Source organism: Mesorhizobium sp. SEMIA396, assembly GCF_024518615.1.
GTDB lineage: Bacteria > Pseudomonadota > Alphaproteobacteria > Rhizobiales > Rhizobiaceae > Mesorhizobium.
The window spans coordinates 111759-341515 of the sequence record NZ_JANIFC010000001.1 but is presented as its reverse complement, the minus strand read 5'-3'; the positions used below and the strand labels follow the sequence as shown (position 1 = coordinate 341515).

The 229757-nt window shown below is 62.3% G+C and carries 218 protein-coding genes and 4 pseudogenes (2 of these 222 cut by a window edge); 126 read left to right on the top strand and 96 right to left on the bottom strand.

The window, feature by feature from the left end:
- Together NP503_RS01685 and NP503_RS01680 are read left to right on the top strand one after the other, a co-directional pair.
- A protein-coding gene (locus NP503_RS01685) for an extracellular solute-binding protein (protein ID WP_127271527.1) crosses the window boundary here: on the top strand, positions 1 to 203 show its 3' end. 829 nt of this gene lie to the left of the window's left edge; the window shows 203 of its 1032 coding nt (coding positions 830-1032); the start codon falls outside the window, past its left edge; the stop codon is at positions 201 to 203.
- Positions 204 to 259: 56 nt separating this feature from the next.
- Complete coding sequence (locus tag NP503_RS01680; RefSeq protein WP_127267082.1) at positions 260 to 1870, top strand: GMC family oxidoreductase; 1611 nt, start codon at positions 260 to 262, stop codon at positions 1868 to 1870.
- Between the two features lie 165 nt (positions 1871 to 2035).
- Here the strand turns inward: NP503_RS01680 and NP503_RS01675 are convergent, their stop codons facing one another.
- Positions 2036 to 2293 carry a hypothetical protein gene (locus NP503_RS01675; protein ID WP_245481055.1) on the bottom strand — a complete coding sequence of 86 codons (258 nt, stop codon included), beginning with the start codon at positions 2291 to 2293 and terminating at the stop codon, positions 2036 to 2038.
- 16 nt (positions 2294 to 2309) lie between these two features.
- Positions 2310 to 2492, bottom strand: a pseudogene (locus tag NP503_RS01670) (GntR family transcriptional regulator); the annotation flags it as partial.
- Positions 2493 to 2792: 300 nt separating this feature from the next.
- On the opposite strand from NP503_RS01670, the gene NP503_RS01665 reads away from it, so the two are divergent.
- Together NP503_RS01665 and NP503_RS01660 are read left to right on the top strand one after the other, a co-directional pair.
- Positions 2793 to 2939, top strand: coding sequence for a hypothetical protein (locus NP503_RS01665; protein ID WP_164748837.1), 147 nt, complete (start codon positions 2793 to 2795; stop codon positions 2937 to 2939).
- Between the two features lie 86 nt (positions 2940 to 3025).
- A complete protein-coding gene (locus NP503_RS01660; RefSeq protein ID WP_236382710.1) occupies positions 3026 to 4153 on the top strand; it encodes an NAD(P)/FAD-dependent oxidoreductase in 1128 nt (375 codons plus the stop codon).
- Here the strand turns inward: NP503_RS01660 and NP503_RS01655 are convergent.
- The 6 genes from NP503_RS01655 to NP503_RS01630 all read right to left on the bottom strand — a co-directional run bounded on the left by NP503_RS01655 (position 4150) and on the right by NP503_RS01630 (position 10582).
- On the bottom strand, positions 4150 to 4971 hold the full coding sequence (locus NP503_RS01655; RefSeq protein WP_127267079.1) for a carbohydrate ABC transporter permease: 822 nt from the start codon (positions 4969 to 4971) through the stop codon (positions 4150 to 4152). The genes NP503_RS01660 and NP503_RS01655 overlap by 4 nt on opposite strands.
- Positions 4972 to 4973: 2 nt before the next feature.
- Positions 4974 to 5840 carry a carbohydrate ABC transporter permease gene (locus NP503_RS01650; RefSeq protein ID WP_127267078.1) on the bottom strand — a complete coding sequence of 289 codons (867 nt, stop codon included), beginning with the start codon at positions 5838 to 5840 and terminating at the stop codon, positions 4974 to 4976.
- A gap of 56 nt (positions 5841 to 5896) precedes the next feature.
- Positions 5897 to 7192, bottom strand: a complete 1296-nt coding sequence (locus NP503_RS01645; protein ID WP_236382706.1) for a sugar ABC transporter substrate-binding protein — start codon at positions 7190 to 7192, stop codon at positions 5897 to 5899.
- 79 nt (positions 7193 to 7271) lie between these two features.
- Entirely contained in the window at positions 7272 to 8786 is a 1515-nt protein-coding gene (locus NP503_RS01640; protein WP_236382763.1) for a putative N-acetylmannosamine-6-phosphate 2-epimerase, read from the bottom strand.
- Positions 8787 to 8917: 131 nt separating this feature from the next.
- Positions 8918 to 9667 (bottom strand): GntR family transcriptional regulator, encoded by a 750-nt coding sequence (locus tag NP503_RS01635; protein WP_127267075.1) that lies wholly within the window; start codon positions 9665 to 9667, stop codon positions 8918 to 8920.
- Between the two features lie 129 nt (positions 9668 to 9796).
- Positions 9797 to 10582: an IclR family transcriptional regulator gene (locus tag NP503_RS01630; protein ID WP_127267085.1), complete on the bottom strand. Its 786-nt coding sequence runs from the start codon at positions 10580 to 10582 to the stop codon at positions 9797 to 9799.
- A 94-nt stretch (positions 10583 to 10676) separates the two neighbouring features.
- Between NP503_RS01630 and NP503_RS01625 the strand changes: the two genes are divergently transcribed.
- The 8 genes from NP503_RS01625 to NP503_RS01590 all read left to right on the top strand — a co-directional run bounded on the left by NP503_RS01625 (position 10677) and on the right by NP503_RS01590 (position 20893).
- Positions 10677 to 11780 carry a succinylglutamate desuccinylase/aspartoacylase family protein gene (locus NP503_RS01625; protein WP_236382703.1) on the top strand — a complete coding sequence of 368 codons (1104 nt, stop codon included), beginning with the start codon at positions 10677 to 10679 and terminating at the stop codon, positions 11778 to 11780.
- Positions 11770 to 12708, top strand: a complete 939-nt coding sequence (locus NP503_RS01620; protein ID WP_127267074.1) for a threonine/serine dehydratase — start codon at positions 11770 to 11772, stop codon at positions 12706 to 12708. The genes NP503_RS01625 and NP503_RS01620 overlap by 11 nt, the downstream gene beginning before the upstream one ends.
- 158 nt (positions 12709 to 12866) lie before the next feature.
- Positions 12867 to 13886, top strand: coding sequence for a sugar ABC transporter substrate-binding protein (locus NP503_RS01615; protein ID WP_013530435.1), 1020 nt, complete (start codon positions 12867 to 12869; stop codon positions 13884 to 13886).
- Positions 13887 to 14002: 116 nt separating this feature from the next.
- Complete coding sequence (locus tag NP503_RS01610) at positions 14003 to 16546, top strand: ATP-binding cassette domain-containing protein (protein WP_127271525.1); 2544 nt, start codon at positions 14003 to 14005, stop codon at positions 16544 to 16546.
- A 10-nt stretch (positions 16547 to 16556) separates the two neighbouring features.
- Positions 16557 to 17579 carry a Gfo/Idh/MocA family protein gene (locus tag NP503_RS01605; RefSeq protein ID WP_127271524.1) on the top strand — a complete coding sequence of 341 codons (1023 nt, stop codon included), beginning with the start codon at positions 16557 to 16559 and terminating at the stop codon, positions 17577 to 17579.
- Between the two features lie 10 nt (positions 17580 to 17589).
- Positions 17590 to 18564 carry an ABC transporter permease gene (locus tag NP503_RS01600; protein ID WP_024503985.1) on the top strand — a complete coding sequence of 325 codons (975 nt, stop codon included), beginning with the start codon at positions 17590 to 17592 and terminating at the stop codon, positions 18562 to 18564.
- Positions 18561 to 19367, top strand: coding sequence for a creatininase family protein (locus tag NP503_RS01595; protein ID WP_127271522.1), 807 nt, complete (start codon positions 18561 to 18563; stop codon positions 19365 to 19367). Before NP503_RS01600 ends, NP503_RS01595 begins: the two co-directional genes overlap by 4 nt.
- On the top strand, positions 19367 to 20893 hold the full coding sequence (locus tag NP503_RS01590) for an aldehyde dehydrogenase (protein ID WP_127276290.1): 1527 nt from the start codon (positions 19367 to 19369) through the stop codon (positions 20891 to 20893). Before NP503_RS01595 ends, NP503_RS01590 begins: the two co-directional genes overlap by 1 nt.
- Before the next feature lie 42 nt (positions 20894 to 20935).
- Here NP503_RS01590 and NP503_RS01585 read toward each other — a convergent pair whose 3' ends face one another.
- Positions 20936 to 22498 carry a GMC family oxidoreductase gene (locus NP503_RS01585; RefSeq protein WP_127272251.1) on the bottom strand — a complete coding sequence of 521 codons (1563 nt, stop codon included), beginning with the start codon at positions 22496 to 22498 and terminating at the stop codon, positions 20936 to 20938.
- Positions 22499 to 22815: 317 nt separating this feature from the next.
- Here NP503_RS01585 and NP503_RS01580 point away from each other — a divergent pair, with 317 nt between their 5' ends.
- The gene (locus tag NP503_RS01580) at positions 22816 to 23334 is read left to right on the top strand and encodes a ferritin-like domain-containing protein (protein WP_127268257.1); all 519 of its coding nucleotides are present in this window, start codon (positions 22816 to 22818) and stop codon (positions 23332 to 23334) included.
- Positions 23335 to 23469: 135 nt separating this feature from the next.
- Here the strand turns inward: NP503_RS01580 and NP503_RS01575 are convergent, their stop codons facing one another.
- On the bottom strand, positions 23470 to 23667 hold the full coding sequence (locus NP503_RS01575; RefSeq protein WP_127268256.1) for a hypothetical protein: 198 nt from the start codon (positions 23665 to 23667) through the stop codon (positions 23470 to 23472).
- A 133-nt stretch (positions 23668 to 23800) separates the two neighbouring features.
- On the opposite strand from NP503_RS01575, the gene NP503_RS01570 reads away from it, so the two are divergent.
- The 3 genes from NP503_RS01570 (at position 23801) to NP503_RS01560 (ending at position 25135) form a co-directional block, all read left to right on the top strand.
- Positions 23801 to 24334 carry a GNAT family N-acetyltransferase gene (locus tag NP503_RS01570; RefSeq protein ID WP_236382701.1) on the top strand — a complete coding sequence of 178 codons (534 nt, stop codon included), beginning with the start codon at positions 23801 to 23803 and terminating at the stop codon, positions 24332 to 24334.
- A gap of 150 nt (positions 24335 to 24484) precedes the next feature.
- Positions 24485 to 24739: a DUF982 domain-containing protein gene (locus tag NP503_RS01565; RefSeq protein ID WP_127268255.1), complete on the top strand. Its 255-nt coding sequence runs from the start codon at positions 24485 to 24487 to the stop codon at positions 24737 to 24739.
- A 69-nt stretch (positions 24740 to 24808) separates the two neighbouring features.
- On the top strand, positions 24809 to 25135 hold the full coding sequence (locus NP503_RS01560) for a hypothetical protein (protein ID WP_127268254.1): 327 nt from the start codon (positions 24809 to 24811) through the stop codon (positions 25133 to 25135).
- Positions 25136 to 25164: 29 nt separating this feature from the next.
- Here NP503_RS01560 and NP503_RS01555 read toward each other — a convergent pair whose 3' ends face one another.
- From NP503_RS01555 to NP503_RS01520, 8 genes are all read right to left on the bottom strand, one after another.
- Positions 25165 to 25497 carry a hypothetical protein gene (locus NP503_RS01555; protein WP_127268253.1) on the bottom strand — a complete coding sequence of 111 codons (333 nt, stop codon included), beginning with the start codon at positions 25495 to 25497 and terminating at the stop codon, positions 25165 to 25167.
- A 2-nt stretch (positions 25498 to 25499) separates the two neighbouring features.
- On the bottom strand, positions 25500 to 25847 hold the full coding sequence (locus NP503_RS01550) for a hypothetical protein (protein WP_127268252.1): 348 nt from the start codon (positions 25845 to 25847) through the stop codon (positions 25500 to 25502).
- Complete coding sequence (locus tag NP503_RS01545) at positions 25847 to 27067, bottom strand: NRAMP family divalent metal transporter (RefSeq protein ID WP_127268251.1); 1221 nt, start codon at positions 27065 to 27067, stop codon at positions 25847 to 25849. Before NP503_RS01545 ends, NP503_RS01550 begins: the two co-directional genes overlap by 1 nt.
- Positions 27064 to 27519, bottom strand: coding sequence for a hypothetical protein (locus NP503_RS01540; protein ID WP_127268250.1), 456 nt, complete (start codon positions 27517 to 27519; stop codon positions 27064 to 27066). The genes NP503_RS01545 and NP503_RS01540 overlap by 4 nt, the downstream gene beginning before the upstream one ends.
- A gap of 157 nt (positions 27520 to 27676) precedes the next feature.
- A complete protein-coding gene (locus NP503_RS01535) occupies positions 27677 to 27904 on the bottom strand; it encodes a hypothetical protein (RefSeq protein ID WP_023809461.1) in 228 nt (75 codons plus the stop codon).
- An 86-nt stretch (positions 27905 to 27990) separates the two neighbouring features.
- Complete coding sequence (locus NP503_RS01530) at positions 27991 to 28209, bottom strand: hypothetical protein (protein ID WP_013533184.1); 219 nt, start codon at positions 28207 to 28209, stop codon at positions 27991 to 27993.
- 4 nt (positions 28210 to 28213) lie between these two features.
- Positions 28214 to 28432, bottom strand: coding sequence for a hypothetical protein (locus tag NP503_RS01525; protein WP_127255009.1), 219 nt, complete (start codon positions 28430 to 28432; stop codon positions 28214 to 28216).
- Complete coding sequence (locus NP503_RS01520; RefSeq protein ID WP_027036323.1) at positions 28429 to 28695, bottom strand: hypothetical protein; 267 nt, start codon at positions 28693 to 28695, stop codon at positions 28429 to 28431. Before NP503_RS01520 ends, NP503_RS01525 begins: the two co-directional genes overlap by 4 nt.
- A gap of 362 nt (positions 28696 to 29057) precedes the next feature.
- Here NP503_RS01520 and NP503_RS01515 point away from each other — a divergent pair, with 362 nt between their 5' ends.
- From NP503_RS01515 to NP503_RS01505, 3 genes are all read left to right on the top strand, one after another.
- Positions 29058 to 29843, top strand: coding sequence for an SDR family oxidoreductase (locus tag NP503_RS01515; RefSeq protein ID WP_127268249.1), 786 nt, complete (start codon positions 29058 to 29060; stop codon positions 29841 to 29843).
- A gap of 48 nt (positions 29844 to 29891) precedes the next feature.
- On the top strand, positions 29892 to 31070 hold the full coding sequence (locus NP503_RS01510) for a zinc-dependent alcohol dehydrogenase (RefSeq protein WP_127272252.1): 1179 nt from the start codon (positions 29892 to 29894) through the stop codon (positions 31068 to 31070).
- 162 nt (positions 31071 to 31232) lie between these two features.
- Positions 31233 to 31472 carry a hypothetical protein gene (locus tag NP503_RS01505; protein ID WP_127272253.1) on the top strand — a complete coding sequence of 80 codons (240 nt, stop codon included), beginning with the start codon at positions 31233 to 31235 and terminating at the stop codon, positions 31470 to 31472.
- Positions 31473 to 31492: 20 nt separating this feature from the next.
- On the opposite strand, the gene NP503_RS01500 is transcribed toward NP503_RS01505, so the two are convergent.
- Together NP503_RS01500 and NP503_RS01495 are read right to left on the bottom strand one after the other, a co-directional pair.
- Complete coding sequence (locus tag NP503_RS01500; protein ID WP_127272254.1) at positions 31493 to 31873, bottom strand: response regulator; 381 nt, start codon at positions 31871 to 31873, stop codon at positions 31493 to 31495.
- Complete coding sequence (locus NP503_RS01495; RefSeq protein ID WP_127269401.1) at positions 31870 to 34980, bottom strand: CheR family methyltransferase; 3111 nt, start codon at positions 34978 to 34980, stop codon at positions 31870 to 31872. Before NP503_RS01495 ends, NP503_RS01500 begins: the two co-directional genes overlap by 4 nt.
- A gap of 271 nt (positions 34981 to 35251) precedes the next feature.
- On the opposite strand from NP503_RS01495, the gene NP503_RS01490 reads away from it, so the two are divergent.
- Complete coding sequence (locus NP503_RS01490; RefSeq protein ID WP_127269400.1) at positions 35252 to 35908, top strand: response regulator; 657 nt, start codon at positions 35252 to 35254, stop codon at positions 35906 to 35908.
- 106 nt (positions 35909 to 36014) lie between these two features.
- Here NP503_RS01490 and NP503_RS01485 read toward each other — a convergent pair whose 3' ends face one another.
- On the bottom strand, positions 36015 to 36287 hold the full coding sequence (locus tag NP503_RS01485; RefSeq protein WP_023809470.1) for a hypothetical protein: 273 nt from the start codon (positions 36285 to 36287) through the stop codon (positions 36015 to 36017).
- A gap of 199 nt (positions 36288 to 36486) precedes the next feature.
- On the opposite strand from NP503_RS01485, the gene NP503_RS01480 reads away from it, so the two are divergent.
- The 9 genes from NP503_RS01480 to NP503_RS01440 all read left to right on the top strand — a co-directional run bounded on the left by NP503_RS01480 (position 36487) and on the right by NP503_RS01440 (position 45711).
- On the top strand, positions 36487 to 37593 hold the full coding sequence (locus tag NP503_RS01480) for an NAD(P)-dependent oxidoreductase (protein ID WP_127270562.1): 1107 nt from the start codon (positions 36487 to 36489) through the stop codon (positions 37591 to 37593).
- Positions 37590 to 38663, top strand: a complete 1074-nt coding sequence (locus NP503_RS01475) for an NAD-dependent epimerase/dehydratase family protein (protein WP_127270571.1) — start codon at positions 37590 to 37592, stop codon at positions 38661 to 38663. The genes NP503_RS01480 and NP503_RS01475 overlap by 4 nt, the downstream gene beginning before the upstream one ends.
- Complete coding sequence (locus NP503_RS01470; RefSeq protein ID WP_127270573.1) at positions 38660 to 39952, top strand: TIGR04295 family B12-binding domain-containing radical SAM protein; 1293 nt, start codon at positions 38660 to 38662, stop codon at positions 39950 to 39952. The genes NP503_RS01475 and NP503_RS01470 overlap by 4 nt, the downstream gene beginning before the upstream one ends.
- A complete protein-coding gene (locus tag NP503_RS01465; protein WP_127270575.1) occupies positions 39937 to 41037 on the top strand; it encodes a glycosyltransferase family 4 protein in 1101 nt (366 codons plus the stop codon). Before NP503_RS01470 ends, NP503_RS01465 begins: the two co-directional genes overlap by 16 nt.
- A gap of 2 nt (positions 41038 to 41039) precedes the next feature.
- Positions 41040 to 42170: a glycosyltransferase gene (locus tag NP503_RS01460; protein ID WP_127268453.1), complete on the top strand. Its 1131-nt coding sequence runs from the start codon at positions 41040 to 41042 to the stop codon at positions 42168 to 42170.
- Positions 42167 to 43261, top strand: a complete 1095-nt coding sequence (locus NP503_RS01455; protein WP_127268454.1) for a glycosyltransferase — start codon at positions 42167 to 42169, stop codon at positions 43259 to 43261. Before NP503_RS01460 ends, NP503_RS01455 begins: the two co-directional genes overlap by 4 nt.
- Positions 43258 to 44361, top strand: coding sequence for a glycosyltransferase (locus NP503_RS01450; protein ID WP_127268455.1), 1104 nt, complete (start codon positions 43258 to 43260; stop codon positions 44359 to 44361). The genes NP503_RS01455 and NP503_RS01450 overlap by 4 nt, the downstream gene beginning before the upstream one ends.
- Before the next feature lie 23 nt (positions 44362 to 44384).
- Positions 44385 to 45431, top strand: coding sequence for a UDP-glucuronic acid decarboxylase family protein (locus tag NP503_RS01445; protein WP_027036338.1), 1047 nt, complete (start codon positions 44385 to 44387; stop codon positions 45429 to 45431).
- Between the two features lie 94 nt (positions 45432 to 45525).
- Positions 45526 to 45711: a hypothetical protein gene (locus NP503_RS01440; protein ID WP_127268456.1), complete on the top strand. Its 186-nt coding sequence runs from the start codon at positions 45526 to 45528 to the stop codon at positions 45709 to 45711.
- A gap of 9 nt (positions 45712 to 45720) precedes the next feature.
- On the opposite strand, the gene NP503_RS01435 is transcribed toward NP503_RS01440, so the two are convergent.
- Entirely contained in the window at positions 45721 to 47463 is a 1743-nt protein-coding gene (locus tag NP503_RS01435) for a hypothetical protein (protein ID WP_127268457.1), read from the bottom strand.
- A 155-nt stretch (positions 47464 to 47618) separates the two neighbouring features.
- On the opposite strand from NP503_RS01435, the gene NP503_RS01430 reads away from it, so the two are divergent.
- From NP503_RS01430 to NP503_RS01380, 10 genes are all read left to right on the top strand, one after another.
- Complete coding sequence (locus tag NP503_RS01430) at positions 47619 to 48722, top strand: inositol-3-phosphate synthase (RefSeq protein WP_127270577.1); 1104 nt, start codon at positions 47619 to 47621, stop codon at positions 48720 to 48722.
- Positions 48719 to 49315, top strand: a complete 597-nt coding sequence (locus NP503_RS01425) for a histidine phosphatase family protein (protein ID WP_127270579.1) — start codon at positions 48719 to 48721, stop codon at positions 49313 to 49315. The genes NP503_RS01430 and NP503_RS01425 overlap by 4 nt, the downstream gene beginning before the upstream one ends.
- 14 nt (positions 49316 to 49329) lie before the next feature.
- Positions 49330 to 50430, top strand: coding sequence for a glycosyltransferase (locus NP503_RS01420; RefSeq protein WP_127270580.1), 1101 nt, complete (start codon positions 49330 to 49332; stop codon positions 50428 to 50430).
- Complete coding sequence (locus NP503_RS01415) at positions 50430 to 51233, top strand: sugar phosphate nucleotidyltransferase (RefSeq protein WP_127270582.1); 804 nt, start codon at positions 50430 to 50432, stop codon at positions 51231 to 51233. The genes NP503_RS01420 and NP503_RS01415 overlap by 1 nt, the downstream gene beginning before the upstream one ends.
- A gap of 2 nt (positions 51234 to 51235) precedes the next feature.
- Positions 51236 to 51997 carry a TIGR04290 family methyltransferase gene (locus tag NP503_RS01410; protein ID WP_127270584.1) on the top strand — a complete coding sequence of 254 codons (762 nt, stop codon included), beginning with the start codon at positions 51236 to 51238 and terminating at the stop codon, positions 51995 to 51997.
- A complete protein-coding gene (locus NP503_RS01405) occupies positions 51990 to 52922 on the top strand; it encodes a beta-xylosidase (protein ID WP_127269611.1) in 933 nt (310 codons plus the stop codon). The genes NP503_RS01410 and NP503_RS01405 overlap by 8 nt, the downstream gene beginning before the upstream one ends.
- A gap of 24 nt (positions 52923 to 52946) precedes the next feature.
- A complete protein-coding gene (locus tag NP503_RS01400) occupies positions 52947 to 54077 on the top strand; it encodes a glycosyltransferase (RefSeq protein WP_236382688.1) in 1131 nt (376 codons plus the stop codon).
- Between the two features lie 8 nt (positions 54078 to 54085).
- Complete coding sequence (locus tag NP503_RS01395) at positions 54086 to 55060, top strand: GNAT family N-acetyltransferase (RefSeq protein WP_128306976.1); 975 nt, start codon at positions 54086 to 54088, stop codon at positions 55058 to 55060.
- A gap of 3 nt (positions 55061 to 55063) precedes the next feature.
- Positions 55064 to 55978, top strand: coding sequence for a class I SAM-dependent methyltransferase (locus NP503_RS01390; protein WP_127270587.1), 915 nt, complete (start codon positions 55064 to 55066; stop codon positions 55976 to 55978).
- A gap of 494 nt (positions 55979 to 56472) precedes the next feature.
- The gene (locus NP503_RS01380; RefSeq protein WP_127270589.1) at positions 56473 to 56649 is read left to right on the top strand and encodes a hypothetical protein; all 177 of its coding nucleotides are present in this window, start codon (positions 56473 to 56475) and stop codon (positions 56647 to 56649) included.
- Here NP503_RS01380 and NP503_RS01375 read toward each other — a convergent pair whose 3' ends face one another.
- Positions 56650 to 57213, bottom strand: a complete 564-nt coding sequence (locus NP503_RS01375; RefSeq protein ID WP_127270591.1) for a sigma-70 family RNA polymerase sigma factor — start codon at positions 57211 to 57213, stop codon at positions 56650 to 56652. It lies immediately after the preceding gene.
- A gap of 291 nt (positions 57214 to 57504) precedes the next feature.
- On the opposite strand from NP503_RS01375, the gene NP503_RS01370 reads away from it, so the two are divergent.
- Positions 57505 to 59616, top strand: a complete 2112-nt coding sequence (locus NP503_RS01370) for a catalase (RefSeq protein ID WP_127270593.1) — start codon at positions 57505 to 57507, stop codon at positions 59614 to 59616.
- Between the two features lie 75 nt (positions 59617 to 59691).
- Here NP503_RS01370 and NP503_RS01365 read toward each other — a convergent pair whose 3' ends face one another.
- From NP503_RS01365 to NP503_RS01355, 3 genes are all read right to left on the bottom strand, one after another.
- On the bottom strand, positions 59692 to 60183 hold the full coding sequence (locus tag NP503_RS01365; protein WP_127270596.1) for a hypothetical protein: 492 nt from the start codon (positions 60181 to 60183) through the stop codon (positions 59692 to 59694).
- 87 nt (positions 60184 to 60270) lie between these two features.
- The gene (locus NP503_RS01360) at positions 60271 to 61650 is read right to left on the bottom strand and encodes an Nramp family divalent metal transporter (RefSeq protein ID WP_306244786.1); all 1380 of its coding nucleotides are present in this window, start codon (positions 61648 to 61650) and stop codon (positions 60271 to 60273) included.
- A gap of 239 nt (positions 61651 to 61889) precedes the next feature.
- A complete protein-coding gene (locus tag NP503_RS01355; protein ID WP_127270534.1) occupies positions 61890 to 62480 on the bottom strand; it encodes a LysE family translocator in 591 nt (196 codons plus the stop codon).
- A gap of 226 nt (positions 62481 to 62706) precedes the next feature.
- On the opposite strand from NP503_RS01355, the gene NP503_RS01350 reads away from it, so the two are divergent.
- The 8 genes from NP503_RS01350 (at position 62707) to NP503_RS01315 (ending at position 72144) form a co-directional block, all read left to right on the top strand.
- On the top strand, positions 62707 to 63717 hold the full coding sequence (locus tag NP503_RS01350; RefSeq protein WP_127270532.1) for an ATP-dependent DNA ligase: 1011 nt from the start codon (positions 62707 to 62709) through the stop codon (positions 63715 to 63717).
- Positions 63718 to 63823: 106 nt separating this feature from the next.
- Complete coding sequence (locus tag NP503_RS01345) at positions 63824 to 65578, top strand: thiamine pyrophosphate-dependent enzyme (RefSeq protein WP_127270599.1); 1755 nt, start codon at positions 63824 to 63826, stop codon at positions 65576 to 65578.
- A 96-nt stretch (positions 65579 to 65674) separates the two neighbouring features.
- Entirely contained in the window at positions 65675 to 66556 is an 882-nt protein-coding gene (locus NP503_RS01340) for a cytochrome c oxidase assembly protein (RefSeq protein ID WP_127266686.1), read from the top strand.
- A gap of 247 nt (positions 66557 to 66803) precedes the next feature.
- On the top strand, positions 66804 to 67784 hold the full coding sequence (coxB, locus tag NP503_RS01335; protein WP_164748824.1) for a cytochrome c oxidase subunit II: 981 nt from the start codon (positions 66804 to 66806) through the stop codon (positions 67782 to 67784).
- Entirely contained in the window at positions 67781 to 69721 is a 1941-nt protein-coding gene (gene ctaD / locus NP503_RS01330) for a cytochrome c oxidase subunit I (RefSeq protein ID WP_127266687.1), read from the top strand. The genes coxB and ctaD overlap by 4 nt, the downstream gene beginning before the upstream one ends.
- On the top strand, positions 69718 to 70320 hold the full coding sequence (locus NP503_RS01325) for a cytochrome c oxidase subunit 3 (RefSeq protein ID WP_127266702.1): 603 nt from the start codon (positions 69718 to 69720) through the stop codon (positions 70318 to 70320). The genes ctaD and NP503_RS01325 overlap by 4 nt, the downstream gene beginning before the upstream one ends.
- Position 70321: 1 nt before the next feature.
- Complete coding sequence (locus NP503_RS01320) at positions 70322 to 70663, top strand: hypothetical protein (protein WP_127266688.1); 342 nt, start codon at positions 70322 to 70324, stop codon at positions 70661 to 70663.
- Between the two features lie 20 nt (positions 70664 to 70683).
- On the top strand, positions 70684 to 72144 hold the full coding sequence (locus NP503_RS01315) for a cytochrome c (RefSeq protein WP_164748822.1): 1461 nt from the start codon (positions 70684 to 70686) through the stop codon (positions 72142 to 72144).
- A 53-nt stretch (positions 72145 to 72197) separates the two neighbouring features.
- Here NP503_RS01315 and NP503_RS01310 read toward each other — a convergent pair whose 3' ends face one another.
- Both NP503_RS01310 and NP503_RS01305 read right to left on the bottom strand, forming a co-directional pair.
- Positions 72198 to 72542, bottom strand: a complete 345-nt coding sequence (locus NP503_RS01310) for a hypothetical protein (protein WP_164748821.1) — start codon at positions 72540 to 72542, stop codon at positions 72198 to 72200.
- A 360-nt stretch (positions 72543 to 72902) separates the two neighbouring features.
- Positions 72903 to 73106 carry a CsbD family protein gene (locus NP503_RS01305; protein ID WP_023809505.1) on the bottom strand — a complete coding sequence of 68 codons (204 nt, stop codon included), beginning with the start codon at positions 73104 to 73106 and terminating at the stop codon, positions 72903 to 72905.
- A 63-nt stretch (positions 73107 to 73169) separates the two neighbouring features.
- Here NP503_RS01305 and NP503_RS01300 point away from each other — a divergent pair, with 63 nt between their 5' ends.
- Positions 73170 to 73370, top strand: coding sequence for a hypothetical protein (locus NP503_RS01300; RefSeq protein ID WP_127270601.1), 201 nt, complete (start codon positions 73170 to 73172; stop codon positions 73368 to 73370).
- 132 nt (positions 73371 to 73502) lie between these two features.
- Here NP503_RS01300 and NP503_RS01295 read toward each other — a convergent pair whose 3' ends face one another.
- From NP503_RS01295 to NP503_RS01270, 6 genes are all read right to left on the bottom strand, one after another.
- The gene (locus NP503_RS01295; RefSeq protein WP_127266690.1) at positions 73503 to 74231 is read right to left on the bottom strand and encodes an ABC transporter ATP-binding protein; all 729 of its coding nucleotides are present in this window, start codon (positions 74229 to 74231) and stop codon (positions 73503 to 73505) included.
- The gene (locus NP503_RS01290) at positions 74231 to 74995 is read right to left on the bottom strand and encodes an ABC transporter ATP-binding protein (RefSeq protein WP_127266691.1); all 765 of its coding nucleotides are present in this window, start codon (positions 74993 to 74995) and stop codon (positions 74231 to 74233) included. The genes NP503_RS01295 and NP503_RS01290 overlap by 1 nt, the downstream gene beginning before the upstream one ends.
- A 2-nt stretch (positions 74996 to 74997) precedes the next feature.
- Positions 74998 to 75957 (bottom strand): branched-chain amino acid ABC transporter permease, encoded by a 960-nt coding sequence (locus tag NP503_RS01285; RefSeq protein ID WP_236382683.1) that lies wholly within the window; start codon positions 75955 to 75957, stop codon positions 74998 to 75000.
- Positions 75957 to 76868, bottom strand: coding sequence for a branched-chain amino acid ABC transporter permease (locus tag NP503_RS01280; RefSeq protein WP_023809510.1), 912 nt, complete (start codon positions 76866 to 76868; stop codon positions 75957 to 75959). The genes NP503_RS01285 and NP503_RS01280 overlap by 1 nt, the downstream gene beginning before the upstream one ends.
- A gap of 118 nt (positions 76869 to 76986) precedes the next feature.
- Entirely contained in the window at positions 76987 to 78096 is a 1110-nt protein-coding gene (locus NP503_RS01275; protein ID WP_127266693.1) for a branched-chain amino acid ABC transporter substrate-binding protein, read from the bottom strand.
- A gap of 147 nt (positions 78097 to 78243) precedes the next feature.
- Positions 78244 to 78879, bottom strand: coding sequence for an RraA family protein (locus tag NP503_RS01270; protein WP_127266694.1), 636 nt, complete (start codon positions 78877 to 78879; stop codon positions 78244 to 78246).
- A 238-nt stretch (positions 78880 to 79117) separates the two neighbouring features.
- On the opposite strand from NP503_RS01270, the gene NP503_RS01265 reads away from it, so the two are divergent.
- The 6 genes from NP503_RS01265 to NP503_RS01240 are packed head-to-tail and all read left to right on the top strand — an operon-like array spanning position 79118 to position 84838.
- Positions 79118 to 79894, top strand: coding sequence for an SDR family NAD(P)-dependent oxidoreductase (locus tag NP503_RS01265; RefSeq protein ID WP_164748820.1), 777 nt, complete (start codon positions 79118 to 79120; stop codon positions 79892 to 79894).
- Positions 79895 to 79900: 6 nt separating this feature from the next.
- The gene (gene pxpB, locus NP503_RS01260) at positions 79901 to 80563 is read left to right on the top strand and encodes a 5-oxoprolinase subunit PxpB (RefSeq protein ID WP_127266695.1); all 663 of its coding nucleotides are present in this window, start codon (positions 79901 to 79903) and stop codon (positions 80561 to 80563) included.
- The gene (locus NP503_RS01255) at positions 80560 to 81540 is read left to right on the top strand and encodes a biotin-dependent carboxyltransferase family protein (protein ID WP_127266696.1); all 981 of its coding nucleotides are present in this window, start codon (positions 80560 to 80562) and stop codon (positions 81538 to 81540) included. The genes pxpB and NP503_RS01255 overlap by 4 nt, the downstream gene beginning before the upstream one ends.
- On the top strand, positions 81537 to 82700 hold the full coding sequence (locus NP503_RS01250) for an epoxide hydrolase family protein (protein WP_127266697.1): 1164 nt from the start codon (positions 81537 to 81539) through the stop codon (positions 82698 to 82700). The genes NP503_RS01255 and NP503_RS01250 overlap by 4 nt, the downstream gene beginning before the upstream one ends.
- 38 nt (positions 82701 to 82738) lie before the next feature.
- On the top strand, positions 82739 to 83770 hold the full coding sequence (locus tag NP503_RS01245) for an Ldh family oxidoreductase (protein ID WP_127266704.1): 1032 nt from the start codon (positions 82739 to 82741) through the stop codon (positions 83768 to 83770).
- Between the two features lie 42 nt (positions 83771 to 83812).
- Positions 83813 to 84838: a proline racemase family protein gene (locus NP503_RS01240; RefSeq protein WP_127266698.1), complete on the top strand. Its 1026-nt coding sequence runs from the start codon at positions 83813 to 83815 to the stop codon at positions 84836 to 84838.
- Positions 84839 to 84855: 17 nt separating this feature from the next.
- Here NP503_RS01240 and NP503_RS01235 read toward each other — a convergent pair whose 3' ends face one another.
- The 5 genes from NP503_RS01235 to NP503_RS01215 are packed head-to-tail and all read right to left on the bottom strand — an operon-like array spanning position 84856 to position 89089.
- Complete coding sequence (locus NP503_RS01235) at positions 84856 to 85629, bottom strand: LamB/YcsF family protein (protein WP_127266699.1); 774 nt, start codon at positions 85627 to 85629, stop codon at positions 84856 to 84858.
- Positions 85630 to 85665: 36 nt separating this feature from the next.
- The gene (locus NP503_RS01230; RefSeq protein ID WP_127272578.1) at positions 85666 to 86055 is read right to left on the bottom strand and encodes a biotin/lipoyl-containing protein; all 390 of its coding nucleotides are present in this window, start codon (positions 86053 to 86055) and stop codon (positions 85666 to 85668) included.
- Positions 86045 to 87418: an acetyl-CoA carboxylase biotin carboxylase subunit gene (accC, locus tag NP503_RS01225; protein ID WP_127269420.1), complete on the bottom strand. Its 1374-nt coding sequence runs from the start codon at positions 87416 to 87418 to the stop codon at positions 86045 to 86047. The genes NP503_RS01230 and accC overlap by 11 nt, the downstream gene beginning before the upstream one ends.
- 4 nt (positions 87419 to 87422) lie before the next feature.
- Positions 87423 to 87878: an acetyl-CoA carboxylase biotin carboxyl carrier protein subunit gene (locus NP503_RS01220; protein WP_127269419.1), complete on the bottom strand. Its 456-nt coding sequence runs from the start codon at positions 87876 to 87878 to the stop codon at positions 87423 to 87425.
- An 8-nt stretch (positions 87879 to 87886) separates the two neighbouring features.
- Positions 87887 to 89089 carry a pyridoxal phosphate-dependent aminotransferase gene (locus NP503_RS01215; protein WP_127269418.1) on the bottom strand — a complete coding sequence of 401 codons (1203 nt, stop codon included), beginning with the start codon at positions 89087 to 89089 and terminating at the stop codon, positions 87887 to 87889.
- A 204-nt stretch (positions 89090 to 89293) separates the two neighbouring features.
- Between NP503_RS01215 and NP503_RS01210 the strand changes: the two genes are divergently transcribed.
- The gene (locus tag NP503_RS01210) at positions 89294 to 90472 is read left to right on the top strand and encodes an FAD-binding oxidoreductase (RefSeq protein ID WP_127269417.1); all 1179 of its coding nucleotides are present in this window, start codon (positions 89294 to 89296) and stop codon (positions 90470 to 90472) included.
- A gap of 106 nt (positions 90473 to 90578) precedes the next feature.
- Positions 90579 to 91232: a GntR family transcriptional regulator gene (locus NP503_RS01205; RefSeq protein WP_023809526.1), complete on the top strand. Its 654-nt coding sequence runs from the start codon at positions 90579 to 90581 to the stop codon at positions 91230 to 91232.
- Positions 91233 to 91278: 46 nt separating this feature from the next.
- Here the strand turns inward: NP503_RS01205 and NP503_RS01200 are convergent, their stop codons facing one another.
- The 5 genes from NP503_RS01200 to NP503_RS01180 form a co-directional block, all read right to left on the bottom strand.
- Positions 91279 to 91743, bottom strand: coding sequence for a VOC family protein (locus NP503_RS01200; RefSeq protein ID WP_245465939.1), 465 nt, complete (start codon positions 91741 to 91743; stop codon positions 91279 to 91281).
- Positions 91744 to 91748: 5 nt separating this feature from the next.
- A complete protein-coding gene (locus NP503_RS01195) occupies positions 91749 to 92528 on the bottom strand; it encodes an SDR family NAD(P)-dependent oxidoreductase (RefSeq protein ID WP_127267888.1) in 780 nt (259 codons plus the stop codon).
- A 94-nt stretch (positions 92529 to 92622) separates the two neighbouring features.
- Positions 92623 to 94101 carry an aldehyde dehydrogenase gene (locus NP503_RS01190; RefSeq protein ID WP_127267889.1) on the bottom strand — a complete coding sequence of 493 codons (1479 nt, stop codon included), beginning with the start codon at positions 94099 to 94101 and terminating at the stop codon, positions 92623 to 92625.
- Between the two features lie 8 nt (positions 94102 to 94109).
- Entirely contained in the window at positions 94110 to 94697 is a 588-nt protein-coding gene (locus tag NP503_RS01185) for a thiamine pyrophosphate-dependent enzyme (protein WP_127269711.1), read from the bottom strand.
- A 5-nt stretch (positions 94698 to 94702) separates the two neighbouring features.
- Positions 94703 to 95215 (bottom strand): thiamine pyrophosphate-binding protein, encoded by a 513-nt coding sequence (locus NP503_RS01180; protein WP_164748823.1) that lies wholly within the window; start codon positions 95213 to 95215, stop codon positions 94703 to 94705.
- Positions 95216 to 95376: 161 nt separating this feature from the next.
- Here NP503_RS01180 and NP503_RS01175 point away from each other — a divergent pair, with 161 nt between their 5' ends.
- The 8 genes and pseudogenes from NP503_RS01175 to NP503_RS01140 all read left to right on the top strand — a co-directional run bounded on the left by NP503_RS01175 (position 95377) and on the right by NP503_RS01140 (position 102501).
- On the top strand, positions 95377 to 96312 hold the full coding sequence (locus NP503_RS01175; RefSeq protein ID WP_127267891.1) for a LysR substrate-binding domain-containing protein: 936 nt from the start codon (positions 95377 to 95379) through the stop codon (positions 96310 to 96312).
- A gap of 105 nt (positions 96313 to 96417) precedes the next feature.
- On the top strand, positions 96418 to 97566 hold the full coding sequence (locus tag NP503_RS01170) for an acyl-CoA dehydrogenase family protein (RefSeq protein WP_127267892.1): 1149 nt from the start codon (positions 96418 to 96420) through the stop codon (positions 97564 to 97566).
- A gap of 9 nt (positions 97567 to 97575) precedes the next feature.
- Positions 97576 to 98316 (top strand): NAD(P)H-dependent oxidoreductase, encoded by a 741-nt coding sequence (locus NP503_RS01165; RefSeq protein ID WP_127267893.1) that lies wholly within the window; start codon positions 97576 to 97578, stop codon positions 98314 to 98316.
- A complete protein-coding gene (locus tag NP503_RS01160; protein ID WP_127267894.1) occupies positions 98309 to 99439 on the top strand; it encodes a CaiB/BaiF CoA-transferase family protein in 1131 nt (376 codons plus the stop codon). Before NP503_RS01165 ends, NP503_RS01160 begins: the two co-directional genes overlap by 8 nt.
- Before the next feature lie 10 nt (positions 99440 to 99449).
- Complete coding sequence (locus NP503_RS01155) at positions 99450 to 100292, top strand: MaoC family dehydratase N-terminal domain-containing protein (protein ID WP_127267895.1); 843 nt, start codon at positions 99450 to 99452, stop codon at positions 100290 to 100292.
- Positions 100286 to 101098, top strand: coding sequence for a CoA ester lyase (locus tag NP503_RS01150; protein ID WP_127269707.1), 813 nt, complete (start codon positions 100286 to 100288; stop codon positions 101096 to 101098). Before NP503_RS01155 ends, NP503_RS01150 begins: the two co-directional genes overlap by 7 nt.
- A 25-nt stretch (positions 101099 to 101123) precedes the next feature.
- Positions 101124 to 102038 (top strand): annotated as a pseudogene (locus NP503_RS01145) (MmgE/PrpD family protein); the annotation flags it as partial.
- Position 102039: 1 nt separating this feature from the next.
- Positions 102040 to 102501: a hypothetical protein gene (locus tag NP503_RS01140; RefSeq protein WP_306244649.1), complete on the top strand. Its 462-nt coding sequence runs from the start codon at positions 102040 to 102042 to the stop codon at positions 102499 to 102501.
- Between the two features lie 866 nt (positions 102502 to 103367).
- Here the strand turns inward: NP503_RS01140 and NP503_RS01135 are convergent.
- Complete coding sequence (locus tag NP503_RS01135; protein WP_127269705.1) at positions 103368 to 104267, bottom strand: LysR family transcriptional regulator; 900 nt, start codon at positions 104265 to 104267, stop codon at positions 103368 to 103370.
- Positions 104268 to 104455: 188 nt separating this feature from the next.
- Here NP503_RS01135 and NP503_RS01130 point away from each other — a divergent pair, with 188 nt between their 5' ends.
- Both NP503_RS01130 and NP503_RS01125 read left to right on the top strand, forming a co-directional pair.
- Positions 104456 to 105739, top strand: a complete 1284-nt coding sequence (locus tag NP503_RS01130; RefSeq protein WP_127269703.1) for a serine hydrolase — start codon at positions 104456 to 104458, stop codon at positions 105737 to 105739.
- Between the two features lie 32 nt (positions 105740 to 105771).
- Positions 105772 to 106653 carry an NmrA family NAD(P)-binding protein gene (locus NP503_RS01125; RefSeq protein ID WP_127269701.1) on the top strand — a complete coding sequence of 294 codons (882 nt, stop codon included), beginning with the start codon at positions 105772 to 105774 and terminating at the stop codon, positions 106651 to 106653.
- 318 nt (positions 106654 to 106971) lie between these two features.
- Here the strand turns inward: NP503_RS01125 and NP503_RS01120 are convergent, their stop codons facing one another.
- Positions 106972 to 107520 (bottom strand): TetR/AcrR family transcriptional regulator, encoded by a 549-nt coding sequence (locus tag NP503_RS01120; RefSeq protein WP_164748759.1) that lies wholly within the window; start codon positions 107518 to 107520, stop codon positions 106972 to 106974.
- Between the two features lie 111 nt (positions 107521 to 107631).
- Between NP503_RS01120 and NP503_RS01115 the strand changes: the two genes are divergently transcribed.
- From NP503_RS01115 to NP503_RS01105, 3 genes are read left to right on the top strand one after another with little or no spacing between them, the layout of a single operon-like run.
- A complete protein-coding gene (locus NP503_RS01115; protein WP_127273204.1) occupies positions 107632 to 109083 on the top strand; it encodes an amidase family protein in 1452 nt (483 codons plus the stop codon).
- Between the two features lie 49 nt (positions 109084 to 109132).
- On the top strand, positions 109133 to 109666 hold the full coding sequence (locus NP503_RS01110; RefSeq protein ID WP_127269695.1) for a DUF302 domain-containing protein: 534 nt from the start codon (positions 109133 to 109135) through the stop codon (positions 109664 to 109666).
- Complete coding sequence (locus tag NP503_RS01105) at positions 109666 to 109986, top strand: antibiotic biosynthesis monooxygenase (protein WP_127269693.1); 321 nt, start codon at positions 109666 to 109668, stop codon at positions 109984 to 109986. Before NP503_RS01110 ends, NP503_RS01105 begins: the two co-directional genes overlap by 1 nt.
- An 868-nt stretch (positions 109987 to 110854) precedes the next feature.
- Here the strand turns inward: NP503_RS01105 and NP503_RS01100 are convergent.
- From NP503_RS01100 to NP503_RS01030, 15 genes are all read right to left on the bottom strand, one after another.
- Positions 110855 to 111547, bottom strand: a complete 693-nt coding sequence (locus tag NP503_RS01100) for an ABC transporter ATP-binding protein (protein ID WP_127267179.1) — start codon at positions 111545 to 111547, stop codon at positions 110855 to 110857.
- A 2-nt stretch (positions 111548 to 111549) separates the two neighbouring features.
- Positions 111550 to 112296 (bottom strand): ABC transporter ATP-binding protein, encoded by a 747-nt coding sequence (locus NP503_RS01095; protein WP_024504922.1) that lies wholly within the window; start codon positions 112294 to 112296, stop codon positions 111550 to 111552.
- Between the two features lie 40 nt (positions 112297 to 112336).
- Positions 112337 to 114253, bottom strand: coding sequence for an ABC transporter permease (locus NP503_RS01090; protein ID WP_127267174.1), 1917 nt, complete (start codon positions 114251 to 114253; stop codon positions 112337 to 112339).
- 77 nt (positions 114254 to 114330) lie between these two features.
- Positions 114331 to 115548, bottom strand: coding sequence for an ABC transporter substrate-binding protein (locus NP503_RS01085; RefSeq protein ID WP_127267175.1), 1218 nt, complete (start codon positions 115546 to 115548; stop codon positions 114331 to 114333).
- A 689-nt stretch (positions 115549 to 116237) separates the two neighbouring features.
- Positions 116238 to 117260: a rhamnose ABC transporter substrate-binding protein gene (gene rhaS / locus NP503_RS01080; RefSeq protein ID WP_024504919.1), complete on the bottom strand. Its 1023-nt coding sequence runs from the start codon at positions 117258 to 117260 to the stop codon at positions 116238 to 116240.
- A gap of 64 nt (positions 117261 to 117324) precedes the next feature.
- Entirely contained in the window at positions 117325 to 118206 is an 882-nt protein-coding gene (locus NP503_RS01075) for an MBL fold metallo-hydrolase (protein ID WP_024504918.1), read from the bottom strand.
- Between the two features lie 242 nt (positions 118207 to 118448).
- Positions 118449 to 119621 carry a serine hydrolase gene (locus NP503_RS01070; protein WP_127267176.1) on the bottom strand — a complete coding sequence of 391 codons (1173 nt, stop codon included), beginning with the start codon at positions 119619 to 119621 and terminating at the stop codon, positions 118449 to 118451.
- Between the two features lie 14 nt (positions 119622 to 119635).
- Positions 119636 to 120463: an ATP-binding cassette domain-containing protein gene (locus NP503_RS01065; RefSeq protein ID WP_024504916.1), complete on the bottom strand. Its 828-nt coding sequence runs from the start codon at positions 120461 to 120463 to the stop codon at positions 119636 to 119638.
- Positions 120464 to 120483: 20 nt separating this feature from the next.
- Positions 120484 to 121521, bottom strand: a complete 1038-nt coding sequence (locus NP503_RS01060; RefSeq protein ID WP_236382680.1) for an ABC transporter permease — start codon at positions 121519 to 121521, stop codon at positions 120484 to 120486.
- A gap of 99 nt (positions 121522 to 121620) precedes the next feature.
- Positions 121621 to 122625, bottom strand: coding sequence for a substrate-binding domain-containing protein (locus tag NP503_RS01055; protein ID WP_127267178.1), 1005 nt, complete (start codon positions 122623 to 122625; stop codon positions 121621 to 121623).
- Positions 122626 to 122774: 149 nt separating this feature from the next.
- Positions 122775 to 123740, bottom strand: coding sequence for an ABC transporter permease (locus NP503_RS01050; RefSeq protein WP_127269691.1), 966 nt, complete (start codon positions 123738 to 123740; stop codon positions 122775 to 122777).
- Positions 123737 to 125305 (bottom strand): sugar ABC transporter ATP-binding protein, encoded by a 1569-nt coding sequence (locus NP503_RS01045; RefSeq protein WP_127269689.1) that lies wholly within the window; start codon positions 125303 to 125305, stop codon positions 123737 to 123739. Before NP503_RS01045 ends, NP503_RS01050 begins: the two co-directional genes overlap by 4 nt.
- Positions 125302 to 126228: an ABC transporter permease gene (locus NP503_RS01040; protein WP_164748758.1), complete on the bottom strand. Its 927-nt coding sequence runs from the start codon at positions 126226 to 126228 to the stop codon at positions 125302 to 125304. The genes NP503_RS01045 and NP503_RS01040 overlap by 4 nt, the downstream gene beginning before the upstream one ends.
- 161 nt (positions 126229 to 126389) lie before the next feature.
- The gene (locus tag NP503_RS01035; RefSeq protein WP_024504910.1) at positions 126390 to 127628 is read right to left on the bottom strand and encodes a substrate-binding domain-containing protein; all 1239 of its coding nucleotides are present in this window, start codon (positions 127626 to 127628) and stop codon (positions 126390 to 126392) included.
- A gap of 250 nt (positions 127629 to 127878) precedes the next feature.
- The gene (locus NP503_RS01030; protein WP_050580511.1) at positions 127879 to 128610 is read right to left on the bottom strand and encodes a GntR family transcriptional regulator; all 732 of its coding nucleotides are present in this window, start codon (positions 128608 to 128610) and stop codon (positions 127879 to 127881) included.
- 233 nt (positions 128611 to 128843) lie between these two features.
- On the opposite strand from NP503_RS01030, the gene NP503_RS01025 reads away from it, so the two are divergent.
- Together NP503_RS01025 and NP503_RS01020 are read left to right on the top strand one after the other, a co-directional pair.
- On the top strand, positions 128844 to 129248 hold the full coding sequence (locus NP503_RS01025) for a hypothetical protein (protein ID WP_024504908.1): 405 nt from the start codon (positions 128844 to 128846) through the stop codon (positions 129246 to 129248).
- Positions 129249 to 129258: 10 nt separating this feature from the next.
- On the top strand, positions 129259 to 130128 hold the full coding sequence (locus NP503_RS01020; RefSeq protein ID WP_206517133.1) for an alpha/beta fold hydrolase: 870 nt from the start codon (positions 129259 to 129261) through the stop codon (positions 130126 to 130128).
- A 72-nt stretch (positions 130129 to 130200) separates the two neighbouring features.
- Here NP503_RS01020 and NP503_RS01015 read toward each other — a convergent pair whose 3' ends face one another.
- The 7 genes and pseudogenes from NP503_RS01015 to NP503_RS33275 all read right to left on the bottom strand — a co-directional run bounded on the left by NP503_RS01015 (position 130201) and on the right by NP503_RS33275 (position 136676).
- On the bottom strand, positions 130201 to 130968 hold the full coding sequence (locus NP503_RS01015; protein WP_236382678.1) for a carbohydrate ABC transporter permease: 768 nt from the start codon (positions 130966 to 130968) through the stop codon (positions 130201 to 130203).
- Positions 130969 to 131030: 62 nt separating this feature from the next.
- Positions 131031 to 131951, bottom strand: coding sequence for a carbohydrate ABC transporter permease (locus tag NP503_RS01010; protein ID WP_024504905.1), 921 nt, complete (start codon positions 131949 to 131951; stop codon positions 131031 to 131033).
- Complete coding sequence (locus NP503_RS01005) at positions 131944 to 133281, bottom strand: sugar ABC transporter substrate-binding protein (RefSeq protein ID WP_236382677.1); 1338 nt, start codon at positions 133279 to 133281, stop codon at positions 131944 to 131946. The genes NP503_RS01010 and NP503_RS01005 overlap by 8 nt, the downstream gene beginning before the upstream one ends.
- Before the next feature lie 89 nt (positions 133282 to 133370).
- The gene (locus tag NP503_RS01000) at positions 133371 to 134192 is read right to left on the bottom strand and encodes a helix-turn-helix domain-containing protein (protein WP_127267386.1); all 822 of its coding nucleotides are present in this window, start codon (positions 134190 to 134192) and stop codon (positions 133371 to 133373) included.
- On the bottom strand, positions 134186 to 134671 hold the full coding sequence (locus NP503_RS00995) for a Zn-ribbon domain-containing OB-fold protein (protein ID WP_206517131.1): 486 nt from the start codon (positions 134669 to 134671) through the stop codon (positions 134186 to 134188). The genes NP503_RS01000 and NP503_RS00995 overlap by 7 nt, the downstream gene beginning before the upstream one ends.
- The gene (locus NP503_RS00990) at positions 134638 to 135768 is read right to left on the bottom strand and encodes a thiolase family protein (RefSeq protein ID WP_127267387.1); all 1131 of its coding nucleotides are present in this window, start codon (positions 135766 to 135768) and stop codon (positions 134638 to 134640) included. The genes NP503_RS00995 and NP503_RS00990 overlap by 34 nt, the downstream gene beginning before the upstream one ends.
- Positions 135769 to 135828: 60 nt before the next feature.
- Positions 135829 to 136676, bottom strand: a pseudogene (locus NP503_RS33275) (SMP-30/gluconolactonase/LRE family protein).
- 164 nt (positions 136677 to 136840) lie between these two features.
- Between NP503_RS33275 and NP503_RS00975 the strand changes: the two are divergent.
- Positions 136841 to 139489: a CaiB/BaiF CoA-transferase family protein gene (locus NP503_RS00975; RefSeq protein WP_206517129.1), complete on the top strand. Its 2649-nt coding sequence runs from the start codon at positions 136841 to 136843 to the stop codon at positions 139487 to 139489.
- 55 nt (positions 139490 to 139544) lie between these two features.
- Positions 139545 to 140402, top strand: coding sequence for a nitroreductase family protein (locus NP503_RS00970; RefSeq protein ID WP_024504898.1), 858 nt, complete (start codon positions 139545 to 139547; stop codon positions 140400 to 140402).
- Positions 140403 to 140477: 75 nt separating this feature from the next.
- Here the strand turns inward: NP503_RS00970 and NP503_RS00965 are convergent, their stop codons facing one another.
- The 7 genes from NP503_RS00965 to NP503_RS00935 form a co-directional block, all read right to left on the bottom strand.
- Entirely contained in the window at positions 140478 to 141089 is a 612-nt protein-coding gene (locus NP503_RS00965; RefSeq protein WP_024504897.1) for a flavin reductase family protein, read from the bottom strand.
- Between the two features lie 130 nt (positions 141090 to 141219).
- The gene (larB, locus tag NP503_RS00960; protein ID WP_127269186.1) at positions 141220 to 141867 is read right to left on the bottom strand and encodes a nickel pincer cofactor biosynthesis protein LarB; all 648 of its coding nucleotides are present in this window, start codon (positions 141865 to 141867) and stop codon (positions 141220 to 141222) included.
- Positions 141864 to 142652: a potassium ABC transporter ATPase gene (locus NP503_RS00955; RefSeq protein ID WP_024504896.1), complete on the bottom strand. Its 789-nt coding sequence runs from the start codon at positions 142650 to 142652 to the stop codon at positions 141864 to 141866. The genes larB and NP503_RS00955 overlap by 4 nt, the downstream gene beginning before the upstream one ends.
- Positions 142645 to 143886, bottom strand: coding sequence for a LarC family nickel insertion protein (locus NP503_RS00950; protein WP_256754936.1), 1242 nt, complete (start codon positions 143884 to 143886; stop codon positions 142645 to 142647). Before NP503_RS00950 ends, NP503_RS00955 begins: the two co-directional genes overlap by 8 nt.
- Positions 143883 to 145187 carry a nickel-dependent lactate racemase gene (larA, locus tag NP503_RS00945; RefSeq protein ID WP_127269157.1) on the bottom strand — a complete coding sequence of 435 codons (1305 nt, stop codon included), beginning with the start codon at positions 145185 to 145187 and terminating at the stop codon, positions 143883 to 143885. Before larA ends, NP503_RS00950 begins: the two co-directional genes overlap by 4 nt.
- A gap of 235 nt (positions 145188 to 145422) precedes the next feature.
- Positions 145423 to 146523, bottom strand: coding sequence for a 3-isopropylmalate dehydrogenase (leuB, locus tag NP503_RS00940; protein WP_024504892.1), 1101 nt, complete (start codon positions 146521 to 146523; stop codon positions 145423 to 145425).
- Positions 146524 to 146680: 157 nt separating this feature from the next.
- Entirely contained in the window at positions 146681 to 147565 is an 885-nt protein-coding gene (locus tag NP503_RS00935; protein WP_032899521.1) for a LysR family transcriptional regulator, read from the bottom strand.
- A 262-nt stretch (positions 147566 to 147827) separates the two neighbouring features.
- Here NP503_RS00935 and NP503_RS00930 point away from each other — a divergent pair, with 262 nt between their 5' ends.
- Both NP503_RS00930 and NP503_RS00925 read left to right on the top strand, forming a co-directional pair.
- Positions 147828 to 148580, top strand: coding sequence for an SDR family NAD(P)-dependent oxidoreductase (locus tag NP503_RS00930; RefSeq protein WP_024504891.1), 753 nt, complete (start codon positions 147828 to 147830; stop codon positions 148578 to 148580).
- A gap of 64 nt (positions 148581 to 148644) precedes the next feature.
- Complete coding sequence (locus NP503_RS00925; protein ID WP_024504890.1) at positions 148645 to 149883, top strand: amidohydrolase family protein; 1239 nt, start codon at positions 148645 to 148647, stop codon at positions 149881 to 149883.
- A 579-nt stretch (positions 149884 to 150462) separates the two neighbouring features.
- Here NP503_RS00925 and NP503_RS00920 read toward each other — a convergent pair.
- From NP503_RS00920 to NP503_RS00895, 6 genes are all read right to left on the bottom strand, one after another.
- The gene (locus NP503_RS00920) at positions 150463 to 151299 is read right to left on the bottom strand and encodes an SDR family NAD(P)-dependent oxidoreductase (protein WP_127267273.1); all 837 of its coding nucleotides are present in this window, start codon (positions 151297 to 151299) and stop codon (positions 150463 to 150465) included.
- A 326-nt stretch (positions 151300 to 151625) separates the two neighbouring features.
- A complete protein-coding gene (locus NP503_RS00915; RefSeq protein ID WP_127267272.1) occupies positions 151626 to 153125 on the bottom strand; it encodes a tripartite tricarboxylate transporter permease in 1500 nt (499 codons plus the stop codon).
- A gap of 26 nt (positions 153126 to 153151) precedes the next feature.
- The gene (locus NP503_RS00910) at positions 153152 to 153652 is read right to left on the bottom strand and encodes a tripartite tricarboxylate transporter TctB family protein (protein ID WP_032899542.1); all 501 of its coding nucleotides are present in this window, start codon (positions 153650 to 153652) and stop codon (positions 153152 to 153154) included.
- Positions 153653 to 153851: 199 nt separating this feature from the next.
- The gene (locus NP503_RS00905; protein WP_164748757.1) at positions 153852 to 154820 is read right to left on the bottom strand and encodes a tripartite tricarboxylate transporter substrate binding protein; all 969 of its coding nucleotides are present in this window, start codon (positions 154818 to 154820) and stop codon (positions 153852 to 153854) included.
- Positions 154821 to 155223: 403 nt separating this feature from the next.
- On the bottom strand, positions 155224 to 156162 hold the full coding sequence (trxB, locus tag NP503_RS00900; RefSeq protein ID WP_032899518.1) for a thioredoxin-disulfide reductase: 939 nt from the start codon (positions 156160 to 156162) through the stop codon (positions 155224 to 155226).
- Between the two features lie 157 nt (positions 156163 to 156319).
- On the bottom strand, positions 156320 to 157087 hold the full coding sequence (locus tag NP503_RS00895; RefSeq protein ID WP_024504884.1) for a glutaredoxin domain-containing protein: 768 nt from the start codon (positions 157085 to 157087) through the stop codon (positions 156320 to 156322).
- 484 nt (positions 157088 to 157571) lie between these two features.
- On the opposite strand from NP503_RS00895, the gene NP503_RS00890 reads away from it, so the two are divergent.
- The 21 genes and pseudogenes from NP503_RS00890 to NP503_RS00795 all read left to right on the top strand — a co-directional run bounded on the left by NP503_RS00890 (position 157572) and on the right by NP503_RS00795 (position 177513).
- Entirely contained in the window at positions 157572 to 158318 is a 747-nt protein-coding gene (locus tag NP503_RS00890) for an SDR family oxidoreductase (protein ID WP_024504883.1), read from the top strand.
- A 471-nt stretch (positions 158319 to 158789) separates the two neighbouring features.
- A complete protein-coding gene (gene leuC / locus NP503_RS00885) occupies positions 158790 to 160187 on the top strand; it encodes a 3-isopropylmalate dehydratase large subunit (RefSeq protein ID WP_245456763.1) in 1398 nt (465 codons plus the stop codon).
- 2 nt (positions 160188 to 160189) lie between these two features.
- A complete protein-coding gene (gene leuD / locus NP503_RS00880) occupies positions 160190 to 160804 on the top strand; it encodes a 3-isopropylmalate dehydratase small subunit (RefSeq protein WP_127267270.1) in 615 nt (204 codons plus the stop codon).
- Positions 160805 to 160954: 150 nt separating this feature from the next.
- On the top strand, positions 160955 to 161797 hold the full coding sequence (locus tag NP503_RS00875) for a fumarylacetoacetate hydrolase family protein (RefSeq protein ID WP_127267269.1): 843 nt from the start codon (positions 160955 to 160957) through the stop codon (positions 161795 to 161797).
- Between the two features lie 81 nt (positions 161798 to 161878).
- Positions 161879 to 161980, top strand: a pseudogene (locus tag NP503_RS00870) (protein-L-isoaspartate(D-aspartate) O-methyltransferase); the annotation flags it as partial.
- A 240-nt stretch (positions 161981 to 162220) separates the two neighbouring features.
- Positions 162221 to 163114 carry a LysR family transcriptional regulator gene (locus NP503_RS00865; RefSeq protein WP_024504879.1) on the top strand — a complete coding sequence of 298 codons (894 nt, stop codon included), beginning with the start codon at positions 162221 to 162223 and terminating at the stop codon, positions 163112 to 163114.
- A gap of 213 nt (positions 163115 to 163327) precedes the next feature.
- On the top strand, positions 163328 to 164431 hold the full coding sequence (locus NP503_RS00860) for an isocitrate/isopropylmalate dehydrogenase family protein (protein WP_127269679.1): 1104 nt from the start codon (positions 163328 to 163330) through the stop codon (positions 164429 to 164431).
- Positions 164432 to 164453: 22 nt separating this feature from the next.
- Positions 164454 to 165203 (top strand): SDR family NAD(P)-dependent oxidoreductase, encoded by a 750-nt coding sequence (locus NP503_RS00855; protein WP_127387153.1) that lies wholly within the window; start codon positions 164454 to 164456, stop codon positions 165201 to 165203.
- A gap of 18 nt (positions 165204 to 165221) precedes the next feature.
- A complete protein-coding gene (locus NP503_RS00850) occupies positions 165222 to 165989 on the top strand; it encodes a 2-keto-4-pentenoate hydratase (RefSeq protein ID WP_127268074.1) in 768 nt (255 codons plus the stop codon).
- A 46-nt stretch (positions 165990 to 166035) separates the two neighbouring features.
- The gene (locus NP503_RS00845; protein WP_127268073.1) at positions 166036 to 167091 is read left to right on the top strand and encodes an amidohydrolase; all 1056 of its coding nucleotides are present in this window, start codon (positions 166036 to 166038) and stop codon (positions 167089 to 167091) included.
- A 175-nt stretch (positions 167092 to 167266) separates the two neighbouring features.
- Entirely contained in the window at positions 167267 to 167938 is a 672-nt protein-coding gene (locus NP503_RS00840) for an amino acid ABC transporter permease (protein ID WP_024504874.1), read from the top strand.
- A 10-nt stretch (positions 167939 to 167948) separates the two neighbouring features.
- The gene (locus tag NP503_RS00835) at positions 167949 to 168605 is read left to right on the top strand and encodes an amino acid ABC transporter permease (protein ID WP_127268072.1); all 657 of its coding nucleotides are present in this window, start codon (positions 167949 to 167951) and stop codon (positions 168603 to 168605) included.
- Between the two features lie 63 nt (positions 168606 to 168668).
- Positions 168669 to 169472 (top strand): transporter substrate-binding domain-containing protein, encoded by an 804-nt coding sequence (locus NP503_RS00830; protein WP_127268071.1) that lies wholly within the window; start codon positions 168669 to 168671, stop codon positions 169470 to 169472.
- Between the two features lie 79 nt (positions 169473 to 169551).
- Positions 169552 to 170268, top strand: a complete 717-nt coding sequence (locus NP503_RS00825) for an amino acid ABC transporter ATP-binding protein (protein ID WP_127268075.1) — start codon at positions 169552 to 169554, stop codon at positions 170266 to 170268.
- Positions 170269 to 170506: 238 nt separating this feature from the next.
- On the top strand, positions 170507 to 170926 hold the full coding sequence (locus NP503_RS33270) for an alcohol dehydrogenase catalytic domain-containing protein (protein WP_127301625.1): 420 nt from the start codon (positions 170507 to 170509) through the stop codon (positions 170924 to 170926).
- Positions 170927 to 171022: 96 nt separating this feature from the next.
- The gene (locus NP503_RS33265) at positions 171023 to 171268 is read left to right on the top strand and encodes a hypothetical protein (RefSeq protein WP_306244472.1); all 246 of its coding nucleotides are present in this window, start codon (positions 171023 to 171025) and stop codon (positions 171266 to 171268) included.
- 210 nt (positions 171269 to 171478) lie between these two features.
- Complete coding sequence (locus NP503_RS00815) at positions 171479 to 172192, top strand: HAD-IA family hydrolase (RefSeq protein ID WP_127268070.1); 714 nt, start codon at positions 171479 to 171481, stop codon at positions 172190 to 172192.
- A 426-nt stretch (positions 172193 to 172618) separates the two neighbouring features.
- Entirely contained in the window at positions 172619 to 173860 is a 1242-nt protein-coding gene (locus tag NP503_RS00810) for a sugar ABC transporter substrate-binding protein (RefSeq protein ID WP_024504867.1), read from the top strand.
- An 84-nt stretch (positions 173861 to 173944) separates the two neighbouring features.
- A complete protein-coding gene (locus NP503_RS00805) occupies positions 173945 to 175498 on the top strand; it encodes a sugar ABC transporter ATP-binding protein (RefSeq protein ID WP_127269675.1) in 1554 nt (517 codons plus the stop codon).
- Positions 175495 to 176478 carry an ABC transporter permease gene (locus tag NP503_RS00800; protein ID WP_127269673.1) on the top strand — a complete coding sequence of 328 codons (984 nt, stop codon included), beginning with the start codon at positions 175495 to 175497 and terminating at the stop codon, positions 176476 to 176478. The genes NP503_RS00805 and NP503_RS00800 overlap by 4 nt, the downstream gene beginning before the upstream one ends.
- 24 nt (positions 176479 to 176502) lie before the next feature.
- Entirely contained in the window at positions 176503 to 177513 is a 1011-nt protein-coding gene (locus NP503_RS00795) for an ABC transporter permease (RefSeq protein ID WP_164748729.1), read from the top strand.
- A gap of 148 nt (positions 177514 to 177661) precedes the next feature.
- Here NP503_RS00795 and NP503_RS00790 read toward each other — a convergent pair whose 3' ends face one another.
- From NP503_RS00790 to NP503_RS00780, 3 genes are all read right to left on the bottom strand, one after another.
- Positions 177662 to 178429 (bottom strand): SDR family NAD(P)-dependent oxidoreductase, encoded by a 768-nt coding sequence (locus tag NP503_RS00790; RefSeq protein ID WP_127269669.1) that lies wholly within the window; start codon positions 178427 to 178429, stop codon positions 177662 to 177664.
- Between the two features lie 77 nt (positions 178430 to 178506).
- Positions 178507 to 179508: a LacI family DNA-binding transcriptional regulator gene (locus NP503_RS00785; RefSeq protein WP_024505477.1), complete on the bottom strand. Its 1002-nt coding sequence runs from the start codon at positions 179506 to 179508 to the stop codon at positions 178507 to 178509.
- A 37-nt stretch (positions 179509 to 179545) separates the two neighbouring features.
- On the bottom strand, positions 179546 to 180544 hold the full coding sequence (locus NP503_RS00780; protein ID WP_127269667.1) for a 4-hydroxythreonine-4-phosphate dehydrogenase PdxA: 999 nt from the start codon (positions 180542 to 180544) through the stop codon (positions 179546 to 179548).
- 86 nt (positions 180545 to 180630) lie between these two features.
- Here NP503_RS00780 and NP503_RS00775 point away from each other — a divergent pair, with 86 nt between their 5' ends.
- From NP503_RS00775 to NP503_RS00710, 14 genes are all read left to right on the top strand, one after another.
- Positions 180631 to 182142: an aldehyde dehydrogenase family protein gene (locus tag NP503_RS00775; RefSeq protein WP_127269665.1), complete on the top strand. Its 1512-nt coding sequence runs from the start codon at positions 180631 to 180633 to the stop codon at positions 182140 to 182142.
- Positions 182066 to 183088: a 3-hydroxyisobutyrate dehydrogenase gene (gene mmsB / locus NP503_RS00770; protein ID WP_306663759.1), complete on the top strand. Its 1023-nt coding sequence runs from the start codon at positions 182066 to 182068 to the stop codon at positions 183086 to 183088. The genes NP503_RS00775 and mmsB overlap by 77 nt, the downstream gene beginning before the upstream one ends.
- Positions 183085 to 184392 carry a histidinol dehydrogenase gene (gene hisD / locus NP503_RS00765; protein WP_024505473.1) on the top strand — a complete coding sequence of 436 codons (1308 nt, stop codon included), beginning with the start codon at positions 183085 to 183087 and terminating at the stop codon, positions 184390 to 184392. The genes mmsB and hisD overlap by 4 nt, the downstream gene beginning before the upstream one ends.
- Positions 184393 to 184494: 102 nt before the next feature.
- Positions 184495 to 185379 carry an amidohydrolase gene (locus NP503_RS00760; protein WP_127273113.1) on the top strand — a complete coding sequence of 295 codons (885 nt, stop codon included), beginning with the start codon at positions 184495 to 184497 and terminating at the stop codon, positions 185377 to 185379.
- Positions 185351 to 186289: an NAD(P)-dependent oxidoreductase gene (locus NP503_RS00755; protein WP_127269010.1), complete on the top strand. Its 939-nt coding sequence runs from the start codon at positions 185351 to 185353 to the stop codon at positions 186287 to 186289. The genes NP503_RS00760 and NP503_RS00755 overlap by 29 nt, the downstream gene beginning before the upstream one ends.
- Positions 186279 to 187193, top strand: a complete 915-nt coding sequence (locus tag NP503_RS33370) for an NAD(P)-dependent oxidoreductase (protein ID WP_127269011.1) — start codon at positions 186279 to 186281, stop codon at positions 187191 to 187193. The genes NP503_RS00755 and NP503_RS33370 overlap by 11 nt, the downstream gene beginning before the upstream one ends.
- Positions 187190 to 187966: an SDR family NAD(P)-dependent oxidoreductase gene (locus NP503_RS00745; protein ID WP_268930483.1), complete on the top strand. Its 777-nt coding sequence runs from the start codon at positions 187190 to 187192 to the stop codon at positions 187964 to 187966. The genes NP503_RS33370 and NP503_RS00745 overlap by 4 nt, the downstream gene beginning before the upstream one ends.
- Positions 187967 to 188189: 223 nt before the next feature.
- A complete protein-coding gene (locus tag NP503_RS00740) occupies positions 188190 to 188645 on the top strand; it encodes a hypothetical protein (protein WP_127269012.1) in 456 nt (151 codons plus the stop codon).
- A gap of 25 nt (positions 188646 to 188670) precedes the next feature.
- Positions 188671 to 189558, top strand: a complete 888-nt coding sequence (locus NP503_RS00735) for an N-acyl homoserine lactonase family protein (RefSeq protein WP_127269013.1) — start codon at positions 188671 to 188673, stop codon at positions 189556 to 189558.
- A gap of 42 nt (positions 189559 to 189600) precedes the next feature.
- Positions 189601 to 190647 (top strand): ABC transporter permease, encoded by a 1047-nt coding sequence (locus tag NP503_RS00730; RefSeq protein ID WP_127386678.1) that lies wholly within the window; start codon positions 189601 to 189603, stop codon positions 190645 to 190647.
- Between the two features lie 88 nt (positions 190648 to 190735).
- Positions 190736 to 191929: a substrate-binding domain-containing protein gene (locus NP503_RS00725; RefSeq protein WP_164748731.1), complete on the top strand. Its 1194-nt coding sequence runs from the start codon at positions 190736 to 190738 to the stop codon at positions 191927 to 191929.
- An 83-nt stretch (positions 191930 to 192012) separates the two neighbouring features.
- Positions 192013 to 194559 carry an ATP-binding cassette domain-containing protein gene (locus NP503_RS00720; RefSeq protein ID WP_206517115.1) on the top strand — a complete coding sequence of 849 codons (2547 nt, stop codon included), beginning with the start codon at positions 192013 to 192015 and terminating at the stop codon, positions 194557 to 194559.
- Between the two features lie 369 nt (positions 194560 to 194928).
- Complete coding sequence (locus NP503_RS00715) at positions 194929 to 195996, top strand: histidinol-phosphate transaminase (protein WP_236382674.1); 1068 nt, start codon at positions 194929 to 194931, stop codon at positions 195994 to 195996.
- Between the two features lie 48 nt (positions 195997 to 196044).
- Positions 196045 to 196950, top strand: coding sequence for an allantoinase PuuE (locus tag NP503_RS00710; protein ID WP_127267675.1), 906 nt, complete (start codon positions 196045 to 196047; stop codon positions 196948 to 196950).
- 144 nt (positions 196951 to 197094) lie between these two features.
- Here the strand turns inward: NP503_RS00710 and NP503_RS00705 are convergent, their stop codons facing one another.
- From NP503_RS00705 to NP503_RS00690, 4 genes are all read right to left on the bottom strand, one after another.
- Positions 197095 to 197865: an SMP-30/gluconolactonase/LRE family protein gene (locus NP503_RS00705; RefSeq protein ID WP_127267676.1), complete on the bottom strand. Its 771-nt coding sequence runs from the start codon at positions 197863 to 197865 to the stop codon at positions 197095 to 197097.
- A gap of 116 nt (positions 197866 to 197981) precedes the next feature.
- Positions 197982 to 200402: an FAD-dependent oxidoreductase gene (locus NP503_RS00700; RefSeq protein ID WP_127267677.1), complete on the bottom strand. Its 2421-nt coding sequence runs from the start codon at positions 200400 to 200402 to the stop codon at positions 197982 to 197984.
- Between the two features lie 151 nt (positions 200403 to 200553).
- Positions 200554 to 202209: an ABC transporter substrate-binding protein gene (locus NP503_RS00695; protein WP_127269656.1), complete on the bottom strand. Its 1656-nt coding sequence runs from the start codon at positions 202207 to 202209 to the stop codon at positions 200554 to 200556.
- 196 nt (positions 202210 to 202405) lie between these two features.
- Positions 202406 to 203293 carry a LysR substrate-binding domain-containing protein gene (locus NP503_RS00690; protein WP_127267563.1) on the bottom strand — a complete coding sequence of 296 codons (888 nt, stop codon included), beginning with the start codon at positions 203291 to 203293 and terminating at the stop codon, positions 202406 to 202408.
- A gap of 168 nt (positions 203294 to 203461) precedes the next feature.
- On the opposite strand from NP503_RS00690, the gene NP503_RS00685 reads away from it, so the two are divergent.
- From NP503_RS00685 to NP503_RS00645, 9 genes are read left to right on the top strand one after another with little or no spacing between them, the layout of a single operon-like run.
- Positions 203462 to 204880: an MmgE/PrpD family protein gene (locus tag NP503_RS00685; protein WP_236382672.1), complete on the top strand. Its 1419-nt coding sequence runs from the start codon at positions 203462 to 203464 to the stop codon at positions 204878 to 204880.
- 6 nt (positions 204881 to 204886) lie between these two features.
- Positions 204887 to 206128: an FAD-dependent oxidoreductase gene (locus tag NP503_RS00680; protein ID WP_127267565.1), complete on the top strand. Its 1242-nt coding sequence runs from the start codon at positions 204887 to 204889 to the stop codon at positions 206126 to 206128.
- A gap of 19 nt (positions 206129 to 206147) precedes the next feature.
- A complete protein-coding gene (locus NP503_RS00675) occupies positions 206148 to 206414 on the top strand; it encodes a sarcosine oxidase subunit delta (protein ID WP_127267566.1) in 267 nt (88 codons plus the stop codon).
- Positions 206411 to 209269: a 2Fe-2S iron-sulfur cluster-binding protein gene (locus tag NP503_RS00670; protein WP_127267567.1), complete on the top strand. Its 2859-nt coding sequence runs from the start codon at positions 206411 to 206413 to the stop codon at positions 209267 to 209269. The genes NP503_RS00675 and NP503_RS00670 overlap by 4 nt, the downstream gene beginning before the upstream one ends.
- Positions 209270 to 209860 (top strand): hypothetical protein, encoded by a 591-nt coding sequence (locus tag NP503_RS00665; RefSeq protein ID WP_127267568.1) that lies wholly within the window; start codon positions 209270 to 209272, stop codon positions 209858 to 209860.
- Positions 209857 to 210765, top strand: a complete 909-nt coding sequence (locus NP503_RS00660; RefSeq protein ID WP_127267569.1) for a dihydrodipicolinate synthase family protein — start codon at positions 209857 to 209859, stop codon at positions 210763 to 210765. Before NP503_RS00665 ends, NP503_RS00660 begins: the two co-directional genes overlap by 4 nt.
- An 8-nt stretch (positions 210766 to 210773) precedes the next feature.
- On the top strand, positions 210774 to 211742 hold the full coding sequence (locus tag NP503_RS00655) for a D-2-hydroxyacid dehydrogenase (RefSeq protein WP_127267570.1): 969 nt from the start codon (positions 210774 to 210776) through the stop codon (positions 211740 to 211742).
- 20 nt (positions 211743 to 211762) lie between these two features.
- On the top strand, positions 211763 to 213304 hold the full coding sequence (locus NP503_RS00650; RefSeq protein WP_127269654.1) for a trimethylamine methyltransferase family protein: 1542 nt from the start codon (positions 211763 to 211765) through the stop codon (positions 213302 to 213304).
- A 13-nt stretch (positions 213305 to 213317) separates the two neighbouring features.
- Positions 213318 to 214805, top strand: a complete 1488-nt coding sequence (locus tag NP503_RS00645; protein ID WP_127269652.1) for an amidohydrolase family protein — start codon at positions 213318 to 213320, stop codon at positions 214803 to 214805.
- Here the strand turns inward: NP503_RS00645 and NP503_RS00640 are convergent.
- Genes NP503_RS00640 through NP503_RS00610 form a run of 7 tightly spaced genes read right to left on the bottom strand, consistent with a single transcriptional unit; the run spans position 214790 to position 221934 of the window.
- Entirely contained in the window at positions 214790 to 215455 is a 666-nt protein-coding gene (locus tag NP503_RS00640; RefSeq protein ID WP_127269650.1) for a cysteine hydrolase family protein, read from the bottom strand. The two genes, NP503_RS00645 and NP503_RS00640, sit on opposite strands and share 16 nt — an antisense overlap.
- Positions 215452 to 216735, bottom strand: coding sequence for a Zn-dependent hydrolase (locus NP503_RS00635; protein WP_127269648.1), 1284 nt, complete (start codon positions 216733 to 216735; stop codon positions 215452 to 215454). The genes NP503_RS00640 and NP503_RS00635 overlap by 4 nt, the downstream gene beginning before the upstream one ends.
- The gene (locus tag NP503_RS00630; RefSeq protein WP_127269646.1) at positions 216735 to 217898 is read right to left on the bottom strand and encodes an FAD-binding oxidoreductase; all 1164 of its coding nucleotides are present in this window, start codon (positions 217896 to 217898) and stop codon (positions 216735 to 216737) included. The genes NP503_RS00635 and NP503_RS00630 overlap by 1 nt, the downstream gene beginning before the upstream one ends.
- Entirely contained in the window at positions 217895 to 219217 is a 1323-nt protein-coding gene (locus NP503_RS00625) for a Coenzyme F420 hydrogenase/dehydrogenase, beta subunit C-terminal domain (protein WP_127269644.1), read from the bottom strand. Before NP503_RS00625 ends, NP503_RS00630 begins: the two co-directional genes overlap by 4 nt.
- A gap of 12 nt (positions 219218 to 219229) precedes the next feature.
- Positions 219230 to 220144: a nitrilase-related carbon-nitrogen hydrolase gene (locus tag NP503_RS00620; protein WP_127269642.1), complete on the bottom strand. Its 915-nt coding sequence runs from the start codon at positions 220142 to 220144 to the stop codon at positions 219230 to 219232.
- Positions 220129 to 221559 carry a dihydropyrimidinase gene (hydA, locus tag NP503_RS00615; RefSeq protein WP_127267695.1) on the bottom strand — a complete coding sequence of 477 codons (1431 nt, stop codon included), beginning with the start codon at positions 221557 to 221559 and terminating at the stop codon, positions 220129 to 220131. Before hydA ends, NP503_RS00620 begins: the two co-directional genes overlap by 16 nt.
- Positions 221560 to 221583: 24 nt before the next feature.
- Positions 221584 to 221934 (bottom strand): RidA family protein, encoded by a 351-nt coding sequence (locus tag NP503_RS00610; protein WP_127267694.1) that lies wholly within the window; start codon positions 221932 to 221934, stop codon positions 221584 to 221586.
- 304 nt (positions 221935 to 222238) lie between these two features.
- On the opposite strand from NP503_RS00610, the gene NP503_RS00605 reads away from it, so the two are divergent.
- The 6 genes from NP503_RS00605 to NP503_RS00580 are packed head-to-tail and all read left to right on the top strand — an operon-like array spanning position 222239 to position 228385.
- The gene (locus NP503_RS00605; protein WP_127267693.1) at positions 222239 to 223492 is read left to right on the top strand and encodes an MFS transporter; all 1254 of its coding nucleotides are present in this window, start codon (positions 222239 to 222241) and stop codon (positions 223490 to 223492) included.
- A 10-nt stretch (positions 223493 to 223502) separates the two neighbouring features.
- Positions 223503 to 224252, top strand: coding sequence for an SDR family NAD(P)-dependent oxidoreductase (locus tag NP503_RS00600; RefSeq protein ID WP_127267692.1), 750 nt, complete (start codon positions 223503 to 223505; stop codon positions 224250 to 224252).
- Between the two features lie 30 nt (positions 224253 to 224282).
- Positions 224283 to 225308 (top strand): NAD(P)-dependent oxidoreductase, encoded by a 1026-nt coding sequence (locus NP503_RS00595; RefSeq protein WP_127267691.1) that lies wholly within the window; start codon positions 224283 to 224285, stop codon positions 225306 to 225308.
- A gap of 12 nt (positions 225309 to 225320) precedes the next feature.
- Positions 225321 to 226256, top strand: a complete 936-nt coding sequence (locus tag NP503_RS00590) for a polysaccharide deacetylase family protein (RefSeq protein ID WP_127267690.1) — start codon at positions 225321 to 225323, stop codon at positions 226254 to 226256.
- Positions 226257 to 226271: 15 nt separating this feature from the next.
- Positions 226272 to 227606 (top strand): dihydroorotase family protein, encoded by a 1335-nt coding sequence (locus NP503_RS00585; RefSeq protein WP_127272625.1) that lies wholly within the window; start codon positions 226272 to 226274, stop codon positions 227604 to 227606.
- A 5-nt stretch (positions 227607 to 227611) separates the two neighbouring features.
- Positions 227612 to 228385, top strand: coding sequence for an SDR family NAD(P)-dependent oxidoreductase (locus tag NP503_RS00580; RefSeq protein WP_127267689.1), 774 nt, complete (start codon positions 227612 to 227614; stop codon positions 228383 to 228385).
- Between the two features lie 206 nt (positions 228386 to 228591).
- Here the strand turns inward: NP503_RS00580 and NP503_RS00575 are convergent, their stop codons facing one another.
- Positions 228592 to 229757, bottom strand: partial view of an ROK family transcriptional regulator gene (locus NP503_RS00575; protein WP_127272223.1) — the 3' portion only. The gene runs 25 nt beyond the window's last position; only the last 1166 of its 1191 coding nucleotides appear in the window; the start codon falls outside the window, past its right edge; its stop codon occupies positions 228592 to 228594.

Here is a 229757-nt window from a genome sequence, read left to right as displayed (position 1 = left end):
TCATGACCCAGATCGACAACGCGACGGCGCAGTACAATTATTACGGCCACTCTTCGCCGGTGAAGATCGACGAGAGCAAGGCGCTCTACAACAAGGAGAACGCTCCGGAGCTGTTCCCGACCGTTCCCGTCAAGATGGGCCAGGCCTGCTCGCCGGCGGCGCAGGAACTCGTCACCAAGGTCTGGACGCAGCTTCTGCAATGAGCCGCTCAGCCGGGGCGCGCGCCGCCCCGGCATCTCCATTCTCAAAGGGGCTGGCCATGCAGACCGAAAATCTTGACTACGACTACATCGTCATCGGCGCAGGCTCGGCCGGTTGTGTCCTTGCCAATCGCCTGAGCGCCAACCCGTCCCACAAAGTGTGCCTGATCGAAGCCGGCGGCAGCGACAGCGGCCTGCGGGTCAAGGTGCCTGCCGGCATCCTCTCGCTCTACGGCAATCCGAACTATGACTACTGCTATGTCGGCGTGCCTCAGCCCAACCTCAACGGCCGCAGGATTCCGGTCAATCGCGGCAAGGCGCTGGGCGGCTCCAGTTCCATCAACTCGATGGTCTACATCAGGGGCGCCGCGCAGGACTATGACGAGTGGTCGCGACTCGGCTGCGCAGGCTGGGCATTCAGCGACGTGCTTCCCGTCTTCAAGAAGCTCGAGCGCAACCTGCTTGGCCAGGACCCGCACTACCACGGTACAGGCGGGGAACTGCTGGTCGACAAGCCGCGCGATCCGAATGTGCTGTCGTCGATGTTCGTCAAGGCCGGCAACAATGCCGGTCTTCCGGCCAACAGCGACTTCAATGCCGAAAGCCAGTTCGGCCTCGGCATCTACAATGTCACCCAGGATCGCGGCCAGCGCTTCAGCAGTTTCACCGCCTTCATGCGCCCGGTGCTCGATCGCAAGAATCTCACAATCCTCAGCGAATGCGAAGTGATCGACCTCGATATAGCCGAGGAACGCGCGACAGGGGTACGGGTGCGGTACAAGGGCGAGCAGAAGACGCTGTCGGCCCGCCGCGAAATCGTGCTTTCGGCCGGGGCGATCAATTCACCGAAGATCTTGCTGGCGTCCGGCATCGGCGCAGCCGCCGAGCTGCAGGCGATCGGTATAAAGCCGGTTGTCGATCTGCCGGGCGTGGGCAAGAACCTTCAGGACCATATCGACGGCATGATCACGGTCCGCTCCTCGAGCACGAAGACGCTCGGCCTGTCGCTGCCCAACCTGCCCCGCGTGCTGGCTGCGCCCTTCCGGTATTTTGCCGGCCGCAAGGGCATGCTCACCACCAACTACGTCGAAGCCGGCGGCTTTGCCCGGACGAAGTATGCGAACGGCATTCCCGACATCCAGTTCCATTTCGTGCCCGGCTATCGCAGCCATCGCGGCAGGCTGGTGGAGTACGGCCATGGCTACGCAATGCACACCTGCGTGCTCAGGCCCAAAAGCGTCGGCGAACTCAAACTGTCAGGCCAGGCATCGAACCGGGATGTGCTGATCGATCATCGCTTCTTCTCGAACGACGAGGATGCCAGGGTGTTGGTCGAAGGCATCAAGATCGCGCGTCAAATCTTTGCCGCATCCGAGTTCGACCCGATCAGGGGGACGGAGATGCTGCCGGGCAAGGATGTTCGCAGCGATGACGAGATCCTCGCCTATCTGCGTGCCGAAGCGCTCACCGTCTATCATCCGGTGGGGACGTGCAAGATGGGGACCGATGCGATGGCCGTCGTCGACCCGGCAACGCTCAAGGTGCGCGGCATCAGTGGCTTGCGGGTCGCGGATGCGTCCGTGATGCCGAAGCTGATCGGCGGCAACACCAATGCCCCCAGCATGATGATCGGGCACCGGGCAGCGGAGATGATCCTGGGCCGGGGATAATTTCTGTAGCGCAACTCCAGGAAAGGCGTGCAGCGGCCTTCCTTCAGTAGCCGCGCAAAAACAGTGAGTTGGAGCGGTTCAGTCAATCAAACATTGAACCGGCGCCTTTGCAGCTGGGCTGCGGCGGGCACGCGCCGTCGAATTCAAGCGGCTTGATCGTCCCGCTCATCCGCCTCGCCGTTGATCTCGCGCAGCAGCCTTTCGATGTCGGCCTTCGGGAGACGGTTCGGCGAGTTGGTCGCGCATCAGCCGGCGCAACGTCGAGGTCAGCGCGCCCGGCGTCGCATTGTAGCGCGCCAGCAGTGCCCGCTCGCTGATGATCCCATCCAGGACACCGAGTGCCATGTCGCGCATCACTTTCTCGTCGAGAGAAAGCGACCCCACCTGATCTCGGCGAGCGCCCGGCTGGATCGCTTCGAGCAATCGAGCCGCGGTTGGGCTCGTAAGTTACGACCCCTTCACCCTGCAATTGCACCAGAGCGTGACGCACAGGTGTACGCGAGACGCCAAGGGTCGCCGCGATCTCCGCCTCGTTGATCCGCTCACCGACTTGAATTCGCTCGAAGAACTGAGCCCGAAGCTGATTGCGAATGCGTTCCTGGAGCGGCGAGGCTGCGGTCATACTGACCCTGCATGCGCGCCGCCGGGCCGAGCCGGATCGAAGCCGAACCGCATGCGTATTCCGAAGACATGGACACGACAAACATGGCGCGCCACTACATCGCAACTTGGCTATCGTGGCCTTGGGAGACGCGGTTTACCACCGAAATGAAATCCGCGACCAGCTTGTTCGGCGTACCTCGATAATCGAAGGCGATGACGCATTCCTGCATGGTCAGGTTTATTTGGCAGCCTGATCGTAGCCTTCGTGCTGTCGCTCAATGGCCGGAAATATCTCGTTCTACCCGGCGCCACGCCTACCATGCCATCGGTCGCCTGGGGCGCACTGCGCTATGGTGTCAAGCCGGAGCTCTATGCGCTTTCGTCGATCATCAACATTATGGTATTTGCCGCAATCGCGGTGCTTTATTTCGTTGCACGCTCGGACAGAAAACGGCCGATGGAGTGACATCTCATGCTTGTGGTGCTTTCGGCGGGCCGGAATTCTGGTGAGGCCTGCTTGCACGTCCTGCATTGTGCCCCAGGGGCTGGCGAATGACGATGGGGGTCCCCGACGAGAAAGTCGATTGCATCGTCATCGGCGCCGGCGTCGTCGGTCTGGCGATTGCGCGGCGGCTGGCGCTCGAGGGACGCGAAGTTCTTGTCGTGGAGGCCGAGGACAGCCCCGGGCTGGGCACGTCGAGCCGCAACAGCGAGGTCATCCATGCCGGCATCTACTACCCTAAGGGCAGCCTGAAAGCGCAGCTATGCGTCGAAGGAAAGAACGCGCTTTACCGCTATTGCGAAGCGCGCGGGATTCCGCACCAACGCATCGGCAAGCTGATCGTCGCTACCAGCGACGCGGAATTGCCGATCCTGGAGGGGATCCGGACCAAGGCTGCGGACAATGGTGTTGCGGACCTGGAGATGCTCAGCCGCGCGGATGTGGAACGGCTTGAACCTGAACTGGAGGTTGCCGGCGCGCTTTTGTCCCCAAGCACGGGGATCGTCGACAGCCGCGCGCTGATGCTGGGGCTACAGGGCGATGCCGAGAATGCCGGTGCCACCTTTGCGTTTCGCGCGCCGGTTCTCGGCGGCAACGTCGCCGAAACGGGCTGCGAGCTCCAGTTTGGCGGCGATATGGAAGGCTATCGGATCGCCGCAAATCTGGTCATCAATGCGGCCGGATTGTCAGCCCATCTCGTTGCCCGGAGCCTTGCGGGCGGGCATGGCGGCAAAATCCCAGATGTCACCTACGTCAAAGGCAATTATTTTGCGCTTGGACGCCGCCCGTCCTTCAACCATCTTGTTTATCCGGTTCCGGAACCAGGCGGCCTCGGAGTTCACCTGACGCTGGATATGGCCGGATCGGTTCGTTTCGGGCCGGACGTCGAGCCCGTCGATGAGGTCGGCTACGCGGTCGACCCAACTCGGGCCACACCATTTTACGCGGCCATCCGACGCTACTGGCCGGGGCTGAGGGACGGGGAACTGGAGCCGAGCTATTGCGGGCTGCGGCCTAAAACGAACGGGTTGCAGTTCGGCGATTTCGACATTCTGGCAGATCAGTCCGGACGGCTGATCAGTCTTTTCGGAATCGAGTCACCTGGCCTGACAAGTGCGCTCGCCCTGTCGGATAGGGTTGTCCAACTAGTCAGAACGACGAACTTCGTCTTGCTTTAGCCTTTGACCGCTCCAGCGGTCATGGATCCTGATATCTGCCGATACATCACAAGACCCAGCAAGGCCGGCGGCAAGGCGCCCAGCATCATGACCGCGGAAGCGGTTCCCCATTTTACGCCGCCGCCGCTTGCGGCGAAGAAGAAGGACGCGCCGACCGTCATCGGCACGGCACGGCTGGTTGTCAGCATGAGACCGAAGAGGAACTCGTTCCAGGCAGTGATGAAGCCGAAAATGAAGGTTGTGACGAGCGCCGGTCGGATGACGGGCCGGACGATCATCATCATCACCTGCAAGGAACTTGCGCCATCGACTTTCGCCGCCTCGTCGAGTTCGACCGGTACATCTGAAATCGCGTTCACCAGGATGACGAGCGCAAGAGGCGCGTTGACGATGGTCAGGATGAGCCCGAGCCCGATCTGCGTATCGAGCAGGCCCAGCCACTGATACATCATGTAAAGCGGGATCGCGAAGATGATCAGCGGTACGGCGCGAAGGTTGATGACGATCGGCAGGACCAAGCGCTTTCCCGCCTCGCTACGCGCGATCGCATAGGCAGCCGGGAACGCGAGCACGATCGCAAGGCCGGTTCCGATCAGCGCCGCCACGGTGCTGTTCAGCAGGTAGGCATAGATGTTGAAGCGGCTGGTCTGCGTCAGAACCTCCAGATAGTTGTCGAGCGTCGGTTGGCTGATCCACAAACCGGGGTTCGTCGAAAGCTCGCGCTGGCTTTTGAGCGATGTGATCAGCGTCACGATAATGGGGAAATTCATCGCCAGCACGGCGATGGCAAAAACGATCCAGCGCAGTGCCCTGACCATCGTCAACGCTTCCTGCGGCCGGCAAGCCGGTTAAGGCCGTGGAGAACGATGAACGACGCCAGGAACAGGATAACCGAAGCGGCGACCGCCTTGCCGATAGCCCCTTCCTTGAAGAAGGCCTGATAGATGTAGATCGACAAGGACGTCGTTGAACCGCCAGCGCCACTGCCGGTCAGCGCATAGACATTGTCGAACACCCGGAAACCGTCGATGAAACGGATGAAAAACGCGATGACCAGCGTCGGCTTCATCAACGGCAGGTCGATCCACCGAACGATCTCAAACGGTGATGCGCCATCGAGCGAGGAGGCTTCGCGCACGTCGAGCGGTATGGCCGAATAGGCCATGTAGAAGAGCAGGAAGGCGAAAGGCGTCCATTGCAGCGTCTCCACGACGACAAGGGTGCGGAAGGCATTGTTGATGTCGAGGAAGGCCGGGCTGTCGCCAAACCATTCGAAGAGATAGTAGGGGACGGGGCCCGCGAATTCATGCAGCACCAGCCGGTACATGAGACCGACCATGGCCGGCGCGACCATAAGCGGCAGCATCAACGGCGCCATCAGGACTGGTCGCTTGCTCAGAAGCGGCGCCAGGAAGATGGCAAGGAAAAGGCCGATCAGACATTCCGCTGATGCGGTAAGAATACCGAAGCGCAGAGAGAACCAGGCCGAGCTCCAGAATTCGCGGTCGTTCAACACCGCGACATAGTTGGCGAAACCGCTCAACACCGGACTGCGCAGCGTCTCGAATGTGACGGTCGAAACGGAATAGATCAGATTGACGATCGCCGGAAAGCCGAGGAATAGCAGCAGGAAGCCGACCAGCGGCGTCAGATACATCCTGCCTTCGGCACGTGTCACAAGGGCCATGTCGATCCGCCAAACGCGCCGGACACCGAGCCTCGACCCGGCGTCCGGCAAATGGTTCATTTCTTGAGAAGGACCTGCATGCCCGCCTTGGTGTGGGCGAGCGCATCCTCGAGGCTCTGCTGGCCGGACCAGTAGCCGGTGAACTCCTTTGCCTGCAGCTCATAGACCGGGAGCGCACTCGCGGACGTCGCTCCGGTCATGACATAGCCGTACTTGCTGGCGAATTCGCCGAGCTTGACGAGGTCGGGACGTTCCTTCGCAACCTTGGCCACGACATCGGGAGACAATGCCGGCGAACCGCCGCTGCGCGCATAGAGCAAGGCCGCATCCTCGGTGGCGAGCCACTTCAGGAACTTGACGGCGCCTTCTTTGTTCTTGGCGTTCTTGTTAAGGCCCAAACCAAGGCCGTGGATATGATCGGCGCGTCCGTCGGGACCTGCCGGTGGTGCGACGATCCCGGTCACCTCGGCGACGGCCGGGGATTTTTCGGTGCTGGTCAGATCCGCCGCCGCGGCATTCCACTGCAGCGCCGTCGCGGCCTGGCCGGATGCGAAGGCCGCGTTGGTTTCCGCATATTCGTAGCTCAGCGAATCCTTGGGCGAAGACCCAGCATCATAGAGTTTCTTGTAGAGCTCGAGGGCGGTCTTGTAGGCATCGGAATCCACCGTGACATTGCCGTTCTTGTCCATCCAGTCGCCGCCGTAGGAGCGCGGCAGGGACTGGAAGACCATCATGTTGAACAGCAGGTTCTTCATCTGCAGGACCGTGCCATAACGCACCGGGCTGTCGGGGTTCACCTGCTTGGTGAAATAGAGGGCGGTGGCCGCCCAGTCGTCCCAGGTCCAGCTGTCCGGGTCTTTCGGCTGCAGCGGCTTGCCGAGATATTTCTGGGCGATTTCACCATAGGTCTTCTTGGCGGCGTCATCCCCGATCAAGGCGTCGATGAGATCCTTGCGGTAGTACATGAAGTGCAACGAAAGGTCTGTCGGCACGCCGTATTGCTTGCCGTCGAACTGCATCGTCTTGAGAACGGATTCGCCGAAAACCTTGGCCGCGTCCGCGCCAAGATCGACCGGCTCCATATAGGGCGCGTAGCGACCGAGCGAGTAGGTGGCGACGAGGTTCACGTCGAAGGCACTGGATCCGGCCGCCATGTCAGCCTGCAGCTTGTCGTAAAAGCCTTCCCGGTTGAAGAACAGCAGCTCCACCTTGTCGGCATCGCTGGCCTGCTTGTTGTAGGTTTCCACGGTTGCCCGCAGTGCGGTTTCCTCGGAGCCGCCAGGCCAGCCGAGCACGGTCACGGTTGCGTTGGCAAAGGTCGGCAAAGCCGTCCCCGCAAGGAGGGTGGCCATAAGCGCAAAAGATGTCCTGCTCAATTTCATGATCGTTCCCTTCTTTTTGATGATTTTTGCATGGCATGACCGGGCGCCGTTACCTTGCCCATTCGGCGAGATCGGCAACACCGATGACGCCGGCGTGGCCTCCGAGCTTCGCCGCCACGAGATCGGGGGAAAGGCGCGGCGGGACCTCGCTCAGATGTGCGCGCACCCGGTCGAGATAGCCTTCTGCAAGACCGATGCTGCCACCGATGACGATCGATTTCGGATCGAACATCATCTGAATGTCCCGGCACAGCGCCGCGACCCGCGAGGCGCTTCGCGAGACGATGGCGCCGGCCCAGTCCTCGCCCTTCAGCGCGTGTCCGAACACATCGGCGGCGTCCGCCTTGGAACCGGCCTTGAGGGCCTCCGAAGCGATCCAGCGGCCGGACGTGCTGTCTTCGAGCGGAGCCCGGTCTTCAGACAGACCACGGATCAGACCGAAGTGACCGGCTAGACCGGACAGCAATCGGCCGTTGTAAACGATGCCGCCGCCAATTCCGGTCGAGATGGTCAAAAAGACGATGTCGCGACCTTGCCCGGCGCCGAATTTGTATTCCCCCCAGGCAGCCGCCTGGGCATCGTTGAACGCACAGACCGGTTTGCCGAAAACAGCGGATGCCCTTTCGACCAGCGGGTAGTCATCGGGAATGCCAAGGGTTGCCGGATTCAATGCCGACCAGCGTCCATCCTGCACCAGTCCGGTCACCGCAATGCCGATGCGGCTGAAGCGGCTCGACCAGGCTGACGTGCTTTGCGCGAGGGATGCCAGCCAGGCGTCGGGTCCAGCCTCTCGCGCGGTCCGCACGATCTTGTCCTCGATCACCGTGCCATCGCTGACCAGCGCGGCCATGGTCTTGGTTCCCCCGATGTCGATGCCTAGGACGGATGGGCCCAGGACGGATGGGCCCAGAACGGTTGGGCCCAGGACACTTGTGCCAAGGGCGGTTTGCGCGCCCCTCGCCGCATAGGCGTCGGAAAGCGCCTGGTGGAACCATGAGGTGACGTGCTCGGTACGGGTGATCGCCGAGCCGACAACCACGGCACAGGCGCCGGCGCGCGCGGCGGCAGCCGCCTGCTCAGGCGACCGGATACGCCCTTCGGCAATGACGTAGGGGGTCAGGGTTCGCATTTCAGCGATGAGGGCGATATCCGGATCCTGCGGCTCCGGCCCGCCGACATAGCCGGAAAGCGTCGTGCCGACGAAATCGACACCCGCGGCAAGGGCCCGGCGCGCATCGTCAAGGCAAGAGCAATCGGCCATGGTCAGCTTGTTCCTGGCCTTGACGGCTTTCACAAGCGCTTCGACAGGAACGGGACGGACACGCTCCGTCGCATCGAAAGCGATGATATCGGCGCCCGCCTCGGCCAGGGCCTCGACATCGGCCAGATAGGGTGTGATGCGCACCGGGCTGTCGGTGAGATCGCGCTTGACGATACCGATGATCGGCACGCGGACGGTCAGGCGGGCGGCCGCGACATAGGGCACGGATTCGATGCGCAGGGCCTTGGCTCCGGCTTCAACAGCGGCCCTGGCAAAGCCCGTCACGAATTGCGCACTGTCCATCGGGCCGCCGGGAACCGGCTGGCAGGACACGATGAGACTGTTGGCAATGTCTTCCCGCTGCACGTCGGCACTCCCTTGTCGCCATCACGATAAATGGAAAATACCAGATTACAACCAGTTCATAACTGGTATTATCTTTGCAGCTCGAAGACGAAATCGTAGACGTCTCCTTTGTAGCGTGTCTCGCAGTATTCCACGATCTGTCCGTCGGCGAGAAAGCAGCGGCGCTCGGTCATCAGCAGCGGTGCGCCCGCGTCACAATGAAGGTGCTTTGCATCCTCCAGCGATGCGCCGCGCGAGCGCATGCGCTGGATTGCCCTCTGAGGCAGGAAGCCGCGTGCATCAAGCGCTTCATAAAGGGAATCCTGAACCATCCCGGGCGAAGGAAGGAAGCGAACCGGCACGGCCGAGACCTCGACGGCGATCGGCGCGCCATCGGCTGTCCGCACACGACGCATGCGAACCACATTGGTATTGCCTGCAATACCCAAGGCCATCATTTCGGCCGGGGATGGGCGGCTTATCTGCTTGGAAAGCCATAGACATCCAGGCTTCAGGCCGCGCGCCAGAATGTCCTCCGAAAAGCTCGTCAGCGTCGAAAGCGATTTTTCGACCCGCGACCCGATCTCGGTTTTGGAACCATGCCGGCGATTGAGCTGCCCTTCCTCTTCGAGCAGCGCCAGGGCCTTTCTCACAGTGACTCGCGAGATCGACAGGGCTTCCGCCAGAACCCGCTCGCCTGGCAGAACCGCGCCGGCTTTCAACGCGTTGGAGCGGATCGCCGCCTCGATCGCCGATTTCAACCGTCTGTAAAGCGGCACATCGGACGCTGTCGCTTCCATTTCCCGACTGACAAGCCCGATCAGGTTCACGGTTGTCATTGCCCTTCCTCCCGCGCGAGAAGCACCCAGGATCAAAACATTCCTGACTGGACCTATACTGGTATTATCAATCCGGTGCAAACGGCCAGCGGACGGTGCTTCGCCGCGCCCTCAGCGCATCACGATCCCTTAGCGAACCCTCGGTGACAGCTTCATGGAGATGCGATCGCAGGCAGCCCGCAGGACCTCCAGAGTATAGGCATGGCGGCTTTCACGCGTATGGCGATTGATATAGGCGACGATGATGGAGGCGACGGCACTGCCGTCCGGCCCGATGACCGGACAGCAGATATCGGTGATGCCGACGAAGTCGCGGCTCTCGCGCATCCAGTAGCCGTCCGCGCGGATGGTACGAAGCTGCTTTTCCAGCGCGTCACGATCCAGCGGCGCCGGTGAATGCGCCGCACATTCATCGATCATCCGCGCTGCGACCTTTGGTGACTGGAAGGCAAGTATCACATGGCCGGAGGTCGCGTCGGTGGCCAGGCGGCCGTAGCCGAGGCGCAGCGTGAACGCCATGTCCTCGCCGCCGGGAGCGGCCGCGGTCACGACGGTCAAGCCATGATTGAAGACGACCAGGTGCGGCGACTGATTTGAGTCCCCGGCAATCTGCGTCAGCTCGGGCATGGCGGCGGACATGAGATCCTGAGCGCTCGGCGTGTGCAGCCCCAGCTTGAAAAGCTTGTCGGTCAACGAATAGGCGTCGGTCTCGGCGTTGCGCTCGATATATTGACGCTCCTGCAGCGCGATCAGCATCCGGAAAATCTCATTCTTCGAACGGCCGAGGCCTTCCGCGATCTCCTTCATCGTCAAGGGCGCCCGCGCCTCCGCCAGCAGTTCCAGGACATCCAGACCCTTGGTCAGCGCCGGGGCCGAATAGGTCGGTTTGCCACTCTCTTTTGCGTCATCTGCCATTCGAAGAATCCCCGGTGGTCCCGCACGATAGAGACAAGAAATCGGAATTGCCATTGGTTTTATATCCAAACTTGACACCATATATAAAACTGACATGATGACGGGGACAATGAATTTCGAGGCCGACCCGATGACCGTCCAGAGACCTGCAAACACTGTCCGCGCGACCATCATTCCCCGGAACAACAGTGTTTACACGTCCGTCGATTTCGATCGCGAGGGCAAGCAGATGGGCTTCTTCCATGTGCCCCAATCGCCGCACGACGATGCCTGGGGCACGGTCCGCGTTCCGCTCGCCGTCATCAAGAACGGTGACGGTCCGACGGTCCTGATCGAGGGTGGCAACCACGGCGACGAATATGAGGGGCCGATCGCGCTCGGCGAGCTTCTGCGCGAGATCGATCCACGGGATATTGCCGGACGCATCATTGCGATTCCGGCCATCAACATTCGGGCCGTCGAGGCCGGCACCCGCACCTCCCCGGTCGACGGGTTGAATTTCAACCGCAGTTTTCCGGGCGATTTCAACGGCACGCTGACAAGCCAGATCGCGGCCTATGTGCATGACATCCTGTTTCCGAAGGCCGACTACTTCCTGGATCTCCATTCCGGCGGTTCGTCCCTGATGATCCTGCCGAGCGCGATCATCGAGCCCTCCCCGACCGCGCAGGGGCATCGCAAGAACATCAAGGCGACGCTCGCCTTCGGGGCACCGACCGTTGTCATGGTCGACAATCTCGGTGAAACCCGGACCTCGACCGCGTCCGCCAACCACCAGGGACTGATCGTCATCGGCAGCGAGATGGCCGGCGGCGGCCTTGTCAGTCCGGATGCGCTGGCCATCTGCCGCAGGGGCATCCGCAATGTGCTGAAACATGCAGGTGTCCTGAAAGGCGCGCCTGACATCGCCCCTGGCGCCAACGCGCGCGTGCTCAAGGTTCCCGGAAGCGAAGGTTATCTGCTTTCCGAGGAGGACGGTGTCTTCGAACCCTTGAGCCCGCTCGGCAGTGCCGTCAGCAAAGGCGACCTTGCCGGACGCATTCACTTCCTCCACACGCCGTCACGCGCGCCCATCGATCTCCTTCACCCCATCGACGGCATCGTTTTCGCCAAGCGTCAGCCCGGCCGCGTGCGTCCGGGGAATTGCTGCTTCGTGCTTGCCAACGAATATCCGGAGGCACTGACCGATGAGCCATGAGGACATCATGGCGGCTGCCCGGCGCATTGCCCCCTTCATACGGCGCACCCCGGTCGTCAAGCTCGACCATGCCACGGGCGCAAACCTTCAAAATGATGTCTATTTGAAACTGGAATGCCTCCAGGTGAGCGGCTCCTTCAAGATCAGGGGCGCCACGAACCGGGTTAAAACGCTCGAGCCAAGCCGGATCGAAAACGGACTGATCGCCGCATCCGGTGGCAATCACGGCCTGGCCACCGCCTATGTGGCTGCCCGGGCCGGCGTTCCCGCCACCATTTACCTGCCGAACAATGCAAGCCCGCTGAAGGCGGAAAAGCTTCGCAAATGGGGGGCTGACGTTCGCTTCGAAGGCAATGTCTGGGATGAAGCGCATGAGGCTGCATCGGCCGAGGCAAAGGCGTGCGGCGCCTTCTACATGCATCCCTTCGCCGATGCGCAGATCGTGTCCGGTCAGGGAACCGTGGCGCTGGAGATGGTCGATCAGATTCCCGATGCCGACATCTACATCGTGGCGATCGGCGGTGGCGGGCTCATCAGCGGCATGTCCGAAGTCCTGAAGCACGTCAAACCCGAAGCCAGGATCATCGGTGTCGAGCCGACCGGTTCACCGACCCTTCACGCCTCCCTGGCTGCCGGCCGTGTGGTTCGCTTGCCCGAGATAACGACGAAGGTGGCGACCATGGCCTGCGGCCGCACGGACGAAAGCATCTACGAGATCGTCGCCAAGCACGTCGACGACATTGTCCTTGTCGAGGATGCGGACATGCAGAAGGCCGCTGAATTGCTCTGGTTCGAATTCGGCATCGCCGCCGACCTCAGCGGCGCGGCATCGCTGGCCGCCTTGATGAGCGGCGCTTTCAAGCCACCGCGCGGCGCCCGCATCGCCGGGCTTGTCTGTGGCGCCGGTGTCGAGGGCCTGAATGGCTGAGGTTGAGCAAGGCCGGTCCACGCAGACGCGGCCCTGACATGAATACGGCACGAGTGCCGCGAAATACCGCCGGAATGCCTGTCACTGGGACGGTCGTCGTGCGGGACATGAAAAAGAGGCGAAGAATCGTCCTGTCGCAACAAGAGGAGAACTGAAACATGCGCATTTCCCTGAAAGCATCCATTGCTCTGCTCGCACTCGCCATCGCGACGCCCTCGCTTGCCGCGGAAAAGGTTTTGGGGCTTGCGGCAATCGACCTGCAGAACTCCTTCTTCGTCCGCATGAAGGAAGCGGGCGACGTGGCTGCCGCCGACTATGGGGTGAAATCCACTTGGCAGAGCGCCGAGGGCAGTCTGGAAAAACAGGTCAGCATCATCGAGAATTTCATCAATCAGGGCGTCAGCGCGATCCTGATCGATCCGATCGACAAGAACGCGGTCATTCCGGTCATCCAGAAAGCCACCGCCGCCGGCATTCCGGTGATCACCATGGGCAACAAGGTCGAGGCCGGCTCGAACTATTCGACGCTCTATCCGGACTACGACAACATGTCGATGGTTGCCCGCGCGCTCGGCAAGTCGCTTGGCGGCAAGGGCGAAGTCGCCCTGCTTGTCGGTTCGCGTGGCAACTTCGTGTCCGACACGCGCGAAAAAGGCTTTGTCGAAACCCTGAAAAAGGAGTTTCCGGACATCAAGGTTGTCGGCATCGAGCCGACCGGCTGGGACGCAGCCAAGGCAACCAATGCCGCCCAGACCTGGCTCACCACCTATCCGGATCTGAAGGCCATCGGCTGCATCTCCGACAGCCTTTGCCTGGCCGCCGATTCCGTTGCCAGCTCGATGGGAACCCAGTTGCTCTACGGCGGCTATGACGGCGACGCCGAGATGAAGCCGCTGATCGACGACGGCAAGATGGTGATGGACGTGCTGACCGGCGCCTATCGTGTCGGCTACTGGAACATCGCCGTTGCCGCTCGTCTGGCCAACGGCGAAAAGCTGCCGCAGGATCTCTACATGCCGACCTATTTCGTGACCTCGGATGCGACGGCCGCGAAGCTCAAGGCGGATGGCCTCACCTTCGAATACATCAACACCGACAAAGAGGCGGTGGAAGCCAAGAACTATACCGAGCAACTCGGTCCCAAGGTTCCGGCGACCGCCATGACCCTGGCAAAGTAACAGCCTAAAAGCGGCTCAAGCGCCGGATGACGTATCATCCGGCGTCCCCTTTTCCTGACGATCGCCGTCGCCGCTCCGTGGTGACCGCGCATGATGCTCGATAAGAGGACCGACCCATGTTCCAGTCCTGGACCTCTCCGTTACTGCGGCGCAACGAACCGGTTCTCATCGCGGTGCTACTGGTCGCCATCGCCGTCTTCGGCTGGATCGATCCGCGTTTTCTGTCGACCGGCAATCTTGTCAGCATCGCGCAGCAGAGTGCGGTCATCGCCCTCATCTCCTTTGCCATGACGGCCGTGATCATCGCGCGCGGCATTGATATTTCCGTCGGCAGCAATCTTGCCTGCTCCGGCATCGCAGCGGGTCTTGCCTACACGGCAACCGGCTCGGCGAGCTTGAGCCTTCTCGCCGCGATCGGTGGCGGTGCCGCAATCGGTCTGCTCAATGGAACGCTGATCGGCTTTGCCGGCATCTCCCCATTCATCGCAACGCTCGCCACCATGGCGTTTGCGCGCGGCCTGGCGCTCAGCCTCTCCGGCGCATCCAGCATCGCGATCGCCGATCCGGTCCTGCTTTTCGCGGGACGCGAGACGATCGGCCTCCTGCCGGTCTCCGTCATCATCGCCGCCATCTGCCTGGGCCTCTGGTGGTTCGTGCTCAATCGCACGGTGTACGGGCGCTGGATCTATGCGGTCGGCGGCAATGCGGGCGCGGCGCGGGCCTCACTGGTTCCCGTCGACCTCGTGCGCATTTCCGTCTATCTGATTGCCGGCGCAACGGCCGGGCTCGGCGCGATACTCACCATCGGCCGCCTTGGTTCGGCACAGCCGCTTGCCGGCACCGGGCTCGAATTTACAGCCATTACAGCCGCGATCATCGGCGGCACGAAACTGTCCGGCGGCCAGGGCTCCATCTGGGGAACGGCGATCGGGGCGCTGCTGCTGGGCGTCATCAACACCGGCCTGTCCTTCCTGCAGGTGCCGCAGATCCTGATCTATTTCGTGACCGCGAGCCTCATTCTGGTGGCAGTTCTCACCAGCCAGCCGGAGAGTGTCGCCGCCCTGTTCAAGACCGGTGGCCGCAAGTCCACCCCGTCGCCCCGCAACATCGCCGCAACACCGGTCGGCAAACACAGCATCGCCTTGCGCGGGCTTGGCAAGTCTTTTCCGGGCGTCAAGGCACTCGATGGTGTCAGCTTTGCCGTCTCGGCCGGTGAGGTGGTGGGACTTGCCGGCGAGAACGGGGCCGGGAAATCGACGCTGGTGAAGTGCATTTCCGGTCTGCATCGCCCGGACGAGGGTGAGATCATGATCGACGGCAACGCCGTCCAGTTCCACTCCCCCAGCGACGCCAAGGGCATCAGCGTCATCCATCAGCATTTCAGCCTTTCGCCGGACCTGACGGTGGCCGAGAATCTCTTCATCGGCCGCGAACCGCATACCCGCCTGGGATTTCTCGACCGGGCCCGGATGCGGCGCGATGCGAAATCCATCATGGACGAGCTGTCGCTCGATATCGACATTGGCGCGGAGCTGCGAACGCTTTCCGTCGGGCACCGGCAGATGGTGGAAATTGCCCGTGCCGTTCTGTCCGATGCCTGGTTCTTCATCATGGACGAGCCGACCAGCGCGCTCTCCAACCGCGAGCGCGATCAGCTCTACGACCTGATCGACAGGCTGAGAGCTCGCGGCGCCGGCATCCTCTACATCTCCCACAAGATGGAAGAGATCTTCAGCCAGTGCGACCGCGTCGTCGTTCTGCGTGACGGGCGCTTCATCGGCGAGCGCCAGACCCGCCAGACCAGCGAGGCCGAGATCGTCTCGATGATGGTCGGGCGCGATGTCGGCGACATCTTCCCCTATCTCGAAGCGCAAGTCGGCGAAACCGCGATCGAAATCAGCAACATCTCCGATGGCAAGCTCTTGAAGTCGGCCACGCTCAGCGTGTGCAGGGGCGAAATCGTCGCGCTCGCCGGCCTGATGGGAAGCGGCCGCTCCGAGGTGCTCAGGCTGATTGCCGGCCTCGAGACCATGCATGGCGGCACGCTCAGAATTTTCGGCGGGCAGCAGACCGGCGGCGACACCAAGGCCGCCAATCGCGCCGGCATCGTCTACATACCCGAAGACCGGCACCTGGAAGGATTCGTCGGCACGATGTCGATCAGGGACAACCTGTCCCTCGCCTGGATTCGCGACAACAGTCACTTCGGCCTGCTGAGACCTCGCCGCATCCTGGCACTCGCCCGCGATCTCATCGGCTCACTCGGCGTGCGGCCGGCCCAGCCCGACAAAATGACCATCGAGCTTTCGGGCGGCAATCAGCAGAAGGTCGTCATCGGCAAATGGCTTGCCACCAAACCGAAGATCATCCTGCTCGACGAGCCGACACGCGGCGTCGACGTCGGCGCGAAGTCCGAACTCCATCACCTGATCGCAAGATTGAAGGCCGAGGGCGCGGCGATCCTCATGGTGTCGAGCGAGTTGCCCGAGGTTCTCGGCGTTGCCGACCGCATCGTCGTCATGCGCGAAGGCCACTCTGTCGGCACGCTGGCTCGTGGGGCGACGGAAGAAGACGTGATGACGCTGGCCTTCGGTGATCGCACGATCACACCGCCAGCCTGCGCACCCCGGCCAGCATTCAACCTTGCACCATGCCTGTAAGGAGAACCCTTTGAGCAAACTGAAGATCGCCATTGTCGGTGCCGGCTACATGGGCCTCCTGCATGCGCAGGTGGTTGCCGCGAGCCCTGTCGCGGAACTGTCGGCATTCGTTGATCCGAATGCTGCCACGGGGAGCAAGGCCGCGTCCGATTTCGGTGCCCGGCATTTCCGCGATGCCGCCACCGCGCTGGCCGCCAATGCCGCCGACGCCTATATCGTGGCGGCACCCGACACGCTGCATGAAGACGTCTGCCGCACGCTGCTCGATGCCGGCAAGCCGGTGCTGCTCGAAAAACCGATGGCTCACGATCTTTCCGCTGCCAAGGCGATTGCTAGAGCGGCGGAGAGAAACGGCGCGCGCCTGTTGGTCGGCCACATCCTGCGGTTCGACCCGCGCTATTGCGAGGCCGCGGCAGCGGTGAAATCCGGGCGGATCGGCGAGCCGATCCACGGCAGCAGCGGCCGTTTCACCAATCGCGAAGTCGGTCTTCGCATGAACGGAAACTCGAGCGTCTGCTTCTACCTCGGCGTGCACGACGTCGATGCGCTGCAATGGATCTCAGGTTCGGACATCATCGCCGTCTACTCTCGGCCCGTCGCCAAGCTCATGCCTTCGCTCGGAGTTCGATCCGAAGACGCGATCTTCTCCACCGTCGAGCTGTCGAACGGAATGAGCGGACAGCTCTATTTCGGCTGGACGCTGCCACCGACCGTTCCGACCGGCATCTGGGCACGCACGGAAATCATCGGCACGGAAGGCATGATCGACCTCGACGTGCGCGACCACGGTCTACGCATCCTGTCGCGTGGACAGTGGTCGCAACCCGACGCCCTGCACTGGCCGACCGTCAATGGCCGTATCACCGGGGATCTCTTCGAGGAGGTCCACCATTTCATTTCGGCGGTTCGCGACGACACCCCTTTCGTGATGCCGGTCGGCGACGCCCTGCGCGCCGTCGCCGTCAATGATGCCATCCTGCGCAGCGTCAAATCAGGCCTGCGCGAACCGGTCGAAGATTGGCACATCCGATGAGAGGATCCTCATGACCCGCCAACAGAACATCTGGTGCAGGCGCTTTCTCGACCTCTCGCCATTGATCCTGCTGGTCATCCTGCTGGCGATCTTCGCGCTCATCGACGCCCGCATCGTTTCAACCGCCAGCCTCATCAACATCGTCGCCCAGGCGACCCCGATCGCCATCCTGGCGCTTGGGGCTCTAATCGTTCTGCTGACGGCGGGCATCGACCTGTCCGCCGGCGTCGGCGTCGCCTTCTGCGCCGTCTTCATCGCCAGCCTGATCGACGGCGGCGCCAGCCTGCCGCTTGCCCTGCTCGTCGGCTTTGCCGTGATGGTGGTGATCGGCCTCGCGAACGGCGCCGTTATCGCACTGTTGAAGATACCGCCCTTCGTGACGACACTGGCCACAATGGTCGCGCTGCAGGGCGCAACGCTTGCGGTTGCCTCCAAAGGCGTCCTGATGCTGAAGGATCCGACGCTTCGCGCGGTCGGCATCGAGCGCAGCTTCGGCATTCCCAATGTCATCTTCGCAACACTGCTGATCGTCGCCGTAGCAGCAATCCTGATGCGGCACAGCCGTTTCGGGCTGCGTACCTATGCGCTCGGGTCGGATGCCGGAGCCGCGGAACTTGCCGGCATCCCGGTGACGAAACACACGATCCTCGTCTATTGCGCCTCCAGTATCTTCGTCTTCCTGACGGCTGTGATCATGATCAGCCGGGTGCCTGTCGTGACGCCCAATATCGGCGGTACCTCGCTGCTTCTGGACGCGATCGCCGCTGCCGTGCTCGGCGGCACCAGTATCTTCGGCGGACGGGGAACGGTGTGGGGCGCGGTCGTCGGCGCCCTGATCGTCAGCCTGCTGACGACGGCGCTTCGGGTGTTCGGCACGGACCCGTCCAGCCTCGAACTCTACAAGGGGGCAATCATCATGGTCGCTCTCCTGGCCGATTCCGGCATGACCTACGCCAAGGCCCGGCTTGTCGAGGCAGCACGATGAGCGAGCCAGTTCCGGCATTGCCGATCCCGCCTGGGTCCAGCTTTGCGCTGATGACCTCGCCGGATACGGAAAGACACGCGACAGCCGGCGTGCATAAACCCGTCGTCATTCTGCCGCTCGGCGCTGTCGAGCAACATGGCCCCCATCTGCCGCTCGGCGTCGATTGCTGGCTTGCGGAAGCGGTTGCGCTCGCCGCGGCGGAAGGACAGGCCTCCATGCGTGTCGCCGAACCTTTCGCCTATGGCTCGTCCGAGCATCATCGCTCCTTCTCCGGCACCATGAGCCTCAGCCCGCAGACCTTCATCGCCGTTCTCGTCGATCTCTGCACCTGCCTTGCCGAAGACGGCTTCCTGCCGGTCATGCTGAACGGCCATGGCGGAAACCGCGCCGCGATCCAGGTGGCGATCACCACCCTTGGCCAGCGTGGCATCGTCACCGCGGGTTTCTCGTATTTCGATCTCATCGCCGACGTGGCGGCGGAGGCCCTGCCCGATGCCGCTACAGGCACCGGTCACGCTTGCGCGCTTGAAACCTCGTTGATGATGCATGTGCTTGGCGACAGCGTTCGCCGCGATCTCATCCCGCCGGGCGGCACCCCGCCATCCTGGCCGGATCCTCACCTTTACGCCGCGCCGGCCGTCACCGTCTGGCGCCGTTTCGAAGCCATCCGCGGCAACGGCGTCATCGGTACGCCGTCGCAGGCGGGCGCGGAGGCCGGCAGCAGACTTTTCATCGCAGCCGTGGAACGCAGCCGCGCCGCCATTTTGAACATCCAATCCGAATTCGGCCAAAGGAACGCATGATGACAGTCCATTTCAAATCTTCTCTCGAAGGCCCCAACCTGCGCGGCATGGCGATCGTCTCGGAGCCGGAAGCAGCCGCCCGCATCGGCATCAACCGTATCGGCGGCGAGTGGATTGCCGGCAGCTCCGGCAAGTTCCTGAAAATCGACAGTCCGTCGACGGGCGAGCACCTCGGCTATCTCTCACTTTCCACCCGCGCCGATGTCGGCCGCGCGGTGAAAGCCGCCGAAGGCGCACGCGAGGCCATGCGCAAGATGGGAACCTTCGCACGCGCTCAACTGTGCATGCGCATCGCCGACGCGATCGACAGGCGCGCCGAGGAACTCGCGCGCCTGCTCTGCCTGGAACAGGGTAAACCCTTCCACAGCGAGGCAAAGGCCGAAGCATCGGCGGCAGCTCTCGGTTTCCGCAATGCGGCAGAGCAGATGAAGTGGCTGGAGACGGCGGCGTTTCCGCTTGCCGATGCCAACAAGCGCGCCTTCAGCTTCCTGCAGCCGAAGGGTGTCTTTGCCATCATCACACCTTGGAATTTCCCGCTCGCCCTGCCCTGCCTCTATTATCTCGGACCGGCCATCGCAACGGGCAACACCGTCGTCTGGGTGCCGGCGCCGACGACGTCGCTGATTGCCACGGCACTTGTCGAATGCTTCATCGAGGCGGGCCTGCCGGACGGCGCCATCAATCTCGTTCTGGGTGACGGTGCGGAGGTGGGCGACGAGGCGGTCGTTCATCCGGGCACCCATGCCATCGGCTTCACCGGCAGTTCTGTCACAGGCGCGACGATCGCCCGGCGTGGAGCGGGCAAGCCGCTTCTGCTCGAAATGGGCGGCAACGGTCCGACCATCGTGCTGGCCGATGCCGATATCGACATGGCCGCCGCCCAGGTCGGGGCCGGCTGCTTTGCCAATGCCGGGCAGATCTGCACGGCCACCGAACGCGTGCTGGTGCATAAATCCGTCCATGACCGTTTCATCGAAGGTCTCGTGAAAGCGGCCGCGCAGGTGAAAATGGGCGACCCTTTCGATCCCGCGACGACGATGGGTCCGATCAACAATGCGGTGGCCGTCGACAAGGTACTCAGCCACATCGCGGACGCCCGCGCGCGTGGCGCCGAGATCGTTACCGGCGGCAATGTGGCGTCGGGTTTTGCCACCAATCTCTATTTCGAGCCGTCGATCGTCACAGGACTGACCCGGGAAAGCCTGCTCAATGTCGAGGAATCCTTCGGGCCGATCGCACCCGTGCTGACCTTCGAGACCGACGAGGAGGCGATGGAACTTGCGGCGTCCAGCCCCTACGGTCTGTCGGCCGCGGTCTTCACCAGCACCATCAAGAACGCCTTTGCCTTTGCTGAAAGCCTGAAGGTCGGCATCGTCAACATCAACGAGATGAGCTGCTATTGGGAGCCGCATATTCCTGCCGGCGGCGCCGCCGGGACGCAGAGCGGCCTCGGCCGCACCGGGGGCCGGCACACGCTGATGGAAATGTGCGACCTGAAGACGATTACCGTGGATATCACCCGCTGACTCCAAGGCCCGCGCCTTGTGCGCGGGCTTGCCCTCGAGCTGTCAGATGGACCGGCGCAGGCTGTCGGCCATTTTTTCGCCAATCATGATCGAGGTGAGATTGGTGTTTGCCTGGCAATCGAGCGGCATGATCGACGCATCGATAACCCGCAGTCCTTCCAAACCGTAGACCCGGCATTCCGGATCGACCACGGCCTCGCCGAGCCTTCCCATGCAACAGCCTCCGATCCCATGCTGCGCATCGGAAGACTGCGCCAGCAGGAAATTGTCGACCTCCTCGTCGCTTGCCGTTTCGAGCCATGACAAAGGCAGATCGGAATCCCCCAGCAGGACGCGCTCGGCGATCGCCTGGATCGGCGCCTGCCGGGCAATCTCGCCAAGGTGGCGATAGGCGATACGCATGCGCTGGAGATCCATTGGATCGTCCAGCATGTTCTCTTCCACGAGCGGCTGGTCGAAAGGGTTGGCGGAACGCAGTTGCACGGTGCCGCGGCTCTTGGCCTCCATCAGGATCAGATTGACCATGGCCTCGCCGAACTGGGCGCTGTCGGACTCCACGCCGATGCCGCCATGGTTCATGGCGACGTAGAGAATGTCGTCGCGCTCAGCGCCCGGCACGCCCGAACTCATCCGCACACAGCAGTTGGTATGCCGCGCGTCGAGATCGGTCGCCTTGAATCCCGGCTTCAGCTTCAGTTCGATGCGGCAATAAGGATGGTCGAAGAAACCTTCGCCGACCGGCAGGTCGGCAAGCACCTCGATGTCCTTTCGTTTCAAGAGAGCCGCAGGGCCGATGCCCGAGCGCTGCAGGATGACCGGAGAGTGGATGGCGCCGGCCGAGACGATGACCAGCGGCGCCTCGAATTTGCGAACCTGCCCGGCCACGATGGCCAAAACGCCGATCGCTTTCCTGCCATCGAAAAGCACCTTGTCCACCGTCGCCTGCCCGATGATGGTAAGGTTCGGCCGGTCGCGGGCAGCTTCCAGATAGCCGTCATTGACCGACACGCGCTTGCCGGCTCGACTGTTGATGGGATAGGTGCAAGCCCCTTCGGCATCCGGAGCATTGAGATCGTCATGCCAGGGATGGCCGAGAGCCATCGCGCTTTGGCGCATGGCCTTGTCGACGCTGCCCCAGCTTTCGACAGGCGCGCGGTAGATCGGAATCGGGCCGCCGCTGCCGTGAAAATTGGCCGCGATCGGGTCATCCTCCAGGCGGCAGAAGAAGGGCAGCACGTCGGCTCCCGACCAGCCCTTGCATCCGATTTCCTCCCAGCGGTCGAATGCATGGAGCACACCGCGAATGGCAATCTGCCCATTGACGGCCGTCGAACCGCCAAGCCCCTTGCCGCGCCAGTAGACCCGGTGTTCCTGCCGCTTCGTGCGACGAGCCATCAGGTCGGGATACATGTATTGTTGCTGAAAATGGTCGGGAAGCAGCAGGTTGAAGGGATTTGGGCTCGCCATCTCGGCAGGTTGCTCGCCGCTCCGGTAGTCCGGCCCCGCTTCCAGCAAAAGCACGTTCGTGGCAGCATCTTCGGTTAGCCGGGCAGCAAGAACAGCTCCGGCTGCGCCGGCTCCGATAACGATGACATCAAAGGGCATGCCGCACTCCCTACATCCGATCAATGCACGGCTGACTCGACCGCGACATCATGTTGATTTCATTTGGGCACGATCATCTGCTGGCATTCAGGCTCAGCGATGTACGCCGGAACCAACCACCTTAGCCGCGCTGCACGACTGCAAGATCATCATGATTTGTTTTATATGTAAATATGATTTCGTATATGAACTCCCATCTACTCCATATGGCGTGCTGCCCCTTCCGAGTCGCGCCCAGGGAACAACTGCTTCCATGGAAAGTTAGTCCATGGCTACACCGCCGGTGAGCTTTCATGACAATCCAAGGGAGACAAATCATGGCGACTGCAAAAAGAGCGACGACAAAAGGACTGGAGGCTTTGTTCCTCGATGGGCTGAAGGACATTTACTACGCTGAAAAGAAGATACTCAAAGCCTTGCCGAAGATGGCAAAGGGCGCCGAATCCGAGGAGGTGGCCGCGGCCTTTGAGAAACATCGCATGGAAACCGAAGGCCAGGTCGATCGGCTCGAGCAAGTGTTCGAACTTATGGACAAACCGGCCCGCGGCAAGACCTGTCCGGCGATCGACGGCATTCTTGAGGAAGGGTCGGAAATTCTCGACGAATACAAGGGTGACCCGGCGCTGGATGCAGGACTGGTCGGCGCGGCACAGGCCGTCGAGCACTATGAAATCGCGCGCTATGGCACGTTGGTCGCGTGGGCTGAACAGCTTGGCAAGAGCGACGTGGTCAAGCTCCTCAACGAGACATTGAAAGAGGAGGTCGCGACGGACGAAGCGCTTTCCGGGCTGGGCGAAGGCGGTGTCAATGAGCGCGCCCTGCAGCAAGCTGCCTGACTGGGCGTCGTCGCCCCGGCGCCAAGCCGCCGGGCGACTTCGCGACCCGGCCTCGCGCCCTCTTCGTCGGTACCCTTCAGATGCAATCAGACCCACCCCGATACTTCGGGGTGGGTCTGCTGAAATCACACGCGATCAGCGGTTTTTGTGGCTTTGTTCGCCAGCTTTCACATGCTGTTCGTGGGTTCCACCACGCATGCCGGATCCATCGCCCTGCTGCCGTTGACCACCACCAGAGGCCTGCTGTTGCTGACGGTTTTTGTTGTCGGCGTTCTTGTGGCTCTGCTGGCCTGCCTTCACGTGCTGTTCGTGGCTACCACCTTGATTAGGCATTGTTCTTCTCCTTCACAATCGGCGAGGCGACAACCGCCTCGATTGCCTAAGACGAGTCAGGCGCGAACGTTCCCTCACGTAATATTTTGTGAAAACCATCAGACAAAGCCCACGGCGTTCGAAGGCGCCCGAGATGGATGCCGGATTTATTTCTGGCGTTGGCAACGAGTTCATCTTGGCCGTGACCGACGTTGCCGGCGGATCTCATGCCTGTGCCCACCAGGAGGAAAAATGCATGTCATTCCGATCCGAGAGATTTACAACCACTTTGACCTATAGCGACGATGAAAGAGCGCAGGCCGCCGCAGCGCTCTATCAATACAACATCGCACAGACCGGGATCGACGACCGAGCTGATATCGGAGCGGAGCTTCGCGACCAGTCAGGAAAGACCTGGGGCGGGCTTTGGGGCAGGACGGAGCTTGGGCTCCTGTTTCTCGACATGTTCTTCCTGCCTGAGCAGTTGCGTGGCCAATCCTTTGGCTCACAACTTCTCACGACGATCGAGGAAGAAGCCATCCGGCGGGGCTGCAAGAAGGCCGTCGTGGAGACGAGCAGTTTCCAGGCGCCGCTATTCTACATGCAGCACGGGTTCGAGGAATTCGGCAAAGTCGAATTCGGGATCCCTGGACATGCCCGAGTCTTCCTTCGGAAAGATCTGCTGTAAGTCTTGGGACAGGGCGCACGGATGGCCATCGGCTAGTTGTTTCAAACGCCAGATGCTCTGGAACAAATCGACGAGTGCGGAGTTAAACGCGTCGCGACGCGCAGTCTTGCAGCGACGTGTCGAATAGAGTGCATCCCGCTGGAGAGGCATGTGCGTACTGGACATTTCAGAAAGCCGATTATCATTCAACCTGGCCGGATAGACCGCGACAGGGTTGTGGTTTCGGTGTCGGACGCAGCCGAAGTGCTGCTGCGGGACTGGCCAAAGCCGACATCCGAGAGGCGTCTTGCCGCGATCAGAGCGTGCCTTGCCGTCATGCGAGGCGAAAAGCCTACAAGGACCGCACGACAGGCGTTCATCGTTGCGGCCAAGGACGCCAAGATTCTGCTGAGCGAGCAAGTCTGACCGTGGTGGGTCGCCTCGCCGGTGCCTGCAAGTGCGACTCTGCCGAGATTGGTTCGAAAGGGAGAAATCATGATCAAGGTTTCAAGTCCCACGCCTGCCGCGGCCAGAAGCGAAGTTCAGGCAGGAGCAACGCAGGACAAAACGCCGGGGTTCGATCCCGCCATTGCCCCGCTTGAGACAGACGCCGAGGCCGCGGACACGCAAAATTCGGTCGCTGGGACAAGTCCGCCGCGCACTCGCCCAAAATTCGAAAACGATGCCAGCTTTGCCAATGCCATGCGCCCGGTCGAAGGCGAGCCGGAACTGCGGCCCGGCGGCAACTGGCCGGTGTTGGTAATTGCAGCTGTCGTTTTGATAGCAGCCGTGGTTTTCCTGACGGCAGGCATGCTGCGCTGAGAATGATCCCGACGATGCGGCACCACGACCTATTCCTGGAGGTCTGGTGCGCCCTTCATGCCCGAGAGTTCGGTCATTGGGCACAGCAGCCGCGGTCGCGCGGGATCGGAAATGTCGAGCTTGTTCCAAGGGATGCGATATAGACCGCCGCGGCGGCGCAATCGGAAAAGATCCAGCACTGCCACGCCTATGGCCGAGGCCGAGAGGCGCTCGAAAGCGGCGTAGACCCCGACATGGATTTCGGTGACGACGAAATCGTCACCATCCCGTTCGGCGTGGATCTCCTCGATATAGCCGACATTCTTGCCGCGCTGCGAGAGTACGCGTCGCCCAGCCAGATGCTCAAGATTGACGGTGGTCATCATCAAGCTCCCGGAATGCGCCCGATGACATGGTCGCGCAACCAGTCCTGCCAGGCGAAGATCGACGTTTCTCGCACATCGATGTCGAACTCGATATCGATGCCGATATCTTTTACCTTGTGCCAGGCGATCCGATGGGGCTCGCCATGCTGCTTGACCGCGAGCCGCGCCATCCACCGCCCAGGCCGTGCGCCGAGGCGACGTGCCAGGGTGATGGAGCCGAGCTCGATGGCAATGATCCGAGGCGGCTTGCCAGGCCGTAACTCCGCCACCAGCCCGTCGACCTTGCCGATCTTGATCTGCTCGCGGTCGACCACCTGCTTGTCGAGGAGATCACGCAGCAACTTCATCATGTGCCTCCGAATATCTGCAGCGGGATGGTCACCACCGCCAGTACGAAGCCGAGCGCGATGATGAAGATGACGGCGGCATTCGACAAAATGCCATTGCGATGCTCGCCGACATAACGTTTGTCGTTCAGCAGAAACAGAAATGGGACGACCGTCAGCGGCAGGCTGGCTGCCGTCAGCGCCATGGAGAAGATGGTGAGCCTCAGCGGATCGAGACCAAGCGCGATGGGAATAGCCGCCAAAAGCAATGATATCGTGTAGGTGGCGCTGAAACCCGGATCGTCGCGCGGCTTGCGATCCTCGCCCCAATTCCAGCCGAAACCCTGGGCCACAAGATAGGCCTGTTGCAACCCGACCTCTAGTGCGGCGCCGAAGCAGGCAATGGCGAGGGAGGCAACAAACAGCACGAAGCCCCAGAAGCCGAATATAGGTATCAGCATCAACGGCAACTGGTGATAGTCATCCACTTGGGTGACGCCATGCGTGGCGAGCACGAGAGCGGCCACGATCAACACGCCGATCGAGATGGTCCCCCCGAAAGTCATGCCCAACCCCGCTATGGCCCGGTTGGCTCCGAGATAGCTTTTGTCCCACCGGTCCTCGATGGCCCCCGAGGAATAGAACATGAAGAGGTAGGGCGATATCGAGGCGCCGAGAATGCTGACCGCCATGAACCAGTAATTGGCGGCATCGTGGACCGGCAGCGAAGGCACGGCGCCCCTTGCGACTGCCGTCCAATCGGGTCTCAGCATCACCGCTCCGACGACGAAACACAGCGTCACCAGACCGAGAATAGATACGCCCTTCTCGATGAAGCCGAACGTGCCTTTCCAAAGCAGCAGCCACGCCAGCAAAGCCACCGGCAGTGCCCACCACTGGAAGCCTATGCCGGTGGCAAATTCGAGTGCAATGGCGACGCCGCCGATCTCGGCGGACAGCACCAGGAAATTGACCAGCAGGGCGGCAAGCAACGGCCATAGAAAGACGTTGAAGCCGAATCTCTCGCGGATGCCGTCGGAGATCGTGTGATGGCTCACGGCCGCGAACCGGCCGGACATTTCGACAAGGAAGATGATGCAGATGGTGCCGAGCACCACCGCCCAGATCAACTGGAAGCCAAACATCGCGCCTGCCTGCGCCGCTGTCGCCATGGACCCAACTTCGAGGAAGCCGCCGACGCTGGTGACGACGCCGAGGGATATTTCCATGAGCTTCTTCATGGCTTTGGCGCGAAGTATTTGGCGTAGGCGGTAGCGAGCGAACGCGACGCCAGCCGTATATCCTGTTGCGCATCTTGGACTTCCGGCCGGTCGCCCGCCTGCAATCCGGCCTCTGCACGCGCCACCGCGACCGACAAATCGTTGACTGCCTTCGTCAGCGAAGCTTGCTCGGCGGGTTCACTGGTTTCGGCGGACCGGATTTGCTCCCCGGCATCGGCAAGCGTCTTGCCGATCGATTGCAGCGTACCCGCCGTGTATGCGGTCGGCGCCGCCCCTGCCGCCCAGGCGTCCAGCGCCATCAATACAGTCTGCGATGCGGAGGCCGCTGTTCGTGATTGCTGCTCGATCTGATCGGAAGATGAGCATGCCGACAACATCATCAACAGCAAGCACAAGCACTCGAGCCTGAGATAGCGGCGTCTAACGATCAAATCAGGCGTCTCGTGCGCCACCGAATAGTCTCCCCCGACCCAACAAAACCGTGGCCGGCGTAAATCTGATCTAGAGCACTCGTCGGGTCCGTCAACGACCGCGCCCGCCGATCCGGAGCACGCGGCGGCGAGCCAGGTCCCGATCGGTTTCAATTGCCGCATCAGCGTAAGCTGAAGGTCAGGCGGGGCGATCCCCGTTCGGAGCGTCTTGGATTCTGTATTCGTGAATGAGGCCGAGAACCTGAGTTCTGACTGTGTCGCGCGCGTCGGGCTGGATGAAAAACATCAGCCGTTCGACCGCTTCAACGACTGCTTCGGGCAGATCCGAAACCGCATCGGTGAATTCGCTGCCATGCTCGTACATATTGTCCGTCAGTTTCTTGTCGAGGTCGGAAAGGATGCCCATCATCCACACTCCAGATCCGTGCTGTATCGAACTCACTTCGGCACCGTCACCGCGACGTCGCCTCGCCTGTTGCTGCCGGCCGTCGATCACTGCTGCCCCGGCATTTCCGTGTTTTCCCTAGGATTTTTCTGGACGCCGGCAGCCGGGGCGGTATCCGCGGGGGCATTGCCGCCCTGGTTCTGCTCCGGCGCGCGTTTCAGCGGCGAGGTCTGCCAGCCCATATCGACGTAGAAAAAGCCCACGACGAAACCAACAATGATGACCGCCGCTATCACCAGCGAGATTATTGCGTTGCGTCGCTCCATAGGCCTAGCCACCACTTGGCTTGGGAGATGCCGGCTGGGTTGGCTGCGTACCTTGCTGGTCGCCGCCGGTGCTGGTCTGCGGTGTTGGGTTGGTGTCCGTCGTGGGATTCTTGTCGACCGGCTGGCTGTTCGTAGTATCCGTCTTGGACTTGGCTGGATCGGCATTGTCGTTGCACCCCGCCAAGGCGAGCAATGCCGCCGACATCAAAAGCACTGCCCTCATGCTGATTTCTCCTGGCTGAGTCCGGGCGAAGCCGCCTGCCAATGACCTATCCGGTCGAACCGCACCGAGAGCCCTTGTTTGACCGCGCTTCTAGCCAGCAAATGGTCCAGTTCGGCGTCTTCGATCGGGCTTCGTACGACCTGGCGAATGGCCTTGCAGGCAAGTTCCGTCGAGACGAAATCATATCTCCTGCTCCTGGCGACGACATATTGTTCGACCAGCATCTTTACGCGCCTGAGCGCGATTTCTTCGGCGTATTGCATTCTGTTCCTCCTGCGCGCCGAACTGCCAAACGGGTACATTGTTCCCACCAGAACTTAAAAACATGGCAGCCGAACTCACGGGAAAGCCCGCGCTTCCCGAGCAGGGACGCGCGGGCTGGATCAGGCTGAGGGGGACCCGATCGTGCAGCATCAAACAAGGGGAGCAACGACGCTGCACGGATGTCGAACTCGCGTAGACCTAAGTAGACCTAAGTTGTTCCACCTCTCCACGCGCCGCTGTTCATGGCTTGGATGAACTCAAGGACAAATCGTTGTCACGGCCCGCATACAGCCGCGCATCATCCCGCACGGAACAATCAGCCCCGACAGTGGTTCGGCCGAAGCGAAGTTCGGAGGACGTGATGACGAATGAAAAGTTGGCCGTGGTGACGGGCGCCTCAAGCGGCATCGGCAAGGAACTCGCCAAACTGTGCGCCAAGGACGGCTACCACCTGATCATAGCCGCCGACGAGCCCGCGATCCAGCAGGCTGCCGCGGCGCTCGGTTCGCATGATGTGACCGTCGAAGCCATCGAGGCCGATCTGGCGACCGAGGAGGGTGTCGATCGTTTGATCGCCGGGATCGGCGATCGCGATGTCGACCTGTTGTTCCTGAACGCCGGACGTGGACTCGGCCGTGGTTTCGTCGATCAGGATTGGAAAAAAATCCGCCGCATCATCGACACCAACATCACCGGGACCGTCTATCTCGCGCATCAACTCGGAGCCAGGATGGCACGCCGCGGCCGAGGCCGCATCCTCTTCACAGGATCGATCGCTGGTTTCATGCCCGGCACTTTCCAGGCGGTCTACAACGGCACCAAGGCATTCATCGATTCCTTCTCGATCGCACTGCGTCATGAGTTGCAGGACACAGGGGTCACAGTCACCGTGCTGATGCCCGGGGCAACGCAGACGCGGTTCTTCGAACGCGCCGAAATGATGGATACCAAGGTCGGCACCGATGAGAAGGACAATCCCGCCGATGTCGCCAAAGCAGGCTACGAGGCGATGATGGACGGTGAGGAACAAATCATCAGCGGTTGGAAGAACAAGCTGCAGGTCGCCGCAGCGCATGTGACGCCGGCAGGCACGCTGGCCGAACAGCATCGCAAGATGGCCGAGCCGGGTTCAGCGTCCAAAGACTGACCTTCGGCCTTCAAGCAAACCAAAAAATCTCCAAGCAGGAGCACCATCATGAAAGCGCTCACATGGCACGGCAAAGGCGACATTCGATGCGACCAGGTGGCTGATCCGGCCATCGAGGATGATCGCGACGTCATCATCAAAGTCACCTGTTGCGCCATATGCGGCTCGGACTTGCATCTGATGAACGGATATATGCCGACGATGAAATCGGGCGATGTGCTCGGACACGAGACGATGGGCGAGGTCGTGGAAGTCGGCAGCGGCCATTCGAAGTTCAGAAAGGGCGACCGCATCGTGGTGCCTTTCAACATCTCATGCGGCGAGTGCTGGTTTTGCCAGAAGGGGCTGTTCTCGCTTTGCGACAGGTCCAATCCCAATGCCAAACAGGCTGCCGAAGTGATGGGACAATCCCCGGCTGGCCTGTTCGGCTATTCGCATCTGGTGGGCGGCTATTGGGGAGGGCAAGCCGAATATCTGCGCGTTCCTTTCGCCGACGTCGGTCCGATAAAGGTGCCCGAGGGAATGGACGACGAACAGGTGCTGTTCCTCTCCGACATCTTTCCAACCGGCTATATGGCAGCTGAAAACGCCGGCATCGAGCCAGGCGAAACCGTCGCCATCTGGGGTTGCGGTCCGGTTGGTCAGTTCGCCATCCAGAGCGCATGGATGCTCGGCGCCGGCCGCGTCATTGCCATAGACAAGGTGCCGGAGCGGCTGGCGATGGCTCGCGAGCACGGCAAGGCCGAGACGCTCGACTTCAGCAATTCCGATATCTACGACGCTTTGATGGCGATGACCGATGGCCGCGGTCCGGATCGCTGCATAGACTGTGTCGGGACCGAGTCGGATCCCGCCGCCAGTGCCGACTCCATGCTCGACAAGGTCAAGGCTGCCGTCTATCTCGGCACCGATAGGCCGCATGTATTGCGCGAAGCAATCTACTCCTGCCGCAAAGGCGGCACCATCTCGGTGCCCGGCGTCTATATCGGCCTCGTCGATCATATTCCGTTCGGCGCCGCCATGAACAAAGGACTGACCTTCCGGATGGGTCAGACGCACACGCAACGCTATCTCGAACCGCTCCTCGCCATGGTGCAGAAGGGCGACATTGATCCCTCCTTCGTGATCACGCACCGGGCAGACCTCGAAGCGGGACCGGACCTCTACAAGACGTTCCGTGACAAGCAGGATGGCTGCATCAAGGTGGTAATGCGACCGCATGGCTGAGACGTCGGGTTCTCGCACCAGGTCTGCCCTGAGCAAGTTCGCTGCCGTGAACCGCAACGGACCCGTTGGCGATCTGGAACCTTCGATCGCGGCAGCGGTTGACCTGCAGAATTCACGGCGGCGAGACCGCCGTGCCCCACCGGCTGCAAAGGAAGGTGTTGCATGACCAATGAGAATTCCACATCCAAACCTAGCGTCCGGTCTCCGAACGCCGATAGTCTGCCGCACCCAAAGCGGGATGCCAATGGCACCGATGCCGGTGGCAAGCCGGAGACGCCGAAAACCGCAGGCACATCCCGGCCGTCGACCGCGCCGCTGGACAATCCGGTTGCCAATCGCAACGCCGGGCGGCCGCGTCAGGCGAGCACCACGCCTCGGCCGACGGACAAGCCCCTGGACTGATCGAAACCGGCCTCTTGAAATCACAGCGAGTGTTTGTCGGGACGAAGCGATGCCAGGTCGGCCAGGGTGTTGAGAAGTGCAGCGTCGCCTGCCGGCTTCGGCACGAATTTGCAGTTTCGGAAGGGTGTGGGAACGTCGCGCGGCCCAAATCCGGTCATGAAGGCGAAGGGGATGCCGCGAGCCAGCAATGTTTCGGCCACGGGCAGACTTGTTTCGCCGTTCAATTGAATGTCCAGCAGCGCCACGTCGGCTTTGCCTGCATCGATAAGCTGACGAGCCGCGGCGGCCGACGAGACCGGGCCGATCACCGGATAACCCGCCGCACGCAGGCGTGACGCGATGTCTTCGGCGATCAGCCATTCGTCCTCGACCACCAGAACGCGCGGCTTGTCGTCGCTCACGGCGCCTCCTTGTGGTTTGCCGGAAACGCGATCTGGACGCTGAGGCCGTCCTTGTGGAACGCGGTTTCGACGTGGCCGCCGAGCCTGTAACCGATTTCTCCCTGCAATAGGGTCAGGCCAAAGCCGTTGTCCAACGGCGCCTTTACAAGAGGGCCGTCCTTTTCTCGCCAGCCAAATGTGAAACTGTCGTCCTCGATCGACCATTGCACACTGACCTTGCCATCGGTTTTTGACAAAGCGCCGTATTTGGCCGCGTTGGTGGCCAGTTCATGAATGGCCATACTCAGGGAAAGCCCCTGTTGCGGACCTAGTTTGACATCCTCGCCATCGAGTTCGATCCGCTCGATGCCGAATGGTTCGAGCTCCTGCTGGAGCAATTCCCTGACCGAGGCTTCCTTCCATCTCTCCCGGGTCAGCAGGCCGTAGGCCCGCGACATGGCATGCAGGCGACCGATCAGCGCGTCCGCGAACTCCTCCTTCGTATCAGAACTTTCCCGCGTGCGGCTTGCAATGCTGGCGATCACCGCAAGCATGTTCTTGACCCGGTGGTTGAGTTCCGAGATGAGCACCTGCTGATGCTCTTCCGCCTGTGCCAGCGTGGTGACATCGACAAGTGTCACCACCACGCCCTGGATCCTGTTGCCCTTGTCGCGATAGGGATTGATGCGGACCATGTGGAACAGGCCCCTGGCATCGCGTGCCAGATGGTGATTCAGGATCTCGCCCGTCTCGAACACCTTGTCGATGTGCTGCTTCAACTCGGGATAGTCGAGTTGGCTCGACAGATCCGTCAGCGGCCGGCCGACATCGGAGGGGCGCAGGCTGAAGAAAGATGACGCCGCCGGCGTGAAAGTGCGGACCACAAGGCTGCGGTCGAGGAAAATAGTCGCGATGTCGGTGCTTTCGAACAGGTTGCGCAGATCGCCGTTGGCGTGGTCGAGCTCTTCTATCTTGGCCGTCAACTCGGCATTGATCGTGTTGAGCTCCTCGTTGAGCGACTGCATCTCTTCCTTCGAGGCTTCGAGTTCCTCGTTGGTGGATTGCGCCTCCTCATTGACGGAGACGAGTTCCTCGTTCGACGATTTCACCTCCTCCAGCGCGGTCTCGTACTCCTCGATCGTCGATTGCAGGCGCTCTCTGGTATCGCGCAGTTCCCGCTCGAGATCGGCGGTGCTGTCACTGTCACGACTGCCGCCATCTTCGTTGGACCGGGCCTGGGTCGGCCCCGACGGCTCGAAAAGGACAAGGTAGAGCGGCTCGCCATTGCCGCGTTCGGCGAGCGGCTCGATCGTCAGCCTGATCGGCTGGACCCGCTCGTCGTCTTCCTCCACGGTGAGGTTTTCCCGCACCACTGTGCGGCGCGTGGTCGTCGCTTCGCGCAGTGCGGCGCGGAGGTCCAGCCGCAACCCACGCCTTGCCATCGTCAGCAACTGCCGGCTGGGAATCCCTTGTGGCGCTTCGAGATATCTGCCGGTCCTGGCCGAATAATAGACGACATCGCCCTCGGCGTTGACCAGGACATGCGGCGGCGCGAACCGTTCCAGCACCTGCGCCTCGACCGCCTGCCGCAGGGGATAGCCGACAAGTCCCTTCTTCGAGCCGGCACTTTCGGATGGGAAGACGCTGGAATGGCTTTCTCCGATCAGGGCCGGCAGTCTGATGTGCGGTGAGGCATGCTCCCGCGCCTGGAAGATGCGATGCTTCTTGTCGACGGTGGCGAACAGATCGTCGTGCTGCCCGACGCTTTCGGAGGTGCCGAGGAAAAGGTATCCGCCGGGCTTCAGCGCATAATGGAAGACAGGGATGACGCGATTTTGGATGGTCGGGCCGAAATAGATCAGCAGATTGCGGCAGGAGACCAGATCCATGCGCGAGAAGGGTGGATCGCGAATGACGCTGTGCGGCGAGAAGATGCACAGTTCGCGCACCTCATTGCTGAGGACATAGCTCTCGCCATCACCGTTGAAAAACCGCTGCTTGCGTTCAGGAGAAAGACCTTGCAGCAAGGCTTCCGGATAGCGTGCCGCCCGCGCCACCGCCAGCGCCGGCTCGTCTATGTCGGTGGCGAATATCTGGACGCGCGGAACGACCGTAAGCGTCTCCATGTGTTCGCGCAGCAGGATGCCGATGGAGAACACCTCCTCGCCCGTGGCGCATCCCGGAACCCAGACCCTGACGGTGTCGCTGGCGGTCTTGCCCTCGAACAGCTGCGGTATGATCTTTCGCCCGAGCAACTCGAAGGCATCGGGGTCGCGAAAGAAGTTGGTGACGTTGATCAGCAGATCGCGAAAAAGGTTCATCACCTCGCGAGCATCCTTCTTCAGCCAGTCTATATAGCCGCTGATGGAATGGACCTGGGCGATCTGCATGCGTCGCTTCACGCGGCGCAGGAACGTCTTGGTCTTATAGCCCGAGAAGTCATGGCCGGAGTGGCTGCGCAGAATGGCGTAGATTTGTTCTCGCACCTTGTCGATGTCGGGCGTTTCATCGCCATCGTCTTCCGCCAACCCGTCCAGCGTGTCGAAGCCGCGGGCGAAAGCCTCCAGCTTCGCCCCGATCTCCTCGGCAGTCACTGCGACATCGACGAGCCCACTGGCAATAGCGCTCTGCGGCATGTCGGGATTGCGCGGCCCGTAGCCGTCCGGCGCTTGCGCGACGATAAACCCGCCCCGCTCCTTGATGGCCTTGGCGCCCAGGGTTCCATCGGAATCACCGCCCGACAGGATAACGCCGACGGCATATTCGCCCTGGTCTTCACCCAGTGCGCTGAAGAAGATATCGATGGGCTTGCGCTCCTGGGTAAGCCCATTGGGCCGACGCAGGTGCAGCACCCCCGATTCAATGGCCAATGTCACGTTTTGCGGCATCACATAGACGTGGTCAGGTTGAACCACCGTGCCATCCTCGACCACCGAAACAGGCATCTCGGTGTAGCGGCTGACAACCTCATGCAACAGACTCTCCCTGTTGGGGCTGAGATGCGTGATGATGACGAACGCCATGCCGGGCTGGCCGGTCACGCCCTTGAAAAGGCCCTCCATCGCGGGAATGCCGCCCGCGGACGCGCCTATGCCCACGATGGGAAATCTAGTCGATCGGGCAGTCACGGCATGTCCCCCTTTCGCCGACCCGACATGAAGTCTCCTCAAGGCCGGATCGAACAGGACACAACCATATAGCGCGCAAGACGGATGGAACAAGACGTCAGAGATGACGTTGAACCCGATATCAATGGTGGTTCAATGGCAAAACGATCTGCTGACATAAAACTCCCGACGCCGGTGGTATCAGGAGCGCCTGGATCGCTCGAAGCTTCCCATGCGGGGCCCGTCCCGGATCGCATGCTGACGCTTGCGAAACGGTTGCAGGCGGCCTTGGATGACAGAATTCGGAAAGCAAATCCGCTGCATTCTAACCTCCGTTCCAAGAAAGGATGACGACGTGCGCGACCTGCGGGGGCTGCATATTCTGATAGTCGAAGACGAATGGACGATGGCGGGAGATCTTGCGCGGTTTTTCAGCAATATGGGCGCCATAATCCTTGGTCCCGCTGCAACTGTCGAACAGGCTTCCAAACACACCGGGACGGCCGAAGCTGCAATTCTCGACGTCAATCTCAATGGCCGACGCGTGTTTCCAATCGCCGATGAGTTGATGCGCCGGGGTGTCCCCTTCGTGTTCTTCAGTGGCGATGACGACATCGCCATTCCCGATCATCTCCGCTACGCCAGCAATTTGCGGAAATCCTCGGGCAGCCAGGCCGTGTTCAACGCACTCTTTCCCCCGCAGGCATCGGGACGGGCGACCTCCGTACCGGACCCGTCCGACGACGTCTTCGCGCTTTTGCCCAAACTGCGACTTGCGGCGCGCCTTTTGCTGGGAGACGTCGACGCATCGGATCGGCTCGTCGAGAGGACGCTCGAGCAAGCGATCCGGGATGTCGACCGCAGACAGCTTGGTCAATCCACTGAAAACTGGCTCAACGGCATCATGCGAGAGATGGCGAAAACCCGCGGCGCAAAACTGATGCATTAGTTTTACCTCCAAGGCCTCTCAGGCTGAAGTGCCAAGCCGCGGGGCCGTCATTGTTCACCACATCTCGAAAACTTGGCCGTACAGATCGGCCGCTTGGCCTGCGTCATCAGCCCTTCTGATTGCGCTCGACGAATTTGTTGAAACGGCTGGCTTTCCCCTCACCGGTCTTGGCCTGATACAGAAAGGCCAGATCATTCTCGTCGAATATCCGGAAGAACTCGTCCCATTCGATGGGCTCGAATGCTTCCTCGGGCTCGCCGAAGTCGATCCGCAGGATACCGCCCTCGCCTTTGGTGCGCACCACCGCCGGCCGGCCGTCCCGCTCCTCGGCCCATTTGCGAATTTCGTCATGGTTCGTGGTCGTTTGCGACTGAGACATTGAAATCTCCTTTGATCATCGGCGGACACGCGGGCTGTCGGGCGTCCTAACAGCACAAGGGCGTCAATGTTCCAGCACCGCGCCGTGATCGCGATGCCGGCTCCCAACGAAGTCCGCCAAAGGAACTTTGTTGAAGCAAGGGAACAAACCTTTTGCCGAAAAGTTCGGGGCGCCGAGGTTACTTGTCTGAGGAGTCGTCGTGAAACGCATATTGGTTACAGGAGGCTGCGGCTTCATCGGCCGGCATGTCGCACAGGAACTCGTCGAGCAGGATTATTCGGTTCGCATCCTCGATGCGCTGCTGGAGCAGGTGCATGCGGGCGAAGCCGTCGCGCTTCCCGCCGGGACCGAGCTGATCAAGGGCGATGTCCGAGACCGGGAGGCGGTCGCCAATGCGCTGGATGGCGTTGACGCGGTCATTCATCTGGCGGCGGAAGTCGGCGTCGGGCAATCGATGTATGAGATCGCGCGCTATGTCGGCGCCAACGATCTCGGCACCGCAACGCTACTTGAAGCATTGATCAAGCACCCGGTCGAACGGATCGTCGTCGCCTCGTCGATGAGCGTCTATGGCGAAGGGCTCTATGCAACGCCAGACGGCCGGCGTATCGACAATGCTCGGCGCAAGGCGAGCGACATCAGGAGCGGGCAATGGAACCCGCTGTCGCCAGGTGGAGACGCCCTCTCGCCGCTGCCGACGGACGAAGAAAAGCCGGTCGATCTCGCCTCCATCTATGCGCTGACAAAATACGCCCAGGAACGCGCCGTGCTGATCTTCGGCGAGGCCTATGGCATCGATGCGGTCGCGCTGCGCCTGTTCAATGTCTTCGGCGCCGGCCAGGCGTTGTCGAATCCCTATACCGGCGTGCTGGCCAACTTCGCTTCGCGTCTCGCCAACGGCCAACGGCCAATGATCTTCGAGGATGGCGAACAGAAGCGCGATTTCGTCCATGTGCAGGACGTCGCCCGCGCCTTTCGCCTTGCTCTGCAGCAACGCCAGGCAAAGGGTCATGTCATCAACATCGGCAGCGGCCGCGCCTATGCGATCAGCGAAGTCGCGCGATTGCTGGCCGAGGCCATGGGGACACCGAATCGCTCGCCGGAACTGCTCGGCAAAGCCCGCTCCGGCGATATCCGCAACTGCTTCGCCGATATTTCCAAGGCCCGTGAGTTGCTCGGTTTCGAGCCGGTGCGGCAATTGGAGAATTCGCTCGGCGAGTTCGTTTCCTGGGTGCGTAACACGTCCGCCGTCGACCGCGGCGCCGACATGAAGCGCGAGCTCGAAGAACGCGGGTTGGTCTCATGAACACACGCAATCGACGCGACGCGCCGGTCGCCATCATCGGCGGCAGCGGCTTCATAGGATCGAACCTCGCCGACAGCCTGTTGTCGGATGGCGAGCCGGTACTGGTGATCGACAATCTCAGCCGTCCGGGCGTCGAGCAGAACCTTGAATGGCTGGCGCAAAAACACGGCGGTCGCCTCACGGTGGAGACGATCGACGTGCGGGACGCCAACGCCCTGGCGCCGGCTCTGATGAGTTCAAAGGCGATCTTCCATCTGGCCGCGCAAACCGCCGTCACCACAAGCCTGGTCCAGCCAGGCGAGGATTTCGACATCAACCTTCGGGGAACGTTCAACGTTCTGGAGGCGGCGCGACTGAGCGGTGAGCTTATCCCGGTGATCTTCGCCAGCACCAACAAAGTCTATGGCAGCCTGCCCGACGTCGCGGTCCGCGAGGACGGCGATCACTATGTGCCTTGCGACAGCGTCATCCAGGCGCACGGCATCGATGAGGCTCGGGGCCTGGACTTCTGCACGCCCTACGGTTGCTCCAAAGGCGCGGCGGATCAGTATGTGCTCGACTATGCCAAATCCTACGGCATGCCGACGGCGGTGCTGCGGATGAGCTGCATCTATGGACCGCGCCAGTTCGGAACCGAGGACCAGGGCTGGGTCGCACACTTCCTGCTCAGCGCGCTGACGGGACGCCCAATCACCATTTACGGCGACGGCAGGCAAGTGCGCGATATCCTGCATGTCTCCGATGCCGTCGCCGCCTACAGGGCCGTGCTCGATCGCATCGAGACCACCAAAGGCCAGGCATTCAATCTTGGCGGCGGCCCGGAAAATGCGGTCAGCCTGCGCAGGCTGTTGAGCGAGATCCGTAGCCTGACCGGCCATGAGCTTTCAATCCGCCACGATGGGGAACGCACGGGCGACCAGCCCTTCTTCGTCGCCGACACCCGCAAGATCAAAACCGCGCTTGGCTGGATGGCCCATGTTTCATGGCGCGAAGGCGTCCGCGACCTCGCCGACTGGCTGCAGCGCCATCGGCTCGAGCCTCGCCCTGAAGCCGTGAGGTACGTCGCATGAAAATCGCTTTGGTAAACCCATTCTGGACCTACGACGACAGCATCTATTTCGGCTGCCGCCAACCACATCTGCCGCTGGAACTCGGCTATTCGAAGGCCCTGCTCGAAGCCGCCGGACATGAGGTGCTGATGCTGGATGGGCAGTTGCAGAGGCTCGATAATTCCGGTCTCTGCGAGCGGGTGGCTGATTTCGCCCCGGCTATGACCGTCGTCAGTACCGCCCCGACCTATCTGTTCTGGCGCTGCGCACCGCCGGAATTGCGTGTGCCGGCCGATTTCCTCAACCGTCTCGCCGGGCGCGGTGGACGCACGGTCGCGGTCGGGCCGCACGGCTCGGCGACGCCGGCGCCGACCTTGCGCAAGCTCGGCGTCGACATCGTCGTGAGCGGCGAATGTGAAGAAGTCGTCGAGCAGCTTGCCCGGCGCGATGATTGGAGCGCCGTGCCCTCAACCGCTTATCTGCGGGATGCCAAGGTGGTTTCGAACGGAGGCGTCCACGCCAGCTCGTTTGTCGATCATCCGCCACTCGAATGGCCAGCGGACTGGATCGCAGCCCATTCGCACCACCATCACAGGTTCGATGACAATCAGGTGGGGTTCGGTGCGGAAGTCGAGGCATCGCGCGGCTGTCCCTATAACTGCAGTTTCTGCGCCAAGATCGATTTCCGTGATGCCTATCGCCGTCGAAACCATGAAGCGGTGGTGGCGGAGATCGATCGGCTGATTGCCCAAGGTGTCGGCTACATCTACTTCATCGACGAGATCTTCCTGCCGCAAAAAGCGTTGCTGGAAGCCTTGGTCGATCGCGACGTGAAATTCGGCGTACAGACCCGCATCGATCTGTGGAAGCCCGAACTGCTGGAATTGCTGGGCGCCGCGGGCTGCGTCTCGATCGAGGCCGGCCTCGAAAGCCTGACCGTCGAAGGTCGGGCAATGCTGGCCAAGCGCTGCCGGCTGGGTACCGAGGAACTCGCCGCGCTGCTCGTCGATGCCAGACGTCACGTTCCATTCGTTCAGGCCAATCTGATCGGCGTGGTCGAGGATGATCCCGCCCTGGTCGAGCACTGGCGAACCCACCTGATCGACCACGGCGTATGGGCCAACGAACCTGTGCCGCTTTACCCGTATCCGAGTTCGCCCAGCTACCGCGAGCTTTGGGGCGAACCCGACGACCTTGCCTGGGAACGCGCCCATGACCACTACCTCGCATCTTTCCAGAAATTCAGTGACATCCAGGAGAGGCGGCCGCGACCGCTGGCGGAACTGGAGGCGACATGTTGCGGACACTGACGCCGCGCTCGCGGCGCATCCTGATGACCGTCGATGCCGTGGGCGGCGTATGGCGCTATGCCCTTGATCTGGCACGGGAACTTGTGAACGGCGGCGACAGTGTGGTGCTTGCCGGCCTCGGTCCACAACCGTCGAGGCAGCAGGCTGCGGAGGCGGAGGCTTTCACGACGCTGATCTGGTTGAGTACGCCGCCGGATTGGATGACCCGCAACGGCGGCGACCTCGACGCGCTGCCGCGGGAATTGCTTGCGCCCATGCGCGACCACGCCATCGACCTTGTTCATTTCAACGCACCAACGCAGGCGGCGGGATTCGATGCGCCGTGCCCAGCCGTGGTGGTCTCGCATTCCTGCGTGACGACATGGTTCCACGCCGTCAGGAAACAGGCAGTGGATGGCGCATGGGCCTGGCAGAAGGAGCGCAACAGGCGCGGCTTGGATCGGGCCGACGCTGTTATCGTGCCGAGCCGCAGCCATGCCGACATGCTTGAGACCTGCTATGGCCCGATCGCGCGTCTCAGTGTGGTCGGAAATAGTGCCAGTCCGGTGCCGAAGACCGAAAAGCGCCAACCGCTCGTCTTCGCCGCTGCCCGCTGGTGGGACGAGGGCAAGAATGCGGCGGTGATCGACCAGGCCGCGTCGCTGACGCAATGGCCCGTTTTTGCCGCCGGTTCGATGCACGGTCCCAACGGCGGGCGTACCAGCTTCAGCTATGCTGTTCCTCTGGGAGCACTGCCGTCTCACGAGGTGCGCTCCTTGATGGCGCGCGCCGGCATTTTCGTGTCGCCATCAATCTATGAGCCATTCGGTCTGGCCGCGCTGGAAGCTGCCATGTCGGCGACGCCCTTGGTGCTTTCCGACATCGCAACCTATCGCGAACTATGGGACGGGGCCGCGATGTTCTTTCACGCGCGCAATCCCCACGACCTCGCTGCCTGCCTCAATCGTCTCTCCAGCGATGTCGAACTCAGGCGGGAGCTCGGCCAGGCAGCCCTGCGACGAAGCCGCCGGTTTACACTGGCCAGGCAAGCGGCGGCCATGCGAGGCATCTACGACAAGGCGGCCCTGGCCATGGCGGGGCGCTGACCATGCGCTTTCTGTTCTACACCCACTCGGTCGTTTCCGACTGGAACCACGGCAATGCCCATTTCCTGCGCGGTATCATGCGGGAACTGGTCGCGCGCCGGCACCAGGCGGTCGCGCTGGAGCCGTCCGACGGCTGGAGCCGTTCGAACCTGCTGGCTGAGAAGGGATCCTTCGCCATCGAACGCTTCCGCAAGGATTTCCCAGAACTGATGCCGGTGACCTACGATGTCGGGTTCGATCACGAGGCCTGGATCGCTGAGGCCGACGTTGTGATCGTTCATGAGTGGACGGATCCGAAGCTTGTCGCACGTATCGGCCGTGCCCGGGCCGCTGGCGGCAACTTCATCCTTCTGTTTCATGACACCCACCACCGGGCGGTATCGGCGACCGAGGCAATCTCGGCGCTGCGGTTGGAGCACTATGACGGCGTTCTCGCCTTTGGCGAGGCCTTGCGCGAGAGCTATTTGCGCGCCGGCTGGGGCAAGCGCGTCTTCACCTGGCATGAAGCTGCGGACGATCGCCTGTTCAAGCCGCACCCGGAGATCCACCCCACGTCCGATCTGGTCTGGATTGGAAACTGGGGCGACGATGAACGAACCGCCGAACTCAAGGAGTTTCTAATCGAGCCGGTACACGATCTCGGTCTCGAGGCCACCGTGCACGGCGTACGCTACCCCAAGCCCGCACTTGCGGATCTGGCCACCGCCGGACTGCGCTATGACGGATGGATCGCCAATGCCGACGTGCCGAAGGCGTTCGCCGCGCATCGTGTCACCGTCCACATCCCGCGGCGCCCCTATCGTGAGGGTTTGCCTGGAATTCCGACGATCCGCATGTTCGAGGCACTCGCCTGCGGCATTCCGCTGATTTCAGCACCATGGTCCGATGTCGAGCAGCTGTTCAGGCCCGGCGTCGACTTCCTGTTCGCCCACAATGGCTCGCAAATGCGGCAACACCTGCGGGCGGTGTTGGCCGATGCGGATTTCGCGGCTTCCCTGGTGACTTCGGGTCTCGAGACCATCCGCTCGCGGCACACCTGCCAGCACCGCGTCGACGAGTTGTTCGGCGTGCTCACGGAATGCACAACCGAACATACCATCAACAAGACCACCGCAAAGGAAGCCGCCGCATGAAGATGGCATTCTATGGATCGAGCCTTTTGTCGTCCTACTGGAACGGTGCCGCGACCTACTATCGCGGCTTGCTGAAGGCGCTTGCCCAATTGGGCTACGAAATCACCTTCTATGAGCCCGACGTCTACGACCGGCAGAAGAACCGCGACATCGAGGCCCCTGACTGGTGCACAGTGGTCGTTTATGAAGCGACCCAGCACGCGTTGATGCAGGTCGCGGCACGCGCCGCCAGCGCCGACATCGTCGTCAAGGCGAGTGGCGTCGGTTTCGAGGACGAGGCGCTGCTGCGCGCCGTTCTCGACCATGCCCGCAGCGACGCGCTGGTGGTATTCTGGGACGTGGACGCTCCGGCAACCCTTGCCCAGCTGCGCGACGAACCGGACCATCCGCTCCATGGCGCCCTGCAAGAAATCGACCTTGTGCTGACCTATGGCGGCGGCGACCCCGTCGTCTGGGCCTACCGTGCCATGGGGGCGAACGAATGCGTGCCGATTTACAATGCGCTCGATCCCCAAACGCATCACCCGGTCGCCAGCAATGCGCGTTTCGCTTGCGATCTGGCGTTCCTCGGCAACCGGCTGCCGGATCGTGAGGCGCGTGTCGAAGCATTCTTCCTCGATCCCGCAAGCCAGCTGCCGAAACAGCGCTTTCTGCTCGGCGGATCGGGCTGGGGGGACAAGCCGCTTCCCGCCAATGTCGGCTGGCTCGGTCACGTTGGCACCCGCGATCATAATGCCTTCAACGTCACTCCCAAGGCCGTGCTGAACATCAGTCGCGACAGCATGGCCGTAAACGGTTTTTCACCGGCCACGCGTGTCTTCGAGGCGGCCGGCGCCGGTGCCTGCCTCATCACCGACGCATGGCTGGGCGTGGAACTGTTCCTGAAACCAGACGAGGAGATCCTGGTGGCACGGGACGGCGGCGATGTCGCCGAGATCATGCGCTCGCTGACCTCCAGTCGGGCGAAGGCAATCGGCCAGGCCGCACTTTGCCGCGTGCTGGCCGACCATACCTACGCGCTGCGGGCGGACGTGGCCGATGCCGTCTTCAAACGTCATTTCGAGCAGGGGACCGTGGAGGCAGCGGAATGACCAAGCAATTGGACATCGTCTTTCTCGGCCTGTCGCTGTCCTCGTCCTGGGGAAACGGCCACGCCACGACGTTTCGAGGCCTGCTGAAAGGTCTGCACGAACTCGGCCACCGCGTGACCTTTCTGGAGCGAGACGTGCCGTGGTACGCCAACCACCGCGATCTGCGAGATCCGGATTTCTGCGCCTTGCGCTACTACGAAACCACTGCGGAGTTGCAAAGCGACTACGCCCGGTGCCTGGAGCAGGCCGACATTGTCGTCATGGGCTCCTTCGTGCCGGAAGGGCGCGTGGTCATCGACATCGTCGCTTCATTTTGCAAAGGGCGCTTCTGCTTCTACGACATCGACACGCCGGTAACCGTGGCGCAGCTTTCAGCCGATGATTGCGATTACCTGAGCTGGCGGCAGATTCCGTATTTTGATGTCTACTTCTCGTTCACCGGCGGGCCGATGCTTGGCCGTCTGGTGGAGGAGTTCGGCGCGCGCCGCGCCGAACCGCTCTACTGCTCGGTCGACCCGGAACGGCACCACCGGACCGGCGATCCGATCCGCTGGGATCTCGGCTATCTCGGCACCTACAGTGCCGACCGGCAGGCAACGCTGAACGCGCTGCTGCTCGAACCAGCACGGCGTATGCCGGACCGCCGTTTCGTCGTAGCCGGCTCGCAATACCCATCCGACATCACCTGGCCGGACAATGTCGAACGCATCGAACATTTGCCGCCGGCCGATCATGCCGCGTTCTACAGCCGTCAGCGTTACACGCTGAACGTCACACGCAGTTCCATGATCGCTGCCGGATGGTCACCCAGTGTGCGCCTGTTCGAAGCGGCTGCTTGCGGCACGCCCATCATCAGCGATCGCTGGCCAGGGCTCGACAGCTTCTTTCCCGCATCGGCGATTCACAACGCCGGGGAAACGGACGATGTCATCGAAATCCTCTTCGGCGAGTCCGAGCGCACACGCCTCGCCATGGCCCGCCGGGCCCGCGAACGCGTCCTCGCATCCCACACCGGTGCGGCCAGAGCGCGCGAATTCGTGACGGCGTTGACACAGCCAAGGGCGGCGGCCCTCGATTTCGACATCGGAAGCGCAGCATGACCGGCATACAGGAGAAAACGACGATGCGACAAAAAAGAAACGCGCAAAGGGCAAAGGCAGTGCTTGTCGCCGGCGGTGCGGGATTCCTCGGTTCGCATCTTTGCGAAGCATTGCTCCGCGATGGCTGGCGCGTGATCTGCGCCGACAATTTCCTGACAGGGCGCATGGAAAACATCATCTCGATCATGGATCAGCCGGGTTTCCGATTGATCGAGCAGGACATCTGCCGGCCATTGGATCTCGGCGAGCCCGTGGATCGCATCTACAACCTGGCATGCGCTGCCTCGCCGCCGCGTTACCAGGCCGACCCGATACACACCACGCGAACCTGCGTGATCGGCACGCTCAACCTGCTCGAACTCGCTGTCCGATATGACGCGCGGCTGCTACAGGCCTCGACGAGCGAAGTGTATGGCGATCCGGAGCAACATCCCCAGAGGGAGGACTATGTTGGCCATGTGAACTGCACAGGCCCGCGCGCCTGCTACGACGAGGGCAAGCGCACTGCCGAAACGCTTTGCTTCGACTATCTTAGAGCCGGCAAAGCCGACGTGCGCGTCGCGCGCATCTTCAACACCTACGGTCCGAGAATGGATCCGGCGGATGGCCGCATCGTCTCAAACCTGATCATGCAGGCGTTAGAAAAACGTCCTCTGACGATCTTCGGCGACGGCTTGCAAACGCGGTCCTTCTGCTATGTCTCCGATCAGATCGATGGATTGAGGCGACTGATGGACATCGACCCCAATCCGGGCAAGCCGGTCAATCTGGGCAATCCCGGAGAATTCACCATCGTGCGACTGGCGGCGCTGGTGAAGGCGATGACCGGCACCAAATCGGATTTGAGATTTCTGCCGCTGCCGCAAGATGATCCTCGGCGCAGGCAGCCCGATATTTCGCGTGCAAAAGCGCTGCTCGGCTGGACACCGAAGGTGCCCCTCAACGAAGGGCTCAAGCTGACGATCGATTATTTCGCGGCGCTCGAAGGCAGTCGCATCGGCGATCAGATGACAGGCTTTGCCAAAAGAGCGAGGCCGGCATCCGGCGGGCTGCAGAACCTTCCGGCGTGATGCGAGACGGCCGCCGAATCTTTCCCGAGATCGCGCGGAACATCCGCCCAAGCTTGTGGTTTGGCGGGAGGAACCGATACGGAGGATCATCCTCATGCAACCCAAGCGACCCGCGAGGGATATCGACCAGATGGCCGAACGCGAGACGGCTGCCTATCTGCGGCGCGCCTCGATCACCTATCTCGAGTGCTGCGTCAGCTTGATGATGACGCATCTGCAGCGCGAGGAAGTGGCCGCTATTCTCGAGCAGGAAGCAGACATGCTGCGAAGGCTGGACTGATCGGAACGATCATATCAGGCATTCGTCCAGGAACCCTATCAGTCGCATCCTATATCGGTCTGCCGTCGCGGCGAGCCTTGCTTTTTCCCGGCCATTTTCGGATTGCGCAGCCGTGCTCCAGAGCCCGAGCTGGAATGCCAAATAGCACGGTTCGAAAAAGCCGATGTGGCCGTTGTCGATGGCAAGCTTCATTCCTTGGACCAGGGTCCTCACATCGCTGTCGGATAGCCCGTACTCGACACGGGCGCCGGCAATGTCCCACTCTATTGGCTGGCAGCCGATCAAATCGTGTGCCCGGCAATGGTCGACGGCATCTGTCTTGAGCACCCTGCCGTCGGCACGAACGAGAAACTCCCATGGTTGGAGCTTTCCATCGATTTCAACGCGCTGCAGCCCGCTCGCGGGGGCCTGTTTCGAGAGCCAACCGCGCAAGGCTGCCGCGCGTTTTTCGCCCAGGGCTTCCGACGTATTGGAAACAGCCATCTCCGCGAGTGCAAGCAATGATGCACCCGGTTCGCAAGTTCGAAGATTGAGCGCACGCCAGGCCAGGTAATTTGTGAACTCCGCGATCAGTCTTTCCATGGGTAGCGGCGCCTGATCCATCGTGGTGCCGTCAATCCACCGTTCAACCAGAAAGCCATGGCAAAGCGCGACAACTTGCGATCCGAACTCGGCTTCATGCAACATCGTCGCGGTTCGTTTCTTGCGCCGTCCGGTTTCGCCGAGACCCGCGAATTTGACGAGCCAGCGGTCACGCCCGGCGGACGCCAGGAATTTACGCCGCTCGGTACCGCGAGGGCTCGGCGGCCAGCGCCCTTCGTCGGCGTAGTGGGCGGCCCGCCACTCGCCGCCAGATAGCTCGGTCAGGCCTAATTCCGGCCTGCCGACCGCCTCGGCCACCCAATCGCGCAACGTGGGGATTTTCGAGCTTTCGGAGAAGGTGCATTCAAACGCCGTCGCCACATGCTTCGGACAGCGCGACCATGTCTCCCGAGCCTCCCGCGACGCTTCGATGCCCGGGCCGCCTGAATGGCTGGGAAACAGGTGAATGCGGTCCGTATCGATACCCAGTTCACGCAGCCACACGATAACGGCATGCATCGAACTGCCGGACAGGCCAGGACCCTCGTCGACAACGGCGAAACGCGCCGATGGATTGTTCATCCAAGTGGCGATCGACTGCGGATCGGCGTTGATATACCTGCGGAAGGGATGGCCGATCGGGCGAACGCTGAATGGTGCCGGCGCACCAATCGAGGCCGCCACCATAGCTGCCAGCCCGAGGCCGATGCTGCGGACGCCGATCACGCATGTGTTCGCATCGAGACCCGACTTCTGCGCCGCGTCCAAATAGCTTTCGGGATAAAGCGCATAGTGCGCATAACCCTCGGCAGAGCCGGTCACAACCTCGGCCTTGCAGTCGAGCCCGGCCAGCTGTTTGAGAAGTCCCGGATCGATGCCACCGCCGACGCCGAAACCGCTTTGCCACGACTTCGCCACCTCTGCCGCGAGTCCGACCAACAACTTGGCGCCTTGCTGTTGTCGCGGCGAAAAGATGTCGATGCCGCTGGTTTGGAAATCGACATCGGCAAGCGCCTGAACCAGCTCCGACACGCTGATGAATAGTCCGACCAATGCAGCATGGCGTTGGACGCCATGAGACATCCGATCCAGGCTTTCGGCCATTTCGTTTGCTGCTTCCCGAAGCTGCTCTGCGCTCTCGGTCTGCCTGTGGTCGCCGTAGACGATCATCGATCGGTTTTCCAATGTTGCCGTGCGGCAACGCATCGAATGCAGCTTCGATCCATGCAGTCTCGCGCAATTTTTCGATGGGCGGAGGAACATTCCGGCACGCTGATGGTTCGGCGCCAGGAACTTACCTTTGAACAACATAGGGTGGCGGTTTCGTGGGATCGAAAAAGGTTCGTGTTGGTATCGTTGGGGTCGGCAACTGCGCATCCTCCCTGGTGCAGGGCCTCTCGTTTTATCGTAACGCGAAAAGCAACGAACCAATCCCTGGGCTGATGCATGCCGACCTTGGCGGCTACCATGTCGACGACATCGAGATTGTCTGCGCATTCGATGTCGCCAGGAGCAAGGTTGGCCGCGACGTCGCGGAAGCGATCTATGCCGCCCCGAACAACACGTTCCGCTTCGCCGACGCGCTGACAACCGGCATTCGCGTCGAGCGCGGGCCGACGTTGGACGGGATCGGCAAATATCTGCGCGACGAGATTGAAGAAGCTCCGGAGCCGGTTGCCAATGTCAGCGAGATCCTGCGCGACAGCAACGCTGACGTGCTGGTTTCCTACCTGCCGGTGGGTTCTGAGGAGGCAACTTGCTTCTATGCCGAATGCGCACTCGAGGCCGGCTGCGCCTTCGTCAATTGCATACCAGTTTTCATCGCCTCACGCCCGGAATGGCGCCGGCGCTTTGAGCAGCGAGGACTGCCGCTGGTCGGCGACGATATCAAGAGCCAGGTCGGCGCGACCATCGTGCACCGGCTGCTGGCCAATCTCTTCCGCGAACGCGGCGTACGCATCGACCGCACCTATCAGCTGAATTTCGGCGGCAACACCGATTTTCTCAACATGCTGGAACGCGAGCGGCTGGAATCGAAGAAAATCTCGAAGACACAGTCCGTGGCCAGCCAGTTCGATGTTCCCCTGGAGCCAGGCAATATCCACGTTGGGCCCAGCGACCACGTACCGTGGCTGACCGATCGCAAGTGGGCCTATATAAGGGTGGAAGGCACGACTTTCGGCGGCGTGCCGCTCAATGCCGAGCTCAAGCTGGAAGTCTGGGATTCTCCAAACTCGGCCGGCGTGGTGATCGATGCGGTACGCTGCGCCAAGCTGGCGCTCGATCGCGGCATGGCCGGAGCGCTGACCGGTCCCTGCAGTTATTTCATGAAGTCGCCTCCCGAACAGTTCACCGACGCCGAAGCGCGGCAGCGCACGCTCGCTTTTATCGCAGGCAAGGACGAGCCTTTGCTCGATGCCGCGGAATGACGACGACCTTCTTTCTGATCCGCCATGCGGCACACGACAATGTCGGCTCCTATCTGGCAGGCCGTATGGACGGCGTTTGCCTCGGGGATGCTGGTAAGGCGCAGGCAACGCAGCTTGGCTGCCGCATGGCCCGGGAGCCGATTGCAGCGATCTTGTGCAGCCCGCGCGAGCGGACCCGGGAGACGGCCCTGCCAATCGCGTTCGCCTGCGGCGTCGGGGAAATCGCGATCTGTGCCGAACTCGACGAGATCGACTTCGGCGACTGGTCGGGAAAGACCTTCGATGAGTTGAGCGGCAACGCCGGCTGGCGAGCCTGGAACGACCAGCGGCAGGAGGCCAGGACACCAAACGGCGAAACCATGCTGGATGTCCAGCAGCGCGTCGTCGCGGTGATGAACGCTGTCCACGAGCAGCATCAGAATCAGTGTGTCGCCCTGGTCAGCCACGCCGATGTGATCAAGGCCGCCGTCTGCAAAGTCCTTGGCTTGCCGGCCGGCGACTGCTTTCGCTTCGACATCGATCCCGCCTCGATCACCACGATCGTGTCGGGCGACTGGGGGGCGAAGCTGATCCGATTGAACGAAGTTGCCTGACGAGGATTTGCCGGATGCAGATGGTCATTTTCGGTCTTACCGTCACGTCTTCATGGGGTAACGGCCATGCCACCTTATGGAGGGGACTGATCAGAGCCCTCGCCCGGCGCGGCTGGTCCATCACCTTCTTCGAACGCGACACACCCTACTATGCCGGAACGCGCGATGTTGATCATCTGGACGGCGGCAACATCGTGCTCTATCCGGACTGGGAGGATATCCGCCGGGTCGCGGAGCAAACGATCAAACGATCGGATGTCGTTATCGTCACCTCTTATTGTCCCGATGCCGTGGACGCCTCGCGGCTGGCGCAGCAGGCAGGGCGCGGACTGCGGGTCTTCTACGATCTGGACACTCCGGTCACGCTTGCCCGCATCGAACAAGGTGAGCGTCCACCCTATTTCGGCCCCGAGGGTCTTGCCGATTTCGACCTCGTCCTGAGCTACACAGGCGGCTCGGCGGTCGACGCGCTGAAGGCGGTTCTGGGCGCGCGTCACGTGGTGCCGCTCTATGGGCATGTCGATCCGGATCAACACCGGCCGGCTACGCCGCGGGCCGAGTTCAAGGCCGATCTCTCCTATCTCGGAACCTACGCGCCCGATCGCCAGGCGGCCGTCGAGAATCTGCTGGTTCGCCCAGCTGCGCGCTTGGCGGACCAGCGCTTCATCATCGGCGGCGCACAATATCCGCAGGAATTCCCGTGGAGCGACAACATCTTCTTCGTCAGGCACCTTCCGCCGGCCGATCACCCGGCGTTTTTCTCATCCTCTCGTCTGACACTGAATGTGACCCGCGAGGCGATGGCGCAAAAGGGCTGGTGCCCTTCGGGCCGGTTGTTCGAAGCAGCGGCATGTGGAGCGCCTATCGTAACCGACACATGGCCGGGCCTAAGCAGCTTCTTCGAACCCGGCAGCGAGATCCTGCTGGCCCACGACACCGATGACGTGGTCGCGGCGCTCGCCTTACCCGCAGGAGAACTCGATGCTATCAAAACCCGTGCGCGCCAACGGGTTCTCGACGAACACACCTCTGGCCGGCGCGCGGCGGAGCTGGACCAGATTCTAAACGACGCCTTTCAAAGATCTCCCGGCGAACCGATGATGGAAGCAGTCTGATGTTGGGCATTGTGCCCGCTGCCGGGCGCGGCAGCCGCATTCAACCGCTCGGCTTCTCGAAAGAGCTGCTGCCGGTCGGCAGCCGGATCGATGGACAGACCGAGCGTCCCTGCGCCGTGAGCGAGTATCTGGTGCGGCGGATGGTGCACGCTGGTGTCGACAAGATCTGTTTCATCATTGGATCGGGCAAATCCGACATCCTCGAATATTACGCTGCCGGCTATGGTGACGCCGCGGCTCTCTTCGTGGTGCAGCCCAATCCCGTTGGACTTTGCGATGCGATTTTTCGGGCAGCGCCTCTCGTCGCGTCCGATGAGGTCGTCCTGGTCGGCCTTCCCGACACGATCTGGTTTCCCGAGGACGGCTTCTGTCATTTGCCTGACGATCAGCTTTCATTTCTGCTCTTCCCGGTGGATCGTCCGGAATTCTTCGACGCCGTCGTTGTCGATGACCACGAGCGCGTGATCGAAATCCAGGTCAAGCAACAGGACGCCGCCACGAACTGGGTTTGGGGTGCGTTCAAGATGCCGGGCCAGATCCTGCATCAGCTTGCGGCACTCTGGCGTGAACGGGAATGCCGTGACGAATATATCGGCACGTTGGTCAACGCCTACCTTGCGGCCGGAGGTCAAGCCTCCGGCGTCAAGGCTGGGTCGGCCTATGTCGATGTCGGCACGTTCAACGGCTATCGCACGGCTCTGCGGCTGCTCGAGGACGGCGCCGCACCCGTCCGTCACCAACCCGCCACGATTATGCCAGGTGCCCGTTCGCATGTGCCTGTCGTTCCCGGCGAAGGAGCCTGATCATGCTGCATTCCCATGCCGAAATCCGCCGACGTATCGATGCTCTCGGCCCATGGTTCCACAACATGGAACTGGCGGGTGTCGAAACCGCTCCCAACCATTTTCTCGGCAATTATCCGCTGATCAAATGGCGCAAATTCGCCGAGGCCATTCCCGCCGATCTGACAGGCAAGACGGTGTTGGATATTGGTTGCAATGCCGGTTTCTATTCCATCGAGATGAAACGGCGAGGTGCTGCCCGTGTCCTCGGCATCGATTTCGATGAGGCCTATCTGGCGCAGGCCCGCTTTGCCGCCGAGATCGCCGATTGCGAGATCGAATTCCAGAAACTTTCGGTCTACGACGTCGGCGCCCTGAGTGAAACGTTCGATGTCGTGCTGTTCATGGGGGTGCTTTATCACCTGCGCCACCCCTTGCTCGCGCTCGACCTTATCCGTGAGCACGTCGCCGGTGACCTGATGATCTTCCAGTCCATGCAGCGCGGCAGCACAGATCTGCCCGAGATGGAAGAGAACTATCATTTCTGGACGCATGACCTGTTCGACCGGCCGGAATTTCCCAAGCTCCATTTCATCGAGCACCGCTATGCCGATGACCCGACCAACTGGTGGATACCCAACCGCGCCTGCACCGAAGCGATGCTGCGCAGCGCCGGTTTCGAGATCGTTCTGCACCCCGAACAGGAGGTCTATTTCTGCCGCGCCGCCGGCGACGCGGCCAGTGGGGGTCCCGTCTACCCCTCGAAAGGACAGCGCCATGATTGAAGCCGCGATGATCTGGAACGAGCCCAATAACAAATCGCATTGGGATCCCGAGCTCGACCCCGATTGGAGCCGCTTCGCCGGGATGGCAATCCTGGCGGCGGACGCAATCGCATCTGAAAACCCGGCTTTGACCAAAGTGCTCGGTGGCATCTCGCCAATAGATCCGGGGTTCATCACCCGCATGAAGGAATTCGGCGTGCTGGATCATGTCGATGCCGTCGCCGTGCACGGCTTTCCCCTCGACTGGAATCTGTGGCAGATCCAGGAATGGCCGCAGAAGATCGGCGAGATCGCGACCGTCACCGATCTTCCCATCTGGGTCAGCGAAGTCGGCGTATCGACCTTCGGCGCCGAGGAAATCCAAGTCTGGGGGCTCAAGCGCACAGCTGAATTGCTGCTCGGCAATGCGCCACGCATCCAGTGGTACAGCCTCTACGATCTTCCGCGTGAATGGGAAGCAACGACGCGTCACCGCGAAGCCGAGGGCTCCTCTTACTATCGTCATTTCCATATGGGGCTGCTACGCCAGGACGGCACGCCAAAGCCCGCGCTGGAGGAATTCCTGCGCCATACACCCGCAATGGGCCTGGTGCAGTGGTTTCATTTCGAAGACCCGCGGCTGGACGATGCCGTCGCCTGGATGAAGCGGCTGGGTGTCACCAATATGCGTACCGGGCTTTCCTGGGCGGACAGTTTTCGGCCGAATGCGCTGGACTGGTTCGACCGGCAGATGGAAGCACTCGCCGATTTCGATGTGACGGTCACCTTCTGCTTCACACCTCAGCACCGCGGAATGATGCCCCACCACACCAGCCCGCCCCTGGTGCCGGAGGAGTTCGCTGAATTCTGTTCAACCATGATCCGCCGCTATGCGCCTGGCATGACATCCGCCTCGCTCCCCACGCAGCGGGCCTCGGCCGCGTGAAATGTCATGCTGCCCATGCATCAGATGCAGGACTTCGCGACGCCGTTGACAGGTGGAGATACGGCGCAGGGCAACGAGACGCGCCCAGGCGAGACACTCACCGTCCTCAATGTCGCCTACCCTCTCGCGCCCGTCGGCCCCGACGCTGTCGGCGGTGCCGAACAGGTTCTGTCGATGCTCGATCGGGCACTGGTTCAGGCCGGTCATCGATCTATCGTCATTGGCTGCCGAGGCTCCAGAACGAGCGGCACGCTTGTGGAAATACCGGCCGAAAACGGCGTACTCGACGAGGCGGCGAAGAGCCGCGCGCAACAGGCCCATCGCGAGGCGATCGCGGCTGCCCGTGCCCGATGGCCCATCGACGTGGTTCATCTGCACGGCATAGATTTCGACGCTTATCTGCCCGACGATGGTCCGACCTTGGTGACCCTCCACCTGCCATTGGATTGGTATCCGGCCGCGGCATTGCGCCCCACGCGCGGTGATCTCTGGCTCCATGCGGTCTCGCCCACCCAGCAGAAAACCGCGCCATCAGACGCCCGGCTGACGGCGCCGATTCCGAACGGCGTTGACATCGAAGCACTGACCCTGCTGCAGTCGAAGCGCGGCTTTGCCCTTGTTCTAAGCCGGGTTTGTCCGGAAAAGGGCGTCCACCTGGCGCTCGACGCAGCCAAACAGGCAGATGTGCCGCTGGTCATCGGCGGCAAGGTCTATCCCTATGAAACGCATACGCGGTACTTTCGCGATGAGGTCCAACCTCGCCTCGATGGCCGCCGCCGCTTCCTTGGCCCTCTCGGCTTCACCGCCAAGCGACGCATTCTCAATGCGGCGCGCTGTCTGGTCATTCCGAGTCTCGCAGCCGAGACCAGCTCGCTTGTGGCCATGGAGGCCCTCGCCTGCGGTACCCCGGTGGTCGCCTTTCCAAATGGTGCGCTTCCCGATGTCATAGAGCACGGCAGGACGGGCTTTCTCGTCGATACGGTCGACGAGATGGCCCAAGCCATTCTTGCGGCGCCCAGCTTGGATGCCGAGACATGCAGGGCCGAAGCGCGACGGCGGTTTTCGCTGGAACGCATGATCTCGTCTTACATGGACGCCTATCAAGCGCTGGCACGGCTTGGCACTGGTCGCCGGCGCTTCGCGGCGACGCCGTGAGCTAAACTGTGCTGCGCAGCGAAATCATCGGTGACCTCACACAATTGGACGCCTTGACGCCGCACTGGTGGAAACTGTGGCAGCAGAGTCCCTCGGCGACTCCGTTTCAATCTCCCGCCTGGCTGGTGCCGTGGTGGCACGCATTCGCACCTGGTGAACTGGCGACGGTCGCGGTCTGGCGTGGCGACGATCTGGTCGGGCTGGCGCCATTCTACCTTGAGCATGGGATATCCGGTTCGAAGCTGCTTCCGGTCGGCATTTCGCTCAGCGATTATCTGGACATTCTGGCTGTCCCTGGGAGCGAAGCCGAGGTCGTCGACATTGTCGCCGAGTCGATCCTCTCGATCGGGTGGGCGCAATGGATCTTGTCGGACTTGCCGCAGGACAGCCTCTCCCTTGCGATGACGCATCCCGAGATGGATTGGCCGACCGCCCATGCCGCCTGCCCCGTGCTCGCCCTCGCCGGCGACGAAACGCTTGCAGGCTGCGTCCCCGCAAGACGCAGACGCCAGTTGCGTCGGGCGCGTCAAGCCGCATCAAGATGCGGCCGGATCGCGCTGTTGTCGGCAAGCGGCAGTCCGCAAACTTTCCTCGATCAATTGATCCGCCTGCACAATATGCGCTGGGCCGAACAAGGAGGCGGTGTGTTGGCCAACGCCGCCGTCGAGCAATTCCATCGGCTCTCACTTCCCTTGCTCGACGCTCACGGTCTGGTGCGATGCTGGCTGTTCGCGATCGATGGCGGAACCGTCGGCGCCTATTACGGATTTCACCACCGCGGCCGTGCCTATGCTTATCTCGGTGGCTTCGACCCTGCTTATGCCGAGGAGAGTCCAGGTGCGATCCTGATTGGCCACGCAATCGCGGAAGCGATCCGCGAAGATGCGCGCGAGTTCGATTTTCTGCGCGGCCAGGAGGCCTATAAATATGGCTGGGGCGCCGTCGACAGGTGGACGATGCGCAGGGTCTGGACGCGGAGTTGATGCATGAGTGTAACCGCACCGAAAGCCGCCCGGCGCACGACATCGGTCAGGCTGGCGGTTGAAGACTGCATGGCCGATGGCATTTGCGCCGAAGGTGTTCTCGTCAGGCTGGCGCTCCACCTGCCGCCCACAATTGGAGCGGCGGAATTGGCGGAGGTCGTGCTGAAGGTCCAGCCGGCGGATGCCGGCGACGCAGCAAGGCTGCGAAAGGTCGCCGGACTGCTGCGCTGCAAACCAGACGTCTTCGCCATGTTGCGGGCAACGGGTGGCGCCGTTCGGCATGAGCGCGATGAGGGCGAGACGAATGTCGCTGTCGTCATGCGGCTGGCCTCCAGCTTCGATGCCGCGGCAGCGATTTCGGGAGCCGCGAGTGTCCAACTGGCATCCCTCGGCGATGAGGCAAGGCTCACAGTCACGACCAACGAAATCGTCGCATGGCTGGAGGCGCGAGAATTCACCGGAAGGGAACGGAGCATTCTCGACATCGGTTGCGGCATCGGCCGTTTCGAGCGCGCGCTGTGCAAATCCTTCAAGTGGATGGTCGGCATCGACATATCGCCGCGGATGATCTCCATCGCCTCCGAGCAATGCGCCGCACTCGGCAATGTCGAGTTGCGACAAACCTCCGGTCTCGATCTGTCCGAATTCGCCGACGCCAGTTTCGATTGCGTGCTGGCGGTGGACAGCTTTCCCTATCTGGTTCTGGCCGGCATGGCTGATCGGCATTTCGACGAAATTGCGCGCGTTCTGAAACGGCCGGGCTGGCTCGCCTTGCTGAACTATTCCTATCGCGGATCACTTCTCTCAGACCGCGATGATATCGGCCGTCTGGCGCAAGCTCATCAATTGCGGGTCCTCATCGACGGCGAGAAGCCGTTTCGGTCGTGGGATGGCGACGCCTTTCTGCTCGCTGGGTGAAGCGGAACATTACAGCGCGATGCCAGTTCGGACGTCGAACAACGGGCACCGACGAGTGTCCCCGATTCGAAGGAGGATATCATGGCATCCGGCGGTAAAAAACATTTCGGCCGCAGCAGCCAGGCAAGAGTGCCGGCGCCGGCGCGGTGACCTCCCCGGAGAAGGACGAGATCGAAGAAAACGCGGTCTTGTCGAATCGCAACAAGAAGCAGCATGGCCAGGAGCGCGGGCTGGACGGCAATCGGATCAAGCCCGATCAATATCAGGATCACGCCGCTGACCGATTGCCTAGGGATTGAACGCCACCGCCGCGCGTCCATGGCCCGGGACGACGAAGGACCGGGACGACGAAGGACCGGGACGACGAAGGAGCAGCAAGGAAATAAACCTGTGCAAGGGGCCGCTGGTGAGCTTCTTGGCGGTTGACACCGCCTTGTAATGCCAGGCGCTTATCACCACACTAGGATCAAGGGACCCGCTATCAAGAGAATGTGATGTCTCGTTCGAGCGACGATACCCCGGATCCGCATGTCGAGATGGCTGTGGATCAGGAGATTGCTTCCCTGCTGGCCGCCATAGAGCAGGAAAAAATTCCAGACCGCCTGACCAAGCTGGCGATCGAATTGCAGAACGCGCTCGTCGAGAAACGTCGGCGCGACGTGAAGAACTGACTATCTGCGGCCGTCGACCTCGACATCGAGCTGACCATCCGACAGCTGGTTTCGTCTTTCTATCAATGTCTGCAGCGAACTCTCCCCCAGGAATTCAAGGATGTTGGCGCGCGCACGGTTCAGGCGGCTTTTGACCGTTCCGACCGCGCAACCGCATATGTCGGCGGTTTCCTCGTAGCTCACTCCCAAAACGCCGATCAGCATCAGGACCTCGCGTTGGTGTTCAGGCAGCCTTTGAATGGCGCCGTGAACTTCCTTGCTCTGAACGGTCCATTCCTGGGTGGCTTCCGAAATTGGTCTCGAAGACGCGCAATCGAGCAGGCCGGGCGCCTCCCGGGCAGCGATCTTGACCCGGGTATAGTAAGTGTTGCGCATGATGGTGAAGAGCCACGACTTCATGCGCGTACCGGGTTCGAACTTGTCGATGTTGGCGAGACCCTTGGTCAGTGTCTCCTGCACGAGATCGTCAGCGTCGTCGGGGACGCGGCAGAAGGTGCGCGCGAATGCCCGCAGGGCAGGTATCAGGTCAACGATGGAAACTTCATTGGTTTCCTGGTCGGCCAAAAGGCAGCCTCCGGATGACAATGGTCCAGCTCCCAGAAGAAAGAGTGTGTGAACGCAGCCCCAGCTAAATGCATGGAAGTTTGGTTCGTTCCTCGTGCCGGAGACAACTCTTCATGAATTGTGCGCAGGCGGAGATATCTGTCATCCGATCGGCGCGCACCATCGCCGCAGCAGTCCCGGCTCCTCCGACAGCGGTGTCTCCAGCGTCCATTTTTTACGGGAACAAAGCTGCTCACCGGCAGTTTGATGGCTTGACCACTTCAACCTTCCGGTATCGATCGAGGATCTGTCATGGCCAAATCCGCTCGCCCCTCCGCTCGCCAATCGGCAAGTGGACTGGATCAGAATAGCGCGCGCGGAAATGGCGGCGAGTTGCACCAGATCGCGGGGGACGACACGCCTGCCCTTACGACGGCGCTCGGAACGCCTGTCTCCGACGACCAAAACACATTGCGGATCGGTGAGCGCGGACCATCGCTGATCGAAGACTTTCACTTTCGCGAGAAGATTTTCCACTTCGACCACGAACGCATCCCGGAAAGGGTCGTTCATGCCCGCGGCTATGGCGCGCATGGTTTTTTCGAGACCTACGAGTCACTTGCCAAATACACACGTGCCGACATTTTCCAGCGAGCTGGTGAAAAGACGCCGGCATTCGTTCGTTTCTCGACGGTTGCCGGCAACAAGGGTTCGTTCGATCTCGCCCGCGACGTGCGCGGCTTCGCGGTCAAGCTCTACACCAAGGAGGGCAATTGGGATCTCGTCGGCAACAACATCCCGGTCTTCTTCATCCAGGACGCCATCAAGTTTCCCGATCTGATCCACGCCGCCAAACAGGAGCCCGACCGTGCCTTTCCGCAGGCACAGACGGCGCACGACAATTTCTGGGACTTCATCAGCCTGATGCCGGAATCAATGCACATGGTGATGTGGATCATGTCGGATCGCGCGATCCCGCGTTCCTTCCGCTTCATGCAAGGCTTTGGTGTGCACACGTTCCGCCTCGTCAACGCGAAGGACGAATCCACCTTCGTCAAATTCATCTGGAAACCGAAGCTCGGCATGCAATCGGTGGTCTGGAACGAGGCGGTCAAGATCAATGGTGCCGATCCCGACTTCCATCGCCGCGATTTGTGGGAGGCCATACAGGCCGGCAATTTCCCGGAATGGGAGTTGACGGTGCAACTGTTCGATCAGGCATTTGCCGACAGTTTCGACTTCGATATCCTGGATGCAACGAAGATCATTCCCGAAGAGGTCCTCGAACCAATTCCGGTCGGTCGGCTGGTGCTCGACCGGATGCCGGACAATTTCTTCGCCGAGACCGAGCAGGTGGCGTTCATGACGCAGAATGTGCCGCCCGGAATCGATTTCTCCAACGATCCGCTACTGCAAGGCCGCAACTTCTCTTATCTCGATACCCAATTGAAACGGCTGGGCAGCCCGAACTTTACCCATCTGCCGATCAACGCGCCGAAGTGCCCGTTCGCCCATTTTCAACAGGACGGGCACATGGCCATGCGCAACCCGGCCGGTCGTGCCAACTATGAGCCGAACTCATGGGGACTGGGACCGCGCGAGGATCCGCAGCGTGGCTTCCGTTCTTTCGCCGATGCCGAACAAGGGCAGAAAGTACGTCTGCGCGCGGAGAGCTTCGCCGATCACTACAGCCAGGCCCGGCAATTCTTCAACAGCCAGACACCACCGGAGCAGCGTCACATCGCGATGGCGCTGACGTTTGAACTGAGCAAGGTCCAGGCGCCGGCAATCCGCGAGCGCATGGTTTCGCATTTGTTGAACATCGATGAAACGCTGGCGACCACGGTCGCCGATAAGCTCGGCATCCGTGACCTGCCCGAACCTGCCGAAGCCGCCGTTCCGCCGCGCGATGACTTGCCGCCGTCGCCGGCGCTCAGCATCATCCAAAATGGACCCAATAGTTTCGAAGGCCGCAAAGTCGGTGTCATGCTCAGCGATGGAGCCGATGTCGCGCTGTTCGAGGAACTTCGTTCCGCCATCGAAGCGGAAGGCGCGGTGATGGAGGTGGTTGCGCCCAAGGTGGGTGGCGTCGAAGCCGCCGACGGCACCCACATCGAGGCAAGGCACATGATCGACGGCGGTCCGTCCGTATTGTTCGACGCGGTGGTGCTGCTCCTCTCCGAGGCGGGCGCCGAGTTGCTGGTCAAGGAGGCCGCTGCGAAGGATTTCGTGTCTGATGCGTTTGCGCACTGCAAGTTCATCGGCTTCACCCCGGGGGCCGAGCCGCTCCTGGCCAAAGCAGGCGTCGCTCCCGATGCCGATGAGGGGCTGACGCGGCTGGATTCGGCAGCTTCGGTAACTGCATTTGTGCGGTCATGCCGGAAGCTGCGGCTCTGGGCGCGGGAGGCGGCTGTCAAGCTTTGATGCGATGACGTCAGCTGTTTTCCGCTGGCATGTCCGCAGGCTTTGGTTTGCCGCCAACCCAGTCCGCACCCCGATCTACGAGCGATCTTCCTTGCTGGACGCTTGCCGCTGCTTTTCCAGGACCTCATCGGTCCCGACCAGCTTCTTTGCTCCGCCTGAAATGGTCGTGGACACCACTGAGGGCGGATCGCTCGCCGGAAAGGAATCCTCCAATCCCGCCTGCAGTTGGTCCTCGAGCGTGCGTGGTTCTTCGGAACGGCCGGGCGTTCTGCGTGTGTCTATCTTCTCAAGCGGCTGTTTCCTCTCTGGCGAATCGTTGGCGTTCCGGACCAGGGCGTAAAGTTGCTCGATCGCGAATTCCTTGATCGTTTCGAAATCGGCGCGATCGTCCTCTGCCGCCTCGATCTGATCAACCATGGCTTTCTCGAAGCGGTCGAGGCTGTCGCCTCCGCAGGCATGGGAAAGGCGCAACAGGGCTTCGTTCAGCATCAACGGAGCAAAATGTGCTGAAGCTTCAAGCCTGAGTTGTCTTAGACGATCCGGAGTGGCGGCCTGCAACTTTGACATGGACAACCTCCTTTCTCCCACAAGCGTCTCAACGACATTTGACCGCCGATGTTCCACTGCGCCTGAACATCCTTCCCGCCCGGCGAGCTACAGGAACCAGCTTGCCACCAGTCCCGCCGACGCCGCAAAGATCGCCAGGGTCGTCACGCCGCCCAGGATGTTCGTGCTTATGCTGTTGACCTTGTCGCCCATGATCTTGCGATTGTTGGTCATGATCAGGATGAGAAGCAGCAGAGGTGGCGTTGAAAATCCTTGCACGACGCCCGACCAGACCAGGGCTTTCATAGGGTTGAAGCCGAAGAAATTGAGACCCACCGCCACCAGCGTTATGATCCCAATCACGATGTAGAATTTGGGAGCCTGGCGGGGTTTGGCATGCAGGCTATTCTTCCATCCCATCGCCTGAGCGAAATCGAAAGCGGCGCCAGCGGTCATGATCGGCACGGCCAGAAAGCCAACGCCAATTACACCGACCGCAAACAGAATGCTGGCAGCGTCGCCGGCAAGCGGCCGCAGCGCTTCGGCCGCCTGCGCCGCTGTCTCGATCTGCGTCTGCCCGGCCTTGTAGAGCGTCGAACCTGTCGAAAGAATGATGAAATACATGATCAGATTGGAGAACGTCATGCCGATCAGGATGTCGCGGCGGGATCGGCGCAGTTCGCTCTCCGTGGCGCCTTTGCGCTCTTCGAGGCTCGTTCGACCCTTGGCTATCTCCTCCTCCACCTCCTGATTGGACTGCCACGTGTAAAGGTATGCGGAGAGCGTGGTCCCGATGATGGCGACGAGGATGGACAGGTATTCGCGGCTGAATTCGATTTTTGGCAACAGCGTGCCGCGCAGGACAGAGGCTGCATCCGGTTTGGCAAGCACCGCGGAGACCACATAGGCAAGCAGAGCCAGAGCCAGCCACCGGAACACATTTCGGATCAATTTATACGATCCGAACACCTGCAGGGCAAAAATGACGACCGCAACGGCAATGACGACCAAGGGAGCAGGCAGAGGAACGAACAGCACGATGGCCGCCGACATGGCGCCAAGATCTGCGGCTGCCTCGATCGTGTTGCCAATCAGCACGCCCACCAGCACGGACCATAGCAGCCAACGCGGATAGAAGTCCGATATGACCTTGAAAAGCCCGCGACCCGAAACCTGGCCAAGCTTGGATGAAAGATAGACGACGACATACATCATCGGCAGCGTGACAGGTGCCGTCCACAGCAGGTCAGGCCCGAACCGCGCTCCGGCGCTCGCGTAGGTACCGATGGCCGAGCAGTCGTCATCGGCCGCGCCGGTGATCAGACCAAGCCCGAGAGCCCGAACGACGCCGCCCTTTTTTTGCCCGCTTGCCCTTTGGCCCTCGTCAGGTGGCTTGTTCATTGAAGGCGCGTCTTTACCGAGGCCACGCAAGAAATCATGACGAACATTCCAATCGGACGGCGATGAAGCAGCCGTTTCAAGCTGCATTGAGATCGAGGCTCGAACCTCTGGTCAGGCTTTTTGTTCCTGGACCAGTCCCGGCCCGCGACGACGTTTCATCCGATGCGGGTTCTTTCGGCGGAGCCGGACATCCAAGCGAATGCTCCGCTCCACTGAAGAAGGGTGTCGGAGCCTGTCATTCAGGCGACTTGGCACAAAACTTTCCCCGAAAGAAAATCCCGCGGCGCCAAAGTCGAGTGTTCGGCCCAGCCCGTTCATCCGCTTGGTCAGCGGCTCGTACCGCCGCCGATCGCCATCCGTAAGCCGAGGCCGATGATGAGACAGCCGGTGAGCCGCTGCTGCCAAAGCCTTGCGCGAGGGTGCCGCATGACCCATGCCCCGGCCGCGCCCGATGCCAAGGCATAGGCTCCCAGCACCAGCACACCGGTTATCTTCTGTGTTGCGCCAAGCAGCACCAGCTGCGACGTGACGGAGCCCCTGTGCGGATCGACAAACTGCGGCAGGAACGCAACCATGAACATCAAAGGCCAGGGATTGCTCAGATTGGCGATCATTCCTTCCCGGGCGGCGGCGAGCGGCCGCAGGGCCTTGAGGTCACCCGTGGGAATGGTTGCCGAGGATGAAAGCAGCAGCCGGACACCCAGCCAGACGATGTAGGCCGCCCCGGCCCATCGAAGCAGATTGAACGCCAGGGGCGAGGCGTGGACAAGCGAGGACAGGCCGAATGCAATCAGCGGAAGCTGCACAAGTCCGGCGCCCAGCGTCATGCCGAGCACCGTGAGCAGCGCCACGTCGCGCCCCTGTCCAATGCCGCGGGCCATCACCAGCATGCTGTCGGGACCTGGCGGCACCTGCATGAGAATGACGGTTCCGACAAAAGCTATCCACAATGAGGGATCGATGGGGCATCTCCGTTAGCGCTGCCGATGACATCAAAGCGGCCAGCCGTCATCCGGGTTCCGCGGCAAATGAAAATGTCCCATCGCGAAGAACCAGGCATGAACCGTCAGATGGAACGCGGTGCCAGTCCTGGAAGTTGAAAAAAGCCGGAGCCGTTCCTGAGCCGGTTTTGGAGGCCTACCCGTGCATGAACCAATAAACGCCTTCCCGCTCCCGCTGGACACGTCTCCGATGGAGGCCAAGCTTGCCGATGAAATCCCCCGGGATGGAAACCGCTGGCAGTACGAGCCCAAATGGGACGGGTTTCGCTGCCTGGCTTTCAAGAGCGACGACACCGTTGACCTGCGCGCCAAATCCGGCAAGCCGCTCGGCCGCTATTTTCCAGAAATCACGGACATTTTGCGTGACCTCAAGCGCGGGCATTTCGTCCTCGACGGCGAGATTGTCATTGAGGTTGACGGTGAGCTTTCCTTCGAGGCGCTGCAGATGCGCCTTCACCCGGCACAAAGCAGAATCCGCAAACTGAGTTCGCAGACGCCTGCCAGTCTGATCCTCTTCGACATGCTTGCCAGGCCGGGCGGCGAGGTCATCACGGGCAAGCCACTTGTGGAACGGCGGCGAGCGATCGAGGACTTGGTGACCTCCTCGAACAGTCCAGATCTTCGCCTGTCGAAGTGCACTTATGATGCAGCCACGGCGGCTCGATGGCTACACGGCTCCGGCCATGCATCGACCGACGGCATCATGGCCAAAGTGCTTGATGAGCATTATCTGTGCGGCGAACGTGCGATGGTGAAGGTAAAGCCGAGGCGCACCGCCGATTGCGTTGTCGGCGGTTTCCGTTATCTCGCGGACAGTCGTGAGGTTGGCTCGCTGCTCCTCGGCCTCTACAATGACGACGGCAAGCTCGATCACGTCGGCTTCACGTCGACCATCGCCAGGACCGACAGAGGAGCGCTCACGCGCCGGCTGGAAGGGCTGCGGTCAGAGCCCGGATTCACCGGCAAGGCGCCCGGCGGCCCGAGCCGCTGGAGCACGGAGCGCAGCGGACAATGGGAACCCTTGCAGCCTGAACTGGTGGTGGAGGTCCGCTTCGACCACGTTACCGGCAATCGATTCCGCCACGGCACCAAACTGCTGCGCTGGCGCCCCGACAAGGCGCCACGGCAATGCACGTTTGAGCAGATCGAATAGACCGCTCCTGGAAGATCGCTTCCAGAAACCTGTCACGATTTATTGTGACGAAGGAACCAACTCGGGATTCACCGGTTCGGACACCATCCACCGGAGCTACCCCGACATGCCAAATGCAGCAGAAATTCTCATCGATACGCTCGTCGCCTGGGACGTGGAGGTGGTGTTCGGCTTGCCGGGAGACGGCATAAACGGCGTCATGGAAGCGTTGCGGACGCGGCGCGACAAGATTGCCTTCGTTCAGGTCCGGCATGAAGAGTCGGCTGCCTTCATGGCATGTGCGTATGCCAAGTGGACAGGAAAGCTGGGCGTGTGCCTTGCGACGTCCGGTCCCGGCGGAACACATCTTCTGACCGGCCTCTATGACGCCAAGCTCGACCAGGCTCCGGTGCTGGCGATTACGGGCATGCAGTTCCACGATCTGATCGAGACGTTCACGCAACAGGATGTCGATCTGACGCGCGTGTTCCACGATGTCTCCGTTTACAATGCACATGTCGCCGACGCCGCGCATATGGAAAACGTCGCCAGCCTTGCCTGCCGAACCGCGCTGGCGCGCAAGGGCGTCGCCCATCTTTCGATTGCCAGCGACATCCAGGAGCAGGAGAGCGATCCGTCGAAGCGCTCCAAGCGCAATCGCCCGGCGCACACGCCGCAGGATATGTTCGCCGGTCACAGCGTACCGCTGGAGGTTGAGCTCGACAAAGCCGCCGCCATTCTCAATGACGCTTCGCGGGTTGCGATCCTGGCCGGACGCGGCGCCATCGGCGCGGCCGCCGAACTCGAACACACGGCGCGACTGCTGCAGGCGCCTGTCGCGAAGGCCTTGCTGGGCAAGGCGGTGCTGCCGGACGACCATCCCTACACCACCGGCGGGATCGGCATTCTTGGAACCCTGGCTTCGCAAGAGGCGATGGAGAGCTGTGATGCGGTGCTGATTGTCGGTTCGACCTTTCCCTATATCGAATACTACCCGCAGCCCGGGCAGGCCCGTGGCGTCCAGATCGACTGCGATGCGCAGCGGATCGGCTTGCGCTTTCCGGTCGAGGCCGGCCTTGTCGGCGACGCGGCCGAGACATTGCGCGCGCTGAACCAACGTCTGACGCAGAAGCCCTCCGATGAGTTCCTGCACCGTTCCCAGGAGACCATGAGGAAATGGCGCGAGATGATGCGGCAGTCGGAAGACATGCAGGCGCAACCCTTGAAGCCACAGGCGATTGCCCGGGCGTTCGGACAACGGTTGGCCGACGACACGGTGCTGGCCACGGATTCCGGTCAGAACACGGAACTGGCCGCCCGCCATGTCGATCTTCGCAGCGGCCAGGCATTTGGGGTGTCCGGATCGCTGGCATCGATGGCTTGCGGTCTCGCCTACGCCATCGCTGCCGGCATCGCGTTTCCCGGTCGACCGATTGCCGCCATCGTCGGCGATGGCGGCTTTGCCATGCAGCTCGGCGAATTCTCGACGGCGGTGCGCTACAAGATCCCGCTGAAGGTTCTGGTGATCAAGAACAACATGCTCAATCAGATCGCCTGGGAGCAGATGATGTTTCTGGGGAATCCGCAATTCGGTTGCGAATTGCAGCCGATCGATTTTGCCATGGCGGCGGAAGCAATGGGCGCAAAGGGTTTTCGCATCGAGCGGGCCGATCAGATCGAGACGGTTCTCGACCAGGCTTTCGCCACGGAAGGCCCTGTCGTGATCGAAGCGCTGGTAGATGCGTATGAGCCGCTGATGCCGCCCAAAATGCCGGCAGATTACGCCAAGAACTTCCGCCAGGCCCTGCCGCGGACACCGGGACACGAACGCATAGAAGAAAACATCGCCCGGGAGCCGGCGAAATCGATGATGGACGCCTAGAGGCACGGAGGTGAGAACAGCGCCTCAGTGGCTTCAATCTGGATCTTTCCAGATGAACCGGAGCTCCGGTGCTCTTCCGGCTGACGGATGCGGATCATGAGCTTCGACGCGCTCTTTTCGACCTCGATCTGCTATGGCAACGGCGCCCCGCAAGCCGGTTGGACACTGGCGCTTCCCATCACATTGCCGCTCCTGGCAGTCGTGTCGCTCTATACAGCGGGCGCCAGCCGACTGTGGCGACGGAGCGGACGCGGACGCCGCTTGCGATCACGGCAGGCCTTCCAGTTTGCTGCCGGCTGGGCCGTCCTGGCGTTCGCCCTTGTAAGCCCGATCCATGCGTTGGGCGAACATGTGTTTGCGGCGCACATGATCGAGCATGAATTGCTGATGGCGGTCGCAGCGCCTCTGCTGGTTGCCTCCCGCCCGACAGCGGCGATGATGTGGGCACTGCCGGTACAGCTGCGCCAGATATTCGGAGCGGCCGGACATGCAAATACGCTTCGGGCGATCTGGGCGTTCATCAGCCGCCCTGTGGTCGCGACCGTCCTGCACGGAGCCGCGATATGGATCTGGCATGTCCCGGCGCTGTTCGAGGCTGCCCTCCAGCAGGGTTTCCTGCACTATGCCCAGCATGCGAGCTTCCTCGGTACCGGGCTATTGTTCTGGTGGGTGCTGCTGCCTCGCCCTGGCCGCGAGCACGCTTGCGGCAATGCGGTGATGCATCTCTTCTTCACCTCGCTCCACACCGGGCTGCTCGGGGTTTTGCTCGTCGTCTCGCCAAAGCTGTGGTATCCGGCTAATGCCGTCGGCTCGGATCTGTGGGGGCTCAGCCCGCTCGAGGACCAGCAACTTGCAGGCTTGATCATGTGGATTCCCGCTGGCCTGATCTATGGCGGAGCCGCACTGCTCTTGGTTGCTTTCTGGATTCAAACGAGCAGTCGGCGGCATCAGGCTCCCCAGGAGTTGCGCATCGTCTAACCCGCACCGCTTCACGTCGGTTTTCACCGGGCGGTGTTGCCAAGCATCCTTTTTCAGCCAGCTGCGTTATGGCCTTGGCAACGATGGTGGATCCTTCATGGCGAGGTGCATGAGTCCGTTGGCCCGCTCTCGCAGGCGGACATGACCGCAAATGTCGCTTGCCTTTACATGTCCAACGCAAATCCTGACTGGCATTGTTGCGGGAAAGGCTGCGCAACCGCGTTTGAGGTGGGTCAGCGCAGCGTCGATGTTGGTATTGGCAGGATGCGGCGATCGGCAATCGGCCCTCCATGCACACGGTGCGAACGCCCGGAGAATCCTTGATCTGATCTGGTCTTTCAGCGCAGTCGCGGCGGCCACGTGGCTGCTTGTCATGCTGGTCTTGGCGGCAGCGCTTTTGCGTCGCCGCCTCTCCGAGACAACGCGCTCGCCGCTTGAGATCGATTCACATCAGGAGCGCCGATTTACCCGCGCTGTCGGCAGCGCCGTTGCGTTGACCGTTCTGGTGCTCGTCATGATGACGATAGCGAGTTTTTTCGCCGGCAAATCCATTGCTTCGCTGAGCGGAACGGAAACGCTTGCCGTGCGGATCACGGGGCACCAATGGTGGTGGGAGGTCCGGTATGCCGGTAATGATCCCTCGCAATCGATCGTCACGGCAAATGAAATCCATGTCCCGGTTGGCGAACCGGTCAAGGTCGAACTCGATTCGCTCGATGTTATTCATAGCTTCTGGGTGCCGAACCTTGCCGGTAAGCGCGATCTCATTCCGGGCCGGCCAAGCCAGCTTACCCTCATCGCCGATAAGCCCGGCATCTATCGTGGCCAGTGTGCCGAATTCTGCGGCTATCAGCACGCCCATATGGCCATCACCGTCATCGCGGAAAGCCGCGAAGCGTTCGACGCATGGCAATCCAGGCAAAACGCCGTCGCATCCGCGCCTGGCGGCGAGGAAGAACGCCGCGGCCAACAGGCATTTCTTTCCACCGGCTGTGCGCTCTGCCATACGATAAGAGGCACGCCTGCCAGCGGAACGGTCGGTCCTGATCTTACGCATCTCGCCAGCCGACGTGCACTGGCCGCGGATACGCTGGCCATGACCCCTGGCGCGCTCGCCGCCTGGATTGCCGATCCACAGTCGATAAAGCCCGGCGCCAAGATGCCGCGCATTGCCCTTAGCGCCGACGATCTCAACGCGGTCGTCGCCTATCTCGGAAGCCTCGAATGAGCGGCATTGGGGGAAAGCCGGCCGAGCATACCCAGGAGGGCCTGAAAGGCATCCGTGACACCGGCCTCGAAGAGGTGAGACTGCGCGCCTTTCTGGCGCATGCCTGGCGAACGCCGAAAGGCTTCTACGGCTGGCTGGTCACGGTCGATCACAAGCTGATCGGACGGCGCTATATCGTGACGGCTTTCCTGTTTCTCGCCCTTGCGGGTCTATCAGCGCTCGCCATGCGTTTCCAGCTTGCCCAGCCGGAGGCCGGCCACATCGGCCCCGATCTCTACAACCAGCTGTTCACCATGCATGGCACGACGATGATGTTTCTGTTCGCCGTACCGGTGATGGAAGCTTTCGCCATTTACCTGGTGCCGCTGATGATCGGCACTCGCAATGTCGCCTTTCCGCGGCTCAATGCATTCAGCTACTGGGTCTATCTTTCCGGCGGGCTGATGATCTGGATCGCCTTCGCCTTCGAAACCGGTGCGGATGCCGGCTGGTTTTCCTACGTACCGCTCGCCGGACCCGAATATGGCATCGGCAAGCGCCCCGATTTTTGGGCGCAGATGGTGACCTACACTGAAGTGTCCGCGCTCGCGGTAGCGGTCGAGATCATCGCGACAGTGTTCAAACAACGTGCTCCCGGCATGTCGCTTGACCGCATCCCGCTCTATGTCTGGTCCGTCCTCGTCACGGCTTTCGTCATCCTGTTCGCCATGCCGGCCGTGATGGTCTCGAGCACAATGCTGATCCTGGACCGCCTGGTCGGCACGAAATTCTTCGATCCCGCTGCAGGCGGCGATGCACTGCTGTGGCAGCATCTATTCTGGTTCTTCGGCCATCCCGAGGTCTACATCATCTTCGTTCCGGCGACCGGCTTCGTCTCCGCGATCCTGCCGACCTTCGTTCGCCGCCCGATCTTTGGCTATCTCGGGATCGTCCTGTCGTTGATCGCGATCGGTTTTCTTTCCTTCGGCCTGTGGGTGCACCACATGTTCGCTACCGGCCTGCCGCAGCTCGGCGAAAGCTTCTTTACCGCTTCCTCGATGATGATCGCCATTCCGAGCGGCATTCAGATCTTCTGCTGGATTGCGACGATCTGGGGCGGCCGGCCGATCTTCGCCACGCCCATGCTTTTCGTGCTCGGCTTCATCTTCACCTTTGTGATCGGCGGCCTGACCGGGGTCATGGTCGCCTCGGTGCCGCTCGACCTGCAGGTACACGACACCTATTTCGTGGTTGCCCATTTCCACTATGTGCTGGTCGGGGGCGCCGTCTTCCCCCTGCTAGGCGCCGTTTACTACTGGTTTCCCAAGATCACCGGACGCATGCTGTCTGAGAGGCTCGGCCGCTGGAATTTCTGGCTCGTCTTCCTCGGGTTCAATCTCACCTTCTTCCCCATGCATATTCTCGGTCTGCAAGGCATGCCGCGCCGCGTTTATACGTATCCGCCGGCGAGCGGCTGGGGCGAGATGAACCTCTTCATCAGCCTCTCTTCACTGGTGGTGTTCGCCGGCTTTGCGCTTTTCTTCCTGAACCTCCTGCTCAGCCTTCGCAACGGCAGCATTGCCGGAGACAATCCCTGGGGCGCGAGCACGCTCGAATGGGCGACGACGTCGCCGCCGCCCTCCTACGATTTTTCGCGGCTGCCCGTGGTAACTCACCGCGAACCGCTTTGGGCCGAGCCCGATACGCTTCCCGTGGTCGAGGGTCTGCGTGTCGACGCACGCGAGGTGCTCGCCGGCACGGTCGCCGATGCGGTGCCGCAACTAAGGGTGCCATCGGCTGACAACTCGATCTGGCCGCTTCTGTCGGCCATTGCGGTGGGCGGTGCATTTCTCGGTTCGATATACACGCCATGGGCGGTGGTCTGGGGAGCGATCCCGGTTTCGATCGGCTTCATCTGTTGGTTCTGGCCGAAGGGCGAACCGGAGGACGAGGAATGAGGCACCGTCCCGTCGCCGGCGTCAGCCACCTGCCCACATATGATTTCGGGTCGGCGAGCCCGATGTGGTGGGGAACCCTTGCCTTCATTGCTCTCGAGGCAACAGGTTTTGCCTTGGCGATAGGCACCTACTTCTATTTGGCCGTGCTGGCCCGGCATTGGCCCATCGGAGCGCCGGCGCCAGATTTGCTGCCGGGCACGGCAGTGTTGATCATTCTGGTTGCGAGCGTCGTGCCCAACCACCTGATCGAGTTTTGGGCGCGTCGCCAGGACCTCGCGAAAGTTCGCCTTGGCATGGTCGTCATGTCGGTCGTCGGGATTCTTCCGCTGATCGTTCGCATCTGGGAATTTCCGGCTCTGCGGATTTCCTGGGATCAGAACGCTTACGGATCGATCGTGTGGTTCCTACTTGGACTGCATACCACGCATCTTCTTACCGATGTCGGCGACACGATCGTCCTGGCGGTTCTCATGTTCACGCAAAAAGGCAAGGCGGGCCGCCGCTTCAGCGACGTCTCGGACAATGCGTTCTACTGGGACTTCGTCGTCGTCTCATGGGTCGTGCTCTATCTTGTTATCTATTGGGCTCCGAGGATGTGAGATGCAGGCGATCCGTACCGGCGTTTCCTGGGCAGGCCTGGTCAGCGGGCCAGTTGCATGGGCAATAGCCCTGCAGCTCGATTACTCCATTGCATCCTGGCAGTGCCATGCCGGCTTTCGTCCCACTGCCTTGTTCTCATTGATAGGCGCCGCTGTCGCCCTGGCAGGCACGCTGCTGTCGTGGCACGCCGTTCATGACCGCGGACATGGTACGATCCCGCCCCGGAAGGCGCGCACGCGCGCGTTCCTTGCCAGGACTTCGGTGGGCATCGGGGCGCTGTTCACGCTCATCTTGCTGGCGCAAGTGGTGGCAGGGCTGATCTTCAGCGGGTGCGAATTGTGACGACGCCAAAGACGCGGAGATTGGCCATCCACCGCCGGTACGCGCTTTGGCCTGCCACGGGCATTCCATTTCCAGCCGTCATTTCTCGGTCGGTCGTACTCGTCTTGTTATCGTTGGCGGTTTGTACCGAGCTGCGGGCGAGCGAAATCCAGAGGGGTGAATATCTCACGCGAGCGGCCGACTGCATCGGCTGCCACACGTCCAATCCGAGCCGCCCCTTCGCTGGAGGCTATCGCGTGCCGACGCCCTTCGGCGATGTATACTCGACCAACATCACACCAGATCTCGAAACGGGCATCGGACGCTATTCCGCGGACGAGTTCGTGCGAGCCGTCCAGAAAGGTATCAGGCGCGACGGAGCCGATCTCTACCCCGCCATGCCCTATGACAGCTTCGCCGCAATGAGCCGCGAGGACGTGCTTGCGATCCGGGCCTATCTCCTTGCGCAGCCGCCGATTTCCCAGCCGCGGCCGCGAAACATTCTGCCTTTTCCATTCAACCAGCGCTGGACGGTTGCGCTGTGGAAGCTCGCGAACCTCCAAAGCGGCAGTTTCACGCCTGACCGGAGCCGGACCGCCGCATGGAACAGGGGAGCCTACCTTGTCGAGGTGCTCGGCCACTGCGGTGCCTGCCACACGCCAAGGAATGCGACGTTCGGCATGGATGAAGACCACAAGCTTGCCGGCGGCACCGCCGGCATCTGGCACGCCTTCAACATCACCAGCGACAAGATCGCAGGCGTCGGCGGCTGGAGCAACGAAGAGCTGTCTCGATTCCTCAAAACCGGCGCCGTGCCCGGGAAGGCCTACGCGGGCGGGCCGATGGCGGAAACGGTCATGAACAGCCTGCAGCATCTTTCCGACGACGACATCCAGGCTATTGTCGCCTATCTCAGGGACGTGCCCGCCCAACCGGGAGACGAGAAGCAGCCGCGTTTCTCATGGGGTAACGCGGCCGCGGCCGCGGCCGACGACATTGCTGGAACCGAAGGGATGACGCAAGGCAGCGGAACCGCAACCGGCGATGATCTCTATCGATCGCTCTGTTCGACGTGCCATGGGGCGAACGGAGGCGGATCATCAGACGGATCCTATCCGTCCTTGACCCGTAACAGCACCCCCGGCGCGGCCACGCCCGAGGATGTCGTCATGACCATCCTTGAAGGCGTCAAAGCTGGTGACGTGGCCGGGCGTCAATCGATGGCGGCCTTCGGCGGCTGGCTGGATGATGGCCAGGTGGCAGCTCTTGCAAATTACGTCACCGTGCGGTTCGGAAATCCCGACCTCAGCGTCACCGCGGCCGATGTACGCCAGATGCGGGCAGGAACGACAACCAGCCAGACGATCATGATTCTGGCGGCTCAATCACTTGTAGCGGGCGCCGCCGTGTTGATGCTTGGCCTGCTGCTTTTGCTGGCAAGACGCCTGCGCCGTGGGGCGACTTCAGCGCGCCTCATGTTCGCGCGTAGAGATAGGCGGTAATGTCGCGCGCCTCTTGAGGCGACAGATTTGTATTGGGCATGGCCGTCTTCGGGTCAACGTACCGCGCCCTGCTGATCCAGCGCATCATCGCATCCGGGGTGGCTCGCGACGGCCCGGTATATCCCTCTTTCGACGACGCCTTGCAGGGACGGACCGACGGTGCCACGGGCGCCGGGCACTCCCGGGATTTCGTGACATCCGCCACAGCCGTTGCGGATCATTGCCGGGACGGCCCGGTCAGGGTCGCCCCCGATGGCCTGTGCAATGGTGGTTTCCCGGAGATTGTCGCCGCGGACCAAGTTGATGGCGCAAACTACCGGAACAATGGCGATTGCCGCGAATACGCCTGCCACCCAGGGCAGCGCGGATGGCATCAACTTGACGGGTTGTCGGCTCATCCGCGCCTGCTGCCGCAGTCGCAAGACGCGGCCCGGTGGCCGCTGCAAGCGCCCTCAAACGCCCGATCATCCCCGGATCTCGCTGGAAACAACTCAATCATCGGCGATGAAAATCATACCAGCGGGCCGAACACGAATGTAGCCAGCAGAACAAGGAAAATCACAGCGGTAACTGCGATCGCCCACATGACGATCCTTCTTGTCCCCCGTTGCTCTTGCTTGCGAGAGATATCTTCTGACACAGTACGAAATCCTTGCTGCAAAATTCAACTGACGATAAGGCTCGGCATCTGCATGAGCCGGACCTGCCGGACTGTTGGGCCGCGTCTTGGAATTGGCCGCGGCCCGGGGCTCACGCGCTTACCAGCCCTGTCGACCGTACCAGTCATCGATATCGCGCCGCACACGGTCCTTTTCGAGGCCGTAACGCTCCTGGATCTTGCCTTCGAGTTGATCGCGCTTGCCGGCGATGCGGTCAAGGTCGTCATCCGTGAGTTTACCCCACTGCTCCTTGACCTTGCCTTTCACCTGTTTCCAGTTTCCTTCCACGCGGTTCCAGTCCATGACACCGTTCTCCTTCGGTTTGAAAACGTCTAACCTCGGAGAGCAAACGCAAATCAACGACGGATGTTCCTGGAACTCGACGCTCGTCTTGCTCTCACAGGCCGCGATCCATTCCTTTACGCTCAGCCTGCGTCATCAATTGAGGTCGTCCTGCTCGAAGGCGACGCCACGACCTTCGACCCAAGACGCCTCCACACCTTCCGCAACAGTTCCGCCACCAAGCAGGCGCAAGCGCTTTTCATCCTGTCGCCGCCGTCCGTCTAGAGGCACAGTCATCTTAAGCCAGCGTAGTCTGTCTCTGAGGGTCAGTGCTTCCTGCACAAATCAATATGTTAGGGGCTGGACTGGAGTGGCGGCCTCATTTTGTAAAAATCCGGGAGTTGGCAGCTTTGCCAGCTAAGCAGCGACGCCACCTAAATAGGCGCTGATGACCGCTTCGTTGCTCGCAAGATCACTGCCTGGTCCCTCAAGCACAACGCGCCCAGCCTTGAGCACATAGCCATAGTCGGCGAATTTCAAGGCGACTTTGCTATTCTGCTCCACAAGCAGGATGGTCACGCCTTCACGATTGAGGCGCTGCACGATGTTCATGACTTCCTTGATCAGTTGCGGCGCCAGACCCATGGAAGGCTCGTCGAGCAACAGCACCTTGGGCGCGGCCATGAGGGCCCTGCCGATCGCCAGCATCTGTTGCTCGCCTCCCGAGAGGTTCCTTGCATCGCCATTCTGTCTGCGCGCCAGGATGGGGAAGAGCTCGAAAACATGATCCAGCCGCCGGCGGCGCTCGGCGTCGTCGGCAAGCGTGAAAGAGCCCAGGTCAAGGTTCTCCTTGATCGTCATGTCGCCGAAAATACGCCTTCCCTCCGGAACGTGGACGAGCCCGCGATGCGGCAGGCGATGGGCAGGGACTTTGGTTATATCCTCGCCCAGGAAGCGGACACATCCGGAGGATGCGGCAACGAGGCCGGACAGCGTGCGCAGCGTGGTGCTCTTGCCCGCACCATTCGCGCCAAGCAGGGCGACGATCTGGCCGCGTTTGACCGAAAGGCTGACACCATGAAGGGCTTCGATGCCGTCATAGCGCGCGACGATGCGGTCCGCGGAAAGAACGATTTCGGCGTCCATCATTCCTCCGTACCGAGATAGGCTTCGATGACCCTGGGGTCTGTTCGCACGGCCTCCGGCCGTCCGTCGGCGATCTTCTGCCCATAGTCGAACACCACGATCTTCTCCGACACCTGCATGACCAGGCCCATATCATGCTCGATCAGCAGGACCGTGACGCCGGTTTCGTCGCGGATGCGGCGGATCAGGTGCACAAGGTCCAGCTTCTCGCGCTCGTTCAGGCCGGCGGCAGGCTCGTCCAGCAGGATGAGTTCGGGTGCCGACGCCAGGGCTCTTGCGAGTTCGAGCCGCCGTTGATCGCCATAAGAGAGACCGCCGGCGCGGCGATGCGCATGCTGCTCGATACCGACAAAATCGAGCCAGCGCATGCCAGCCGCGCGGATCGTCTCCTCCTCGCGCCGCTGTGCCGGCAAGTGCAGGATCGCCGACATGATGCCGTGGCGGCTGCGGCAATGCTGGCCGGACATGGCGTTTTCCAGAACGGTCATTTCCTTGAACAGCCGGATGTTCTGGAATGTGCGGGCGAGGCCGAGCGCGGTGATGCGATGCGGCGGCAAGCCGGTGATTGGCCGGCCGCCCAGACTGATCGAGCCGCCCTTCGGCTTGTAGAAGCCGGTCAGGCAATTGAAGAGTGATGTCTTGCCGGCCCCGTTCGGCCCGATAAGACTGTTGATGGCGCCTTTCTCAACTGAGAACGAAATGTCGTGAAGGACTTTCAGTCCTCCGAAACTGAGGCGCAGATCGCGGACTTCCAGCAGCGCCATGGTCAAACTCGCTTGTCCGGCCACAGCCCGTTCGGCCTGAAGAGCATGATTGCCAGCAGCGCAATCGCGGTCACCAGGGGACGATAGGTGCCTGCTCCGCGCAGCACTTCGGGAAGCAGGGCCACCAGAACAGCACCAAGGACGACGCCGGGAATGCGGCCCATGCCGCCCAGGACGACGCCGAGAAGGATGAGCAGCGACTGGTTGAAGGTGAAACTCTCCGGCGAGATGGCCGTCATCTTGGCCGCGTAGAGGCATCCGGCCACCGAAGCGATCACCGCGCCCATCATATAGGCTTGCAGCTTGGCCGTGACACGGTTGATGCCGATGCCAGCGGCGGCGTCCTCATCGTAGCGAACGTAGAACCAGGCTCGTCCCATTCGCGATCGCTCGACGCTCAGACAGACGAAGGCGGTGAGCAGCGCAAGCACCAGGAACGCATAGTAGAAGTGCTGCACCTGCATCAACCTGAAGCCGAATATCTCCGGGCGCTCGATGCCGATGAGTCCGCTCGCGCCACCGGTGATGTCGAGGTTGCGGGCGATGATGCGCACGATTTCGCCGAAGCCCAGCGTCACGATCGCCAGATAGTCGCTGCGCAATCTCAATGTCGGAGCCCCGATGATGATGCCAGCCACGCAGGCTGCCGCCATGGCGACCGGGATGGTGAGCCAGAAATTGAACCCGAATTCGGCGGTCAGGATGCCTGACGTGTACGCGCCGACTGCGAAGAAGGCGGCGTAGCCGAGGTCGAGCAGGCCGGCATAGCCAACGACAATGTTGAGGCCGAGGCACAAAACGACATAGAGCAGCGCCGTGGTCGCCACCTCGGTCACATAGCCGTTGGCGAATTGCGGCAACACCAGCGCGACGGCGAGTGCCGCCAGGCCGGGCAGCACGACGGACCAGCGCATCAATTGCGGTTGCACGGCTGCCGGCATGGTTCTCACTTCGTCGATCATCACACCCGCTCCACGACAGAGCGTCCAAGAAGGCCGGTCGGCTTGAACACAAGGAACAGGATCAGGGTCCCGAAAACGAAGACGTCACGCCACTCCGATCCGACGAAGGGCAAGGACGAACCGAAAGCCTCGAGCAGGCCGAGCAGCAAGCCGCCGAGCATGGCGCCCGGCACGCTGCCGATCCCGCCTATGACAGCGGCGGTGAAGGCCTTGAGCCCCATGATGAAGCCCATGAAAAAATGGACACTGCCATAATAGGCGCCGGCCATGACCCCACCGCCGGCAGCGAGCGCCGAGCCCATGAAAAACGTCAAGGCGATCACCCGGTCGACATCGATGCCCATCAGGCGGCTCGCCCCCATGTCGATGGACACGGCGCGCATCGCCTTGCCGTACATGGTGCGGGAGACAAAGGCCTGCATGCCTGCCATAAGAGCAATGGAGGCGGCCACCAGAACCATCTGCGTGTAGGTGATATGAACGGTGGAAATGTCGACACCGGCAAAACCGAGGTCGGTGTTGAAGGCGTAATGCCGCCCGCCGGTCAGGGCGAGTGCCGTGCCGTTCAACACCATCGAGGCACCAAGCGCCGTGATGAGGATGGAGAGGCGCGGCGCATTGCGCATCGGCCGATAGGCGAAGCGTTCGATGATGACGCCGAGCAAGCCGACAGCCAGCATCGACACAAGCAGGGCGCAGACCACGCCCAGCCAGCCATTGCCGACCCATATGCCGACAAAGGAGAACACGATGAGGCCGACGAAGGCGCCGTTCATGTAGATGTCGCCATGGGCGAAATTCAGGAGCTTGATGACGCCGAAGACCATGCTGTAGCCAAGCGCGATCAGGGCATAGAACGAGCCGACGATAAGACCGTTCACCAGTTGCTGAATAAGCAGGTCGAGCGTCATTGATGCTCCAGGGCAGAATTGAAAAAGTCTTGTCTGGGCGCAGCGTCGGCGCACCAGACAATCGGCGGTGACGCCGAGGCCGCCACAAGGCCTGCCTCGGCATCAATCCGGTTGGCCTTTATTCGACAGCCACCCACTTGCCGCCCTTTGCAATCACCGGGCGGAAGTTCGAGGTCTGGAGCGTGTTCTTGTCGGTGAACTTGATTTCACCGGCGAGGCCCTTGAAATCGCTGGCCTTGAGCGCCTCGATGATCGCCTTCTGATCCGCCGACTTGGCCCGCGTGATCGCATCGACGATCAGGTCGCCCACATCGTGGGAGAGCGCCGCATAGGCGCCGGCGTCGCGGCCATAGGTTTCCTTGTACTTGGCCTTGAAGTCGGCGGCGCCGGACAAGAGGTCGACAGTCGGCGGAGACAACAGGTACACGCCCTCACCGGCCGACCCGGCGATCTCCAGATATTCCGGTGAATTGTTGCCGTCGCCCAGCACGATGCCGCCCTGGAACCCGGCCTGCCGGAGTTGCTTGGTGAGCAGAGCGCCACCGGCATGGTAGGCGGTCCAGAAGACAGCATCGGCGCCGCTCGACTTGATCTTGGTGACGACCGCCGAATAGTCCTGCTCGCCGGCCGTGGTGGTCTCCTTGGCGGCAATTTCGCCGCCAGCGCTCTTGAAAGCTTCGGCGGTCAACTTGGCTAGGTCGGATGAATAGGCATCGCCTTCGTCCACGAACGCGAACTTCTTGTAGCCATTCTTCTTGAAGAGTTCGACGGCTGTCGTCGCCTGCATGTCGCCGGTCGAATTGGCGAGGAAGGCATTGCCCTGATTGGCGGCGACCAGCTTGGTCGAGTTCGCTCCGATGATGACGAACGGAATGCCGGCGTCACCATAGATCTTCAATGTCGGCAAGACGGCGCCCGAGCAGTAGCCGCCGACGATGGCGGTCACGCCTTCCGAGACAAGCTTGCTGCCTGCGGTCACCGCCTGTTGCGGATCGCAGGCGTCGTCGGCGGTGGTGGTAGTGATCTTGTCGCCGTTGACGCCGCCCTTGGCGTTGACGGCATCGATCGCCATCTTCACGGCGTTCTCCATATCCTGCCCTTCACTGGCCAGTTGGCCAGTCATGGGGGCCACGATGCCGATCTTGATGTCGGCAGCCGCGGCCATCGTGGTCAGAGCCAGCCCGGCAAGGGCGGTGGCGCAAGTTAGCCTCTTGAAGGAAACAACCATCAATTCTCTCCATTTTCCCCTGTTGGTGCATCCAGGCGGCGTGCCCGAAATGCATTGTTTCGCCCTCGGTTAGCTGCGGAGCGGTTATGTTGAGCAAGATCGCCAGCCGGCCACACGATTGTCACCGGCAAGGACTGACCCGGCAGATCAGTGACTGCCGCTTGAAGCCCGGGCATAGGCTCCCTGATAACGGTTCTCCTGGATGCTCTGCATGATCTCGGCCTCGCGGGCTTCCTGCGACCGGACGGCCGCCAGCAAGGCCGCGGCACCGTCGATTGGAAATGCCACGACGCCATCCTCGTCGCCGACGACGATGTCGCCAGGACCGACGACCATGCCGCCTATGCAGACGGGAACATTTATGGCTCCCGGACCATCCTTGTAAGGTCCGAGATGGATGGCCGACCGCGCGAAACATGGGAACGGATTGCGGCCGATGGCACCGGCATCGCGAATGGCGCCGTCGATGACAATGCCTGCGGCGCCACGCGAAGCCGCGACACTTGTCATGATTTCGCCGACCAGCGCGCGCCCCTCATAGCCACCGCCGTCCACGACAATGACGTCGCCGGGCTGTAGCAGATCGAGCGCACGATGGATGAACTGGTTGTCGCCGGGGCGGGTCCTGACCGTCAGCGCCCTCCCCGCCATGACGCCGCTCACCCGATGAAACGGCCGTAACCCGACAGCCCCGGGGACACGAGCGAGATTGTCACTGATCAACGGCGTCGCAAGGGCGCGGAACGCGTCGATCAGTTCGCTTTCCTGAGATCCATCCGCCATCGCCTACACTCCTCGCCGTCGTCGCTTTATGAATATAGTATCCAATCACAATTAATTCAGTGGAGTCAACCGGCTTAAGATGGTTGGCAGAAAAAAGCCAAAAGCGGCTTAGAAACGGCAAACGGCTGCGGAACCGACCCAACAGATCCACTTATCCGGGGCTTGCAATGGCGTCGAAGTTCAAGATAGATTGGATAACATATCCATAAATGCGCAATTGTGAAAAAGGGATTGGGTTGTGAAGCACGCAGGAAAAGTCGTGATCGTCACCGGGGCGGCACGAGGCCTGGGCCTTGCCTGCGCCGAGCGCTTTCATGCCGATGGCGCCAAGGTGGTGCTTGTCGACATACAGGCCGATCGCGGGCGCGAGCATGCCGAACGTCTGGGCGAGCGTGCCGCCTGGCTATCGGCGGATCTCTCCGAATGCACGCAGGAAATGGCAGCCGATATTGTTGCCAAGGCCACGGAGCGATTCGGCGGCGTCGACGTCCTCATCAACAATGCCGGCATCATCCATCTGGACGATTTCGTCGACTTCCCCGAGGAGGCGTTCGACCTGGTTCAGCGGGTCAATCTCAAGGCGCCCTTCCTGCTCGGGCAGGCCGCGGCAAGAGCCATGATCGCACAGGGACGCGGCGGCTCGATCATCAACATGTCCTCGATCAACGCCATTCTGGCCATCCCCAATTCCGTCGCCTATGCCGTGTCCAAGGGCGGCATCAAGCAATTGACCGCGGTGATGGCCGTCGGACTGATCCCGTACAATATCCGCGTCAATGCCATCGGCCCCGGCACCATCCTGACCGACATGGTCAAGAGCTCGGTCATGGCCAGCGAAGCGCAGCGCCAGACCATCCTGTCGCGCACGCCGAGCGGCCGCTGTGGCGAGCCATCGGAGATTGCCAGCGTCGCTTCCTTCCTGGCCAGCGACGACGCTTCATACATTGTCGGCCAGACCATCTATCCGGACGGCGGTCGCCTGATCCTGAATTATACGGTGCCGGTGAAGGACTGACCGCCCATGGTTGTCGGTACGCCCCACATCAGCCTTGCGGGATCGGGCGCGCTGCTGCTCGATGGAACGCAGGGGGCTTTCAACGATGCCACCCAGGAACTGGTCTGGGCGGTAGCGAATGCCGCGCTGAGCCTCGAAGGGGTGCGCGAGGCCGTTCCCGGCATGAACAACCTGCTGGTGGTGTTTGACCCGCTCGCCACAGACGCCCACAGCGTCGGAGATCAACTGATGTCGCTCTGGTCCGCCACCGATGCCCACCCGGTGACCGGCACGCATCATACGATTCCCGTTCACTACGGCGGCGCGCGCGGCGAGGATCTCACCGGCTGGGCCGCGCATTGCGGCCTGTCTGTCGACGAGACCGTCAGGCGCCACGCGGCGGCCCGCTACACCGTCGCCGCCATCGGCGCCATGCCGGGTTTTCCCTATCTGTCCGGTCTCGACCCGCGGCTTGCCTGGGCAAGGCGCAGCACGCCTCGCCTCAAAGTTACCGAGGGCGCCGTCATCATTGGTGGCGCGCAGGCGGGTATCATGCCGATGACCGCGCCGTCCGGCTGGCACATCATCGGCCATACCGACGTGAAGCTCTTCAAGGCCGAAGCGGAATTGCCCGTGCTGCTCAGGCCCGGAGACAAGATTCGCTTCGCAATTGCAGGGATCGAGGCATGATCGAGATCCTCACCACCGGCCTGCCGAACACGGTCCAGGATCTCGGCCGGCCCGGTCATCTGGCGCTGGGGGTCAGCCATGGCGGCGCCATGGACAAGCAGGCACTGGCGATCGCCAATCTCATGCTGGGCAATGATCCTTCGGCCGCCGGGATCGAGGTCACGCTTCATCCGTTCCGGCTGCGCGCGCATATCGACACCGCCGTCGCCATCACCGGCGCTGATTGCGCCGTCAGCATCGGCGACCGGCCCTGCCCGCCCTGGTGGGCCATGACGATCCGCGCAGGCGAGACCCTTGTCCTCGAGGCGCCGCGCGCCGGTGCTCGTTCCTACATCGCCTTTGCCGGCGGGATCGATCTGCCGCCCGTCATGGGGTCGCGCGCGACGGATGTGAAAGGCGGTTTCGGCGGGTTCGCTGGACGCGGCCTGTCGCGCGGTGACCGGCTTGCGCTCAAACCTGCGCAATGCCGCCTTCCCGCGGGCGGCATCGGCGCAGCGCTGGAGGAGCGACGAGGCGCGGCGGACGCCTTGGCCTCGGCAATCGAATTGCGGGTTCTGCCGGCCGCCGAGTTCGACGCCTTCACGCCGGAGGCCCAGGCGGCTTTCACCGGCAGCGAATGGCGCATCACCGACGACGCCAACCGTATGGGATATCGCCTTGCTGGAGAGACGCTTTCGCTCCTCTCACCGCTCGAATTGCTCTCGCACGGCATCGTACCAGGCACAGTCCAGGTGCCGCCGTCCGGCCAACCGATCATCCAACTTGCCGATGCCAACACTTGCGGCGGCTATCCGAAGATCGCTACGGTGATCGAAGCCGACCTCTGGCGGCTGGCGCAAGCGCCGGTCGGCGCGCGCCTGCGTTTCTCAGCGGTCTCGATAAAAGCGTCGACGGAAGCGCTTCGCGCGAACCGGCAGCAAAGTCACGACTTTATCGCCGCCCGAAACCTTATGGCCGGCGAGCAGAGGACTCCATGAAAATTCGCCCCTTCACCATCGAGATTGCCCAGTCTGAAATCGACGATTTGAAGAAGCGCATCTCGACCTGGCGCGAGCCGGACCAGTTGCAGGCGATAGGCTGGGCGCAGGGAACGGAGCACGAGGAACTGCGCCGACTTATGCAGCACTGGCGCACCGGCTTCGACTGGCGCAAGCAGGAAGCCGCCTGGAACATCCATCCGCACTACCAGACGGATATCGGCGGCGAAACCATCCATTTCATCCATGCGCGCGCCGCTGTGGCGACCAACAGAACGGTCATACTCACCCATGGCTGGCCAGGCAGCGTCTTCGAATTTCACAGGCTGATCCCGCTTCTGACCGATCCGCTTTCGCATGGCGGAAGACTGGAGGACGCCTTCAACGTCGTGGCCCCGTCGATTCCCGGCTATGGCTTTTCGAGCCGGCCGACCAGGCCTGGCCTCAACCTGTTCACCGTCGCCGATCTTTGGGCCGAGTTGATGAGCCGTCTAGGCTATGAGCGATATCTCGCCCAGGGCGGGGATCTGGGCGCCAGCGTGTCGACCTGTCTGGCGCACGCGCATCCAGGCAGTCTCGCCGGCGTGCATCTGAACTTCGTCCCCGGCTCATACTCACCTCCTCACGATCCAGGCCCGGATGGCGACCTGAGCTTGGAAGAACGCGCCTTCCTGGAACGGAAAGCCGGATGGGCGGATCTTCATGGCGCCTATGCTCATATTCAAGCGACGCGCCCGCAAACGCTTGCCTACGGGCTGACGGATTCGCCGGTCGGACTGGCGGCCTGGATGATCGAGAAGTTCCGCGACTGGAGCGATTGCGATGGCGATCTGGCCAACGCCGCTTTTTCGCGCGACGACATGCTCGCCAACATCTCGCTCTACTGGTTCACCCGGACCGTCGCTTCGTCGATGCGGCTCTATTGGGAAACGCGCGCCCGTCCGCTTGCATTCGCGCCCGGCACGGCGATCAACGTCCCGCTTGCAGTGGCTTTGTTCCCCAAAGAGCTGCCGATGCCGCCAAGGAGTTGGGTCGAGCGCGTCTTCAAGGACATCCGCCAGTGGACAGCGATGCCGCGCGGTGGTCATTTCGCAGCCCTCGAGCAGCCCGCTTTGCTTGCACAGGATCTAAGAGCCTTTGCCGGTGGTCTGGATTTTTAAAGGCAGCGTTTGCGCGCAGCCAAGCCCGAAGGCCAGAAATGACCAACACCACGATCACCACCGATGCCCTGCATGAGCGCGTCGATGCAATTTTCCGCAAGGCCGGACTGAACCCCATTCAGGCCAGCGCCATTACAAGGGTCATCGTCGCGGCGGAACGCGATGCCTGCAAGTCGCATGGCATCTACCGGATCGAAGGCGCCCTGCGGACGATCAAGGCCGGAAAGGTGAGCCCACACGCGGTGCCCGAGTTGTTGCCTCAAGACGCTCCCGCCCTCGTCAAAGTGGATGCGAAGCATGGTTTCGCCAACCCAGCCTTCGAATTGGGTCTGCCGGTGCTGATCGAGCGGGCACGGTCGTGCGGCATTGCCGCACTCGCGATCAACGATGCGGTGCATTTTTCCGCCCTTTCGGTGGAGGTCGAAGCTTTGACACAGGCAGGCCTGACCGGCCTGGCCATGTGCCCGAGCTATGCCACCGTCGCTCCGACCGGTGGCAACGGACCATTGCTGGGCACCAATCCTTTTGCCTTTGGCTGGCCGCGAGAAGAGCAGCCTCCCTACGTTTTCGACTTCGCGACCTCGGTTGCCGCGCGCGGCGAGATCGAGCTCCACCGCCGGGCAGGCAAGAAGCTGCCGGAAGGCTGGGCCATGGATTCTGACGGCAGGCCAACGACGGACCCCGAAGCTGCCCTGGCGGGCGCCATGCTTCCCTTCGGCGGGCACAAGGGCTCGGCCATCGCGACGATGATCGAACTGCTCGCCGGGATCATGATCGGCGACCTGACCAGCCCCGAGGCGCTCGAGCTGCTTGGCACCACGACGCTTTATCCGTCGCACGGAGAGTTGGTCATCGCTTTCTCGCCGAAAGCCTTCGCCGCCGGCCGGCCCGGCAATCCGCTGGGCCGTGCTGAAGCGCTGTTCGAGGCGATCTTGGGCCAGGGTGCGCGCCTGCCCTCGCAAAGGCGGTTCCTAGCCCGCGAGACGTCGGAGCGCGACGGTATCGTCCTATCGCACCAGGAAATGGAACAACTCGATCGTTTTCTCGAACGGGGGCTCGACGCGGTCTGAATCGGTATCGCCAGGGCCAAGACCAATCACAGGAGGAGAAAAATGCGCTGGACGAAAACATTCACGGTCGTCGGCTGCCATGCCGAGGGCGAAGTCGGCAATGTGATCACCGGAGGCGTCAAGGACGTTCCGGGCAAGACCATGTTCGAAAAGAAGGAGTATCTCGAAGCGCATATGGACGACATTCGTGGGCTGCTCTTGTTCGAGCCGCGCGGTGCGCCCTACGTCAACGGCAACATCATCCTGCCGCCTTGCGATCCCTCGGCGGATCTCGGCTACGTCATAATTGAAAGCACGGAATACCCGCCCATGTCCGGCTCAAACACCATCTGCGTCGCCACAGTGGCGCTGGAGACGGGCATGGTGCCGATGAAGGAGCCTGAGACATTGCTGCGCATGGAAGCGCCGGCCGGCATGATCGAGGTGCGCTGTCTCTGCGAGAACGGCAAGGTGAAGCAGGTGGAGTTCACCAATGTACCGGCTTTTGCACTCCACCTCGACACGCATGTCGAGGTGGAAGGGCTCGGCACGATCACCGTCGACACCTCCTATGGCGGCATGACTTTCGCCCATGTCAATGCGCGCGCACTCGGCTTTTCCATAACACCCGACGAGGCCCACCAGATGTCGCTGATGGGCCAACGCATCAAGAAGGCGGTCAACGAACAGCTCAAGGTCGTGCATCCGGAGAACCCGAAGATCCGCGACGTGTCCAACGTGATTTTCGAAGGTCCGATCGAGCGCGTCGACGGGCGCGTGGAAAGCGTCAACGGCACGGTGTGCCTGCATGGCAGGCTCGACCGCTCACCGACAGGCACCGGCACCACCGGGCGGCTGGCGGTGATGTCGGCAAAGGGGCAGATCGTCAAGGGCGAGCTGTTCCGTAACAGATCGATCATCGGGACCCATTTCGATTCCCGCGTGATCGCCAATACGCGCCTCGGCGATCGCGACGCTGTCGTGGTCACCATCGCCGGACAAGCCTGGATCACCAGCATCGGCCAATATGGCCTCGACCCGACGGACCCTTATCCACGCGGGCATCGCCTCAGCGACGTCTGGTTCTGAAACGGACGCGGCCGTGCTCAGGCCGCGAACGCTCTGACCCTGACGCCGCTCGCCTCCAGCCGTCGCCGAACGCGCGCGGCGATGGCGACGGCTGCCGGCGTGTCGCTGTGGACGCAGATCGAATCGATCGGCGTCTGCAGCATCTGCCCGGAAAGCGTCTCGATGGCGCCTTGCTTGACCATCCGCACGACCCGTTCTGCCGCCTTCTCGGCGTCGTGGATGACAGCGCCTTCCAGCTTGCGCGAGACAAGAAAGCCTTCCTCCGTATAGGCGCGGTCGGCAAAGATTTCGGACCTGACCGTCAGGCCCGCGTCGCGCGCGATCCTGTCCTGGAAGCCGAGCGCAATGGCCAGGCAGATCAGGCCGGGATCGACGGCCTTGACCGCGCGCGTCACCGCTTCGGCGACGCCACGATCGGTCTGGGTAAGATTGCCTAGCGCGCCATGCGCCTTGACGTAGCGGATCGGGTGGCCGGCATAGGCGGAAAGCGCCTGCGCCGCGCCGATCTGGTAGGCGACCAGCCTTTCGATCTCATCCATGGAATGCGGAATGATGCGGCGTCCGAACCCCCACAGATCGGCGAAGCTCGGATGCGCGCCAACAGCAACGCCCTTGTCGCGCGCCATCGAGAACGTGGCCGCCATGATCTCGGGGTCGCCGGCGTGAAAGCCGCAGGCCACATTGGCGGAACTGACGATGTCGAGGATCGCCGCATCGTCGCCGAGCCTGTAGGCTCCAAAACCCTCGCCCATGTCGGAATTGATATCGACCTGCAATCCTTGGGCCGCCATGGCGCTTTCCTCAGTGGTTCGAACCATCGCCTTGCTTCACACCAGCCCGTAGAGCGGCGTGCCGTAGCCGACGACCGCTCCGTCCTCGATCAGCGCTGCACCCAGCACACCGTCTGCCGGCGCAACGATTGCCTTCAGGCATTGGCCGACCTGCAGGACGCCGACCGTCTCGCCCTTGCGAACCGTCTGGCCAGGTTCGGCGATCGGGCGACCGGTCGTCGGGTGATCGAGACGGAACACGCCGACGCCGGGCGCGCGCACGCCCTTGAAGGCCGTTTCGGCCTTCGGGGCTTCGGCCAGGGGTGTCGAGGCAACAACGGATTGCATGTGCAGGCGCAACGAAAAGCCGGCCTCCGACACTTCGATCTCGCCGATGCCGGCGCTAGCGCACCAGGCGGCCAGCCTTTCGATCTCCTCAATCGTCATCGCCGCCTCGTCCCTGGAGCAGACCGCCTTCAATGAGACGTTCGAGATGATGGATATCGAAGCCGCCGGCAGCGAAGCCGGGCTCGTCCATCAGGAGGCCGTGCAGCGGCGCGTTGGTGGCGATGCCGACAGCCTCCATCTCGCCCAGCGCGCCGCTCATGCGCCGGATCGCCTCGGCTCGCGTCACGCCATGCGCCAGCAGCTTGGCCACCAATGAATCGTAGTGCGGCGGGACGGTGTAGCCGGAGTAGAGATGCGATTCGACGCGGATTCCGGGACCTCCGGGCGGCGTCCAGCGCTCGACCCGGCCCGGATGCGGGCGAAAGCTGTATGGATCTTCAGCGTTGATGCGGCATTCGACGGCGTGGCCCTGGATGCGGATGTCTTCCTGGCTGAACGACAGGGGTTCGCCCCGGGCGATGCGGATCTGCTCGCGCACGATATCGATGCCGGTGACAAGTTCCGTGACGGGATGCTCCACCTGCACGCGGGTGTTCATCTCGATGAAAGAGAAGCGCCCGTCCTCGTAGAGGAATTCGAATGTGCCCGCGCCTGTATAGCCGATGGTCAGGCATGCCTGGGCACACAGCTCGCCGATCTCGGCAACCGCCTCGCGGGCGATGCCGGGCGCCGGCGCCTCCTCGATGATCTTCTGGTGGCGGCGCTGCATGGAGCAATCCCGCTCGCCGAGCCAGACCGCCCTGCCATGCTTGTCCGCCAGAATCTGGATCTCGATATGGCGCGGATGCTCGAGGAATTTTTCCAGATAGACTTGCGGGTTGCCGAACGCCCGGTCCGCCTCTTTCACCGCCATTGAAACGGCTTCCATCAGGGCGTGCTGCTCGCGCACGATGCGCATGCCGCGCCCGCCGCCGCCGCCCGCTGCCTTGACGATGACCGGATAGCCGATGGCCTCGGCAATGGCGCGCACTGCCTGCTCGTCCTGCGGCAGCGCACCCTCCGACCCTGCAACGCAGGGAACGCCGGCGGCGATCATCGTGCGCTTGGCGGAGACCTTGTCGCCCATGGTGCGGATCGCCGCCGCGGACGGCCCGATGAAGATGAGACCGGCATTCTCAACAGCCTCGGCGAAGGCGGCGTTTTCCGAGAGGAAACCATAGCCCGGATGGATCGCGCCGGCGCCGGTAAGTTGCGCGGCCGCGATGATCTCGGCGATGTTGAGATAGCTCTCCGTCGCGGCCGCCGGTCCGATGCAGATCGCCCTGTCCGCCAGCGCGACATGTCGAAGGCTCGCATCCGCTTCCGAGTGCGCCGCCACCGTCTTCAATCCGAGGTCGCGGCAGGCGCGCAGGATGCGCAGCGCGATTTCACCACGATTGGCGATAAGGACGGTGTCGAACATCGCCTCAGCCCAAATCTTCGAGAACGAACAGCACATCGCCGGACTGCACCGCGGCATGGTCGTCGAACGCGATCTGGACGATCCGCCCAGCGCGATCGGATTCCACGACATTGAACGTCTTCATGGCTTCGAGGACACCAACCTTCTGCCCTTCCACGACCATATCGCCAACCGAAGCGAGCGGCGGTTCACCTTCGGTGCCGGAGCGGTAGAACACGCCCGTCAGCGGCGCGCGGATCGAATAGCGTGCGATGGGCGGAGATGTCGAAGCCGGATTTGTGAAGACGGCAGGGACGGCGGCTGGCCCCGACTGCGACGCAGATTGCGCTTGCGACGCGGATTGCGCCGGCGCCATCTGCCTGGACATGCGGATGCGAACGCCATTGCGCTCGATCTCCAGTTCGGCAATGGGCGAACGCGAGACAAATTCGATCAGCTTCTGGACGAAGTCGAGATCCATCGCCGACCCTATCGCAGCGCTTCGACAGCCTTGGCGATTCGCCCGATCGCTTTTTCGATCAGATCCATCGACGTGGCTATGGAAATGCGGAAATGCGGCGACAGCCCGTAGGCAGAGCCCTGCACCACCGCGACCCGCGCCTGATCGAGCAGGTAAAGCGAGAAATCATCGTCGCTGCCGATGGGAGTGCCGTCGGGGCGACGACGGCCGATCAGGGCCGAGCAATTGGGATAGAGATAGAAGGCGCCCTCGGGCGTCTGGCAGGTAAGGCCGGGAATCTTGCGCAGCAGCTCCAGAGCGCGGTCGCGCCGAGCCTGGAATTCGAGCGCCCGAGGGCGAAGAAAGTCCTGGGGACCTTCCAGTGCGGCAATGGTCGCGGCCTGCGAGATGGATGACGGGTTCGACGTGCTTTGGCTCTGCACGGTGGCCATGGCGCGGATCAGCGGTTCCGGCCCGCCGGCATAGCCGATCCGCCAGCCGGTCATGGCATAGGCCTTCGACACGCCATTCACTGTCAGCGTACGGTCCTTCAGCCTCGGCTCGACGCCGGCGATGGTATGGAAGGTACGTCCATCGAACAGGATATGCTCGTAGATGTCGTCGGTCAGAACGTGCACATGCGGGTGATCGAGCAACACCCCGGCCAGGCCGGCAAGTTCGTCGGGGCTGTAGACGGCGCCAGTCGGATTGGAAGGCGTGTTGAGCAGCAGCCATTTGGTGCGCCCGGTGATCGCGGCTCGCAGGGCTTGCGGTGTCAGTTTGAAGCCCTGCGCCTCCGTGCAAGGAACGACCACGGGCTTGCCTTCGCCGAGCAGGACGATGTCGGTGTAGGAAACCCAATAGGGCGCGGGGACGACCACCTCGTCACCGGGGGCCAGCGTTGCCAGCAGGGCGTTGTAGATGATCTGCTTTGCGCCACCCGCGACGCTGATTTGCGAAGGCTTGTAATCGAGGCCGTTCTCGCGCCTGAATTTCCCGGCCACCGCCTTCTTCAGCGCGGCGGTGCCGTCGACCGCCGTATAGCGCGTTTCACCCCTGCGCATCGCCTCGTAGGCCGCCTCGACGATGTGCGGAGGCGTTGGAAAATCCGGCTCGCCGGCGCTCAGGCTGATGACGTCGATGCCGGCCGAGCGCATTTCGATTGCCCGCGCGGTGACCGCCATGCTGGGGCTTGGCTTGATGACGTCAAGACGGGGAGCGATGAGGCCCACGGGAAATCCTCGTCATGGCTGCCGCGACGTTGCCGGGCAGGTGATATCTGGTGAAAATTGGATAATGTATTCTGATTTTCGCGTCAAACCCCTTTTTCTGCATCGAAGACCGGGTTATGTCTCATTCCAGTGGTGGGTCGATAGAGGAAAGTATCCAATCCTTCATCGCCGCGTATGACATTCGAGATAGGGAACACGATTGGAATGGGCACGAACTATGATGTGGTGATCGTCGGCGGCGGCGTTGTCGGCAGCTCGATCGCCTATTTCCTGTCAGCCAATCCGGATTTCGATGGCAGTATTGCGGTGATCGAGCGGGACCCCTACTACACGGCCTCCTCGTCTTCCTTGTCGACCAGCGCCATCCGCCAGCAGTTCGGCACGGCGCCCAACATTGCCATGTCGAAGTTCAGCATCGACTTCCTGCGCCAGGTAAAGACGCGGCTTGCCATCGGCGACGAGTTGGCCGACATCGGCCTGCATGAGCCCGGTTACCTCGTGCTGGCGACACCCGAGCGGGCAGACGCGCAGCGTGCCAAGAACCGCGTTCAGCGCGGCATGGGCGTCGACGCCGAACTGATCGAGCAGGTCGATCTGGCACGACGCTTCCCGTGGCTCAACACGGACGATCTCGCCCTTGGCTCGCTCGGCCTTGGCAGCGAAGGCTGGTTCGACGGCCCCGGCCTGATGCAGGCCTTTCGCCGCAAGGCGCGCACGCAGGGCGTGGACTATCTTGCCGCGACGGTGACCGGACTGACCATGGCGTCTCCCCAAAAGGTCGGCGAAGTGGTGCTCGACAATGGCGACCGGCTTGCCGCCGGCACGGTGATCAACGCGGCCGGACCGTGGAGCGCGGGCATCGCCAGGATGGCCGGCGCCGAACTGCCGGTTGTCCCGAGCAAGCGCTGCGTCTTCGTCTTCGAAACGCCGGCAACGATCGAAAACTGCCCCTTCGTCTTCGACACGAGCGGCTTCTGGCTGCGGCCGGAAGGCCAGCTCTTCCTGTGCGGTATTCCGCCGGTGCGCGAGAACGAGCCGGACGATTTTGGCCTGGATGTGGATTACGACCTGTTCGACGAGTTGATCTGGCCGGCGCTCGCCCATCGCGTGCCCGGGTTTGAGCAATTGCGCATGCTGCGCGCCTGGGCGGGGCTCTACGAATACAACACCTTCGACCACAGCGGCATCATCGGCCGGCATCCCGAGGTTTCGAACTTTGTCCTGGCTACCGGCTTCAGCGGCCACGGCATGATGCATGCAGCGGCGACCGGGTCGGGCGTCAGTGATCTCATTGCCTATGGCGAGTACCGCTCTGTCGACCTGTCGGCCTTCCGCTACGAACGGATCGCTGGCAATCAACCTATCGAGGAACATGTCTACTGAAGCGAAACGGGCGACATGGCATCGCGGTGACAACGGTGCTATGCGTCCACTTCTTCAATCAACACGGCGCCAGTCAACAAACACGGCGGCCGCCTCAGGCTGATTCATGCTCGTACAGAAGAAAACCATCTCGACCCAGGTCGCCGATGCCATCAGGCAGAAGATCCTGATCGGCGAATACGAGGCCAACTTTCAGCTGCGGCAGGAGCATCTGGCCACCGAGTTCGGCGTCAGCCGAATTCCGGTGCGAGAGGCGCTGCATCAGCTTCATTCGGAAGGCTTCGTCACGCTGGTTTCCCACAAGGGCGCCGTCGTCACCTCCATTTCCCTGGACGAGATCCTCGAGCTCTACGAATTGCGGGCCCGGATCGAAACATGGCTACTGGCCCTCGCCATTCCAAGGATGACGGAGGCCGACCTCGCGCTGGCCCGCGAGCGTGCAAAGCAGCACCAGGAGCAGGGCAAGACCGGCGAGTATTCGAACCAGCTCAACTGGAACTTCCACGCCGCGCTCTACGCGCCGTCCGGCCGCAAGGCGACGATCGAACTGGTCGGGCGCATCTATCAGCAGCTGGAACGCTACACGCGCATGATGGTGACGCTCACCGAGATCCAGGCACAGTCCGACCGCGACCACTGGCAACTCATCGACCTGTGCGAAGCCAAGGATACGCTGCGCGCCGTCGGCCTTTTGGAAATGCATATCATCACCAGCGGCAAATTCCTGGTCGACCGGCTTGAGGAATTGCGGGGCAGCTGATCAGTCGCCCCGTCTCCTTGTCCAGCCCCAATCCTTCGCGCGAAGATCATTTGCCGGGCAGATTGGTCGCCCGGGTCAGCAGGATCACGCCCGCCTTGTCGGCCGTATCGTAATAGGTGAAGCCGGTGCGGTTTTCCCGGCGCCCGCGCATCAGCACGGGAAGCCCGTCGTCCTGCGCCTTGGCCTCGGCTGCATCCGCATCACGAACCTCGAAGCCGATATGGAAGACGCCTTCACCCTTGCCATTGAGATGAATCCGCTGCGGTGAAGGATCGCCGTTCGGCTCGCACAGTTGCAGCTGAACGTTCGGCAAGTTGCAAATCCGGTATTGCATCGCCTTGAAACCCTCGGGGCTTGGGACCTGGAGTTCTTCGTATTCGGCCAGCGGCGGATAGGACTCCCATGGCCCGATGCCGATGGAGTCATAATAGGCCTGCGCCTTGTCGATATCGTGCACGACGATGCAGATGTGATGCAGCTTGTCGAAATTGCCCATGTCGTCACTCCCCATTCTTCTCACTCCTTGATCGGGACCGTATAGTTCAGAACGCGGCGCCCCCCGTCGGGGTAGATCGTCTCGCCGGTGATGTAGGAAGCGTCGTCGCTGGCCAGGAATGCCACGACCGAGGCGATCTCGGCTGCCGTGCCGAGGCGCCCGAGCGGTGTACGCGAAAGGACTGCCCGTCTCATTTCTTCCGAATCGATGAATGTCCCGTCCATGACCATGTCCGTGGCGATGGTGCCCGGGCCGACACCGACCACGCGGATGCCATGGGGAGCGAAGGCGACGGCGGCGGTGCTGGTGACCTGGTTCATGCCGCCCTTGGAGATCGCGTAGGTGGCGACACGCGGGTTGGCGAGGCCCGAATTGATCGACGACATGTTAATGATGACGCCGCCTCCACCCTGCGCGATCATCTGGCGGGCTGCGGCCTGGGTGCCCATGAACGCGCCCTTCAGATTGACGGCGAGAACCCTGTCGTAGTCCGCCTCTGTGATGTCGAGAAAGTCCTGGACCGGAGCGATGCCGGCATTGTTGACCATGATGTCGACACGGCCGAACTTCGCCACCGCCGCTGCAATCAGCCCATCGACCTGGTCCTTCTTGCTGACATCCGTGACGACCGCCAGGACGCTGTCGGTGGTACCGATTTCAGCGGCACATTTTTTTAACTCCACGGCATCGATGTCGCCGAGCACGAGCTTCGCGCCTTCGGCCAAAAAGCGTTCCGCGCAAGCGCGTCCGATGCCGCGCGCCGCGCCTGTGACAACCACCACCTTGCCTGCCTGTCTCATGTCCAATCCTTCGATCATTTGTAAGTCGGCCACCGTCTCAGGGAGCATGGGCCGAGCTTGGCTAGGAATGGGGATTCTCCCACCGAAGCCTAGCCTAGCGGATAACGAAGGGATTGGCGGTCTTGCCGGCGGTGTCTATCCACACCGTCTTGGTCTGCAGATAGGAATTGATGGCGTCCTGCCCGCTTTCGCGCCCGATACCGCTCCTCTTGTAGCCGCCGAAGGGCGCCATGTAGGAGACGGCACGGTATGAATTGATCCAGACCATCCCCGCTTCCATCGCGGCCGCGCCGCGCAGCGCCCTGCCCATGTCGCTGGTCCATATTCCCGCCGCCAGCCCATAGGGGCTGTCATTGGCAATGGCGAAGGCCTCGTCCTCGTCGTCAAAGGGGATGACGGACAGGATCGGCCCGAACACCTCCTCACGCGCGATCCGCATGGTGTTGTTCACGCCGGTGAAGATGGTGGGCTCGACGAACCAGCCCTCGGCCAATTCACCCGAGGCCGGCTTGCCGCCGCCCAGCACGCAAAGCGCACCCTCGCGGCGCGCGATGCCGAGATAGGACAGCACCTTCTCGCGCTGGGCTTGCGTGGTGATCGGCCCGACCTGCGTCTCTTGCAGCGCCGGATTGCCCAATCGAGCGCTGGCCGCCAGCGTTATGACGCCTTCCACGAACCGGTCGTGGATTTTGCGATGCACCAGCAGCCGCGAACCCGCGATGCAGGTCTGGCCGCTGGCCGCGAAGATGCCTGAGATCGCGCCGTTGACCGCGCTCTCGATATCGGCGTCGTCGAAGACGATGTTGGCCGATTTGCCGCCGAGCTCCAGCGTGACGGTCTTTAGCTGTTCGGCAGCCGCCCGATAGACCGCGATCCCGCCAGGCTCACCACCAGTGAAGGCGATCTTGGCGACGTCGGGATGAGAGACGAGTGGCGCGCCGACATCAAGCGGCATGCCGGTAACGGTGTTGACCACGCCGGGCGGGAAGCCTGCCCGCGCAAACAGTTTCACGAACTCCAACGTCGAGGCCGAGGCGTGTTCCGACGGTTTGATGACGACAGTGTTGCCTGCCGCCAGCAGCGGCGCGAGCTTCCATGTCAGAAGTAAAAGCGGCGAATTCCAGGGCACGATCGCTGCAATGACACCCAGCGGCTCGTGGCGGGTGAAAGCGAACATGCCAGCCTTGTCGATCGGCAGCACCGACCCTTCGATCTTGTCGGCAAGACCGCCGAAATAGCGGAACCATTCCGGGATATAGCGCAGCTGTGCCGTCATTTCGGTGAGCAGCTTGCCATTGTCGCGCGTCTCGATGGCGGCAATACGATCTACGTTCTCGGCGATCAGATCGGCCAGCCGCACGAGCAGCTTGCCCCGCGCGGTCGGCGTGATGCCGGCCCATTCCTTCGACCGGAATGCTGCCTTCGCGGACGCCACGGCGGCGTCCACCTGGCTCGCTCCTCCACGCGGGATCAGCGCCCAGGGCCTGCCGGTGAACGGATCATGGCTCTCGAATGTATCGGCTGTCGATTGCAACCGACCGCCGACCGTGTTCTGGAAACTAACCAGCGCCATATCGGTCCTCAACAGGTGGCAAAGCCCAGATGGGCGCGAAAACGGTTCTTGACCTCGACCGCGTCGCGCGGCGGCAGCGAGCGCGGCAGGTTCTCGGCGGTGATTTTCAGCACGAAAAGGCGCGGACCGTCGGCCGGGCGCCGAAGTTCTCCACAGAGCATGTCGACCTCCTCCAGCGTACGCAGCTCGGCGGTCTTCGAAAAACCGCAAGCGGCCGCGACCTTGTCGAAACCAATGCCCTTGCCGGTATGGCTGGACTGCATGCCGGTCTCGCCGAAATGCTGATTGTCGAGCACGATCAGGTCGAGATTTTTCGGCCGCGCCACCGAGATCGTCGCCAGCGAACCGAACGCCATCAGCTGTTCGCCATCTCCGGTGATCACCATGACCCGCTTGTCGGGTTGGGCCTGGGCAAGCCCGAGGCCGATCAGCGCAGCACCCCCCATGGCGCCCCAGAGATAGTAGTTGTCGTTGCGGTCGCCGGCGGCATGCACGTCGTAGCTCGGCGAGCCGAGACCGGTCACGACCAGGGCGCCGTCACGGGCGTCAAGCAGCTTCTTCACCGCAACCCGGCGGTCCATCGTCGGCAAATTCATGTCGCTCACCACTTCTTCTTGCCGAGCAGCCGCTGCCCGATCAGCACGGCAATCTGCTGGTCGGCGTCGAAAGCCATCAAGGCTGCCTGCGCCACCGTCTCCACCAGGTCGGGACCGGTTTCGGCGCGCAGCACCCTGAGCCCGATCGCCTTCAGCGACGCCTCCGTCGCCTGCCCCATCGGCACTTGCCACGGGTTGAACTCGGCCCATTCGCCCCGCATCGTCACCAGGACGAGCAAGGGGAAGCGCGCCTGCACGGGAAGCGACAGCATGTTGATGCAATTGCCGACACCGGAGGATTGCATGAGCACGACGCTCCGCTTGCCACCGAGCCAGGAGCCTGCTGCGATGGCGATGCCCTCCTCCTCCGTCGTCAGCACATTGGTGACGACTTCGGGATCCTCACTGAAAAGGCGGATCAATGTGGTATGACCGGCATCCGGCACATAGGACATGTGGCTGATGCCGGCAGCCTTGAGCACCTCATAGACCTGATCCGGCCACTGCCTTTCAGACACGGTCGGAGCGGCGGCAAGCGCTGCTGCTTCCGGAGGTTTTGCTTGTATGCTCGCCGTCACCTTGCATCTCCGAGATATTGGACTGGCATTAGACTAGCGCGCTTGACCGATGCAATCTTCGTCTCTTTCTCGTGATCAGATATAATGGTATTCGATAGCTCATGGAGTTATCGCAGCTACGCACCCTCATCCATGTCGCCGAACTCGGCAGCCTCAGCAAGGCCGCCGACCGGCTGCACATTGCGCAGCCGGCGCTCAGCCGGCAGGTGCGCATGCTGGAGGAGGAATTGGGCTTTGCCCTTTTCCTGCGCCACGGACGCGGCATGGTGCTGTCCGAGCAGGGCAAGGAGGTGCTGGCGCACGCCATGCGCGTGATGGCCGAGATCGACGAGATCCGCGCCACGGCCACACCCGCCGATGCGCCGCTGACCGGCGAAGTGGCCATCGGCCTGCCGCCCACCGTTGCCGACATTATTTCGCTGCCGCTGGCGGCCGCCTTCGGCAAGGCCCATCCCAAGGCGAAGCTCAGACTTGTCAGCGCCTACACCGGCTATCTGCTGGACTGGATGCACCGCGGCGAGGTGGACGTCGCGGTACTCTACGACCCGCGCATGGCGCGTTCGCTGCGCTCGCGCCCGCTGCTCCTGGAAAACCTCTTCCTGATCGGACCGCCGGATGCGGGATTTTCAACCGTGCGCGCCGTGTCGTTCGCCTCGCTCGCCGGCAAGCGCCTGCTGCTGCCCAGCATCAAGCACGGGTTACGCATCATCGTCGAACGCTGCGCCACGGATGCCGGCATCACGCTCGATGTCGGCATCGAAGCGGACTCCTATTCGGCGCTGAAGGACCTGGTGCGCAACGGCCATGGCTGGACGATCCTGCCGCTCGCCCCTATCCATGCCGATGTGACCGCCGGGCTGCTCACCGCCGCGCCATTGATCGATCCGGTGCCCGTGCGCCGCCTGATCCTTGCCTACCCGGCGGACCGGCCTGCCTCGCGGCTCGCGCGGTTTGCCGGACAAGCGATAGAGGACATCGCCAAGGATCTTGTCGGGCGGGCCGTCTGGGTCGGCCAGCTTCTCGGCCCTCCACCATAAGCATTAGAATTCCGTTATATCTGCTCACGTCCGCCCTGCATTGCTGACAGGGCACGGAGGCGCGATAGTGAGGCCCGCAGCAAGACGAAAACCCGGACAAACCTCATGGAAGCCTATCAGGACATTCGCGATGCCGTCGCCAGGCTGTGCACGCGCTTTCCCGGAGAATACTGGCGCGCACTCGACAGGGACATGGCCTATCCCGGCGACTTCGTCGCAGCGTTGACGCAGGCCGGTTGGCTCTCGATCCTGATCCCGGAGGCATATGGTGGCTCGGGCCTGCCGCTTTCGGCCGCCGCTGCCGTGCTGGAGGAAATCCAGCGCGCCGGCTGCAATGGTGGCGCCTGCCATGCCCAGATGTACACGATGGGCACGCTTCTTCGCCACGGCTCGGAAGCCCAGAAGCAGCGATACCTGCCGAAGATCGCCGCGGGAGAATTGCGCCTGCAGGCATTCGGCGTCACCGAACCGAGCAGCGGGACCGACACGGGGGCGCTCAAGACCACTGCTCGCCTCGATGGCGATCATTTCGTGGTCAAGGGCCAGAAGATCTGGACCAGCCGCGCCGAGCATTCGGATCTGATGCTGCTGCTGGCGCGGACCACACCGCTGAAGGACGGCATGAAAAAGACCGACGGCCTCTCCGTCCTCATCGTCGACATGCGCGAAGCCGTCGGCAACGGCCTCACAATCCGGCCGATCCGCACCATGATGAACCATGCCACCACCGAGGTCTTCTTCGACGATCTGCGCGTACCCGCCGAAAACCTGATCGGCGAAGAGGGGAAGGGATTCCGCTACATCCTCTCGGGCATGAACGCCGAGCGCATCCTGATATCAGCCGAATGCATCGGCGATGCGAAATGGTTCATCGAAAAGGCCAGCACCTACGCAAAGGAGCGGCATGTGTTTGGCCGGGCGATCGGCCAGAACCAGGGCATCCAGTTTCCGATCGCAAGGGCCTACGCCAACATGCGCGCGGCCGAACTGATGGTGCGCGAGGCGCTGAGCCTCTACGAGGCCGGCAAGAACCCCGGATCCGAAGCGAACATGGCCAAGATGCTGGCGGCCGACGCTTCGAACGAAGCAGCCAATGTCTGCATCCAGACTTATGGCGGGTTCGGTTTCGCGGAAGAGTACGATGTCGAGCGCAAGTTCCGCGAGACGCGTCTTTATCAAGTCGCGCCGATCTCGACCAACCTCATCCTGTCATACCTTTCCGAGCACGTGCTTGGACTGCCGCGTTCCTACTAGGAGTCGTCCGTGAACGTCCTCATCGTCTATGCACACCCGGAAGCAAAATCCTTCAACGGCGCCATGAAGGATCTGGCCGTGGAAACCTTGACCCGCGCAGGCCACGATGTGGTCGTCAGCGACCTCTATGCGATGGGCTTCAATCCTGTCGCAGGGCCGGGCGACGTATCGGGCGAGCGTAACGATCCGGACTTCTTCAGCCTGCCGCGCGAACAGACCGCCGCCTACGAGGCCGGCGCACTGTCGGCCGATATCAGTGCAGAGATCGAAAAGGTGAAGCGGGCGGCCTTCGTGCTGTTCCAGTTCCCGGTCTGGTGGTTCGGAATGCCAGCAATGCTCAAGGGCTGGGCCGATCGCGTCTTCGCGCGCGGTTTCGCCTATCTGCCGGGCCGCAAATACGACACCGGCATGTTCAGGGGAAAGCTCGCCATGGTGGCCGCCACCACGGGCACGTCGGCCGACACCTACGCGCCCGACGGCATCGATGGCGACATCCTCACCGTGCTGTGGCCGATCCACAATGGTCTGCTGCGCTATTCCGGCTTCGACGTGCTGCCGCCCTTCGTCGCCTACATGCCGGGCCGCGTCGGCGACGATGGCCGCAAGGCCTATCTGGACGCCTACCGCAAGAGGCTCGAGGACATTGATGGCACGCCGCATCTGTTCTTCCACGCCGCCGAGGACTACGGCAAGAACGAGCGGCTGAAGCCTGGTGTGCTGGCGCGCTCGGGAGTGCAGCGCAATGTCTGACGGCGCCCGCCCACTGGAGGGCCTGTTTGTCGTTTCGATCGAGCAGGCCGTCGCCGCTCCGCTCTGCACGGTCCGCCTTGCCGATGCCGGCGCACGCGTCGTGAAGATCGAGCGTCCGGAAGGCGAAACCGCGCGTCATTACGATTCCGCAGTGGAAGGCATGTCGGCTTACTTCGTCTGGCTCAACCGCGGCAAGGAGAGCGCGGTGCTCGACCTGAAGAGTGAGCACGACCTGGCTCTCCTGCACCGGATGGTCGCGCGCGCCGACGTCCTCGTGCAGAATCTCGTGCCGGGCGCCATCGACAGGCTCGGCCTCTCGGCCGATACAATTGCGAAAGAGTTTCCTCGGCTGATAGCCATCAACATCGTCGGCTACGGGCAGGACACGCCCTACGCGGCCATGCGCGCCTACGACATGCTGGTGCAGGCCGAAAGCGGCATCTGCGCCGTTACCGGCACGCCGGACACGCCAAGCAAAATCGGGGTTTCCGCCGCCGACATCGCCACCGGCATGAATGCCCATGCAGCGATCCTCGAAGCCTTGCTGGCGCGCCAGAAGACCGGGCGCGGCCGCATTGTCGAGATTGCCATGTTCGACGCCATGGCCGACTGGATGACCGTGCCGCTGCTGCACTACGAATATGCGGGCCGCGAGACGCAGAGATATGGCCTGGCGCATGCTTCGATCTACCCCTATCGACCTTATGCCTGTCGGGATGGCAGCGTGGTCGTGTCCATCCAGCAGAACAATGAATGGAAGCGCTTCTGCACGCTCGTGCTGCAAAGGCAGGATCTGTTCGCCGACGAACGCTTCGCCACCAACACCTGGCGGGTTGCCAACCGCACGGCGCTCGACGCCGAGATCGAACCGATCTTCGCGGCAATCGACTGCGACGAGGCCATAAGCCGTCTCGACGAGGCGCAGATCGCCTGGGGCCGGGTGAGTGCAATGCGCGACCTGCCGCACCACAAGGCGCTCCGCCGGACGGAGGTGGCACTGCCGGACGGCAAGCGCATCGCAGTACCCAAGCCGGCAGGGCGGCCGGAGGGATTTGCAACGGTTCCAAGCGTCCCCGCGCTTGGCGCCGATACGGACCGGATCCGGTCCGAATTCGCCGCCTGACGAGGACCTCATGAGCCTGGACACAAGCACACTGCAGGAATGGGTTGGACGCACGCACGAGGTCGAGGATGTTGTGACCCCGCGCCTGCTGGCCAGCTTTGGCGCCACGCTTGGGGACCACGCGGCGCAGACTGCCGAGGGCGCGGCCGCGCCCGGACTGCATTGGTGCCTGGCGCCCGACATTGCCGCCATGCGAGAACTCGGACCTGACGGGCACCCGGCCAAAGGCGGCTTCCTGCCGCCGGTGCCGCTTCCGCGTCGCATGTGGGCTGCCAGCGACATGCGTTTCATGGCGCCGATCCGCTCTGGCGACCGCATCCGCCGCCGCTCGACGTTGGCCGCCATCGAGGAGAAGCAGGGCCGCACCGGCCCGCTCACCTTCGTCACGGTCCGGCACGACATCGCCAACGATTCCGGTCCGGTCATCGAGGAGGACCAGATCATCGTCTATCGCGGCGCCGAAGCCGCTGCTGCGTCCCCTGCCCCGCCGGCCAATTCGCCCCTGGCCGCATCGCACGAGCGCACGATCGACATCGATCCCGTGCTGCTCTTTCGATATTCCGCGCTGACGTTCAACGGGCATCGCATCCACTACGACGCGCCCTATGCCACGGGGGTCGAGCACTATCCCGGGCTCGTCATCCATGGCCCGCTGCAGGCGACGCTGCTGATGAACTTCGCCGCCGCCATTGTCGGTCAGTCGCCGCGCCGTTTCTCATTCCGCGGCGTCCATCCGGCGACTGGCCCGCAGCGCCTGCTTCTGAGCGCAACATCCCCAGGCCAGGACGGCATGGCTCTCGAGGCACGGTCGTCCGACAGCCATGTGACGGTGAAAGCCACGGCGCAATGGTGAGCTTCGTCACGCCTGTCGTGCCGCTATTCGTGCCGGGCTCACGTCCTGAGCGGTTTGCCAAAGCCGACAGCAGCGGCGCGGACGCAGTCATTCTAGACCTCGAGGATGCCGTCGCCCCTGGCGACAAGGACCGCGCTCGGGAAGCGGTCGTTGCTCATGCAGCCGCGCTGAAATCCGCGGTCGTGGTCCGCATCAATGCCGCCGGCACATTTTGGCACCAGGCGGACATCGCTGCCGTGCGGCGCCTTGACGGCGTCTCCGTCATGCTGCCCAAGGCCGAACGTCCGGAAGACATTGCCGATATGGCCAGGCACATGGCACGCAGCGTTTCCGTCATCGCGCTGGTCGAGAGCGCCGTCGGTCTCGCCAACTTGCCGGACATATTGGCCATGCCCAACGTCGTTGCCGTCGCCTTCGGCTCGGTCGACTTCTCGCTCGATCTCGGTTGCGCGCATGATCGGCTGATCCTGCTTGCGGCTCGTAACGAAATCGTCTGGCGTTCGCGCGCCGCTGGCCGGGCCGCGCCGATTGACGGCGTAACGACCGACCTGAACAGTCCCGAAATCACCGAGGATGACGCCCGCCACGCCATGAAGATGGGTTTTGGCGGCAAGATGGCCATCCACCCGAGGCAGATCGAGCCGATTCGCAGTGGCTTTCGCCCGAGCGATAATGACATCACATGGGCACGAGACATCGTCGGCGCAGCCTCGTCCGGCGAAGCTAGCCAGGTGAACGGCGAAATGGTGGATCGGCCGGTCATCGAGCGCGCAAGGCAGGTCCTGCGCCGGGCCGCTTTGGTCTAAAGGGCATGCAGGGGAGGAGCAACGGATGAGCCTGGACACCGCCGATTGGCCAACCGCCAGGCTCTGCGCCTTCATTGCCGAACTCGACTTCGAACAGATCCCGCCGCGCGTCGTTCATTTCGCGCAAGGATTGATGATCGACTGGCTCGGCTCGGCGCTGGCCGGCAAGGGCGCGCACCAGGTCGAGATGATCGACGGTTTTGCGCGTGCCATGGGGCCGGCGGACGGCCCAAGCACCATCATCCCGACGCGGCGGCGCACAAGCCCCTACTTCGCAGCGATGGTCAATGCGGCGGCCTCCCATGTCGTGGAACAGGACGACGTTCACAACGGCTCGGTCTTTCACCCGGCGGCGGTGATCTTTCCGGCCGTTTTGGCGGTTGCGGAGGCTGAGGAGAAGACCGGCCGCGAAGTCCTGACTGCCTGCATCGCCGGCTATGAAGTGGGCATTCGAGTGGGAGAATTCCTCGGACGCTCGCACTACGAGATATTCCACACCACCGGCACGGCTGGCGCAGTGGCAGCAGCCGCGGCGGTCGGCAGGTTGATCGGGTTGGACGCAGCCGGGCTCAACCATGCTGTCGGCTCGGCCGGTACGCAGGCGGCAGGTCTCTGGGAATTTCTGCGTGACGCTGCCGATTCCAAGCAACTCCATACCGCGCGAGCGGCCGCCAACGGTCTGTTCGCTGCCTATCTGGCGCGCGATGGCTTCAAGGGCGCCGCGCGGATCCTCGAAGGCCAGCAAGGAATGGCTGCCGGCATGTCCAGCGACGCCGATCCGGCCCGCCTGACGGACGGGCTCGGCAGCCGTTGGGCAACCGAGGAGACCTCCTTCAAATGGCACGCAGCCTGCCGGCACACTCATCCGGCCGCCGACGCGCTGCAGTCTCTCATGCGCCGCGAAGGGCTCGGTCCGGACGACATCACCGGCGTGGTGACCCATGTCCATCAGGGAGCCATCGATGTCCTGGGCGCGGTGGTCACTCCGCAAACCGTCCACCCAGGCGAAGTTCTCCATGGGCACGGTTTTGGGGCTGATCGCTGTTCACGGCGTCGCCGACCTCGACGCGTTCGAACACCACGCGCTTGCCGACGCCCGCGTCGCACGCTTCCGCGCGAAGGTGCGGATGGAACTCGACGCCGAGGTCGACACCCTTTATCCCAAGCAGTGGGTCGGCAAGGTGAGCGTCACGACGGTTGACGGCCGCAAATTCAATGCCCGCGTCGACGAGCCCAAGGGAGATCCCGGCAACACCCTTTCGAAACAGGAACTGGAAGCCAAGGCCATACGTCTTGCCGAATTTCGAGGCGGGGCCACCGCTGACGAGATGCGTCGCTGCATAGCCCGCATCTGGAGGCTCGGTCAGCCCGGGAGCACGGCGCACATATTTGCTGAGAGTTAGCCCGCTATCGCGCCGAAGGACTGCACCCGCCCGAAACGGATGGAACGAGCGCATTGCGGGCAGTTCGATTCCTTTCGCGCCGCCCCGTGTTGTAAAGCAGTTTGATCGGCAGTCCTCGGGAGCCCATTATAAATCAATGAATTCAAGGAGATCGACGGATTCGTCAACCTGATTTGGCTAACCGAGGCAAATAAAACACGATACCTTATTGATAAATAAGATAATGGTGGGCCCGGAGGATGTTTGGAAAATAAATCAAATCAAGCGGTTAGAGGTCGGTGGGACCGCGCAGCATTCAAATCTGTTCCAATGTTTTTCAATGTTTTTGTCCCACCACATGACGCCCGTAGGATCCAGAGCGACCTGGGTTCAGCTGCACGAACTCGGATGCCGACAAGGTCAAAGTTGCACCAAAAGCGGTTCTCCCTCAGGCCATCTCTAAATGTCGGGTTTGGGGCCGGAAGGAGACTGGCAGGTTCTGGAAAGCGAGGCCAAGAAGGCAGACTTACGCGGTAAGGCGCGCCGGGCATCCGGTGAATCACAGACATCCTGGCGTCAGATGAGATCAGGACCAAAGGCTGACGTGGCTGGGTACGGGAGACTTTGGACTTCCGTTGGCATGTGGTCTGTCGGCTAAAGATTTTGGCAAGTCATCACGAAAAAGCAGATAAGAGCCAATTCCGAATTTCAAGCGGCCCGACCAGGCGATGATATCCAGCGGCTGAGGCGTCGATTGCATTTCGGCCGCTCGACCGATGGTGACCGGCTCCCCGTCGGCTCATATGACCGATATGGAACACCATCATGCGAGGCAGCAAGCATTTTTTCCGGCGGCAGCTAGGGCCGTGCGGCAAGAATGCCCCGCGCTACTCCGCCGCGATCCGTTGAACAAAATCCAGAAAAGCGCGCACTTTTGCAGGCGGCATGTGGCGTGACGGATGATAGGCGTAAAGCGGAAACTGCTCGTCTGACCATTCCGCCAGGATCGTCGCGAGCGCCCCGCTCTCAAGCCACTCGTCCAGGCCGATGGCAAGGCTCTGGAATATGCCTTGCCCCGCGAGACCGGCCGCGACGGCGGCGGAGGGATCGTCCAAGACCAACCGCCCCGACGCCTTGATCTCGATGGCCCCGTTATCCCCTCGGAATTCCCAGGTGAACGGCCGCCCGGTCTGCGGGTCGCGGAATAGGATGCAATCGTGGTGCATCAGGTCGTGGGGCGTGGCTGGAATGCCGTGACGGTCGAGATAGCTTGGGGCGGCACAGGTAAGCACCGGGACGTCCAGCAGTTTGCGCGCGATCAGCGAGGATTCGTCCGGCGGACCGAAGCGCACGGCGACATCCGCGCCGCTCATCAACTCTTCGCGATAGTTGCTGGTGGTCAGATCGAGCGACAGTGCGGGGTAGCGTGCCAGGAATTCACCGATCCTCGGCGCCAGCACCATTCGCGCGAACCAGGGATCGATCGATACCCTGAGCCGCCCGCCCACGAATGCCGCCGAACCGGCGGCTTCGGAGGCCGCCTCCTCCAGTCCGGCCAGCAGCGGCATTATCCGGGCATGGAAGCGCGCGCCCTCCTCCGTCAGCGCGACCTCGCGCGGATTGCGGTCGAACAACCTGACACCGACACGTTGTTCGAGCCTCGCCACCGCACGGCTGACCCCCGATGGCGTGAGACCGAGAACATCCGCGGCCCGCACGAAATTGCCCGCTTCCATCACCGCCCCGAAAACACCGACCCCGGTCAGCAGCCGCGTGTCGAAACTCATGCCCTAACTCCGTTGCAAGGTCGATGATCGTTAATAGCCCATCATGATGATTTTGAGTCATCTTATCTTTGATCTTATTGCGCGTGAATCATCGCGTCGCTTCCCATAGATGATTTTTGAGCGCCGGGACGGCGCCGGCGGCACACCGGACCGCGGAAGTCTCCGACCTTGCGAGAAGGAATTCATCCATGAATGCGATCTCACGCAGAAGCCTGTTGGCGCGTGGCGGCCTTTTGCTGGCGGCGGGCGCCGCCGCGGTGAACACGCCGGTTCACGCACTGGCGGCCAACCGGCAAGCGCGGTCCGGCAACTTCAAGTCCATCAACATGGCCATGGAACAGGCGGTGCGCGACGGGATCGTCGCCGGCGTCGTTGCCACCGCGGCAGGACCAGACAGCATGATCTACGAAGGAACCTTCGGAAAGGCCAGTACGGCCACCGGAGCAACGATGCGCGCTGATACGGTATTTTGGCTGTTGTCCATGACGAAGGCCTTCACCGCCACGGCCTGCATGCAGCTAATCGAGCAGGGCAGGATCAATCCCGAGGACGATGCGGCGAAATATCTGCCGGAACTCGCCAATCCGATGGTGCTGGAGGGCTTCGACGGCCACGGCCAGCCGCGCCTGCGCCCGGCCAAGCTGGCCATCAAGGTGCGTCACCTGCTCACACACACCTCCGGCTATACCTATTCGATCTGGAGCGATGCACTAACCCGCTACGAGAACGTCACCGGCATGCCGGACATCGCCACGTGCAAGAACGGCGCCTTTCTGGCACCGCTCGAATTCGATCCCGGCGAACGCTGGCAATACGGCATTAGCATGGACTGGGTCGGAAAGCTGGTTGAGGCGGTCAGCGACCAGTCTCTGGAAGTCTATTTCCGCGAGAACATCTTCGCCCCGCTCGGCATGACCGATTCAGGCTTCCTGATCGGAAGCAAGCAGAAGGCCAGGGTCGCCACCTTCCACAACCGTCGCGAAGACGGCGGCCTGACGCCCGCGCCCTTCGAAATGCCCCAGCGGCCGGAATTCTTCATGGGCGGCGGCGGCGGCTTCAGTACGCCGCGCGACTACATGGCCTTCCTGCGGATGCTGCTGAACGGAGGCACTCATAAAGGCGTACGGGTGCTGAAGCCGGAAACGGTCGCGTCGATGATGCGCAACCAGATCGGCGACCTCGACGTCCATGCCATGAGGACTGCCCAGCCTGCCTATTCGCAGAGCTTCGACCAGTTTCCCGACGAGCCCCACAAGTGGGGATATTCGTTCGACATCAACACGCTGCCCGGTCCGAACGGTCGGTCGGCAGGCAGCATTTCCTGGGCCGGCCTGCTCAACTGCTATTTCTGGCTCGACCCGGTCAGGAAGGTGACCGGCGCCATCTTCACCCAGCTCCTGCCCTTCTACGACCAAAAGGTCGTGAAGCTCTACGGCACATTCGAGCGCGGCCTCTACGACGGCCTCGCCTGATCCATCCCGATTTCAACACAAGGAGACATATCATGTATGCGATTACAGGAATAACTGGCAAGGTCGGCGGCGCGCTGGCGAAAGCCCTGATCGAAGCCGGAGAACCGGTCCGTGCGGTGCTGCGCGATCCCGCCAAGGCGGAAATCTGGCGCAAGCGCGGGTGTGAAATCGCCTTCGCCGAGATGGGCGCCGCCGCCCAGCTTGCTGCCGCCTTCAAGGGCGCCACTGGCGTTTTCATTCTGCCGCCGTCGGAATTCGACCCTGCGCCCGGCTATCCGGAAGCGGCCAAGCAGAATGAGGTGCTGACGACCGCTCTCCTTGCTGCGCGCCCGGAAAGGGTCGTCTGCCTCTCCACCATCGGCGCCGACGGGGAAGTGGACAATCTGTTGAGCCAACGGGCGATGCTGGAAGAAGCCCTCGGCGAGCTCGATTTTCCCGTCACCTTCCTGCGGCCCGGCTGGTTCATGGAAAATGCGGCCTGGGACGTCGCGCCGGCCCGCGACGAAGGCGTGCTGCACAGCTTCCTCCAGCCGGCTGACAAGACCTTCGCCATGGTGGCGACGCAGGATATCGGCCGGCTTGCCGCCGATCTGATCCGCGAGGGGTGGACCGGCAAGCGGGTCGTGGAACTTGAAGGCCCGTCGCGGGTCTCGCCCAACGATCTCGCCAATGCCTTCGCGTCGGCACTCGGGCATCCGGTGCGGGTGGAGATCGTCCCGCGGGAAAGCTGGGAGGGCCTGTTCCGTGCCCAGGGTACGCGTAACCCACAGCCGCGCATGCGCATGCTCGACGGCTTCAACGAAGGCTGGATCGACTTCAAAGATAACGGACAGAACAGCGTCAAAGGCAAGACACCTCTTGTGGAGGTGATCGCGGCGCTTGTCCGGCAAGCCGCCGCGACCGAGGCCGTTTGATTCCACCCTGAAAACACAGCAGACGGCACGGACATCCGCCGCCGCCCCCCTCGCAACCTGAAAGGAACTATGATGGAACGGCCGTGTAACGAGAATGCGGACACACGACCAACTGGTGCCCCCGAAATTGGCCGAAGCGACCCTTATCGGGGCTATGCTGGAAACAAAGGCTGCCGGCCTAGCTCCTGCGGCTCGGATCGCTATCGGCGCCGTAACCGGCCGTCCTGCACCGACGCTGGGGCGGCCGTCTTCCGTAACGGACGTTCAGCCCGCAGGCCGCGAGTGGGCCGGTCACGGCGCTGTCCAGACGGGGCGCGCCTATCGACGCAGGCGCTTCCTTGCACGTTCAAGGATTTCCTCCGATAGTGGCGTCCCCGACGCGATTCGGGCCAAGGTCATTGCGCCGATCATGGTGGCGTAGTCCACCATGGCTTCGCCGCGGGCCTCCCCAGAAAATCGATCTTCGACCAGCGCGTCGATCATCTCTTCGACGACAGCCACCGCCGCCGCCCGCGTCTTACCTGAGGACCGGGCAGCTTCGCTCCCCAACGCCGCCATTGGACAGGTAGGCGTACCCGCATCGCGATGCTCAGGGGACAGGTAGCGGTCCAACGCAGCGTTCCGCCCCTTTTCTGCCCGGACCTTCCCGAGCATGTCCGCAGATGCGTTGCCCGCAGCGACGAGCGCCTCGGCTATCAGCTGCTCCCTGTTGCGAAAATGCTTGTAGAAGCCGCCGTGGGTGAGGCCGGCGGCAGCCATAACGTCCGAGAGACTGGCCCCGGCGATGCCCGTGCGCCGGATGCAGTCTGCGGCCGCGGTGACGATGGCGCGCCGGGTTTCAGCGGCTTCCTTGTTTGACTTCCTCAACGACGCTTCCTCGCTACCGCTCACGAACGAGCCTTGACAGGTTAGATGTTATATGACATCCAAATAGATGTCATGCAACATCTAACTGATTACTAATGAGAGGAGAGGCTCATGCTGAACCAGCAGACCAGAGCCATCGATGCCAATGTGCCAGAAGCGGTAGAACTCACACGGCTGGGCGTGTCGGGCGCGGCGGAAGCCATTCGCCGGGGCGAGATCAGCGCCGAAAACTATGTTTCTGCCCTTCTCGCCAAGGCGCGGCGGAAAGAGGGCCTGAGAGCTTTCATCACCCTGGACGAGCCTGGCGCCCTCTCCGCAGCCCGCGAAGCCGACAAGGCCCGCGCCAAGGGCGTGAACGCGCCGCTGCTCGGTGTTCCCCTCGGCATCAAGGACAGCTATCTCACGGCCGGCTTGCGCACGACGCTGGGAGTCGGTTCGCTCAGAGACTTCCAGCCAACTGAGGACGCGGACGCCATTGCGACGCTCAAGGCGGCGGGCGCGATCGTGCTTGGGAAGACCAACCTGGTCGAACTTTCCTATGGTTTGACAGGCGACAACGGCCCTTATGGCCAGGTCGGAAACCCGCATGCGCCCGACCATGTAACCGGCGGTTCGTCGAGCGGTTCGGCGGCGGCGGTCGCCGCCGGCCTCGCTCCGGCGACGCTGGGCGGGGACACGATCGGGTCAATCCGCGTCCCCGCCTCCCTATGCGGCGTCGTGGGGTTCAAGCCGACAACCCGCCGCTGGCCGCGCGCAGGGGTCGCGCCGATCTCTCACACACTCGATACGACGGGGGTCTTCGCCCGAAGCGTCGAGGATTGCGTCCTGATCGATCAGGTCGTCACCGGTGCGCCGGCGGCGGAGCTGGACTCTCGCGCCGATCTCAAGGGGACCCGTTTCGCCTTTGCGCCGCGCCAGTACCTGAACCCAGTGGACCCCGAGGTCGAGGCGCGGTTCCGCAACACGCTCCTGCGCCTCGCCGAGGCGGGGGCCGAAATCGTCGAGATCGATCTCGGTGGGGACTTCCAGGCGCTGGCCCTTCGGACCACGTGGAGCCTCTTCTTCCGCGAGACCAAGGCCTCGCTGAGCGACTTCCTGGAGCGACACGCGATCCCCGTCGCCTTCAAGGATCTGCACGTGGGTCTGCGCGCAGGCGTCAAGGACGCCTGGGACCACTTCGTCATACCCGGCGCGCCGGGCTACCTGAGTGAGCAGGCTTATCACGCCCTGACTGCCGACCGCCTGGCGGTGAAGGAACGCATGAGCGAGATTTTCACGCGGCATGGTGCCCACGCGCTGATCTTCCCGACGACGCCCTGCACGGCACCGAGGGTTGAGCGCCAGATGCAATTCACCGTGGGCGGCCAGGCGGTTGATTTCCGGGCATTGGCCAACAACACCATTCCCGCCAGCGCTGCTGGACTACCCGGGCTCAGCCTGCCGATCGGCCTTGACAGCCATGGCCTCCCGATCGGCCTCGAGCTCGACGGGCCAGAAAGCGAGGATCGCGCGCTCCTTGGTCTCGCGGCGCGGGTGGAGAAGGTCCTCAGGGCAAGTCAATAACCTTCTAATCGCTCTCGAAATCCCGCCCCTCATCATTTGGAGACAGCCAATGGCCACCCCCACGGTCGAGACACGCCCGTTCACAAACGAGCACATCACCATCCGATCCGCCAATCCCTTCACCGAGACGAAGGCCAGGCTTGAGAGCCTCGTCCCGCGGATCGACGATGGGATATTCACACTACTGCGATACGGCGAGGCCGAGCGCGCTTTGCGCGAGCTCGAAGCTTCGGCGAACCTGTCGATTTTCGGCTTCCGGGACCATGGCGCGCTGTTGGCGATCGCAGGCCAGAAGCGGCGCTCCATCCAGTATGACATTGGCAACCCGCTTACGGCCTCGAAGATGACCCGCCACCAGCTTTCCGCCGGGATTTACGCACCCATCCGCGTCCTGTTGCGAGAGGACGGAGAAGGCTCGGCGTTCGAGTACGACCGGCCCGCCGCCGTTTTCCGCCAGTTCGGCGACCCGCTGGTTGACGTCGTCGCGCAGCGTCTCGACCAGGAACTGCAAGCCGTGCTGCAAGCTGCGGCGGCCTCAGGTTCTGAAGACGCACAGCCGCACGTGGAAGGAAGGGCTTCGTGATGCCGAAACAACAGCGCCGCGTCATTCTGATCAACACCTTCCGGTTGAAGGCAGAAGAGCCGGCGGAATTGATAGCTCTGCTAACCAAAGTCACAGAAGAGTCGGTCGCGACGGCCCTTGGCTTCGAAGGCGCGACACTGCATCTGAGCCTGGATGGCGAGCGGGTTGTGATGTATGCGCGCTGGCGAAGCCTCGCGGAATATCAGGCGATGCGCGCAGGCAGCAGCTCGATGAGCGCGCTTCGAGAGATCATGGAAACTGTGATTTTCGAGCCCGGCGTGTTCGAGGTCGTACGTGAGTTTCGGCCGCCGGACGTCTGACCTCACGGCCGGGCTTGTTCGTTTAATCTCAACTGAAAACTCCTCCGGATGCGTCGGAACGCTACGTTCTCGCCCTACAACGACTGTCTCCGACCGAGTTCATAGGTGACGCTTCATTGCGGGGGCGAACGTCGGTGTAGCCGACATCTGGCGGAAAGCCGTCGCCGGTAATGGAACGCGTTCCCATGCTCATCCGCCAACGGCGTTCTCAGCCAATCTATGCGGCTGCTTATGACCCACCGTTCCCACAAAGCGGACTGACTGGATTATCCGAAGCCAGGCATTCCTGAGCGACCGCTTGCCCGGAGGAACGAACGGCCGCTTTTGGGGGGATCGATGCCGGTGAGGCCGAACGGCCGATATTGGACGCAAAGCTGCCATTCGGTATGAGTTAAATTCGGGCAGCGAAATAGCTGGATCAGCTTCCTGAATCAAAATGGACGAACCGCTTCGTAAACCACTGACGAATAACGACTGTTTTAGCCTCTGCGGGTCAACTTTGCATATACAATCAATACGTAGAGGGGATGGTTAGCCAACCGGTTTCCTTCATATTCTCTCGTATGGTCCGGCGAACCTAAGACCAAGAAGACAATTAGTTTTTTGGGAGGGGTGCCTCAGTGCAATCCACAGAGAAGATCAATCACTGCATTTTGACCATAACGCTAAGTTGGCTTGGCCCTCGCGCGTAACTCGGCTGTGTCGTTGCGATCGAGATGTCCTGGGACAGCGCAGGCCAGGATCGGCGACAGCGCGCATGAGCGTGCCCCGGCGTTTTCGCGGTCGGGCAGCGGAGCTCGAGGATGGGCGTTGTCAAAGGTTTGATTCGCCATTGCCATCCGGAGCTCGACAACATCCTGGTCGTGCCTCACACTCCGAGGTGATCAAGAAGACTTTGTTGATCTTCGGCCATCTGATGGTTCGTCATTTCTCTGACGATTTTTCCATTTTCGATTACGTAGTACCGGTCGGCGACCTCGGCGGCGAATTGAAGATTCTGCTCGACTAAGAGAATGGTCAGTCCTGTGGACTTGATATCTTTGATCAGTGCACCGATCGCATCGACCACGACAGGTGCCAGCCCCTCTGTCGGCTCGTCGAGCATCAGAAACGAAGCGCCCATGTAAAGGGGCCGCGCTATCGCTAGCATCTGCTTTTCCCCACCCGACAACGACGCGGCCTTTTGCGAGCGCCGGGTTTTGAGGATCGGGAAATACTCATAGATCCGGTCGAGCGGCCAGGCGGTGTCTCCGTTCGCACGGCCGATCGACAGATTCTCGTATACGTTCAGCGTCGAGAAAATTCCGCGGTCTTCCGGCACAAAACCGACCCGCATCTTGCAAATCCGCTCAGGCGAGAGATCGATGATTTCGGTTCCGATGAAGCGGATGCTCCCGGTTCGTCGCGGAATATCGCCGATGATCGACTTCAGCAGCGTGGTCTTGCCGGCACCGTTTCGCCCCACCAACGTTACCACTTCGCCAGTCTGGACAGACAAGTTGACGCCCTGCAAAATATGGCTTTCGCCATAATAGGCGTCGAGATCCGTTATCTCCAGCATGCTCAATGGCGCTTTCCCAAATAGGCTTCTATCACCCGGGGATCCTGTCGGACGTCGGCGTAGCGACCGCGCGTTAGAAGCGCCCCCTGCTGCAACACAATGATCTCATCGGCGACATTTGCGATGACACCGAGGTTGTGCTCCACGACGATGATCATGCGGTCGACGGACAGTTGCGCAATAAGGTCCGTCGTACGCGATACATCTGCCGTCGTCATCCCAGCGGTTGGTTCGTCGAGAAGGAGAATCGTTGGGTGTGCTCCCAGGGAAATCGCGAGCTCCAAGGCGCGTTTGCGGCCATATGGCAGGTCCCCTGCGGGTCGACCGCGCAAAGAGGACGGAATTCCGACCTGATCCAGCAGTGCCGACGCTTCCGGCCGGTGATCCTCATGCCAGTCGATCTTTGCGAAGGCCTTCGTACCCCCGTCTGCTCGGCGCTGCACCGACAGCACGACATTGTCCATGACCGAGAGATTGGGGAAGATGCTCGTGATCTGAAAGCTGCGCACGATACCTTGGCGAGCAAACTGCTCGGCACGTAAACGAGTCATGTCCTGGCCGTTGAACAGCAGCCGACCACGCTTCGGCCGATAAAACCCGCTCAAGACGTTGAACAAAGTCGTCTTGCCGGCCCCATTAGGGCCGATGATGCCGTAAACCGGCTTTCTCTCGAATTTCAGGCTTAAGTCATTGATCGCCTTGAAGCCGCCGAAACTCATCGTGACGGACTGCAGTTCCAGTAGCGGCATCACGGTTCCGCCAGCGCTCTCGCCAATGTTCTGGCCACAATCAGGCATCGGCTGCATCTCCCGTAGCGACAACCCGATCGGGCTTCGATGCATATCGCCTGCCCGAGCCAGACATTTCGGCGGGTGGAACGCGGTCAACGGAATAATGCACGATTTCGCCGAGTATGCCGCGGCGGAACAGAAGCACAATGGTGACGAACAAAATGCCAAGGAACAGGCTGCCGCTGTCCGTTATCGACGAAAGCGTGCTGCGCATCATCAGGACGACGCCGCTGCCAACGAATGGCCCGAAAATGGTGCCTGCTCCGCCCAGAAGCGTCATCATGACCGGCTCTCCGGACGCCCGCCAGCTGACCATCTCGAGCGTAACGAACTGATGGTTTAGCGCATAAAAAGCGCCTCCGATCGAACATACCAAAGCCGAAAACACGTAAGCCTTCACTCGCAGGCTGTATACATTGTACCCAATGCTCATCAAGCGCTGCTCGTTCTCGCGAGCGCCGAGAAGCGCGAGCCCATAAGGCGATTTGAGAAGCCGTAGGATGGCGTAGACCACCAGTGCCACAGCGCCCAGAGATACATAGTAGAAGACCCTATCATCGCCCAGATCCAGCCCCAGGAGTGTCGGCCGAACCAGCCCATGCAGGCCATCCTCGCCCCCCGTAAAGTCGGGAAACTGGTTGATGATGAAATATACGATCGATGCGAACGCGAAAGTGATCATCGAGAAATAGATCCCCTTCTTTCGCGCGACGACCAAGCCGAAGAGGAGGCTGACAGCCGTACTGGCGGCGACACCCGTGAGCACGGAAAGTAGCATCGGGACCCCGAGCTTAACCATCAGAATGCCGGTGATATAAGCGGAAGTGCCCCAATAGGCCGCCTGTCCGAAAGATAGCAGGCCACCGAATGCGAACAGAAGATCGAAACCGAGGGCGAACAATCCCCATAGGATGATATCGGTCGCCAGGACCGGATAGATCACCCAAGGAAGCAGAAGGGCGGCAGCAAGCGCGACCAAGGCGGCAGGCCTGCTCAGGAATACCTGTCGCGCGCGCTCCGTCATCGGTGTGTAGTGAAGCGCGAAATGAGAGATGTCGATGCCCTGGAAGATACCGCCGGGCCGCACCAGCAGCACAACAAGCATAAGGATGTAAATGACTGCGGTGGACGCCGGGGCATAGAAGATCGCTGCGATGGCCGAGACGAGACCGGATGCAAAGCCCATGACCACCGAGCCGGCAATCGACCCCATCCCGCCGGCAACGACCACAGCAAAGACGAAATTGATCATCTCTTCGCCCATGAAGGGTGACACGTTGCGCAACGGCGCCGAGAGCGCCCCAGCCAGCCCGGCCAGAGCCGAGGCAAAGAAGAATGTCCCGGAAATGAGGAGGGGTACGTTCCCACCGAAGCATTTGAGGAGATCGGGCCGCTCCGAGGCCGCCCGGATAAGGGCGCCCAAACGGGTACGCTCCAGCGCGAACCATGTACCGAAACACAAGCCGATCGATACTATGACGACAAAGAGACGATATTTCGGATAGGAGACGAACCCAAGGTTGACGGCACCTTTGAGAAGGTCGGGCACAAGATAGGGCGCGGACGTCACACCGTAGAATATCCGGACGACGTCTTGCATGATCAGCGAGAGGCCGAACGTTAGGATCAGAACATACGCAAGGTCGAGGCCGTAGAGGCGCCGTATAAGCAGCCGTTCCAGCACGATGCCAGTCGTGCCAACAAAGACGGCTGAAACGAGGAAGCCGACCCACAACGAGAGGCCGAATTGAGACCCCAGAACCAACGCGGTGACGGCGCCAAGCATGAACATGGAGCCATGCATAAAATTGACCACGCGCATCATGCCGAAAATGATGCTCATTCCGAGGCTCATCAGCGCCAGGACCCCGCCGCTCACCAGCCCATTGAAGAGCAATATCGCATAATATGACATTAGGTAGAACTCCGGATCCCTGCAGGCCAGATGCGTCCCGGCGACGTCGATAAACCGATTCCGGGAACTATGTCGTCCTACTCCCAGTCGTGCTTGCAGGTGCTGTCCGTCTCCGGATAATACGCCTCGTCACCTGGAACCGAGCCGGTGATATCAAAAAAGTCACTATCGTTCTTCACGCCCGACGCGGGCTTGACCTGACCGACGAAGGTGCGCTTGACCACAAGATGGTCGCTCTTGCGCATGAGCGCGTCCTTCGCGAACATGTCGCTGAAACGTCGGCCTTCAAGGACTTTCGTCACCTTGTCGGGATCGTCGGTGCCGAGTTCCTGGACCGTTTTCAGCACCTGATAGACGGCGGAATAGTTCCCGGCGTGGATGTCGCCGGGATAGAAATTCAGTTTCTCATGGAAGCGTTTGGCGAATTTCCGGGTCTCGTCGTCCAGATCCCAATACCAGATCAGCGCGGCGTTAACGCCAGCCCAAGTGTCTGGGCCAAGAGCTTTGACGTCCGACAGATTCAACTGGCCGGGAACAATCTTTATACCGGCGTCCATCAATCCGAACTCTCGTGCCTGCTTGACCGCGTTGCGCAGGTCCTGACCCGATTCAAGAATGCCGATGGCCTGCGCGCCCGCCGCCTGCGCTTTCAGGAGATAGTTTGAGAAATCATCATTGGGGAACGGCACCATGTCCACCCCGACGATTTCGCCGCCATTCTGCTTGACAGCCTTTGAGAAAGAATCGAGCAGAGATTTACCGAAGGCAAAGTCAGCCGCGATAAAGTACCACTTCTTAGTGCCCTCCTTGGTCATTTGTTTGACTGGGACCGACATGGCTGAAGTATCGTATCCGTAGTGCCAAGTGTATTTACCGCAGGCCTCGTTGGAAAGTGCCATGGTTCCTGGGCTGACGAAAGTCGTCAGAATGTGTCGTTCGTTGGCAAGCTTGGCAACAGCGATCGCGGCCGCCGAGCTCGACACGTCCGTTATCAGATTCACGCCCTGGGAATCGATGATCTCGCGTGCCTTGTTGACGGACAGCGCCGGATCAAGCTTGTTGTCGACGACGATGACTTTTATCGGAACCCCGTTGACCTTGCCACCGAAATCTTCGACCGCCATCTTTGCGAATTCCACATCACCTGGACCTGAGGTTTCTGAATAGACCGAGGAAAGATCAGTCAGCATCAGAATGTTGAACGTGCTGCTCTTCATCTGGGCTGATGTCGGGACAGTACCGGTCAGAGCGATAGCTATTGTCAGGCCGACAGCAGCAAGTGTCTTCATTGGCATTTATTAATTCCTCCTCATTAATATTTGTCGTGTTAAGGCGGTTTGGATCGTGTGAACCAAGGGTTCGGGCGCATAATCGCCGCCAACCAGACTGTCTGGCGATGGCGCAAATGGTAGGGTTGCGGCAACGCTCCTCCCCCACGACAAATATCCGCCTACACCGTGGGCTCAGCCCAATTCTGTGGCTCGGGTTGCTTTTCCAGGGTTTTTACCGCAACTGCCGGCGTGAGGGAGTCTCATATGGAAAACATGTCATCGCGTTTGGAGATGCACGCTGACGGGCTGGCTGCAGCCGGGTACTAGGGTTCGCCGCGTATCGCGGAATCATTTGCGAACTGTTCGCCCTCTCCACGGAGCAATTCCCTTGCACCCTACTGACAAGGCGAATTTCTGTGTCCAGACAGAAGCGCTCTGCGTCGAGAATAAGGTCGTCACGGACACGCCCGTAGCGCAGAAGCTTCAGCCCAGTGCCGCCCGGTAGGAATGCGAACGGCACGATCGGATCGGCATGCCGGCCCAGAGCGCCGAAACTTCCCTTGCGGCAAGTGTCCCCGGGGCAAACTTCGTTCAGATCGGCTGATTAAAAGCCCGCAATCACGACCTCCCGTAAAGCGCGAGAGTTTGCCCGTTGACGAAACTTTGGTTCGCTTCGAGATCACGCACAACCAGGCGTCCGAAACTCCTGACGCTTAAAATTTCGTCGCCCACTCTTCGATGTTCGACTTATCGAATACCAACAGGTCCTTGAGATAAGCGCTGCCGTCCGCCTCTACGGTCATGTCGCCGAGACGACCGATCTTGGTGGTGCTGTTGGCTGCACCGTCGGTTTGCCCACGCGCGAGCATGCCGGCATACATGACGGCCGCGTAGCCGAGATCAGCAGGACTCCAAAGCTGGAACGTATCGGTCACACCGGAAAGCACGTTTGGCTTCATCTCCGAAGGCAGGCCGTGGCCAGTAACAAATATCTTGCCCAACTGACCTGCATCGGTAACCGCCCGGCAGGCGGAGACAATGCCGACGGCGGTCGGCGAGATAATGGCCCTCAAATTTGGGTACGCTTTTATGAGTCCCTGCGCCTCGCGATAGCTCTTGTCCGCCGCGTCGTCGCCATAGACCACGCCGACCAGCTTTAGCTTGGCATATTTCTCCTTCTGCCACTCCTCCTTCATCTTCTCGATCCAGAGGTTCTGGTTGGTTGCCTGCGAGGTTGCCGACAGAATTGCGACCTCGCCTTCGCCACCGAGCGTCTTGCTGATCATGCGCACGTCATTGGCGCCGATTAAGTCATCGTGCGGGGCGTTCACATGCATTATGCGGCCTTCCGGCGCGATCGCAGAATCGAAGGAGATGACCTTTATGCCACGCTGCATCGCCTTCTTGCCTGTAGGGATGAGGGCTGTGGCGTCGTTGGCCGAGATGACAAGAGCGTCGATTTTCTGGGCGACGAGCGCGTCGATGACCGCAATCTGCTGTTCGACGGTCGCTGCGGTCGGACCCGTGTAAACGAGTTCGACATTGCCTAGTTCATCGGCCGCTTGCTGACCACCATCGCGGGTCACGTCGAAATAGCTGATGCCCATGACCTTGACAACCAATCCGATTCGCAGCTTCTGCTGCGCGAAGGCGGGCCGCAAAGGTGCCGTTGACGTAACGCCAGCGAGCGCAGCACCGGACACGAGTTTCAAAAGCCGACGGCGATCCGGATTCATTGCTTCCTCCCATCTAGTTTCAAGAGATCGATATTGGGGCGCTCAACAGAGGGACGCCAAATCGTCAGACAACCGCGCGCCAGACCTCCGGAACGAAGGCATAGCCACCGCCTCGTCGCTCGACATGACCGAAGGCAGGAAAGTCCAGGTGAATGCCGGCTACGCGAAGCCTGTCTGCAGCCGCCATATCCAAGGCACGCCGCCTGGTAGCCACAGCCAGATCGCGGTCTATGTCAAGAATCGTTGCTGCCTGGGGCGCCGTAAATTGTAGATGCGGCATATGAACAATGTCGCCCCAGATCATTACAGAGTCACCGCCGGATTCAATGAGCCAGCCGGTGTGGCCGGGCGTATGGCCGGCCTGTGTGACAGCAATGACCCCTGGCATGACGGGTCCGTCACGAACCGTCCGGATGCGCTCTCCATACGGCCGGGTAGCCCGCCGGAACCCTTCAAAAAATTCCTGCGGTTCGCCATCGGGTGAGCGTGAGGGCGACATGGGATCTCGAAAGAACTGGAGCTCGGCCTCGTTGACGACAAGTTCTGCGTTCGCAAACACAGCCTCACCGGCTTCATCGATTAACCCATTGATGTGGTCGGGATGCATGTGCGTGATCAGGATGGTGTCGATGTCAGCGGGAACAATGCCGATTGCCGCCAAGTTCCGGCAGACCATGCCCAACGTCGGTCCCGAACGCGTTCCACAGCCCGTGTCGACAAGCGCCACATGATCGCCGGTCCGGAGCAGAAAGGCATTCATCGTCATTTTTGGCGGAACCGGACGGAACGCCGCTGTTTCGATGCGGATGCAATCCTCCTGATCGATACCCGCGATCATATCGAAAGTGGCCTGAAAGGTACCGTCATTGACCGCAGTCACCGTCATGTCGCCGATGGCGATGTGATAGGCACCCGACGGCTGGCAGTGTGGTTTGGCTGCTGTCACGTCACATTCCCAAGGTTCTTCGGGAGGGTGCAAGCGGAGCGGAGAAGCGCCCAATCTTCAGCGGGCCGTCAACGCAAGCGCTCGGCGAAGCCTGGGAGCACGACCGCCATCCTCCAAAACGGCCGAGATGGCGAACCGGAACGACCGCCATTAGGTCTCTTAGGACATGGTCCGAAGGAACGGAAATCGTAAATTGCCAAGCAACCATCGCGTTCGGCGATGAGAGATGGGGGCGATCGTCGCTACGAAGGTTTGCTCGGTCCAAAGTAGAGACCGCGCTCGAAGCCTTCATAGAGTTTCAGAGTGATCGGATCCCCGAAAGGCAGTATCTGCGTCATGATCACGCCGCCTATGCTTCTGTAGCGATCCACCCAGAAATAGGTATTGGCAAGGCCAGCCCAGGTCATGCTGCCGGCGCTACGCCCATTGGGCGAATCACTCGTATTGAGCAGAAAACTCAATCCCCATTTCTGCGGCATGCCAGGGAAAAAATCAGTATCGTTGGCGAGATCCTTCAACACCGAGGTGAGCACGCCTGCCTTGATGTCGCCGATGCTATTCTGGCCCATGAGTTCGACGGTATCCGGCTTGAGCACGACAGTGCCATCCTTGGCTCGCCCGTCATTCAAGAGCATCTGGATATACGACGCGTAGTCGCCAGCGGTTCCGTAGATGCCGCCGCCGCCCATGAAGAATTCGGGCTGCTGGGAGATCTCATGCTCGATCGGAATAAGCGAGCCGTCTGCTTGGCGGCGATGCACGTCCGCCAAGCGCTCGCGCCACGCCGGTTTTATCAGAAACGCCGTGTCGTGCATCCCAAGGGGCGCGAACAGGTGCTCGCGCAGATAGTCCTCGAGCGATAGGCCGCTGACAGCTTCGACGACCTGCCCGGCCCAGTCGATGCTGATGCCATATTCCCATTTCTCGCCCGGATCGGCCACCAGAGGCTGAGCGAGCGAACTCAACTTGCAGTCGACTAGCAGCGGTATGTGGTTCTCGCGCATATAGCGCTCGACCGCCTTATTCCAAATGTCGTAGCCATAGCCGGATGTGTGCGTCAGCAGATGCCGGAGTGTGATCGGCCGCTTGGCCGGCCGCACCATTGGCGTGCCGTTCGCGTCGAAACCATCGAGAACCTCTGGTGAGGCAAGCGACGGCAGGACGCTTCCGATCGGTTCGTCCAGAGCGACCCGCCCCTGCTCCACCAATTGCATCGCCGCCGTCGCCACCAGGGCCTTGGTCATCGATGCGTACCAGAAGACTGTGTCCAGCGTCATCGGTGCGCGCCTGGTAAGGTTACGCAGGCCGAAGGCGCCCTCATACAGCCGGGTCGTTTTGTCGACCGCGATGGCAACGACGCCGGGCACGTCACCGCGCTGCGCCGCCCTGCGAAGCAAGGCGTCGATCGAATGCACATCGCGTGTGGTCACTATTGCGTCTCTCCCAGGGGCGTTGTCGTAACTGTCGGCGCCAGAACGGCGAGCTCGCCCGCTATGTCCTCCATCTGCTCGCCTCCTGCCATCAGCGACAGCAGTTCCGTGCTGCTCTTTTCACCGCGCTTGAAACTGGCCGCAACACGACCCTGGATCAGGACGGTGAACAGGTCGCCCACGAGCGTGGCATGATGTGCATTGTGCGTTATGAAGACAATGCCGACACCCTCGGCACGCGCCGCCTGTATGAAGCGCAGCACGGTAGCGGCCTCCTTGACACCAAGTGCCGATGTCGGCTCGTCCAGAATCAGGACGCGGGCGCCAAAATACATAGCTCGCCCGATTGCAAGCACCTGTCGCTCACCCCCCGATAGCGATCCCACCAATTGGTTGCCGTCGCGCACACGCGTGATCCCGAAGCGCCTTATCTGCTCCACGGAGACGCGGTTCGCCTTCTCGATGTCTAGCCGCTGGAACGGCCAGACACCTTTCTTGGGCTCGGCGCCAAGAAAAAAGTTCCTGCCCACGCTCATCAGCGGAATGGTGCCGATATCCTGATGCACTGTGGCGATACCGCGCGCTCGGGCATCGCGCGGATCGGTGAATTGCGTTTCCACGCCATCAAGTAGGATCTTGCCTTCACTAGGACCGTGAAAGCCCGACAGGATCTTAATTAATGTCGACTTGCCGGCACCGTTGTCACCTAGAAGGCAAACCACCTGCCCGGCTGGAACGCTAAGAGACACGTCAGTAAGCGCCTGGACGCCGGCAAAGCGCTTGGAGACGCCTTGCAGTTCGATGAGGGGGCGGTTTTCAGAAGCCATGCAGAACCTCGCGCTGTCGGCTAGCCAGCGCTCATGGCGAGGCGCCGGAAGTAGTGATTGGTGATCACGGCCGCCATCAGCAGAACGCCGAGAAAGAGCTGGACCCAGTCGGTGCTCCATCCGGTGTAGAAGATGCCGATATTGATGACGCCGAAAATGACGGTGCCGAGAAACACCCCGAACGCGGAGCCGTAGCCGCCGCCGAGCAGGACGCCGCCGATTACGGCGACGATCGGTGCCTGAAAGACATAGCCGAGGCCGGCAGTCGCGTTGCCGGAATGATATCCGATCGCCTGGATGACACCGACAAGGCTCGCGCCAAGACCGGTCATCATGAACAGCACGATCTTGACAAAACCTGTCGGTACTCCGGCGCCGCGCGCCGCGACAGGGTTTCCACCGGTCGCGAATATCCAGTTGCCGAACGCGGTCCTCGCCAGTACCCAACCGCCAAAGATCGTGATGGCGAACCACCACAGGATCGAGATGTTTGCCTGGCCCCAGTTCGATGCGAAGACAGCATCTGAAAGCGGTGTCGACTTCACCGAGACCGAGGTGGTGTTGCTGAGCAGCCGCGCCAGGCCAAGTGACAGGCCGCCTATGCTGAAACTGCTGGCAAGCGTCACGATGAAGGACGGCAACCCGGTGCGCACGACAAGGAGACCGTTCAGGACGCCGACAGCCAGGCCAAGTGCAAGGGCGGCTGAGATCATGAGCCACACGGAAAAGTCAAACAATGTCGTGCCGATCGCAACCGTGATCGACGCCGCGCCTACCACCGCGCCGACCGACAGGTCGAACTCGCCCGCAACCATGAGAATGCCGACCGGTATGGCGATGATGCCGAGCTCGGCTGCGGTGTTGAGCCATCCGGCGGTGCCGTCGAAGGTTACGAAGCCGTACCGATAGGCCGTCGCCGCGAAGAAAGCATAGACGAAAACGGTGGCTACGAAGGCACCGAACTCGGGTCTGCGCACTAGACTGGACGGAGACCAGCTCCGCATTGGCCGGGAGGTGGCGGCCGATGCGTCACGCAGCGCCTGGGTTTCCAATGTCATGAGCGTCATCCGGCAAGTGCTGGGATTGGTTGAGAAGATCCGAGGGACAGTGAAGGCGGGATCTCGGGCGCGCCACGATCGCAGGGAGCTGGCGCGTAATCAGGACGCCCCTCTGACGCCGGGATAGGTCACGTTGACTTTCAGCACCTCGTCAACATTGTCCTTGGTGATCATCAGCGGACCGGTTGATATCTGACCCATTGGCAGCATCTTGTATTGCACATACTGGTATGCCGCGAGCAAGGCGTAGTAGCCGTCGAGATATGGCTGCAGGTCGGCGATGAAGAGCAGGTCGCCGTTCTTCAAGGCTTCGAGCGAGCCGAGCGACAGGCCGAGCGAAGCATTGACGATCTTTCTTCCGCTCTGCTTGACGGCCTCCACGGAAGCAACGCCCTGCACGGCGCCAATGGTCCAGATCGCATCGATCCTCTGATCGCTTTGCAGCGCACCACGGATGGCGCTGCTGACAAAAGTGGGGTTGCTGGCATCGGAGAACTGGATGGTCAGGACCTTGGAGTCGCCTCCGGCCGCCTTGAAGGCATCGTTATAGCCGAGGCAATCCAGGTCCAGCGTGGTGTTGCCGGGAACGTGATTGACGCAAAGGCCGAATTTTGCACCGGCCTTGATCTCCCTCTCACCAACCGAGCGACCGAGGTCACGGGCGCTGAAGCCTACGTATGAAATCGCGCCGATATCCCGCCAGGAAGCGCCACCATCATGCTGAATGATGACCGGGATGCCGCTGGCCGTGATCTCCTTGATGATGGGGTCGAGCGTGTCCGGGAAGTAGTTGCCTATGACCATGGCGGCCGGCTTCTGGCTCGCGGCCTGCTTCACCAGCTTGGCGTAGTCGGCGACGAAATTGTTGGGATCGGTGCCGGTGATCCACTGGTAGTCGACATTGAGGTCACGAGCAGCGTCGTCGCCGCCCTTCTTCATCGCGCCGAAAAAGGGATCCCATAGCGGGCCGCCCAGCATGACGATGCGCGGCTTGTCCTGGGCGCTGGCGGCACCGGCCGCGCTTAGCGAAGCCAAGACGCAGACACCCAAAAACGCAACTGCGGCCACGCCGCGCCGTGCCAGCGAAGCTGGTAGCATGTTCATGATCTCCTCCCAAAAGAACCGGCCGATAAGACCGACATGAATTGGTCTAGGTCAAACGGCTTTGGGCGCTAAGTCGTGGTTGAGCATCCAACCATCGCGATGCGCGAAGCTTGCCGCGACGACTTGCTTGGCCGCGGAGGCAACGCGGCTCAGCCGAGCTGCTTTGTCATACGGCCGCGCCGCGCGCGCTCGCCGGCTGCGTTCAAGGTCAGCGCAACCAGAAGGATCAGGCCGTACATGATCTGGATGTAGAAGATCGAAACCTGCGCCAGCGTGAACAGGGTCTGGATCAGGAAGAGCAGCGTGCCGGCCGCGGCTGCACCCAGCATGCCCCCTCGCCCGCCGGTCAAGGCGATGCCGCCCAGCGCGACGGCAGCGATGGAGGTCAACGTGTACGGAACGCCGACGCGTGGATCACCCGAACCGAGGGCAGCGGTAAACACCAGCCCAGCGATCGCCGCCAGCACGCCGCCAATGACGTAGGCGATGATGCGCACGCCCGCCACATTGACGCCCGATGCGTAGGCAGCGCGCGCATCCCCTCCAACGGCGAGCAGGTTGCGGCGGTAGCCTGTCCGCTCGAACGCCAGCCAGACAAGGCCAAGCACGATGAGCAGGACGAGCATCCCCGAAAGTCCGCCATAGCTGTCTGCAAGACCGAGCAGCCATTGCGGCGCCAGACCGCCGGCCATGGGCAGCATCTCTAGCGTAATGCCCTGGAAGGCGAGGAACGTGCCCAAGGTTGCGATTATCGGCTGGACGCGCACGACTGCGATGAGGAAGCCGTTCAACAGGCCGGACAAGATGCCGACGCCCAGCGAAGCGCCGATGATTGTCACCGGATCGGCCCACCCATTCGGCACGAGGATCGACGTCACCATGGCATTGACGAGCCCCGCAAGCGGCCCGACCGAAAGGTCGATCCCGCCCTCTCCTGAAAGCACGGGCGCGGTCTGGGCCATGGCGGTGATGATGAACGGCGCCACGCCGATGAGCATGCCGTTCCAGTTCGTCACATCGGTAAAAGCGGGGCTGGCGAAGGCGTTGAGAGCAGTAAAAATGACCACCGCAATGAGCACGGGCCATGCGTAGCTGCGGTCGCCGAGCCACTTCATGTCGAGGTCTCCAGTCGGCGTTGCGAGAACATCGCATCGATCAATGCGCGTTCACTAAGGTCGCCGCGCTCGACGATCGCGCTGACGGCGTGATCGTGAAACACAACCACCCGGTGGCAAAGCAGGCACAGTTCCACCAGTTCGGTCGACAGCATCAGGATGGAAACGCCGCTCAAAGCGAGATTATTGAGCACCTCGTAGAGGTCGCGCTTGGCACCCAGATCCACACCACGCATCGGATCGTTCAACACCAACACACGCGGTTGGGTGGCGATCAGACGCCCGAGTAGCGCCTTCTGCTGGTTGCCGCCACTCAGCGCCGATATCGGCGTGTCGAGCCCAGCCATCTTGACCCTGGTCCGCCGAGTGACCTCGCCGGCGACCTCTATCCGCTTCCTTGTGCCCAGCACACCCCAACGGGCGAATGAGCCGAGCGCCGATACGGTCACGTTGTCGAGCACCGACAGCGGGGCGAAGATACCCTCGGATTTGCGGTCGCGCGGCAGGAACGCGATCTTCGCGCGCGCCGCGTCGCGTTGCGACCGTATGGTCATGGTCCCGACGTGCACTGTCCCCGTGGGCGCGCGACGCAGACCAGCGATGCACTCCAGCAGGGCGACCTGGCCGTGCCCCTCCAGCCCCCCCACGCCAATGATCTCGCCGCGACGAAGGTCGAGATCCAGTGTCGGCTTGCCTTCGAGAACCGACAGGCCTCGCACGCCGACGATCACCTCGGCATTGGCGGGAATAGTCTCGCCGCAGCCTTCGCCTTCCGCCGCCCGCGCACCTTCGCGCGTCGACATCAGGTCGAGCAGGATTTCGCTCGATACTGCGCCGCGCTCCAGCGATGCGACGCTCCGGCCAGATCGAAGTACCGTCGTGCAATCGGCAAGGGCGTGAATCTCGTCCATGCGATGCGAGACAAATAGGATCGATCGCCCTTCGCCACGGAAACTTCGTAGCACTTCGAAGAGACGATCGCGGTCTTCGATATCGATCGCGGAGGTCGATTCATCGAGGATAAGCAGGCGCCAGGGCCGCATAAGAGACCGTGCGACGCCGATCATCTGGCGGTTGGCGAGCGATACCGTGCCGGCCAGCCGCTCGATATCAAGATTGCCGATACCGACAGCCGCCAGTGCTTTCCGCACGGCTTCGCGCTCGCGCAAGGGGGTCATCTTGCGACGGATCATGCCGTCCAGGCCCAACATGACATTGTCACGAATTGACATGTCTGGAAGGACCAGCGTCTCCTGGAACACCGTAGCAATGCCGGCGTCCTGCGCGGCACGCGGATTCGCGAAACTGGCTTGCCGGCCGAGCCAATCCAGTGTGCCCGCTTCTGCGCGGACGATGCCGCTGAGTATCTTGATCAGCGTGCTCTTGCCCGAACCATTCTCTCCGACAACGGCATGGATTTCGCCCTCGCGGATCGACAGCGAGCAGGAATCAAGCGCGATCGTTTCGCCAAATGTCCGGCGAAGCCCATCCGCGGACAGAAGCAGCGGCATGCCCTTGCGGTCGGCGGGCGGTTCTATCGCGCGCTGATGGACCGCGCTCTTCATATGCGCATACTCAGATGCGGTTCGCGGCCATAGAGCGCCACGAGCCCGACGATCAGGAAACCGAGGAATATCTGCTGTGCCGCCTGGTCGAGCCCGAGACCGACAAGGAGGGTGCTAAGTTCTGTTACGACAAGACAGCCGGCAATTGTGCGCCCATAGCCGCCGCGCCCGCCGGTCAGCGGCGTGCCGCCGACGACGACTGCTGCGACAGTGGTGAAGAGGTAGGCTGCGCCGACGGTCGGATCGGCCGCTCCGCTGAAGCCTGCAAGTAGAATGCCCGTCGTCGCTGCCAGGAAGGCACTGAGCGCGTAGACACTCATCCAGACGAGCAGCATCGGCACGCCGGCCAATTCGGCGGCGCGAGGATTTGCCCCTGCGGCGAACATCCAGCGGCCGAGCTTGGTCTTGCGCTCGAGGAATAGGATGCCGCCGGCGATGAGCAGCCAGATCACCACGGAGCCGGGCAGCGGGATGGGACCGGTCTTGCCGATAACCGAAACCATGTTGACGAGCCAATCAGGCACCAAGCCCGAAACCTCGCCATGCGTCCCTGCCCAGATGGCGCCAAGGATGATCGAGCCGCTCGCCAGCGTCACCACGAGCGGGTTGAGCTGCAGGTATCGGGATGCAAAGCCGTTTGCCAGACCGATCAGCGTCGCCAGCGCTAGAATGAACACGGCCGCAGCAAAAGCGGAATAGCCGGCGCCGTAAAGCAGCGCGAACAGCACGTTAGACAAGCCGATCACAGCCGGGATCGAAAGGTCGAAGCCGCCGATGACGATCGTCAGGGTCTGGCCGATCGAGGCGATGCCAAGCAGACTGGAAAGCAGCAGAAGCGACAGCAGGCTTATGACGCTGGCATAGCCGGGAATGAAGACGTTTATGACAAAGAAAAGGATGAAGGCGAGGAGAAACGGGGCCAAAGGCCCGGCCACTCGTTGGATGGTCTTGAGGGACAAGTCGGTCAAAGTGCGACTACCATTCATACCCGACGGGTGTGATCCTTTGAAAAGCAATGCCGCGCACGATGCGCAACTCCCTTATGGGTGCCCGCGCTGAACGCGAGCACCCATCGTGGTGCATTTCACTGCGGCTGGGCGTTGGTCGAGACGATCTCAACCTTGGCTCTCGGCTCGCCGCCGGTGAAGAACTGCTCGAAATACGAGTCCGGCACGAGGTGCAGGTCCTTGCCGTTGGCGAAGCAGGTGCTTTGCACGGTCATGGAAGCGTCGTAGTAGTCATTGAAGTTCTCCGCCGTGATGCTGGGCAGCGGCATGAAGATGGTGTTCACCTTCGGTTTTTGCCCGGCCATCATGTGCAGTGCAGGAATGAAGGCGGAATAGGCCATCGGACCGCCATCCTGGACAAAGGTGTTGGCGGTGAGGTTCTTTTCCTTCCAGTAAGCAAGCAGGCTGCAAAGGTTGGTGACTTCGGTGATGATCGGAAGCGCACGGCCCGACTGCTCGAACGCTTGGCCCACGCCAACGCCCATATTGCCTGTCGAGAACACAGCGTGCACAGGCTCAGGATGCGTCGCCAGGAACTTCAGCACCTCGGTTTTGGCCACCGACCCGGTCCACATGCCAAACAGGCTGCCGGCGACCTTAATGTCGGGAAACGCCTCGACGGCCTTCCGGAAACCTGTCTCCTGAGCGACCGTGTTCGCGGTCCCGGGCTGTCCGTTCATGATGAGGGCGGTACCTTTGCCGCCCAATTGCTTGGCGATCCACTCACCTTCGTACTGACCGCGATAGTAGGGATTGGTCGCTACGTTCAGCGCTTCCGGGCAGGTGACCGTCGAGTCGATGGTTACGAAAAGGATGCCCTTGTCGAAAGCCTCCTTGATGCCCGCGCAAAGGCCGGTCGCAGACCCCGGATAGCTCATGATCAGGTCACAGCCCTGCGCGATCTGCGCCTTCAGCTGCGTGAGCTCGAGGTTGATGTCGCCGTTAGAGTTCGTGACGTTGAGTTCGGGTTCAGCGAGGCCTTGATCGGCCAATTGCTTGGTCAGCGCCTTCAGCTCCGCCACAAGGTTGGCGCGCCACGAATTCCCAAGATAGGAATCATTGTGGCAAATCTTCCATGGCGGCGCATGGGGCTTCCAGTTAGCGAACGGATCGGCGACTATATTGGTCGCATACCAGTAGCCGCCGTAGTATTTCTGCGCCTCCTTCGGCACGGCGGCCAGCGCGGCTGCCTGCTCCTCGGCCGTCGGATCGGCCGCGTGACTAGCCGCCAGCCCGACCAACGAAAATGCTGCCGTGCAGGCCGCCACGGTGATCACGCGGGCGAACCGTACGGCTCTGTTCTTCCAGGTAAGCATGCTCTCCTCCCCTTTTTATCATGAGGTTCGCAAACCGCCGGAAGGACGAATCTAACCCTCGCCATGAGGGTCGCTCATAGCAAACGTTAAAGACCCTCCCTGCTGGCCTGTTTGGAACAGAACCCCTGCGATGGTTATAGGAGACACTGACAATTCAGCCGAAGTCGTCGTTGGCTATGCGGCCATCGCCCCAGACGATGTCCATGGGCGCGCTCCGCAGTTGCGACTGTCACTAGGTGAGGCGACTTCCTCAGGGCAAGACGGGCATCTTGTAGTTTGCCAGGAACTCCGACCAGCCTGTATTGATGTGCACTTCCATCGCACCCGTAGCGCCCTCAACATCGCCCCGCTCCAGAGCGGCCAGAAGCGTCACGTGTTCATCGAAAACGCGCGACTGCCTGCCCGGCATCTGGCTCAGCAAGTCGAGCGGATATTTGGCCCAGAGTATGCGCACGAAATCGAGCGTCTGCGCCTGGCCTGCCAGTTCGTATAGCCGGAAGTGGAAGCGAAAATTCTTCTCCTGGCAGGCGGCGCGGTCGCCAGCCCTGGCGGCCATGAGAAGATCGTGGTTGATGGCTTTGAGAACGTACAGATCGTTCGGCGACATGCGCCGCGCAGCTTCCGCGGTCAGGCGCGTTTCAAGCAACTGTCGTAACTGGTAGAGTTCCTCGGCACCTTCGATCAGGAAGGGTGCGACGATCGCGCCGCGATGGGCACTCACCGCCACATAGCCCTGGGCTTCCAGCAGCCGCAGCGCCTCGCGCACCGGCGTGATCGAGACGCCGAGCATCTTGGCGATCTCGGCCTGCTTCAGCTTCTGTCCACGCGCGAGGACACCGACGATGATCTTTTCGCGCAGCACTTCAGCAATCTGATACTCAGCCGTCGTCCGTGATTTCAAAGACCAGTCGCCGCTGTCGTCGGCGAGACTGCGCTTGCTGATCTGTTGCTGCAATGCGTCGAGCGGCTGGTGGTCGGTCATTCCTCATTTCCGAAGCCGACACTCGAAACTGCTGGTCGACCTACATCAGGATTTCCATGTTCGTCCCGTTCCCGCAACCACAATCGAGCGGTTCAGCGTTCGACGGGCATCAGAATATTGATTTCTTCAGCCGGACTCTTGAGATCGGTTGATTTCGGCCTCTTGGCGAGTTGGGATCACGGTGGATTTTTTCCCATCGCGCACCCTAACGGAAGCATGGAGGAGTATCGTCAGTGAGCGACAAGGACCAGTTGGTCATTCCCGTCAAAGCCGTCCGCGATGGCGTCAATAAGGACCCGGAGTTTGCGATTGCCGCCCGCTTCTGGAACGCCCGCATCCGCTTCTACAGCAACGAGGCGGACGAGTATTTCATGGAGATCCGGGATGGCCGCGTCGTGGACTTCCAGCAAGGAAGCGACGGCTACAAGTCGTCGACCATCTATGTCGGCGGGCCGCGGGAAACCTGGCGCGACATCCTGAAGCCGGCGCCGGCGCGCTTCTGCAACGACTTCTTCCCGGCGGCGATCCATCGCGGCATGCGGCTCGGCGGCGATCTGTCGTCGCTCTACGCATATTACAGCGCCTTGCAGCGAATCCTCGCCGTGATGCGCCAGGAGATCAACGGCGTGAAGGCTTGAGGGACGGATGATGGCAAAGTTTGCAAAGATGGAATGCGGCTATCTGTATCTGACCCTGGATGACACCGAGTACCGTATATACCTCGAACAGGCTGGCACCGGCATCCCGGTGCTGCTGCAGCACACGGCAGGCACCGATGCGCGCCAATGGCGGCACCTTCTCGAGGATGAGGAACTCACCCGGTATTTCCGTTTCATCGCGTGGGACTTGCCCTACCATGGCAAGTCGCTGCCTCCCCTCACCCACCGCTATTGGGAGACTGGCTACAAGCTCAAGATGGACTGGTTCCTGCGCTACGTGCTCGAGTTGTCAAAGGCGCTCGAGCTCGACAGACCCGTCTTCATGGGCTGCTCGATGGGTGGGCTGCTGGCGACCGATCTGGCGCTTTACCATCCCGAGCATTTTCGCGCCGCGATCGCGCTTGAGCCTCTTATCAAGAGCCCCGAGCCTGGCACGCTGACAGACTGGTACTGGCACCCAACGACATCCAACGACACACGCGCCGCCTTGCAACACACACAGTGTTCGCCGAGCAGCCCGGAGGTTTACCGCCGCGAGACGATCTGGATGTACAGCCAGGGGGCGCCGTCGGTCTTCCCGGGCGACCTGCACTATTATGTCGAGGAGCATGATCTCACGGATACGGCCAAGTATATCGACACGGCGAAGATCGACCTCTATTTGCTGAATGCCGATTACGACTGGTCGGCGACGGTCGAGGAAGGGCGTCAGCTTGCGTCGATGATACCCGGCTCGAAATGGGTGCATATGCGCGACATGGGCCACTTCCCCATGGCCGAGAACCCGGCGAAGTTCCGGGAGTATATCGTGCCAATCCTCGATGAGATCAGGGCGAAGTCAGCAAAGCGCACCGGCTGATACCGCCCCGGGAGGCCAGCGAAAAACGCAGGAAGCAAAATCGTCGACGCTTTTTCCAACCTGGATTCTGGTTTACTTGACGCTGCCCGCCGTCAGCCCGCCGATCAGCCACCGCTGCGCGAACAGCCCGATCAGATAGACCGGTATAATGCCGGTGAGAGACGCTACCGCCATCTGGCCGAAATTTATCAATCGCTCGCCCTGGAAAAGAGCTATCGCCACCGGCAGCGTTCGGCTGCCTTCGTCATTGCTGAAGGCGGAGGCGAGCAGGAACTCATCATAGGCGAGGATGCCACAAATCAAACCCGTTGCCACGAGGCCTGGCGCCATGACTGGGCCGACGAGGCGAAAGATGATCGTGAAATACCCAGCACCGTCGATCTTTGCCGCTTCGTCGATTTCCACGGGCACCCGTCGCAGGAAGCCTGACAACAGCCAAAAGGCCACCGGCAGGTTGGCTATCCCGTTGACCAGGATAAGGCCAGACAGGCTGTTGAGCAGACCAAGCCGACGCAGAAGCAGAAAAAGCGGAATGAGCGCGACCACCGGCGGCGCCACGTAGGTCGCCAGCGTGAAGGCCGGAAGGAAGCGCCCGCCGACCTTCAACCGCACCATGGCGTACGTGGCTGGAAAGGCGACGGCGAGCGTCAGCAGGCTGCTACAAACCGCGACCAGCAGCGAGTTCGCCAGCAGGCGAAACAGTGGGATGATCTGGAAGGTGTTGATCCAGTTCGCCAGTGTCGGTGCCTGCGGCAGGAAATACCCGGTAAGCACCTGGTCTGGCGTCTTGAAGGAAACCGAGACGAGATACGCAATCGGCAACACAAAGAAGCCGACCATGACCGCGGCACACCCTGTTGCGACCCGGCCCCGCGACTTCCCCCCAGCTTGACTGGAATGGCTCATCCCGACCTCGTTTCGCTGCGTTTGTGAAGCCAGGTGATAGGCAGGGTGACAATACTGACGAGGATGGCGAACACCAGCGTTTGGGCTGCGGCCAGACCGACATCGAACTCCTGCATGGCAGTGCGCCATATGCGGAAGGTGGTGACGGTGGTGCTGAATCCCGGCCCGCCGAATGTCAGACCATAGACGAGGTCGAAGAGCTTGAACGCGATCACGACGCGCAACAGCAAGATGGCAAGCAGCGTCGGCATCAGCATCGGAAGCGTGATCTGCCAGAAGATCGTTCGCGGCGACGCGCCGTCGACACTTGCCGCCTCGAACACCTCGTCTGGCAAGGTCTGGAGCGCCGCATAAGCGAGGATCGCCACGAACGGCGTCCACTGCCAGGTATCGGCGACAGCGACCGAAAGGAAGGCTGCGGGCATGGTGCCGAGGAATGAGACCGGCTGGTCTATGATGCCGGTGCGCAACAGCACGCCGTTGAGCAGGCCGCCGGCGGGCGCAAGGATCAATTTCCAGGCCACGGCCACCATCATGGGCGGCGTCATTAGCGGCAACAGGATAAGGCTGCGCACCCACCTCGCCTGCTTCAGACTTGAATGCAGCATCATCGCGATCGCCAAGCCAAGTGCGAGCTGGATCAATGCGACGGGAATTGCGAAAATCGTCGTCCTCAACAGGGCCGCCTGAAAGTCGCCATCGCGCTGAATGGCGGCAAAGTTGGTCAGAACCGGCCAATGCTGGAACTGCCGCCCCAGCGAGCTCTTCGACAGCGACAACGCAAGCACGTCGAGAAACGGATAGATGGCAAAGGCGGAGAGGCCGAGCAGCAGCGGCGCGACCAGAAGGAACCCTGCCAATCGCGAGCCGCTTACCGTCGCTCCGGCCGATGTGGAAACCGGGTTGCCTCTATCCATTCAGCATTGCAACCCAAGCCGCCTGGGCATCTTTCATAGCCTGCTCGGGGGTCTTGGTATGAGCGAGAACCAATGCAAGTTCGTCAGCCAGGCCTTGCAGCATCTTGGACGCCAGTGCCCCGGTAGGCCAGGCAAGCGCGCCATTTAGTGCCTGGGCGCCAGCAGCCTGAACCTTCGGCGCCGCCGCCTTGTACTGGCTGCTGTCGAGAACCGACGTGAAGATCGGATCGATGCCACTGCCGGGAGTCAGTGTCAGCTTGAGGTTCATTTCCTTGCTGCAGGCAAACTTGACCAGTTCCCAAGCGGCGTCCGGCTGCTTCGAGCCGGCCGAGATCGCCAGGCCGAAACCGGCGTCGAGCGAGCCGCGATGCTGTTTGTTGGCGCCGCCAATCGGCATCTGCACCACGGTCCACTTGTCAACAATCTGCGACATTGCCGGATCCTGTGCGTTGACCCCGAGATCGGTCCAGAACTCGATCATGGCCGCCTTACCGGAGAGGAAGGCCGGCAATCCTTGCTCGAACCCGGTTTCCAGCGGCGTCGGCAGAGCATACGGAGCAACGTTAAGCATGGCCTGGACGGCCGCGATGCTGACTTCCGAATCGAGCAACGGCTTGCCGCTGGCATCGAAGAAATCGCCACCCAGACCAGCCAGCCGGTTGGTGTAGCTGCAGCCTATCATGAAAGGGTTTTTCACACCGAGCAGCGCGGTGCCGAAGATGCCGTTCGCTGTCTCGGCCTCCGTGATGACCTTCGCCGTCGCCAGATATTCGTCCCAAGTCGTGGGCGGCTTCTGGCCGCTCCGTTCCAGGATCTCGGTGTTGACGAACAGCACGTGCGAATCGCCGTCATATGGCACCCCCCAGCGCTTTCCCTTGTACAGTGTGTAGGGATCGTAGATCGACGGCAGGAAGTCCGCAGCGGCATAATCCTTGGCAATGCGGTCGGTAACGTCGACGACCGTGCCGTCTTCGGCGAGCGCGCCGAGCAGACAGTACCAGTAGTCGATGACGTCGTAGACGTTGGATCCGGACTGGACGTCGAGGGTCGCCTTTTGCTGGATCTGGTCGTTGGGAACCGGCAGTACGTTGACCTTCGCGCCGGTCGCCTTGCCGAACTCGTCTGCAACTATGCGTCCACCGGTGACGTGCGGCTGGATCACCATAAGATTGAGTTCGATACCCTTGAGATCGGGCGCGCTCCATGCCTGCCGCGGCATCAGAGCGGCTGCCCCCAGCATTGCTGACGTGCCGAGCAATTGCCGTCGTGTCAGCGACATTTGCTGCATGAGTTCCATCAAGTTACTGCTCTTCATTGCGCATTCCTCCACCAGCCTGCTTCTTAGTCGTTTTAGAAAGAGCCGCCTGGTAGCTCCTATTCCGCCCCGGCGTACGCATGTGGCGGTCAAGCACTTCGCCCTCACGCACCCCAGGCTTCTGCAGCGAAGTCACGAAGCAGCGCGGCGAACCTCGACCGACCGTCCGCGTGCCCGGAAACGGCAACGCCAATGCCGATCGCAGCAGGCGCTCCAAATCGCGCGGGCAACTGGATTGCGATGACGAGGTCGTCCTGGGCACTCAGATCGCGACAAACCGCGAAGCGATCGACGCGGTGCATTCGCAGCTCGTTGACAAGATCCTCCACATTGACCGCATGTGCAGCATCGCCGACGGCGTTCCCGTGCCGGAGAATGCCACGTACGTCATTCTCGTTCTCTGCTAGAAGCAGCATCCTGCCCAGGGCGTCGCTGCCAATCGGCAACTTCATGCCGGGACTCAGGCGATTCGTCCTTGGCTCGGCCGACGGCCAGGAGACATGCACATATTGAACGTGCACCCCATTGCGGACGCCAAGCCGGACATTTGCATTGGCCTCGATGCTCAACGCATCCAACGCCTGCAGCAGGCCGCTGCCCTGGAGAAACGTGTCGTGGACCCAGTTGCTCAACAGCACGGAGCGGACGCTCGGTAGGTATTTCCGCGTCTTGCGATCGCGCGCTATGAAACCTGCACCGCTCATGGCCTGTAGCAGCACGGACGAACTTGACTGGGGGATTTCGAGCGCGCAGGCGATTTCCGAGACCGACAGCGGGCGGCGAAGAGCAGCAAAGAGTTCAATGATTTCGAGCGGGCGCGTCGCCGATCTCAGGATGCTGCGGTTTGGCCGGGCTGGCAGGCGGCCGGCGTGATGACGATCGCATCCGGCCGCGCTCACTTCGGCGTCAGCTGCTTCGTTCAGCATCCCGGTTCGTCCAGAGAAAATTTCGGTAATGCAATGCCATCGGCGATGCGGTCGAACACCACATGGACGCGCGCACCAATCCTGAGGTTCGCCTGCCCGCCGACCAAATTGCTGACGACCAGCGGGCCTTCGTCAAGCCGCACCAGACATGTACGGTAGGGCAAGTCTGCCTCAAAGCCGTCCCAATAGGCGCGATGGAAATCCGCCCAGGACTGCAGCGTGCCTTTTCCGCTCGCCGGTTTCCAGGTCTGGCGGTCATTCAGGCACCGAGGGCAGACCGGCGCTTCGGGAACATGAGCGTCGCCGCACGCATCGCAGGTCTGCAGCGCGTAAATTGACTTGAGCGCATAGTCCCAGAACGGCCTGTTCAAGGGCGTAATCTTGGGCAACGGCTTTGCCTCTACGGATTTCTCGGAAGCGGAAGCGCCATACGCCATGTCAGCCGTCACGCCCGCGTATAAACGATCGTGCGCGTGCATGGTGTTGCTTGCACGTACGTCACGACTTCACAGTCCTCAACCTGCCGATCGCCGCATTCGCCACGCAGTTGGCGCACCGCCTCGACGTTGAGGGCCCAGCCCTGCATATACGAATTGGACAGATGGCCGCCGTCCGTGTTGGTCGGCAGCCGGCCGCCAAGTTTCAACGCTCCGCCCTCGACGAACCGGCCGCCTTCGCCGCGCGGGCAGAAGCCAAGGCCTTCGAGGCTGAACAGCACGGTCGGACTGAAATTGTCGTAACACATCAATGCATCGACATCGGCGGGCTCGACGCCGGCCATGGCGAACGCCTCATCGCCCGATGCCGAGACCTGATCGTGCCAGAAGTCGATGTGAAAATTCTCTATGGACGAGTTTCGATAGGCCTCGCGCCCCGAAAATCCGCTGATCCGAACCGGCGGCTTGGCGAGATCAGCGGCACGCTCGCTTGTCGTGAGGATCAGGCAGACGGCGCCATCGTTGATCAGGCAATAATCGAATAGGCGCAGCGGGGCGACGATCGGACGGGAATTCTCATGGTCGTCGATAGTCATTGCCTCCTTCATCACCGCGCCGGGATTGAGTTGCGCATGGCTGCGGAAGGCGACGGAAACTTCAGCGAGTTGCCGCGTCGTCGTACCGTAAAGCTCCATGTGGCGACGGAACATCATGGCGTGGGCGCCGCCGGGCGAGGTGAACCCCCAAGGGTCCCAATGGCCCGGCATTTCACCTCCGCCGTAGAAGACGCGGCGAGATCGGCCGATGTTGGCGTAAAGCAGCGCGACATATTTCGCCTGGCCGCTCGTCAAGGCGATCGTTGCCTCGATGAGGCCGATGCCCGACATGCGACCATGCCCCGGTAGGGTGATCGTCCAACGCGGATCAAGTCCCAGGACTTCGCCCATCCGGTAGTAGCTCGGAATACGACATGTAAGCAGGCCGTCGACCGCGCCCTTGTCCAGTCCGCAATCTGCAACCGCGTTGCGAAACGCCTCAGCCGCCAGGCCATACTCGTCCATGTCGGGAAAGTTGCCGTACGCCGTCGTGCCGACGCCCACCACCGATACTTTATCTCGAAGCCCAGAAAAGCCTTGCATCGTCCCTCCGTAATGGATGATGCATTTTATTTTATTTTGGTCAAGAGGCTCGGAACCGTTTCAGAGGCCGCGTGTCCCGACATAAATCGAGTAAAGAGACGAGGCAGCGGCTATGAACAGGCGATTGCGCTTGGGCCGCCGAACGTCAGGTTTGTGACGGGTTTCCGGGACCGCAATCTTACCGATTAATTCCCCTCGGGGCTGATGCAGTGAACACCATCAGCCGCGCTTGTCCAGATATTGCCATCGAGGTCCACGCTGAACCCGTCAGGCACCCCGGCATCGATCATGGCGAATGTCCGGCGGTTGCCAAGCCCACCATCGGCCGCTACGTCAAAAGCTAGGATCTCATGTGCGCCACCCAGGCGTGTGCGTCGCGCCTGAGTCGGCAACGAAAAGGATTTTCTCGGTGGGCGAGAAGGCCAGACCATTGGGCTTGTCCAGTTTGTCCGTGGCGATCGCCAGCTTGCCATCGAGGGGATCAAGGCGGAAAACGCAGCGGCGCCCGAGCTCGCTGGAGGCGCGGTTTCCTGTGTAATCGCTGAGAATTCCATAATCCGGGTCGGTAAACCAGATCGAATCATCCGAGCGTACGACGATGTCGTTTGGCGAGTTGAGCCGCTTTCCCTCGTAGCTATCGGCGAGAACGGTCTGCCTCCCGTCAAGTTCGGTGCGGACGACGCGACGATTGCCGCTCTCGCAGGTGGCAGACGCCCTTGGCGGTCCCGGGTGTTGCCATTGGCGTTGCCGGACGGATGGCGAAAGACGACCGGTGGCTGCCCTTTGGCGACAGTAATATTTGCTCTGCTGGAACGTCGCTAAGAAGGAGAATCTCGAGATCCGCAAAACAGACCGGACCCTCCGCCCACAATGCCGGTGTGAAGACGCTCCAATGGCGCATTGGCCACGACATAGCGCCGGAAGCCTTAAAAATTCAGGATCGAAATTTCTTCTGCACTTTTTCCACCACCCAAGGTGAATTGGTTTGACCCCCGCAATTTCTAATTGACAGGCGCCGCTTCTCAATGCCTAATTTTATATAATGCATTATCTTGCCGAGCAAACTCCATAAATGTGGTTGCTCAACATCAACGCTGAGACGGTCCAAACACCCTTCATGACAGCTGCAAGAGTTGAACCCCGGTCGACCGCTCTGGCGTCCGACACCGCCCCCGGAATGCTGTCTGGCCTTCGAGTGATCGAGGTGGCGGACGAGACGGCGGAGTATTGCGGCCTGCTGCTTGCAGGACTCGGCGCCGAGGTGATCAAGATCGAATCAGCAGACGGCAGCCCGACGAGGCGCATCGCCCCGTTCTGTTCTGAGGAGCCCGACCCCGAAAAGTCGCTCTATTTCTGGGCATACAACCGCGGCAAGAAATCCGCCGTCGCCGATCTGGATACCGCAGGCGGTCGCGAGATGTTGGTCCAGCTCCTGGGTACTGCCGACATCCTGCTGGATGCTAGCTGCGGCATGTTGAATGAACAGCTTGGGCTGACCCGCGAAGCCTTGGCGGCGCGGTACCCCTCGCTCGTCATCGCCCGCATGACGCCTTTCGGCGATGACGGCCCTTGGAGTACCTTCAAGGGGTCGGACCTGGTTCATCTGGCGCTCGGCGGCGTCATGATGAATTGCGGCTACGATCCGGATCCATCGGAACAGTACGACCTACCGCCTATCGCACCGCAAATCTGGCATGCCTACCATATTGCCGGTGAGCAACTCATGATTGGCATTCTTGCCGCTCTGATCGAGCGGACCACCTCGGGTCTCGGTCAGGATATCTCCTGTGCCATCCATGAGGCGGTGGCCAAGAGCACCGAGATCGATCTGATGTCATGGGTGATGCGCCGAGCGCCGCTCCATCGTCTGACATGCCGTCATGCCCTGGAGGCAGTGTCGCGTGTCCCCAACATCAGTCACACCAAAGATGGTCGCTGGTACATGACCTGGGGTGTTGGCGCCCGTGACAAGGCCAATCTCGTGCCGTTCCTCGAGCGTTTCGACATGGCTGCGGACCTCGAGGCGCCCACAGCCGATGCGGACTTCAACGCACGCAGCGTCCCGGGCTCGTCGAAGATGGACGACGCCACCTCGCACACGCTGGAAGTGGTTCAGCGTTTCGTCCGCGCCCACACATATGACGCGACGCCCTGGCAAGAAGCTCAGGCAGCGGGATTGCTCTGGGCACCGGTGCGCAAGCCGCATGAGAATGCACAAGACGAGCATTGGCTGAAGCGCGGCGCCATCACCAAGGTCGATCACCCTGAACTTGGGCGCAGCTTCCATTATGCCACAAGCAAATGGCTGAGTTCGGAAACACGATGGCAGGCCGGCAAGCGCGCGCCGCTGCGCGGTGAGCATACGGACGAAGTGAGCAACACCTCAAGGCAGGCATCGCCAAAGGTAGCGGCAGAGGCGACCCTGAAACCGGCGCTCTCAGCACGCAATCGTCCCTTTCCTTTGCAGAACGTCCGCATCTTTGACTTCTCATGGTTTCTTGCTTCGGCGGGCGGAACGCGCTTTGCTGCTGCGCTTGGCGCCGAGTGCATCAAGGTCGAATGGAAGGAAAACCCAGACACACGCCTCGCCGCAATGGCACCCGTTGGGGGCCGCACGGCGCGCGAGGCCGCGACCGGCCCACTGCCGGGCGTCAGCGATCCCGACATGGGCGGCCAGTTCAACAATAAGAACGCGGGCAAGCGCGGGCTCTCGCTCAATATCCGCCACCCGAAAGGTATCGATATCGCCAAGCGGCTGATCGCAATCTCCGACGTCGTCGCCGAAGGCTTCTCTCCGGGCGTCCTCGATCGGTTAGGCCTGGGGTATGACGTCCTGCGCAGCATCCGTCCCGATATCATCTACGTCCAGCAGTCCGGCATGGGCAGTTACGGCACCTATGGCCGACTGCGCACCGTTGGGCCTATCGCTGCCTCGTTTGCTGGGATGAACGAGATGTCCGGTCTTGCCGAACCGGCGATGCCTGCCGGGTGGGGCTATTCCTATCTCGACTGGATGGGGGCCTATGGCTTCGCCCAATCGCTCCTCGGTGCGCTGTACTACCGCTCGGTCACCGGCAAGGGTCAGCATATCGATGCGTCCCAATGCGAAGCGGGCATCTTCCTTGCCAGCCAGGCCATCCTTGATTGGTCGGCAAACGGGCGAGTGTGGCAGCGTACCGGCAACCGCTCCCCTTATGGCAATGCCGCGCCGCATGGCGCCTATCGTTGCCAGGGGGCGGATCGCTGGATCGCGATCTCGTGCTGCGACCAGCGGTCATGGGCGGCGCTCGCCCATGCCGCGGGCCATCCTGAATGGCTAACCGATCCACGCTTCGCCAATATTGCGGCTCGTCTTGTCAACCAGGATGCACTGGACAAGGTGGTTGGAACGTGGACCGAGGGCGTTGAGGCCTATGACTGCATGAGCCGCTTGCAAGCAGCTGGCGTGGCCGCTGGCGTATGCCAGACGGCGGAGGATCGCTGCGATCACGATCCGCAGTTGCGGAGGCTGGAGTGGCTGACCGAAGTGCCTGGGACAAGGATCGGGACGTGGCCCGTGGCCGAAGTGCCGTTCAAACTTGGCCGCACACCCGCGCATGCAGGCGGATTGATCAACCGCGGAGCGCCTTGTTACGGCGAAGACAACGAATATGTCCTCGGTGAACTCCTCGGCCACTCAACAGCACAGATCCGCTCGTTCAAGCACGAGGGCGTTATTTGACCTCGGCAAGAATCCCAGGCGGATCAAGCCAAACAACCAGATGGATGACAATCAGATGACCAGCAAGCAGCGAAACAGCGTCGCCGACGGTACAGCGGCACGTGAACGCGTCGGTACGCGCTACCGTGATCCCGCTCTCGCCGAAGAATTGTCCCACGTCACTTGGAACAGCACGCTGGATGTGATGCTGTCGCACCGGTCGGTGCGCTACTACCTCGACCAGCCCCTTCCCGCAAATACCCTTGAGCTCGTCGTGGCGGCCGCACAGTCGGCGGCTTCAACTTCCAACCTCCAAGCTTGGAGCGTCATTGCGGTCGAGGACAAGGATCGCAAGGCGCGGCTGGCCGGCTACGCCGCGGACCAGAAGCACATCCATGACGCGCCGCTGCTGCTCGTTTTCGTCGCCGATCTGGCTCGCCTGCGTGCGATCAGCGATGAGCGGGGACATGCCGGTGTCGCACTCGATTACATCGAGGCATTCATCTTTGCCATCGCGGACGCCGCGTTCGCAGCGCAGAATGCCGCTGTTGCAATCGAGTCGCTCGGCCTCGGCTGCTGCTACATAGGCGCGATGCGTAACGACCCTCAGGCCGTCGCCAACGAACTGGGACTGCCCGACGAATCGATGGTCGTGTTCGGCATGACAGTCGGCCGCCCCGATCCGGCGGTGGCAACAGACGTCAAGCCGCGCCTGCCGCAAGGCATAATCCTCCACCGCGAGCGGTATACCCAAATCGACCCGGAGCTTATGGCGGCCTACGAGGCACGCATGCGGGAATTCCAGGCCGAACAGAACATGCGCAACATCGACTGGACTGAACAGACCGCGGCGCGGATAAAGGACGTTGCTGCACTGACCGGCAGGCACGTGCTCACGGACTTCCTGAAGGCGCGGGGATTTGGGCTCAAATAGTTGCGGTTGCGCGCGCCAATGTTGACTGAGAGACAGGGGCTGCGACTTCGTCAGGCTTGCGAACCGCCGGCCCTGTCACGTCGCCGAGATTCTCGGCAACTCAAACGCGTCTGTCGTGCGGACATAGGTGTTTCCTTGTGCCCTGGCGACAAGGCGCAATTTTTGTGTATCGACATGGAAGCGAACCGGGTCGATCAGCATGTCGTCGCGTATATGCATCATCTGGACCGTTCCCAGGATGAGCGAGCGCGATACCCCGAGAGGAACAATGCTGTGCAGCACGCACTCCATGGAGACGGGGCTCTCGGCAATTCGCGGCGCGGCGATCGTCACTGAAGCTTCCTCTGCAAGCCCGGAGCGCGAAAACTCATCGATTTCCGGCGCAAACTCGGCGGCGGTTATGTTCATCTGGTCCAGCCGATCCTCGTCGACCAGATTGACGACGAATTGGCCCGACATCCGGATATTGCGTCCTGTGTCCTTGTTGTCGCCTGCAGACCGGTCGACGATGCTGAAACCGACGACAGGGGGATCCTCGCTGAAGACATTGAAGAACGAGAATGGCGCTGCATTGCGCACCCCGTCCGACGCGACGGTCGTGACCCATGCGATCGGCCGTGGCGTGATCGTCGAGGATAGAAGTTTGTGCCGGTCAAGCGGCTTCAGCTCGGAGAAGTCGAACTGCATTGTCGTGGGGACCTCCGATGATTTGGCGGGGCAGACCAGTTTGGCTGGCGCCACGCCTTTCTAGCACCGGCAAAATCGATTGTTTGCTCTATATCGGAACGCGCGCATCGCGCTTAACGAGGCTGGTGCGTCAACGCATTGAAAGCATCTTCACCGCGGCTGCCGCTGCGCCAAAGCCATTGTCGATGTTGACCACCACAACTCCCGGCGAGCAACTCGCGAGCGCTGCGTTGAGCGCCACATATCCGCCGGCGGCCACGCCGTAGCCGACAGATGTCGGTACAGCGATCAACGGCGCCGCGATCAGCCCGGCGAGCACGCTGAAGAGCGCGCCTTCCATGCCGGCGACAGCGATAACAACCCGAAACATCCGGATTTCGTCGAGCCTTTCAGTAAGCCGCCACAATCCGGCGACACCGACATCGGCGACGATAGGCGCGTCATGGCCGTTGAAGCAGAGCGCTCGGGCGGCTTCCCGTGCGACCGACATATCCGACGTGCCCGCCGCCACGATGCCCACACCTGTGCTTGCAACGGGCATGGACCCGCCCAGCACCGCAGTGCGCGACAGTGGATCATAATCAAGTGCACTGCGAATGGCGAAATCGAGCGCCAGAAAATGGCTTTCGTCGAGACGCGTGAACAACAGCCGCTCTCCTTTCTCGGAAGCAGCGACGATGATGGCGGCCACCTGGGTCGGGCTCTTATGCTCACATAGCACCGCCTCCGGCACTCCGGTGCGCCTGCTGCGTTGCCAGTCGAGTTGAAAGTCGTTCATGGGCGCATGAACATCGCGCCGCGGCTGTAGGGCCGGGCGCCCACGAAGACGCGTCCTGCCTCGGCGCAAAGCCGCTGCGTGATCTCGACCAGCAGATGCTTCTGCGCGGACACGCCGTCGCCGAGTTCCAGAACCACGCCTGACCGCGTAATCCGGCAGCGCAACGTAACGCCACTGGCGGCAATGTCAGCCAGATGCCGCTCGGCCTTCTCGATGAATGCGAGGTCGCGGGCATCGATCGCTATTCCCGTCTCGACGCGGCTTGCCAGGCATGGCTGGGCGGGCAATTCGGCGACAGAGCCCAGGCCAAGCTCGCGAGAAAGCGCGCGAATGTCGGCCTTGGCCATTTCCGCTTCGATGAGGGGATGTACCACCTGGCGCTCGGCGGCAGCCAGCAGCCCGGGACGATAGTCGCCGAGATCATCGAGATTGGCACCCGACGCGATCACATGCGGCGTCAGTGTGCGTATCCGATCGTAGAGATTGGTCTTGCAGAAATAGCAGCGGTTCGAGGGATTGTCCCGATAGCGTGAATCCTCGAACTCGCCAGTTCCGATGACGAGGGTCGTCCAGCCTTCGGTATCTGACAGACCCCGCACGCGTGCCGTCGCCTCTTCCGGAACGGCTGGTGAGGCGGCATGGATTACCGTCACCGCAAGGCCCGGCTTGCGATGTGCGAAGGCTGCCAGCGTCACTGAATCCACGCCGCCGCTGACAGCAATGGCGAGCTGTTCGAAACGGTCAAGAACGCGGTCAAGACGCTGTGCCGGCGCAATGTCATTCATCGTCGGTCGTCTCGGCCTGCCACTTCATGGCGCGGCGCTCGGCAAGGCTTCCGCCTCGAAGGGCATCGCTTTCCACCTTGCGTGTGATGCCCGATGGCCGGAGGACCGCCTTGACGGCAAGTCCGGCAGCCTTGACGTTTTCCCGGAAGAGGACCAGCCGGCGTTCCTCCCGCAGGCGCAAGCCGATTGTCGATGTCTCGGCAAAACACCGGGCCGTCACCTGATCGGCCAGTTCCGGTCTCGCCAGAAGCCGGAACGACGAGGCGGGACGCCCCTTCTTGCCGAGGCGCTGCCCCACGGAGAGATCCAACACGCCGTCCGTTGCCCTGAGGCGATCGCAGGCGACGCCCATCTCTTCGCCGGTCATGTCGTCGATTTCGAATTCGATGACACTGATGGTGTCGCTCGGAGTTGAGACTTCGTTCTCTAGGACGAGAACGCGAAGAATGTTCGGCATCCCGGGCAGGTGCCGCGTCCCCGCGCCTGTTCCGGACGACACAAGCCGGCCAGACGTGCCGCCAGCACCAGGCGCTGTGAGATGTTTAAGGATCGCCGCGCCGGTCGGCGTCACGCGCTCGCCTGATATCCCGTCGTCGCGCCATTCGAAACCGGTCAGGATCGCGGCCGTGGCAGGCGCGGGAACGGGCAGCAGCCCGTGGGCGGTGTGCACAAGGCCACCGCCTCGCGGCAGAGCCGAGACACTCCACACCGTCTTGTCGAGCGCCGCTGCGATGCTGCCGGCGCAGACGACGTCAACCAGGGAGTCCCAGTCGGCGATCTCGTGAAAATGTACCCTTTCGACCGGCACGCGATGGATGGCCGCCTCCGCCTCGGCAATGATCGTCAGTATCGCAATGGCCCTGGCAGCCGTTCCATCGTGGAGATCCGCGGCTTTGATGCGTGCCACCATGTCAGCAAAACTACCTGCATGCGCTTCATCAGGAATCTGGTTGCGATCGTGATGGTGATGGTGGCCATCATCATCACCATATGCGTTCGCATGGGCGTGTGGCGCTGCAGCCGAAATCGCGCGCTTCGCGACCAGACCGAAGCGCCGCACGCGCATCGACAGGCTCTCGCCTTCCTCGAAGGCAATGCCACCGGCCTCAACCGGAAGCACTGCAGCGCCGTCGGCAAGTACGCGCTCTCGCAGGTCAGGCAGCGCGTCGAGCATTGCCGCGACGAACATGTCGCCGGCGATGCCGCCGACTGCATCGAGGTGGACGCGTCTCACAGTCCTGCCCGCCGATAGATCGGAATGACGTATGGTCCCTCCGGGATGATGGCAACGGCGGGGTCGCCATGGCGTTCAAGACTGGCCGCGATTGCGTCGTTTACCGAGGGGACCAGTTCAACTCCGGTGATGCGGCGTTCCTCGCGATCTAGCCCGGTCGTGTAGAGCTGGATCTTGCCCACCCGCATCGGCTTCAGCTGCATCTCCGTCTGCCATTCATCGATGTCGGCAAGCGTCTTCGCCGTAAGCGTGGCAAGGAATGGCTCGGGTCCCATCTCCACCAAGCGCGCTTGCGCCTGGCGGAATTCGTGGCTGCCAAAGCCCTCCGAACATTCCGAGGCGATGATCAGCGTCCCGCCCGGGTCGAGAATGTCGATCGGCGTCACCATACCCTTGATCGTCTGGTAGTAGGTCTTGTCGAGGGGATAGCCTGCAGACGACGTCACCACGGTCTTGAACCGGCGCGGCACGTCGATCATCGTCGTGTCGGCGATGAAATCGACCGCAGCCAGATGGCTGGCTATGATCTCGCCAAAGGTCACGCAAACCAGATCGCGATCTTCATCGAGCACGGTGTTCAACGCATAGATTTCGCCAACCTTGCGTACGATCTGCAACTGTTCCTCATGGAGCGGGTTGCCGACCAGATTGCACTGGACTGACAGCGGGTCTTCCATGAAACGCGCCGAGTGGAAGGTGCGGATGGTTTCGTGGCCGGCAACGCCGGGGGCGACAACCTTTCGACCACCGGACCAGCCTGCCATGAAATGGGGCTCGACCAGGCCTGTAGCGATACGGAGGTCCGCATCCGCGAAAAGCCGATTGATCCGGATCGGTGTCCCACGCGTCTGCGTATGTCCCAGATCGACGTGGTCGTGTTCGTTGCGTGCGAAATGATTGGTGACGCGGACGGTCTTCAGAACCCAAGGATCGCCGACCAGTTCCTCCAGTTCCACACCCTCGTTCGGACGATGAAGGCCGGTGGCAACGAGCACATCGATCCTGTCCGCGGGAATGTCGCCTTTAATCATTGTCTCGATCATGACGCGTAGGAATAGCCGGTTCGGCACCGGGCGCGTGATGTCGCAGATAAGGATGCAGGCGCTCCGACGCCCGACCACCAGACGGGCTAAAGGCTCGGAGCCAATCGGATTCGCGAAGGCGGATGCAATTGCTGAAGAGGCGTCGAAGAGTTTTGGCAACAACGCCTTCCGGATTACTGTCGGCTCCGCGCCTTGCGGCAATGCCAGCTTCAGCAATCCACGACCGAAGGCAAGTTCGAAAGGACCGCCATGTTTCATCTGCCGTCCCTCGGCTCTCACGATCCGCCGTCCGTCGCTACGGCCCGGCACCTATGATGTTCGGCGGCTGATTCAGCCCTCTTCGGCCACGTGACGTCGCTCGAACATGTCTGGCTTGCCTTCGAGTACCGCTGGTCAGTCAACCGAAGTAAGTCTCGGTTTGGTGACCTGTCGTCGCAATCGGCGATGCGGACGCGACCGACTTGCCGCGAGAGCAGCAGGTCATAGCGGCCGGTCAGGCAAATTCCGCCTCCCCGCCAACCTTCTGCTTGCGGATCGCCTCGACAACTGCTTCACCCATGGCCCTCGTGCCGATCTTCCTGCAGCCGGGTTGATAGATGTCTGCGGTCCGATACCCCTCGCGCAGCACTGACCGTACGGCCTGCTCGATACGCGAAGCGTGCTGGTCGCGGCCAAACGACTGCCGGAGCATCATGGCAACCGAAAGGATTGCGGCCAGTGGGTTCGCCAAGTCCTTGCCAGCGATGTCCGGCGCGGTGCCATGGACCGGTTCGTATAGGCCCTTGTTGTGATCGCCGAGGGAGGCCGACGGCAGCATTCCGATTGAGCCGGCCAACATGGCCGCCGCATCGGAGAGGATATCGCCGAAGACATTGCCCGTCACGACAACATCGAATTGCTTGGGATTCCGGATCAAGGCCATGGACGCCGCGTCAATGTAGAGATGCGTCAATTCCACATCGGGATACTGCTTGCTGACTTCGATAACGACCTCGCGCCACAGCGCCATCGTTTCAAGGACGTTTGCCTTGTCAACCGAACACAGTTTCTTACGTCGTTTCGCGGCGGCCTGGAAGCCCGCATGCGCTATGCGCTCGATCTCGGCATCGGTATAACGCATCGTGTTGATGCCGACACGCGCGCCAGTCTCGTCACGAGAGACACCACGCGGCTGGCCGAAATAGAGATCGCCGGTCAGTTCACGCAAGATGATCAGATCGACCCCCGTGACAATTTCGGGCTTGAGTGTGGAGGCGTCCACAAGCTCGGGATAAAGCACGACCGGGCGGAAGTTAGCATAGAGACCGAGGGCCTTGCGCAGCTTGAGCAGGCCGTAACCGGCCCCCTCGCTCGGCGCTCGCCTCTCATCCTCAGGAACGCCGGTTCCGCCAAGCAGAATGGCATCAGCTTTGCGTGAGATGTCGAGGGTATCAGGCGGCAGGGCATCGCCGAAGCGCTCCAGCCCCTCACCTCCGATTACGGCTTCTGTGAGTTCGAGCGGGAGTTCACTACCGATGACCGCGTGCAGCGCCCTTACTGCCTCCGCGGTCACTTCCTTACCGATCCCGTCTCCTGGGAGCACTACTATCTTCAAGGCCTTGCCTTTCGAAATTGAGTTGAAGAGGCGGGCGCATTCGCTCGGCCCTCTCTGCGGCAGGACTTATATGGGCCGACCCGGACCCTTCGAAGTCGTCCTTTGGAAAGCTCGCATCGTCGGACGCGACGCACCGGTTAGCCGGCGGACCAGCCTCTCAACTGTTGGTAAGGTGCTTCAACAGCAGCTTCACGGGTGGTGGCAGGCCCTGACTGTCCTGAACGCAGATGTTCCACTGCCTGACTGCCCAAGGCTCGTCGAGCGCGATTGCCGCAAGCATGCCACCCGTTACATAACGGGCGGCACATCCCGCCGGCACGAGGCCGACGCCCATCTGCGCCTCTACCATTGTCGACACCGTCTCGAACCCGTTGACCCGGATTGGCATTTTCAACGGTTTGCTCAGCTCAGCCGCGGCGCGAATGACGAGCATATCCAGAAAACTTCCCCTGCTTGGCCCGATCAGGTCATAATCCGGGAGGTCGGCGAACTTGACGGAAGTTTGCGAGCTTAGCGGGTGGTCCCTGTGAGCCAGCACCACGAGGCGGTCGCTGCGATACGGGATGTATTTCAAACCGCGACGGGGCACGACGCCACCGAAGACGCCGATATCCGCAGCGTTCTCGGCCACCGCGTCCACGGCCTGCTGGCTGGTGCCCTCCTCCAGATCGATTCGAATGGCCGAATGCGTCCCCAGAAAGTTGCTCAGATCCGACGGCAGATGCTGGATGATCGTCGAAACACTCGCAAAAATGCGGACCTGCCCGCTGACGCCACTGGCGTGATGGGCAAGCTCAATCTCCATCTGCTTCAAGTCGCGGAGCACGACGCGCGCATGGTGGAGCAGCGCCTGCGCTGCCGCGGTCAGCTCCAGTCCCTTCGAGCTGCGGTGAAACAAAGGCGTACTGAGGCGTATCTCGAGATCGGAAATCCGCTTGCTCACCGCCGATGCCGCGATGTGCTCGCGATCGGCCGCCTTGGCGATACTCTGCTCTTCGCAAACGGCGACAAACAGCTGAAGCGAAAGAAGGTCAAAACGCAATGTAGCTCCCCCTCTCCGGCATATTCCATCCATGTCAGGCCTGCGAAACACGCAGCCAGTCACTGCTAATAGCTGTTGACCGCACGGATGCAACTGTCGCAAGGGCATCATCGCGGATCGCGAAGCAGCCATTCCAAACGAAGTCTTTTGCGAAAGGCCATCGCAGTCAATACGTTCTGGCACGCGCTTGTCGCGAAATCGCCACCGGTTCCCCCGTGGAACATGCTTCAATCAATAATTCAATCAGAGTGCGTCTTCGACCATGAATCGATATGATCTTGAGCAGCGCGTAGCGATTGTCACGGGCGGAGCGCAGGGCATCGGGTTCGCAGTCAGCGAGCGGATGCTGGCATCCGGTGCCAGGATAGCGATCTGGGATCGCGATGGCGCTGCGTTGCAAAAGGCTCTCAATCAGCTTGGACGAACCCGCGACGTGCTTGGGATTGAGACTGACATTGGCGACCTCGCGTCGGTGGAAGCGGGCTTTGCACACACGCTGGAACGGTTTGGCAAGATCGACATACTGATCAACAATGCGGCGTTGGTCGGGCCGAACATGCCGACCTGGGAATATCCACCCGAGGCCTTCGCACAGGTCCTGAGTGTGGGATTGATAGGGACTTTCAACTGCTGCCGCGCCATCGTCCCTCATATGCGGGAGCTTAACTACGGGCGCATCGTCAACCTCAGCTCCATTGCCGGCAAGGAGGGCAACCCCAACGCGGTCGCCTACAGCTCCATGAAGGCAGCCGTGATCGCCTTGACGAAGTCACTGGGCAAGGAACTCGCAGGGCAGAACATCGCAGTCAACTGCGTCACTCCGGCGGTTGCCAAGACGCCTGGGGCAATGGAGCAGTCACCGCAACACATCGAGTACATGCTTGCCAAGATTCCGCGCGGCCGCATGCTCGAACTTGGCGAAGCCGCCTCCATGATCTGCTGGCTAGCGTCAGAGGAGAATTCCTTTACCACCGGCGCGGTGTTCGATCTTTCCGGCGGCAGGGCAACCTACTGACCGTAGCGCCCGTCAAATTCCGCGGCGCACGTGGCGGCGCACCGATCCAACAAGGAGACTGCTGATGCCTTCCTACATATTCGAAAACGCGCGGATCGTTGACGGCTCCAATGAGGACGGCGAGCACGACCGTTTCGTCCGCGTCAGCGGCAATGTTATCGACGAGGTTTCAGACAAGCCGATCCGGGATAGCAACGCGCATCGCTTCGATCTGCGCGGGAAGACTTTGATGCCGGGCCTGATCGATTGCCATGTGCACATCAATTCCGGAGTTGCCGATCCGGCCGAAAACTCGTTTCTGCCAAACGAACTCGTCGCCTATCATTCGGTGCGGATATTGAAGGGCATGCTCAATCGCGGTTTCACCACCGTACGCGACCTCGGCGGCGCGACTGTGGCTCAGGTCCATGCGATAGAGCAGGGTCTTATCGAAGGTCCTCGCCTGGTCATTTGCGGCAAGGCCATGGTGCAGACCGGCGGCCATTCGGACTATCGGACGCGCTACGACATGATCAGTGGCGACCGTCAACTCGACCAACTCGGCTCGGTAGGACGCATCGTTGACGGCGTCGACGACTGCCGCCGTGCCGCTCGCGACGAGGTTCGCAAGGGCGCCAGATTCATCAAGGTGATGGCCAATGGCGGCGCGGCATCCTCCCATTTTCCTCGGCCATATCTCGGCTATTCGATGGATGAGCTGCGCGCGTTCCAGGACGAAGCCGACAAGGCCAAGATGTATGTGTCGGTGCACACCCACACCGACGAGGCCGTCGCACGTGCACTCGAATGCGGTATTCATTCGATCGAACACGCGACACTTATTACCCCTCAAACCGCTGCCACCGCTGCGAAGCAAGGTGCGATCGTCACGCCGACGATCGCCGCCTATGAAGCGCAGATCCGCGAGGCCGATGCGCTGAAGCTGGATCCCGGCTTTGTGGAACGCCTGAAATGGGTGCGCGCAAGAGGTCCCGAATCGCTGGAGACGATGCGGGCAGCCGGCGTCAAGCTGGCTTACGGCACCGACGTGTTGGGCTCGATGCACAGCTATCAGTCCGAAGAGTTCCTGATCCGCGCGGAGGCGCTGCCGGCGATCGAGGTGATCAAATCGGCAACCCTTACCGCCGCCGAACTCGTCCGTATGGAAGGCAAGGTCGGCACGATCGCGGCAGGCGCCTTTGCCGACCTCCTCGTGGTCGACAAGGATCCCGTGAAGGATCTGTCTGCGCTGGGCAGTCAAGGCCGCTACATGTCCGCCATCATGAAGGATGGTGCATTCGTGAAGAACCAGCTCGCAGCCTAGGCTCACGCTGGGACCAATCACGCCGCCATCCTTTTGCCAGTCTTGAGATGTCCGCTCCGGGGGCGGACCGGCTGTGTCACTTGGATATCGACAAGTCTTCCGCGTTCACGCCTTACATCGTGGAATGCGACGAGGTCCATCCCATCGAAGGCTCTGAGCCCGCGTCCAGCCAACTATCCCAATGCTGAATTCGACCGCCCTGGTGTCCGCGCATGCTGGAGGTCGCGCATTTGAGCGAAGTTTCAGTAACTGCTGAGTGGAGGGACATAGCTCGTTCGAAGAGGCGACGCCAAAGCTTTGAAGGGCTGCCCTATTTGCTGTTGGCGCCGATCGCCATACTTCTGGTTCTGGTGATCGTTTATCCGCTGGTTGAGGCCGTGCGGTCTGCCATGACGGACGCATCTTTTGCCCAACTGGGCACGCGCCCGCTTCAGCGGTTTTCAGAACTTCATCAAGCCGGTCAACGACCCGACCTTCCCTCGAGGAGAGCTGCCTTGCCGGAAAGAGGCAAATCCCTTGTCTGGCTGGTTGTTCCCCTCCCGCCACGCTGTACATGGGAGGTTAGTCCATGGAGGACATTCACCCCTTCTTCGGCGCCAACGCTGCGAGCGGAGTGGCTAGCTCCGGCCAGGCCGCGGTCCGGTGGGTCTGAAGCTGCGGGTCGCTGGTCGTATTGTCCCAATCGACCGCGAGGAAGCGTTTGCCGGTTATTTTGTCGCCCTCGCTGGTCAAGAGCGCCAGAATCATCGGAGCCATCATCTCGGGGCGGATAAGCGTCTCGCGATCAAGGCCATCCCTATCGGGAACCATGGCCGTGTCTACCGGCCCGCCCGGCAACACGACGTTGACGGTGATGCCTGATTCATCGAGTTCGCGCGACAGCATCATCGACCATGCTTCGAGAGCCGCCTTTGACGGTCCGTAGGGGGAAAAGCCCGGCCGCATCATGGTCAAGTAGCTCGTGCTGACGTTAATGATGCGGCCCCATTTCTGCGGACGCAGGCGCGGAACGACCTGGCGCGACATGTTGAACGTGCCGCAGACATTGGTCAGCATGAATTTTTTCCACAGTTCTTCGCTGACGTCTTCGATCTGCAAGGGGAGAGTCTCGTAACGTGGGTGCACGGCGTTCATGCCGAGCGCGGCATTGTTGATGAGGACATGCAATCCACCGAAATGCTCTGCAGCAGCATCCACGCCCCGTTTGCAATTCGCCGGATCAGTGATGTCGACCTGCAAGGCAAGGAACTTGTCTTTCCCAACGCGCTGCTCAACCCGGCTCACACCATCCAGATTGATATCCATGCCAGCAACACGCACCCCTTCCTTGACAAGCGCTTCAGCAATGGCAAGGCCGATACCTGCACCGGCCCCCGTTATGATCGCAACCTTCCCCTTGAAATCCGAATACGGCATAAATCCTCCCAATTGCGTGGCTTAGTCCGTCGATCGGGAACGTTCCGATGACAACGGGCCAACTAGTCGCCCAGGAGGCGACGCAGTTCTGATAATGATACGACGGCGTTAGCCCCAGTCGCGATTGGGAAGTGATGCATCGTCTCGGACGATGCCACCAGCGCTCATCCTTGGCCACGGCGTCACTTGCCAATCGCGTCGGTCGACCGTCCGCAATTCGGATAGCTCCCATGCAACTCTGTCAAGACCTGCGCGACACCATTTTTGGAAGGACTCAATCGCTGGCTGAGATGCCTGACGCGCCGGTTTTTCCCTCCTACCCGAAGTCACTCCTGAAACGCTTCCTCGCGCTTCGAGCGTATGCTGGGCAACAGCACCAGGACCAACAGTATCGCGGCCAGAACGATCAGCATGAGGCTGCCGGGCCGGGTGAGGAACACGGTCGGGTCGCCACGGGAAAGCACCATTGCCCGCCGCAGGTTCTCCTCCAGCATCGGTCCCAGCACGAAGCCGAGCAGCAGCGGCGCTGGTTCGAAGTCGAGCTTGATCAGGATGTAGCCGACGAGGCCGAACAGGGCCATTGTGTAGATGCTGAACGAGTCGTTGTAGACGCTGTAAGCGCCGATGCAGCAAATCGCAACGATCGCCGGAGCGAGGTAGTGGTACGGCACCATCAGCATCCGCACCCATATGCCAATCAGAGGCAGGTTAAGCAGGACCAGCATCAGATTGCCGACCCACATCGAGGCGATCAGACCCCAGAACAGGGCCGGCTGCTCAGTGGCGACATTCGGGCCAGGTGTAATGCCCTGGATAACCAACGCGCCGATCATCATCGCCATTACCGGGTTGGAGGGGATGCCGAGCGTCAGCATCGGGATGAATGAGGTCTGCGCGCCGGCATTGTTGGCGCTTTCTGGCGCCGCGACCCCTTGAATAGCGCCCTTGCCGAACTGCGACCGGTTTTTCGAGACACGGCTCTCGACCGCATAGGCCGCGAACGATGCCAGGACTGCGCCACCGCCGGGCAAGATCCCAAGCACGGTGCCGATGCCAGTCCCTCGCAAGACCGGGGCTATGACGCTCTTGAGCTCCGCAGCCGTCAACATGAGTTTGCTCACCTTGCGAACAATTACGTTGCGCTTCTGCTCATGCTCGATGTTGAAGATGATCTCGTTGATACCGAATACGCCCATGCTGAGCGCGACGAAATCGAGCCCGTCGGCCAAGCTCGGTATGCCGAACGTGTATCGCAGCGTGCCGCTCTCGACATCGGTCCCGACCAGGCCAAGCAGCAGGCCCAGCACGATCATCGCGAACGCCTTGAGCAGCGAACCTGACGCAAGCGTAACTGATGCAACGAGGCCGAGCACCATCAGGGAGAAATACTCTGCCGGGCCGAACTTCAGCGCAAAGCCGGCCAGCACCGGAGCGAACAGCGCCAGGATGAGCGTTGCGACCGTTCCGGCGAAGAACGAACCCAGTGCCGCCACCGCCAACGCCTGACCCGCCCTGCCCTGCTTGGCCATCTCGTAGCCGTCAATCGCGGTCACGATCGAGCCGGCTTCGCCCGGCAGGTTGATCAGGATGGCGGTGGTGGAGCTTCCGTATTGCGCACCGTAGTAGATGCCGGCCAGCATTATCATCGCCGTGTCGGGCGACAGGCTGAAGGTCAGCGGCAGAAGCATGGCAATTGTTGCCACCGGCCCGAGACCCGGCAAGACCCCGACAGCTGTGCCTAGCAGGCAGCCGATGAAGCAGTACAGCAGGTTCCACGGGTTCAGTGCCGTCTGGAAACCAAGCTCAAGATTGGAAAAGAAGTCCATGAAAAATGTTCTTCAGCTGGTGATTTTCACGGGCTGGGGGAAGCCGAAGGCCACCAGTAACCGAAAGATAGCCATTGCCCGATGATCGGGATGGGCAATCCGAGCGCATAGACGAAAAGGAAGGCGCAGACGAGAGACAGCACGAGGGCTAGCGTGATGGAGGGGATCCACTTCGTGTAGCTGCTGGCCATGGTCGTCGCCAGAATGCAGAGCGCCAGCGAGATGAACAGGCCGAGCCCTTTGAGGGTTAGGGCGAAGACCATGATCGAGCCCAGGACGAGGACAAGCGCACGCCAAGGGATCGTCAGCGCCTCGCCTGCCCCGCTTTTTGAACGCAATGCGTTAACGATGATGGCAAGCCCCAGAACGACCATCAGCAGGCTCAGAACGATCGGAAAGTAGCCCGGCCCCATTCGCGAAGCGCTGCCGACCGTCAACCCGCGACCGAAGTAAAGGAACGCTGCACCGGTGGCGAGCACCAGCGTCCCACTGATCACGTCTCTCGGCTTTTCAAGTTGAGATGGCATCGTGAGGACCCGGTGCATAAATCATAGGCCGAAGCAGCAGGAGCCATGGTAGGTCAGAACCTGCCTGGTTCGGGGTGCTTGATGCCGCTTGGCGATATGGGGCGATTGGCGGATTTCGCATCGAAAATTCCAATCCGCGCGCAACGTTCATGCCAGACTTAGGGCGGCCCAAAACGAATGAGCCGCCCGCGACGAACCGTCAATCGGTAATCCGGATGTTCTGCTTTTCGGCGATGGTCTTGAACGTGTCGAGTTGCTTGACCACGAAATCCTTGAACTCAGCGCCGGCAAGCGGCGACGTATACAGGCCAGAGTCAGCCAGACGCTTTGCCACTTCCGGCTTGACCAAGGCGTCGGCGACGGCCTTGCTCAGCTTGTCGGTGACCTCCTTAGGCATGTTCGCGGGACCCATGAGGGCGAACCAGCCCGTGACGGTGGCGTCGCCGAGGCCGGCTTCGGCCAAAGTCGGCACATCCGGCACTACCGGTACGCGCTCGGGAGAGGTCACGGCCAGCAGCTTGATGGTGCCAGTGTTGAGATGGGCGGAGATGTCCTTCACCGTGCCGAACATGCCGTCGATCTGGCCTCCGACGAGGTCGGTCACAGCACCGGCAGCACCTTTGTAGGCGACGTGGGTGATGTCGATGCCTGCCGCCAGGGCCATACGCACACCCTCAATGTGCAGCGAACCGCCAACACCCGAAGAGCCGTAGTTGAACTTGCCGGGATTGGCCTTCGCGTATTCGACGAAATCTTTCATGGCGTTGAGCGGCAGCTTCGTGCTGACAGCGAACACCAGTGGAAACTCGACGACCCGGGAAATGAAGGTCAGGTCGTCCGGGATCTTGTAGGCCACGTCCGGCTTGACGGCCGGCAATATCGCAATCGCGTCGTTGTTGCCAAACAGAAGCGTATAGCCATCTGGATCCGCGCGCTTGACGGCATCAACGGCGATCGCCGAAGAGGCGCCGGGGCGGTTATTGACGATCACCGGCTGTCCGAGGCTGGTCGACAGTGACTCGGCGAGGACGCGGGCGGCGAAGTCGGTTGCGCCACCGGGGAGGTAGCCGACGATTACTTCGATCGGCTTGTTCGGATAGTCATCAGCCGCCTTGGCGCAGTTGGCGCCAGCGAGCGACAGCAGTACCAGCGACAGCGCTGCCAGCATGGCATGGGCTGATTTTTTGTAGGATCCAATCATTCTTCTCTCCCTTTTTATTGCTTCTTCGAGGCTTCCATCCCGCAGCGAGACTTTGCTAGCGTCACGTCCCAAAGGAACCGTAGACAGCGCACCCGAATTCCTGCCGCCAACTAAAAGCCCATCACCGTTCCTCTTGGCCTCCCGCGGCACTTCGCGACGGCATGGCCGACGGCGCAGTACGGCGACCTTATAAAAAGAAACGGCGCAAAAAGGTGAGTCGTAGATTCTTATGCCGGCATCGCACACTGCGAGGATAAGGCTTCTGCTCGGAGCCAGGTGCCGCGGTATGCTTTACCGATAGACGGCGGAGCGGAGAGAATATGGCAAAGCATGGTAGAGCGAGCCAGGCCCGGTTGCGCAGCCGCAAGCATTACGAATGAGGGTGAGCGAGGAACCGTTCCGCCTCGATGGCGGCCATGCAGCCGAGGCCGGCAGCGGTTACCGCCTGCCGATAGACATCGTCGCTTACATCGCCTGCCGCAAAGACGCCCGGAACGCTGGTGCGCGTCGATCCAGGCTCAACCCAGATGTAGCCACCGGGCTTCTGTCGGAGCTGGTCGCCAAAGACCCGGACGGACGGGCTGTGGCCGATCGCGACGAACAGCCCGTCGGCAGGCAGGTTCTGCACGGCACCCGTTCTGGCATGCCTGAGGCGAATGCCTTCGACGGAGAGCGCCGGTTCTTCGTTGCCCAGAACTTCATCCACTACATGCTCCCAGACGACCTCGATTTTCGTGTCGTTGAACAGTCGTTGCTGCAGGATTTTCTCCGCTCGCAAACTGGCACCACGGTGCACGAGCGTGACCTTAGACGCATATTTGCTGAGGAATAGCGCTTCCTCGGCCGCGGTGTTGCCCCCGCCAACCACCACGACGTGCTTGCGGATGAAGAATATGCCGTCGCATGTAGCGCAAGCGGAGACACCGAAGCCGCGGAAACGCTCTTCCGAAGGCAGGCCAAGCCACCTGGCCTGGGCGCCGGTCGCGATGATGAGCGCCTCGGTCTCGTAGCGCTTGCCGGACGACGTGATTACCCTGAACGGCCGCTCGCTGAGATCGGCGGTTTCGACATGGTCAGTGACGATAGTCGCCCCGCAGTGTTCCGCCTGTTTCTGCATCTGCTCCATGAGCCATGGGCCCTGGACGATGTCGGGGAATCCCGGATAGTTCTCGACATCCGTGGTTACCGTCAGCTGTCCACCAGGTTGCGGCCCACAGATCAGCACGGGATTGCACAGCGCGCGTGCCGCATAGATGGCGGCGGTGTAGCCCGCCGGCCCCGACCCGATAATGATGACCCGTGTGCTCATTCGTTCGCCCAAGATTGCTGGTGGGTTTGCCCGGCTCGACGGTATTGCCCGCCCGCCTCGGTTATCCGCTGCCTCGCGCCCGCTCCGAAAAGCAGCGGTCCGACGTAGCCATCAGCTGGCATGGCGGGAGAGGCCGTCGTTGGCAACCGGGGCGGCGCTATTCCCAGAGGGCGACCGGCATCGGCAGACCGTCATAGAGTTTCGCGTCGACAGTCTTGGAGAGAGGAATATCAAAGCCTTCGAGTACCGCCTGCAACTGGCGCGTATGCTGCGCCGAGTGCCAGGTCTGGCGCTCAAGTACCTCCCAGCCCGAACGCACGCCATAATAAGTCCGGACGGTCCATAGGCAGGCGCGGTCCTGCAAGCCATCCCACCAGCCCGTCAGGGTCGCGATCGATGCGTCGGCAAAAGCAAGGATGTCGGCATTGTTCTTCATGTCATCAGGCGCGGGAAGATTGACGTAGTGCGCCCAATCCTCGAATTCTCCCGCGACGTTGCGGACGAATACGTCAGGTATCTGGAAAATGTGATAGGCAAGGCCAAGGACCGTTCGCTCCAGGCGGTTCGGAATGGGATGGTGGCCGAGCTTGTCCACCGGAATCTCCACGATCAGTGATCTCGCTACCGCGAGAAATTCCTGCCAGCGCCGATGGAGCTCTTCAGGCGGCAGTCGCTCGACGCCGTCTCGCTTCCTGCCGACGAACTCGGCGACCTGGTCGAGCGACTGGGCGAAGGTGAACTTCTCGCCGCGCGATACGACAGGCAAAGACTTCGCGCCGAGCTTGGCGAGGTCGGCTGCGCCTTGCTCGTTCTCGAGCAGGTTCACGGATTCGAACGGCACGCCGAGACTGGTCAGGAACTCCTTCGTCTTGACGCAGGCCGAGCATCCAGGCACCCAGAAAACCCTGATCGGATCGGTGTACATGTATAAATCTCCTGCTCTTGAACCGAGAATCTTGAAATCCTTCGATTTGCGTGCGGCGCGGCGGACCACGCGACCCCAGTCGGGATCAGCCGGCAAACTGTAGCGTCCCCGGATTGTCTAAAGCGTCGTGGGCAGCAACTGAAGACGCCATTCGGGAAGGGGGGCATCGTGATCGGCGATGTGCCGGGCCGCGGCATCGTCGGGCACGATGCTTTCCTTCCCGTTTGCGACTTTCGATCATGGAAGCCTGCTTTTAAGAGAGGCCGAGACTGGCGCCACGTCCGCGTCGGCGCTCTCGTCTGAACCATGAAGGGGCAAAGAGAGCATTCAATGCCGAGCAGCCGGTCAAACGCTATCAGAGCGGGGCATGCTCCATTTGGCCCGGGGGTGTGCCGGCGAAGATGAGCTGGGCTCCTACCACCCGCCGCCTCCCGTAGGTTCTCACCACCAGACGGATGCGGGCGCCAACATTGAGGGATTGTGAATGCGACTTGCGGGAAAGACTGCGCTGATTACCGGCGGAACGAGCGGCATCGGGCTTGCTGCGGCGCGGACATTCGTCCGCGAAGGCGCGCGTGTGGCGCTCTGCGCACGCGACGGCAAGAAAGCCCAGGCGCTGGCAGCCGAGCTGGGTCCGGGTAGTGTCGGCGTCCACATGGACGTCTCCGACCTGGACTCCATCGCGGCTGGTGCGGTGCTTGCCTCGGAAGCGCTCGGAGGCATCGACATCGTCTTCGCCAATGCCGGCATCACCGTGTTCAAGCCGTTCGCCGACTGGACCGGCGAGGATTTCGATAAGCTTTTTGCTGTCAACACCAAGGGCCAGTTCTTCACGGTCCAAAAGGCAGCACCCTTCATGCGCGATTGCGGCGTGGTGATCCTGACGGGGTCGATCGCCGCCAAGACCGGTCAGCCCAATATGGCACTGTACGCGGCTTCGAAGGCTCCGGCCTTGGCCCTAGCCAAGGCGATTTCGGCAGACCTCTTGTCGCGCCGCATCCGTGTCTTCTGCCTGTCGCCAGGACCAACCAAGACCGCCGTGTTCACCAGCGAAGGACCGTTCGCCAACGGCGCCGAAAAGGCGCTGGCGACCGTTCAGGCACGCGTGCCGATCGGCCGCGCCGCCGATCCATCCGAGCAGGCGGAAGTGGCGCTTTTCCTCGCCTCCGACGCCTCGTCCTTCATGCTGGGCACCGAGATCGTCGTTGACGGGGGCAAGAGTCAGCTTTGAGATGACCGCTCGGCGGGCCTGTCCCTTGAAAGATATGCGGCATTGTTAGGAGCCAGCTAACTGCACTGGCTTCCAAGCCCCAGGGGCCCCCCGTGTTGCTTGAAGAGAAGTAGTTTGGACGGTCTGTTCGGATCGACGCCCGTTGCCGGGAGTCGGGTTGGATGCGCCCGTGGACGAGCGTCGGGAGGGGAAGCTGTCCACCCGACACGCCTTGGCCAGAATCGATGGTGAGCCGATCAACTCGGTGCGACAATCGCCAGTCATCGCGCGTTGCGATGACACCCTTCCCAACAAAGACTCCTTGGGGCGGACGTCACTACGTTAGAAAATGGCCCCGAACGTATCGGCGGGCGCCATGCTACTCACCGGCTGCGGCTGAGCATCACCGCCTTTGGTTGCTTGCTTCGTTTGATCTGCTTCCTATGGGAGAAAAATATGATGAGCTTAGGCCGGCCTCGCGCGGCTCTCACCATGCTGGACAAGATCTGGTCGCAGCACAGCATCCTCGACCGCGCGGACGGTGAGACGCTGCTCTATGTCGACCGGCATCTCATCCACGACGGTTATCAGCCAGCATTCGAGTTCCTGCGGGCGCGCGGCTTGCGCCCGAGAGCTCCTCATCAAATTTTCGGCACGCCCGACCACTACGTGCCGACTGACGTGCGTCAGGTTGCGCGCATTCCCAGCGCCGAGCGCCGCGGCATGGTCGAGTCGCTGATGGAGAACGCCAAGGAGCTCGGCTTCACCGTGTTTGAACTTGCCGACAGCCGGCAGGGCATCGTGCATGTCATCGGCCCCGAGCAGGGTATCAGCCAGCCGGGCATGACCATCGTTTGCGCCGACAGTCATACCTCGACGCACGGCGCGCTGGGCGCTCTGGCGTTCGGCGTCGGCATGACGCAGGCAACGCAGGTGTTGGCCACCCAAACGCTATGGCAGCGCAAACCGAAATCCATGCGGATTTCCGTCGAGGGCGAACTGGGCTTCGGCGTAAGCGCCAAGGACGTCATTCTCGCCATTATCCGTAAGATCGGCGCCGCTGGCGCGGTCGGCTATGTCATCGAATATGCCGGCTCCGCCATCCGTGATCTGACCATGGAAGGCCGCTTGACTGTCTGCAATATGTCGATCGAGGCCGGCGCGCGCGCCGGCATGATCGCGCCAGACCAGGTGACGTTCGACTATGTGAAGGGCCGGCCCTATTCGCCCTCGGGAGAAGCCTGGGACAAGGCGGTCGAGCGCTGGTCGCAGCTCGGCTCGGATCCCGACGCCGTGTTCGACAGGGAAGTCACACTCGACGCGGCCGAGATCGCGCCGATGGTAACCTGGGGCACGAGCCTTGAGGACGTCGCTCCAATCGACGCGCTAGTGCCAGACCCGGATCGCGCCAACACCGCCGAGCGCCGCGAAGCCATGTCGAAGGCGCTTACATATATGGGACTCGAACCCGGCACGTTGCTGGCTGAAATCCCGGTCGACCGGGTATTCATCGGCTCGTGCACCAATGGCCGGATCGAGGACTTGAGATCCGCCGCGGCGGTCGTCAAAGGCCGGACGGTCCATCCGAGAGTCGAAGCTTGGATCGTGCCTGGGTCTGGCCTGGTCAAGGCTCAGGCGGAGGCTGAGGGGCTGGACAGCATCTTCCTCCACGCCGGTTTCGAGTGGCGCGAGGCGGGCTGTTCGCTTTGCCTGGGAACCAATGGCGAGACCGTGGCTTCCGGCAAGCGCTGCGCCTCGACCTCAAATCGTAATTTCGTCGGCCGACAGGGTCGCGGCGCACGTACCCACTTGATGAGCCCGACCATGGCGGCCGCAGCCGCTATCACCGGCCACCTCACCGACGTTCGCCAGTTTCAGCGAGGAGAATGACCATGGAACCGTTCAAGTCGGTCACGGCGACCGCCGTTCCCTTTCCTGGCGTCAATGTCGATACCGACCAGATCCTGCCGGCGCGCTTCCTTTCGAAACCCCGCGCCGAGGGCTTTTCCCAATATCTCTTCCACGATCTGCGCTTCGACGACGGCGGCAAGGAGCGGGAAAATTTTGTACTCAACACGCCACCCTATCGCCACGGCGAGATCTTGGTTGGCGAAGATAATTTCGGTTGCGGCTCGTCGCGCGAAAATGCCGTCTGGGCGGTTGCGGATTATGGTTTCCGGGTTGTCGTCGCGCCGAGCTTTGGCGACATCTTCTTCTCCAACAGCTTGAAGAACGGTCTGCTGCCAGTGGTACTGAAACGCGACGCAATCAGCAGCATCATGATCCAGCTCAAGGAACAACAGGGGGCGACCATTGAGGTCGATCTCGCCGCACAGACTCTGACCGCCCCGAACGGAGCGGTCCATTCCTTCGAGATAGATGAGTTCTCCAAGCACTGCTTGCTAAACGGCATCGACGAACTCGACTACACGCTGTCACAGAAGGACCAAATCGATGCCTTCGAGAAGCGCCACGCGGCCGAGCAGGGCTGGACCGTTCCGGACTGATAAGCGCGAATGCCTTCATCGCCCAAATGGCAGGTTTGGCGTAGCAAGGAACTTGTTGTCTATCGGCCGCGACCTTCCGGCTTTTGCGGCCGCCACGACTGCCGACTACGTCTTTAGAACGTGAAGTCATGTCGAGGAGTGACCCCTAAAATGAAGTTGTTGCATTATGGCCCGTTGGGCCAGGAAAAGCCCGGAATGCTCGATAAGGACGGCCGCATCCGCGACCTATCTGGCAAGGTGGCCAACATTGCCGGTAGTACGTTGCTTCCGGAAAGTCTTGACGCACTACGCGCCATCGACCCGATGACCTTGCCCTTGATCGAAGGCAACCCGCGCCTCGGTGCCTGCGTTGCCGGCACCGGCAAGTTCATCTGCATCGGCCTGAATTATTCCGACCACGCCGCAGAGACGGGCGCGACGGTGCCGCCGGAGCCGATCATCTTCATGAAGGCCACGTCGGCCATTGTCGGCCCCAACGATCCGGTCGAAATCCCGCGTGGATCACTCAAGACCGACTGGGAAGTCGAGCTCGGCGTCGTCATCGGCAAGACGGCAAAATACGTGTCGGAGGCCGAGGCGATGGACTATGTCGCGGGCTATTGCGTCATCAATGACGTTTCCGAGCGCGCCTTCCAGGCTGAACGTCAGGGCCAGTGGACCAAGGGCAAGTCCTGCGATACGTTCGGACCGACCGGCCCGTGGCTGGTGACGGCCGACGAGATCGACGACCCGCAGAACCTCAAGATGCATCTCGAGGTCAACGGGCGCAAATTCCAGGACGGCTCGACCAAAACGATGATTTACGGCGTCCGCTATCTGGTGTCCTACCTGTCGCAGTTCATGAGCCTGCTGCCGGGAGACATCATCTCCACCGGCACCCCTCCTGGCGTCGGCCTAGGCCAGAAACCGAACATCTTCCTCAAGGCAGGCGACGTCGTTACGCTCGGCATCGAGGGCCTCGGCATGCAGCGTCAGGAGTTCTACCAAGGCTGACAGGGGCACACGCCCTGCACAGCGGCAACGGTTCGGGAAACTCGGCTACGACAACGTCGCGGTGCGCGCGGGCGACGCACCATGGGCTGGCCGGACGCCGCGCCCTTCGACGCCATCCTGGTGGCGGCTGCCGCGCCCGCCCCGCCGCCCGCCCTGCGCGAACAGCTCGACATCGGTGGCCGGCTCTTGATCCCGTCGGCGAAGACCCTACAGCCAGCGTCTCGTCAGGACCGCACGAAGGGCAGCCGCGACCTACAGGGAGGAGGATTTCGGCGGCGGCCGGTTCCTCCCGCTCATCGGCGAACAATGCGGGGCCCGAAGAGGACTGACGCGCGGCGCCAACCGTTCCCAATCCGGCCGCGCTTGACGCTGCCGGATTGTCGCTTAAGGACTAGCGGTTCCACCCAACAAAGGCAGAACGGCATGTTCCATCCCGATTTCACGACGCTCAGAATCTTCCTTGCCGTCTACAATCTGGGCAACATCAGCAAGGCGGCGGCGCGCGAGAACATCGCGTCGTCGGCGATCAGCAAGCGCCTCCACTCGCTTGAATCGGAACTCGGGGCGCCGCTGTTCTATCGGCATTCGCGCGGCGTCGAGGCGACGCCCGCCGGCGAGATGCTCGCCAAGCACGCGGCGACCCTGTTCAGCCAGATCAACCGGATGACCTCGGAGATGAGCACCTTCGCCTCCGGCGTCGCCGGCCAGGTGCGCATTCACGCGCACACCTCGGCCATCGTTCAATACATGCCGAGCCAGATCGCCAGCTTCACCAAGGCCTATCCCTCGGTGAAGATCATCCTGGTCGAGGATTCGAGCCTCGGCGTCCTGCAGGCGACGATCGAGGGCCTGACGGACATCGGTATCCTCGCGGGCAACATGGCCTTCCCGGATGCGCTGGATGTCTTCGACTACAGGCACGACAAGCTGGTGGTTCTGGTTCCGGCCGGCCACCCGCTCAGCACGTCGGGCGGGGTGCGCTTTGCCGACACGCTCGGCTTCGACCATGTCGGGCTCGCCGTCACCAGTTCGCTCGGCACCCTGCTCGCGGGTGCGGCCGACGCGCTCAGCATGACGCTGAAGACGTGCATCGAGGTGAAGACCTTCGAATCGGCCGTGCGTATGGTCGAGGCCGGGCTCGGCATCACTATCCTGCCGGACGGCGTGCTGGCCGACAAAGTCGGCAACGACCGGGTCTGCGCCATTCCGCTGCTCGACGAATGGTCGACGCGTCCGCACGTCATCTGCGTCCGCAACGACCGACAGCTGACGACCGCGGCGCTGTTCATGCTCGATCACCTGCGGTCCGTCCCATAGCGGTGATCGCCAGCCGCCGCCGATCGTCGCTGTTTGATAAGGGGGGCCTGCCGAACCGATACTGTCGCGTCGGCGGCAGCCATCATAACGTCGCGCCGTGTTCACCAGTATCGGGTCCAGGATCGCAAACCGGTCTTCGGCAAGCGCGATGCATCCATTCAAAGCGTGGGCGTCCATCCCCGTCGGGGAGATACGGCGCTCCGGGAGAATTTCATGAGAGAGAACTCTTTTCGGCTCGCGATCATGCCGGGCGACGGCATCGGCGTCGAGGTTATGGAGGCGGCGACGGCGGTGCTGGAGGTGATCGAGAAGCGTCACGACATCGGCTTCAAGATGGAGCGCGTCAATGGCGGCGCCCGCCAGTATCAGGAGACCGGCGTCGCCATGACCGAAGAGGGATTCGAGGCGGCCGAACGGGCCGACGCCATCCTGTTCGGCGCCATGGGCTCGCCGGACATCCGCCATCCCGACGGCACCGAGCCAGCCCCCCAGCTCGACATGCGCTTTCGCATGAAGCTCTACGCGGGCCTGCGCCCGATCCGGGCCATTCCCGGCGTGCCGCTGGCGCTGGCTTCGCCGCGCGCTTCCGAGATCGATTTCGCGCTGGTGCGAGAATCGACCGAGGGGCTGTTTGCCTCGCGCGGCAAGGGCATCGTGACCGACGACAAGGTCGCCACCGACACGATGCGGATCACGCGCGACGTCACGGAGCGGGTGTCGCACTTCTCCTTCAAGCTCGCCGAGCGACGCGCCCGGCGGCGCAAGCGCAAGGGCACGGTGACGCTCATCGACAAGTCAAACGTGTTCCGGTCGTTCGCCTTCATGCGCAAGATCTTCTTCGAGGTCGCCTCGCAGCATCCCGACGTCACGGCGGCCCAGCATTCGATCGACGCGACCGCGCTCGACCTCATCCGCCGGCCGTGGGATTTCGACGTGATGGTCACCGAGAACATGTTCGGCGATATCCTGTCGGACCTGGGGGCCGGACTCGTCGGCGGCATGGGCTTCGCGCCGTCGGCCGATATCGGCGACGATCACGCTTTGTTCCAGCCTTGCCATGGCACCGCGCCCGACATTGCCGGCCAGGGCATCGCCAATCCGGTCGCGATGATCCTGTCGACCGCCATGATGCTCGACTGGCTCGGCACCCGCCATGGCAGCGAGGCCTGCCTGGAAGCATCCGACGAGATCGAGGCCGCCGTCGACGCGGCGTTTGCCGCCGGCTCGGTTCGTCCCTATGACATTGGCGGCAGCGACGGCACGGGCGCGATCGCCCGGGCGATCATCGAGCGACTGGCGCCGCGCGCCAGGGTCTGAACGCAGCTTCAGGGTGGAATTCATGGCACTATCTCTTCCCGAAGCACTCGACCTCAGCGGCCAGCGCATTGTCGTCACCGGCGCGGCGAGCGGGATCGGCCGGGCGACGGCAAGCGCTCTCGCCAGCCTCGGCGCCGACCTGCTGCTCGCCGATGTCTCGAGCCTCGACGCAACCTGTGCCGATCTCACCGCCCACAACGTCGTTCCCGAAACCTTCCAGGGCGACCTCCTGGCGCCCGGCGCCATAGCCCCGCTCTTCGCCTCCGGGCCGGTCCGCGCGGTCGTCCATTGCGCGGGCATCGTTCCGGCGCAGATTCCATGGGACCAGGACCCGAACTGGGAAGCCCGATTCGCCCGGACCATGGCGGTCAACGTCCGGCTACCGATCGAACTCGGTCACGCCAGCATCGCCCACATGGTCGGGAACGGCGGCGGCCGGTTGATCCTCGTCGGCTCGCTCGCCGGCTGGCACGGCGGCACGCTGACGACGACGCCGCCCGATTACGTCACCTCGAAGGGCGGGTTGCACGCGCTAGTCCGCCTGCTTGCCCGCAAGGCTGCGTCGGGCGGCGTCCTGGTCAACGGCGTCGCCCCCGGACCGGTCGTGACGCCGTTCAGCGCCAACATCGACTTTCCGCGCGAAAACTTTCCGCTCGGACGCATGGCCACCGCCGAGGAGATCGCTTGGCCGATCGCCTTCCTGTGCACGAAGGGGGCGAGCAATTTCTGCGGCGAGATCGTCAACGTCAATGGCGGCGTCTTCTTCGCCTGATGACGGGCCGTTGACGCCATGAGCGACAGCTTCGATCCCGACCGCGCGGCAGAGGGACTGGCGAACGCATGGCGCGCCGGTGCGCAGCCGGCCGGATTGCGCGCCGACGTACGGCCGCGCAGCCTCGCCGAAGGCTACGATGTCCAGGACCGGCTGATCGCACTCCTCGGCCATGCGGTAGTCGGCTGGAAGATCGGCCTCGCCGGGCGCAACTTCTATCGCGGCGCCGGTCTCTCCCGTCCGATCTTCGGGCGCATCCTGGCGCCGCGCCGCCACGTCAGTGGCGAAGACGTCATCGTGCCCCGCGATGCCAGCGTCACTATCGAACTGGAGATCGCGCTCGTGCTGGCGTGCGATGCGGGACCCGTCGTCACCCCAGACCTGATCGAATCCGCGCATATCGGCTTCGAAATCGTCTCCTCGCGCCTTCCCGACCGCCAGAGCATCGGCGTGCCGGCCACGATCGCCGACAATTGCGTGTCGCATGCGGTGGTCCTGGGCCAAACCGTCGATCTTGACGCGATCGGCGACATCGCCGCACATGCCGGCGTCACGGTCGACGGCCATTTGCGCGCCCGCGGCCTGCGCGGCGACGATCTGCCCGATACGCTCGCGGTGCTCGGCCACCTGATCGCGCATCTGCGCGAACGGGGACAGGTCCTGAGGCGTGGCGGCGCGGTCTTCACCGGCACGCTGACGCAACCGTTCGACGTCGCGGCGCCGTGCGAACTCGCCGTCACCGGCACGGGATCGGCATTGCGTTGCCGGCTCGTGCCCGCTCCGTGAGGCAGCCGGCTTCGCGGTCCACCGACAAATGAGACAGGGAATACCGATGCGTTCGTCCAGACTGCCCACCCGATACGGCCGTATTTTCCCGCCGGACGAAGCCTGGCTGGCGACGGCAGAGCCGGAGGTCATTCTCGACCCCGAATTGGAGATCATCGACACCCATCATCATCTCTGGGACCTTCGCACCACCAGCGGCCACCGCTACATGCTCGACGAGTTCCTCGCCGATGCCAACAGCGGCCACACGGTCGTCGCCACCGTTCACATGAACGCTTACGAATGGGATCGCGCCTTCGGCCCGAAGGAGATGCAGCCCGTCGGTGAGACCGAGGTCGCCGCCGGCATCGCCGCCATGTGCGACAATGGCATCTACGGGCCGATCCGCGTTGCGGCCGGCATCGTCGGCTTCGCCGACCTGATGCTCGGCGACGGCGTCGCGCCGGTCCTGGAGGCGCATGTACGGGCCGGCGGCGGTCGTTTCCGAGGCATCCGCCACTCAGGCGGCTGGGACGCCGACCCGATCATCGGCAACAGCTTTCCGGGCATCGCGCCCGGGCTTTACGGGCAGCCGGATTTTCGCGCCGGATTTGCCCGGCTCGTCGCCATGGGCCTGTCCTTTGACGCCTGGCTCTACCATCCCCAGCTCGCCGACGTCACCGACCTCGCGCGCGCCTTTCCCGAGGCCTGCATCGTCATGGGCCATTGCGGCTGCCCGCTCGGCTACGGCCCCTATGCCGGCCGCAAGGACGAGGTCTTCGCCGCCTGGAAAGCGTCGATGGCCGAACTCGCCACGTGCCCGAACGTCTCGATCAAGCTCGGCGGCATGATGATGCGGCTTGCCGCCTACGACTACAACACCCGGCCCGCGCCGCCGACCTCGGCCGAGCTCGCCTCCATGTGGGGTCCCTACATCGAGACCTGCATCGAACTCTTCGGAGCCGACCGCGCCATGTTCGAGAGCAACTTCCCGGTCGACCGGATGGGCATCGGCTATGCCGCCCTTTGGAACGCCTTCAAGCGCATCGTTTCCGGCGCATCCGACGGCGTGAAACGCGGGCTGTTTGCCGGCACCGCGCGGCGCGTCTACCGGCTGGATTGAACCGCCGCGCGGGCGGCGCCAGCCAACACATTTGGCGAGGTGGGGGGAACCGAACCGATAATATCCCTGCATCGCGCCGCCGGCTTAAGCTTCCCCGATAGGGAAGGCGCGCGCGGTCGGCGGATCGGAGCGTGGCGGGCAGGCATTTCTGGAGCAGCCGGAAGTTAGGGAGGTCATGCAGTATCAGCTCCTATTCGCGCCCGTGTTCGCGAACATGGACCATCTTCTAACGGGCGCGTGGATCACCATCCAGCTCTCGTTCGTTGCCATGATTCTCGGCCTGATCGTCGGCGTCGTGCTGGCCTTTGCCAAGACCGGCGGGCCGCCCCCGCTGCGCTGGCTGATCGACGCCTATATCGAGCTCGTCCGTAACACACCCTTCCTGGCGCAGATCTACTTCATTTATTTCGCGCTGCCGGAATTCGGCATCCGCATGACGCCGAACACCGCCGCCATCGTGGCGCTGGTGGTCAATGTCGGCGCCTTCGCCACCGAGATCATCCGGGCCGGCATCGAATCCATCGCCAAGGGCCAGGTCGAGGCCGGCGTCGCGCTCGGGCTCAACCGCCTGCAGATCTTCCGCTACATCATCCTGAAGCAGGCGGTGCGTACCATCTACCCGGCGCTGACCAGCCAGTTCGTCTACCTGATGCTGTCGACCAGCGTCGTCTCGGTGATCTCGGCGACGGACCTGGCCGCCGCCGGCAACGACATCCAGCAGCGAACCTTCACCGCCTTCGAGGTCTATCTTGTCATCACCGGCATGTACCTCGTCATGTCGCTCGGCTTCTCCGGCCTGTTCCGCCTGATCCAGCGCCTCGCCTTTAACTATCCCTTAAGCCGGTAGGAGCGAGGTCATGATCCGCCCCTTCGGCATACAGGAATTCTGGTTCATCGTTCTGGCTGTCCAGTGGACCATCGCGCTTTCGGCCGCCGCCTTTGCCGGCGGCGCCGTCGGCGGACTCGTGGTGGCGCTGGCGCGGGTGTCGAAATACCGGCTGCTCTGCCTGCCGGCGCTCGGCTTCATTCGCCTGTTCCAGGGCACGCCGCTCTTGATGCAGCTCTTCCTCACCTATTTCGGCCTGCAGATCATCGGCTTCGGCGTCAGCCCCTGGGTGGCGGCCGCACTGGCGCTTACCGTGCACGCCGCCGCCTTTCTCGGCGAGATCTGGCGCGGCTGCATCCAGGCGGTGCCGGAAGGCCAGAGCGAGGCGAGCTGGGCGCTTGGCCTGTCCTATTTCGATCGGATGAAATCGGTGATCCTGCCGCAGGCCGCGCGCATCGCCGTGGCGCCGACCGTCGGCTTCCTCGTCCAGCTGATCAAGGGCACGTCGCTCGCCTCGATCATCGGCTTCGTCGAGCTGATGCGCGCCGCGCAGATCATGAACAACGCGACCTACTCGCCGCTCAAGGTCTACGGGCTGGTGACCATCATCTACTTCTGCCTGTGCTGGCCGCTTTCGGTCTACGCCCGGCGCATGGAAGGGCATTACGCCGCTCTGGCGACACGCTGACGTCTCGAATTGTCCGGACCCTCGATGTCGGGGATCCATTTTTTGAAAGGGAGGATACACCTGATGACACTCTGGAAAAATGCTCTGACGTTCGTCGCGAGCGTCGCGGTCGCGGCGGCCGTCACCGTGATGCCGGCTTCAGCCCTGACCTTGAAGGAAATCAAGGACAAAGGCACGATCACCGTCGGCTCGCTGGTCGATTACCCACCCTTCGGCCTGCTCGATTCCAACGGCCAGGCCGTCGGCTACGATCCCGATCTCGCCAAGGAGTTCGCCGACAGCATCGGCGTCAAGCTGACCATCCTGCCGGTGACCTCGGCCAACCGCATCCAGTACCTGCTGTCGGGCCAGGCCGACGTGCTGTTTGCCACGCTCGGCATCACCGAGGAACGCCTCAAGGTTGTCAACTTCTCGGTGCCCTATGCCGGTCTCGAGCAGTTCGTCTATGGCGACAAGGATATCGCCATCACCGACAAGGCGGGCCTCGCGGGCCAGACGATCGGCGTCACCCGCGGCACCACGCAGGATACCGCCGTGACGGCAATCGCCGCGGCCGACACCAACGTCCAGCGCTACGACGACGACGCCTCCTCCGCGCAGGCACTGATCTCCGGCCAGGTGCCGCTGCTCGGCGTTGCCGACATCGCGATCGGCCAGATCGAAAAGACGGCGCCGGACCGCTTCACCAAGAAGTTCCTGCTGCGCCAGCAGGCGCAGGGTATCGTCGTGCGCAAGGACTCGCCCGAGCTGCTTGCCGCCGTCAACGACTTCCTGAACGGGAAGAAGAAGGACGGAAGCCTGGGCAAGCTGCACGAGCAATGGATGAAGGCGCCGTTGCCGGACTTCATCGAAAACGCCGAGAAGTAGGTTCAGGCACGGCCGGCCGCAGGGAGATGTCCACGTGAGTTCAGAACAGGCGAACGCAACCGTCTCGCTCGCGGTGAGCATGGAAAACGTCGAGAAATACTACGGCGCTTTCCATGCGCTGAAGGCCGTCAACCTGACGGTCCGCACAGGCGAGCGAATCGTCCTTTGCGGCCCGTCCGGCTCGGGCAAGTCGACGCTCATCCGCTGCATCAACCAGCTCGAGCAGGTCCGCAGCGGCAAGATCGTCGTCGACGGCATCGAACTCACCGCGGGGCCGAAGAACGTCGAGGCGGTGCGCCGCAACGTCGGCATGGTGTTCCAGCAGTTCAACCTGTTCCCGCACATGACGGTGCTCGAAAACTGCACGCTAGCGCCCATGAAGGTTTCCGGCATCGCCAAGGCGAAGGCGGAGGAGACCGCGCGCAAATACCTCGCCCGCGTGCGCATTCCCGAACAGGCCCACAAATATCCCGCCCAGCTTTCGGGCGGCCAGCAGCAGCGCGTGGCGATCGCGCGCGCGCTCTGCATGAATCCCAGGATCATGCTGTTCGACGAGCCGACCTCCTCGCTCGACCCGGAGATGGTCAAGGAAGTCCTCGACACCATGATCGAACTGGCCAACGAAGGCATGACCATGCTCTGCGTCACCCACGAGATGGGCTTCGCCCGCCAGGTCGCCGACCGCGTCATCTTCATGGACCAGGGCGAGATCGTCGAGATGGGCGAGCCGGGCACCTTCTTCGACAATCCGAGGGAAGCCCGCAGCAAGGCGTTCCTCAGCCAGATCAGCCATTGAACATGGCGTGCGCCTTGTACTGAAGCGGCGACGGCAGATGCTGCGGGATACGAGGATTTGAACATGATGCGCGCCGTGGTTCTGCATGCCGAGAGAAGACCTGCGCGTCGAGGAAAGGGCCAGGCCCGAACCTGGCCCCTAACAGGTGCTGGTGCGGATCGCCAATGGCGGCATCTGCGGCTCCGACCTGCATTGTTAGAACCATGGCGGCTTCGGGCCGGTCCGAGTGCGCGAGCCGATGATCCTCGATCACGAGATTTCCGGGCATGTCGCGGCGCTCGGCGCCGGTGTCGTGGGCGTGCAGTTGGGCGCTATGGTCGCCGTCAGTCCGTCGTCGCCCTGCGGCCATTGCGGCTTCTGCTGCAGCGGCCAGCCGATCCACTGTTCCGACATGCGCTTCCTCGGCAGCGCCATGCGCACGCCGCTCGTGCAGGGCGGGTTTGCCGACTACATCGTCTGCGACGCCGCCAACGCCGTCGCCATGGCTGCCGGCGTCGACGCCGCGATCGGCCTCCTCCTCCTGCTTTCGGCGCGACTGGCGCGCGCGAAGTGGTGGTCACCGACATCCTCGACAAGCCGCTCGCCCTCGCCCCTTCGCTCGGCGCCGACCATACGGTCAACGTCGGGCGGTCGGGCCGGATGCGCTGGCCGGCTATGAGTCCAACAAGGGCTATTCGACGTCGTCTTCGAGGTCGCCGGCTAGTCGCTGACCATCGCCGGGGCACTGCGCGCGACACAGCCGCGCAGCACCATCGTGCCCGTCGGCCAGGGCGCCGTCCCCGAACTGCCGATCTCGACCATCGTCGGCAAGGAACTGGTGCTGCGCGGCAGCTTCCGCTTCGCCGGCGAGTTTTCGCTCGCCGCCAAGCTCATTGGTTCGGGCCGGATCGACGTGGCGCCGCTGCACAGCGCGACCATGCCGGTCACTGATGCCAATGACGCCTTCCTGCTGGCAGGCGACAAGAGCCGGGCCATCAAGGTACAGATCGCCTTCGCCTGAACGCAGTCGTCGCGCGGCGATCGCCTTCCGCGGCGCGACGCAGGCTGCCGCCACGTTCCGCGAGGTGGGGGGTGCCCAACGGATACTTTCCTTCGCCGGGCTCTCCGTTAGTTTCGATGGGAGGAAGACCCTCGATACGATGCGCCTCATAGCACGCACCGCGAAACCCGCCGGTGCTCCCCTTTTTCCAAATTCGAAGAGAAGACCGCCATGTCCAGCAAGAAACCCGTAGCCATCGTCTTCGACACATTCGGATCCGTGGTGGACTGGCGCGGCAGCCTGGTCGCCGAAATGAAGGAACTCGGTGGCAAGCGCGGCGTCAACGGCGACTGGGCCGCCGTCGCCGACGCATGGCGCCACGGCTATCACCGGATGCTCGATGAAGTAACCGCGGGCACGCGGGACTACGGCCTCCTCGACGACCTGCATCGCGAACTGCTCGACGAGGCCATGCGCGATGTTGGCGTCACCGGCTTCAGAGAGGACGACCTGCGCGACATCAACCTCGGCTGGCATCGCCTCAAGGCCTGGCCGGATGCCGTGGCGGGCCTGACGCGGCTGAAGACCAAATACATCGTCGGCTCGCTTTCGAACGGCAACGTGCGCCTGCTGGTCGACATGGCCAAGGGCGCGAACCTGCCGTGGGACGTGGTCTTCGGCTCCGACATGTTCTCACGCTTCAAGCCGCATCCCGACACCTACCTGGGCAGCGCCCGGCTGCTCAATCTCGAACCGGGCGAGGTCATGCTGGCGTCGGCGCACAATGGCGACCTCGCCAACGCGCGCAAGTACGGTTTGATGACCGGCTTCTTCCTGCGTCCCACCGAATTCGGCCCCAACCAAGCGATCGACCTTGCCGCCGAGGCGGATTGGGATGTCATCGCCGACGACATCGAGGACATGGCCACCAAGCTCGACACCTGACGGTGGCGGTCGCGCCAATGGCGCCGGCATTCTCCTTCTCGGTCGGTCTAGGCTCGCCCGCTTCCTACCTCATCCTGAGCTTGTCGAAGAACACTGGCCCGATTGCGAAGGCAGGGCGTGGTGACGACAAAGCGCGGCCATCCCTCCACCTGAATATCACCGTTTCCTCGCCGTTCGCGATGCCGACATGGTGAACAACGATTTGAGCCCTCTTGCCGGGGCGGCTAGGACTTCGGTTGGGGATTTGCCTTAGGACAGTGCTTCCAGGCAATATTTGTTCGGCTGCATGCTTCTATAGTTCATCACCCCTATCACCGAATAGCTTCAGCAAACGAATTGGAGGTCTTCTTTCGCAGCAGGGAGGCAATGCCGGTACCCCAGGTACCGCATTCGCGAATGGCAGGAAGAGTTTGGAGGAGGAATTCAATGAAGAAATATATAGCGGCAGCTTTATTCTCGCTGTCCCTGGCATTTGCCGCGACGGCCCAGGAAGCCGCGCGACCGGACTTCATACCCGAGGCCGACTGGGGCAAGATCAAGGGTCTCATAGATCCGAGCCGTGTCCAGTGGCAGCCTTACAAGGGGATCGCCGTCAAGCAGGACGGGTCGCCCTACAAGGTGCTCTATTTGCCGGTGTGGATGGGCGACGACTACCAGGTCATCGCGCAGCATCTCCTGCAGACCCAGCTCGAGGAAGCCGGCGCGACCTTCACCACGAGCTCGGCCGAATTCGACGTGCCGACGCAGACGCGCCTGATGGAAGACGCCATCGCCACGCACGCCTACGACGCGATCGTGCTGCATCCCATCGACCCGACCTCCATGGCCACCACCATCGACAAGGCCATCGCATCCGGGATCGACGTCTACAACTGGGTGCTTCCGGCCAACACCGACAAGCTCACCGGCTTTGCCGGCTATGATGCCGACACGATGGAAGGCAACGGCCAGATCGGCGTGAAATTCTCCGAACTCGCCAAAACGGCGGGCGCTACCGCCGAGAAGCCTTATCGCGTGCTGGAGATCTGGGGCGCACGCGCCCTGCCGATCTGCCAGGCCCGTCACCACGGCGTCGGTCTGGGGCTGGCGGGAGATCCCGCTGTCGAGATCGTCGAATCGGTCGACACGTCCGGCCAGCCGGAGTCGGTGATCAAGGCTATCCAGGATGCCTTTGCCCGCTATCCCGACATCAAGGCCATCTATCCCCAGTTCGGCGATGCCGGCGCCATCACAGAGGGCCTGCGCTCCGTCGACCGTCTGGCGCCCGCCGGCGATCCGAACCACGTCGTCGTCATCCTCCAGGATATCGACAAGGCGATGCTGGCACCTTTGCGCGACGGCACCTTCGACTTCACGGTGTCGAACAACCCGTGGCACCAGATCGATGTCGTCGTGAAGCAGTTCCTCTGGCACACCGTGCTCAAGCAGCCGTTGGGCGACGGCGATGCCAATTCCGGAACGGTCAAGCTGCCGCGCCGAGTATTGCTGCCGATGCCGCTCCTGACGGGTGCGACGATCGACACGGATGCAGCGCATATGTGGGGCGGAACCGTCGCCTTCACCGACATGCCGCTCGGCAAGTGGAACTACTGGCCAGTCCTCGACACCAAGGAGATCGGCCTCCCCGTCCCGACGCTCGCCGACCGCAAGAGCCTCCTCGGCTATTGAGGCGCATCCGTTCGTCGCGCGGGTGGCTGCAATCCCACCGCGCGACAGACGCCGGGCGGTATCCAGGGAACAGGTGAGACACGCGTGGGTGACATCGTCCTGAGCATGGTGGGCATCACCAAGTCCTTCGGGAGCATCAAGATTCTGAGGGACGTGGCGCTCGAATTGCGCGCCGGCGAGGTCCACGCCCTTCTCGGCGAGAACGGCGCCGGCAAAAGCTCATTGATGAAGATCCTCATGGGCGTGCTGCGGCCCGACAGCGGCGAATACACGGTGCGCAGCAAGCAGGCCCAGTTTTCCAATCCATCCGAGGCGCAGCGCAACGGCGTCTCGATGGTCTATCAGGAGTTCGGCCTGGTCCAGTATCTGAGCGTCACCGAGAATATCCTTCTCGGCCGCCTGCCCGCCCGCTGGGGCAAGGTCGACTGGCCCAAGGCGCGCCGCGAGGCCGCGCAGATCCTGCAGCGGCTCGGCAGCAGAGTGTCGCCCGATGCCACGGTCGGCGACCTGAAGGTGGCCGACCAGCAGGAAGTGGAGATCGCGCGCGCCCTCTCCTACGATCCGGCCGTCTTCATCATGGATGAGCCGTCCTCCGCCTTGTCGCGCGTCGAGATCGACAATCTCTATGGCCTCGTCAGGGTGCTCAAGCAGCGCGGCGTCGCCATCGTCTACATCTCGCACAAACTCGAAGAAGTCTTCGCGCTCGCCGACCGGGTGACGATCCTGCGCGACGGCGCCGTCGTCAAGAGCTGCGGCATCGCCGAAATCGACATGGCGACGCTGGTCGAGCGCATGACCGGCAAGCCGGTTGACAGCACATCAACGTTGCGGCAGGCGGCCGGACCGGGCGCCGGCAGGCTCCTCGAACTCTCCGGATTTTCCGCCGACGGCCTGTTCGAAGGAATCGACCTGACCATCGCGAAGGGCACCATCGTCGGCATCGCCGGCGTGATCGGCGCGGGCAAGAGCGAACTCGCGCGCGCCATCGTCGGTGCGCTGCCGGACGGAACCCGTGTCAAGGGCAGCCTTCACTTCGATGGCGTGGCGGTGAACGTCGCCACGATGACGCCGAGCAAGGCGCGCCGGCTCGGCATCGGCTTCGTCAGCGAGGATCGCCAGGCCGAAGGCATCGTCCAGGAGCACTCGGTCGGCTTCAACATGGTGCTGCCGGCACTGAGCCGAGTGACGACTGCGGGCGTGCTCGTCGGCCGCCGGGTGCGCGGCCTGGTGGCCCGAGTGATGGACGATGTGGGGCTGCGGCCGCGCGAACCGGGCAAGCTCGTGCGACTGCTCAGCGGCGGCAACCAGCAGAAGGTGGTCATCGGCAAGTGGATCGCCGCCGGTTCGAAGCTCTTCATTCTCGACGAGCCGACCCGGGGTATCGACGTCGGCGCCCGCCAGGAGATCTACGACGTCATCCGCCGCCAGGCGCGGGAGCGGGGCGTCGGCGTTTTGCTGCTGTCATCCGACATGCGCGAGATCATGGTGGCGTCGGACCGCATCCTGATCATGGCGCAGGGCCGGATCACACGCGAAGTCGCGCCCGATCGGGTCAGCGAGCGCGACTTGCTCGAAATGGTGCTCGTGCGCGGCGACAAGGGCGCCGATATCGCTGGCGTGCCGGAGGCGCACGGATGAAGAGCTTCCTGCGCAACGACAACGTGCTGCGCGCGCTCATACTCGTGGCGCTGATCGTCGTGTTCGGCCTCTTAACCGGAGGCGTTACCTACAGTGCGCGCGGGCTGTCCAACATCCTGCTGCAGAGTTCCATCATCGGCATAGCCGCTATCGGCCAGACCTTTGTCATCCTGACGGGAGGCATCGACGTGTCGCTCTACGGCATCGGCGTCTTCGCAAGCGTACTTGGCGCTTCCACGCTGACCAGCCGCTTCGACCTCAACATGGTCGGCGGCGATCCTTGGCCAGTTCCCGTCGGTATCGCCATTATCCTGCTCGTCGGCATCGTGATGGGCGCCGTCAACGGCCTGCTGGTCGCGCGGCTGCGCGTGCCCGCGCTGATCGCGACGCTCGGCATGTGGCAGATCGGCCTGGGTCTCGCCCAACTCGTCGGCGGCGGCTACACGATCACCGATCTGCCTTCGAGCCTTAGCATGCTGGGACAGGGCTCGATCCGGGGCGTGCCCGTGCCGGTCATTGAGATGCTCCTGCTCTTCGCGCTGGCGCATTTCGTGCTCAGCCACACGTCCTTCGGCCGAGCCATCTATGCCGTCGGCGGCAATTCCGCCAGCGCGTATCTCTCCGGCATCAAGGTCCGGCGCGTGCAGTTCCTCGTCTTCGTGATCTCGGGACTGATGGTCGCACTCGCCGCCCTGTCGATCGAATCGCGGATGATGTCGGTCTCGATCAGGACGCTGAGCGGGCTGCAGCTCGACAGCATCGCCGCTGTCGCGATCGGCGGCGTCAGCATCTATGGCGGCCGCGGCACCGTGCTCGGCGTGTTGTTAGGGACACTGATCCTCGCCGTCATCGACAGCGGCCTCGGCGCCATGGGCGCCAGCACCGACGTCCAGAACACGGTCAAAGGTGCGGTCATCATCCTGGCGGTGTCGATCGAATTCTTCCGCCGCCGCGAGCGGCCAACCCGCATCACGGCCTGACATGCAATTGCGGAGGCAACCAGAGTGATCGTCGACCAACTTCGGGAAGCGGATGCCGGGCCGGGCCGCCGAGGCTTTGGCTTCGGCGTACTGACCAGCGACGACTTCGTGCGCCTGCTCATCCTCGCCGCCTTGATCGCGGGGTTCGCAATCGTCACGCGCGGCGCCACAATCGGCACCGAAAACCTCGCGAACGTGCTGATCCAGTCGTCCATCCGAGGCATTGCCGCCTGCGGGCAGGCGTTCGTGGTGCTCACGGTAGGCCTCGATCTCTCGGTGAGCGGCATCGTGGCGGTGACGCTGATGGTCGGCGGCAGCCTCGTCACCACCAACCCGCAATTCAGCCTTCTCGGCATCGCGATCTCTCCGCTTCTCGCCATCCCGGTGATGCTCTTCGTTGGCGTCGCGTTCGGCACCGCCAACGGTTTCCTCGTGGCACGGCTGCGGTTGCCATCCCTGATCGTGACGCTTGGCGTCTGGCAAATCGGCGTCGGGCTCGCCTATCAGGTGACCGGCAGTGGCTTCGTCGACAGCATCCCCTCGAGCATTGCCTTCATCGGCCAGGGCAGCCTGCTCTACGTGCCCAACCCGGTCATCCTGTTCTTCGCGATCGTGGCGCTCAGCTATTTCGTCCTGCACCGGACCGCTTTCGGGGCCGAAATCTACGCCGTTGGGGGCAATTCCCGATCGGCCTTCATCAGCGGCGTGCGCGTGGTGCGCGTGCGCATCATCGTGTTCGCCATTGCCGGCAGCTTCTATGCGATCGGCGCCGTAATCAGCATGTCGCGCTACATGAGCGCCACGATGGCGCAGACGACCGGCCTCGAACTATCGACGATCGCCGCGGTTGCCATCGGCGGCGTCAGCCTGTCGGGCGGCAAGGGCAGCATCGTCGGCGTGCTGCTCGGTACGCTGATCATCGGCGTCGTCGACAATGGGTTGAGCATCACTGGCGTCGGACCCGCCCAACAGGCGATCCTGAAAGGCGCCATCATCATCTTCGCAGTGATGCTCGACGGCTTTTCGCGACGCTGATGGCGCGCCCGGCTCGCCGCCGATCCGATCAGAACACCGCCCGCCAAACCTCGGGCACGAAGGCTTACGAGCGCCGTTCCTGAAATCGCGCTCTCATTCCGGGGTTCGCCTGTCCGGCATCCAGATCATGCGACCCTCCAGCAGGTTCTTAGTCCGCAGTCCAACCGCCGTCGATGATCATGGACGATCCCGTCATGAGAGAGGATGCATCGGACGCCAGGAAGACAACCGCCCCGGTTATGTCGTCGACATGACCGATGCGGCCAAGCTTTATCTTGGACAGCACCTCCGCCCTGAAGGCCTCATTCTTGAGAAAATTCTGAGCGAGCGGCGTTTCGACAAACGTCGGGCAGACGGTGTTGACACGGATCTTGTATGGAGCCAGATCTATTGCCGTAGCCTTGGTCATCCCCTCCATCGCCCATTTAGAGGCGCAGTAGACGCTGCGCGTCGCGGCGCCGACATGGCCCATCTGCGACGACATATTTATGATGCTTCCGCCCACGCCTTGCTCGACCATGCGCCGCGCGACGATCTGCGCTACAAAGAAGGAAGCGCGCAGGTTGAGCCCGATGATGTCGTCGAAATCGGCCCGCGTTACGTCAAGGAATGGGTTGGTGCGGTTCATCCCGGCATTATTGACCAGCACGTGAAAAGCCGGCCTGTGTGAAACAGCTTCACTCACTGCCGAAACGTCCCGGATATCGAGAGCGATGGCTTCGGCTTGTCCGCCCGCGCGAGTGATATTGGCCGCGGCAGCCTCCACCTCGCTCAATGTGCGGGCGGCCAGAACGACCTCGGCACCAAAGTGGGCGAGCGCATGAGCGGCGGCCAGTCCCAGCCCCCGCCCGGCTCCGGTAACAAGCGCCCGTTTTCCGTCCAGCCTGAAATTTGGCGCGACTTGATTTTCCTCCATAAATCACTCTCCATTTCCTCAAATTGAGAATACGTATGCATATGTATTTGCTAAATTAGTATCTGGCGTTGATCAGCTCAGGCGGTTGCAGGACCAATGTTGGTAGAGCCGCGAATGATCAGTTCGCCGGGTATGCGAATAGCCGCTGGTGGAAAGTCTGCCGGATCAAACAGCAGGGACAGGGACCGCCCCACCATCGCCTCGATCGGCTGGCGGAAGGTGGTGAGGTCGTATGCCGGCCAGGCGGCCGAGGGAATGTCATCGAAGCCCACGATGGAAACATCGCGCGGAACTTTCAGCCCAAGCCCGAAGCGCGCGGCATCCAGCGCGCCAAGCGCCATGACATCGGCGATACAGAAGATGGCGTCCGGGGGAGTCGGGCCGGACAGCAGATTGATCGCTGCCCTGTAACCCCCGCCATAGGTGTTTTCGCCGAATTGCTCGCCAATGATTTGGACTCCATGGCGGCGCAATTCATCCTGAAAGCCGGCGCTACGTTCGCGGTGGGTCGACGTATCAGGGCGGCCCCCTATAAGGGCTATACGCCTATGCCCTGCGGCAACAAGAAGGGCGGCAACTTCCATAGAAGCCGACCTGTTCTCGCAGCACACTGAATTGATCGAAAAGTCGTCGACGGAGCGGTTGAACAAAACCACCCGAGTGTTCCTGTTGTGCAGGATGTCGCGCATTCGCGACGACAACACAGCTGACGTGACGATCAAACCGTCGATCTCGTACTGAAGCATCGATGGCAGCACGTCATCGACTTCGAAACCCTTGGGCACGGAAAGCAACAGGAGCTGCTTGCCCATGGCGTTGAGCTTCTGGGTGTAGATTTCCAGGACGGCCGGGTAGAACGGATTGAGGATATCGGCCATGATCAGGCCAACCATATTCGTCTTCTTCGTCTGCAGGCTTCGCGCGATCCCATTTGGCGTATAGCCCAAGCGCTCCGCCGTCTTGCGAATCTTTTTCTTTGTCTCCTCTGAAATCCTCCCGTCGCCGGCGAGCGCGCGAGACACCGTCGATTGCGATACGCCAGCCTCCCGCGCGACATCCACCGAAGTTGACCGTCTCATGCATTGGATCCTTTGCGCAAATCAGCTTTTGCGCCTGTTATGCTGCCTTGCGCGCAGCAATAGCAAGACGATGCGCGAGATCAAACGCTGCTGTCAGCCCGGCGGGGTCGGCGCGATTTTGGCCAACAATGTCGTAGGCTGTTCCTTGCGAGGCGGTAACGATTGGCAGCGGCAATCCGCCAAGAACGGTCGAGGTGTTGGTGAAACCGAGTGTCTTCAGCGCGATCTGGCCCTGATCGTGGAACATGGTGATGATCAAGTCGAGCTTCTCCGGCCCCACACGCAGAAAGACGGTATCGGCCGGATAGAGGCCGGCGACATCGTATCCAAGCTCCTTTAGCCTTTCGACAGCGGGGAGGATAATCTCGATCTCCTCAGTGCCCATTGCGCCGCCTTCTCCCAAATGCGGGTTAAGGCCGGCAACGGCTATTCTCGCACGTTTGCCGCTTGATGATTCGACCGCCCTGGCGCCGGCCACCGTGGCCGCAATGATGGACTCCACGGAGATGTTGTCGGCCACGGCGCGAAGCGGGATATGCGAGGTTACGCGGGCCGTCCAGAGAGCCCCCTGGTTATTCATTTCGCAGCAGAAGCCAGTAACCCCGAGGCGATTTGAGAAAAAATGCAGTTCGTCGATCGCCTTGTGACCGGCCAGCCACATCGCCTGTTTGTTGAGCGGACCATAGACAATCGCATCGAGCTGCCCTGCCCCGGCCGCGTCTGCTGCACTCTCCAGCGCCGCGAGCGTGGCAGTTCCGCCCTCCGCGCTCGCCACACCGGGTTTGTGGCCGCCTCGATCCAGACCTGAAATCAGCGCCACGCCGCCACGCTCCGGAATTGATGAGACGCCATCGACGACCGGGATTTCAGCATCGAGTCCAGCGATTCGCATTCCGTCGCGAAAGCTCCCTTTCCCACAAAAGACGGCAACGCGAAGGTCACTCTGGCGCCCCTTTGCATTGACCAATTTGGCGCAAAGTTCCGGACCGACACCGGATGGGTCTCCCGCGACGAGGCCGATTGTTGTCACAGACATTTCTCACTCCTGTTTGACAAACTCATTTCAAATGTCTAACAGAGTGCATACGTATGCTCAATCAAAAACGACAGAAGCCATCTCATATGAAAGCCTTTGCAACAGACTCTCTTGAAGCGCGCATCGGCGCGCAAACCACGGAAGCGAGACGACTTTCGGGCCAGATCGTCTGCGGCGGCGGCTTGAGAAAAGCGCTCACAACCGCGCAATTCGATATCGAGAACCCCGCCACCGAAGAGATCATCGGCTCTGCGCCACGCTGCGGCATAGAGGATGTCAATTCTGCGGTGGATGCGGCTTCCCTTGCGTTCCGGTCTTGGTCGGCAACGCCGGCGAGAGAGCGCGGCGCCCTGCTCATGCGGGCAGCCGATCATCTCGACGGCTTCCGTGAAGACATTGCCCGGCTCTCGTCGCTGGAGACTGGCAACGCACTTCCAACCCAATCGCGCAATGAAGCCGGCACCATGGTCGACATCCTGCGTTATTTCGGTGGCCTGGCCGGCGAGATCAACGGCCAGACCTATCCGCCCGATCCTGGCCGGCTGCTCTATACGCGACGCGAGGCGCTTGGAGTCGTTGGCGCGATCATTCCGTGGAATGCACCGCTGATGCAGCTTGCCAGCAAGATCGCCCCGGCACTCGCCGCGGGCAACACCGTCGTGCTAAAGCCGGCCGAGCAAGCACCCTTGGCAGTGCTTCGGGTGTTCGAACTGCTGCAGGCGGTTCTGCCACCCGGCGTCGCGAACGCAATCACCGGGCTCGGCGAGGAAGCAGGTCGCCTGCTTTGCCAACATCCGGCTGTACGCAAGATCAGCTTCACCGGATCGAGCGCCGTCGGCGCCTTGATCATGCACTACGCCGCCGACAAGATCATACCAGTCACAGCCGAACTCGGTGGCAAGAATCCGAACATCGTCCTGGCTGATGCCAATGTCGATCGCGCGGCGCGTGGCATTCTGCAGGGGCTTCGGCTTCAGCGTCAGGGCCAGTCGTGTTCCGCCGGTACGCGGATCTATATCCACGACGCCATCTATGATGCGGTGATCGAGCGCGTCCTGGCCGGCATTCCGTCTTTTCGGGTTGGAAACCCGCTGGATGAAGCGACACAGGTGGGCTGTATCGTATCGCGCAAGCAGTTCGATCGTGTCGAACGCTATATCGAAATGGCGCGGCAGACGCCGGGCGCCCGTATCCTTTGCGGCGGCCAGCGTCCCGAAGGTCTGGACAAGGGTTATTACTACTCGACGACGCTGATCGAGGGCGTTCCCGCAAGCTCACCCGTTTGCCGTGACGAGATCTTCGGGCCGGTCGCGACTGTCTCACGCTTTACCGATTTCGAGACCGTGCTGCAGGAAGCCAACGACACGCCTTACGGCCTCGCGGCAACGATTTTCACGGAAAACCTCCCGGCGGCGTTCGACTTCGTGTCGCGCATCGACGCCGGCTTCGTGCAGGTCAACCAGTTTGCCGTCGCGGAAGCCAACATCGAATATGGGGGGACGAAAATGAGCGGCATGGGACGTGAGCTCTCGCTGGCAAGCATGGTCCAGCATTTCACCTGGTCGAAGACCGTCATCGTCAACACGTCGGCTGCCTGACCGGGAGAATGCTCAAGTGAAAACCGTCGCTTTCCTTGGACTTGGCAATATGGGTCAACCAATGACCCGCAATCTGGTCCAAGCTGGCTTTCCAGTCATTGGCTTCGACCCGTCTTCGGCCGCACAGGACGCGGCTGAGAAGCAGGGCGTGAAACGTGCCACCTCCGCCGCCGAGGCGGCTTCATCGGCCGATGTGGTTATCACCATGCTTCCGACCGGAGACAATGTCCGCGACGTCTATCTTGGAGCGTCGGGTGTCATCGCGGCATCCCGCAAGGGTGCGCTCTTGATGGATAGCAGCACGATTTCATCGACCGTCACCGTGGAAATCGCCGCTGCCGCCCGCGCCGCCGGCCGGCGCATGATCGATGCACCGGTTTCAGGCGGGACGCCGCGCGCCCATTCCGGCACTTTGACTTTCATGGTCGGCGGCGAGGCCACGGATGTCGAGCATGCCCGCCCTCTGCTGGAAGCAATGGGACAGCGCATCTATCATGTCGGGGCTTCGGGAGCGGGCCACACGGCGAAGCTCTGCAACAACATTCTGTCCGGAATATGCATGGCGGGAACTGTCGAGGCGCTGGCACTCGGTGTCGCCAATGGTCTCGACCCAGCAATCCTCAGCGATGTGATGCGCAACTCCTCGGGCAACAACTACGCGCTCGAGCGCTATCACCCATTCCCGGGCCTGATGGAGAATGTGCCCTCTGCCAACGGTTTTGCCGGCGGTTTCCGCTCGGATTTCCAGTTGAAGGACATGCGGCTCGCCAAGGAACTGGCGAACAGCTCGAAAGTCCTGGCAGCGATGGGAAATCTGGCAACAGAGCTCTTCGCCATCCATTGCCAGAATGGACATGCCGGCGAGGACTATTCGAGCATCATCAAACTGGCGCTCGATCTCGACAGCTACTTAGAAGGCAGGACGACGGAAGGGGCGACCAAGTGATCCGCAAACTCAAAGAGGGGCGCGACCCGAGCGCCGTGGCAGCCGATCAGGCCACCGTCAGAGCCACTGTAGAGGGCATCATCGCAGATGTCCGTGCGCGTGGCGATGTTGCGGTGCGCGAGCTTTCGATCCGCTTCGACAAATGGGACCGCAAGGATTTTCGCCTGACCGATGCGGAAATACGCGCCTGCCTTGCGGAACTGTCCGAACAGAACCTGAGCGACATCCGCTTCGCGCAGGAACAGGTTCGCAACTTCGCGCAGCATCAGCGCGAAGCGTTGCGCGATATCGAGATCGAAACCCTGCCGGGCGTTGTTCTTGGGCACAAGAACATCCCCGTTCAGTCCGTCGGCTGCTATGTGCCAGGCGGAAAATATCCATTGCTGGCTTCGGCCCATATGTCGGTCATTACGGCCAAGGTTGCCGGCGTGCCGCGCATCTTCACGGCTGCGCCGCCTTACGAGGGGCGCCCTGCCGCGGCGATCGTTGCGGCCCAGCACCTGGCAGGCGCGGATGAAATCTATTGTCTCGGCGGTGTGCAGGCCGTAGCCGCCATGGCACTGGGCACACAAAGCATCCAGTCCGTTGCCATGCTGGTCGGTCCAGGCAACGCCTTTGTGGCGGAAGCCAAGCGCCAGCTCTATGGGCAGGTCGGCATCGATCTCTTCGCCGGTCCGACGGAAACCCTGGTCATTGCCGATGACAGCGTCGACGCCGAGCTATGCGCGACCGATCTCCTCGGCCAAGCCGAGCATGGTCCCAACTCACCGGCAGTCTTGCTGACCAATTCAGAGGCCCTCGCCAAAGCCACGATCGCAGAGGTCGAAAGGCTGCTGAATATCCTGCCGACTGCCGTCGTCGCCCGTCGCGCATGGGAGGATTATGGCCAGGTGATCCTGTGTTCGACAGAGGACGAAATGGTCGGTGAAGCAAACCGCATCGCATCGGAACATGTGCAGGTCATGACACGCGATCCCGATATCTTCCTCGAGCGGATGACGAACTACGGGGCGCTGTTTCTCGGGCCGCGAACCAATGTCGCCTATGGCGACAAGGTGATTGGAACCAACCACACGCTGCCGACGGCGGGAGCCGCCCGTTACACCGGCGGCCTTTGGGTCGGCAAGTTCCTGAAGACCGTTACCTATCAACGCGTCCTGACCGATGAGGCCTCGGCAATGATCGGCGAATACTGTTCGCGCCTTTGCATACTTGAAGGGTTCGCCGGCCATGCCGAGCAGGCAAACGTTCGTGTCCGTCGCTATGGCGGGCGCAACGTCCCCTATGCGGCCGCCGCTGAATAAATCGCGATAAATCGCGGCGACGACTGCGGATGCCGGATGAGGAGCTGGCATCCAATCTGAGACGGGTCGTCCCGAGACGGAGAGGAGACAGACGTGACTGATATGCCGATGGTGGATGCTCACGTCCACTTCTGGAATCCCGAGCAGAACTATTATCCGTGGCTCAACGATCGGCCGCTGATCCCATTCCGCTATGGCGACTACTCCTCGATATGCCGGCCGTATCTGCCGGCCGATTACAAGCGGGACGCTGTCGGCCACCACGTTGTCAAGACGGTCTATATCGAAGCCGAGTGGGATCCGAATGATCCAATCGGCGAGATGGATTATATCGCCTCCCTTCGTCGTGAGACGGGGTGGCCTAACGTCGCTGTCGGCCAGGCATGGCTCGACCGGGACGACCGCGCCCGGGTGCTGGAGCGGCTGGCCGGTTTCGACTTCGTACGCGGCCTGCGTCACAGGCCGAAATCCAATCCCAAGCCCGGCTCAGCCGCTCCAGGCAGCATGGTCGACCCGCATTGGGTCGAAGGTTTCGCCATGCTGTCCAGCTATGGTTTGCGGTTCGATCTGCAGACACCATGGTGGCATCTGCACGAGGCGTGCACGCTCGCCGACCGCTTCCCGCAGACGCAGATCATCCTGCTGCATTCAGGGCTGCCGGCCGATCGCAGTGCCGAGGGGATTGCCGGCTGGAAGGCGGCAATGACCGAATTCGCCAAGCGGCCCAACGTGGCAGTGAAGATCTCCGGCATCGGCCTGCCTGGCCAGCCTTGGACGGTCGCCAACAACCGCGACATCGTGAGGTCGATCATCGAGATTTACGGCGTCGAGCGCTGCCTGTTCGGGAGCAATTTCCCGGTCGACAGTGTGTGCGGCACGCTCGATAAGATCTTTGGTGGCTACAAGGAGATCACGGCGGATCTCGGACCTGAAGCGCAAAAGCGCCTGTTCCACGACAATGCGGTCCAATTCTATGACATCCGGTAAGCCGCGCCTTGCCTATATCGGCGTCGGCCTGATGGGCGGACCCATGGCCGCGCGCCTTGCAGGGCTTGGCTACAAGCTACGAGTCTTCGACGCCGATGCCGGCCGGCAAGCTGCGGCTATGGCTTCGGGTGCAGTTGGCGCTGCGTCGCCAAAAGACTGTGTCGAGGACGCGGATCTCGTGCTCCTCAACCTGCCGTCGCAGGCGGCAGTCGAAACCGTGGTGTTTGGCCAAGCGGGCCTGTCGGATGCTCTGCTGTCACCGCAGATCGTGGTGGATTTCTCAACCGTGTCGCCGGATTTCTGCCGGTCCATCGGTTGGCGCGTCCAAGCGGCCACGGGATGCGAATGGATCGACGCTCCGGTTTCGGGTGGTCCCTCGGCGGCAGGCGAAGGCAATCTGACGATCATGGCCGGCGGCTCGGATTGGGCGATCGCACGCATCCGTTCCTTAATCCAGGACGTCGGCCGGCAGTTCACCCATGTCGGACAGACAGGCATGGGTTCGGTTGCCAAGATGATCGCGCAGCTCGTGGTCGGCACGAATTATGCTGTTCTGGCCGAAGCCGTGCGCCTCGCTGAAGCGGCAGGAATGGATGCTGCGCTGCTGCCCGAATGCGTGAAATACGGCCATGCCGACGGCGTTCTGATGCAACAGCTCTATCCACGTATCGCCGCACATGATTTCGCGCCGCGGGCCTATGCGCGTCAGCTGCTGAAAGACCTCGACATGGTGCAGGAGCTCGCCCGTAGTTCGGGCACGGCAACCCCAATGTCCGGCCAAGCCGCCCAGCTCTTTCGTCTGCTTATCACCGCCGGCCACGGCGACATCGACGGCACCGGCATCTATCGCCTCTACGAAGGCGCGCCGTCACATCTTACAGCGATCGGGGAGAGCGCGCGTGCCCAGTAATTCTTACGGATTCGTCGGTCTCGGTGCAATGGGCATGCCCATGGTCAGCAAGGCTCTAGCAGCCCAGCTCGACGTCCACATCTTCGATACCAACGCTGCGGCCGTCGACGTGCTTGTCGCGCAGGGAGCAAAGCGGCAAGACAGCGCCGCCGCGGTCGCCAATGCGGTCGAGACGGTCTTCGTCAGCCTGCCAAACGCGCCGATCGTCGAGGCCGTCGCGCTGGGCGAGGCAGGCCTTATCCATGGCAAACGCATCAAGCACTATATCGACCTCTCGACCACCGGCCCGACAATGGCGCGCAAGGTCGGCGATGCGATGGCGGGGCGCGGCGTATCGGTGCTGGATGCGCCTGTCAGCGGAGGACCGATAGGCGTCCGCAACGAGACGCTGGCGGTCATGGCTTCGGGGTCGGAGCACACCTTGGAACGGGCACGGCCTTTCCTGGCGACATTTGCCAAGACCTTTGTTCATCTCGGCCCCGAAGTGGGCAAGGCACAGATCCTCAAGCTCGCCAATAATCTTCTCACCGCAACCAACATGGTGATCGTCGGCGAGGCGCTGGCGTTCGCCGAAAAGGGCGGCATCGAGCCCGAGGATCTGTTCCGGATCATCAATGCCGGCTCCGGCCGGTCCTGGGTGTCGGAGATCGCCTATCCAAAGCATGTGGTGACACGCCGCTACGACCAGAATTTTCGCACCGAGCTGATGCACAAGGACGTGACGCTCTGCATGCAGGAAGCGGAGCGCATGGGCGTGCCGATGTGGCTCGGCGCCAACGTTCGCCAGTTCTGGCAGTTCGCCATGACGCAAGGCATGGCCGATGCCGATTGCTCGCGCATCGCGGCCCTCATCGAGGGTTGGGCGGGCGTGGAAATCGAAGACGCGGCCGAGGCTGCCGAATGAATGAACATGGGGAGGACTACGCCGTGATGCTGAAGGACAAGACCGCCATCATTACAGGCGCGGCGTCGCCGCGCGGCATTGGCAAGGCCACGGCCCGGCGGTTTGCCGCGCAGGGATGCCGTGTGGCAATCTTCGACCTCGACGAAGAAGCCGCCATGAATGCAGCGCGCGACATCGGCCCCGAACACATCGGCGTCGTCTGCGACGTCCGGGATCCAGCTTTTTGCCGCAAGGCGGTTGGTGACGTCATGGCCCGCTTCGGACATGTCGACATCCTGATCAACAATGCCGGCATCAGCCAACCCGACCGGCTGATGGATATCACCCAGGAGAATTTCGATCTGGTCATCGATTCCAGCCTGCGGGGCAGCCTGAACATGGCCCAGGCTAGCGTGCCTTCGATGATCGACCGACGGACCGGCGCGATCGTTTCGATCGGCTCGATCGCGGCCCAGATCGGCGGTGGCATTTTCGGCGGGCCGCATTATTCCGCAGCCAAGGGCGGCATCCACAGCCTCACCAAATCGATGGCGCGCGAACTGGCGCAGCACAATATCCGCGTCAACGCGATTGCCCCAGGCACGATCGACACGGACATCTTTGGCGACAAGCTGACCGAAGACAAGCGGCGCGACATCGTCGTGAACATCCCGCTTGGCCGGCTCGGAACGGCTGACGATATCGCAAAAGCTTGCCTGTTTCTGGTCTCAGACCTGTCCGACTACGTGACGGGGCTCATTCTCGACGTCAACGGCGGCCGATTCATGCACTGAAAAGACAGTCCGCACGGCCCTGCGGATCGATGCGACGACGAAACATTGGAGGCGACGCATGCTCAGGATCAATTCCGGACAAGACGAGGCTCCGCTTGCGCATGGGGCGGCGCTTCCACCATTTCGTCGTGAATTTCCAGCGCCTTCTTCAGCGATCGAAAGCGTGCATCGTCCCGCCTGTTCGATATGGGACACCCCCCGCGAGTTCCAGCCAGATGCCTTGTTGAAGTCAGGGATCAAGGATGAAGCGGTTGCCTCCTACCTGTCAGACACCCGCCCGCTCTATGACGCCGCCAAGCGTTGCGTTAGCCAGCTTTCGGGAATCCTGCTTCTGCTCCAGACCGACAGCCTCGACCGCAACCGCAACGATCTCTTGCTGGCGTCGGTGACAAGGCAGTTGCGCGAGGCAACCGACCGGCTGGGTGCGGTGAAGGCGCCGCCGACAGCGGCCCGCCACCAAGCCGCGCTAGCCGATCTGCTTGTGCTTCTCGGCCGGATACTCTCGCGGCTTGATCGTCTTGCCGATCTCATTGATCCGGCAAGTCCCGATCTCGATGCCGTCGTTGACGCGCTTTTTTTCGCGCAGCGGTCGCTGCGGATGGTTTCGGAACCTTCCGCCGGACTGACGCCCGTGGATTTCAGGGCGGCCTGCTGCAACTGCCGACCCGCGAAAAATTAACCGGCTGGATCAAGGGAGGAAACCGGTGTCACTCTATTCGATCTACGTCCTCGAGTACGGCTACGTGCCCGAATACCACAAGAGCGGCGTCATCTACGGCGCCCACAATGAAGGCTATGTCAAGCTGCCCTACTGCTACGCCGTCATCAAGGGAGACGGTTGGGCCGCGATGGTCGACGTCGGTTACAACGACCGCGACTATGGGAACTATCTTGGCATGCTGTTCAATGTCCAGAACTGGCGCGGACCGCGCGAGGTTCTTGCCGAAATCGGATTGACGCCGGAAGACATCAACGCGGTCTTTATCACGCACGCGCATTTCGATCATTTCGGCAATGTTGATGCATTTCCCAATGCCACCTTCTACGTCCAGAAGAAGGAGCTGCAGGAATGGATCTGGGCGATGTCGCTGCCGGACCGCATGCGCTGGATCCTGTCCGGCATCGATACGGCGGATATCCTGCGTGGTGTGCAGCTGGCGCGCGACAAACGCCTGATCGCGGTCGATGGTGCCATGGAAAACGTCTTCCCCGGCATCGATCTTCACGTCGCCTATGACAGCCATACCTTCGCATGCATGTGGGTGACGGTGCGCAATGATGGCAAGACGGATTCCCAGGACACCTGGGTGCTTGCCGGTGATCTTGTTTACCAGTTCGAGAACCTGAACGGCGCCTCCGAACAGCTCAAGATCGACGACATGTATCTCCCGGTCGGCCTGGCCACCGGCAGCCAGATCAATCTGATCATGGCCACCGAAGCCATGATGAAACAGGTCGGCCATGAGTCTCGACGGGTCATACCCGTTCACGAGTCGCGGCTCGAACAGACATTCCCGTCCCGGCTCTCCAGCCAGAAGCTGCGGATCAGCGAAATCTGTCTGGCCAGCGGAGCAAGATCCGCACTGCTTTAACGGACAAGTTCGATGCCGCGAATCCGCAGAAGGACAAGACACGTGGAAAAGCTTTCAGACAAGCCGAAGCCGGTCACGGCCTTAGGAGAAGGTGCATCCGGACCGAGCAGTTGGTTTGCCTCAGCTGGCGGGCCGACCGCGGGTATCGCGGCGGCAACGCTGGTCCTGTTCGTCTTCGGCGGCCTGATCGCCCCGCAAAGTCTTGGCACCGGCGCGATGAGCGGAATGCTGCCCTTTGCCGCCATCCTGGCCCTCATCAGCCTGGGCCAAACGATGGTCATCCAGCAGGGCGGCATCGATCTGTCCGTGCCGGGGATGGTTTCGCTCAGCGCTGTCATCGTCTGCTACTTCGCGGAGAGCCAACCCGATGCCGAGGGCAGTGTTGCCCTGGCCCTCTTCTACGCTTTCGCCGCTGCGGCGGTAGCGGGGCTGATCAGCGGCCTGCTCGTCAGCAAGGTTCGTGTTGCGCCCATCGTTGCCACGATCGGCATGAACGCGCTGCTCTACGGCCTGAACGTCAAGATTTCAGGCGGCACACCGGTGTCTGTGCCCGGGTCGATAGCAGCGTTCGCCAACGGTAAGATCTTTGGCATCACGCAGCTCGCCTATTTGGCAGTAGCGATGGCTATCGTCGTCATTTTCGTCGTCAAGGCGACGACCTTCGGGCGCAATTTCGAGGCTGTCGGCGCAAACATCAGGGCCGCACGCGCGGCAGGTATCGTCGCTGACCGCTACCAGATCGCCGCGTATGTGGGTGCGAGCCTGTTTTATGCGGCAGGCGGCATTCTGCTCGGCGGCCTTATGCAGCTGCCAAGTCCGCAGCAGGGCGACAACTACCTGATGCCGTCGATCGCCGCGACGGTTCTGGGTGGAACCTCGCTGTTTGGCGGCAAGGGCAATTTGGCGGCAACCGTGATCGCCGCCCTCTTTCTCACACAGCTGCAACAATTGGTGCTGACGACGGGCGCCAGCATCGGCGTTCAATACCTTTTCCAAGGTGCCGCGATCCTGGTTGGGGTCGGCATCTATGGTCTGAATTTTCGCAATCTCAGGCGGGCAATCAGCTTGAGGAACAGGTCGACCGCATGATGTCGGCGGCCAAGGGAATAAACAGTTTCAACGCTGTCCATCACGGGCAGGTTGGAGAACAGCAACCAAACTTCGTTGGGAGGAAATGATGAAGTCTTATCTTGGATTAAACGCGATATCGGGCGCCGCGCTCGCCCTGTCGGCCTTTGCAACTGTCTCACCGCTGTCGATCACACAAGCCGGCGCCGCGGATTGGTGCAAGGGCATCGCCGGTGGTGTCTTCTGCGCCGAACCAGCGGCGACGCCGCCGAGCTTCTGCGGAACGAAGGAAATCTCCGTCGCGCTGGCGGATGGCTTCGCCCAGAACCCCTGGCGGCAGATGACGACGGCCGCTGCGATCAACGAGGCCAGCCAGTGCCCGAATGTCACCGGCTGGGATCATACCGACGGACAGGGTAACACCCAGAAGGCAATCTCCGACCTCAGCGGTCTCGCGGCACGCGGCGTCAATGCCATTGTCGTGTTCCCCGATGCCGGACCAGCCATGTTGCCGGCGATCCGCGATGCCTTCAAGCAAGGCAGCACCGTCGTCCCCTACCGGGCCCGTGTCGGCGGCGAGGAAGGCAAGGATTACAGCGTTTTCGTCGGCACGAACTTCCACCAGGATGGCGTCGACTGGGGCAAATGGATGGCCAAGGCCCTCAACGGCAAGGGAAATGTCGCCTACCTCGGCGGGCCTGCCGGAACCAGTCAGAGCCGTGAGCGCGCTGATGGCATCCTCGAAGCTTTCAAGGACTATCCGGGCATCGTCCAGATCGGACAGAAGCCGTTCGAAGTGACGAATTGGGATTCCAGCATGGTCGCCAAATCGCTGGGCGCGCTAATTGCCCAGTATCCGCAGATCGACGGTGTGATCGCGGACCTCAGCATGGGCGTTGTCGCCTCGGGCGTTTTCGAACGGGCTGGTCGGCCACTTCCGCTGATCGCCGGTGAAGACGCCAACGTGTTCGGCTGCACCTGGAAGAAGCTGCACGATGCCGACGCCAAGTCCGCCTTCCAGTACACGACAAACAGCGCCGAGCAGTGGAACGTGCGTCTGGCCGTACGCTGGGCGATCGCTGAGGCAGCCGGCGGCAAGATGGATCAGCCGCTCGTCATAACCGACCCCAACGGCACCAAACATACGGTGGCTGAGGCCGGTGTGAAGGAAGTGACGAACTTCCAGCTCGAGGATTCGCTTGCCGGAACTGTTTTCTGCAATCCGAAGCTTCCGGAATCCGCTTCAAACGGCACCAGCCTGACTGACGAACAGGTCCTGGCAGCCCTCAAGGGCGGTCTCTGATCTCGAGCCAAACGGGGCGGGCTTCTGTCCGCCCCTTCATCTCCTCAAGGAGGATGATGGAAGTCACTTAGGAGGATCGACCCATGGCCACCGTCGAGCAGCTTCAGTCTGACATGGCAACGCCGACCAGTACTGCGTTGGACAGCCCGTTGGGATTGCGCATGCAAGGCGTGTGGAAGCGTTTCGGCCATGTCGTCGCCGTGAAGGACATTTCGTTTGTGGCCCGATGCGGCGAGGTTCATGCGCTTCTGGGAGAAAATGGCGCAGGCAAGTCGACATTGATGGGCATTGCCTCCGGCACTTTGAGCTACGATCAGGGCTCGATTGAAATATGTGGACAATCTGTAGATCGCTTTAGCGCGGCACAGGCGCAACGGCTCGGGCTCGCCATCGTGCATCAACATCCGGCGGTGCTTCCCGATCTGACGGTGGCTGAAAACCTGCTGCTTGCAGTTCCAGCAGCGCTTCGAACGGATTATGCCAATGACTGGGTAATCGCCCAACTCCGTCGTGTTGGCTCTGCCGTTCACCCCAAGACCCGGCTGTGCGATGTCGACATCGCGCAAAGCCAACTGATAGAACTTGCCAAGGCGCTTGCGATCGACCCAAAGATCCTCATTCTTGACGAACCCACCGCGGCTTTGACAGCCGACCTTGTCGACATCCTGTTTCGCAACGTGCGCGAAGCAGCGACTCGGGGCGCGGCGGTCATCTACATTTCGCATCGGCTGCAGGAAATCAGGCAGATCGCAGACACGGTCACCGTCATGCGTGACGGTGAAGTGAAGGGATCGGCACCGATGCGCGATGTCAGTGATGACCAAATCCTCAACCTCATTGTCGGACGCACCGTCACCAAGCAATTTCCGCTCAAATCAGCCGGTGTCTTGAATGGCGCAAGTATTCTTGAGGTCAAAGGGCTTTCGGGCGCTGATTTCGTAGACATCAATATGTCGGCGCGTGGCGGCGAGATCGTTGGTATCGCCGGCATTACCGGAAACGGCCAGAGCGACTTCCTGCGTTCGCTGGCAGGTCTTGGAAATGCCCGTGGAGCCGTCACTCTGGACGGGAAGACCGTGCCGCTCGGCAACCCGGGTGCCGCTCGTAGTGCCGGCATTATCTATCTGTCTCCCGACCGCCAGCATGAAGGCCTTTTTCCCAGTCTTTCCGTGCGCGAAAACGGTACCATCTCGGCCCTGTCACGTTTCGCGAACTTTGGCGTCGTGGACCGTCCGCTCGAACGGCGGCAAATGGAAGCCCAGCGAGTGGACTTGAACATTCGCGCGGCATCGATCGAGCAGAATGTCGCCACGCTGTCTGGCGGGAACCAGCAAAAGACGATCCTGTCACGAGCTCTCCTGGCAGAGGCTTCACTCGTGCTGGCAGAGGAGCCGACAGCCGGGGTTGACGTGGGTGCCCGCGCCGAAATCTATCGCATCCTGCGTGACGTCGCTTCGCGCGGGACATTGGTTGTGATCGTCTCATCCGATATTGTTGAGCTTGAGGGCGTATGCGACCGCGTGCTGGTCTTCTCCCGCGGGCACGTCGTGGGCGAACTCTCAGGCCAAGACGTCAACGAGGCCAATATCGGCCGGACCATGATAACGGCCACCACCCATCGCAAGACCGACCAGCAAGAACGAGACAGATTCGGCACTACGCGTTCATGGCTGCGAATGGTTGCTGCCGGCGACTATGTTCCAAGCTTCGTGCTTGCCGGGCTAATCGTGCTGCTGGGCGTGGTAGCGTCTGGCCACAACATTCGTTTCGTCTCAGGCTTCAACATCGAGAAGATCCTGTTCCTTTCCGCTGCGCTGGCGTTCGTCTCGTTTGGCCAGATGTGCGCAGTGTTCACCGGCAGGATCGATCTGTCGGTCGGTCCGTTGATCGGCTTGAGCCTCGTCATCGCGTCATTCTTCCTGAATGAAGGTGCCGGCATGGCAACGATAATCGTTGGCGTGTTGGCCGTTTTTGGCGCCGCAGCCCTCGTCGGCCTGACCAACGGGACTTTGGTTCGGTTCGGGAACTTCACCTCCGTTGCCGCCACGCTAGGGGTTTACATCATCATTCAGGGCATCTCGGTGTTGCTGAGGCCCTATCCCGATGGGGCCATCAGCGCCACCGTCATGGATACCATCAAAGCCACTATCGGCAGCATTCCGGTCGTGTTCATCGTCGCGTTGGTCCTGGCGATCATCCTCGAAGTCGGCTTGCGCTACAGCCGTTGGGGGATGAGCTTGCGCGCCGTTGGCTCCAACGAGAAAGCGGCGGCGCATATTGGTGTGCGCACAGGCTGGACCGTCGTCGGCGCGTTCATCGCCGGCAGCTTGCTCACAGCGCTTGGGGGCATGATGGTGGTGGCGCAGCTCGGCATCGGCGATCCCAATCAGGGCATCGAATACACGCTGGGCAGCATTGCCGCAGTGGTCCTCGGCGGAGCCAGTCTCTTTGGCGGACGCGGCAGCTTCATCGGCGTGCTGCTTGGCGCCGTCCTGATCCAGGAAGTCAATTCGTCGATGGTTTTCCTGGGCCTGTCGCAAGCCTGGCAATATTGGTTCATCGGCTTGCTGACGCTGATCGCAGTAGCAGTCTATTCTCAGGCCCGGTCAGCGTCCATTGAGAGGCCGTGAAACGAACTGCCGCAGACTGGAGATACGACGTCGAGTGCGCGAAGATCCGAAAAAAAGCGCGAAATCTCCCCCAACCGCATGTCGACGCTTCCCGTCACTTGATGATGCCGATCTTCTTGCGACCAGATTTCGGTCAGTTGTCTGACGGCTTTCGGCAACGCCTTTTCGAGGTGCAAGCATACCGTCATCTTTTCTTCCGCTCTCGTGCTGACCGGGCGTTTTGCGTCCTAAAGTGGGCCAGAATTTCGGGCCCTATGCACGATTAGTTTTTGCTTGTGAACGCGCAGGCGATTTGTAACTTGTCCCACGAGCCGGTCCGGCAACGGTGGTTCACAAGATGGCCGACAGGAACATTCCCATGGACCACCCATGCCTCTGAAAGCTGCCGCTCATGTCGAGGCCATGTCCGCCTTTGCCTTGGCAAGTTTCGGCGGCTGCGACCGGACAACCCTTGCCCAGAACGAGAGCGCTTTCCCACCCAGCCCCAGGGCGATCACCGCCGGCCAGGACGCGATTGCCCGCAGCCATCTCTATCCTGATCCGGACTGGACTGCACTGCGCAAGGCGATCGCGCAGGCCTATGGGATCGATCCCAATCTGATCTTGTGCGGCGCCGGTTCGATGGACCTGATCAGCTGCACCATCGCGGCCTTTGCGGGACGAGGCGACGAGGTGCTGGGCACGGCCTATGCCTATAATTTCGCAGCCTCCGCCGCCGCGCGTGTTGGTGCGGCCTACATCAAGGCGGCAGAGCACGATTTCACCGTTTCGACCGGCAGCATCCTGGCTGCCATCACGCCGGCAACGCGGGTCGCGTTCGTCTGCAATCCCGGCAATCCGACCGGCACCCGCATCCGCAACGCCGAGCTGCTGCGCTTGCGCGCCGCCTTGCCGCAGGATGTGCTTCTGGTGATCGACCAGGCCTATGGCGAGTTCGACGACCAAGACCCCGAACCGATCTTTGCGCTGGTCGCGCGTGGCGATACGGTCGTGCTGCGCACGCTTTCCAAAGCCTATGGCCTGGCCGGCGCGCGCGTTGGCTGGGGGGTGTTTCCGCCTTCGGTCGCGGCCGGAGTGCGCAAGATGCAGAACTCCAACCAGGTCACAATGACAAGCCTAGCAATGGCCGTCGCGGCCGTGGAGGACCAGGCCTATATGCGAGAAACCGTGGCCCGCACAGCGAGGATTCGCGACCAGTTCGCGCATGAGCTGAGGGCTAAAGGATATGACGTCCCGGAGAGCCGGACGAACTTCGTGCTGATCCGCTTCTCCGACGAAGCCGCCGCGGAGGCCGCAGAGAAGGCCTTATGGGGCGCCGATATCATTGTGCGCGGCCTGGGCGGCTACGGCCTCACGGACTGTTTGCGCGCGACGGTCGGCCCGCAAGAGATAATGGATCGGGCACTGCGCATACTGATCGACATGCACGGCGGATAGTGTTGGCTACCGCATGTTTTGCGACAGAAGCCTCGGGAGACTTGAGAGATGCCGTATTTGCCTGCCCGTGACTTTATCGGCTATGGCGACAAGCCGCCTGCCGCGCAGTGGCCCGGCGGCGCCAAGCTGGCGCTCAACATCGTCGTCAACTATGAGGAAGGCGCCGAATACAGCATCGACGAGGGCGACGGCGTCTCCGAGGCGATTCTGTCGGATCTTGCCGTGTCTCCGGCGGTGCCGGGTCTGCGCAACCGCAATATGGAATCGCTCTACGAATATGGCTCACGCGTCGGCATCTGGCGGCTCGCCTCGCTGTTTCAGGACAAGGACGTCATCCCGACATTCTACGTGGTGGGGCGCGCGCTCGAGCTCAATCCGGCGGCCGGCAAGGCGATCGCAGCACTTGGCAGTGACATCGTCTGCCATGGCTGGCGCTGGATCGATTACGCGCCGTTGAGCGAGGCCGAGGAGCGCAATCACATCGCGATGACCGTGGATACCGTCGAGAGCCTGACCGGCATTCGCCCGCTCGGCTGGTACACCGGCCGGCCCAGCCTCAACACAAGGCGGCTGGTGGCCGAACATGGCGGCTTCCTCTACGATTGCGACGACTACAATGACGACCTGCCCTATTTCGTCGACGTCGATGCCAAGCGGCATCTGGTGGTGCCGCATAGTTTCGACAACAATGACAGCCGGTTCTCGCGCGGCTCCGGCCTGGAGACAGGCAGCCAGTTCTTCGAATATGTCAGCGATGGTGTGGACTGGCTGCTGGCCGAAGCGGAACGGACGCCACGCATGATGACAGTGTCGCTGCACTGCCGGCTGGCAGCACGGCCGGGCCGCATGATCGGGCTCGCCCGCTTCCTCGACAAGATCAAGGCCAATCCAGACATCTGGATTTGCCGCCGCTCGGACCTTGCCCAACATTGGCTGGATCGGTTCGGCGGCTGACGCCATCAACCGGACCGGTCGGGCGAAGCCTTCACCCGTCCGTCAGTGAACGCGCTATTTGTTTGGAATCTCGTAGACCTTGCCGTACCAGGGCACGGCATCGATTTGATCGAGCGCCATGACGTAGAGCACATTCTCGTCGGGTTAGAAGGCAAAGTTCGGCACGGATGGCGACGGCACTGAAAGCGTGCGCCGCAGCTTGCCGCCCTCATCGACGACGAGGATCTTGCCTGGCGCACCGAGCGAGCGTGGGCTCTGGCCGATATACATCTCGCCCGCCTTGTCCATCTTGATGCCGTCAGGCCAGATGTGCGGCTGGTTCGGGAACAGATCATCGAGGCGCAGGAAGACGCGGCGGTTGTTCAGGGGCGTGATCGGGCTGGACATCGAACTCGATGATGATCCGGTTGTCCTCGGTCTCGACCAGATAGAGCATCTTGCCGTCGTTCGAGATGACGAGACCATTGGCGTTGTGCAGGTCGCGGCATCGATCAACGGCCCGCCCTTGCCGGAGCCGGTGAAATAGATGCCACCATCCTTGTCGGGCGCGAAATCATTCGGTCCGCTGAACGGATTGCCGTCCGTGTCCTTGTCATAGGCCGGCAGCGACTTGCCGTCGGCGAAGATGCGGCCGATCGTGTTGTTGTCATAACAAGTAACGAGGAACTCGCCGGTCGTTGTCGGCAGTACAGCCGAAGGGCCGCAGCCGTCCATCTTCCAGAAGATCGCGTTCTTCTTGCCGTCCCACACGTCCACGGAGCCGCGGCCGTGTTCAACGTAGAAGAGCTTGTCCTGATACCAGATCGGACCTTCGGCAAGCCACGCATCGTCATTGATCGCTTTGACGTTCGCCGCGTGCGTGAAGGACGTGAGAATGAGGGCAAACATGGTGCCCAGCAGATGCCGTTTGATCATGCGATCCCCCTTTGTTTTCAGGTGGTCGAAAATCTTCCTCGTTCAGCTCCGCCGGCGTCTCCGGCCGGCTTCGGTTTTCGTCAGTTGGCTCACTGGGCGAACGGGTGGCCGAGCTTCTACGAGCGCAGCCGCTTGCCCTCGGGGTCGAATGGCGGATGCGGCAGCAGGATTGCCTCATGCGGCCTTCCCAGTATGGCGACCGAGACCTTGTCGCCGGCCTTGGCGGAGCCCGCTTTGACATAGCCAAGCGCCAGCGACTGCTCGACGAAATAGCCGTAGGCGCCTGAAGATACCTGGCCGATCGGCGTGCCGTCGGTGAGGAAGATCGGCTCGCCGCCGGTCGCGTCGGCATCCCTGGCGTCGATCGACAGCATGATGAGCTCATCGCGTACCGGCTTGCCGGCGATGGCAGCGTAGGCATCGCGGTTGAGGAACGCGCCCTTGTCCAGTTTGACAAGGCGATCGAACTTGACCTCCTGCGGCCAATATTCGGGCGAATATTCGCGGCTCCAGCTGCCATAGCCCTTCTCGACGCGCAGCGACATCAGCGCGCGCGAGCCGACCGGTCCGGCGCCGACTTCCTTGCCGGCCTTGAGTAGCGCGCCGTAAAGCTCGACCTGGTCAGTGGCTTCACAATGCAGTTCCCAGCCAAGGTCGCCGGTGAAGGACACTCTGAGCGCCACCACATCGATGCCGGCGACGGTGGTCCGGCGCGACTGCATGAAGGGGAACGCCTCGTTCGACAGATCCTCATTGGTCAGGCGCTGCAGCAGGTCGCGCGAACTCGGTCCCGCTACGTTGAAGCCGCAGAGGTCCTCGGTGCGCGAGCGGAACGTCGTGCCCTCGGGCAAGGGGACGGCCTTGAAGAACCGTAGATGGAAGCGCTCGGCCATGCCGGAGCCGATGACCATGAATTCGTCGTCCGCGAGCCTGGTCACGGTGAAGTCGCCGGCGATGCCGCCGCGTTTGCCGATCAGCGGCGTGAGGCAGGAGCGGCCGATCTTTGTCGGCATGCGGTTGGCGAACAGCGCATTGAGCCAGGCCTCGGCACCAGCGCCCTTGACCTCGTATTTGGCGAAATTGGAGATGTCGATGATGCCGGCGCGTTCGCGCAGCATGCGCGCCTCGCGGCCCACCGGTCCCCACCAGTTCTGGCGCGTGAAGCCGATCGTCTCCTCGCGCGGCTCGCCCTCGGCGGCGTACCACAGCGGGTGCTCCCAACCGAAATTGAGACCGAAAACAGCGTTCATTCCCTTTTGCATGTCGTAGGCAGGCCGGGTCCGCACCGGCCGCCCGGCGGCGCGTTCCTCGTTGGGGAAGTGGATCTTGAAGCGATGGCTGTACTGATCCTGGACGCGGGCCTTGGTGAAGGCCTTGCCGGCCCAGTGGCCGAAGCGCGCCATGTCCCAGGCGAACATGTCGAGCGAAGGTTCACCCTCGATCATCCACTCGGCCGCCAGCTTCCCCATGCCGCCCGACTGCGAGAAGCCGGGAATTATGCCGTTGCAACAGAAATAGTTGCTCAGTTCGGGCACCGGTCCGAACAGCACGGCACTGTCCGGCGACCAGATCATCGGTCCGTTGATCACCTTTTTGACGCCGGCGGTGCCGACGGCCGGGACGCGCGCGATCGCGCGCAGCATGTTCTCTTCGATACGGTCGAGATCGTCGGGAAACAGTTCATGGCCGAAATCCAGCGGCGTGCCGTCCTCAGCCCAGAACTTCATCTTGCGCTCATAGGCGCCGATGAGCAGCCCCAGGCCTTCCTGGCGCAGATAGTACTCGCCATCGCGATCGGCGACCGAAGGCAGCCGGCGGCCCATGGCCGCAATTTCCGGGATGGTCTCGGTGACGAAATACTGGTGCTCGGTCGGGATCAAAGGCAGTTGCAGGCCAGCCATCGCGGCGACCTCCCTGCCCCACAGGCCGGCGGCGTTTACCACCCATTGTGTGTGGATGTCGCCCTTCGGCGTGCGCACGATCCAGCTGCCGTCGGGTTGCGCCTCGGTGGCGGTGACCGGCTTGAAGCGATGGATCTCGGCACCGCGCTGACGCGCGCCGGCGGCGTAGGCGGCGGTGACGCCGGACGGGTCGACATTGCCGCCTTCCGGCTCGTACATGATGCAGCGTATGCCGTCGAAGTCGACCAGCGGATGCAGCCGCTCCGCCTCGTCGCGCGCGACTTCGTAGAAATTCATCTTGTAGCGCCGCGCCTTGGCTTCCTGGAGCCTCAGCTGATGCTCGCGCGCCTCGGTCTGGGCCAGATAGAGCGAGCCCGGCTGAAAGATGCCGCAGCCCTGGCCGGTCTCGGCTTCCAGTTCCTTGTAGAGCGCCATGGTGTAGTGCTGGAGGCGGCTGATGTTGGTGGAATCATGCAGGCCGTGGATGTTGGCCGCCGCGTGCCAGGTGGAGCCGGAGGTCAGTTCGCTGCGCTCCAGAAGGACGACATCCGTCCAGCCGAACTTGGCAAGATGATAGAGGATCGAGCAGCCAATCAGACCACCGCCGATGACGACGGCTTGTGCATGAGTACGCATGTTTCTTCCCTTGGTTCGGCGACTTTTCTTCTTTGCGCTTTCGAGAAGCGCCTTGGAGATCTGTTTGGCTGGCTGGTCAATCAGAGTCGCCCAGTGACCCCCCAGGGGCGCAACATGCGCCCCTGGCTTTTTTTGCCGTGACCGGCCCGGCCTAGGCCTTGTCGAGCCAGACCTTATCCAGCTGCAGTTCGAATGTCTGATGCATGCCGAGGTTCTTCACATAGGTCGCATGGTGCCGGTAAAGCGAGCGCCAGAACGCCTGGACGAGGATGCCGGAGTCCTGCAGGATGAATTCGACGTCCTTCATCAGTTCCTTGCGCTTGTCGACATCCGCCATGGCGAGCGCCGCGTTGAGCTTCTTGTCGAATTCCGGGTTGGCGTAGCCGGACTCGTTCCAGGCCTCGCCGCTGCGATAGGCGATCGCCAGCACCTGGACGCCGAGCGGCCGCATGCCCCAATCGGTGGTCGACCACGGATATTTCGTCCAGTCGTTCCAGAACGACGAACCTGGAATGATGGTTCGCTTGACCTTGAAGCCGGCCTCGCGCATCTGCGCGGCGACGACGTCGGCGGGGTCCTTCACATAGTCCGCATCGTAGGAGATCAGCTCGAACTCGTGATCCGTCTGGCCGGCCTCGGCCATCAGCGCCTTGGCCTTGGCGAGATCGCGTGGAACTTTCGGCAAAGCGTAATATTCCGGATGGATCGGGCAGACATGGTGGTTTTCGGCGACCTGTCCAAGGCCGCTATAGCCGAGCTTCAGCACCGTCTCATTGTCGACCACGAGCTGGATGGCGTTGCGCACCCGCTTGTCGTCATAAGGTTTGTTGGTCACATTGGTGCGCAGCACGATGGTTCCGGCCGTGACGACCGGCTCCTTGACCAGGCCCATGCTGTCATAGAGGTCGACCGTGCCGCCCACCGTCTGGTAGTTGCAATCGATCTCACCGGCCTCGAAGGCGCTGGCGATGGCGGGGTTGGACGCGTCCGATCCGTAGTCGGTCCAGTCGACGCCATCGAGATAGGGGTCGCCCCCAAACCAGGTGAAGTCCTTGCGTCGCCGCACCGCGGCCGATTCGCCGACCTTGTATGAGATCAGCTCATAGGGGCCGGTGCCGGGCGTCTTGAGCATGTCGCCGCCGTCCTTGTCGAAGTCGCGATGGACGATGATCGCCGGATAATCGGCAAAGCCCGGAATGATCGTGACGTCGGACTGTTGGCATTTCAGCTTCACCGTGTGGTCGTCGACCTTGGTGATGGCGCCGGCTGCCGCTTTCTTGGTGGCGGGATCGATGAGGGAGTTCATGCGCCCGGCCATCGAATTGCCTTCGGCCGCCTTGTCGCACCAGCGCTCGATGTTGTGGACGATGTCGTCGGCGTTGAAGTCGTCGCCATTCGACCACTTCACGCCCTTGCGCAGATGCAGCGTATATTCGACAGCGTCGTCGCTCACCTCCCAGCTTTCGACCAGGTGGCCCTCGAAGGTGAAGTCGGTGGTGTAGCGGATCATGTAGTCGTTGCACTGGCGCATGACATTGGCGATCTCGGACCAGTCCCAGGAGCGCGGATCCTTCATTTCCTTGATGATCATCTGCATCTTCAGGATGCCGCCCTTCTTGCCCGGCTCCAGTGCGGCGGCCTGCGCAGGCGACGAGCCGATCATTGAATAGGCGAACGCCGTGGAAGCGCCCATCGCGCTCGCCATGGCAAGAAACTCGCGGCGATCCATGCCGCCCTTCCTGACTTCGTCTGCGTAGCTTTCGATGACGGCCGGGACGCGGTCACCGTTGCTCTTGAAAATCGTCATTGTGATTCTCCGGTTTGGGCTTTCCGCCCGTTACATTCCCCTTGCGTGGAAGATGTTAGAGGCGATGCAAAAATCCCGGAAGGGCTTGAGCCCCGGCAAACGGCCGAAAACCAGCCAATAAGACCTAAAAAAACGAAGCCATTGGCGTGTCAATTTTTGAGTTGGAGAATTCACAAGGGGGTAGGACGAACAGCGCTTAAGCGCCATCCTCCTGCGCCCGCAGCAGAATCCATTCCCGCACCGTGCGCGCGATGGTCCCCTTCGAAAGCTGGTTTTCGGTGAGGTAGTAGTTCCACGGACTGGCCGGCCGGACCGGGAACGGTTCGACAAGCAGTCCCCGCCGCAGATACGCGTGGGCAAGCGAGCGCTGGGTCGCGACGAGCCCTGCCCCCATGGCGGCCAGCTCAAGCGCGATGTTGGAAGCGTTGGTCGTCAGGCCCTTGTCGTGATCGTCCATGTCGACGCCCAGTGCCGACGTGACGACCTGCCAATATTCCTGGCGGCCATGCACGAAGATCCAATCGACCTTGAGTATATCCCGAGGCAGCTTCAGGGCGCCCTCGCCATCCAGCAGCGTCGGCGCGCACAGCAGAACCAGCTCGTCGTTCCACAATGGAAGGCCCGCGGGCGGACGGTCGTCGAAACGCCGCGTCGAAATGGTGATGTCGGCGATCTGCTCGCTGAGGTCCTCCCAGATCGTGCCATGCAGCACGATCTCGATTTCGGGATGTTTCTTGCGAAAGGCGGCCATGCAGCCCGCCAGCCAGTTCTCCGCCAGGCTCATCGGGCAGGAGACGACCACCGTGCGGTTGCGCGACGAAGTCACGATCGCCTCCGTCGCCTGGTCGATCTGATCGAGCGCCTGCCGCAAGGTGGGAAGGAAGGCCTCGCCCATTTCGGTGAGCTTGAGACTGCGCGGATAGCGGATGAACAATTGCCGGCCGATATAATGTTCAAGCGCGCGGACATGCGTGCTGACCGCTGCCTGCGTGTATCCGAGCTCCTTGGCGGCCAGGGTGAAGGAGAGGTGCCGGGCCGAACTCTCGAATGACCTGATATAGTTCAACGGGGGTGGTGGCTTCATCTGCGGCTCCTGCTTCGTGCAGTGAGAGGTAAACCATGGAAGCGCCGGCGTTCAATCGCAGGCAAGCGACAAGACATAGATATTTTTGGCCAAAGCCGCCGAACTAATTGCGTGAAAGCGCGATGGACCCAAATTAATGATGTCGTGACGCAGAGGGGAGTGATGCCAGTGGCTGTGCCGTCGCACCGGCGTGAAGGGCTTGACGCGAGTACCAGCGTGGCGGTTCGCCTGGCCGATTTCGTGTTGCGGCGGCCGGCGGCCGTATTCCCTCTCCCTGTCCTGGAACAGGCGCGATATCTCCTGCTCGACACGCTCGGAATAGCCATTGCGGCTAGCCCGATGGAAGCCGGCCGGATCGCCCGCGACACCGCCGCCCTTCTCTACGGCTCCGCCGATCCTCCGCATTCGGCGCGCATGCTTTTCGACGGCCGCCGCGCCAGCATCGCCGGGGCCGCTTATGCGGCCGCAACGCAGATCGACAATCTCGATGGCCATGACGGTTACAGCCCGACCAAGGGCCATATCGGCGTCGCCGTCGTTCCGGCGCTGGCAGCGCTGGCGGAGGCGCTCCCCGACCTCAGCGGGCCGGAAGCGCTGGCATCGCTTGTCGTCGGCTACGAAGTCGCCGGCCGGGCCGGCATCGCGCTGCATGCGACGGTGTCGGACTACCACACGTCAGGCGCATGGAATGCCGTGGGCGTGGCCGCGCTCGCGGCAAGATTGCGGCGGCTCGGCGAAAAGCAATTCCGGGAGGCGCTAGGCATTGCCGAATATCATGGCCCGCGCAGCCAGATGATGCGCGAGATCGCTACGCCGACGATGCTGCACGACGGCTCGGGTATCGGCGCGCTGACCGGCCTGTCCGCTGCCGTGCTGGCCGAGCGCGGCTTCACCGGCGCGCCGGCGATCACGGTCGAGGCGCCCGAAATCGCCGCTCATTGGCAGGATCTCGGCGCCTTCTGGCAGGTGCTGCATCAATATGTGAAGCCCTACCCGATCTGCCGCTGGGCGCATGCGGCCATCGACGCAACGCGTGGCCTCGTCCTGGCGCATAACCTGACCCCGTCGGAGATCAGCCATGTCGAGGTCAACAGCTTCCACTACGCCGTGACACTGTTCGACGGGGTGCCGGACACGACCTCGAAGGCGCAATACAGCCTGCGCTTCGCCGTCGCGACCTTCATCATGCATGGCCGCATCGGTCTGGAGCACATTTCCGGCAACGGGCTTGAGGATGCCGCCGTCGCCGAACTGCTGAGCCGCATCACGGTCCGGGAATCGGAGCGCCACAGCGTCCGCTTCCCCTCGGGGCGCTGGGCCGACGTGGCGATCACGACCACGGACGGGCGCGTGCTTGCTTCCGGCGACGTCCACGCGCGCGGCGGACCCGAGGCGCCGCTGACACTGGCTGAGATCGAGGCCAAGTATATGGAGTTCGCGACGCCGGTGCTCGGACAGGGCCGTGCCAGCGCGATCCGCGACGCGGTCCTTTCGCTTGCCGATCAGGACAGCCGCTTCTCCGATCTTTCGGTATTGCTCTACGATCCGCCCCTCGTCAGCATGACCCTCCAACGGCCAGCGTGGTAGCCTGAAATGCCGCTCAGGCTTCTGAAATACGGTCTCAGCAGGGACTATCCGGTCAGCGGCGACATTCCGGCAACACCGGACCTCAAGCCATCCTACGATGTGGTGATTGTCGGCGGCGGCGGGCATGGATTGGCGTGCGCGCATCATCTTTCGAAATATCACGGCATAAGCAGCGTCGCGGTGATCGAGAAGGGCTACCTCGCGGGCGGCAACACGGCGCGCAACACGACCACGATCCGCTCGAACTACATCACACCGGAAGGCATCGCCTTCTACAAGGAAGCGGTCGAGCTGTTCGAGGGCCTGTCGCAGGAACTCGACTTCAACGTCATGTTCTCGCAGCGCGGCCAGCTGACGCTGGCGCACACGGAAGCGACCCTGCGCAGCTTTCATGCGCGCGCCGAGATGGGCAAGCATCTGGGCACGCGCACCGAAGTCGTCGACCAGAAAGCGGTCGAAGAGCTCGCACCGTCCCTCAACATGGACTATGGCGGCACGCTTGAGATCCTTGGCGGGCTCTGGCATGCCGATGGCGGAACCGCGCGGCATGATGCGGTTGCCTGGGGCTATGCCGCGCAGGCGTCGCGGCGCGGCGTCGAGATACACCAGCGGACCGAAGTGGAAGGTTTCGAGGTCGTCGGCGACCGGGTCCAGGCCGTCAAGACCAACCGCGGCCGCATTGCCTGCGGCCAGGTGCTGATCGCGACCGGCGGGATGAATTACGACGTGGCGCTGATGGCCGGCGTCGAACTTCCCATCCGCTGCTATCCGCTGCAGGCGATGGTGACGCAGCCGCTGAAGCCCTGGCTGGATACGCTGGTTTCCTCCGTCTCGCTGCACACCTACCTGGTGCAGTCCTCGCGCGGCGAGGTCGTCATCGGCGGCGGCTCCGATCCCTACCAGCTCTACTCGACGCGCTCGACGCTCGACATGAAGGAACACCTCGCCGAGGGCGCCGTGCATCTCTTCCCGTTCCTGCAGGGCGTGCGGCTGCTGAGGCAATGGGCCGGGATTACCGACATGACGCCCGACTACAGCCCGATCATGGGTGCCAGTCCACTCGAAAATCTTTGGCTCGATTGCGGTTGGGGGACGTGGGGGTTCAAGGCAACACCGGTCGCCGGCAAACGCATGGCGGAGACGATCGCCAGGGGCCGCGTGCCCGACATATTGAAGCCGTTCGCGCTGGAACGTTTCGAGACGTTCCGGCTGCTCAACGAAATGGGCGCTACGGCGGCCAGTCACTGACCATGAAACGCCGCTGACCATGAAGATCCTGACCTGCCCGATGAACGGCCAGCGCAATATAGACGAGTTCCAGTCGTTCGGGCCCGTCCGCGCCGAGCTGGATCCGGACCGGGCCGCCGATGCCGACTGGTCGCGACACCTGTTCCGCGCCGAAAATCGCAAGGGCGTCGTGGTCGAGTGGTGGCGGCACGTGCCCAGCAATTACTTCTTCCTGGCCGAGCGCGACCTCGTCACCAACGAGATCATCCGCACCTTCGATGCTTCCGAACACCGAGCTCAACCATGAACCGGCTGGCTGAGCCCTGGGGCAGCAGGATCGACCGAAGCCGCCCCATCCGCTTCACATTCGAAGGCAAGAACTTCGAGGGCTATGCCGGTGACAGCATCGCCAGCGCGCTCGCTGCCTCCGGACAATGGGTGCTGTCGCGGTCCTTCAAATATCATCGGCCGCGCGGCATCCTTTCGATGACCGGGGCGGATGCCAACACGCTGGTGCAACTGCCGTTCGAGCCGAACGTCGCCGCAGACCGCACGCCGATCAGCGAGGGGTTGCGGATCAGCGCGCAGAACGTCAACGGCACGCTCGAGCGCGACCGCGACGCGATCATCGACAGGCTGGGACGGTTTATGCCGGTCGGCTTCTACTACCGCACCTTCATGGGGCCGCGCCGCGACAGCTGGCAGAAATTCTGGGAGCCGATGATCCGCCGCAAGGCCGGACTGGGCGTGGTCGACACCACCGCTCCGCGCCGGCATTTCGACAAGACGCACCTGCACTGCGACATTCTCGTGGTCGGCGCCGGTCCGGCAGGACTGAACGCCGCCATCGCTGCCGCCGAGGCGGGCGCGGATGTCGTGCTCTGCGACGAGAACCCGGAGATCGGCGGGTCGCTGACCTATGGCCGGCATGATCCGGCCATGCTTGCCGACCTGTCCTCCCGGCTGCGGGCCCTGCCAAATCTGCGCCTGCTGACCGGGACCGTCTGCAACGGATGGTACGAGGACAACTGGCTGCCGCTGATCCAGGGCGACCGGCTCTATCGCACCCGCGCCCGCGCCGTGATCCTGGCCACCGGCTCGATCGAACAGCCCGCCATCTTCCGCAACAACGACCTGCCGGGAATCATGTTCGGCGGCGCTGTGCAGCGGCTGATCCGCCATTACGGCGTGCGCCCCGGACAAAAGGCCGTGGTGCTGGCCACCGGCGACGAAGGCTATTGTGTCGCGCTCGATCTGGTCGAAGCCGGCGTCTCGGTGATGCAAGTCGTTGATCCGAGATCCAGCGGCGAGACGGGCGCCTTCGAAGCCGAATTGCACGGCAAGGGCGTGGCCATCCGGAAGGCCGCGGCGATCGAAGCCGCCGAGGGGACAGCGGGAAATCGTCACCTTGCGCGGGTTCGCATCGGCGGGCACTGGATCGAGTGCGACCTGCTGGCTGTCTCGGCTGGCAAGGTGCCTGCCTGGCAGCTGCCTTGCCAGGCCGGCGCCAAGGTCGGCTACGACGCCACCACCGGATCAATGACGCTCAGCCTGCCGAAAGCACCGGTCCACCTTGCCGGCTCTGTCGCTGGAGACAGCGATCTGCAGGACGCGATTGCCGGCGGGCATCGCGCGGCCGTGGCCGCACGTTTGGGGCTCGGCCACGCTGTTGCAGAGGACAAAATATTCACCAGGCCGATGGCCACCAGCCCGGTCCATGTGCTGCCGATCGTCGCCGATCGGAAGGGCCGCGACTTCGTCGATTTCGACGAAGATCTGCAGGTCAAGGATCTGCAAAACGCGGTCAAGGAGGGTTATCGCGAGATCGAGCTGGTCAAACGCTTCAGCACCGTCGGCATGGGCCCGAGCCAGGGTCGCCATTCCGCGCTCGCAACAGCCAGGATCGTTGCCGAGGCGACCAACCGCGCGGTCGCCGAAGTCGGCATCACCACTGCCCGCCCGCCGGTCGGACCGGAGACGCTTGGCGTGCTTGCCGGCGACCACGAACCCCTTGAGCGGCGCACCGCACTGCATGCCAGGCACCTGGCGCTCAACGCCGTGATGAAGCCGGTGGGCGCATGGTGGCGGCCGTATTTCTATGGCGATGCCGGCGCGGCCGAAAAGACGATCCGCGACGAGATCATGGCGGTGCGGCAAGGGGTCGGCCTGCTCGACGTCTCGACGCTCGGCAAGCTGGAGCTGCGCGGGCCGGATGCTGGCGAGTTCCTCGACCGCCTCTACACAATGGCGCATGCCAACCAGCCTGTCGGGCGTGTGCGCTATTGCCTGATGCTCAACGAGATGGGCTCGGTGGTCGACGATGGCGTCGCTTACCGGATGGCGGACGACCGGTTCTATGTGACCGCCACCACGGGTGCGGTGGCGCGCGTCTATGCCGACATGCTGTTCTGGAACGCGCAATGGCGCTTGCGAGTCGATGTCCTCAACCTCACCGGCGCGTTCTGCGGCCTGAACGTCACCGGACCGAAAGCGAGGGCCGTGCTTCAGGCGCTGGACAGCGACATCGATTTCGACCGCGAGGCTTTCCCCTATCTCAGCGGTCGCGAAGGCGTTGTCGCCGGCGTGCCGGTGCGCGTCATGCGGATTGGTTTCACCGGCGAGCTGAGCTACGAACTGCATTGTCCATCCAGCCTCGCGCCCGCCCTTTGGGACGCGGTGATGACTGCCGGCGAACCTTACGGCTTGAAGCCTTACGGTCTCGAAGCCTCGCGCGTCCTTCGCCTGGAGAAGGGGCACATTCTGATCGGCCAGGACACCGACGCGATCACGACGCCTGACGAGCTCGGCTTTGGCTGGGCGGTCTCGAATAAGAAGCCTTTCTTTATCGGCAAACGGTCGATTGAGATGCGCGCAAGGCTGGGACAGTCACGCAAGCTCGTGGGCCTGCGATTTCCGGCCGATGCCAAAGATATACCCGGCGACAGCTGCCTCGTGCTGCGCGGAAATGATCCTGTCGGTCAGATCACCTCAATCGGGTTCTCGCCGACACTCGGCTGTAGCATCGCGCTGGCCTTTGTCCATGTTGACGACTCCACGGAAGGCAGCCTGGTGACGGTGAAGTGCCGGAACGGCAATCTGGTCGACGCGCCCGTGGTTGCTCACGCCTTCTTCGATCCCGCCAATGCACGGCAGGAGATGTAGATGGCGCCAAGCGCGGTTTTCCCCTTCATGGCCGGCGGCGCGGCGCACGGCACCAAGCTGCCCATCGGCGCGGTAACGCTGAGCGACCTGACGGCCACTCCGCGCTTTGGCCTGAAAGGCGGCGGCGGCGCCGCCTGGCTCACGGCGCACGGCATCGCGCTGCCTGCAGTCAATCGCATCGGCGCGCATCACGGCATGCGGATCCTGCGCCTCGGCAACGAGGACATCCTGCTGCTGGCCGAAGGTGCGGCCGAGGCGCTGGCCGAACTCAAAGCCGCCTGGGCGAACGATGCCGGGGCGAAAGCCTATTCATCCTGGCGCGAGGAAGGCTGGGCGTGGATGCGCCTCTCTGGCCCGCACGCGCCGCAAGCGATGGAACGGCTATGCGCGCTTGATCTCCGGGCCGACCAATTCGGTGTCGAAGACATAACGCAAACACGCGTCGGTCACGTCGAGGCGGTCACGTTCCGCTCGCAAGCGGGTTTTGATGTAATGTTCGACGTCACAGCGTCGGCCTACTTCGCCAGGACGACAGCGGCAGCGGCCACGCAGTGCATAGAGTTGCCGACCGATACGGAAGGACACACATGACCCGCCCGCAAGGAACCATCGCACCGATCCTGACGCCGTTCGAAAACGATGGCCGCATCGCGCGCGATCTCTGGATCTCGCATGCCAAATGGGTGCTGGGCCAAGGCGCGCATTTCCTGTCGCCGTTCGGCACCACCGGCGAGGCGCTGTCGCTGTCCTTGCACGAGCGCATGCAGGCGCTGGAGTGGCTGATCGAGGCCGGCATTTCGCCGAGCCGGCTGATGCCCGGCACCGGCGTCACCGCGCTGCCCGAAACCGTCGAGCTGTCGGCGCATGCGGTCGGGCTGGGCTGCGCCGGGGTGATGGTCCTGCCGTCGTTCTTCTACACCGCTGCCGGCGACAACGGCCAGGCCCGCTACTACACCGAACTGATCGCGCGGGTGGCGAACCCGGCAATGAAGATGATCCTATACCACATCCCGCAGAATTCCGGCGTGCCGGTGAGCCCCGCCTTGACCGCACGGCTGAGCGAGGCGTTTCCCGACACCGTCGTGGCTTACAAGGACAGCGCCGGTGACTGGAACAACACGGCGGCAGTGATTGCTGCGGCGCCCGCGGTCGCGGTCTTCCCGAGCTCGGAAGCACAGCTGACCAAGGGGCTCGCCAATGGTGCCGCGGGCTGCATCTCGGCGACCGTCAACCTCAATGCCGCGGCCATCCGGGCCCTCTACGATCGAGCGATCGCCGGCGAGGACGTTGCCGAGGCGGATGCGGCGGTCAAGGCGTTCCGCAAGATCATCCAGGATGCCGGCCTCATCCCGGCAATGAAGGCCGTGCTGGCGGTGCGCTCCGGTGACCAGCGCTGGCTGACCCTGCGCGCGCCGCACGAGAACGCGACACTCGAAAGTGGTGAAAAACTGCTTGCCGCGCTCGGTCCTTCGGCCGACCACATTGGCCCGAGCTGAGCGGCCCCATGTCGGCTGATCCATCCGTCATCCTGCACACCGACCGGCCAGCCGCTGCGCTGGCCGTGCTCGAGGAGACGCATCCGGATCTGACCGTCCATTGTTGCGACAGCTATGCCGCCCTGCCCGAGCTGATCGGGCGCGTGGCAGCGGAAGTGGTTTATTCCGTTCGCTTCGACGGCACCCCTCGCTATCCGCGCCAGGCGCTTGTCGAAAGCCCGAGCGTGAAATGGGTCTCCGTCGGCGGCTCCGGCACCGATCATCTCGGCAGTTGGGACCCCGAGCGGCTCACTGTGACGAATGCGGCGGGCGTCGCCGCCGGCATGCTGGCGGAATATGCGCTCGGCGCCATGCTGTCCTTCTCGCTTGACCTGCGCGGCTTCGAGCGCCGCCGGCAGGCGCGGCAATGGGGCGGTGGCCGCGTCGAGCCGATCGAAGGCAAGACGGTCTTGATCATCGGCCTTGGCAAGACGGGCACAGCCGTCGCCAGTCGCGCACAGGCAATGGGCATCCGCACGCTCGGCATCCGCGCGCGCCCAAAAGCCATGGACGGCCTCGACGAGGTGCATGGACCGGACGCGCTGCCGACCCTGCTTGGACGCGCCGACTTCATCGTATGCTGCGTTCCGCTGCTGTCCAGCACGCGCGGTCTTCTCGGTGCGGCGGCCTTCGCCGCAATGAAGCCTTCCTCCGTGCTGATCGACATATCGCGCGGCGGCGTCGTCGACGAGGCAGCCCTGCTCGCTGCGCTCGATAACAAGCGGATCAAGGGCGCCGCGCTTGATGTCTTCGCGACCGAGCCGCTGCCGGCGGGCCATCCGCTATGGGGTTACGAGAGCGTTGCCATCACTCCGCATTGCGCGGCGGTCTACGACGGTTGGGATATCAAGTCGGTGCGCATGTTCGCCGACAATCTGAAGCGCTACCGCGGCGGCGCGCCGCTTGAAAATGTCGTCAGTCCGGAACGCGGTTACTGAAGCGAGAGGAAAGCAGTCTCATGACACAGGACAGGCGCGGCGGTGGCCGCAGGGGGAAATCCGGACGCAGCGGCGGGGGCATCGCGCAACTGCTCTGGGAGCAGGTGAAGAACCCCTATCCGCCCATGCAACTGCTCGACGAAGAGCGGATGGAGCGGCTGCACGACACATCGATGCGCATCCTGTCGGAACTCGGCATCCGTGTCATGAGCGATCGGGTGATGGACCTGTTCGCCGACGCGGGCGCCATCGTCGACCGCGAGGAAAAGACCATTCGCATCGACGAAAGCCTGGTGCGCGAGGCGCTGCGGACAGTCCCGTCATCCTTCACGTTGACCAGCCGCAATCCGGAAAAGCAGGTGCATCTCGGCGGCAATTCGCTGGTCTTCGGCCTGGTTGCCGGACCGCCCAATGTACATGACCGCATCAATGGCCGCCGCCAGGGGAATTTGCCCGACTATCAGAACTTCATCCGGCTGGCGCACCACTTCAACGCCATCCACATCATCGGCAACCAGGTTGTGGCGCCGATGGAGCTGCCGGCCAATTCGCGCCATCTCGACACCTACTACGCAAATTTGACGCTCAGCGACCTCTCCTTCCATTGCACGGCGATCGGCAGCGCCAGGGCAATGGATGGGATCAACATGATGGCAATCTCGCGCGGCATTTCCGTCGAGGAGATGCGCACCTCTCCTGGCGTGACGACCATCATATCGATCAACTCGCCGCGGCTGTTCGATGACGCCATGGCGGAGGGCCTGATCGCAATGGCCGAGCACGGCCAGCCTGTAACCGTTACTCCCTTCACCCTGATGGGAGCGATGACGCCGGTGACGCTCGCGGCGGCCCTTTGCCAGCAGAACGCCGAAGCTCTGTTCGGCGTGGTGCTGACGCAGCTCGTCAACCCCGGCACGCCCGTGATGTATGGCGCCTTCACCTCCAATGTCGACATGAAGTCGGGCGCGCCGGCCTTCGGCACGCCGGAGAACGCCAAGGCCAACATCATCGCTGGCCAGTTGGCACGCCGCTACAATCTTCCCTACCGCACCTCGAATGCGAATGCCTCGAACGTGGTTGATCTGCAGGCCGCCTATGAGACGGAAATGGCGACATGGGGCGCGGTGCTGGGTGGCGCCAACTTGGTCTACCACGCTGCGGGCTGGCTGGAGGGCGGCCTGACTGCGTCCTACGAAAAGCTCATTCTCGATGTGGAGATCCTGCAGAACATGATGGAGTTCCTGCGCCCGCTGCCGTTCCAGGAGGACGATCTCGGTTTCGAGGCGATCAAGTCGGTACCGGCCGGCGGTCATTTCTTCGGCGCCGAACACACGATGTCGCGCTACACGACCGCCTTCTACCAGCCGATGCTGTCCAACTGGCAGAACCACGGCGCCTGGGAGGAGGCCGGCGGCAAGGATGCGCTGGAGCGGGCGACGGAGCTCTGGCAACAGGCGCTGCACGACTACGAAGAGCCGGTAATGGACCCCGCGATCCGAGAGGAGCTCGACGCCTATGTCGCACGCCGCCGCGAGGAGATCGCCGCCGATCCCGAAGGTTAGGACCTTTTGCCCGATGCCCTATGATCTCGTCATCCGTCACGCGACGCTGATCGCCGGCGACGGATCGAAGCCTCTCGAGGCCGACATCGCCGTCACCGGCGACAGGATCGTCGCCATCGGTCAGCTGGACGATGCAACGGGCAGCGAGGAAATCGACGCCGCGGGTAAGGTGGTCGCACCTGGCTTTATCGACGTGCACACTCATGATGACGGCGCGCTTTTGGCGCCACGTGGCATGGACCCGAAGATCAGCCAGGGCGTGACGACGGTGATCGCCGGCAATTGCGGCGTCAGCCTGGCGCCGTTGCTTCTCAACACGACACCACCGCCGCCCTTCACGCTGGTCGGCGGCCGGGAGAGTTTCCGTTTCGATCGTTTTGCCGACTATGTCGCCGAGCTCAAACGGCGCGGCATCGCCACGAACGCGGCTCTATTGGTCGGCCACACCACTTTGCGCCAGCGCTGCATGCCGGTGACCGACCGTCCGGCCAACGAAGCGGAGACGGTGGCGATGCAGGAGGCGGTGGCCGAGGCGATGGCCGAGGGCGCCTTCGGGCTCAGCACCGGGCTCGACTATCCGCCGGCGGTCAACTCTTCGACCGAAGAGGTCAAGGCACTCGCCGCAACGGCGGCCGACCTCGGCGGCCCCTATGTCACCCATACCCGCAACTATTTCGAGACGATGGACGAGGCGATCGAGGAAGCGATCGACATTGCCGATCATGCCAGCGGCAAGCTGTTCATTTCGCACCATCAATGCACCGGCCGCGCCAATTTCGGCAAGAGCCGTCCGTCCTTGGAAAGAATCGATCAGGCGCGCAAAACGATGGACATCGGCATGGATGTCTATCCCTATGCCGCGAGCTCGACGGTGCTGCGACTGGAGCGCTGCGACACGGGTCTGAAGATCCTCGTCACATGGTCCGATCCGCATCCTGAAATGGCGAGGCGCGAGATCGCCGACATCGCGCGCGAATGGAACTGCAGTGAGCGCGAGGCGGGCCAGCGCCTGCTGCCGGCGGGCGCCGTCTACTTCCAGCTGGACGAGACGGATGTGCGCAACATCATCGCGCACCCGCGCACGATGATCGGCTCGGACGGCCTGCCGCACGATATCCATCCGCATCCGCGCCTATGGGGCACGTTTCCGCGCGTGCTCGGCCATTACGCCAGGGATGTCGGCCTGTTCAGCCTGCAGGAGGCGGTGTTCCGCATGACCGGCCTGCCCGCGCGTGAATTCGGCATCCAGCAACGCGGCCTGCTGGCCGAAGGCAATTTCGCCGACCTCGTCATCTTCGATCCGGCGACGATCATCGACACCGCCACTTTCGAGGAACCGCGCCGGCCCGCCGCCGGCATCGAGCATGTCTTCGTCAACGGCGTGTCCGTGTGGACTGACGGCAAGGCGACCGGATCGCTGCCGGGCACGGTACTCAAGCCCTCAGCTTCAAAGGTTGTCCGAGGCACATGCGGCTGCGGCGCCGATCACAAGGCCTCGTAGATCCGGTCCACCATCTCAAGCGTGTAGACGAACTCAACCGGCCGCGTGCAGCGCCAGCCGTCGAAAGGCTGGCCGGCAAGCGCCTTCAGCGCCTCGGGAAGGCGCAGGATGCCGCCGCCATAGAGCCGGTTGGCCATGTCGAGCATGCCGATGCGGTGCATGGCTTCGCTCATGCTGCCACAGGCCTCCTTGACCAGCCAGACCCTGAACCCCTGATAGACTGCGTCGAACACGCTCTCGGTCACGCAGCTGTCGGTCAGCACCCCGGTCACGATCAGGTTCTCGACCTTGAGGTCGGCAAGCCGTCTTGAAAGGTCGGTGCGGCGAAAGGCGCTCGGCCAGTGCTTGTGGATGACGATGTCGCCGGGCATCGCCGCCACCTCGGCGCAGATCGCGGCGCCATCGCTGCCGGCCACGGCGGAGCGGAATTCCTCGGTCAGGGTTTCCTCCTGCCTTACATAGCCGTCGCGTTCTTCCGGCTGCACCCAGGCTTGCGCATGGATGACGGGCACGCCTGCTGCGCGGGCGGCTTCGATCAGCGCGGCGGCATTGGCGAGCACCGCGTCATAGCCGATGACCGGCCAGGCGGCTCCGGGACGGTACTCGTTTTGCAGATCGATGACGAGCAAGGCGGTCGCGGCAAGGTTCATGGCTGTCCCGGGGGGTTGTCGAAGTGGGTGACGAATTGAAGAAGCAGGCGGATCGCCTGGTCGAGATCGGCGATTTCCATGGCTTCATGCGGGTTGTGGCTGCCATTCTCGTTGCGCACGAAGATCATGGCGGTCGCAATACCGGCGCCGGCAAAGCTTGCCGCATCATGCCCCGCTCCGCTCGGCACATGCGGCGCCGGAATTTGCAGTTCGGCGGCGGCGCGGTCCAGCCTCGCTATCAACGCCGGCGACATCGTCGTCGGCTCCCAGGTGAAGCGCGGTCCGGCCTCGAAGCTGACGCCGCGCTTCTTGCCTACTTCTGTGAAAAGCGCGTGCAGCCTTGCCTCGATCCGGTCCAGCACGGCGGCCTCGGCGCTACGCACATCGAGTGTGAAGCGAAGCTCGCCCAGGACGCGGCTGCCGCCGTGTTGCGCAGGATCGGACTGCACGCGGCCGAAGGTGATGGTGGCTTCATGGCCGTCGCGCTCGAGCGCGTCCCATTCCGCTTCAAGGCCGGCGACCAGATCGGCAAAGCCGAGCACGCTGTCATGCCGGGCGAAGCGCGGCTCGGCGCCGGAATGCGCGTAGGCGCCGAGGCAGGTCGCGTCGACATAGCGAAACCCGCCGGCGATCCCGGTGACGATGCCGACCGGCGCGCCGGATGCGACAAGGCGTGGTCCCTGCTCGATATGCACTTCGACGAAAGCCGCGATCCGTCCGGCATCGATGCCCGGCACGCCGCGCTGCACGGCATCAGGGTCGAAACCTTCCTCCAGCATATGGTCAGCCAGCGTGCGTCCGCTGTCCGACCGCTTCGCTTCCAGCGCTATCGGCTCCAGCAGGCCGACAGCTGCCTGGCTGCCGGGATAGGACAGCGGAAACCAGACCGCTTCCTCGGCGCGGGTCGCCAGCACGATCAGGTCGCGCGGCAATTGGATGCCTTGCCCGACCAGTTCGGCCATCACGGCCAGCCCTGCCACCACACCCGCGGCGCCGTCGAAATTGCCGCCATGCGGCACGCTGTCGAGATGCGAACCGAGAACGATCATCGGCAAATCCGGATTACGGCCCTTCAGCGTCAAATAGAGATTGCCGGCGGCATCGACGCGCGCCGTGGCGCCGAGCTGCTCGGCTTCGTCGCGAATGAGGGCGTGGGCAAAACGCTCGCCGGGCCCATAAGCCGCGCGGGTTACGCCCGGTGGGTCGGCCGTGGCTTGCGCAAGCCTCTCCAGCAGATGCCCGGCCAGCCTGCCGCCGCCAGTCAGCGCGGCACTGCTCATCAAGCAACCTGCCTGGCTTGAGGATCGACGCCGCGCAGCCGGTGTGGCGTGAGATCGTCCATCGAAACGCCCTGCCTAGCGACATCGTCCGGAAAACCCTTGCCGGCGATCAGACTGGCACAGACGCGCGACAGCGCCGGTGAGGTCTTGATGCCGTAACCGCCCTGCCCGACCAGCCAGATAAAGTCTGGAACCTCATCATCCGGCCCGACCACCGGCGATCCGTCGGCGACGAAGGTCCGCAAGCCCGCCCAGGAGCGCGACACGCGCTGCACCTCGATCGTGGTCACCCTTTCGAGACGCTCGGCGCCGATGGCGACGTCGATGTCCTCGGCATAAGCATCCATCGGCACCGACGGCGTCGCATCGGCCGGCGAGACGAACAGCTGCCCGGCATCCGGCTTGAAATAGAATTCGGCGCCGACATCGTTGACCAGCGGCCAGTCCGATATGTCGACCCCTGCGGGCGATGGAATGTTGAAGGCGGTGCGGCGTTTCGGCTGCAGGCCGACCGGGCGCACCCCTGCCATGATGGCGACCTCGTCGCCCCAGGCGCCGGCTGCATTGACGAGCATTGGCGCGCGAAAGGTCCCCGCCCGCGTCTCGACCCGCCACTGGCCGCCCTGCCGGTCGATCGCCGTCACGCCGGCATTGGTGACGATGCGCGCGCCGCGCGCGCGGGCGCCGCGCAGATAACCTTGGTGCAGGCCGTTGACGTCGATGTCCATCGAATGCGGTTCGATATAGGCGCCGGCGAGATACTCCGCGCGCAGCACCGGTACGCTGGCGATCGCTTCGGCCGGCGTCATGGCGACGATGGAGGGCACAAGCCCCTGCGCGGCCGCCAGATCCTCCCGCAGGAGATCGATCTGATCGGCGCGCGCCACGGTGATCATGCCGCGCTTGCCAAGCAGCGGATACTCGGAGAATCCAGCTGGCGGTTCGGTCAGGAAAGACCGGCTGGCAAGCACAATACGCCGGATGACGCCGTTGCCGTAATTTTCGGTAAAGCTTGCCGCCGAGCGTCCGGTCGTGTGGTAGCCGCAATGGCTTTCCCGCTCGAGCAGCACCACCTTTGCGGAGTGGGATATCTCGAAGGCCGCACCGGCACCGGCCATGCCGCCGCCGATAATGATGACGTCCGTTTCCTCGGCGGCATTCATCTCAACCCATCCTTCAACATGATTGCCCGGCCTTCGCGCGGCACGGCAGGCGGCTCACCCAGGCGTCCGCGCCGCGCGCGGTCGCGAGCGCCGCGCCCCTCGGCCAGATTCTCCGCCAGCGAATTCTGCGCGGCGCAATCTGCAAGGGCGAGATCGGTGACAAAAGGCACCGGCCTGCCGGCGATCGCCATGCCTTTCAGCCGCGCCCAGACGGCGCGCCGCTTGCGCACCTGGTGCGACTGCAACTCGCTGATTTCGGCAATGCCGGTCTCGCGCTTGATCTCCAGAGCGCCGGCGTCGACGGCCGCATCGAACAGTTCGAGGCCGCGCCCGGTACGCACGATGATGCTGTTGAGCAGCTCATCCTCGACCGCCGGCCCACCATTCAGCCAGGCGTCATGAACCGCGATATCCGCCACCTGGCCGATCGCGTCCGGACAGATCTTGCAGCGCGGCTGGGTCATCCATTTGTCCTCGTCCTCCCACAACTGCCGATAGGTGAGTTCGAAGGCGCGGCCGTCCCTGGTTTCGATCCGGTTGAGGCCGGGATTGCCATGGCCGCGATAGCGAAAAAGCGTGAGCTCGTCCTCGCAGAGGCCGAAACGCCGCAACACCTGTTCCGATTTCGAAAGGTCCGATGCGCCGCCGCAAACGAAGGCCAGGGCATAGCGCATATATCGGTCGACGCGCGGATCGAGCCGCGCCAAATTGCGCACGGCGGTGATATCGCAAGGCTTGGCGATCAGCGCGAAGGGCTGGCCGCGATCAAGGATGTCGTCGAAATCCACCAGCGTCGCCGTGGGGCCGTAGCGCGAGCCGGCGCCCTCGATCATCGAAACGGCATCGAAGCTCAGGCGCCGCTCATTGCGCATCGGCTGTAAGCGTGATGCGGCGACATGCAGCACGAACTTGACGCGTCCCGAGCTCAGCAGAAATTGCCCAAGCGCCGTCAGCACACCGCCTCCCGATCCGACAAACCGCACCGTGGGATCTCCCGCGCGTCCGAGCACAAGCCGTTCGGCGGGGCCCCAGACGGTGTCCGTCAACGCTGCATTGCTCGCCTGCGCCGGCGGTGGACCGGCGATGCGCGTTCCCGGGCAGACTGCGTTGACCCGCGTCAGCGTCGACCTGACCAACACCTGCATCGCCACCGGCCGCTCGCGCCCTTCCGGCGTCATCGCCATCTCGACCTTGCCGGGACCGGCGATCGAACGGCAGAGCCCGCAACCGATGCAGAGACCGTTTTCCACGATCTCGCCGAGCGACAGCGGCTCGGTCGCGCGCGGCGCCGTGTCCTGGCTGGTTTCGCTGGGGGCCATCAAGTTTCGATCTCAGGCCGGTTCGGAAATGCGCCGGTACTGGTCGGGGCGGCGATAGAGCGCGAAGTTGAAATTCACTTTCCGGCAGGTCTCGATCAGGTCGAGATCGGCGCGGTGGACGATGACCTCGTCGTCGAGCGACATCGCCTGCGCGGCGATCTCGCCGGTCGGCGCGATGATGCAGGACCCGCCGATCAGTGCCTGGCCGTCTTCCAGCCCCGCCTTGGCGGCCGCAGCGACCCACAGCGTGTTCTGGTAGGCGCCGGCCTGCATCGGCAGATGGTTGTGGAACATTCGCAGATGCGCCAGCGCCGGCGCCTCGTCGAGCAGCAGTGGCGTGTTGTAGCCGAGCAAGGCCACCTCGGCGCCATTGAGGCAAAGCATGCGGTAGGTTTCCGGCCAGCGGCGATCGTTGCAGATCGCCATGCCGACACGCACGCCGCGATAGTCGAAGACCGGAAAGCCGAGATTGCCCGGTTCGAAATAGCGACGTTCGAGATGCGTGGTGATGCCTTCCTCCGGCTCGCTCGACCCCGGCACATGCATCTTGCGGTAGCGGCCGATGAACCGCCCGTCCGGGCCGACAAGGTCCATGGTGTTGAAACAGCGCGTGCGGCCGTCTTCCCTTGCGATCTCGCAATAGCCGAGCGCGAAGCCGATCTTGAGGCGGGCGGCGGCATCATAGAGGCATCGCGTTTCGGGCCCCGGCATTGCCCTTTCGAAGAAGGCGTCGATCTCCGCCTGATCGTCGATGCGCCAGCGCGGGAAGAAAGTGGTCAGCGCCATCTCGGGAAACACGGCAATCTCCGCCCCGGCGGAAGCTGCCTGTTCCAGCAAGTGGATGAGGCGATCGACCGTCTCGCTCCGCGTCGCACTGCGCTGGATTGGCCCGGTCTGGGCGACCGCGATAGTCAGGCATCGAGCCACGGCATCATCTCCTCGACTGGTTTTCCCGAGCGGGCCGGATCGGCGGCGCTGCGCTCTACGAACTGTCCGAACCCCGGCTGCACCTGGAGTTCGCCGTCGGCGACAACCGGCACGCCGCGCACCAGCACAGTGGTCGGCTTGCCCGTCACGCTCCTGCCCTCATAGGGCGTGAAGTCGACACGCGAATGCAGCGCCCGGTGCCCGAGCGTCCAGGTCACTGTCGGATCCCACAGCGCCAGATCGGCATCGAGGCCGACCGCTATGCGCCCCTTGGCATGGGCCAGGCCATAGATCGCGGCGGCGTTGCGCGAGGTGAGATCGAGATAGCGCTCGAGCGTCAGGCGGCCGCTCAGCAGTCCCTCCGAGAAGAGCAGCGGCAGACGAGTCTCGATGCCGGGAATGCCGCTCAGCGTGGTGGTGAAGTCGGGTGTCTGCGACCGAGCGATCTTGTCGGCGAAGAAATAGGGCGAATGGTCCGACGACCACAGGTCGATGCCGCCATCGATCAGCGCCTGCCACAGATGCCGATGGCTGCGCGGCGAGCGCGGCGGCGGCGAAAACACAAAGCGCGCCGCATCCATGGCCGGCCGGTCGAGGTCGGCGGCGCCGATGAACAGATATTGCGGGCAGGTCTCGGCTATCGCATCCACCCCTCGCCCGCGCGCCCGCGCCACCTCCTCGGCCGACTGCCAGGAGGAGACGTGGACGATGGTCATGCGCGCGCCGGTCATTTCGGCGAAGGCCAACGCACGATGCGTTGCCTCCCGCTCCATTGTCTCGCTGTGGGCAACGACATGGTAGCGGATATCGGTGCGGCCGAGATCGATCAGGCGCTGCCGCGTGCGCCTTATGGCGGCATCGTTCTCGGCATGGACCATGACGATCCAGCCAAGCCTATGGGCAGCATCGAGCACCCTGAAGAACAGATCGTCATCGACGGCAAAGCCCTGATAGGTCATGAACAGCTTGACCGACGCGATACCGCGGCCGGCGAGCAGCGAAAGCTGTTGCTCGACATCCGGGCCGGTGCCCATGGTCACCACCGCGTGCAGCCCGTAATCGATCACCGCGCGCCCTGTGGCACGGTCGAGCGCTCGATCGATGGCGGCGACGGTGCTCATCTCCGGACCCGGCATGCCGAACGGGACGATGCATGTCGTGCCACCGAAGGCAGCCGAGATGGTGCCGGATTCGAAATCATCCGCATTGCCGGCCCCGCCCCAGACCGGCTGGTCGAGATGGCAATGGGCATCGATGCCGCCCGGCATGACCCAACGACCGCCGGCGCCGATCAAGGATTTGCCGGCCAGGCCCGTCCCGGTGGCGGCGATGCGGCCGTCGTCGATGGCGATATCGCATTCGGCCCAACCGTCGTCGAGGGCAACGCGTCCGCCTTTGATCACCAGCTCATGCATTCGGTTTGCCCACCCCAATCGGCGTCAGCCGACCGCCGCCGTCACCATGATCTCGACGCGATACTGGTCGCCGGCAAGCCGCGCCTCCACCGTCGCGCGCACCGGCATGGCGCTGCGGTCGATCCAGGCATCCCAAGCCATATTCATCATGTCGAAGTCGGCGATGTCACGCAGCCAGATCTGAGCGCTCAGGAGTTTCGACTTGTCGCTGCCGGCCTTGGCCAGAAGCGCATCGATCTTGGCGAATATCTGCTTGCTCTGCGCGGTGGTGTCGCTTGAAAGGTCGTCCGCCGTCAGGCCGGAAACATAAACGGTGCCGTTATGGCGCAACACCCGGCAAAAGCGTTGGCCGTTCTCAAGACGTTCGATCGTCATCTCGGGGTCCCCTCTCGATCTTTGACAGGCGACCTATCGTAGGGAGCGCACTAAAGGACTGTAAAGCCTTTCGCAGGGCGCAACGCCGTTTTCCGCCGCCGGGATGGCCAAAAAAAATGACGCCATAGCCGTGTCAATCTTCGCTTGCAGCAGGCATGACTGGGTGTAGCTTCTGTTTGGGAGAGCAGCCGCCGGCCAGCGTGACTGCCAAGGGGAGCCGTCGCAATGCACAAGAATCCGGCGCCGCTTGTCGATCCTGCTTGCGATCTCCGGCGTCCGTCCTAGTCGGCCAGGCGCGGCATTCATGGGATCGATCGGTCAATCCGCGATGCGCTTTTGGCAGAACGCCGAGCGCTCCCGCGCAACGCTGCCGATGATGGCAGGCGTCTGTTTCGCCTGTATCGGCAGCGCCATGCTGACGACAGCGGTGTCGTTCCACCTCGGCAAAGCCGGCGTCGATCCCGGAACCGTGCAGATCGTGCTGACCGCCTATCCGGCCGGTTTCCTGATCGGATGCCTAGTGACGCGTCCATTGGTCACCCGCTACGGCCATGAGCGGACATTCCTGCTGGTCCTGGCAACTGCGCTGCTGTCGGCCCTGGGCTTCGTCGTTACCGACTTCATGCCGGCATGGTTCTGCTTGCGGCTGCTCGGCGGCATGTCGATGGCCTCGATGTTCGTCGTCTGCGAGAGTTGGATCAATCTCTATGCCGAACAGCACAATCGCGGCTCGCTATTCGCGCTCTACATGCTGACGACGGCGATTGCCGTGCTGCTTGGCCAGGTCCTGGTGGCGATGGTCGGTCCGCAATCTCCGCATCTGTTTCTGGTCGCGATGGCGACGGTGCTTGTGGCCTTTGCGCCCAACTTCGCCGGGGTGCGCTGGCCGGCGCTGCCTTCGGTGCCGAGTGATCCGGCGCCCGCGTCCGGAGCCAAGGCAGACAGGCGGCTGGGACCGCTGGCGCTCTTCAGGCTGGCGCCGGTGACGGTCGTGGCGATTTTCCAGGGCGGCATCACCAACATGAACGTCTTCGTGCTGACGCCTCTTTACGGAACGCAGATCGGCCTGTCGGCGGCGGCCACGGTCTGGCTGGTGACCACGATAAGCATTGCCGGAATGGTGGCGCAGACCCCGGTCGGCTGGCTTTCTGACCGTTTCGACCGCCGCCTGATACTGCTGGTGCAAGGGCTGGTATCGGTGACGGCCTGCGCCTTGATCGCTTGGGTCGGCACCCTGTCGGTGCCTCTGCTCTTCGTGCTGTTCTTCATCTATGGCGCCACGGCGCTGACGATCTATCCGGTGGCGATGGCCTTCGGCGCATCGCAGCTTCATAGCCGGCACATGGTCGCCGCCTCCGGCACGCTGCTCCTGCTCTACTCGATCGGCAATGTGGCAACGCCGGGCGTCGCCGCGGGGTTGATGGCGCATCTTGGACCTCCCGCCATGTTCCTGCTGCTCGGCGGCGGCGCTGCCCTGGTCACGTTGGCCGCCTGCTACAATCTTCTGCGCCGGCCGGTCACGGCGCCGGTCATGCAACGTATCGAGGAACGGGTTTGAGGAGGCCGCGATGAACCGTCTCGAAGGCAGCGCTGTCCTGATAGCAGGCGCCGCAAGCGGCATTGGCGCGGCCATTGCCCGGCGCTGCGTCGCGGAAGGCGCCGGCGTGATCTGCGCCGATTATGAGCTGGAGGCGGCGCAAGCCCTTGCCGATGAGCTCGGCGCCGCCGCTTCCGCCTGCGGCTGCGATGTGACCGATGCGGAGCAGGCTCGCAGCGCCGTCGACATCGCAAGGCAGCGCTTCGGCCGGCTGGACGGACTGGTGCACAACGCCGCCGCGCCATCGACCAATGCCACCGTCGTCGATCTCGACGAACAGTCCTGGCGCCGCGAACTCGACGTCAGCCTGACCGGTGCGTTCCTGATGAGCAAGTTCGCGGTGCCGTTGATCGCGGTGGGTGGCGGCGGCTCGGTGGTGTTCATCGGCTCGCAGTTCGGACGCGTCGCCACCGCCAATGCCGTCGCCTATTGCGCTGCCAAGGCGGGGCTGATCCATCTCGCCAAGGCGATGGCGGTCGACCATGCGCCGGACAATGTGCGCGTCAACAGCCTGTCGCCGGGCGCGGTGGCGACAGCGCGCCTGCTGCGCAGATTTCCGGACTTCGAGGCCGCCAATGCGGGTCTTGGCCCCGCCCATCTGCTCGGCCGCATCGCAGAGCCGGATGAGATCGCCGCGGCGGCCGCTTTCCTTTTGTCATCGGACGCATCCTTCGTCACCGGATCCGACATGCTCGTGGACGGCGGCTATGCAACGCGCTGATCCTGTTCGTTCAACTTAGAAGGAGTTCACATGACGCTGCTTGTCACCGGAGGCACCGGCTTTGTCATGAGCGTGGTCGCGCGCGCATGGCTCGACCGCGATCCGCAAGCCCGGGCCGTGATCCTCGACCGGTCCGGCCTGGACGCGGCGGCCGAAAAGCATTTCGCCCCGGTGCGCGACCGGCTCACAGTGGTCGCCGCCGACGTCCTCGACCCGAAAGCCTGGTCCGCGGCGCTAGACGAGCAAGGCATCACGGCGATCGTGCATGGCGCGACAATCACGCCGATCTCGCGCGGCAGCGCCTCGGAGGCAAAACGGCAGCCCGAGGCCGAAGACCCGGCCCGCATCGTCGACGTCAATCTAATGGGCACCGTGCGGATGCTGGACTGGGCGCGAGAGAGACCGGACCTCAAGCGCTTCGTCTATGTCAGTTCCGGCTCCGTCTACCGTCACAATGGCCCCGACTGGAGCAGCGAGCCGCTGCCGGAAGACGGCTATGTCGCGCCGTTGACGCTCTACGGCATCTCGAAATTCGCCTCCGAGATGGTGACCAACCGCTATGCCGACCTGTTCGACCTGTCGGCGGTCTCGGTGCGACTTGCTTCGGTCTACGGCCCGATGGACCGCGCGACCGAGAGCCGCAACTTTCGCCATGTTCCCAACCGCGTCGCACATATGGCTTTAGCCGGCGAGACGATCAGGCCGAACAGCCTGGAGCCGGTCGGCGACTATATCGTCTCGACCGACGTTGCCGCCGCGATCCTCGCGCTGATCGATGCACCGCGCCTCAATTACCGTCACTACAACATCGGCTCCGGGTCTAGCCAGACCATCGGCGAGATCGTCGGCTGGGCAAGGGAACGCGTGCCGGGCCTGAAGGCCGAAGTGACACCAGGAGAAGACGCCAATATCGTCCAGGATGTGAGACTGAAGGGCGGCATGTGGGGCGCGTATGACATCGCCCGCATCCTGCGCGACACTACATGGCGGCCGCGTCCGGGCAAGGAAGCCTTCCACGCCTACATGGACTGGATAACCGCCAACGAAACGAGATGAGAGGAATTTGCCATGACGCCAAGCGCTGCCTCGCAACCGCCCCAGCCGCGCGACCTCGTCGGCTATGGTCCGAATCCGCCCTTCGTGACCTGGCCCGGCGGCGTCAAGCTCGCCATCAACCTCGTGCTCAACTATGAGGAGGGCTCGGAATATTCCTGGCTCGAAGATGGCCGCAACGACAATTGGGGCGAATACAATCTCACCTCGAGCCCGCCGGTGCGCGACCTCGGCACCGAGACGCATTTCGAATATGGCAGCCGCGCCGGCGTCTGGCGCTTGGCACGGCTTTTTGATCGCTACGACATCCCGATCACCATCTCAGCTTGCGCGGTGGCGCTGGAGCGCAACCCGCCCTTCGTCGAATGGATGAAGACGCGACGACACGATCTGCTCGGCCACGGCCTACGCTGGATCGACTATACGACCATGGAGCGCAGCGAGGAAAAGCGCCAGCTGCATGAAGCGGTCGGGCTTTACGAGACACTACTGGGGAGGCGGCCGCTCGGCTGGAACTGCCGCTCGCTGCCCAGCGTCAACACGCGCGATCTGCTCGTCGAGGAAGGCAGCTTCCTCTATCACTCCGATCCCTGCAATGACGACCTGCCCTACTTCCTCGACCATCGGGGCACGGAAATCCTGGTCGTGCCCTATTCCAAGACGCTCAACGACAGCCGTTATCTGGTGGCGCCGGGCTACAGCAAACCGCGCGACTTCGCTGAGGATTGCCGCTCGGCGATCGATTACATGCTCGGTGAAGCCGACGAGACCGGCGGCCGCATGCTGACGATCGGCATCCATGCGCGCTGGATGGGCCAACCCAACCGGGCGTCCGGGCTGCGCGAGGTGATCGAACATGTGAAGCAGAACCCGGCCGCTGCCTTCATGCGCCGCGAAGAGATTGCCCGGTTCTGGCTGGAGAGCCATGCCAGCTTCGAGCGGCGCGGCTAACGGAAACAAGACGGCATGTTCGAAACCCTGATCCGGGGAGCCACCATCGTCAACGCCGAAGGGTTCGAGCGGCGCGATGTGGGCATTACCGATGGCCGTATCGCGGCGCTTGTCCAGCCTGGCGAGACGGCCTCGGCCAGGACAGTCATCGATGCGGCCGGTGCCTATCTGCTGCCCGGCCTGGTCGACGCGCACGCGCACCTGCGCGAGCCTGGACTGACACACAAGGATGACTTTTCCTCGGGCACGCATGCCGCGGCCCTTGGCGGCGTGACGACGGTGCTCGACATGCCGACCGACGAGCCATGGACAGCCACAGCCGAACAGCTTGCCGACAAGATGGCGATGACCGAGGCCCGCATACATGTCGATGTCGGCTTGCAGACCGTCGTCAGCCGCAACCTGTCGCTTATCCCTCGCGTGCTGGACTTGGCGCCGGTCTCGTTCGAGCTGTTCACCGCCGATGTGCCCGATGACTTCCTCTTCGCGACGTCCGACGCCGTGGCCGAGGCGTTGAAGGCTTTCGCCGGCAGCGACACTTTGATCGGCATCTCGCCCGGCGATCAATCGATCCTGACCGGCAGCACACTACGCGACCGCCCCGGCACCATCGCCGCCTTTCAGGCCAGCCGGCCGCCACTCGCCGAAGCCAACGGCATCGCCCGGGCGCTCATCGCCGCCGCCTCTGCCGAAACCAGAATTCATGTCCGCCAGATCAATTCCGAACTCGGCGTCGAGACGTGGGGCCGGCTGCGCGGCATGGCCGACGCCAGCGTCGAAACAACGCCGCAGAACCTCTTCTTCACCGCCAGCGATTATGAGATGCAAGGCGCTAATCTCAAGGCCTCGCCACCCCTGCGCTCGCCGCATGATGTGGATGCGCTGCGCGCCGCGCTGAGCGGAGGACTGATCGACATCGTCGCCACCGACCACGCGCCGCACGCGCCAATCGAAAAGGCTGCATCCTATGCGGCCTTTGCCGACATTCCAGGTGGCATGCCAGGGCTGCAGACACTGTTGCAGACCATGCTGAAACTGGTCGATGAAGGCTTGATCGCATTGTCCGATCTGGTGCGCCTGTGCGCCCGCAATCCGGCCGAGCGCTTCGGGCTTGGCCGGCGCAAGGGACGGATCGCCACCGGCTACGATGCCGATATCCTCATCCTCGATCCGCGCCAGTCCAGCACGATCGCCAATGCCGATCAGGTGTCGCGAGCGGGCTATACGCCATTCGATGGCTGGACCGTCCAGGCGCGGCTGACAAGCGTCTTCCTGCGCGGTCGCGAAATCGCGCGCGAGGGAAAACTGATCGGCCCGAAAATTGGAACCATCGTCACCCGGGAAAGCTGAAGACCATGCCCCTCCTCGCAGACAAGACCGCCATCGTCACCGGAGGCAGTTCCGGCATCGGCCGCGCGATCGCGCTGAAATTCGCGGCCGAGGGCGCGAGCGTCGTCATCGCCGACACGGTCGAGCAGCCGATCGAAGGCGGTAAGAGCACCGTGGAGTTGATCCGCTCGGCCGGCGGAGGTGCTGTTTACATCCGGACCGACATCTCTGACTGGAGCGCCGTCGATGCGCTGGTCGATGCGACGGTCACGCAGTTCGGACGGCTCGACGTGATGGTCAACAACGCCGCGATTTACACCAGCACCAATCTGATCGACACCACGCCGGAACAATGGCAGCGCGTCATCGGCGTCAACCTGACCGGTTTCTTCTACTGCTCGAAACGGGCGGTGATGCAGATGCTCACCCAGGCGCCCGTCACCGATGTGCGCGGCCGCATCATCAACATCTCCTCGCAGCATGGTATCGTGGCCTGCCCGGGCGACTTCCCCTATTCTGTGAGCAAGGGAGGCATCGTGCAGATGACACGGCAGATCGCCGTCGACCACGCCGACGACCTGATCGTCTGCAACGCGATTGCGCCAGGCAAGATCGTCACCGGCAAGCCGGGTGTCGCCAACGAACCCGACGCGCTCGATTACTCGCGAAGGCGCACGCCATGGCCGCGGCTTGGACATCCGAGCGACGTGGCCGGAGCCGCCTTGTTTCTCGCCAGCGACATGGCAAGCTACGTTACAGGCATCAACCTGATGGTGGACGGCGGCTGGATGGCGGGCTGACCTAGTAAGACCTAAGGCCGACTGCCCGGAGACCGCGGGCAAGGGCTGCAGCAAGGGACGTTGGCCGACGAACAGGTCAAAACATTACGTGGGCACTTTTTCGCCCCCAGAGTCGAGACACGCGCTCTGCAACGGTAGTAGTCGCAGTCGCAAACAGTTCTCCAGAAGCGATCTGGTCACGCGGTATCTTCCAAATCAGACCACTACTAGCGCTCCAGCTCTGACAATGGCGGCAGCACGACAGCCGGATGGCGGCCTTCGCGCAGCATCAGCCCGAGACTGTAGTCGACGGCTAGCTTCATGGCGCCGAGCGCCGTGCCGCCGTCTTCAAGCGAACTGACGGCGATCCGTGTCGGCCACGCAAGTTCTGCTGCGACGCGTTCGACATTTTCTGTCATCAGCGGGTTTCTGCCGACACCGCCGCCAAGCACGATCAGGCCGGGGTCGAGCATGCCGATGCAGCCGGCCGCCAGCCTGCCGATATCGGCTGCATGACGCGCGACTGCCGCTACCGCCGACGCTGAGCCCTCCAGAGCACGCGCGAACAGATCCTTGGCCGAGTCGGGCGGCGCGCCTTCCCCAGCGGGCCAGTCGACACGACAGCGCTCGATCAGCGCCCGCGAGCCGAGATAATGTTCGAGCCCTTCACGATAGGGCGTCTCGCTGGCCGACCACGGAAACGGCATGCGGCCGATTTCGCCGGCAGCACCGCCGGCTCCGCGAAACAAACGCCCTTCGGTGATGAGGCCGAGGCCGACCCGCACGCCAACCTGCAGAAAGGCGAAGGTCTGGTGGCCTTGCGCGGCGCCAAAGTGCATCTCGCCGATGGCCGCGCAATTGACGTTGTTTTCCAGGATGATCGGCACTTTGACACTGCGCCGCAGCAGGCCAAGCACGGCGGACGGCCCGCCGGGCCGGTCAAAACGATCGTTGGAGACGATGCGCGGCACCGCCACCGCAATGGCACGCAGCGCGCGAAAACTCTTGGCCACCTTGGCCATTGTGGCACGCGCCACCGACAGCACGACAGCGCCGACCGCGTCGGCATCGCCGGCTATCGTTTCCGGGATCGGTTCTTCCGCCGACGCCAGCTTCTGCGCGTCCATCGAATAGGCGACGGCACGCACCTGGGCGGCGCCGACATCGATGCCGATCGCGTAGCCCGCGCCGGGACCGATGCCGTAGACCGTCGCCGTGCGGCCGATGGCGCCACGCTCCAGTCCGCGCGACGCCACAAGACCCAAGGCGCTCAGTTCCGACACCGCCGCCGACATGGTCGGTTTCGACAGGTCGAGCATGGCGCCGAGTTTCGGCCGGGTCACCGGCCCATGCGCGGCGAGCACACGAAGCACGGCGCGGGCGCTCTCGGTCA

Excerpts from the sequence above, each read along its gene's own strand:
- NP503_RS01680 (WP_127267082.1), top strand. The coding sequence starts at position 260 with ATGCAGACCGAAAATCTTGACTACGACTACATCGTCATCGGCGCAGGC.
- NP503_RS01665 (WP_164748837.1), top strand. The coding sequence starts at position 2,793 with ATGCCATCGGTCGCCTGGGGCGCACTGCGCTATGGTGTCAAGCCGGAG.
- NP503_RS01660 (WP_236382710.1), top strand. The coding sequence starts at position 3,026 with ATGACGATGGGGGTCCCCGACGAGAAAGTCGATTGCATCGTCATCGGC.
- NP503_RS01655 (WP_127267079.1), bottom strand. The coding sequence starts at position 4,971 with ATGGTCAGGGCACTGCGCTGGATCGTTTTTGCCATCGCCGTGCTGGCG.
- NP503_RS01650 (WP_127267078.1), bottom strand. The coding sequence starts at position 5,840 with ATGGCCCTTGTGACACGTGCCGAAGGCAGGATGTATCTGACGCCGCTG.
- NP503_RS01645 (WP_236382706.1), bottom strand. The coding sequence starts at position 7,192 with ATGGCCACCCTCCTTGCGGGGACGGCTTTGCCGACCTTTGCCAACGCA.
- NP503_RS01640 (WP_236382763.1), bottom strand. The coding sequence starts at position 8,786 with ATGGACAGTGCGCAATTCGTGACGGGCTTTGCCAGGGCCGCTGTTGAA.
- NP503_RS01635 (WP_127267075.1), bottom strand. The coding sequence starts at position 9,667 with ATGACAACCGTGAACCTGATCGGGCTTGTCAGTCGGGAAATGGAAGCG.
- NP503_RS01630 (WP_127267085.1), bottom strand. The coding sequence starts at position 10,582 with ATGGCAGATGACGCAAAAGAGAGTGGCAAACCGACCTATTCGGCCCCG.
- NP503_RS01625 (WP_236382703.1), top strand. The coding sequence starts at position 10,677 with ATGATGACGGGGACAATGAATTTCGAGGCCGACCCGATGACCGTCCAG.
- NP503_RS01620 (WP_127267074.1), top strand. The coding sequence starts at position 11,770 with ATGAGCCATGAGGACATCATGGCGGCTGCCCGGCGCATTGCCCCCTTC.
- NP503_RS01615 (WP_013530435.1), top strand. The coding sequence starts at position 12,867 with ATGCGCATTTCCCTGAAAGCATCCATTGCTCTGCTCGCACTCGCCATC.
- NP503_RS01610 (WP_127271525.1), top strand. The coding sequence starts at position 14,003 with ATGTTCCAGTCCTGGACCTCTCCGTTACTGCGGCGCAACGAACCGGTT.
- NP503_RS01600 (WP_024503985.1), top strand. The coding sequence starts at position 17,590 with ATGACCCGCCAACAGAACATCTGGTGCAGGCGCTTTCTCGACCTCTCG.
- NP503_RS01595 (WP_127271522.1), top strand. The coding sequence starts at position 18,561 with ATGAGCGAGCCAGTTCCGGCATTGCCGATCCCGCCTGGGTCCAGCTTT.
- NP503_RS01590 (WP_127276290.1), top strand. The coding sequence starts at position 19,367 with ATGACAGTCCATTTCAAATCTTCTCTCGAAGGCCCCAACCTGCGCGGC.
- NP503_RS01585 (WP_127272251.1), bottom strand. The coding sequence starts at position 22,498 with ATGCCCTTTGATGTCATCGTTATCGGAGCCGGCGCAGCCGGAGCTGTT.
- NP503_RS01580 (WP_127268257.1), top strand. The coding sequence starts at position 22,816 with ATGGCGACTGCAAAAAGAGCGACGACAAAAGGACTGGAGGCTTTGTTC.
- NP503_RS01575 (WP_127268256.1), bottom strand. The coding sequence starts at position 23,667 with ATGCCTAATCAAGGTGGTAGCCACGAACAGCACGTGAAGGCAGGCCAG.
- NP503_RS01570 (WP_236382701.1), top strand. The coding sequence starts at position 23,801 with ATGGATGCCGGATTTATTTCTGGCGTTGGCAACGAGTTCATCTTGGCC.
- NP503_RS01560 (WP_127268254.1), top strand. The coding sequence starts at position 24,809 with ATGATCAAGGTTTCAAGTCCCACGCCTGCCGCGGCCAGAAGCGAAGTT.
- NP503_RS01555 (WP_127268253.1), bottom strand. The coding sequence starts at position 25,497 with ATGACCACCGTCAATCTTGAGCATCTGGCTGGGCGACGCGTACTCTCG.
- NP503_RS01550 (WP_127268252.1), bottom strand. The coding sequence starts at position 25,847 with ATGAAGTTGCTGCGTGATCTCCTCGACAAGCAGGTGGTCGACCGCGAG.
- NP503_RS01545 (WP_127268251.1), bottom strand. The coding sequence starts at position 27,067 with ATGAAGAAGCTCATGGAAATATCCCTCGGCGTCGTCACCAGCGTCGGC.
- NP503_RS01535 (WP_023809461.1), bottom strand. The coding sequence starts at position 27,904 with ATGGGCATCCTTTCCGACCTCGACAAGAAACTGACGGACAATATGTAC.
- NP503_RS01530 (WP_013533184.1), bottom strand. The coding sequence starts at position 28,209 with ATGGAGCGACGCAACGCAATAATCTCGCTGGTGATAGCGGCGGTCATC.
- NP503_RS01525 (WP_127255009.1), bottom strand. The coding sequence starts at position 28,432 with ATGAGGGCAGTGCTTTTGATGTCGGCGGCATTGCTCGCCTTGGCGGGG.
- NP503_RS01520 (WP_027036323.1), bottom strand. The coding sequence starts at position 28,695 with ATGCAATACGCCGAAGAAATCGCGCTCAGGCGCGTAAAGATGCTGGTC.
- NP503_RS01515 (WP_127268249.1), top strand. The coding sequence starts at position 29,058 with ATGACGAATGAAAAGTTGGCCGTGGTGACGGGCGCCTCAAGCGGCATC.
- NP503_RS01510 (WP_127272252.1), top strand. The coding sequence starts at position 29,892 with ATGAAAGCGCTCACATGGCACGGCAAAGGCGACATTCGATGCGACCAG.
- NP503_RS01505 (WP_127272253.1), top strand. The coding sequence starts at position 31,233 with ATGACCAATGAGAATTCCACATCCAAACCTAGCGTCCGGTCTCCGAAC.
- NP503_RS01490 (WP_127269400.1), top strand. The coding sequence starts at position 35,252 with ATGACAGAATTCGGAAAGCAAATCCGCTGCATTCTAACCTCCGTTCCA.
- NP503_RS01485 (WP_023809470.1), bottom strand. The coding sequence starts at position 36,287 with ATGTCTCAGTCGCAAACGACCACGAACCATGACGAAATTCGCAAATGG.
- NP503_RS01475 (WP_127270571.1), top strand. The coding sequence starts at position 37,590 with ATGAACACACGCAATCGACGCGACGCGCCGGTCGCCATCATCGGCGGC.
- NP503_RS01470 (WP_127270573.1), top strand. The coding sequence starts at position 38,660 with ATGAAAATCGCTTTGGTAAACCCATTCTGGACCTACGACGACAGCATC.
- NP503_RS01465 (WP_127270575.1), top strand. The coding sequence starts at position 39,937 with ATGTTGCGGACACTGACGCCGCGCTCGCGGCGCATCCTGATGACCGTC.
- NP503_RS01460 (WP_127268453.1), top strand. The coding sequence starts at position 41,040 with ATGCGCTTTCTGTTCTACACCCACTCGGTCGTTTCCGACTGGAACCAC.
- NP503_RS01455 (WP_127268454.1), top strand. The coding sequence starts at position 42,167 with ATGAAGATGGCATTCTATGGATCGAGCCTTTTGTCGTCCTACTGGAAC.
- NP503_RS01450 (WP_127268455.1), top strand. The coding sequence starts at position 43,258 with ATGACCAAGCAATTGGACATCGTCTTTCTCGGCCTGTCGCTGTCCTCG.
- NP503_RS01445 (WP_027036338.1), top strand. The coding sequence starts at position 44,385 with ATGCGACAAAAAAGAAACGCGCAAAGGGCAAAGGCAGTGCTTGTCGCC.
- NP503_RS01440 (WP_127268456.1), top strand. The coding sequence starts at position 45,526 with ATGCAACCCAAGCGACCCGCGAGGGATATCGACCAGATGGCCGAACGC.
- NP503_RS01435 (WP_127268457.1), bottom strand. The coding sequence starts at position 47,463 with ATGATCGTCTACGGCGACCACAGGCAGACCGAGAGCGCAGAGCAGCTT.
- NP503_RS01425 (WP_127270579.1), top strand. The coding sequence starts at position 48,719 with ATGACGACGACCTTCTTTCTGATCCGCCATGCGGCACACGACAATGTC.
- NP503_RS01420 (WP_127270580.1), top strand. The coding sequence starts at position 49,330 with ATGCAGATGGTCATTTTCGGTCTTACCGTCACGTCTTCATGGGGTAAC.
- NP503_RS01415 (WP_127270582.1), top strand. The coding sequence starts at position 50,430 with ATGTTGGGCATTGTGCCCGCTGCCGGGCGCGGCAGCCGCATTCAACCG.
- NP503_RS01410 (WP_127270584.1), top strand. The coding sequence starts at position 51,236 with ATGCTGCATTCCCATGCCGAAATCCGCCGACGTATCGATGCTCTCGGC.
- NP503_RS01405 (WP_127269611.1), top strand. The coding sequence starts at position 51,990 with ATGATTGAAGCCGCGATGATCTGGAACGAGCCCAATAACAAATCGCAT.
- NP503_RS01400 (WP_236382688.1), top strand. The coding sequence starts at position 52,947 with ATGCAGGACTTCGCGACGCCGTTGACAGGTGGAGATACGGCGCAGGGC.
- NP503_RS01390 (WP_127270587.1), top strand. The coding sequence starts at position 55,064 with ATGAGTGTAACCGCACCGAAAGCCGCCCGGCGCACGACATCGGTCAGG.
- NP503_RS01380 (WP_127270589.1), top strand. The coding sequence starts at position 56,473 with ATGTCTCGTTCGAGCGACGATACCCCGGATCCGCATGTCGAGATGGCT.
- NP503_RS01370 (WP_127270593.1), top strand. The coding sequence starts at position 57,505 with ATGGCCAAATCCGCTCGCCCCTCCGCTCGCCAATCGGCAAGTGGACTG.
- NP503_RS01365 (WP_127270596.1), bottom strand. The coding sequence starts at position 60,183 with ATGTCAAAGTTGCAGGCCGCCACTCCGGATCGTCTAAGACAACTCAGG.
- NP503_RS01360 (WP_306244786.1), bottom strand. The coding sequence starts at position 61,650 with ATGCAGCTTGAAACGGCTGCTTCATCGCCGTCCGATTGGAATGTTCGT.
- NP503_RS01355 (WP_127270534.1), bottom strand. The coding sequence starts at position 62,480 with ATGCAGGTGCCGCCAGGTCCCGACAGCATGCTGGTGATGGCCCGCGGC.
- NP503_RS01345 (WP_127270599.1), top strand. The coding sequence starts at position 63,824 with ATGCCAAATGCAGCAGAAATTCTCATCGATACGCTCGTCGCCTGGGAC.
- NP503_RS01340 (WP_127266686.1), top strand. The coding sequence starts at position 65,675 with ATGAGCTTCGACGCGCTCTTTTCGACCTCGATCTGCTATGGCAACGGC.
- coxB (WP_164748824.1), top strand. The coding sequence starts at position 66,804 with ATGTTGGTATTGGCAGGATGCGGCGATCGGCAATCGGCCCTCCATGCA.
- ctaD (WP_127266687.1), top strand. The coding sequence starts at position 67,781 with ATGAGCGGCATTGGGGGAAAGCCGGCCGAGCATACCCAGGAGGGCCTG.
- NP503_RS01325 (WP_127266702.1), top strand. The coding sequence starts at position 69,718 with ATGAGGCACCGTCCCGTCGCCGGCGTCAGCCACCTGCCCACATATGAT.
- NP503_RS01320 (WP_127266688.1), top strand. The coding sequence starts at position 70,322 with ATGCAGGCGATCCGTACCGGCGTTTCCTGGGCAGGCCTGGTCAGCGGG.
- NP503_RS01310 (WP_164748821.1), bottom strand. The coding sequence starts at position 72,542 with ATGAGCCGACAACCCGTCAAGTTGATGCCATCCGCGCTGCCCTGGGTG.
- NP503_RS01305 (WP_023809505.1), bottom strand. The coding sequence starts at position 73,106 with ATGGACTGGAACCGCGTGGAAGGAAACTGGAAACAGGTGAAAGGCAAG.
- NP503_RS01300 (WP_127270601.1), top strand. The coding sequence starts at position 73,170 with ATGTTCCTGGAACTCGACGCTCGTCTTGCTCTCACAGGCCGCGATCCA.
- NP503_RS01295 (WP_127266690.1), bottom strand. The coding sequence starts at position 74,231 with ATGGACGCCGAAATCGTTCTTTCCGCGGACCGCATCGTCGCGCGCTAT.
- NP503_RS01290 (WP_127266691.1), bottom strand. The coding sequence starts at position 74,995 with ATGGCGCTGCTGGAAGTCCGCGATCTGCGCCTCAGTTTCGGAGGACTG.
- NP503_RS01285 (WP_236382683.1), bottom strand. The coding sequence starts at position 75,957 with ATGATCGACGAAGTGAGAACCATGCCGGCAGCCGTGCAACCGCAATTG.
- NP503_RS01280 (WP_023809510.1), bottom strand. The coding sequence starts at position 76,868 with ATGACGCTCGACCTGCTTATTCAGCAACTGGTGAACGGTCTTATCGTC.
- NP503_RS01275 (WP_127266693.1), bottom strand. The coding sequence starts at position 78,096 with ATGGTTGTTTCCTTCAAGAGGCTAACTTGCGCCACCGCCCTTGCCGGG.
- NP503_RS01270 (WP_127266694.1), bottom strand. The coding sequence starts at position 78,879 with ATGGCGGATGGATCTCAGGAAAGCGAACTGATCGACGCGTTCCGCGCC.
- pxpB (WP_127266695.1), top strand. The coding sequence starts at position 79,901 with ATGGTTGTCGGTACGCCCCACATCAGCCTTGCGGGATCGGGCGCGCTG.
- NP503_RS01255 (WP_127266696.1), top strand. The coding sequence starts at position 80,560 with ATGATCGAGATCCTCACCACCGGCCTGCCGAACACGGTCCAGGATCTC.
- NP503_RS01250 (WP_127266697.1), top strand. The coding sequence starts at position 81,537 with ATGAAAATTCGCCCCTTCACCATCGAGATTGCCCAGTCTGAAATCGAC.
- NP503_RS01245 (WP_127266704.1), top strand. The coding sequence starts at position 82,739 with ATGACCAACACCACGATCACCACCGATGCCCTGCATGAGCGCGTCGAT.
- NP503_RS01240 (WP_127266698.1), top strand. The coding sequence starts at position 83,813 with ATGCGCTGGACGAAAACATTCACGGTCGTCGGCTGCCATGCCGAGGGC.
- NP503_RS01235 (WP_127266699.1), bottom strand. The coding sequence starts at position 85,629 with ATGGCGGCCCAAGGATTGCAGGTCGATATCAATTCCGACATGGGCGAG.
- NP503_RS01230 (WP_127272578.1), bottom strand. The coding sequence starts at position 86,055 with ATGACGATTGAGGAGATCGAAAGGCTGGCCGCCTGGTGCGCTAGCGCC.
- accC (WP_127269420.1), bottom strand. The coding sequence starts at position 87,418 with ATGTTCGACACCGTCCTTATCGCCAATCGTGGTGAAATCGCGCTGCGC.
- NP503_RS01220 (WP_127269419.1), bottom strand. The coding sequence starts at position 87,878 with ATGGATCTCGACTTCGTCCAGAAGCTGATCGAATTTGTCTCGCGTTCG.
- NP503_RS01210 (WP_127269417.1), top strand. The coding sequence starts at position 89,294 with ATGGGCACGAACTATGATGTGGTGATCGTCGGCGGCGGCGTTGTCGGC.
- NP503_RS01205 (WP_023809526.1), top strand. The coding sequence starts at position 90,579 with ATGCTCGTACAGAAGAAAACCATCTCGACCCAGGTCGCCGATGCCATC.
- NP503_RS01200 (WP_245465939.1), bottom strand. The coding sequence starts at position 91,743 with ATGGGGAGTGACGACATGGGCAATTTCGACAAGCTGCATCACATCTGC.
- NP503_RS01195 (WP_127267888.1), bottom strand. The coding sequence starts at position 92,528 with ATGAGACAGGCAGGCAAGGTGGTGGTTGTCACAGGCGCGGCGCGCGGC.
- NP503_RS01190 (WP_127267889.1), bottom strand. The coding sequence starts at position 94,101 with ATGGCGCTGGTTAGTTTCCAGAACACGGTCGGCGGTCGGTTGCAATCG.
- NP503_RS01185 (WP_127269711.1), bottom strand. The coding sequence starts at position 94,697 with ATGAATTTGCCGACGATGGACCGCCGGGTTGCGGTGAAGAAGCTGCTT.
- NP503_RS01175 (WP_127267891.1), top strand. The coding sequence starts at position 95,377 with ATGGAGTTATCGCAGCTACGCACCCTCATCCATGTCGCCGAACTCGGC.
- NP503_RS01170 (WP_127267892.1), top strand. The coding sequence starts at position 96,418 with ATGGAAGCCTATCAGGACATTCGCGATGCCGTCGCCAGGCTGTGCACG.
- NP503_RS01160 (WP_127267894.1), top strand. The coding sequence starts at position 98,309 with ATGTCTGACGGCGCCCGCCCACTGGAGGGCCTGTTTGTCGTTTCGATC.
- NP503_RS01155 (WP_127267895.1), top strand. The coding sequence starts at position 99,450 with ATGAGCCTGGACACAAGCACACTGCAGGAATGGGTTGGACGCACGCAC.
- NP503_RS01150 (WP_127269707.1), top strand. The coding sequence starts at position 100,286 with ATGGTGAGCTTCGTCACGCCTGTCGTGCCGCTATTCGTGCCGGGCTCA.
- NP503_RS01140 (WP_306244649.1), top strand. The coding sequence starts at position 102,040 with ATGTCCATCAGGGAGCCATCGATGTCCTGGGCGCGGTGGTCACTCCGC.
- NP503_RS01135 (WP_127269705.1), bottom strand. The coding sequence starts at position 104,267 with ATGAGTTTCGACACGCGGCTGCTGACCGGGGTCGGTGTTTTCGGGGCG.
- NP503_RS01130 (WP_127269703.1), top strand. The coding sequence starts at position 104,456 with ATGAATGCGATCTCACGCAGAAGCCTGTTGGCGCGTGGCGGCCTTTTG.
- NP503_RS01125 (WP_127269701.1), top strand. The coding sequence starts at position 105,772 with ATGTATGCGATTACAGGAATAACTGGCAAGGTCGGCGGCGCGCTGGCG.
- NP503_RS01115 (WP_127273204.1), top strand. The coding sequence starts at position 107,632 with ATGCTGAACCAGCAGACCAGAGCCATCGATGCCAATGTGCCAGAAGCG.
- NP503_RS01110 (WP_127269695.1), top strand. The coding sequence starts at position 109,133 with ATGGCCACCCCCACGGTCGAGACACGCCCGTTCACAAACGAGCACATC.
- NP503_RS01105 (WP_127269693.1), top strand. The coding sequence starts at position 109,666 with ATGCCGAAACAACAGCGCCGCGTCATTCTGATCAACACCTTCCGGTTG.
- NP503_RS01100 (WP_127267179.1), bottom strand. The coding sequence starts at position 111,547 with ATGCTGGAGATAACGGATCTCGACGCCTATTATGGCGAAAGCCATATT.
- NP503_RS01095 (WP_024504922.1), bottom strand. The coding sequence starts at position 112,296 with ATGCCGCTACTGGAACTGCAGTCCGTCACGATGAGTTTCGGCGGCTTC.
- NP503_RS01090 (WP_127267174.1), bottom strand. The coding sequence starts at position 114,253 with ATGTCATATTATGCGATATTGCTCTTCAATGGGCTGGTGAGCGGCGGG.
- NP503_RS01085 (WP_127267175.1), bottom strand. The coding sequence starts at position 115,548 with ATGCCAATGAAGACACTTGCTGCTGTCGGCCTGACAATAGCTATCGCT.
- rhaS (WP_024504919.1), bottom strand. The coding sequence starts at position 117,260 with ATGAATCCGGATCGCCGTCGGCTTTTGAAACTCGTGTCCGGTGCTGCG.
- NP503_RS01065 (WP_024504916.1), bottom strand. The coding sequence starts at position 120,463 with ATGGCTTCTGAAAACCGCCCCCTCATCGAACTGCAAGGCGTCTCCAAG.
- NP503_RS01060 (WP_236382680.1), bottom strand. The coding sequence starts at position 121,521 with ATGACATTGGAAACCCAGGCGCTGCGTGACGCATCGGCCGCCACCTCC.
- NP503_RS01055 (WP_127267178.1), bottom strand. The coding sequence starts at position 122,625 with ATGAACATGCTACCAGCTTCGCTGGCACGGCGCGGCGTGGCCGCAGTT.
- NP503_RS01050 (WP_127269691.1), bottom strand. The coding sequence starts at position 123,740 with ATGAAGTGGCTCGGCGACCGCAGCTACGCATGGCCCGTGCTCATTGCG.
- NP503_RS01045 (WP_127269689.1), bottom strand. The coding sequence starts at position 125,305 with ATGAAGAGCGCGGTCCATCAGCGCGCGATAGAACCGCCCGCCGACCGC.
- NP503_RS01035 (WP_024504910.1), bottom strand. The coding sequence starts at position 127,628 with ATGCTTACCTGGAAGAACAGAGCCGTACGGTTCGCCCGCGTGATCACC.
- NP503_RS01030 (WP_050580511.1), bottom strand. The coding sequence starts at position 128,610 with ATGACCGACCACCAGCCGCTCGACGCATTGCAGCAACAGATCAGCAAG.
- NP503_RS01020 (WP_206517133.1), top strand. The coding sequence starts at position 129,259 with ATGGCAAAGTTTGCAAAGATGGAATGCGGCTATCTGTATCTGACCCTG.
- NP503_RS01015 (WP_236382678.1), bottom strand. The coding sequence starts at position 130,968 with ATGGTCGGCTTCTTTGTGTTGCCGATTGCGTATCTCGTCTCGGTTTCC.
- NP503_RS01010 (WP_024504905.1), bottom strand. The coding sequence starts at position 131,951 with ATGGATAGAGGCAACCCGGTTTCCACATCGGCCGGAGCGACGGTAAGC.
- NP503_RS01000 (WP_127267386.1), bottom strand. The coding sequence starts at position 134,192 with ATGCTGAACGAAGCAGCTGACGCCGAAGTGAGCGCGGCCGGATGCGAT.
- NP503_RS00995 (WP_206517131.1), bottom strand. The coding sequence starts at position 134,671 with ATGCACGCGCACGATCGTTTATACGCGGGCGTGACGGCTGACATGGCG.
- NP503_RS00990 (WP_127267387.1), bottom strand. The coding sequence starts at position 135,768 with ATGCAAGGCTTTTCTGGGCTTCGAGATAAAGTATCGGTGGTGGGCGTC.
- NP503_RS00975 (WP_206517129.1), top strand. The coding sequence starts at position 136,841 with ATGTGGTTGCTCAACATCAACGCTGAGACGGTCCAAACACCCTTCATG.
- NP503_RS00970 (WP_024504898.1), top strand. The coding sequence starts at position 139,545 with ATGACCAGCAAGCAGCGAAACAGCGTCGCCGACGGTACAGCGGCACGT.
- NP503_RS00965 (WP_024504897.1), bottom strand. The coding sequence starts at position 141,089 with ATGCAGTTCGACTTCTCCGAGCTGAAGCCGCTTGACCGGCACAAACTT.
- larB (WP_127269186.1), bottom strand. The coding sequence starts at position 141,867 with ATGAACGACTTTCAACTCGACTGGCAACGCAGCAGGCGCACCGGAGTG.
- NP503_RS00955 (WP_024504896.1), bottom strand. The coding sequence starts at position 142,652 with ATGAATGACATTGCGCCGGCACAGCGTCTTGACCGCGTTCTTGACCGT.
- larA (WP_127269157.1), bottom strand. The coding sequence starts at position 145,187 with ATGAAACATGGCGGTCCTTTCGAACTTGCCTTCGGTCGTGGATTGCTG.
- NP503_RS00930 (WP_024504891.1), top strand. The coding sequence starts at position 147,828 with ATGAATCGATATGATCTTGAGCAGCGCGTAGCGATTGTCACGGGCGGA.
- NP503_RS00925 (WP_024504890.1), top strand. The coding sequence starts at position 148,645 with ATGCCTTCCTACATATTCGAAAACGCGCGGATCGTTGACGGCTCCAAT.
- NP503_RS00920 (WP_127267273.1), bottom strand. The coding sequence starts at position 151,299 with ATGCCGTATTCGGATTTCAAGGGGAAGGTTGCGATCATAACGGGGGCC.
- NP503_RS00915 (WP_127267272.1), bottom strand. The coding sequence starts at position 153,125 with ATGGACTTCTTTTCCAATCTTGAGCTTGGTTTCCAGACGGCACTGAAC.
- NP503_RS00910 (WP_032899542.1), bottom strand. The coding sequence starts at position 153,652 with ATGCCATCTCAACTTGAAAAGCCGAGAGACGTGATCAGTGGGACGCTG.
- NP503_RS00905 (WP_164748757.1), bottom strand. The coding sequence starts at position 154,820 with ATGCTGGCAGCGCTGTCGCTGGTACTGCTGTCGCTCGCTGGCGCCAAC.
- trxB (WP_032899518.1), bottom strand. The coding sequence starts at position 156,162 with ATGAGCACACGGGTCATCATTATCGGGTCGGGGCCGGCGGGCTACACC.
- NP503_RS00895 (WP_024504884.1), bottom strand. The coding sequence starts at position 157,087 with ATGTACACCGATCCGATCAGGGTTTTCTGGGTGCCTGGATGCTCGGCC.
- NP503_RS00890 (WP_024504883.1), top strand. The coding sequence starts at position 157,572 with ATGCGACTTGCGGGAAAGACTGCGCTGATTACCGGCGGAACGAGCGGC.
- leuC (WP_245456763.1), top strand. The coding sequence starts at position 158,790 with ATGCTGGACAAGATCTGGTCGCAGCACAGCATCCTCGACCGCGCGGAC.
- leuD (WP_127267270.1), top strand. The coding sequence starts at position 160,190 with ATGGAACCGTTCAAGTCGGTCACGGCGACCGCCGTTCCCTTTCCTGGC.
- NP503_RS00875 (WP_127267269.1), top strand. The coding sequence starts at position 160,955 with ATGAAGTTGTTGCATTATGGCCCGTTGGGCCAGGAAAAGCCCGGAATG.
- NP503_RS00865 (WP_024504879.1), top strand. The coding sequence starts at position 162,221 with ATGTTCCATCCCGATTTCACGACGCTCAGAATCTTCCTTGCCGTCTAC.
- NP503_RS00860 (WP_127269679.1), top strand. The coding sequence starts at position 163,328 with ATGAGAGAGAACTCTTTTCGGCTCGCGATCATGCCGGGCGACGGCATC.
- NP503_RS00855 (WP_127387153.1), top strand. The coding sequence starts at position 164,454 with ATGGCACTATCTCTTCCCGAAGCACTCGACCTCAGCGGCCAGCGCATT.
- NP503_RS00850 (WP_127268074.1), top strand. The coding sequence starts at position 165,222 with ATGAGCGACAGCTTCGATCCCGACCGCGCGGCAGAGGGACTGGCGAAC.
- NP503_RS00845 (WP_127268073.1), top strand. The coding sequence starts at position 166,036 with ATGCGTTCGTCCAGACTGCCCACCCGATACGGCCGTATTTTCCCGCCG.
- NP503_RS00840 (WP_024504874.1), top strand. The coding sequence starts at position 167,267 with ATGCAGTATCAGCTCCTATTCGCGCCCGTGTTCGCGAACATGGACCAT.
- NP503_RS00835 (WP_127268072.1), top strand. The coding sequence starts at position 167,949 with ATGATCCGCCCCTTCGGCATACAGGAATTCTGGTTCATCGTTCTGGCT.
- NP503_RS00830 (WP_127268071.1), top strand. The coding sequence starts at position 168,669 with ATGACACTCTGGAAAAATGCTCTGACGTTCGTCGCGAGCGTCGCGGTC.
- NP503_RS00825 (WP_127268075.1), top strand. The coding sequence starts at position 169,552 with ATGGAAAACGTCGAGAAATACTACGGCGCTTTCCATGCGCTGAAGGCC.
- NP503_RS33270 (WP_127301625.1), top strand. The coding sequence starts at position 170,507 with ATGATCCTCGATCACGAGATTTCCGGGCATGTCGCGGCGCTCGGCGCC.
- NP503_RS00815 (WP_127268070.1), top strand. The coding sequence starts at position 171,479 with ATGTCCAGCAAGAAACCCGTAGCCATCGTCTTCGACACATTCGGATCC.
- NP503_RS00810 (WP_024504867.1), top strand. The coding sequence starts at position 172,619 with ATGAAGAAATATATAGCGGCAGCTTTATTCTCGCTGTCCCTGGCATTT.
- NP503_RS00800 (WP_127269673.1), top strand. The coding sequence starts at position 175,495 with ATGAAGAGCTTCCTGCGCAACGACAACGTGCTGCGCGCGCTCATACTC.
- NP503_RS00790 (WP_127269669.1), bottom strand. The coding sequence starts at position 178,429 with ATGGAGGAAAATCAAGTCGCGCCAAATTTCAGGCTGGACGGAAAACGG.
- NP503_RS00785 (WP_024505477.1), bottom strand. The coding sequence starts at position 179,508 with ATGAGACGGTCAACTTCGGTGGATGTCGCGCGGGAGGCTGGCGTATCG.
- NP503_RS00780 (WP_127269667.1), bottom strand. The coding sequence starts at position 180,544 with ATGTCTGTGACAACAATCGGCCTCGTCGCGGGAGACCCATCCGGTGTC.
- NP503_RS00775 (WP_127269665.1), top strand. The coding sequence starts at position 180,631 with ATGAAAGCCTTTGCAACAGACTCTCTTGAAGCGCGCATCGGCGCGCAA.
- NP503_RS00760 (WP_127273113.1), top strand. The coding sequence starts at position 184,495 with ATGCCGATGGTGGATGCTCACGTCCACTTCTGGAATCCCGAGCAGAAC.
- NP503_RS00755 (WP_127269010.1), top strand. The coding sequence starts at position 185,351 with ATGCGGTCCAATTCTATGACATCCGGTAAGCCGCGCCTTGCCTATATC.
- NP503_RS00745 (WP_268930483.1), top strand. The coding sequence starts at position 187,190 with ATGAATGAACATGGGGAGGACTACGCCGTGATGCTGAAGGACAAGACC.
- NP503_RS00725 (WP_164748731.1), top strand. The coding sequence starts at position 190,736 with ATGAAGTCTTATCTTGGATTAAACGCGATATCGGGCGCCGCGCTCGCC.
- NP503_RS00720 (WP_206517115.1), top strand. The coding sequence starts at position 192,013 with ATGGCCACCGTCGAGCAGCTTCAGTCTGACATGGCAACGCCGACCAGT.
- NP503_RS00715 (WP_236382674.1), top strand. The coding sequence starts at position 194,929 with ATGCCTCTGAAAGCTGCCGCTCATGTCGAGGCCATGTCCGCCTTTGCC.
- NP503_RS00710 (WP_127267675.1), top strand. The coding sequence starts at position 196,045 with ATGCCGTATTTGCCTGCCCGTGACTTTATCGGCTATGGCGACAAGCCG.
- NP503_RS00705 (WP_127267676.1), bottom strand. The coding sequence starts at position 197,865 with ATGATCAAACGGCATCTGCTGGGCACCATGTTTGCCCTCATTCTCACG.
- NP503_RS00700 (WP_127267677.1), bottom strand. The coding sequence starts at position 200,402 with ATGCGTACTCATGCACAAGCCGTCGTCATCGGCGGTGGTCTGATTGGC.
- NP503_RS00695 (WP_127269656.1), bottom strand. The coding sequence starts at position 202,209 with ATGACGATTTTCAAGAGCAACGGTGACCGCGTCCCGGCCGTCATCGAA.
- NP503_RS00690 (WP_127267563.1), bottom strand. The coding sequence starts at position 203,293 with ATGAAGCCACCACCCCCGTTGAACTATATCAGGTCATTCGAGAGTTCG.
- NP503_RS00680 (WP_127267565.1), top strand. The coding sequence starts at position 204,887 with ATGCCGCTCAGGCTTCTGAAATACGGTCTCAGCAGGGACTATCCGGTC.
- NP503_RS00675 (WP_127267566.1), top strand. The coding sequence starts at position 206,148 with ATGAAGATCCTGACCTGCCCGATGAACGGCCAGCGCAATATAGACGAG.
- NP503_RS00670 (WP_127267567.1), top strand. The coding sequence starts at position 206,411 with ATGAACCGGCTGGCTGAGCCCTGGGGCAGCAGGATCGACCGAAGCCGC.
- NP503_RS00665 (WP_127267568.1), top strand. The coding sequence starts at position 209,270 with ATGGCGCCAAGCGCGGTTTTCCCCTTCATGGCCGGCGGCGCGGCGCAC.
- NP503_RS00660 (WP_127267569.1), top strand. The coding sequence starts at position 209,857 with ATGACCCGCCCGCAAGGAACCATCGCACCGATCCTGACGCCGTTCGAA.
- NP503_RS00655 (WP_127267570.1), top strand. The coding sequence starts at position 210,774 with ATGTCGGCTGATCCATCCGTCATCCTGCACACCGACCGGCCAGCCGCT.
- NP503_RS00650 (WP_127269654.1), top strand. The coding sequence starts at position 211,763 with ATGACACAGGACAGGCGCGGCGGTGGCCGCAGGGGGAAATCCGGACGC.
- NP503_RS00645 (WP_127269652.1), top strand. The coding sequence starts at position 213,318 with ATGCCCTATGATCTCGTCATCCGTCACGCGACGCTGATCGCCGGCGAC.
- NP503_RS00640 (WP_127269650.1), bottom strand. The coding sequence starts at position 215,455 with ATGAACCTTGCCGCGACCGCCTTGCTCGTCATCGATCTGCAAAACGAG.
- NP503_RS00635 (WP_127269648.1), bottom strand. The coding sequence starts at position 216,735 with ATGAGCAGTGCCGCGCTGACTGGCGGCGGCAGGCTGGCCGGGCATCTG.
- NP503_RS00630 (WP_127269646.1), bottom strand. The coding sequence starts at position 217,898 with ATGAATGCCGCCGAGGAAACGGACGTCATCATTATCGGCGGCGGCATG.
- NP503_RS00625 (WP_127269644.1), bottom strand. The coding sequence starts at position 219,217 with ATGGCCCCCAGCGAAACCAGCCAGGACACGGCGCCGCGCGCGACCGAG.
- hydA (WP_127267695.1), bottom strand. The coding sequence starts at position 221,559 with ATGCATGAGCTGGTGATCAAAGGCGGACGCGTTGCCCTCGACGACGGT.
- NP503_RS00610 (WP_127267694.1), bottom strand. The coding sequence starts at position 221,934 with ATGACGATCGAACGTCTTGAGAACGGCCAACGCTTTTGCCGGGTGTTG.
- NP503_RS00605 (WP_127267693.1), top strand. The coding sequence starts at position 222,239 with ATGGGATCGATCGGTCAATCCGCGATGCGCTTTTGGCAGAACGCCGAG.
- NP503_RS00600 (WP_127267692.1), top strand. The coding sequence starts at position 223,503 with ATGAACCGTCTCGAAGGCAGCGCTGTCCTGATAGCAGGCGCCGCAAGC.
- NP503_RS00595 (WP_127267691.1), top strand. The coding sequence starts at position 224,283 with ATGACGCTGCTTGTCACCGGAGGCACCGGCTTTGTCATGAGCGTGGTC.
- NP503_RS00590 (WP_127267690.1), top strand. The coding sequence starts at position 225,321 with ATGACGCCAAGCGCTGCCTCGCAACCGCCCCAGCCGCGCGACCTCGTC.
- NP503_RS00585 (WP_127272625.1), top strand. The coding sequence starts at position 226,272 with ATGTTCGAAACCCTGATCCGGGGAGCCACCATCGTCAACGCCGAAGGG.
- NP503_RS00580 (WP_127267689.1), top strand. The coding sequence starts at position 227,612 with ATGCCCCTCCTCGCAGACAAGACCGCCATCGTCACCGGAGGCAGTTCC.